Source organism: Acidimicrobiales bacterium (genome assembly GCA_041394265.1).
In the GTDB taxonomy this organism is placed as follows: Bacteria; Actinomycetota; Acidimicrobiia; order Acidimicrobiales; family SZUA-35; genus JBBQUN01.
The window spans coordinates 1,146,703-1,376,178 of record JAWKIO010000005.1 but is presented as its reverse complement, the minus strand read 5'-3'; the positions used below and the strand labels follow the sequence as shown (position 1 = coordinate 1,376,178).

The 229,476-nt window shown below is 66.8% G+C and carries 223 protein-coding genes (2 of these 223 cut by a window edge); 114 read left to right on the top strand and 109 right to left on the bottom strand.

Features of this window, described 5'->3' with window-relative positions:
- The 6 genes from R2733_06620 to R2733_06595 all read left to right on the top strand — a co-directional run.
- Positions 1-246 carry the 3' portion of a hypothetical protein gene (locus tag R2733_06620; GenBank protein MEZ5376174.1) on the top strand. Its footprint begins 18 nt before the window's first position, so the window shows 246 of its 264 coding nt (coding positions 19-264); its start codon lies off the left edge, out of view; it ends in the stop codon at positions 244-246.
- A gap of 48 nt (positions 247-294) precedes the next feature.
- Complete coding sequence (locus R2733_06615; GenBank protein MEZ5376173.1) at positions 295-1,614, top strand: amidase; 1,320 nt, start codon at positions 295-297, stop codon at positions 1,612-1,614.
- A gap of 79 nt (positions 1,615-1,693) precedes the next feature.
- Positions 1,694-2,380: a hypothetical protein gene (locus tag R2733_06610; GenBank protein MEZ5376172.1), complete on the top strand. Its 687-nt coding sequence runs from the start codon at positions 1,694-1,696 to the stop codon at positions 2,378-2,380.
- Positions 2,381-2,441: 61 nt separating this feature from the next.
- A complete protein-coding gene (locus tag R2733_06605) occupies positions 2,442-3,182 on the top strand; it encodes an AraC family transcriptional regulator (GenBank protein MEZ5376171.1) in 741 nt (246 codons plus the stop codon).
- 81 nt (positions 3,183-3,263) lie between these two features.
- Positions 3,264-3,641, top strand: coding sequence for a VOC family protein (locus R2733_06600; GenBank protein MEZ5376170.1), 378 nt, complete (start codon positions 3,264-3,266; stop codon positions 3,639-3,641).
- Positions 3,642-3,677: 36 nt separating this feature from the next.
- Positions 3,678-4,271 (top strand): methyltransferase domain-containing protein, encoded by a 594-nt coding sequence (locus R2733_06595; GenBank protein ID MEZ5376169.1) that lies wholly within the window; start codon positions 3,678-3,680, stop codon positions 4,269-4,271.
- A gap of 65 nt (positions 4,272-4,336) precedes the next feature.
- Here R2733_06595 and R2733_06590 read toward each other — a convergent pair whose 3' ends face one another.
- Positions 4,337-4,798: a GNAT family N-acetyltransferase gene (locus R2733_06590; GenBank protein ID MEZ5376168.1), complete on the bottom strand. Its 462-nt coding sequence runs from the start codon at positions 4,796-4,798 to the stop codon at positions 4,337-4,339.
- On the bottom strand, positions 4,795-5,466 hold the full coding sequence (locus R2733_06585; protein MEZ5376167.1) for a phosphoribosylanthranilate isomerase: 672 nt from the start codon (positions 5,464-5,466) through the stop codon (positions 4,795-4,797). Before R2733_06585 ends, R2733_06590 begins: the two co-directional genes overlap by 4 nt.
- Positions 5,467-5,649: 183 nt before the next feature.
- Between R2733_06585 and R2733_06580 the strand changes: the two genes are divergently transcribed.
- Positions 5,650-6,567: a DUF6544 family protein gene (locus tag R2733_06580; protein MEZ5376166.1), complete on the top strand. Its 918-nt coding sequence runs from the start codon at positions 5,650-5,652 to the stop codon at positions 6,565-6,567.
- A gap of 97 nt (positions 6,568-6,664) precedes the next feature.
- On the opposite strand, the gene R2733_06575 is transcribed toward R2733_06580, so the two are convergent.
- Positions 6,665-7,759, bottom strand: coding sequence for a hypothetical protein (locus tag R2733_06575; GenBank protein ID MEZ5376165.1), 1,095 nt, complete (start codon positions 7,757-7,759; stop codon positions 6,665-6,667).
- Positions 7,760-7,814: 55 nt separating this feature from the next.
- On the opposite strand from R2733_06575, the gene R2733_06570 reads away from it, so the two are divergent.
- Positions 7,815-8,558 carry a DinB family protein gene (locus R2733_06570; GenBank protein ID MEZ5376164.1) on the top strand — a complete coding sequence of 248 codons (744 nt, stop codon included), beginning with the start codon at positions 7,815-7,817 and terminating at the stop codon, positions 8,556-8,558.
- Positions 8,559-8,563: 5 nt separating this feature from the next.
- On the opposite strand, the gene R2733_06565 is transcribed toward R2733_06570, so the two are convergent.
- The gene (locus tag R2733_06565) at positions 8,564-9,418 is read right to left on the bottom strand and encodes an alpha/beta fold hydrolase (GenBank protein ID MEZ5376163.1); all 855 of its coding nucleotides are present in this window, start codon (positions 9,416-9,418) and stop codon (positions 8,564-8,566) included.
- Between the two features lie 271 nt (positions 9,419-9,689).
- Here R2733_06565 and R2733_06560 point away from each other — a divergent pair, with 271 nt between their 5' ends.
- Both R2733_06560 and R2733_06555 read left to right on the top strand, forming a co-directional pair.
- Positions 9,690-10,385: an alpha/beta fold hydrolase gene (locus R2733_06560; protein MEZ5376162.1), complete on the top strand. Its 696-nt coding sequence runs from the start codon at positions 9,690-9,692 to the stop codon at positions 10,383-10,385.
- A 271-nt stretch (positions 10,386-10,656) separates the two neighbouring features.
- Entirely contained in the window at positions 10,657-11,982 is a 1,326-nt protein-coding gene (locus tag R2733_06555; GenBank protein ID MEZ5376161.1) for an acyl-CoA dehydrogenase, read from the top strand.
- A gap of 30 nt (positions 11,983-12,012) precedes the next feature.
- Here R2733_06555 and R2733_06550 read toward each other — a convergent pair whose 3' ends face one another.
- Genes R2733_06550 through mftD form a run of 3 tightly spaced genes read right to left on the bottom strand, consistent with a single transcriptional unit; the run spans position 12,013 to position 14,654 of the window.
- The gene (locus R2733_06550) at positions 12,013-13,077 is read right to left on the bottom strand and encodes an FAD-dependent oxidoreductase (protein MEZ5376160.1); all 1,065 of its coding nucleotides are present in this window, start codon (positions 13,075-13,077) and stop codon (positions 12,013-12,015) included.
- A 25-nt stretch (positions 13,078-13,102) separates the two neighbouring features.
- Positions 13,103-13,444 (bottom strand): metallopeptidase family protein, encoded by a 342-nt coding sequence (locus tag R2733_06545; GenBank protein ID MEZ5376159.1) that lies wholly within the window; start codon positions 13,442-13,444, stop codon positions 13,103-13,105.
- A 37-nt stretch (positions 13,445-13,481) separates the two neighbouring features.
- Complete coding sequence (mftD, locus tag R2733_06540) at positions 13,482-14,654, bottom strand: pre-mycofactocin synthase MftD (GenBank protein ID MEZ5376158.1); 1,173 nt, start codon at positions 14,652-14,654, stop codon at positions 13,482-13,484.
- Between the two features lie 174 nt (positions 14,655-14,828).
- On the opposite strand from mftD, the gene R2733_06535 reads away from it, so the two are divergent.
- The 3 genes from R2733_06535 to R2733_06525 all read left to right on the top strand — a co-directional run bounded on the left by R2733_06535 (position 14,829) and on the right by R2733_06525 (position 18,092).
- Positions 14,829-15,902 (top strand): zinc-binding dehydrogenase, encoded by a 1,074-nt coding sequence (locus R2733_06535; GenBank protein ID MEZ5376157.1) that lies wholly within the window; start codon positions 14,829-14,831, stop codon positions 15,900-15,902.
- A gap of 114 nt (positions 15,903-16,016) precedes the next feature.
- Positions 16,017-17,039: a zinc-binding dehydrogenase gene (locus R2733_06530; protein MEZ5376156.1), complete on the top strand. Its 1,023-nt coding sequence runs from the start codon at positions 16,017-16,019 to the stop codon at positions 17,037-17,039.
- 36 nt (positions 17,040-17,075) lie between these two features.
- Complete coding sequence (locus tag R2733_06525; protein MEZ5376155.1) at positions 17,076-18,092, top strand: LLM class flavin-dependent oxidoreductase; 1,017 nt, start codon at positions 17,076-17,078, stop codon at positions 18,090-18,092.
- A gap of 4 nt (positions 18,093-18,096) precedes the next feature.
- Here R2733_06525 and R2733_06520 read toward each other — a convergent pair whose 3' ends face one another.
- From R2733_06520 to R2733_06475, 10 genes are all read right to left on the bottom strand, one after another.
- Positions 18,097-18,930, bottom strand: a complete 834-nt coding sequence (locus R2733_06520; protein ID MEZ5376154.1) for an LLM class F420-dependent oxidoreductase — start codon at positions 18,928-18,930, stop codon at positions 18,097-18,099.
- A gap of 49 nt (positions 18,931-18,979) precedes the next feature.
- On the bottom strand, positions 18,980-19,846 hold the full coding sequence (locus R2733_06515) for a dienelactone hydrolase family protein (GenBank protein MEZ5376153.1): 867 nt from the start codon (positions 19,844-19,846) through the stop codon (positions 18,980-18,982).
- A complete protein-coding gene (locus R2733_06510) occupies positions 19,843-20,757 on the bottom strand; it encodes an LLM class flavin-dependent oxidoreductase (GenBank protein ID MEZ5376152.1) in 915 nt (304 codons plus the stop codon). The genes R2733_06515 and R2733_06510 overlap by 4 nt, the downstream gene beginning before the upstream one ends.
- A gap of 45 nt (positions 20,758-20,802) precedes the next feature.
- A complete protein-coding gene (locus tag R2733_06505; protein ID MEZ5376151.1) occupies positions 20,803-21,240 on the bottom strand; it encodes an ester cyclase in 438 nt (145 codons plus the stop codon).
- 82 nt (positions 21,241-21,322) lie between these two features.
- Entirely contained in the window at positions 21,323-22,006 is a 684-nt protein-coding gene (locus R2733_06500; GenBank protein MEZ5376150.1) for an ABC transporter ATP-binding protein, read from the bottom strand.
- On the bottom strand, positions 22,003-22,887 hold the full coding sequence (locus R2733_06495) for an ABC transporter ATP-binding protein (protein MEZ5376149.1): 885 nt from the start codon (positions 22,885-22,887) through the stop codon (positions 22,003-22,005). The genes R2733_06500 and R2733_06495 overlap by 4 nt, the downstream gene beginning before the upstream one ends.
- On the bottom strand, positions 22,884-25,529 hold the full coding sequence (locus R2733_06490) for an ABC transporter permease (protein MEZ5376148.1): 2,646 nt from the start codon (positions 25,527-25,529) through the stop codon (positions 22,884-22,886). The genes R2733_06495 and R2733_06490 overlap by 4 nt, the downstream gene beginning before the upstream one ends.
- Positions 25,526-28,714, bottom strand: a complete 3,189-nt coding sequence (locus R2733_06485; protein MEZ5376147.1) for an FtsX-like permease family protein — start codon at positions 28,712-28,714, stop codon at positions 25,526-25,528. The genes R2733_06490 and R2733_06485 overlap by 4 nt, the downstream gene beginning before the upstream one ends.
- Before the next feature lie 90 nt (positions 28,715-28,804).
- Positions 28,805-29,632: an endo alpha-1,4 polygalactosaminidase gene (locus R2733_06480; protein ID MEZ5376146.1), complete on the bottom strand. Its 828-nt coding sequence runs from the start codon at positions 29,630-29,632 to the stop codon at positions 28,805-28,807.
- Entirely contained in the window at positions 29,632-30,024 is a 393-nt protein-coding gene (locus R2733_06475) for a hypothetical protein (protein MEZ5376145.1), read from the bottom strand. Before R2733_06475 ends, R2733_06480 begins: the two co-directional genes overlap by 1 nt.
- A gap of 190 nt (positions 30,025-30,214) precedes the next feature.
- Here R2733_06475 and R2733_06470 point away from each other — a divergent pair, with 190 nt between their 5' ends.
- Together R2733_06470 and R2733_06465 are read left to right on the top strand one after the other, a co-directional pair.
- Positions 30,215-30,772 (top strand): TetR/AcrR family transcriptional regulator, encoded by a 558-nt coding sequence (locus R2733_06470; GenBank protein MEZ5376144.1) that lies wholly within the window; start codon positions 30,215-30,217, stop codon positions 30,770-30,772.
- 130 nt (positions 30,773-30,902) lie between these two features.
- Positions 30,903-31,274 carry a PspC domain-containing protein gene (locus R2733_06465; GenBank protein MEZ5376143.1) on the top strand — a complete coding sequence of 124 codons (372 nt, stop codon included), beginning with the start codon at positions 30,903-30,905 and terminating at the stop codon, positions 31,272-31,274.
- Positions 31,275-31,360: 86 nt separating this feature from the next.
- Here R2733_06465 and R2733_06460 read toward each other — a convergent pair whose 3' ends face one another.
- Positions 31,361-32,449 carry a LuxR C-terminal-related transcriptional regulator gene (locus tag R2733_06460; protein MEZ5376142.1) on the bottom strand — a complete coding sequence of 363 codons (1,089 nt, stop codon included), beginning with the start codon at positions 32,447-32,449 and terminating at the stop codon, positions 31,361-31,363.
- Positions 32,365-33,525 carry a hypothetical protein gene (locus R2733_06455; protein ID MEZ5376141.1) on the bottom strand — a complete coding sequence of 387 codons (1,161 nt, stop codon included), beginning with the start codon at positions 33,523-33,525 and terminating at the stop codon, positions 32,365-32,367. Before R2733_06455 ends, R2733_06460 begins: the two co-directional genes overlap by 85 nt.
- Before the next feature lie 139 nt (positions 33,526-33,664).
- Here R2733_06455 and R2733_06450 point away from each other — a divergent pair, with 139 nt between their 5' ends.
- Positions 33,665-34,147, top strand: a complete 483-nt coding sequence (locus R2733_06450) for a hypothetical protein (protein ID MEZ5376140.1) — start codon at positions 33,665-33,667, stop codon at positions 34,145-34,147.
- A 417-nt stretch (positions 34,148-34,564) separates the two neighbouring features.
- Here R2733_06450 and R2733_06445 read toward each other — a convergent pair whose 3' ends face one another.
- Positions 34,565-37,201 (bottom strand): hypothetical protein, encoded by a 2,637-nt coding sequence (locus tag R2733_06445; GenBank protein ID MEZ5376139.1) that lies wholly within the window; start codon positions 37,199-37,201, stop codon positions 34,565-34,567.
- A gap of 113 nt (positions 37,202-37,314) precedes the next feature.
- Between R2733_06445 and R2733_06440 the strand changes: the two genes are divergently transcribed.
- The 3 genes from R2733_06440 (at position 37,315) to R2733_06430 (ending at position 40,887) form a co-directional block, all read left to right on the top strand.
- Complete coding sequence (locus R2733_06440) at positions 37,315-37,995, top strand: hypothetical protein (GenBank protein ID MEZ5376138.1); 681 nt, start codon at positions 37,315-37,317, stop codon at positions 37,993-37,995.
- Positions 37,996-38,076: 81 nt separating this feature from the next.
- A complete protein-coding gene (locus R2733_06435; protein ID MEZ5376137.1) occupies positions 38,077-39,387 on the top strand; it encodes a serine hydrolase domain-containing protein in 1,311 nt (436 codons plus the stop codon).
- A 48-nt stretch (positions 39,388-39,435) separates the two neighbouring features.
- Positions 39,436-40,887 (top strand): amidase, encoded by a 1,452-nt coding sequence (locus tag R2733_06430; protein ID MEZ5376136.1) that lies wholly within the window; start codon positions 39,436-39,438, stop codon positions 40,885-40,887.
- On the opposite strand, the gene R2733_06425 is transcribed toward R2733_06430, so the two are convergent.
- Together R2733_06425 and R2733_06420 are read right to left on the bottom strand one after the other, a co-directional pair.
- A complete protein-coding gene (locus tag R2733_06425; GenBank protein MEZ5376135.1) occupies positions 40,878-41,438 on the bottom strand; it encodes a hypothetical protein in 561 nt (186 codons plus the stop codon). The genes R2733_06430 and R2733_06425 overlap by 10 nt on opposite strands.
- Before the next feature lie 90 nt (positions 41,439-41,528).
- A complete protein-coding gene (locus R2733_06420; protein ID MEZ5376134.1) occupies positions 41,529-42,323 on the bottom strand; it encodes an enoyl-CoA hydratase in 795 nt (264 codons plus the stop codon).
- Between the two features lie 89 nt (positions 42,324-42,412).
- Between R2733_06420 and R2733_06415 the strand changes: the two genes are divergently transcribed.
- Positions 42,413-43,912: an alpha/beta fold hydrolase gene (locus R2733_06415; protein MEZ5376133.1), complete on the top strand. Its 1,500-nt coding sequence runs from the start codon at positions 42,413-42,415 to the stop codon at positions 43,910-43,912.
- Between the two features lie 60 nt (positions 43,913-43,972).
- Here R2733_06415 and R2733_06410 read toward each other — a convergent pair whose 3' ends face one another.
- Complete coding sequence (locus R2733_06410) at positions 43,973-44,512, bottom strand: cupin domain-containing protein (protein MEZ5376132.1); 540 nt, start codon at positions 44,510-44,512, stop codon at positions 43,973-43,975.
- A gap of 59 nt (positions 44,513-44,571) precedes the next feature.
- Between R2733_06410 and R2733_06405 the strand changes: the two genes are divergently transcribed.
- Positions 44,572-45,744 carry a cytochrome P450 gene (locus R2733_06405; protein MEZ5376131.1) on the top strand — a complete coding sequence of 391 codons (1,173 nt, stop codon included), beginning with the start codon at positions 44,572-44,574 and terminating at the stop codon, positions 45,742-45,744.
- 30 nt (positions 45,745-45,774) lie between these two features.
- Here R2733_06405 and R2733_06400 read toward each other — a convergent pair whose 3' ends face one another.
- Both R2733_06400 and R2733_06395 read right to left on the bottom strand, forming a co-directional pair.
- Positions 45,775-47,622 (bottom strand): ABC transporter ATP-binding protein, encoded by a 1,848-nt coding sequence (locus R2733_06400; GenBank protein MEZ5376130.1) that lies wholly within the window; start codon positions 47,620-47,622, stop codon positions 45,775-45,777.
- Positions 47,619-49,463 (bottom strand): ABC transporter ATP-binding protein, encoded by a 1,845-nt coding sequence (locus R2733_06395; GenBank protein ID MEZ5376129.1) that lies wholly within the window; start codon positions 49,461-49,463, stop codon positions 47,619-47,621. The genes R2733_06400 and R2733_06395 overlap by 4 nt, the downstream gene beginning before the upstream one ends.
- A gap of 114 nt (positions 49,464-49,577) precedes the next feature.
- Here R2733_06395 and R2733_06390 point away from each other — a divergent pair, with 114 nt between their 5' ends.
- The 11 genes from R2733_06390 (at position 49,578) to R2733_06340 (ending at position 60,699) form a co-directional block, all read left to right on the top strand.
- On the top strand, positions 49,578-51,203 hold the full coding sequence (locus R2733_06390; GenBank protein ID MEZ5376128.1) for an AMP-binding protein: 1,626 nt from the start codon (positions 49,578-49,580) through the stop codon (positions 51,201-51,203).
- A gap of 32 nt (positions 51,204-51,235) precedes the next feature.
- Positions 51,236-51,907, top strand: coding sequence for a helix-turn-helix domain-containing protein (locus tag R2733_06385; protein MEZ5376127.1), 672 nt, complete (start codon positions 51,236-51,238; stop codon positions 51,905-51,907).
- A gap of 31 nt (positions 51,908-51,938) precedes the next feature.
- The gene (locus tag R2733_06380) at positions 51,939-52,403 is read left to right on the top strand and encodes a DUF3291 domain-containing protein (GenBank protein ID MEZ5376126.1); all 465 of its coding nucleotides are present in this window, start codon (positions 51,939-51,941) and stop codon (positions 52,401-52,403) included.
- Between the two features lie 110 nt (positions 52,404-52,513).
- Positions 52,514-53,434 carry a VOC family protein gene (locus tag R2733_06375; GenBank protein MEZ5376125.1) on the top strand — a complete coding sequence of 307 codons (921 nt, stop codon included), beginning with the start codon at positions 52,514-52,516 and terminating at the stop codon, positions 53,432-53,434.
- Positions 53,435-53,558: 124 nt separating this feature from the next.
- Complete coding sequence (locus R2733_06370) at positions 53,559-53,990, top strand: heme-binding protein (protein MEZ5376124.1); 432 nt, start codon at positions 53,559-53,561, stop codon at positions 53,988-53,990.
- A 100-nt stretch (positions 53,991-54,090) separates the two neighbouring features.
- The gene (locus R2733_06365) at positions 54,091-55,290 is read left to right on the top strand and encodes a sensor histidine kinase (protein ID MEZ5376123.1); all 1,200 of its coding nucleotides are present in this window, start codon (positions 54,091-54,093) and stop codon (positions 55,288-55,290) included.
- Complete coding sequence (locus R2733_06360; GenBank protein ID MEZ5376122.1) at positions 55,287-55,955, top strand: response regulator transcription factor; 669 nt, start codon at positions 55,287-55,289, stop codon at positions 55,953-55,955. Before R2733_06365 ends, R2733_06360 begins: the two co-directional genes overlap by 4 nt.
- Before the next feature lie 169 nt (positions 55,956-56,124).
- Complete coding sequence (locus R2733_06355) at positions 56,125-56,889, top strand: ABC transporter ATP-binding protein (GenBank protein ID MEZ5376121.1); 765 nt, start codon at positions 56,125-56,127, stop codon at positions 56,887-56,889.
- A gap of 5 nt (positions 56,890-56,894) precedes the next feature.
- Complete coding sequence (locus R2733_06350) at positions 56,895-59,291, top strand: ABC transporter permease (protein MEZ5376120.1); 2,397 nt, start codon at positions 56,895-56,897, stop codon at positions 59,289-59,291.
- A 35-nt stretch (positions 59,292-59,326) separates the two neighbouring features.
- Entirely contained in the window at positions 59,327-59,869 is a 543-nt protein-coding gene (locus tag R2733_06345; GenBank protein ID MEZ5376119.1) for an anthrone oxygenase family protein, read from the top strand.
- Between the two features lie 80 nt (positions 59,870-59,949).
- On the top strand, positions 59,950-60,699 hold the full coding sequence (locus R2733_06340) for an EthD domain-containing protein (GenBank protein ID MEZ5376118.1): 750 nt from the start codon (positions 59,950-59,952) through the stop codon (positions 60,697-60,699).
- Positions 60,700-60,703: 4 nt separating this feature from the next.
- Here R2733_06340 and R2733_06335 read toward each other — a convergent pair whose 3' ends face one another.
- Both R2733_06335 and R2733_06330 read right to left on the bottom strand, forming a co-directional pair.
- A complete protein-coding gene (locus tag R2733_06335) occupies positions 60,704-61,330 on the bottom strand; it encodes a dihydrofolate reductase family protein (protein MEZ5376117.1) in 627 nt (208 codons plus the stop codon).
- Between the two features lie 9 nt (positions 61,331-61,339).
- Positions 61,340-61,915: a helix-turn-helix domain-containing protein gene (locus R2733_06330; protein ID MEZ5376116.1), complete on the bottom strand. Its 576-nt coding sequence runs from the start codon at positions 61,913-61,915 to the stop codon at positions 61,340-61,342.
- 55 nt (positions 61,916-61,970) lie between these two features.
- Between R2733_06330 and R2733_06325 the strand changes: the two genes are divergently transcribed.
- Positions 61,971-63,197: a cytochrome P450 gene (locus R2733_06325; protein MEZ5376115.1), complete on the top strand. Its 1,227-nt coding sequence runs from the start codon at positions 61,971-61,973 to the stop codon at positions 63,195-63,197.
- Positions 63,198-63,222: 25 nt separating this feature from the next.
- Here R2733_06325 and R2733_06320 read toward each other — a convergent pair whose 3' ends face one another.
- From R2733_06320 to R2733_06310, 3 genes are read right to left on the bottom strand one after another with little or no spacing between them, the layout of a single operon-like run.
- Positions 63,223-63,888 (bottom strand): DUF6226 family protein, encoded by a 666-nt coding sequence (locus R2733_06320; GenBank protein ID MEZ5376114.1) that lies wholly within the window; start codon positions 63,886-63,888, stop codon positions 63,223-63,225.
- 52 nt (positions 63,889-63,940) lie between these two features.
- A complete protein-coding gene (locus R2733_06315) occupies positions 63,941-65,500 on the bottom strand; it encodes a DUF389 domain-containing protein (protein MEZ5376113.1) in 1,560 nt (519 codons plus the stop codon).
- A 51-nt stretch (positions 65,501-65,551) separates the two neighbouring features.
- Positions 65,552-66,022: a GNAT family N-acetyltransferase gene (locus R2733_06310; protein MEZ5376112.1), complete on the bottom strand. Its 471-nt coding sequence runs from the start codon at positions 66,020-66,022 to the stop codon at positions 65,552-65,554.
- Positions 66,023-66,127: 105 nt separating this feature from the next.
- On the opposite strand from R2733_06310, the gene R2733_06305 reads away from it, so the two are divergent.
- A complete protein-coding gene (locus tag R2733_06305; protein MEZ5376111.1) occupies positions 66,128-67,066 on the top strand; it encodes an NUDIX domain-containing protein in 939 nt (312 codons plus the stop codon).
- A 99-nt stretch (positions 67,067-67,165) separates the two neighbouring features.
- Entirely contained in the window at positions 67,166-68,950 is a 1,785-nt protein-coding gene (locus R2733_06300) for a choice-of-anchor Q domain-containing protein (protein ID MEZ5376110.1), read from the top strand.
- Between the two features lie 61 nt (positions 68,951-69,011).
- On the opposite strand, the gene R2733_06295 is transcribed toward R2733_06300, so the two are convergent.
- Positions 69,012-69,698 carry a class I SAM-dependent methyltransferase gene (locus R2733_06295; protein MEZ5376109.1) on the bottom strand — a complete coding sequence of 229 codons (687 nt, stop codon included), beginning with the start codon at positions 69,696-69,698 and terminating at the stop codon, positions 69,012-69,014.
- A gap of 359 nt (positions 69,699-70,057) precedes the next feature.
- On the opposite strand from R2733_06295, the gene R2733_06290 reads away from it, so the two are divergent.
- From R2733_06290 to R2733_06280, 3 genes are all read left to right on the top strand, one after another.
- A complete protein-coding gene (locus R2733_06290; protein ID MEZ5376108.1) occupies positions 70,058-70,726 on the top strand; it encodes an rRNA adenine N(6)-methyltransferase family protein in 669 nt (222 codons plus the stop codon).
- A gap of 142 nt (positions 70,727-70,868) precedes the next feature.
- Positions 70,869-71,087, top strand: a complete 219-nt coding sequence (locus R2733_06285; GenBank protein ID MEZ5376107.1) for a CopG family transcriptional regulator — start codon at positions 70,869-70,871, stop codon at positions 71,085-71,087.
- On the top strand, positions 71,080-71,427 hold the full coding sequence (locus R2733_06280) for a type II toxin-antitoxin system VapC family toxin (protein MEZ5376106.1): 348 nt from the start codon (positions 71,080-71,082) through the stop codon (positions 71,425-71,427). Before R2733_06285 ends, R2733_06280 begins: the two co-directional genes overlap by 8 nt.
- A gap of 154 nt (positions 71,428-71,581) precedes the next feature.
- Here R2733_06280 and R2733_06275 read toward each other — a convergent pair whose 3' ends face one another.
- A complete protein-coding gene (locus R2733_06275; GenBank protein ID MEZ5376105.1) occupies positions 71,582-73,894 on the bottom strand; it encodes a DUF4214 domain-containing protein in 2,313 nt (770 codons plus the stop codon).
- A gap of 462 nt (positions 73,895-74,356) precedes the next feature.
- On the opposite strand from R2733_06275, the gene R2733_06270 reads away from it, so the two are divergent.
- Entirely contained in the window at positions 74,357-74,560 is a 204-nt protein-coding gene (locus R2733_06270) for a hypothetical protein (protein ID MEZ5376104.1), read from the top strand.
- A gap of 549 nt (positions 74,561-75,109) precedes the next feature.
- Here the strand turns inward: R2733_06270 and R2733_06265 are convergent.
- Positions 75,110-76,429, bottom strand: coding sequence for an adenylate/guanylate cyclase domain-containing protein (locus R2733_06265; protein MEZ5376103.1), 1,320 nt, complete (start codon positions 76,427-76,429; stop codon positions 75,110-75,112).
- A 223-nt stretch (positions 76,430-76,652) separates the two neighbouring features.
- Here R2733_06265 and R2733_06260 point away from each other — a divergent pair, with 223 nt between their 5' ends.
- From R2733_06260 to R2733_06240, 5 genes are all read left to right on the top strand, one after another.
- Entirely contained in the window at positions 76,653-79,010 is a 2,358-nt protein-coding gene (locus tag R2733_06260) for an excinuclease ABC subunit UvrA (protein ID MEZ5376102.1), read from the top strand.
- A 66-nt stretch (positions 79,011-79,076) separates the two neighbouring features.
- A complete protein-coding gene (locus tag R2733_06255; protein ID MEZ5376101.1) occupies positions 79,077-79,469 on the top strand; it encodes an MmcQ/YjbR family DNA-binding protein in 393 nt (130 codons plus the stop codon).
- An 11-nt stretch (positions 79,470-79,480) separates the two neighbouring features.
- Positions 79,481-80,353, top strand: coding sequence for an LLM class F420-dependent oxidoreductase (locus R2733_06250; protein ID MEZ5376100.1), 873 nt, complete (start codon positions 79,481-79,483; stop codon positions 80,351-80,353).
- 23 nt (positions 80,354-80,376) lie between these two features.
- The gene (locus R2733_06245) at positions 80,377-80,583 is read left to right on the top strand and encodes a hypothetical protein (GenBank protein ID MEZ5376099.1); all 207 of its coding nucleotides are present in this window, start codon (positions 80,377-80,379) and stop codon (positions 80,581-80,583) included.
- A gap of 89 nt (positions 80,584-80,672) precedes the next feature.
- Positions 80,673-81,590, top strand: a complete 918-nt coding sequence (locus R2733_06240; protein ID MEZ5376098.1) for an aminoglycoside phosphotransferase family protein — start codon at positions 80,673-80,675, stop codon at positions 81,588-81,590.
- 1 nt (position 81,591) lies between these two features.
- Here the strand turns inward: R2733_06240 and R2733_06235 are convergent, their stop codons facing one another.
- Positions 81,592-82,662 (bottom strand): NAD(P)-dependent alcohol dehydrogenase, encoded by a 1,071-nt coding sequence (locus R2733_06235; GenBank protein ID MEZ5376097.1) that lies wholly within the window; start codon positions 82,660-82,662, stop codon positions 81,592-81,594.
- A gap of 101 nt (positions 82,663-82,763) precedes the next feature.
- The gene (locus R2733_06230) at positions 82,764-83,549 is read right to left on the bottom strand and encodes a DUF4386 domain-containing protein (GenBank protein MEZ5376096.1); all 786 of its coding nucleotides are present in this window, start codon (positions 83,547-83,549) and stop codon (positions 82,764-82,766) included.
- 125 nt (positions 83,550-83,674) lie between these two features.
- Between R2733_06230 and R2733_06225 the strand changes: the two genes are divergently transcribed.
- A complete protein-coding gene (locus R2733_06225; GenBank protein ID MEZ5376095.1) occupies positions 83,675-84,691 on the top strand; it encodes an AraC family transcriptional regulator in 1,017 nt (338 codons plus the stop codon).
- Here the strand turns inward: R2733_06225 and R2733_06220 are convergent.
- Positions 84,673-85,539 carry a helix-turn-helix transcriptional regulator gene (locus R2733_06220; GenBank protein MEZ5376094.1) on the bottom strand — a complete coding sequence of 289 codons (867 nt, stop codon included), beginning with the start codon at positions 85,537-85,539 and terminating at the stop codon, positions 84,673-84,675. The genes R2733_06225 and R2733_06220 overlap by 19 nt on opposite strands.
- 73 nt (positions 85,540-85,612) lie before the next feature.
- On the opposite strand from R2733_06220, the gene R2733_06215 reads away from it, so the two are divergent.
- Positions 85,613-86,263 carry a TIGR03086 family metal-binding protein gene (locus tag R2733_06215; protein ID MEZ5376093.1) on the top strand — a complete coding sequence of 217 codons (651 nt, stop codon included), beginning with the start codon at positions 85,613-85,615 and terminating at the stop codon, positions 86,261-86,263.
- A 15-nt stretch (positions 86,264-86,278) separates the two neighbouring features.
- Here the strand turns inward: R2733_06215 and R2733_06210 are convergent, their stop codons facing one another.
- Both R2733_06210 and R2733_06205 read right to left on the bottom strand, forming a co-directional pair.
- Positions 86,279-87,280 (bottom strand): DUF4214 domain-containing protein, encoded by a 1,002-nt coding sequence (locus R2733_06210; protein ID MEZ5376092.1) that lies wholly within the window; start codon positions 87,278-87,280, stop codon positions 86,279-86,281.
- Position 87,281: 1 nt separating this feature from the next.
- Positions 87,282-87,899 carry a helix-turn-helix domain-containing protein gene (locus tag R2733_06205; protein MEZ5376091.1) on the bottom strand — a complete coding sequence of 206 codons (618 nt, stop codon included), beginning with the start codon at positions 87,897-87,899 and terminating at the stop codon, positions 87,282-87,284.
- A gap of 84 nt (positions 87,900-87,983) precedes the next feature.
- On the opposite strand from R2733_06205, the gene R2733_06200 reads away from it, so the two are divergent.
- Genes R2733_06200 through R2733_06180 form a run of 5 tightly spaced genes read left to right on the top strand, consistent with a single transcriptional unit; the run spans position 87,984 to position 92,565 of the window.
- Positions 87,984-88,181 (top strand): hypothetical protein, encoded by a 198-nt coding sequence (locus tag R2733_06200; protein MEZ5376090.1) that lies wholly within the window; start codon positions 87,984-87,986, stop codon positions 88,179-88,181.
- Positions 88,178-88,441 (top strand): hypothetical protein, encoded by a 264-nt coding sequence (locus R2733_06195; protein MEZ5376089.1) that lies wholly within the window; start codon positions 88,178-88,180, stop codon positions 88,439-88,441. Before R2733_06200 ends, R2733_06195 begins: the two co-directional genes overlap by 4 nt.
- On the top strand, positions 88,419-90,113 hold the full coding sequence (locus R2733_06190) for an amidohydrolase family protein (protein MEZ5376088.1): 1,695 nt from the start codon (positions 88,419-88,421) through the stop codon (positions 90,111-90,113). The genes R2733_06195 and R2733_06190 overlap by 23 nt, the downstream gene beginning before the upstream one ends.
- Complete coding sequence (locus R2733_06185) at positions 90,110-91,099, top strand: alpha/beta hydrolase (protein MEZ5376087.1); 990 nt, start codon at positions 90,110-90,112, stop codon at positions 91,097-91,099. Before R2733_06190 ends, R2733_06185 begins: the two co-directional genes overlap by 4 nt.
- On the top strand, positions 91,096-92,565 hold the full coding sequence (locus R2733_06180; GenBank protein ID MEZ5376086.1) for an FAD-dependent oxidoreductase: 1,470 nt from the start codon (positions 91,096-91,098) through the stop codon (positions 92,563-92,565). Before R2733_06185 ends, R2733_06180 begins: the two co-directional genes overlap by 4 nt.
- A gap of 18 nt (positions 92,566-92,583) precedes the next feature.
- Here R2733_06180 and R2733_06175 read toward each other — a convergent pair whose 3' ends face one another.
- A complete protein-coding gene (locus R2733_06175) occupies positions 92,584-93,000 on the bottom strand; it encodes a nitroreductase family deazaflavin-dependent oxidoreductase (protein MEZ5376085.1) in 417 nt (138 codons plus the stop codon).
- Positions 93,001-93,017: 17 nt separating this feature from the next.
- Positions 93,018-93,407 carry a VOC family protein gene (locus R2733_06170; protein ID MEZ5376084.1) on the bottom strand — a complete coding sequence of 130 codons (390 nt, stop codon included), beginning with the start codon at positions 93,405-93,407 and terminating at the stop codon, positions 93,018-93,020.
- Between the two features lie 51 nt (positions 93,408-93,458).
- Between R2733_06170 and R2733_06165 the strand changes: the two genes are divergently transcribed.
- The gene (locus tag R2733_06165) at positions 93,459-94,748 is read left to right on the top strand and encodes an alkyl sulfatase dimerization domain-containing protein (protein ID MEZ5376083.1); all 1,290 of its coding nucleotides are present in this window, start codon (positions 93,459-93,461) and stop codon (positions 94,746-94,748) included.
- 18 nt (positions 94,749-94,766) lie between these two features.
- On the opposite strand, the gene R2733_06160 is transcribed toward R2733_06165, so the two are convergent.
- The 3 genes from R2733_06160 to R2733_06150 form a co-directional block, all read right to left on the bottom strand.
- Positions 94,767-95,405 carry a TetR/AcrR family transcriptional regulator gene (locus tag R2733_06160; protein ID MEZ5376082.1) on the bottom strand — a complete coding sequence of 213 codons (639 nt, stop codon included), beginning with the start codon at positions 95,403-95,405 and terminating at the stop codon, positions 94,767-94,769.
- A complete protein-coding gene (locus tag R2733_06155; protein MEZ5376081.1) occupies positions 95,402-96,601 on the bottom strand; it encodes an MFS transporter in 1,200 nt (399 codons plus the stop codon). The genes R2733_06160 and R2733_06155 overlap by 4 nt, the downstream gene beginning before the upstream one ends.
- A 65-nt stretch (positions 96,602-96,666) precedes the next feature.
- On the bottom strand, positions 96,667-97,659 hold the full coding sequence (locus tag R2733_06150) for a fatty acid desaturase (GenBank protein MEZ5376080.1): 993 nt from the start codon (positions 97,657-97,659) through the stop codon (positions 96,667-96,669).
- A 137-nt stretch (positions 97,660-97,796) separates the two neighbouring features.
- Here R2733_06150 and R2733_06145 point away from each other — a divergent pair, with 137 nt between their 5' ends.
- The 5 genes from R2733_06145 (at position 97,797) to R2733_06125 (ending at position 101,089) form a co-directional block, all read left to right on the top strand.
- Positions 97,797-98,246, top strand: a complete 450-nt coding sequence (locus tag R2733_06145) for a hypothetical protein (protein ID MEZ5376079.1) — start codon at positions 97,797-97,799, stop codon at positions 98,244-98,246.
- A 70-nt stretch (positions 98,247-98,316) separates the two neighbouring features.
- The gene (locus R2733_06140) at positions 98,317-99,183 is read left to right on the top strand and encodes a ParA family protein (protein MEZ5376078.1); all 867 of its coding nucleotides are present in this window, start codon (positions 98,317-98,319) and stop codon (positions 99,181-99,183) included.
- A 63-nt stretch (positions 99,184-99,246) separates the two neighbouring features.
- Entirely contained in the window at positions 99,247-100,041 is a 795-nt protein-coding gene (gene modA / locus R2733_06135) for a molybdate ABC transporter substrate-binding protein (protein ID MEZ5376077.1), read from the top strand.
- Positions 100,042-100,061: 20 nt separating this feature from the next.
- Positions 100,062-100,619 (top strand): DinB family protein, encoded by a 558-nt coding sequence (locus tag R2733_06130; GenBank protein ID MEZ5376076.1) that lies wholly within the window; start codon positions 100,062-100,064, stop codon positions 100,617-100,619.
- A 68-nt stretch (positions 100,620-100,687) separates the two neighbouring features.
- Complete coding sequence (locus R2733_06125) at positions 100,688-101,089, top strand: GFA family protein (protein ID MEZ5376075.1); 402 nt, start codon at positions 100,688-100,690, stop codon at positions 101,087-101,089.
- A gap of 1 nt (position 101,090) precedes the next feature.
- On the opposite strand, the gene R2733_06120 is transcribed toward R2733_06125, so the two are convergent.
- The 6 genes from R2733_06120 to R2733_06095 form a co-directional block, all read right to left on the bottom strand.
- Positions 101,091-101,981 carry a DMT family transporter gene (locus R2733_06120; GenBank protein MEZ5376074.1) on the bottom strand — a complete coding sequence of 297 codons (891 nt, stop codon included), beginning with the start codon at positions 101,979-101,981 and terminating at the stop codon, positions 101,091-101,093.
- A gap of 1 nt (position 101,982) precedes the next feature.
- Positions 101,983-102,540, bottom strand: a complete 558-nt coding sequence (locus R2733_06115) for an XRE family transcriptional regulator (protein MEZ5376073.1) — start codon at positions 102,538-102,540, stop codon at positions 101,983-101,985.
- Between the two features lie 46 nt (positions 102,541-102,586).
- Positions 102,587-103,471 carry an amino acid ABC transporter permease gene (locus tag R2733_06110; protein ID MEZ5376072.1) on the bottom strand — a complete coding sequence of 295 codons (885 nt, stop codon included), beginning with the start codon at positions 103,469-103,471 and terminating at the stop codon, positions 102,587-102,589.
- Positions 103,472-103,485: 14 nt separating this feature from the next.
- Positions 103,486-104,139 (bottom strand): amino acid ABC transporter permease, encoded by a 654-nt coding sequence (locus R2733_06105; protein MEZ5376071.1) that lies wholly within the window; start codon positions 104,137-104,139, stop codon positions 103,486-103,488.
- Positions 104,140-104,166: 27 nt separating this feature from the next.
- Positions 104,167-105,021, bottom strand: coding sequence for a glutamate ABC transporter substrate-binding protein (locus R2733_06100; GenBank protein ID MEZ5376070.1), 855 nt, complete (start codon positions 105,019-105,021; stop codon positions 104,167-104,169).
- Positions 105,022-105,108: 87 nt separating this feature from the next.
- Positions 105,109-105,864 (bottom strand): amino acid ABC transporter ATP-binding protein, encoded by a 756-nt coding sequence (locus R2733_06095; protein ID MEZ5376069.1) that lies wholly within the window; start codon positions 105,862-105,864, stop codon positions 105,109-105,111.
- 357 nt (positions 105,865-106,221) lie between these two features.
- Between R2733_06095 and R2733_06090 the strand changes: the two genes are divergently transcribed.
- The 3 genes from R2733_06090 to R2733_06080 are packed head-to-tail and all read left to right on the top strand — an operon-like array spanning position 106,222 to position 109,012.
- On the top strand, positions 106,222-107,445 hold the full coding sequence (locus R2733_06090; GenBank protein MEZ5376068.1) for an acetyl-CoA C-acetyltransferase: 1,224 nt from the start codon (positions 106,222-106,224) through the stop codon (positions 107,443-107,445).
- A gap of 34 nt (positions 107,446-107,479) precedes the next feature.
- Positions 107,480-108,547 carry a DMT family transporter gene (locus R2733_06085; GenBank protein ID MEZ5376067.1) on the top strand — a complete coding sequence of 356 codons (1,068 nt, stop codon included), beginning with the start codon at positions 107,480-107,482 and terminating at the stop codon, positions 108,545-108,547.
- Between the two features lie 45 nt (positions 108,548-108,592).
- Complete coding sequence (locus R2733_06080) at positions 108,593-109,012, top strand: PaaI family thioesterase (protein MEZ5376066.1); 420 nt, start codon at positions 108,593-108,595, stop codon at positions 109,010-109,012.
- 19 nt (positions 109,013-109,031) lie between these two features.
- On the opposite strand, the gene R2733_06075 is transcribed toward R2733_06080, so the two are convergent.
- From R2733_06075 to R2733_06025, 11 genes are read right to left on the bottom strand one after another with little or no spacing between them, the layout of a single operon-like run.
- On the bottom strand, positions 109,032-109,829 hold the full coding sequence (locus R2733_06075) for an SDR family NAD(P)-dependent oxidoreductase (protein ID MEZ5376065.1): 798 nt from the start codon (positions 109,827-109,829) through the stop codon (positions 109,032-109,034).
- 54 nt (positions 109,830-109,883) lie between these two features.
- Positions 109,884-110,264 carry a nuclear transport factor 2 family protein gene (locus R2733_06070; protein ID MEZ5376064.1) on the bottom strand — a complete coding sequence of 127 codons (381 nt, stop codon included), beginning with the start codon at positions 110,262-110,264 and terminating at the stop codon, positions 109,884-109,886.
- A gap of 9 nt (positions 110,265-110,273) precedes the next feature.
- Positions 110,274-111,155, bottom strand: coding sequence for an LLM class F420-dependent oxidoreductase (locus tag R2733_06065; GenBank protein MEZ5376063.1), 882 nt, complete (start codon positions 111,153-111,155; stop codon positions 110,274-110,276).
- Between the two features lie 60 nt (positions 111,156-111,215).
- Positions 111,216-111,761 carry a hypothetical protein gene (locus R2733_06060; GenBank protein ID MEZ5376062.1) on the bottom strand — a complete coding sequence of 182 codons (546 nt, stop codon included), beginning with the start codon at positions 111,759-111,761 and terminating at the stop codon, positions 111,216-111,218.
- Entirely contained in the window at positions 111,758-113,056 is a 1,299-nt protein-coding gene (locus R2733_06055; protein ID MEZ5376061.1) for a DUF58 domain-containing protein, read from the bottom strand. The genes R2733_06060 and R2733_06055 overlap by 4 nt, the downstream gene beginning before the upstream one ends.
- A complete protein-coding gene (locus R2733_06050) occupies positions 113,053-114,051 on the bottom strand; it encodes a MoxR family ATPase (protein MEZ5376060.1) in 999 nt (332 codons plus the stop codon). Before R2733_06050 ends, R2733_06055 begins: the two co-directional genes overlap by 4 nt.
- Before the next feature lie 35 nt (positions 114,052-114,086).
- A complete protein-coding gene (locus tag R2733_06045; GenBank protein MEZ5376059.1) occupies positions 114,087-114,596 on the bottom strand; it encodes a hypothetical protein in 510 nt (169 codons plus the stop codon).
- A 5-nt stretch (positions 114,597-114,601) separates the two neighbouring features.
- Positions 114,602-115,324, bottom strand: a complete 723-nt coding sequence (locus R2733_06040) for a DUF4129 domain-containing protein (protein ID MEZ5376058.1) — start codon at positions 115,322-115,324, stop codon at positions 114,602-114,604.
- 46 nt (positions 115,325-115,370) lie between these two features.
- The gene (locus R2733_06035) at positions 115,371-116,972 is read right to left on the bottom strand and encodes an NAD(P)/FAD-dependent oxidoreductase (GenBank protein ID MEZ5376057.1); all 1,602 of its coding nucleotides are present in this window, start codon (positions 116,970-116,972) and stop codon (positions 115,371-115,373) included.
- 50 nt (positions 116,973-117,022) lie between these two features.
- Positions 117,023-118,648 carry a PEP-utilizing enzyme gene (locus R2733_06030; protein ID MEZ5376056.1) on the bottom strand — a complete coding sequence of 542 codons (1,626 nt, stop codon included), beginning with the start codon at positions 118,646-118,648 and terminating at the stop codon, positions 117,023-117,025.
- Positions 118,645-119,598 carry a methyltransferase gene (locus R2733_06025; GenBank protein MEZ5376055.1) on the bottom strand — a complete coding sequence of 318 codons (954 nt, stop codon included), beginning with the start codon at positions 119,596-119,598 and terminating at the stop codon, positions 118,645-118,647. The genes R2733_06030 and R2733_06025 overlap by 4 nt, the downstream gene beginning before the upstream one ends.
- Between R2733_06025 and R2733_06020 the strand changes: the two genes are divergently transcribed.
- Together R2733_06020 and R2733_06015 are read left to right on the top strand one after the other, a co-directional pair.
- A complete protein-coding gene (locus R2733_06020; GenBank protein ID MEZ5376054.1) occupies positions 119,597-122,611 on the top strand; it encodes an AAA family ATPase in 3,015 nt (1,004 codons plus the stop codon). The two genes, R2733_06025 and R2733_06020, sit on opposite strands and share 2 nt — an antisense overlap.
- Before the next feature lie 80 nt (positions 122,612-122,691).
- A complete protein-coding gene (locus R2733_06015; protein MEZ5376053.1) occupies positions 122,692-124,077 on the top strand; it encodes a serine protease in 1,386 nt (461 codons plus the stop codon).
- 56 nt (positions 124,078-124,133) lie between these two features.
- Here the strand turns inward: R2733_06015 and R2733_06010 are convergent, their stop codons facing one another.
- Positions 124,134-124,862 (bottom strand): SGNH/GDSL hydrolase family protein, encoded by a 729-nt coding sequence (locus R2733_06010; GenBank protein MEZ5376052.1) that lies wholly within the window; start codon positions 124,860-124,862, stop codon positions 124,134-124,136.
- 172 nt (positions 124,863-125,034) lie between these two features.
- Here R2733_06010 and xylA point away from each other — a divergent pair, with 172 nt between their 5' ends.
- Together xylA and R2733_06000 are read left to right on the top strand one after the other, a co-directional pair.
- A complete protein-coding gene (gene xylA / locus R2733_06005) occupies positions 125,035-126,378 on the top strand; it encodes a xylose isomerase (protein MEZ5376051.1) in 1,344 nt (447 codons plus the stop codon).
- Positions 126,379-126,488: 110 nt separating this feature from the next.
- Complete coding sequence (locus tag R2733_06000) at positions 126,489-127,121, top strand: peroxiredoxin (GenBank protein ID MEZ5376050.1); 633 nt, start codon at positions 126,489-126,491, stop codon at positions 127,119-127,121.
- A gap of 2 nt (positions 127,122-127,123) precedes the next feature.
- Here R2733_06000 and R2733_05995 read toward each other — a convergent pair whose 3' ends face one another.
- Positions 127,124-127,801 carry a SagB/ThcOx family dehydrogenase gene (locus R2733_05995; GenBank protein ID MEZ5376049.1) on the bottom strand — a complete coding sequence of 226 codons (678 nt, stop codon included), beginning with the start codon at positions 127,799-127,801 and terminating at the stop codon, positions 127,124-127,126.
- A 16-nt stretch (positions 127,802-127,817) separates the two neighbouring features.
- Positions 127,818-128,459 (bottom strand): hypothetical protein, encoded by a 642-nt coding sequence (locus tag R2733_05990; GenBank protein ID MEZ5376048.1) that lies wholly within the window; start codon positions 128,457-128,459, stop codon positions 127,818-127,820.
- Positions 128,460-128,555: 96 nt separating this feature from the next.
- Between R2733_05990 and R2733_05985 the strand changes: the two genes are divergently transcribed.
- The 3 genes from R2733_05985 to R2733_05975 all read left to right on the top strand — a co-directional run bounded on the left by R2733_05985 (position 128,556) and on the right by R2733_05975 (position 131,923).
- Positions 128,556-129,323, top strand: coding sequence for a maleylpyruvate isomerase family mycothiol-dependent enzyme (locus R2733_05985; protein ID MEZ5376047.1), 768 nt, complete (start codon positions 128,556-128,558; stop codon positions 129,321-129,323).
- Between the two features lie 61 nt (positions 129,324-129,384).
- Positions 129,385-130,641 (top strand): LLM class flavin-dependent oxidoreductase, encoded by a 1,257-nt coding sequence (locus R2733_05980; GenBank protein ID MEZ5376046.1) that lies wholly within the window; start codon positions 129,385-129,387, stop codon positions 130,639-130,641.
- 28 nt (positions 130,642-130,669) lie between these two features.
- Positions 130,670-131,923, top strand: coding sequence for an acyl-CoA dehydrogenase family protein (locus R2733_05975; GenBank protein ID MEZ5376045.1), 1,254 nt, complete (start codon positions 130,670-130,672; stop codon positions 131,921-131,923).
- Between the two features lie 19 nt (positions 131,924-131,942).
- On the opposite strand, the gene R2733_05970 is transcribed toward R2733_05975, so the two are convergent.
- Entirely contained in the window at positions 131,943-133,271 is a 1,329-nt protein-coding gene (locus R2733_05970) for an APC family permease (protein ID MEZ5376044.1), read from the bottom strand.
- A gap of 127 nt (positions 133,272-133,398) precedes the next feature.
- On the opposite strand from R2733_05970, the gene R2733_05965 reads away from it, so the two are divergent.
- Positions 133,399-135,015: an NAD(P)/FAD-dependent oxidoreductase gene (locus R2733_05965; protein MEZ5376043.1), complete on the top strand. Its 1,617-nt coding sequence runs from the start codon at positions 133,399-133,401 to the stop codon at positions 135,013-135,015.
- 76 nt (positions 135,016-135,091) lie between these two features.
- On the opposite strand, the gene katG is transcribed toward R2733_05965, so the two are convergent.
- The 3 genes from katG to R2733_05950 form a co-directional block, all read right to left on the bottom strand.
- Entirely contained in the window at positions 135,092-137,296 is a 2,205-nt protein-coding gene (katG, locus tag R2733_05960; GenBank protein MEZ5376042.1) for a catalase/peroxidase HPI, read from the bottom strand.
- A 78-nt stretch (positions 137,297-137,374) separates the two neighbouring features.
- Entirely contained in the window at positions 137,375-137,794 is a 420-nt protein-coding gene (locus R2733_05955; GenBank protein ID MEZ5376041.1) for a Fur family transcriptional regulator, read from the bottom strand.
- A 127-nt stretch (positions 137,795-137,921) separates the two neighbouring features.
- Positions 137,922-138,731 carry an exodeoxyribonuclease III gene (locus tag R2733_05950; GenBank protein ID MEZ5376040.1) on the bottom strand — a complete coding sequence of 270 codons (810 nt, stop codon included), beginning with the start codon at positions 138,729-138,731 and terminating at the stop codon, positions 137,922-137,924.
- A 39-nt stretch (positions 138,732-138,770) separates the two neighbouring features.
- Between R2733_05950 and R2733_05945 the strand changes: the two genes are divergently transcribed.
- On the top strand, positions 138,771-139,493 hold the full coding sequence (locus R2733_05945) for a pirin family protein (protein ID MEZ5376039.1): 723 nt from the start codon (positions 138,771-138,773) through the stop codon (positions 139,491-139,493).
- Positions 139,494-139,529: 36 nt separating this feature from the next.
- Here R2733_05945 and R2733_05940 read toward each other — a convergent pair whose 3' ends face one another.
- Positions 139,530-139,988 (bottom strand): SRPBCC family protein, encoded by a 459-nt coding sequence (locus R2733_05940; protein ID MEZ5376038.1) that lies wholly within the window; start codon positions 139,986-139,988, stop codon positions 139,530-139,532.
- Between the two features lie 86 nt (positions 139,989-140,074).
- On the opposite strand from R2733_05940, the gene R2733_05935 reads away from it, so the two are divergent.
- From R2733_05935 to R2733_05900, 8 genes are all read left to right on the top strand, one after another.
- The gene (locus tag R2733_05935) at positions 140,075-140,926 is read left to right on the top strand and encodes a ribonuclease Z (GenBank protein ID MEZ5376037.1); all 852 of its coding nucleotides are present in this window, start codon (positions 140,075-140,077) and stop codon (positions 140,924-140,926) included.
- A gap of 22 nt (positions 140,927-140,948) precedes the next feature.
- Positions 140,949-141,416, top strand: coding sequence for an SRPBCC family protein (locus tag R2733_05930; GenBank protein MEZ5376036.1), 468 nt, complete (start codon positions 140,949-140,951; stop codon positions 141,414-141,416).
- Positions 141,413-144,010 carry a sulfatase-like hydrolase/transferase gene (locus R2733_05925; GenBank protein MEZ5376035.1) on the top strand — a complete coding sequence of 866 codons (2,598 nt, stop codon included), beginning with the start codon at positions 141,413-141,415 and terminating at the stop codon, positions 144,008-144,010. Before R2733_05930 ends, R2733_05925 begins: the two co-directional genes overlap by 4 nt.
- A complete protein-coding gene (locus R2733_05920) occupies positions 144,007-144,513 on the top strand; it encodes a glycine/sarcosine/betaine reductase selenoprotein B family protein (protein MEZ5376034.1) in 507 nt (168 codons plus the stop codon). Before R2733_05925 ends, R2733_05920 begins: the two co-directional genes overlap by 4 nt.
- An 18-nt stretch (positions 144,514-144,531) precedes the next feature.
- A complete protein-coding gene (locus R2733_05915; protein ID MEZ5376033.1) occupies positions 144,532-144,894 on the top strand; it encodes a hypothetical protein in 363 nt (120 codons plus the stop codon).
- A gap of 153 nt (positions 144,895-145,047) precedes the next feature.
- Positions 145,048-145,695 carry a TetR/AcrR family transcriptional regulator gene (locus tag R2733_05910; GenBank protein ID MEZ5376032.1) on the top strand — a complete coding sequence of 216 codons (648 nt, stop codon included), beginning with the start codon at positions 145,048-145,050 and terminating at the stop codon, positions 145,693-145,695.
- Positions 145,696-145,724: 29 nt separating this feature from the next.
- Positions 145,725-147,428 carry an amidohydrolase family protein gene (locus R2733_05905; GenBank protein MEZ5376031.1) on the top strand — a complete coding sequence of 568 codons (1,704 nt, stop codon included), beginning with the start codon at positions 145,725-145,727 and terminating at the stop codon, positions 147,426-147,428.
- Positions 147,429-147,431: 3 nt separating this feature from the next.
- Positions 147,432-148,628 carry an MFS transporter gene (locus R2733_05900; GenBank protein ID MEZ5376030.1) on the top strand — a complete coding sequence of 399 codons (1,197 nt, stop codon included), beginning with the start codon at positions 147,432-147,434 and terminating at the stop codon, positions 148,626-148,628.
- Here the strand turns inward: R2733_05900 and R2733_05895 are convergent, their stop codons facing one another.
- From R2733_05895 to R2733_05885, 3 genes are read right to left on the bottom strand one after another with little or no spacing between them, the layout of a single operon-like run.
- Positions 148,629-149,099, bottom strand: coding sequence for a VOC family protein (locus tag R2733_05895; GenBank protein ID MEZ5376029.1), 471 nt, complete (start codon positions 149,097-149,099; stop codon positions 148,629-148,631).
- A 42-nt stretch (positions 149,100-149,141) separates the two neighbouring features.
- On the bottom strand, positions 149,142-149,915 hold the full coding sequence (locus R2733_05890) for an SDR family oxidoreductase (GenBank protein MEZ5376028.1): 774 nt from the start codon (positions 149,913-149,915) through the stop codon (positions 149,142-149,144).
- Positions 149,912-151,489, bottom strand: coding sequence for a fatty acyl-CoA synthetase (locus R2733_05885; GenBank protein ID MEZ5376027.1), 1,578 nt, complete (start codon positions 151,487-151,489; stop codon positions 149,912-149,914). Before R2733_05885 ends, R2733_05890 begins: the two co-directional genes overlap by 4 nt.
- Before the next feature lie 110 nt (positions 151,490-151,599).
- Here R2733_05885 and R2733_05880 point away from each other — a divergent pair, with 110 nt between their 5' ends.
- On the top strand, positions 151,600-152,229 hold the full coding sequence (locus R2733_05880) for a TetR family transcriptional regulator (GenBank protein ID MEZ5376026.1): 630 nt from the start codon (positions 151,600-151,602) through the stop codon (positions 152,227-152,229).
- Positions 152,230-152,253: 24 nt separating this feature from the next.
- On the top strand, positions 152,254-153,162 hold the full coding sequence (locus tag R2733_05875; GenBank protein MEZ5376025.1) for a TauD/TfdA family dioxygenase: 909 nt from the start codon (positions 152,254-152,256) through the stop codon (positions 153,160-153,162).
- A 122-nt stretch (positions 153,163-153,284) separates the two neighbouring features.
- On the opposite strand, the gene R2733_05870 is transcribed toward R2733_05875, so the two are convergent.
- Positions 153,285-154,055, bottom strand: coding sequence for an MBL fold metallo-hydrolase (locus R2733_05870; protein ID MEZ5376024.1), 771 nt, complete (start codon positions 154,053-154,055; stop codon positions 153,285-153,287).
- A 94-nt stretch (positions 154,056-154,149) separates the two neighbouring features.
- Here R2733_05870 and R2733_05865 point away from each other — a divergent pair, with 94 nt between their 5' ends.
- Positions 154,150-155,184 (top strand): alpha/beta hydrolase fold domain-containing protein, encoded by a 1,035-nt coding sequence (locus R2733_05865; protein ID MEZ5376023.1) that lies wholly within the window; start codon positions 154,150-154,152, stop codon positions 155,182-155,184.
- Positions 155,185-155,317: 133 nt separating this feature from the next.
- Positions 155,318-155,680 (top strand): hypothetical protein, encoded by a 363-nt coding sequence (locus R2733_05860; GenBank protein ID MEZ5376022.1) that lies wholly within the window; start codon positions 155,318-155,320, stop codon positions 155,678-155,680.
- Here the strand turns inward: R2733_05860 and R2733_05855 are convergent.
- Entirely contained in the window at positions 155,664-157,202 is a 1,539-nt protein-coding gene (locus R2733_05855; protein ID MEZ5376021.1) for a site-specific DNA-methyltransferase, read from the bottom strand. The genes R2733_05860 and R2733_05855 overlap by 17 nt on opposite strands.
- Before the next feature lie 74 nt (positions 157,203-157,276).
- Here R2733_05855 and R2733_05850 point away from each other — a divergent pair, with 74 nt between their 5' ends.
- Both R2733_05850 and R2733_05845 read left to right on the top strand, forming a co-directional pair.
- Complete coding sequence (locus R2733_05850) at positions 157,277-158,392, top strand: DUF1214 domain-containing protein (protein ID MEZ5376020.1); 1,116 nt, start codon at positions 157,277-157,279, stop codon at positions 158,390-158,392.
- Positions 158,389-159,543: a sulfotransferase gene (locus R2733_05845; GenBank protein MEZ5376019.1), complete on the top strand. Its 1,155-nt coding sequence runs from the start codon at positions 158,389-158,391 to the stop codon at positions 159,541-159,543. The genes R2733_05850 and R2733_05845 overlap by 4 nt, the downstream gene beginning before the upstream one ends.
- Positions 159,544-159,547: 4 nt before the next feature.
- Here the strand turns inward: R2733_05845 and R2733_05840 are convergent, their stop codons facing one another.
- Entirely contained in the window at positions 159,548-160,228 is a 681-nt protein-coding gene (locus tag R2733_05840; GenBank protein MEZ5376018.1) for an FCD domain-containing protein, read from the bottom strand.
- 113 nt (positions 160,229-160,341) lie between these two features.
- Here R2733_05840 and R2733_05835 point away from each other — a divergent pair, with 113 nt between their 5' ends.
- Together R2733_05835 and R2733_05830 are read left to right on the top strand one after the other, a co-directional pair.
- Positions 160,342-161,238 carry a VOC family protein gene (locus tag R2733_05835; GenBank protein MEZ5376017.1) on the top strand — a complete coding sequence of 299 codons (897 nt, stop codon included), beginning with the start codon at positions 160,342-160,344 and terminating at the stop codon, positions 161,236-161,238.
- 13 nt (positions 161,239-161,251) lie between these two features.
- Positions 161,252-162,100: a fumarylacetoacetate hydrolase family protein gene (locus tag R2733_05830; GenBank protein MEZ5376016.1), complete on the top strand. Its 849-nt coding sequence runs from the start codon at positions 161,252-161,254 to the stop codon at positions 162,098-162,100.
- 16 nt (positions 162,101-162,116) lie between these two features.
- Here R2733_05830 and R2733_05825 read toward each other — a convergent pair whose 3' ends face one another.
- Positions 162,117-163,232: a zinc-binding dehydrogenase gene (locus tag R2733_05825; protein ID MEZ5376015.1), complete on the bottom strand. Its 1,116-nt coding sequence runs from the start codon at positions 163,230-163,232 to the stop codon at positions 162,117-162,119.
- Positions 163,233-163,378: 146 nt separating this feature from the next.
- Here R2733_05825 and R2733_05820 point away from each other — a divergent pair, with 146 nt between their 5' ends.
- Positions 163,379-164,608 (top strand): FAD-dependent oxidoreductase, encoded by a 1,230-nt coding sequence (locus tag R2733_05820; GenBank protein MEZ5376014.1) that lies wholly within the window; start codon positions 163,379-163,381, stop codon positions 164,606-164,608.
- Here R2733_05820 and treY read toward each other — a convergent pair.
- From treY to glgX, 3 genes are read right to left on the bottom strand one after another with little or no spacing between them, the layout of a single operon-like run.
- A complete protein-coding gene (gene treY, locus R2733_05815) occupies positions 164,551-166,956 on the bottom strand; it encodes a malto-oligosyltrehalose synthase (GenBank protein ID MEZ5376013.1) in 2,406 nt (801 codons plus the stop codon). The two genes, R2733_05820 and treY, sit on opposite strands and share 58 nt — an antisense overlap.
- Entirely contained in the window at positions 166,953-168,779 is a 1,827-nt protein-coding gene (gene treZ / locus R2733_05810; GenBank protein ID MEZ5376012.1) for a malto-oligosyltrehalose trehalohydrolase, read from the bottom strand. The genes treY and treZ overlap by 4 nt, the downstream gene beginning before the upstream one ends.
- Positions 168,776-171,073, bottom strand: coding sequence for a glycogen debranching protein GlgX (gene glgX, locus R2733_05805; protein ID MEZ5376011.1), 2,298 nt, complete (start codon positions 171,071-171,073; stop codon positions 168,776-168,778). The genes treZ and glgX overlap by 4 nt, the downstream gene beginning before the upstream one ends.
- A gap of 230 nt (positions 171,074-171,303) precedes the next feature.
- Between glgX and R2733_05800 the strand changes: the two genes are divergently transcribed.
- Together R2733_05800 and R2733_05795 are read left to right on the top strand one after the other, a co-directional pair.
- Entirely contained in the window at positions 171,304-171,681 is a 378-nt protein-coding gene (locus R2733_05800; protein ID MEZ5376010.1) for a hypothetical protein, read from the top strand.
- Entirely contained in the window at positions 171,678-172,769 is a 1,092-nt protein-coding gene (locus tag R2733_05795; protein ID MEZ5376009.1) for an alpha/beta fold hydrolase, read from the top strand. Before R2733_05800 ends, R2733_05795 begins: the two co-directional genes overlap by 4 nt.
- 9 nt (positions 172,770-172,778) lie before the next feature.
- Here the strand turns inward: R2733_05795 and R2733_05790 are convergent, their stop codons facing one another.
- Both R2733_05790 and R2733_05785 read right to left on the bottom strand, forming a co-directional pair.
- On the bottom strand, positions 172,779-174,794 hold the full coding sequence (locus tag R2733_05790) for a protoglobin domain-containing protein (protein ID MEZ5376008.1): 2,016 nt from the start codon (positions 174,792-174,794) through the stop codon (positions 172,779-172,781).
- Between the two features lie 89 nt (positions 174,795-174,883).
- A complete protein-coding gene (locus tag R2733_05785; GenBank protein ID MEZ5376007.1) occupies positions 174,884-175,135 on the bottom strand; it encodes a hypothetical protein in 252 nt (83 codons plus the stop codon).
- A 144-nt stretch (positions 175,136-175,279) separates the two neighbouring features.
- Here R2733_05785 and R2733_05780 point away from each other — a divergent pair, with 144 nt between their 5' ends.
- The 4 genes from R2733_05780 to R2733_05765 are packed head-to-tail and all read left to right on the top strand — an operon-like array spanning position 175,280 to position 178,792.
- The gene (locus tag R2733_05780; protein MEZ5376006.1) at positions 175,280-176,059 is read left to right on the top strand and encodes an enoyl-CoA hydratase/isomerase family protein; all 780 of its coding nucleotides are present in this window, start codon (positions 175,280-175,282) and stop codon (positions 176,057-176,059) included.
- A 1-nt stretch (position 176,060) separates the two neighbouring features.
- Positions 176,061-176,414, top strand: coding sequence for a hypothetical protein (locus R2733_05775; protein ID MEZ5376005.1), 354 nt, complete (start codon positions 176,061-176,063; stop codon positions 176,412-176,414).
- Between the two features lie 3 nt (positions 176,415-176,417).
- Entirely contained in the window at positions 176,418-177,584 is a 1,167-nt protein-coding gene (locus R2733_05770) for an acyl-CoA dehydrogenase family protein (GenBank protein ID MEZ5376004.1), read from the top strand.
- Positions 177,581-178,792 (top strand): CoA transferase, encoded by a 1,212-nt coding sequence (locus R2733_05765; GenBank protein MEZ5376003.1) that lies wholly within the window; start codon positions 177,581-177,583, stop codon positions 178,790-178,792. The genes R2733_05770 and R2733_05765 overlap by 4 nt, the downstream gene beginning before the upstream one ends.
- A 22-nt stretch (positions 178,793-178,814) precedes the next feature.
- Here R2733_05765 and R2733_05760 read toward each other — a convergent pair whose 3' ends face one another.
- Together R2733_05760 and R2733_05755 are read right to left on the bottom strand one after the other, a co-directional pair.
- Complete coding sequence (locus tag R2733_05760) at positions 178,815-179,087, bottom strand: hypothetical protein (GenBank protein ID MEZ5376002.1); 273 nt, start codon at positions 179,085-179,087, stop codon at positions 178,815-178,817.
- 68 nt (positions 179,088-179,155) lie between these two features.
- Positions 179,156-179,641: a helix-turn-helix domain-containing protein gene (locus R2733_05755; protein MEZ5376001.1), complete on the bottom strand. Its 486-nt coding sequence runs from the start codon at positions 179,639-179,641 to the stop codon at positions 179,156-179,158.
- 152 nt (positions 179,642-179,793) lie between these two features.
- Here R2733_05755 and efeU point away from each other — a divergent pair, with 152 nt between their 5' ends.
- From efeU to efeB, 3 genes are read left to right on the top strand one after another with little or no spacing between them, the layout of a single operon-like run.
- Positions 179,794-180,639 carry an iron uptake transporter permease EfeU gene (efeU, locus tag R2733_05750; protein ID MEZ5376000.1) on the top strand — a complete coding sequence of 282 codons (846 nt, stop codon included), beginning with the start codon at positions 179,794-179,796 and terminating at the stop codon, positions 180,637-180,639.
- A 12-nt stretch (positions 180,640-180,651) separates the two neighbouring features.
- Complete coding sequence (gene efeO / locus R2733_05745) at positions 180,652-181,800, top strand: iron uptake system protein EfeO (GenBank protein ID MEZ5375999.1); 1,149 nt, start codon at positions 180,652-180,654, stop codon at positions 181,798-181,800.
- Positions 181,797-183,047: an iron uptake transporter deferrochelatase/peroxidase subunit gene (gene efeB, locus R2733_05740; GenBank protein ID MEZ5375998.1), complete on the top strand. Its 1,251-nt coding sequence runs from the start codon at positions 181,797-181,799 to the stop codon at positions 183,045-183,047. The genes efeO and efeB overlap by 4 nt, the downstream gene beginning before the upstream one ends.
- Here the strand turns inward: efeB and R2733_05735 are convergent.
- The 5 genes from R2733_05735 to R2733_05715 all read right to left on the bottom strand — a co-directional run bounded on the left by R2733_05735 (position 183,026) and on the right by R2733_05715 (position 187,363).
- Positions 183,026-183,826, bottom strand: a complete 801-nt coding sequence (locus tag R2733_05735; protein MEZ5375997.1) for an FAD:protein FMN transferase — start codon at positions 183,824-183,826, stop codon at positions 183,026-183,028. The two genes, efeB and R2733_05735, sit on opposite strands and share 22 nt — an antisense overlap.
- Before the next feature lie 30 nt (positions 183,827-183,856).
- On the bottom strand, positions 183,857-184,612 hold the full coding sequence (locus tag R2733_05730; GenBank protein MEZ5375996.1) for an FMN-binding protein: 756 nt from the start codon (positions 184,610-184,612) through the stop codon (positions 183,857-183,859).
- A 104-nt stretch (positions 184,613-184,716) separates the two neighbouring features.
- Positions 184,717-185,256 (bottom strand): ferric reductase-like transmembrane domain-containing protein, encoded by a 540-nt coding sequence (locus R2733_05725; GenBank protein MEZ5375995.1) that lies wholly within the window; start codon positions 185,254-185,256, stop codon positions 184,717-184,719.
- The gene (locus R2733_05720) at positions 185,253-186,674 is read right to left on the bottom strand and encodes an ATP-binding protein (GenBank protein MEZ5375994.1); all 1,422 of its coding nucleotides are present in this window, start codon (positions 186,672-186,674) and stop codon (positions 185,253-185,255) included. Before R2733_05720 ends, R2733_05725 begins: the two co-directional genes overlap by 4 nt.
- On the bottom strand, positions 186,671-187,363 hold the full coding sequence (locus R2733_05715) for a response regulator transcription factor (GenBank protein MEZ5375993.1): 693 nt from the start codon (positions 187,361-187,363) through the stop codon (positions 186,671-186,673). The genes R2733_05720 and R2733_05715 overlap by 4 nt, the downstream gene beginning before the upstream one ends.
- A gap of 228 nt (positions 187,364-187,591) precedes the next feature.
- Here R2733_05715 and R2733_05710 point away from each other — a divergent pair, with 228 nt between their 5' ends.
- The 3 genes from R2733_05710 (at position 187,592) to R2733_05700 (ending at position 192,147) form a co-directional block, all read left to right on the top strand.
- Positions 187,592-189,460, top strand: a complete 1,869-nt coding sequence (locus R2733_05710) for a potassium transporter Kup (GenBank protein MEZ5375992.1) — start codon at positions 187,592-187,594, stop codon at positions 189,458-189,460.
- 132 nt (positions 189,461-189,592) lie between these two features.
- Positions 189,593-190,798 carry a hypothetical protein gene (locus R2733_05705; protein MEZ5375991.1) on the top strand — a complete coding sequence of 402 codons (1,206 nt, stop codon included), beginning with the start codon at positions 189,593-189,595 and terminating at the stop codon, positions 190,796-190,798.
- A gap of 101 nt (positions 190,799-190,899) precedes the next feature.
- On the top strand, positions 190,900-192,147 hold the full coding sequence (locus tag R2733_05700; GenBank protein ID MEZ5375990.1) for a Zn-dependent hydrolase: 1,248 nt from the start codon (positions 190,900-190,902) through the stop codon (positions 192,145-192,147).
- Positions 192,148-192,168: 21 nt separating this feature from the next.
- Here R2733_05700 and R2733_05695 read toward each other — a convergent pair whose 3' ends face one another.
- Positions 192,169-193,218 (bottom strand): hypothetical protein, encoded by a 1,050-nt coding sequence (locus tag R2733_05695; protein ID MEZ5375989.1) that lies wholly within the window; start codon positions 193,216-193,218, stop codon positions 192,169-192,171.
- Complete coding sequence (locus tag R2733_05690) at positions 193,208-193,657, bottom strand: sigma factor-like helix-turn-helix DNA-binding protein (GenBank protein ID MEZ5375988.1); 450 nt, start codon at positions 193,655-193,657, stop codon at positions 193,208-193,210. Before R2733_05690 ends, R2733_05695 begins: the two co-directional genes overlap by 11 nt.
- A 112-nt stretch (positions 193,658-193,769) precedes the next feature.
- Here R2733_05690 and R2733_05685 point away from each other — a divergent pair, with 112 nt between their 5' ends.
- Together R2733_05685 and R2733_05680 are read left to right on the top strand one after the other, a co-directional pair.
- Complete coding sequence (locus R2733_05685) at positions 193,770-194,711, top strand: NAD-dependent epimerase/dehydratase family protein (GenBank protein ID MEZ5375987.1); 942 nt, start codon at positions 193,770-193,772, stop codon at positions 194,709-194,711.
- Between the two features lie 81 nt (positions 194,712-194,792).
- On the top strand, positions 194,793-195,284 hold the full coding sequence (locus R2733_05680; protein ID MEZ5375986.1) for a VOC family protein: 492 nt from the start codon (positions 194,793-194,795) through the stop codon (positions 195,282-195,284).
- On the opposite strand, the gene R2733_05675 is transcribed toward R2733_05680, so the two are convergent.
- Both R2733_05675 and R2733_05670 read right to left on the bottom strand, forming a co-directional pair.
- Positions 195,268-195,930, bottom strand: a complete 663-nt coding sequence (locus R2733_05675) for a transglutaminase family protein (GenBank protein ID MEZ5375985.1) — start codon at positions 195,928-195,930, stop codon at positions 195,268-195,270. The genes R2733_05680 and R2733_05675 overlap by 17 nt on opposite strands.
- A 68-nt stretch (positions 195,931-195,998) precedes the next feature.
- The gene (locus tag R2733_05670) at positions 195,999-197,018 is read right to left on the bottom strand and encodes a methyltransferase domain-containing protein (protein ID MEZ5375984.1); all 1,020 of its coding nucleotides are present in this window, start codon (positions 197,016-197,018) and stop codon (positions 195,999-196,001) included.
- A gap of 114 nt (positions 197,019-197,132) precedes the next feature.
- Here R2733_05670 and R2733_05665 point away from each other — a divergent pair, with 114 nt between their 5' ends.
- Together R2733_05665 and R2733_05660 are read left to right on the top strand one after the other, a co-directional pair.
- Positions 197,133-197,609, top strand: a complete 477-nt coding sequence (locus R2733_05665) for a peroxiredoxin (GenBank protein MEZ5375983.1) — start codon at positions 197,133-197,135, stop codon at positions 197,607-197,609.
- Positions 197,610-197,678: 69 nt separating this feature from the next.
- Complete coding sequence (locus R2733_05660) at positions 197,679-198,824, top strand: acyl-CoA dehydrogenase family protein (protein ID MEZ5375982.1); 1,146 nt, start codon at positions 197,679-197,681, stop codon at positions 198,822-198,824.
- A gap of 42 nt (positions 198,825-198,866) precedes the next feature.
- Here R2733_05660 and R2733_05655 read toward each other — a convergent pair whose 3' ends face one another.
- The 7 genes from R2733_05655 to R2733_05625 all read right to left on the bottom strand — a co-directional run bounded on the left by R2733_05655 (position 198,867) and on the right by R2733_05625 (position 205,725).
- Complete coding sequence (locus tag R2733_05655; protein ID MEZ5375981.1) at positions 198,867-199,412, bottom strand: dihydrofolate reductase family protein; 546 nt, start codon at positions 199,410-199,412, stop codon at positions 198,867-198,869.
- Positions 199,413-199,457: 45 nt separating this feature from the next.
- Positions 199,458-200,336, bottom strand: a complete 879-nt coding sequence (locus tag R2733_05650; protein ID MEZ5375980.1) for a DUF1206 domain-containing protein — start codon at positions 200,334-200,336, stop codon at positions 199,458-199,460.
- 64 nt (positions 200,337-200,400) lie between these two features.
- Positions 200,401-202,059 (bottom strand): alkaline phosphatase D family protein, encoded by a 1,659-nt coding sequence (locus R2733_05645; GenBank protein MEZ5375979.1) that lies wholly within the window; start codon positions 202,057-202,059, stop codon positions 200,401-200,403.
- Between the two features lie 83 nt (positions 202,060-202,142).
- Positions 202,143-203,210 (bottom strand): DUF2817 domain-containing protein, encoded by a 1,068-nt coding sequence (locus tag R2733_05640; protein MEZ5375978.1) that lies wholly within the window; start codon positions 203,208-203,210, stop codon positions 202,143-202,145.
- 7 nt (positions 203,211-203,217) lie between these two features.
- Positions 203,218-203,664: a hypothetical protein gene (locus R2733_05635; GenBank protein MEZ5375977.1), complete on the bottom strand. Its 447-nt coding sequence runs from the start codon at positions 203,662-203,664 to the stop codon at positions 203,218-203,220.
- A 25-nt stretch (positions 203,665-203,689) separates the two neighbouring features.
- Positions 203,690-204,490 carry an enoyl-CoA hydratase gene (locus R2733_05630; protein MEZ5375976.1) on the bottom strand — a complete coding sequence of 267 codons (801 nt, stop codon included), beginning with the start codon at positions 204,488-204,490 and terminating at the stop codon, positions 203,690-203,692.
- Positions 204,487-205,725, bottom strand: a complete 1,239-nt coding sequence (locus tag R2733_05625) for a CoA transferase (GenBank protein ID MEZ5375975.1) — start codon at positions 205,723-205,725, stop codon at positions 204,487-204,489. Before R2733_05625 ends, R2733_05630 begins: the two co-directional genes overlap by 4 nt.
- A gap of 113 nt (positions 205,726-205,838) precedes the next feature.
- On the opposite strand from R2733_05625, the gene R2733_05620 reads away from it, so the two are divergent.
- The 5 genes from R2733_05620 to R2733_05600 all read left to right on the top strand — a co-directional run bounded on the left by R2733_05620 (position 205,839) and on the right by R2733_05600 (position 211,965).
- A complete protein-coding gene (locus tag R2733_05620; protein ID MEZ5375974.1) occupies positions 205,839-206,639 on the top strand; it encodes an enoyl-CoA hydratase-related protein in 801 nt (266 codons plus the stop codon).
- Entirely contained in the window at positions 206,636-207,418 is a 783-nt protein-coding gene (locus R2733_05615; GenBank protein MEZ5375973.1) for an enoyl-CoA hydratase-related protein, read from the top strand. The genes R2733_05620 and R2733_05615 overlap by 4 nt, the downstream gene beginning before the upstream one ends.
- Positions 207,419-207,421: 3 nt before the next feature.
- The gene (locus R2733_05610) at positions 207,422-208,189 is read left to right on the top strand and encodes a VOC family protein (GenBank protein ID MEZ5375972.1); all 768 of its coding nucleotides are present in this window, start codon (positions 207,422-207,424) and stop codon (positions 208,187-208,189) included.
- Positions 208,190-208,325: 136 nt separating this feature from the next.
- Positions 208,326-210,590: a glycoside hydrolase family 92 protein gene (locus R2733_05605; protein MEZ5375971.1), complete on the top strand. Its 2,265-nt coding sequence runs from the start codon at positions 208,326-208,328 to the stop codon at positions 210,588-210,590.
- A gap of 40 nt (positions 210,591-210,630) precedes the next feature.
- Positions 210,631-211,965: a glycosyltransferase gene (locus R2733_05600; protein ID MEZ5375970.1), complete on the top strand. Its 1,335-nt coding sequence runs from the start codon at positions 210,631-210,633 to the stop codon at positions 211,963-211,965.
- A gap of 8 nt (positions 211,966-211,973) precedes the next feature.
- Here the strand turns inward: R2733_05600 and R2733_05595 are convergent, their stop codons facing one another.
- From R2733_05595 to R2733_05580, 4 genes are all read right to left on the bottom strand, one after another.
- The gene (locus R2733_05595) at positions 211,974-212,195 is read right to left on the bottom strand and encodes a hypothetical protein (GenBank protein ID MEZ5375969.1); all 222 of its coding nucleotides are present in this window, start codon (positions 212,193-212,195) and stop codon (positions 211,974-211,976) included.
- 6 nt (positions 212,196-212,201) lie between these two features.
- Positions 212,202-212,666 (bottom strand): organomercurial lyase, encoded by a 465-nt coding sequence (gene merB / locus R2733_05590; protein MEZ5375968.1) that lies wholly within the window; start codon positions 212,664-212,666, stop codon positions 212,202-212,204.
- A gap of 62 nt (positions 212,667-212,728) precedes the next feature.
- Positions 212,729-213,661 (bottom strand): aldo/keto reductase, encoded by a 933-nt coding sequence (locus R2733_05585; protein MEZ5375967.1) that lies wholly within the window; start codon positions 213,659-213,661, stop codon positions 212,729-212,731.
- Positions 213,662-213,670: 9 nt separating this feature from the next.
- Complete coding sequence (locus R2733_05580) at positions 213,671-214,741, bottom strand: DUF3626 domain-containing protein (protein MEZ5375966.1); 1,071 nt, start codon at positions 214,739-214,741, stop codon at positions 213,671-213,673.
- A gap of 125 nt (positions 214,742-214,866) precedes the next feature.
- Between R2733_05580 and R2733_05575 the strand changes: the two genes are divergently transcribed.
- Both R2733_05575 and R2733_05570 read left to right on the top strand, forming a co-directional pair.
- Positions 214,867-216,648 (top strand): hypothetical protein, encoded by a 1,782-nt coding sequence (locus R2733_05575; protein ID MEZ5375965.1) that lies wholly within the window; start codon positions 214,867-214,869, stop codon positions 216,646-216,648.
- A 215-nt stretch (positions 216,649-216,863) separates the two neighbouring features.
- Positions 216,864-217,217, top strand: a complete 354-nt coding sequence (locus R2733_05570) for a VOC family protein (GenBank protein ID MEZ5375964.1) — start codon at positions 216,864-216,866, stop codon at positions 217,215-217,217.
- A 21-nt stretch (positions 217,218-217,238) separates the two neighbouring features.
- Here R2733_05570 and R2733_05565 read toward each other — a convergent pair whose 3' ends face one another.
- On the bottom strand, positions 217,239-217,637 hold the full coding sequence (locus tag R2733_05565; protein MEZ5375963.1) for a hypothetical protein: 399 nt from the start codon (positions 217,635-217,637) through the stop codon (positions 217,239-217,241).
- 65 nt (positions 217,638-217,702) lie between these two features.
- Here R2733_05565 and R2733_05560 point away from each other — a divergent pair, with 65 nt between their 5' ends.
- Both R2733_05560 and R2733_05555 read left to right on the top strand, forming a co-directional pair.
- Positions 217,703-218,170: a GNAT family N-acetyltransferase gene (locus R2733_05560; GenBank protein MEZ5375962.1), complete on the top strand. Its 468-nt coding sequence runs from the start codon at positions 217,703-217,705 to the stop codon at positions 218,168-218,170.
- Positions 218,171-218,212: 42 nt separating this feature from the next.
- Positions 218,213-218,839 (top strand): hypothetical protein, encoded by a 627-nt coding sequence (locus R2733_05555; GenBank protein ID MEZ5375961.1) that lies wholly within the window; start codon positions 218,213-218,215, stop codon positions 218,837-218,839.
- Positions 218,840-218,872: 33 nt separating this feature from the next.
- On the opposite strand, the gene R2733_05550 is transcribed toward R2733_05555, so the two are convergent.
- A complete protein-coding gene (locus R2733_05550) occupies positions 218,873-219,964 on the bottom strand; it encodes an LLM class flavin-dependent oxidoreductase (protein ID MEZ5375960.1) in 1,092 nt (363 codons plus the stop codon).
- Between the two features lie 37 nt (positions 219,965-220,001).
- On the opposite strand from R2733_05550, the gene R2733_05545 reads away from it, so the two are divergent.
- Positions 220,002-220,685 (top strand): hypothetical protein, encoded by a 684-nt coding sequence (locus R2733_05545; protein ID MEZ5375959.1) that lies wholly within the window; start codon positions 220,002-220,004, stop codon positions 220,683-220,685.
- Here the strand turns inward: R2733_05545 and R2733_05540 are convergent, their stop codons facing one another.
- The 3 genes from R2733_05540 to R2733_05530 all read right to left on the bottom strand — a co-directional run bounded on the left by R2733_05540 (position 220,686) and on the right by R2733_05530 (position 224,689).
- On the bottom strand, positions 220,686-222,104 hold the full coding sequence (locus R2733_05540; GenBank protein ID MEZ5375958.1) for a serine hydrolase: 1,419 nt from the start codon (positions 222,102-222,104) through the stop codon (positions 220,686-220,688).
- A 26-nt stretch (positions 222,105-222,130) separates the two neighbouring features.
- Entirely contained in the window at positions 222,131-222,901 is a 771-nt protein-coding gene (locus R2733_05535; protein MEZ5375957.1) for a hypothetical protein, read from the bottom strand.
- A 156-nt stretch (positions 222,902-223,057) separates the two neighbouring features.
- Positions 223,058-224,689: a long-chain fatty acid--CoA ligase gene (locus R2733_05530; GenBank protein MEZ5375956.1), complete on the bottom strand. Its 1,632-nt coding sequence runs from the start codon at positions 224,687-224,689 to the stop codon at positions 223,058-223,060.
- Between the two features lie 65 nt (positions 224,690-224,754).
- Here R2733_05530 and R2733_05525 point away from each other — a divergent pair, with 65 nt between their 5' ends.
- Positions 224,755-225,651 (top strand): metallophosphoesterase, encoded by an 897-nt coding sequence (locus tag R2733_05525; protein MEZ5375955.1) that lies wholly within the window; start codon positions 224,755-224,757, stop codon positions 225,649-225,651.
- Between the two features lie 27 nt (positions 225,652-225,678).
- Here R2733_05525 and R2733_05520 read toward each other — a convergent pair whose 3' ends face one another.
- Both R2733_05520 and R2733_05515 read right to left on the bottom strand, forming a co-directional pair.
- Positions 225,679-226,758, bottom strand: a complete 1,080-nt coding sequence (locus R2733_05520) for a glycosyl hydrolase (protein MEZ5375954.1) — start codon at positions 226,756-226,758, stop codon at positions 225,679-225,681.
- Between the two features lie 79 nt (positions 226,759-226,837).
- Complete coding sequence (locus tag R2733_05515) at positions 226,838-227,698, bottom strand: SDR family oxidoreductase (GenBank protein ID MEZ5375953.1); 861 nt, start codon at positions 227,696-227,698, stop codon at positions 226,838-226,840.
- Between the two features lie 93 nt (positions 227,699-227,791).
- Between R2733_05515 and R2733_05510 the strand changes: the two genes are divergently transcribed.
- Positions 227,792-229,476, top strand: partial view of a cellulose synthase catalytic subunit gene (locus tag R2733_05510; protein MEZ5375952.1) — the 5' portion only. 346 nt of this gene lie beyond the right edge of the window; only the first 1,685 of its 2,031 coding nucleotides appear in the window; it begins with the start codon at positions 227,792-227,794; its stop codon lies beyond the right edge, outside the window.

Sequence of the window (229,476 nt, the reverse complement as noted above, 5' to 3'; positions counted from 1 at the left end):
GTCGACGAAGGCAATCAGTTCCAGATCGAGGACATCCTGGTGAACGGTCCGCCGTGGAACACTCGCATCGCCGTCCGGGCCCACGACTACCTCCCTGATGCGGACGGCGGTGGCGACCGCTACAACAACTGCGTCGTGATGTTCCTCGAAGTGCGGTGGGGCCGCCTGTTGCGCTGGGAGGACTACGAAGACACCGAACGCGTTGCCGCATGGGACGCAGCGAAGGCCAGCGCGGCGAACTCGTAGACCCTCTTGCGTCAGCGAGCGGCGCTGGCGCTGACGCATACTCGACACGTGACGTGGGCGAGTGCGGTATCCCAGCTTGCAGCGATCGAGGCAGGTGACGTCTCACCGTCCGAGCTTCGCGACCAGGGCATCGAGCGATGCGAGCGACTGGACCCGCAGCTCGGGTTCCTGGCCACCGACCTCTTCGACCGAGCGCCATCCGGTATACCGATGTTGTTGAAAGACGCCGGGCAGGAGATCGCCGGCACGCCTCATTGGGTGGGGGTGGCGGCACTTCGGGATGCCGGGTGCCGATCGATGTCCACGACGCCGTTGCCCGAACGCTTCGAGCACGCCGGGTTCTCGATCATCGGCAAGTCGGCGTGTCCGCCGCTGTCGAACGGTGTCACCACCGAACCGCCCGGATTCGCACCGACTCGGAACCCGTGGGACGTCGGAATGTCGGTCGGAGGATCGAGCGGGGGAGCGGCGGCCGCCGTCGCCTGCGGTGCGGTCCCCATCGCACACGGCTCGGATGCCACGGGATCGCTTCGGTTCCCGGCTGCGCTGTGTGGCGTTGCCACCCTCGTGCCGACGGCGGGAACGATCGAGTCGGTCGCTCCCGCCGGGCAGCCCCCGAGTCCGTGGTGGCGAGACTTCGTGCTCGCTCGGGACGCTCGAGACCTGGAACTGATGCTGGGACTCCTCGCTCCGGAATCGTCGCCCGCCCCGGTCGTTGCCCGCCAGCGTCGCGCTAGCGTGCTCGATCACGATCCTGAGCTCGGCATGGTCGTAGAGCCCGAGTGTCGGCAGGCGGTCCGAACGGTGGCCGCACTGCTCGAGGATCTGGGCTGGGTGGTCGATGAGCGCTGGCCACCAGCACTCGATTCGTTGTGGCAACGAGTGGGCGCGGCACTGGGAGTGGTGAGCGACGCGACTCGGCCGCCGGTCTTCGAATGGGTTGCGGGTCGCCTCGGTCGTCGCCTGACCGAGGATGAACTTCCCGCCGAGGTCTTCGCTGCTGCGGCACGAGACGCAGGTCGGTCAACAGAGGATCGGTCGAAAGCCGGCGCAACGATCGAGGCGGTTGTCGCCCCGATCGCCGATTGGTTTCGCGAGGTCGATGTCCTGATCACGCCGGCCACGTTTCAGGCCGGCTGGCCGCTGGGAATCGAGCCCGGTGTCACGCAATGCGGCACGCTCGCGGCACCGTTCAGCCTGAGCGGGCATCCGAGCGTGGTGGTTCCCGTGCCATTGACACCTGGACGTGCGCCGGTCGGCGTGCAGATCGTCGGACGCCATGGTTCCGACGGCGCACTCCTCCGCCTGCTGATCGAGCTCCAAGACTGTTTCGACTGGTTGGCCCATCGGCCCGACATTTTCGCCTGACGACGTTTGGCTCGGACATGTCGTTCCATCACGAACGCACAGTCGTGACACTTTGCTCGACCTTCAGCTCCCACACGCGATGCTCGACCGCATCGCGTCCCTCACCCCATACGCTCCGATCCGCACCGTCGTGAACACCCACGCCAACGGCGACCACTGCTACGGCAACCAGTTGTTGGCGGGGCCGGGCGTCGAGTTCGTCACTTCCGATGCGACCAGCCACGAAATCGGCGAAGTGCCGGCTGCGAGCCTCAACGGTCTGGTCAATGGGACCACCGGACTCGTCGGCGAGTTCCTCCGCGCCGCCTTCGGATCGTTCGACTTCTCGGGCATCGACGTCCCGCCGGTGACCACCACGTTCACTGGTCGCACGAACGTGACCGTCGGTGGTCGAACGGTCGAGCTGATCGGCAACTGGATCGCCGCCTGCGACCTCAATGCCGAGCTGGAGCCAGCGGTGATCGTTCCCGGACACGGCCCCCTCACCGACACCGCCGGCGCCAACGAAGTGGGCGAATACCTCCGGCTCGTTCGCGACGGCGTGACCGCACGCCACGCCGCCGGACTGGATCCTCGAGCGGCCTCGCTCGACCTCGACACCGAGATCAACGGCACTCGCTTCTGGAACTGGTCTGACCGCGAGCGGCTCGTCGCCACCGTGCACACCATGTGGAAGGAGCTCGAACCGGGCTACTCGCCGCCCGACGTCATGTCGGTGTTCCAGATGATGGCGGCCGACTGGAAGCAGGCCCAATCGCCGTCGTGAGCCGGCACCGGGAGCGGCATCGATCGTCGAGCAGCGGCGGCGGACGCCTACGCTCGTCGTCATGTACGACCCGGTGAAAGACGGTGTGGCCAAGTCTGTCGACTCGGTTGTCTACCGCGAGGCGGCGCCGCCGGCGGCGCTTGCCGACCTCGTGCACTGCTTCTGGGAGTTGCGCACCGAGCGAGAGCTGGCGGAGGACTTCACGCTCCACGCCATGCCCGACGCCTGCGTCAACCTGTTGTTCGACCAGGTCGACCCCCGGATCGCCGGGGTGACCCAGCTCTACACCACCCCCACCACCCTCCCGCTGGGCCGGTCGTTCCACTACGCCGGCATCCAGTTCTTCCCCGGCGTCTGGCGCGGCGACCCTGAAGCGACCGTCGACCACTACGTCGGTGAACCGTATGGCGGCGACCTGGCGTTGGTCTCGGTGGGGACAGCGGCTGCCGAGCTCGAGTTCGACTCGAAGACGACGCTGTTCGCCGACTTCGTCGGGTCGCTCGTCGCCGACGGCTTGGTTGCCTCGAACCCGGTGACCGCGGCCATCCTCACTCGGCTGGACGAGATCACGAGCGTGGCGGACATGGCGGCGGTTGCCGCCCTCTCGCCCCGCCAGCTCCAACGGACACTGAAGGCAACCACCGGCTTTGCGCCGCACGACCTGCTGAAGGTGTTGCGGATCCAACAGTCGTTCCGTCGCGACTACCTCCTGCTCTTCACCGACCAGTCGCACTTCACCCACTCGTTCCGACATGTCACCGGGTACACGCCGGGCCGGTTCTCGAAGACCTTCGATGTCTGAGATCTACAATCCTTCACCCGCCGCATGCGCTTGAGTTGTCCGAGAAGGCACACCGCCTTCACCAACGAAGGGACAACACCCATGCGAAAGATCGGCTGGTTCGACATCTACGTCGACGACATGGAACGGGCTCAGAAGTTCTACGAGACCGTGCTCGACACGACCCTGACGACCATGAACGACCCGAACGACTCCACCGCCCGGATGCGGGCGTTCGGCGACGACTTCATCTCCCACGGCGCAGGCGGCGCGCTGGTCAAGCTGGCGTACGCACAACCTGGCCCCGGAGGCTCGATGGTCTACTTTGCGTGCGACGACTGTGCAGTCGAAGAAGCCCGAGTCGCTGCGGCCGGCGGTTCGGTCGTGCGCCCGAAGTTCGCGATCGGGGATCACGGATTCGTGTCGATCGTCGCCGACACCGAGGGCAACCTGGTCGGGCTCCATTCCGTGGCGGCGTGAGCCGGGCAACGCCGACCTCGTGCGCCAGGGTCGGGTGTGTGGAACGCTGGTCGTCGTGGCCGCACTCGATCATGTCGTGATCCACGTCGACGATTGGGAGTCGACGATACGGTTCTACACCGGGTTGCTGGGCGTCGACACGATGCCGAGCCCGGAGGCGTGTACCGGCGGGAGGATCTCGATCTGCTCGAACTCGAGGCGAACTCGGCCGACCACGTCTTCAGCTCGCTCGCTCCGCACTACGTTCGCGACCTCGACCGGCTGATCGCACAGATAGCCGGGGCAATGCGGCCTGGAGGATCGCTGGTGTTCTCCGTCGAACACCCGATCTACAGCGCCCCGACCAACCAGTCGTTCGTGACGACTGACGGCGGCGATCGCGTCTGGCCGCTCGACAACTATCTCGTCGAGGGGGAGCGGACACGAACATGGTTCGTCGACGGCGTCATCAAACAGCACCGGACGATCGCCACGTATGTGAACACCCTTGTTGCCGTCGGGCTCACCGTCGAGCAGCTCGTCGAATGGGGACCAACTGCTGCGGCGATCGAAGCTCGTCCCGAGCTCGCCGAGGACCTGGATCGACCATGGTTCTTGCTGCTGCGGGCCGACAAACCGGGCGAAGGGTGACCGGCCGTAGGCGTGCTTGCAGCTCTGATCCCTGATCTTGTCCTACCAGGTCGAGCTCCACACCGTCAGGGTTCCCCGGTCGTCCTCGATGTTGCCTGAGTGGAGCAGACCGATGCGGCGATCGACCGGTCGTTCGTCGACCGGATCGTTGCATAGACGGCGTAGCCAGCCCGCCATGCAGTGGCGAGCGCAGCGGAAGCGGCCTCGGTGGCATAGCCGTGGTTCCAGTGGTCGGAATACACCACGTAGCCGAGCTCCAGACGCCCCGCTCGATCGCCGGCGAAGAAGCCGCAGAATCCGATGATGGGCGTCGTCGCTACGAGTTCCACTGCCCACATGCTGAAGCCGAGATGCGGCTCGTCCTCGATTCGCCGTTCCACCCAGCGCTCACTGTCTTCACGGCTCGAGTGGCCCCACGACACGTCAGCCACGGTCGGCGGATGGCTGTTCACGGCGAAGACGGTGTCGACATCGACTCGGCGGACCGGTCGCATCGCCAGTCGTTCTGTTCTGATCGGGTACGTCATGCCGATGGACCCTCGGATGAGCGCCGTTTCCCGGTGCGCTCGTTTTCTCTAGAGTTGCTCGCGTCGCTACCAGCGTCCCGTGCTGCGGTGATGAATCGGGCGACGACGTCGTGATCCTTCTCGCCCGGCGAGACTTCGACACCGGTGGCGACGTCGACGCCCCAGGGACGGACCAGGCGAATGGCGTCGGCGACGTTCTCCGGTCGTAGCCCGCCGGCCAAGAGGATCCGGTGGTCGGAGGTGAGCGCGCCGACCTTGGTCCAGTCGAAGCTGGTCCCACTGCCAGGGTCGGGGCCATCGAGCATGATGATGTCTGCCGCGTTGACTGCGAAGTCGAGTGAGCCGAGCCGCCGGGCATCGAGCGCCAGGATCGTCCGAGGGACCGCAGCGGCGACGGCGGCGACCTGCTCGGGTGTGGCGTCGTGGAGTTGGGCGGCGTCGAGGCCGTGACGCTCGACCGATTCGATGATCTCGGCGGTGGAGTGCCTCCGGTAGACCCCCACGGTCTGTACATGGTCGGGCGTCGCCTCGATGATCGCACGAGCCGTGTCGTGGTCGATGCGGCGGGAGGACGCAGGGACGAAGTTGAGGCCGATGGCGTCGGCGCCAACGCGTGCCGCGGCAACAGCGTCGGCGGGACGAGTGATGCCGCAGATCTTCACGAACACCCGGTCGACCGTACATGGCAGGGTCCTTTGCGGTCGCTTGATTACGACCCGGAGCGCCAAGACGTTGCGACCATCGGACGACGTCGAAGCGACGTTCGGCTGACGACCGCCGACATCGTCATCCCGCAAAGTGATCTCCACGAGCCGGACCGCACGGACCGGCAACGAACAGGAGAGACCGAGATGACCACGACCCTCAGCCGCCCCACCGCAACCGGGATCGATCCCACGAAGGCCGGTTCGGCGGCGAAGAAGAAGCGCAGCGCGCTGGCTCGGTCCGGTATGGCCCTCGCCGCTGTTGTTGCGACACTCGGCGGCGTGGTGGCCTACTCGTATGCCTCCACCATGGCCGACATTGCAGCCCACGAGGACCGAGTTGTCGCCGTCGCCGAGTCGGCGGGTCCCGTGGTCTACGACACCGGAGCAGAGGTGCCCGAGCCGGTGGCTCGATGGATCGAGGCGACCTTCGATGATCCGAGCGCGATCGAGCCGATGACGGTGAGCTTCGGGTTCGAGGGCGATTTCCGTCGTCCGCTCACCGAAGGCTTCAACTCCGTGAGCGGGTCGCAGATCGTTGCCGCCAACGAGCCGGCCCTGGTCTTCTCGGCGACGACCACGATGGTCCCCGGGCTCTTCGCCGTCGCCTACGACGCCTACGTCGAGGGAGAGATGGAGATGAAGGCCAAGATCGAATCGACGATCACCGTGGTCAACGAACGTGAAACGCCGGAGCTGAATCGCACGTCGCTCCAGCGCTGGTTGCTGATGTCGCCGCTCTACCCGACGTCGCTGCTTCCGGGCGGCCAGGTCACCTGGGAGGCCGTCGACGACGACCATGCCCGGGCCACCATCGCCGCCCATGGCGAAGAGGCCTCGTTGTTGTTCACCTTCGGGGCTGATGGGCGCATCACCTCGGTCGATGCCGAGACCGACGGCGACCTGACGACCTCGTACCACGGGTCTGGCGAGCACTTCGGCGTCAGTGACTACCGGTCGATCGACGGCGTGCAGATCCCCCATACGTTCCAGGTGGCTCGGGCAGCCGGAGGCATCACCTATCCCTTCCTCGAGGCCTCGCTCACCGACTATCAGCTCGACTGAACCGAACGCAGTTCACCTACACGCTGGACGGGGTCTCACTTCGGTGAGGCCCCGTCTGTCGCTACCCCTCGTTGCTGATCTCGCCGCCGAGACTGGCTCAGACCACGACGTCGAACGATGCTTCGGCGAGGACGTGTCCGGCGATCTGCAGTTCGACTCGGTGGGTGCCGGCTCGGTAGGTCCGAGTGCTGGCCTGTTGGATGAGGCGGCGCTTGGTGAGGCGGCGCTCTGCGTTGGGATCGAGATCGATCGTGCTCCACTTGAACACCTTCGCCGAGGTTGCACCTGATGCCGTCACGTGGTGCACCACGAAGTCGACGACGAGTCGCTGAGCCACCTCGCTGGTCGAGCGGATCGTGGCAGAAAGGTTGATGTGTTCCCCCATCCCGACGCTCGCCGGTGCGACGTCGAAGTGCTCGACCACTACCTGAGGGTCGGTGTCGAAACCCAAAAGGGCAAGTGCACCCGGGACACCCTGCTTCACGAGCGTCCGAAGGGCGTGAGCGACCATCCGCCGATCGGTCTGCGGCTCAGTGACCCACGTGGACAGCGTGTCGATGACGAGTTCCGGATGTGCCTTGGCGACGTCGTTCAAATGGTTCGCCACCGAGCGGCGGACCGTCTCGGACGGATCGTGGCGGAGGCGGTCGAGAAGCGCGAGCCCGGGGCCCGGGTCGTCGAGCAGTTGTTGCACGCTTGCGCCCCATGGAAGCCGTGGTCGGGTTCCCTCCGACGGCAGTCGTCGCACTCGGTCGTCGTCGTGCTCGGTGAAGGTGAGCAGCTGTGCGTAGGTCGCGTCGAAGTGGTCCCTCAGGAAGGGTCGAACGGCGAACTCGCAACTCATCCGCTTCGTGACGTGCTCCATCGCAGCGAGCGCGTCGACCGGACACGACAACCCGAAGAGCTCGATGACGGCCGCCAGTGGCCACGCCGCCCATCCCTCGACGGCGGGCTCGCAACGAGCGACCTCGACCACCGCCGACAGGGACGCGGCGGCATCTCGCTCGCCGAGCGACCGCCACAACTCGCGAGCGATCGCCTCGATGCGTGCCTTCAGCTCCAGGCTCTCGAGTTGCGGTGTCGTCCGGTCACGGAACCCGTCGGCGTCGAAGTGTGGGTCGACCGCTGCGAAGCGCTGTGCCAGATCGTCGACGACCGTTGCGTCGACCGAGTCCTTCAGTGCAGCGGGCATCGGCGCGACGGTAGCGGAGCAGGCCAGCCTCCGGTCGACAGTGCAGAATGCCGGGATGACGAACAACACCGCAGGCACCGACTTCGAGGGTGCAACGTTGGACAGGGTCAGCTTCAAGGGCGCCACCTTTCGCTCGTGTGATGTGAGCGGGGTGACGATGCGAAGTGTCGATGTGAGCGGTCTCGACATCGACAGTCATGACTTGATGTTCGGCACGCTCATCGTGAACGGCGTCGACGTGGTCCCGCTGGTCGAGGCCGAGCTCAACCGGCAGTTCCCCGGCCGCGAGCTCCAGAAGTCGCAGACCCCCGAGGGACTGCGGGACGGCTGGGTTGCGGTGCAGGCGGCGTGGGACGTGACGGTGGCAAGCAGGCCTGCCGAACTCATCGATGCTCAGGTCGACGACGAGTGGTCGCTGGCGCAGACCCTGCGCCATCTGGTGCTGGCAACCGACGCCTGGCTCCGTGGCGGGGTCTTGGCGATCGAGCAGCCCTTCCACGAGATCGGTCAGATCTTCAGCGGCGCTGCGGAGATGGGCTTCGACGTGTCGATCTTCCGGACGGACGTGCCCACGTTCGCCGAGATCCTCGCCGTGCGGGCGGAACGTCAGCAGATGGTCACCGACTTCCTCGCTGACGTCACACCGGAGCTCCTTGCCGAGGAGCGAGCCAACCCGTGGGGTGGCGACGACTGGCGGCCCACCGTCGGCGACTGCCTCCGGGTGATCCTCGAAGAGGAGTGGGCGCACCTTCGCTACATCCGACGAGACCTCGCCGTGCTGGCAACGGTCTCCGACTGACTTGTTCAATCCCGGCGAGATTCCCCGACCGAACGGACCGCAGCCACCAGTCGGTCGGTCGCCTCGAGTGCGGGAAAGTGGCCGACGTCGTCCAGATGCTCCACCCGAGCGGCTGGCAATGCCTCCTGCCAGATCTTCAGGATGTCGGCTCGGAAGGCGATGTCCATCATGCCCCACAACAGGACGGTCTCGATCCCGCGGAGGTTCGCTCGTCGATCCCACAGTGACGCCAGCCAGTCGGACGAGCCGATGATCTCGCGAGGGAAGACCCACATGCCACGTCGCTCGTTCGGGCGGGTGTGGACGCCGGTGAACTCTGCAGCGATCGTGGCACTCCATGGTGTCCGCGTGCCCCAAGCTCGTTTCGGGACCTGCGCAGCGAAGAAGTTGAACCGGGTGGTGAGGGCTCGTCCGATGGGGCCACCCATGAACCAGCTGAAGCCTCGGTAGTACGCCGACCGCCGGACCGACCACAACCAGGTGTTCGTGATGACGAGCCCGGTCACCCGTTCGGGATGGTCGAGCACCCACGACAGCCCGATCGGGCCTCCCCAGTCACCGACCACCATCGTGACGTCGCGGAGATCGAGCGCGTCCAGTAGCGCAGCAAGGTTGTCGGCGTGGTGCGCCGGCAGGTAGTCCCAGTCGGTCGGCTTGTCCGAGTGTCCGAAGCCGAGATGGTCGACAGCGATGCAGCGATGCGACGATGACAGCTCGGCGATCGCCGGGACGAACTCGGCGGAGCTGGAGGGGTTGCCGTGGACGAAGACCACTGGGGAACCGGTGCCGATGTCGAGGTAGTGCATCTGCCCGGCGGGCAGATCGAACGTCTTGTGTTTGCGGGCGGGCTGCTCGGACATGAGGACTCCGTGGTGTCGCGTCGGATCTGATGTGTACCCGACGAGCGAGGTCCCCGCAGATGGACATGGACATGCAAAGCGTGAGCGTCTGATCACAGCGGCCCCAGGCCGAGAAGGGCGACTAGTGTCGACGGCAACGGGTCCGCGTCCGACAGTTCACTCGTTCCGTCGAGGCACAGTCCTGCACAGAGGGGGAACAGGTATGGACGAAGCGGTTGAGACTCCAGAGGGTTCGATTTCCTACAGTGTGAGGGGCTCAGGTGAGCCGATCGTGCTGCTGCCGGGGTTCCAGAGCAGCTCGGTCGCCTGGATCATGTACGGCTACCCCGAGGAGCTTGGGTCGTATCGGTTGATCATGATCGACCCGCTCGGGCACGGGAAGACTGAGATGAGCCACAACCCATCGGACTACATGATCGAGAAGGTGGTTCGCCACGTGACTGCGGTACTCGATGCCGAGGGCATCGACCGTGCTCCGCTGGTCGGCTTCTCTCGCGGCGGCATGATCGCGGCCCACATGGTCGACCTCGCTCCGGAGCGGCTTTCTGGCGCCATCATTGGGGCAGCTCCCTTGGGCAGGGCCCGTGACGACATCGCATCGCTCGACGATGGGTTGGAGTCGCTCCTGGCGGGCGACTGGGCTGGCTATTGGGACACGTACCCGGTGCCGCTCCCTGCCGAGCTGATGCGTCGGTTCGAGGAGGTGAACGACCCGAAGGCCAACGGAGCGGCGCTACAGGCGCTCGGCCGATGGCCCGACGAGAATCCAAGTGAGGGACTCGGGGCATCGGACGTGCCGCGCCTCGTCTACTTCGGCTCAGGCGAGGTGTTCGCCGACTCCCTCAGAAGTGAACTGGTCGACAAAGGTGTCGCCTTCGTGGAGCGAGATTGGGCGGGACACGCAGAAACCATGAGTGACGCCACGGGCGTGTCGGCCATCATCGCAGCGTTCGTCGCAACCCTGTAGGTGATCATCCGCCGGCGAACTGTCCCGTTTCGAGCCCAACCCTACGAACTGTCCGCACTGGAGCTCAGAATCGGGCTTCAGTGTGGACAGTTCGCACGAATGGGCTTCAGGCTCGACAGTTGGCATGGCAGATGCGCCACCGGCGGGTGGCGACTGGCTGCACGTCGAGATCTTCTCGATCGACGACGCCACGACTGGCGTCTGGCTCTCTAGCGACTGGAACTGATTGGCGGAATCGGTACGGACGATGCGAGCGATCTAGGGTCCGCTCGTGGACTTCGACATACCTGCTGACATCCAAGACCTCCTCGACCGACTCGATCAGTTCATCGAGGACGAGATCAAGCCGCTCGAGCGAGAGAACGACAACATTCGCTTCTTCGACCATCGTCGAGAAGACAGCCGCACCGACTGGGATCGCGACGGGTGGCCCAACGAGGAGTGGGAACAGCTCCTGCGCGAGATGCGGCGTCGAGCCGACGCCGCCGGGTTCCTTCGCTATCACCTTCCCGAACGCTTCGGCGGACAAGACGGCTCGAACCTGGGCATGGCGATCATCCGGGAACACCTGGCGACCAAGGGTCTCGGACTGCACAACGATCTGCAGAACGAGTCGTCGGTCGTCGGCAACTTCCCGACGGTGCTGATGATGGAGAAGTACGGATCGGAAGCGCAGCAGGAGTACTGGATCCCCAAGATGCTGGCCGGCGAGGCACGGATTGGCTTCGGCCTGACCGAGCCGATGGCTGGCACCGACGCCACGCGGATGCAGACCACGGCGTACCGAGACGGCGACGAATGGGTGATCAACGGTGCGAAGCGGTGGAACACCGGTATGCACGCCGCCACCCACGACTACGTGTTCGCCCGCACCTCCGGCGAGCCCGGCGAGGCCAACGGCATCTCGAACTTCATCGTCCCGACCGACACCCCGGGCTTCAAGGTCGAGTTCATGTGGTGGACCTACAACATGCCGACGGACCACGCCGAGGTCACACTGACCGATGTCCGGGTCAAGGACGCCGACCTGCTCGGCCCCGAGGGATTGGGTTTGGCGACCGCCCAGCTCTTCGTGCACGAGAACCGCATCCGCCAGGCAGCATCGTCGCTGGGTGCGGCGCAGTACTGCATCAACGAGGCCGTCAAGTACGCCCGGGAGCGGCAGATCCACAACCGCCCGCTGTCAGCCAATCAGGCGATCCAGTGGCCCCTGATCGAGCTGCACACCGAGGCGGCGATGCTGCGCGAGCTGATCCGCAAGACGGCGTGGCAGCTCGACCAGATCGACGACGCCACCGAGATCAGCGACAAGGTGGCCATGTGCAACTATCGGGCCAACCGTCTCGTCGGTGAGGCCGCCGACCGCGCGATCCAGGTGCACGGCGGCATCGGCTACAGCCGCCACATGCCGTTCGAGCACATCTTCCGCCACCATCGCCGCTACCGGATCACCGAAGGGAGCGAGGAGATGCAGATGCGTCGGGTCGGTCAGTACCTGTTCGGCTACGGCGGGGACAACAAGATGTTCGAGACGCCGTCGTTCGGGTCCCGTTTCAACAGCGTGCAGCGGGGCGGCCCGGCAAGCTGGCTCGACTGACCCACGATGCCTTGATCGTCGTGGCCGGGGTCAGGCCCAGCGAGCGGCAGCCTGCTCGCCGGATCTGATCGCGGCGTCGATCCCCGGTCCGTGGAACGCTGCGCCGGCGAGCGCGATGTGCGACGCCGACAGCGTTTCCTCGAGTGCCGCCACGTCGGAGCGGAACGTCTCGTTGAACACCGGGAGGGCGTCGGCCCAGCGAGTGATCCACGTTCGTCGCGGTGCGTCGGTGATCCCGAGCAACCGGCTGAGCGCGGCCTCGCCGCGCGCTTGCCAGCCGGCGTCGTCGAGCCCGCCGAGGTCGTCGGGGTCCGGTCGGAAGAAGACTCGGATGGCGGCGCTGGTGTCGGGAGCTCGGCCGGCGAACTTGGCACTGGTGAACGCGCACGCCCGCATGCCGTGTTCTTGGAGACCCTCGGCCACCACGATCCCGGTGCCGTCGAGCGGATGGGGCACCGATCCGCGGTCGTAGCCGAGCTCGACGGTGACGCTGCTCAGCATCGGGGCGGCGGCAAGCGGATGGCTCGAGTCGCCGAGGACGGGGTGCAGGAGTCGCCCGGCGGCCGCCGAGGTGGTGGCGACGATGGCGGCGTCGGCGTCGACGCCACCATCGCCCACGCGGAGGCGGACGCCATCGGCGGATGCGTCGACGCCGTCGACCGTCGTGTCGAGATGGATCGTGGCGTTGTCACCGACGCGGTGACCCAGGGCATCGATCAGACTGCCCATGCCATCGCGGAAGGTTCGGATGCCCTTGCCCAGATCGCCCGCCGGCACCTGGAAGCCGAGGAACCGGGCCGCCTCGCCGGGCGCCAATGCCTGGAGCGAGCCGTCGTAGCCGTAGGACGTGACCTGGGACTGCTCGATGAGCTCATCGGCCATGCCGACGGCATCGGCGAGTGCGGGCACGGCGGCACTGCGGGCCACGAACCCCTCGGCTCCCCGCTCGATGACGAAGCCGTCGGTGCGATCGGTCCAGATCTGTCCACCGAGCCGATCCGACGCCTCGAAGACCGTCACCTGATGCCGCTCGGCCAACCTCAGGGCAGCCGTCAAACCCGACAAGCCGCCGCCGATGATTGCGATGTGCGCCATGCGCCGACTCTATCGGTGGGCTGCGTCAGGCCCAGCCGAGTTCGTCGAGCCGATCGTCGTCGATGCCCAGGTGGTGGGCCAGTTCGTGAACCACGGTGACTCGAACCTCGTGGCGCAGCTCGTCGAGGTCGGCGCACATGTCGCACAACGCGAGCCGGTACAGGGTGACGGTGTCGGGCAGTTCCATGAAGCCGTAGTCGTCGCGCTCGGTCCGGGGAACACCCCGATACAGGCCCAGCAGGTCCTCCGGATGCTCGTCGTCGATCAGGATGGCGACGTTGTCGAGCAGATCGAGCACCTCGTCGGGGAGCCCGTCGATGGCGTCGACCACGAGGGCCTCGAAGCTCGATTCGGGGATCGGCTGCATCGCGGTGGTCGCCGTGTCGGTGGTACCGGACGCCCGATCAGGCGCCGAGCGTACGGGTGAAGTCGTCGGGGATGACGAGGTCGTCGCGGCTCAGCTCACTCACGCTCGACTTGCACAGGGCAAGGAGTGTCGAATCGATCCCGCTTCGCATGATGTCGAGGACGTTCTCGACACCGGCCTGGCCGTTGGCGGCGAGGCCCCATAGGTAGGCGCGACCGATCATCACGGCCCGAGCGCCGAGCGCCAACGCCTTGACCACGTCGCTCCCGCGGCGGATGCCGCTGTCGAACACGACCTCGATGTCGTCGCCGACTGCGTCGACGATGGACGGCAGCATTCGGATGGCTCCGGGGGTGCCGTCGAGATTGTTGCCGCCGTGGGTCGACACCGAGATGGCGGCGACACCGGCGTCGGCGGCCGACCGGGCGTCGTCAACTCGGGTGATGCCCTTCAGCATCAGCGGCCCGCCCCACTCCTTCACGATCCAGGCGACGTCGTCCCACGTGGGCGGAGGTGTGCCCATCCACTCGCCATACGCCGCGAAGAAACCGGGCGTCGCTTGACCGGGCAGGGTCATGTTGGGCACGGTCAGGTCCGGCAGCTCGCGCCGACGCGCCCACTCGAGCAGCCACTGCGGCCGGATCACCGTCTCGGGTCCGAACTTGATGGCGGTCTTCAGGTCGATGTGTTCGGGAATGGCCGGGCTGCCCCAATCGCGATGATGGGAGAACGACCAGTCGAGGGTGAGGATCAGGCCGACGGCGCCAGCGTTGCGGGCCCGATCGAGCCGAACAGCGATGTCGTCACGCGACCCGCACCAGTAGACCTGGAAGAACAACTGCGGGTTGGCCTCGATGACCTCCTCGATCGGCTTGGACGCGAACGAGCTCAGTCCCATCGCCGTGCCCCGAGCCGCGGCGGCCCGAGCGACGGCGACCTCGCCGTCGGGGTGGACCGCCTGCACGCCGGTGGGGGAGATGATCACGGGCATCGAGATCGGTTGCCCCATGATGATGGTGGCAAGGTCGCGGGTGGGCGAGTTGCCGGCCACGTGCGGGGCGAAGCCGAGCTCGGCGAAGGCGTCGACGTTGTCGGACACCGTGATGCCACGTTCGGATCCGGCAAGGAGGGCGCTGTACACCGAACGGGGGAGGCGGCGCTTGGCGCGACGTTGGGCTTCGGCGACGGTCTCGAACCAGGGGTTGCTCATGATGCTTTCGGTGGGGAGGGGGAATTCGCGGAGGTCGGGTCGAGCAGGTCAGCCCAGCTCGTTGGCTATCAGTAGACACCAGACAGCTGGTGGATCGAAACTCGGCCCGGCCGAGGCGGGCTTTTCCTCGCAGCCCAGGCGTGCTGCTCACACGGTCCGGTACCGTCCCCGATCGTGAAGACCTTGATGAGCTCGGCAATCGACCAGATCGCGATCGAAGACCTCGAGCCGCGTCCGATGGGAGCTCGAGACGTTCGGGTGCGTCTGGAGGCGAGCGGACTGTGCCACACCGACGCCTCGGTCTTGTCGGGCGATATCCCCGGTGAGCGTCCGATCGTGCTGGGGCACGAGGGTGTTGGTGTCGTGGAAGCGGTCGGGTCGGCGACCACACGGTTGTCGGTCGGCCAACGGGTCATCCTGTCGGCCATACCGTCCTGCGGCACCTGCTTCTACTGCTCGAGGGCGCAGCCCTACCTGTGTGAACGGTCGAGGGCGACCCGCAAACCGTCCTTCGTTGCCGCCGATGGCACGGCCGTGCACGGTGTCTCCGGTCTCGGGACCTTTGCCGAGACGATGGTCGTCGACGAGGCAGCCGCCGTCGCCGTCGACACCGACCTTCCCGCCGACCAGCTGTCGGTGGTGGGCTGTGCCGTACTGACCGGCACGGGCGCCGCCCTGAACACTGCCGATCTGCAACCTGGCCAGACGGTCGCCGTCATTGGCGCCGGAGGCATCGGACTGGCGGCGATCCAAGGGGCACGGATCCGCAACGCCGGCGCGATCGTCGCCATCGATCCCTCCGAGGCAGCACGTGCCGCAGCGTTGACTGTCGGCGCGACGCATGTCTTCGAGTCGGGCGCCGCTGCTGCCGACACGATCGGCGCACTGACCGCCGGACGCGGCGTCGACACCGCATTCGACTGCGTCGGTCGACCGACGACGCTCGAGGCGGCATGGCCGCTGGTCCGCAAGGGCGGCGACCTGGTCGTGATCGGGGTCCCCGTTGCCGGTGACCACAACCCGATCCCGATGGTCGAGCTGGTGCGCAACGCAAAGCGGATCGTCGGGGTGATGTACGGCTCGTCATCGATGCATCGCGACATCCCGCTGTTCGTCCGTCTCGCCGAAACCGGACAGCTCGACCTCGGCGCCCTGATCGGCGATCACGTCGACATCGAGGGCATGCACGGTGTGCTCTGCGGTGGCCATCACGGCGCCGGTCGCACCGTCATCGACTGGCCGAGCTGAACCCGTAGCGGTCGTGTCGTCAGCTGGTGGCCTGGCGTCGGTGGTGAAAGACTCGGCGGTCGACGGGGATCGATCGGCGTGGCGCGAGGCTGGGCCGGGACTGAAGGAGACGACATGCAACAGGCCCAGATCAGCGACGGCAAGCTCACCATCGCCACCGACGCCGAGGTGCCGACACCCGGCCCCGATCACGCTCGGGTTCGCATCACCTCCGCCGGCGTGTGCCACTCCGACCTGCATCTGGCCCGGGGCGAGTGGGCCGGTGTCGTCGTACCCGTCTGTGGGCACGAGGCCATCGGCATCGTCGAGGAACTCGGACCGGGCGCCGAGCGATTCACATCGGTGGGGGAGCGAGTCATTCTCGGCCTCGGCGGCACGGGCGGCGGCTACTGGTGTGGCGCCTGTATCCATTGCCTCGGTGGCGAACCCCGGCTCTGCACGCAGGCCAAGGGCATCATGGGGACGTTCGCCGAGCAGTTCTGCGTCTATGCGAAGTCGTTGGTGGCGCTGCCCGACTCGGTCGGTGATCACGAAGCAGCGCTCGCCTGCGGCGGGCTCACCGCCTACGGCGCGATCAAGAAGCTGTTCAAGCACCAGATCAACCCAGGTTCGACCGTCGCCATCATCGGTGCCGCCGGCGGCCTCGGGCACTACGCCGTGCAGTTGGCCAAGAATTTCGGCTACGAGGTGATCGGCGTCGATCTCGGCGAGGAGCGTCTGGCGTTCGCCAAGGAGATGGGCGCCGACCGGGTGATGGCGCCCGAAGAGGCGGCCGGTGTCGCAGCTGAGGGCGGTGTCGACGCCGTGCTGATCTTCGCCGCGGTGAAGTCAGGCTTCGATCTCGGCATCACCATGTTGCGTCGTGGCGGGTTGTTCGTCGGCGTCGGGATCCCGCCGACCGATCAGGGCAACATCGAGATCTCGCCCTGGGACTTCTTCCGCAAGGGCATCACGATGATCTACTCGGTCGTCGGCAATGTGCAGGACATGCGCGAGCTGGTCGACTTGGCAGCGGCCGGCAAGGTGAAGAGCCATGTCGGGCGTACCGCGCCACTGAGCGAGCTGCCGACCGTGTTCGACGAGCTGGCGGCAGGCGCCTACGTGGGGCGGGCGGTCATCACCGATCTCGCCAACTAAGCCCTTCGCGTCCGGGCATTGCCAGGGGAGAACGACATGACCAACACCGACCGTCCGATGTCGTTGTCACTGCATCTTCGCGTCGACGGACCGATCGCCGACGCCGTCGCCTTGGCCCGGCGAGCCGAAGAGGCCGGCGCCGACGGGCTGTCGGTCATCGAAGGGGTGCGCGATCCGTTCGTGCCGCTCGCAGCCATGGCGGCGGCAACCACGACGCTCCGCCTCGGGACGTATGTCGCCAACGCTGCGGCTCGCACTCCCCAGGCGACGGCGACCGTGGCGTTGAACCTTGCCGATCTGTCGGACGGCCGTTTCACACTCGGGATCGGCGTCGGGAATCGGCATCTCAACGAGTGGTTGTTCGGCCTCGACACCCGTCGACCCATGGCCACCATGCGGGACTACCTGACGATCCTCGGAGCCTTCCTCCGGGGTATCGTCCCCGACGGTGAGCAGATCGGCGGGCATCACCACCACATGCAACGTCGCTACCTCCCGCGCGATCCGCAGCGAGTCCCCGTCGTGATGGCGGCGGCCGGGCCGCGCATGATCGAACTGGCGGGAGCCATGACCGATGGGGTCGGCGTGGGGGTGCTCGTGTCGCCCGAGCATCTGGCCAACGAGATCCGACCTCGGGCCGAGCGCGCCGCGAAGGCGGCCGGCCACGACCCGGGCAGCTTGCGCTTTCCGATGGCGGCGATGGTGTGCATCGACCGCGACGAGTCCGCCGCTCGATTGGCGGCGCGTCGAGCCATCGCCGGGCTCTTCCACCCGGTTCCCCACCCGTACTACGACTTCCTCCTCCGGGCCCAGGGCTACGCCGACGTGGCCGACGCCTGCGACGAGTACGCGCCGCAGAAACGTTGGAACGAAGCGCTGGCCGCCATCGGCGACGATCTGCTCGATCGGCTCACGATCACCGGCACACCCGAGCAGTGCGCCGAGCGGCTGCGGGCCTACGAAGGCGTGGCCGACGAGGTGCTCTGTCTGAACGCAGTGAACCCGTCCGCCTGGGATCTGGTACTCGAGACCATCGCGCTGGTCCGCCGCTGAGTGGTCAGATCCCGGCGACCGCCTCGGCAACGGCCTCGAGGTCGGCGGGCGTGTGCGGTGGCGGGAGGTAGACGATCGCAAGGTCGAGCCCGGCGTCGGCGAAGGCCGCAGCCTGGGCGGCGAGCGCCTCCGGTTTCGAGCGGTCGAGGAAGAGGTGCGCCGAGGTCATGATCTCGGCGGGGTCACGGTCGAAGGAGGCACAGTGATCGGCGAGCACACCCTTGAGTCGGACGTACTCCTCGACCGGGCCGCCGACGAAGTTCCAGTGCTGGGCGATCCGAGCGGTCGTTCGCAGCGTGCGCTTCTCACCGCTGCCGCCGATGCAGATCGGCGGGTGCGGGGTCTGTACCGCCTTCGGTTCGCAGTAGGCGCCGTCGAGTGTGTAATACGTGCCGTCGTAGGCGGAGCGTTCCTGTGTGAGCAGCGAGACGATCACGTCGCAGGCCTCGTCGAAGCGGTCCATCCGATCCTTGATCGAGAGCAGGTCGATGCCGTAGGCGTTGGCCTCATCGGTGTTCCATCCGGCGCCGAGCCCGAGTTCGAGTCGGCCGTGCGAGATCTGATCCAGCGTGGCAGCCATGTTGGCCAGGACGGCAGGATGTCGGTAGGGCACGCCGGTGACGAGCACGCCGACTCGGAGGCGGGTGGTCGCCTGTGCCAGTGCCGTGAGGGTGAGCCATCCCTCGAGGCACGGGCCGCTGCGGTCGGCGAAGATCGGCTCGAAGTGGTCGAAGGTCCAGCCGGACTCGAACAACTCGATCTCGTCGGCTGCCTTCCACACGGCCAGCATGTCGTCGAAGGTCGTGGACTGGGGCGAAGTCTTGAAGGCGAAGCGCATGGCCGCAGTCTTTCACGACTCCGGCCATGCGTCGGTATGGCTCGGTCGGTCAGGTGCGAGCCGCGAGGTCGTCGAGCCAGCCGAGGAAGAGGTCGGTCCAGGCGTCGGACGGTAGGCCTTGACGCACCATCCCGAATCCGTGGCCTCCCCGGCGGAAGGCATGCAGTTCCGACGGTCGATCGGCGGCGGTCCAGTCGGCGTGGAGACCCTCGACGATCCGGACCAGCGGGTCGTCCTGTGCGACGGCAGTGAACAGTGGAGGTGCATCGCCGGGTACCGTCGCGCCCTGGGTCTCGCCGCCGTAGATCGGAGCGATGAAGGCGACCTGATCAGCTCGGGGATCGAGGGCGATGTCGACGATCATGAAGGCACCGGCGGAGAAGCCGATCATGCCGAGGGCTTCGGGGCGAAGGCCGAACCGACCGGCCTCGGAACGGACGATTTCGATCGCCCGCCGTCCGTCGTCGGCCGCCGCGGCACGTGCGATCCGGTAGGAGTCCGTTGTGATCAGATCGCCGATGGCGGTGGGCTTGCCGGCGTGCGGGATCGGTTCCTCGAACAGCCGCCCGGCCGCGGCTTGTCTGGCGGCGAATGCGTCCGGGTCGGCGGGCGAGGCCTGCAGCCGGTATTTGAGGACGAACGCCGTGTACCCGAGGGCAGTCAGCCAGTCGGCGACATCGACCCCTTCGTGGCCCCAGGCGTTAATCGTCCAGCCGCCGCCGGGCACCACGATGATGCCGACACCATTGCCTGCACCCTCCGTCGGCTCGAACACCGTGAGGGTGGGATCGGAGATGTTGCGCCAGAAGAAGGTGCCAGCGGCGACGCCTTCGGTGACGTCGTAGGTCGACTCGGGAGGAACGTCGGCAATCGTCGTCGGCGGTCCGTCGGGCCAGAGGCGGATCGTGTCACTCATGGGTTGGTTCCTCGCTTGTCGCTCAGGGACTCGTCGGTCGCGTCGGCTGATTGTTCCACGGAACGCACGCGCTCGGCCGCCTCGGCGAGGGCCGCAATGGCGTCGAGGTCCATCGGATCGTGCAGGGCGACGAGGACCCGTTCGACGCCAACGGCCGCCAGCGCGTGGAGTTGGTCGGCCACCTCGTCGGGCGTGCCGACCAACGCTCGGTCGAGAATCGGTTCGAGGTCCTCGGCTCCACCCCGGTCGGCCCGGACGGCGGCGAGGACGCGATCCACCCCGTTCGCCGTCGGGGCGAGGAAGCCGTCGATCTCGAGCGAGCGGGCGACCACCCGAGCGGGCGACTCTCGCTCGATGATCTCATCGAAAAGGGCACGACGGCGTGCGTACTCGGCGGGCGTGCAGAACGAGGTCTCCCACACCTGAGCGACGCGGGCGGCCAGCATCATCGCCCGCTCGCCGGTGGCAGCAAGCGTGATGGGGATCGCCACGTCGCTGGCTTGCCAGGTCGCCGACATGACCTCGATGGCGGCGGCGAGATCGGCGCAGCGCTCGTCGTAGGCGGGATACCGGACGCCGTGGGGCTCCCACCACGGTCGAGCAAACGCTGTTGCGGCACCGACACCGGTACGGAGCTCGATCCGCCCCGGGGCGAGCGCCGCCAGGGTGGCGAGCTGGCGGCTGAGGAGCAGCGAACTGCGGTAGTCCGGCAGGACGTTGGCGATGACGGGGCCGAGCCGAATCCGCTCGGTCGATCGTGCGAGCGCGGCGAGGACCGTCGAGCAATCGAGGTTGAGCGGATGGGGTGACTCGCCATAGGCGAAGCCATCGAGTCCGAGTGCGGCGGCGTGTTGGCAGGCAGCTTCGATCTGCGGGTAGTCCGCTCCCCACACTTCCAGCCCCACGTCCATGCTCGCCGATGTTAAGCCGCCAGCCGCTGCCGAGCCGACGACCGATCAGGGCCGTTCGGACCCCGGGCTCAGCGCTTGGTCACCGAGGACCCCGAGTTGGCGGAGCCCGGCGCTGGTGTCGACCACTTCCCAGATCTCGGCGATCTTGCCATCGGCGACACGAATGAACAACGCCTGATCGACCTCGATCTGATTGCCGGTTGGCTCGACGCCCAGGAAGTTGCCGGTGTGCACGCCGCTGACTCGTAGCCTGGCCGCGGCCTCGACGTCGGAACCAACGACGGCCATCACGGCGTGTGACAACCGATCGAGTCCTCGATGTGCGGCCTGCCAGGCCTCGATCTGACCGGCAATGCCGTGCACCGTGGCATCACCGGGTGTGTGGGTGACCACGTCAGCAGAGAAGAGATGCTCGAACGCATCGAAGTCGGCAGCATCGCCGGCCGCCACGTACGCCTCGATCAGCGTCTCGGCTGTGTTCATCAGGTCTTCCCCTCGCCGGCGTCCCGCTGGTGGCGTATGCCCTCGTTCCGACCCTAGTGCGGCGGTTGGTGGCCGGCAGCGGTCATCCCGCCGCCGGTTCGAGCACGCCGTCGCGGAGCACGAGGTGTCGCGCTCCAGTGCCGGCTGAAGCGGGATCGTGGGTGGCGATCAACATGGCCAGCCCGTGCTCGTGTGCGAGCTGGTCGAGCAGGCGCATGATCTGACGGCCCGTCGTTGTGTCGAGCTGGCCGGTGGGCTCGTCGGCAATCAGCAGACGGGGTTGGGCAACCAGTGCTCTGGCGATCGCCACCCGCTGCTGCTCCCCACCAGAGAGTTCACCAGGGCGATGACGCGCTCGCTTCTCCAACCCGACCGAACGCAGCATCGCTGCGACACGCTCGGCCCGCTCGTCGGCAGATGTGCCGAGCAGCCGAAGCGGAACTTCGACGTTCTCGGCAGCGCTCAGCACCGGGAGCAGTCCGAAGGCCTGGAAGACGAAGGAGAGCGACGTTCGACGGAGTTCGGCGCGCTCGCTCTCGTTGGCCTGCATGATGTCGGTGCCGCACACCGTCAGCTCACCGGTGTCGGCTCGGTCGATGCCGCCCAGGACGTTGAGCAGCGTCGTCTTGCCCGATCCCGACCGTCCGCTGAGCACCACGGTCTCGGCGGCATCGATCGTGATGTCGGCGCCGCGCAACACCGCCAGCTCGCCGGCGCCTGTCACGTATGAGCGGACGAGGCCGATCCCCTCCACGAGTCGGGTCATGGCTCGTCCCTCTCGATGGTGATGCACTCGTCGCTCGGCTGGACGCGCACGAGCCGTCCGAGCCCGGCTTGTTCGAGATCGCGCTCCGGTAGCTGGAGGCGCCCGGCCCGGTCGACCACGATGCGCTCGTCTTCGAACGTTCGTGTCCATTCGTTCACCCGCCGCTCGCTCGACACACGTCCGTCGCGGATGGTGATCGACCGATTCCCAGCGCGTGCAACCGTCTCGTCGTGGGTGACGATCACCGTGGTGACACCCAACTCGCGGCACGAGGTTCGCAGTACCTCGACGACATCGGCCGCCGTCTCGAGGTCCAACTCGCCGGTGGGTTCGTCGGCGAGAAGCAGGCGTGGACGGTTGGCCAGGGCGACGGCGACTGCGACCCGCTGTTGTTCACCTCCGGAAAGCTGGTCCGGTCGATGGTCGCTCCGGTGCTCGATGCCGACCAGCGTCATCACCTCGGCGACTCGTTGGTCCCGCTCCGATCGGCCGGCGCCGGCAACGGTGAGCGGAAGCATCACATTGTCGCGAGCCGAGAGATAGGGCAGCAGGTTCCTCGCGGTCTGCTGCCACACGAACCCGACGACTCGGCGGCGGTAGTCGAGGCGATCGGACTCGGACATGGCCAGGAGGTCGTGACCGTCGACCGTGACGCGACCAGCGGTCGGACGGTCGAGACCGGCGAGGATGTTGAGGAGCGTGCTCTTGCCGGAGCCTGATGCGCCGACGATCGACACCATCTCGCCTGCGTCGATTCGAAGGTCGAGGCCCTGCAGCGCAACCACTTCCGTTTCGCTGCTCGAGTAGAGACGTACGAGTCCTTCGCACTCGACCGTCGCTCCCGATGCCACGCCAAGGTCGTCGTGGTGGCTGATCCTCATGTGACCTCCAAGCGGAGTGTGCGGCTGGTCCGGTTCGGGACGATTCGTCGGATGGTGAATGCCACGGCACCACCGAGCGCCAACAGGGCAACGGCAGCGGCGACAGCGGAGGGGGTCGGCGACAGCCGACCACCCGCGACCTCGTCGGGAACGATGGCGGGACCGATGAGTCGTAGGACAACGCCGCTCGTGGCGAGTCCGACTGCGACGGCGGCAACGAGGCTGACGAGCAGTTCGGCGAACACCGTCCGGTCGATGGTACGCCGGTCAGCCCCGAGCGCTGCGAGGAGCGCTGACTGGCGTCGCCGCGCGTGAACGACGAGGAGTGCAGTGAAGCCGACACCGGCCACGGTGATGGCGGAGGCCGCCGTCATCACGAGTTGCACGCCGCCGACAAGGCTTCGTCGCAATGCATCGTTGGTGAGGACCGACTCGATCGCCGAGCGTTCGGTCACGCTGGCGATCCCGCCGACCGCGGCAAGGTCGGTGACATCGACGGTGGCGGGCAAGGACACCGCCTCGACTCGAAGCGGTCGTCCCAGTGCAGACTCGACCAGCGAACGGTCGGCAACCACCATGGGCCGGTCCGCCTGTCGGGCATGGTGGTAGCCGACGACGACCATGGACAAATCGTCGAGCGTCGCCACACCCCGTAGCATCGCACCGGCCGGGATCGGTCCTGTTCCGATCCCCTCCGGAGGGACCAGCACCGGTATGCGGCCGGCATCGTCGAGCGAGCCAAGCGCCTGGTCGCCGAACGGCTTCGCCGGATCGGTCTCGCTGAGGACCGCCGCCGCATCGAGGTCGACCGAGAGCACCGTTGTGAGGAGTGGATCTGCACCGTCCACCGAAAGAGGGCCGGAGAGCTGCGCCTCACCGGCAACGATGGCGGCACCGGTGAGGGCGCGCACCGAGTCGAGATCGATCTCACCTCCGGGAAGGGCGGCGGCCCGGACCGGAGCGACCGCAACGGCCCACGATCGATCGACGAGGACCGATCTGTCGGCTGCGAGCAGCGCAGACGAGAGCGCGAGTGCCGCGATGCCCACCACCGTGACATCGGCAAGCAGTGGAGCCGCACTGCCGCCCGAGGCCAGTTGACGCACCGCGAGATCGGTCGAGAGCGAACGTCCGCGTCGTCGTCGCGCCACGAAGATGACCGACCGGCGGGCCACGATTCCTCCGGTCAGCACAAGCGCCGAGAGGGCGATAGTGGCGACGCGGATGGATGTCTCCGTGCGTTCGCCGGCGCGCACGATGACGATGATCGAGGCGACCGCCACCACAGACACGACGATGTCGACACCTCGCTGGATCGCACCGCCATCCACCGTTTCACGTCGCAGCTCCGGTCCGAGCGGACGCGAGGTGACAGTTCGCACGACCATGCCGACGAGCGACCCGACACCGACGCCGGCAAGGAGAGGCCAGACGATCGTCGACCGCGTGAAGGTCGCTGCGCCGCCGACGACGACGACGGCAACCACCACACCGAGCGCCGCAGCAACGACCGAGGCGGCGATGCCAGCGGCCGTTGCTCCCGCCGTCAGGCGGCGTCTCGATGCGCCGCGGGCTCGCCACACTGCCAGTGCGGCGCGCTGGTCGTCGACGGCATGCGTGATCAGGCGAACGACGGCAACGACGGCGAGCACGGCAAGAAGGGCGCGGGTGGCCGAGACCGTTCGATTCGCCTGCCCTCGGCTACGGGCAACGTCGTCAAGCAGCGCCGCAAGACGGCTCGACCCCGACGGCGTGCCGATGGGAGGAGTCGCCGGCGTGGCGCTCGCCATACGAGCGAGTTCCAGGGACCATTCGTCGGCGCCGGACACGGTCGGCGCCGGCGCATCCATCGAACGCAGCTGGCGCAGCGTCCCGTTGCCGCCGACTGGGCGAAGCGACGGGGTGAGGAAGAAGTCATCGAGGGCGACGGCGGCAGCGGCGTCGACCTCGAAGCCGTCGTTCGTGTCGCGCTGTCGCGCTTCGTGGAGGCTGTCGTCACCGAACCAGATCGGGTCCTCGGGAGGCGACAGCTCGACCAGCGCAGCGACACGGACCTTCGTGGCGAGCACCGACCCTTGATAGGCACGCGCCACCGGATCATCTGGGTCCGTCGTCAGTTCGAGTACGTCGCCCAGGTCGACCCGCATGAGGTGAGCCGTGGCCTCGGTCACGGCGATGTCGACGATCTCAGCCGACGAGTCACTCGGAGCTACTGCATCGGCCACTCGGATCGTTCGAGCGACCTGGTCGAAGCCATCGACCACCCGAAGGGTGAGCCGGAGCCGGAAGGGCAGCGGCTCACCATTGCGCTGGCGCGCGACGAAGCGCGGGAGGTCGAGCCACGACGAGGTGACCGTCGGGTGCTGGAACATCGACGGAACGTCGAACGGGGGAGCAGCGGCGTCGGGAGCGAACGGGGCCTCGATCGACCGCTTCGACAGGTCGACGATCGTGGTCACCTCGAGATGGGTCTCGGCGATCGGGGCAGCGTCGAGCCGGTCCTCGATGACCGACATCGCTCCTTCGGCCAGTCGCAGCGGAACCGCAGAGAGTACCGCGACACTGATGAGCGTCAACAGCCACGCCGCCACTGCGGGCGCACCCGGCCGGCCGAAGCGGACACCGCCGATCCAACCGGTCATCGACGCCCCTCACCAGTACGCAGCAGGGCCGAAAGGTCGGTCCGACGCAACGACCGGAACACCAACGTCGGCGCAGCCACTGCCGCAATCCCCGTCACGGCCACCAGGATCGCAAGTTGATCCATGGGGATCACGAGCGTGGGAGCGGGGATTGCGACAGACCCTTCGACGTTCACGGTGAGCGAAGGGAGCAGCATCCACCCGAGAAGGACCGCGATGGCGAGACCGAGGGCGACCGCGACACCCAGAACGACGACGGCCTCCATCACGACCATGGTGCGGAGCATTCGTTGCGTCGTGCCCAGCGCTCGGAGGACGGCAGTGTCGGTGAGCCGGCGTCGCCGGTCGCTGACCGCGTTGGCGACCAGGCCGATCCCCGCAGCGACGATCGAAGCCACCAGGGCAATCGCCAGTGAAACGATGATGCCGACCTGGCCGGGGTCGCGTCGGAGTTCCTCGGCCCGCTGCCACCTGCTGATGGCGTCGGGGCTGTTGAGCCGGCCAGACTCCAGTTGATCGACAAGGGTGTCTGCGTTGTCAGCTCGGCTGGCGAGCAGAAGGTGCGTCGGCAGCAGTGCCGCCTCCCCGGTGTCGAAGGCCAGCGAGGTCGCCGACCCGAGATCGGCCATCGCCGCAAGCGACGCTTGGGGACGGAGCGGAATAGCCTCGGTCGCCGACATGACGACGGCCGGGAGGTGCGTCGATCCCACCAGCACGTCGACACGGTCGCCGACCGCCAGGCCCGATTGGTCGAGCAGTTCGGTGGTGACGACGATCGGGAGCGGCGGCACGCGATCTTCCGCGTGGAGCGGCAACGACAATCTCGTTCGTGCGCCCTGGCCTCGCGACAGCCCGGCCGCGATGACGAATCGTGCACCATTCGGGATGTCGTCGCTCTCGACCGTTGGACCCTCGACGAACTGGCGACGTGCGAACACGAAGTCGCCTCCGGCGAACTCGACGGCGAGCGGGTCGCCATCGAGCGACCAATCGGTCATCTCGACCGAGACCAGCGAGGAGATGTCATCGTCACGCGGATCGGGTGTGGCGAATCCCGCAGGGACGTCAACGGTCACGCCGAGCAGCCGGAGCGGCCCGCTGTAGGGGACCTTCTCCTGAGATCCGTCGAACGACTCGTGGAGGGGAAGGTCGACCTGACCGTGAAAGTTGCTCGGCACTGGGATATCAGGAAGCGCGTAGACCAAGCCGTCGACGTCGGCCACGGTGACACCGATCTCGATCGGGGAGTCATCGACCGCTGCGAGCGTTTCGGATGCGAGATGCACACCCAGCGTCTCGCCTTCGAGAAGCAGCCCTCGGGGAACGCCAGATGTCAATCCGCCGAGTGCACCTCCATCGCCGCTGCGCAGAAGATCGGGCAGGGAGGCCATGTCGGTCAGCAGCAGGTCGGCGTCGATCCCGCCCAGGCGGGCCGTGGCGAGGACGGCGGGCCGTACCGCCTCGACGTCTGCGACCTGTTCCACCAAGGGGACGAGCAATCGATCCGGCACGCGACCGCTTCGTTGGTCGATCTCGGCGAGCACATCGACACCGACCTCGGCGTTGGCCTGATCGACCTGCGATGTCACCCAGGTGGAGCGATAGACCAGGGCGAAGGCTCCGATGGCCACGGCGAGCACGATCAGCAGCGTCGATCGTGCGACGTAGGTCGGTTGCCGAGCGATGCTTCGTGCGACCATGACGGCCGGAAGCTGCGAGGTCCTCCTCGTGACGGCGAGTGCAGCGATGCTGACGAGTCGGACGACCCGCTGGGCCAGGAGTGCCCCGCCGCTCAGTGCCAAGGCCGGGGCGAGGACGATGGACGGATCGATCGAGGACGTTGCACGCGCCTCGGACGCGTGACGAAGTCTCCAGAGGCCGAGGACGGCCAGGACGATCAGGGGGAGATCCAGTCTCGTCCGGCGGAGGAACGGCATGGCGTTGTCTCGGCTGATGGCTGCCCGAGCGCTGGTGTAGTCGGTGCGACCGAAGAGTGGCCTGACGATGATCAGCGCGCTTGCGATGGTCCCGATGGCGAGAGCCAGCACGGCCCACGCGTCGATCGACGGCCGCAGATCCAGATCGGAGGAGATCCCCGAACAATCCAACACCTGCAGGGTTGCGATGCCGAGCGGCATGGCCAGCGAAGCCACCAGGAGGAGAGCAAGCGCGGCTTCCGCCAGCGCCGTCCCAATCACCTGGCGGCCCGACGCCCCCCGGCTGGTGACCAGTGCCGTCTCCACTCGGCGGGCATCGACCAGCAAGCCGCCGGCAATCGTGAGCGCCGGGATCGAGAGGGCCGTCGACATGGCCAACAACGCCAGGATCACCACGCTCGCTGCGGACAAGGACCGATCGATGCCATCCAGCAGTCCGACGAGGTCGCTCGTCACGCGCCGGTTCGTGACCGAGTCATGGGTCGCGATCGACGCCTCGATGACACCGGGCAGCTGGCGCAAACGGCCGAGGTCCGCCCGCCCGATCGACTCCGCCACGGGCAAGACTCGCCAGCTGACGGCGAGATCACGCTGGTCGGAGAACGCTGCCAAGGTCGCCGAGTCGACCACGACCGGACCGACGGTGGTGAATGACTCGCCGTCGACAACGCCATCGCGCACCTGCGGTGAGTCCCACCAATGGACGTCGCTGCGATCCGCTGCCACGAAGACGCCCGCGAGTCGAAGGCCATCCGGTGTGAGCGAGGTCACGACGAGGTCACCGACTCGCAACCCCAGTTCTGCGGCCGCATCCTGATGCAATGCCGCTTCGCCGGCGCCGGGAGGGCGTCCTTCGACGAACTCGAGGAGGTCGAGCGGTTCGGCCATCGAGACCAGCGAGGTGACCACGCCGGTCTCGTCGGCCGTTGTGAGATGGTTGGGGTAGGTCGCCGCTCCTGAGCGGGCGAGCCAGGTGACATCGAGAGCGATGGTGGTGGCGGCATGGATCTGCTCGACGACCTGTCCGATGCCGCCGGCGCTGGTTTGGCCCGTGATTTCGACGCCACCCTGAGACGGCGGCGCGTCGACGAGTCGCCGTTGCACGGCGGCGTCGGTGATCGCCGACGATGCCATCGGCCCGAGCGTGAGGAGCGTCGTTGCGACCAGGCTCAGTGCCCCGACGATGCTCAGGAGCGCCCGATCGGCTCGCATCCGAGCAAGGGCGATGCGGATCGCAGGGGTGGGCACCGAGCCAAACTACGCGTCAGAAGCTGCTCGGTCACCCCGCACCTCTCGTACCCGATCGACGGCAGAGGAGGACGGGTGGAGGGGGAACGGTCAGTCGTCGCAACTGATCCGAAACGAGTTGTCCAGATCGAGTGGCAAGATCAGCGTGCGGAGCCCGAGTTCCAGCGACCGCTCGCAGATCTCGTCGGGGTGCTCGGTGTACTGCTGGTCGTACTCTGCGTTGAACACCGGCTTGCCCTGGACGGTGAACGGCTCATAGACCTCGCACTCGTCGAACTCGTGGCACTGCTCGTTCACGGCGAAGTCGTACTCGGATGCGAGCTCGGGGATCTGGTCGAGATCGTTCTTGAGGCCAACGAGGAGTCCACGATCATGCGCGGCGACGGCGACGAAGCGGTTGAAGTCGAGCTGGTCGTCGCCGGAGAGGTCGAATCCGGTCGAGTTCGTGTAGCCGTCCATGTTGTCGGGCTCGACCCCATCGCATCCGATCTCGACGGCGACATCCAACCGGCGCTCGACCATGGTGCGGACCGTCGAATGGCGGACATCCAGCCAGCGTTCGTCGGGGAATCCATCGAGTGGGTGCCCCATCGCATCCGAGGCCACGTCGGTGGCATCCTGGCGCCAGTCCTCGAAGGAGCCGGCGGAGAAGTAGCAGATGACGATGCGGTCATCGGCGTGGAGGGCTTCGATCGTCGACTGTCCCGAATCGAAGAGGTCGATGTCGTAGACGTCGACCTCGTACGAGCGATCGAGTGCTCCCTGCAGCTGCCACTGCCACGTGCTCGACACGCTCAGCGGGGTCTGTCGGTCGGCGACCGGTGCGCTGCCTTGGGGATCGTCGACGGTCGTGTCCTCGGACGTCGAGCACGCGCCGAGAAAGGCCAGGGAGATGGCTGCCGTCAACAGTTTCCGCATCACAGGAGTCTGTAGCCGCGCCGTCGCAAATGGAAGAAGTAGACGGCGAAGAGGGCAACGAAGACGGCATCGCCGACGATGACGACCAGGGCGAAGTCCGACGTCCATCCCTTGGCGTACATGTAGAGGAGGTGGAGAGCGAAGAACAGTTTGCCGAGCCCGCCCATGAGCACGATGCCGGCGTGACGTGTGGGATGGCGGGCGACCAGCAGGAAGCCGACGCCATAGAGCAAGGCGGTACCCCACGCCCCTCGGTAGACGATCACCATCACCGGGTCGATGAGTTCTCGCCCGAACTCACGGCTGAACATTCCGGCGCTGTCGATGAAGCCGGGAAGGGCACCGGCGAAGTTCCACACCGCAGCGACCACGAACAGCACGGCATATCGCACGTGTTCATGAGCGCTGAGTCCGTCGGTGTCTAGCGTGGCCCTCGATATCATCTGCATTGTTAAGTTATAACGCGTTCTAAACAATAAAGGCAAGAGGTTCGACTGAATGCAACCCGACAACGTGGTGCCAACAGGCGGAGAGCGGCCCAGCCGCGGCCGGCCCCCGCGCACGCCCGAGCAAATTGCCGACATGCGAGCCCATATTGCCGGCTGCGCCCTCGAGCTCTTTCGCTCCGATGGGTACGCCGGTGTCTCGATGCGGCGACTTGCCGGCTCTGCCGGCTGTACCCCGATGACGCTCTACAAGTATTTCGAGAACAAGTTCGAGATCCTGCAGCTGATCTGGGCCGACGTGTTCGTCGAGCTCTTCGATGCGCTCGACGCCGTCGTGGCCGTCGAGACCGATCCGGTCGCGAGACTCGACGCACTCGCTGAGGGGTACGTCGATTTCTGGCTCGAGCATCGTGATCACTACTTCCTGGTCTTCATGTCCAGCGGCATCACGCAGGATGACGTCAGCCTCTTCATGGGCGACGCCTCCGTGATCAGCCGCTTCGACCTCTTCGCCCGCGCCGTCGCCGAGGTGCTGGGTGTCGACGCCGATCCGGACCTGCTCCGCGTGCGATCCGAAGTGTTGATCTGCGGACTCAACGGCGTGGCCCAGGCGCTGGTCACGATGAGCGGCTACCCCTGGGCCGACACGAGCTCGCTCGTTCGCGGCGTGACGGCAGGCGCCACGGCGCCCTGACAGCTCGCCGATCACCGTCGCCCCGGACGATCGTTGGAGGCGGACCCTGAGCCCCACTCAGGGTCGGGTCAGGGTGTGATCCGGGACTCGCCCGATATCGCCGCCCGGCAACTGGCTTCACGATGGAGGCATGGAAACAACAAAGACCTCCGCCAACGACACCACCACCTCGACCTCCGCCGCACCAGCACCCGTTCGCCGTCTCGAGCGCACCGAGGGCAAGTTCGGTGGCGTGGCCGCCGGCCTCGGCGAGCACTTCGATCTCGACCCGACCATGATTCGCCTCGGACTCGTCGCCGTCACACTTCTCGGCGGCTTCCCCGTGGTTCCCGTCGCCTACCTGGCGGCGTGGGCCATCATCCCGAAGCAGCCGTCAGTGGCCCCGCCGCCCCCGAGGTATGCCGATCTCGTCACGATCGACGACAGCGTCGGTGCTCCTTTCGGCGAAGAGCCCACCAGCTCGGGTGGCTCGACCGACGCCTCCGACACGACGGCTCCCTGACTCTGGGTTCGGTGCCGTTGCCCACTCGGCCTCCGCCGGGTGTGCAGCGGCCTCGATCTCACCCGGGTGAGGAGCCGTCGGCCGGTTCAGAGCAGACGGTGATCGCGTGCGGCTTGGACTGCCGAGGTGCGGCCGGCGACACCGAGCTTGCGGTAGATCGCCTTGCAGTGTGTCTTCACCGTGTTGAGCGATACGTACAGTTCGCTGGCGATCTCGCGCTGGGACAGGCGCGAGGGAAGGTAGCGAAGCACGGCGAGCTCGCGCTCGGTCAGGTCCTCGACGAGTGCATCGACCATCGGTCGCTCGGCCTTGCCGTATCGGGCCTCCACACGGCGCAAGTACCGGCCGGCGATGCCCGGATCGACACACCGATCGGCAATCGTTCGGGCCTCGAGGAGGAGTTCCTCGGCCTCGCTTCTCCTTTCAGCGAAGGCAGCGTCCGCTGCTGCGGCGAGCACGTAGACGAGCATCACGTGTTCGGGCGACCGGCGAGCGAGCTGCACACTTCGATGCGCAGCGAGCCATGCCGCGTGCGGATCGTCGGCGCAGCGGGCGATCACACTGTGCGCCAGAGCGAGTTGGGCCGCGCCTTGGAGTCGGTGCGCACTTGCGTAGTCGAGCGACGAGCGAGCCAGGCGCTCGGCGAGCTGTCCTCGTCCGCTCTCGATCTCGGCCACTGCTTCGTAGGCGGGGGCGACGGCGGCGACGAAGTGGTCGGGATGTCGAGCCGCCAGCTCACGTGCTCGGGTCAGGAACGGCCGTGCTTCGTCGAACTGGCCACCCATCACCCGCACGGCGCCGAGCACCATGGGGTAGGCGGGTTCGGTCGTCGACACATCGACCTCGGCGATCGCCAGGCCCGACGCGACGTCGCCCCTGGCGAGGTGGATCATGGCCGACAGCGAAACGAGCAATCCGGCGTCGTCGCCTGCATCGAGCCGTTGCAGGATGTCGAGCGACCGCTCGGCCTCGGCAAAGCGCCCGGTGACGACAGACAACCATCCGTTCACGGCAGTCAGACCCCGGTGCTCGTCGACGAGGTCGCCGAGTCGATCGAGGTAGCGGCGCACCGTGAACACCCGCCCGACGTTCAGCAGCTCGGTGGCGTTCTCGGCCACGATGTCGGCGGCCTCGATCTGGCAGCCGGCCGCGAGGAGATGGTCGACCGCAGCCACCAGGTCACCCGCTGCGGCGTACCACCGTCGGCGTTGGCATGGAGTACTGCCGCCCGCTTGGGTGACGTGCGTTCGAGCTCGATCCTGAGCAGGTCGCGCGGCAAGTGATGGAAGCGGAACCAGGTCCCGGAGCGGTCGAGCGAGATCACCAGCTGATTGCCGGCAGCGAGCGAGGTGAGCCATGCCGCGCCGTCCGAGGTGCCACACACGTCGTCGATCAGGCTGCCGCTCAGCTGGTCGAGGACTGCGACCTCCAGCAGACGCTGTCGTTCGTTCGGCTCGATCGCATCGAGAAACTCGTCGCTCAGGTAGTCGGCAACCAGATGATCGTCACCACGGAACGAGTCGACGAATTCGGCGACGTCGGCGACCCGATGGAGTGACAGCGCCGCCAATACCAGGCCGGCCGCCCACCCCTCGGTGCGAGTCGTCAGCTGCTCAACGGCATCGCGGTCGAGCCCGAGGGTCTCGGCATCGAGGAGCCACGCAGATTCGTCACGCTCGAACCGCAGATCGGCCGCCCGGATCTCACTGAGTTCGCCGCGCACCCGCAGACGTCCGAGTCGAAAGGGAGGATCGACTCGCGTCGACACCACGACGATCAGGTTGGCCGGCCGCCGGGTGATGAGCTGCTCGACACCGCGATGGACCTCGGGGTTCGACACGAGGTGGTAGTCGTCGAGGACGAGCGCGATCTCGGCGCCGCTCTCGGCGATCGCGTTGACCATGGCCGCGACCACGGCATCGGTGCCGTCACTGATCGTGGTGGTGATCACCTCGGCGACGGCAGGCACGCCGCCGTGTACCGCTGCAGCCAGCCCGACCCAGAACCGAGATGGATCGTCGTCCCCCTCGTCGATCTGGAGCCATCCGACCTTCACCGACCGGCGGTCGAGCCAGGTGTTGACGAGGGTCGATTTGCCAGAGCCGGCCGGTGCACTGGCCAGAACGACGGTGCCGCCGGCGTTCACGGACTCCTCGAGTCGCTCGATCAGCCGAGTGCGGTGTAGGTGGCGGCTCGGTGGTCGTGGGGGCGCGATCTTGGTGGCGGTGACGGCCGTGTTCGAACCCTCCATCGAACCAGGGTAGGACTCCCGCAACCCAGTGGCCAGGCGGGGCGCAGCCACTCACCCGGGTGAGATCGATCGGGGAGCGACGCTGCCCCACCCGGATCGGCGGGAACCTTTGAGCAGCCATCACGAAAGGTTCGACCGTATGACCGCTCGAGAGATCACACACCCCATGTCCACCGGCGAAGGCAGCCGTTCCCGAGGCCGTTTCCGCATCTCCGATGATTCGGTGACGCGGGCCGCCGCCGGTGCGGCCGGGATCTTCGTTGCCTTCGCCGGTGTGCAGGGTGCACTTGCCGCTGGTGCCCCACTTGGTGCGCACGTCTGGGGTGGGACGCAGGACCGGGTCCTTCCGCCAGAGATGCGCATTGCGGCCGCCGGAGCGGCCGTCACGTTGATGGCGATGGCCGGCGTGGTCGTGCGCCGCGCCGGCATCGTCGGTCGACCTGCCCGATGGCTCGGGCCGGCCACCTGGGGAATCGCTGGCTACCTCGCCCTCAACACGCTCGGCAATTTCGCGTCAGCCAGTGCGGTCGAGCGGATTGCATTCACGCCGCTGACCGCTGTCGCCTCAGCATTGACCGGGTTCGTTGCCTACCGCACTGGCCGGTCATCGAAGACTCGGTGACCAGCCGGTGCCGTGGTGAGGTAGGGCGTCGCCGCCGCACCACTCGAGTCTGACGGCGGACGTCGACAACGGGCGATGCGGCGGCGGCTCGGCCTCGAGCTGCCCACCGCGGAGGGAAGCGGCGTGGCAGTCGAGGACGCGAACTGGTGCTCGATCAGATGTAGAACACGCCGTTGGCCAGTTCCGCCCCGCCGGCGACGATGAAGCTGACGACGGCGGCGCCGATCGAGATGGCGGAAGAAGCCGCCGCGAACTTGAACCTGGACATCGGTGTTCTCCTGAGAGGGGGTGAGCCCGGTCAGGGGAACATGGCCGGGTACCCAGCCGGTACCCGACAGATGAGGTGCCCCGGAGAACGACGAAAATCGGGGTGTGGCGCTGGTCAGGCCCCGGTCCCGTCGGCGCCTTGGAACTCGGTCAGCGAGTGGCGGGGTCCTCGGCGTGCACCCGTCGGCGGGTGTCGGCAAGCCACGGAGCCTGCGCGGCCGGCGCGTCGCTGAGGAGATCCAGGAGCCTCACCGCATCGAGATGCAGCTGCCGGCGCCGTTGATTGATCCGGTCGTTGTAGATGTCGTCGGGGAGCAAGTGCCCGTCGTAGGAGTCGAGCGCCGTGACAGCGGACCGCCGAGCAGCCTCGGCGTCGTTGCGCTGCCGGGCAACCGAATCGTTGCTGGCGCGTGTGAACTCGGCGATGTCGGTGGTGATGTTGCTGGCGAGCGCCAAGGTGTCTGGCCGACGAATGAGGGCGTCGTTGCCCAGGTGGTGGCGGGTCTTCGCAACGAGATTCTTGAGACGGCGCAGGCCGAGCTTGATGTCGGCGTCGGGCCACAGGCTGTCGCACACCGCGTCGATGGTCATTTGCCCGTCGTGCACGGCAAGCAATTTGACGAGCTCAGGAACCTGACCAGTTGGAAGATCGAGTTCACCCTCGGTCGTGGTGATGGCGAACCGCCCGAGCAGGTGGATGTGCATCGCTGCATCGTGGTCGAACAGGGCGGGTGCGAGCCGAGAGGGCAGGTCGGCGAGGCCCAGCCGTGCCGCTTCGGCCTCGATGTCGGCCACGGTGGGTGTGCCCGATCCAGCCCATCCCGCAGCGATCAATTCGAGCTGGGCCCGCCAGCGTCGGTCGACCGGAACGATGCCACTGCGATCGAGGTCGTGCCACAGCAGCACAGCCTGGTCGAGACCTCCGGCGCGAGCAGTGACGATGAGTTCGGCCAGCCGGTATTCCATACGGTTCTGATCGGCTCGGTCGGCGATCGCAGCGAGGCAGCGCCGTGCGCGATCGTGCTGACCGAGGGCGGCAAAGATGGTGGCGACCTCGGCCGCGAGGACGACGCCGGTGTCGGTGTCGTAGAGACCACCGAGCATGTGTTGAGCGTTGCGGAACGCCCGGTCGACGCCGGCGGCGTCGTGACGCCAGCCTGCAGCATGAGCAGCGGCCCATTGGAGGCTTCCCTCGAGCCAGCCGATCCCCGACTCGGTGATGACCGGCTGGGCAAGAGCGACGGAGTGCTCGTAGGCATCGAGATCGCCGCACAGGGCGTCGAAACGAGCCTTGAGCCCGACCGTGATGCCGTAGTCGAACGATTGGGTGACCGCGAGCTGGCTGGCGTGGGCCAGGCGCTCCTGGCCGTGTCGGTAGCGGCCGAGGTGGTAGAGCGGGCCCGACGCCAATCCCCGGAGGGTCTTGGCCGCCCGAAGGCGCTCCTGCTGCACCTCCCACTCGGCCGCGACTTCGGTGAACCGGTCGGCGGCGACCGACACGGTGGCGTTGTCGCTGGCCTGGCCCAGGATCTGGGCCTCGATTTCGCGCAGTCGGGTCGGCAGCGGTCCGCCGAGATGGTCGACCTGGCCGTGCAGGTCGGCGATTCGCTGTGCTGCTTCGGGCTGGCTGATGGTGCGGTGTCGGTACATCAACAGCTCGATGGTGGCTTCGAGCCGGATCGGATCGGGCACGGTGACCTGGGCGACCACCTGTTCACATGATGCGACCGACGCGGCGATCTCGGCCAGGTTGCCGTGGGCTCGAGCCAGTTTGAGCGAGAGGCCGGGATGGTCGTTGAACTGCGGCTGGAGGACTCGGAGAATGGCGATGAGTTCGCGTTGGTTGGAGTGGTCGAGGATCCGGCCGGGGAGCGACTCGAGGAATCGAGCGGCACTGGTGTCGAGACCGGCCCGAATCAGGATCTGGGTGGCAGGAAGGACCTGGCCATCGGCGGCGAGGACGGGGGCGAGCGCCTCGGCGATGGCGGGATCGAGCCCGAACTCGCTCGTGAGCTCGATGTCGACAGGAGTGACGAAGCGGTAGCGGCCGGCAGGATCTCGATAGAGGCCGGGGGCGTGGGGGAGCACGGTTTCGGTGAACCCGAACCCGCCGATCGCTGTCGCAGCGTTGTCGGTGAAGGCAGCGAAGTGAGCGAGTTGCGCGAGGTGGAATCGTTGGGTGTCGGTGAAGCCGTGCAGGTAACTCCGAACGAGGCGGCGCCGGAATGGGGCGGAGGTGATGGTGTCGATGGCGAGATCGACCCGATCGCCGCCGGCCGCGCCGAGGCAGGCCCGAACCCACGCCGGCCAACCATCGCCGAGGCTGGCGATCAGGTCGGCGACCCCGTCGCTGACGCCGATGTCGGCGGCGGCAGCAGCGGCAACGACATCACCGCCGGACATGCGGAGCTGATAGGCATCGACCAACACCGTGGGTACGGGCTCCTCGGCCAGCACATCACCACTGATACCGGCGGGGAGCGCAACGACGGTGGCCCGACCGTCCCGGTGTCGCGCGATGACGGTGTCGCGCCAGCCCCGCAGGCCCTTGGCCAATGGCGCGTCGATCACGGCGAGTCCTGGCGCTCGGTTGGCATCGATGTCGTCGGGGTCGTCGAGATGGATGACGTCGACACCGTTGGCTCGGGCCAGCGCGTACAGGTCGTCTCGGAACAGGTCGGCGTCGAAACCCGGCGGCGACTCCACCACGATCAGCCCGCGATGGTGCCACGCCTGCTCGAGCCGACGTCGTCTGATTGCGGTGTCGATGTTCGTTCCTGGTTTCACTCGACCTCTGGCACGTACCCGCCGGGTACCAGGCCATCGCAGGATGGCAGCTGACGTCCCGACCCGAAAGCTCCCCCATGTCTACTGTAAACGCTGCCGTTCGCCTGAGAGCAATGATCCTCGGGATCCGGCCCAGCCTTGCGCACGGATTGGGCGTGATGCCGACAGCTGCGGCCGACAACCTGACCGAGTCGGGTGTGGCGTGTTGGCAGGCCGGTGTGGACCTGCTGGCCGCCGATCTCAACCGGGTGGAGACGCTGGGTCCACGAGAGCGATGGCTGCGGAAGTGGTTGGGAGTCGAACTCGAACGCGATCTGCTCCGGTGGTCCGACGCTTCATCGATGCTGCGACTCTTGGTTTCCGCGCTCGGCCCCGAGGCCACGGACCGGGCCGGCCGTGGCTTTTGGCGACAGTGGCAGCGGAACCTGACGTCCCTCGACGAGGGCATCAGGTTCGGTTCGGTCACCCCGGCCTCGACCGAGCTTGCCGCTCACTGCCTGGATTCGTCAGAACACGGCGGCGCACCGGCGTCGGTGCTCGCCGTGCTGATGTCGATCAGCGACATGTCGCAGGCAAGCTGCAGTCGGTCGGAGGTGTTCGGCGCCCTGGCGAGCGAGGTCGAGCGGATCTATCTGGCCGACATCATCGCGGTGTCGTTGGCGGCGGCGAACGGGTGCACCGCCGTCGAGGAACGGTTCTACGACCCCGACCCGGGGCATCGACGACCATGTACCGCCGTCCCCGGCCTGCGCACCGGTCGAATTGCCGCTCCCCGGCCCCGCTTGGCGGGCTGACGCGCCACACGACACCCGGTCGGTGACGCCGGTCGACCTCGCCTGGTCGTGCTCGAAGTGAGTTGCTACCTTCGGCACCCCGTGTCCAGACCTCGAACCATACGACTCGTTGCCCTGGTAGCGGCACTTCTCACCGCCGCCGGCTGTGGCGGGAGCTCGACCGCCTCGTTGGAACCTGCGACCACCAGCACCGCCAATCCGGCCGCCACCACCGTGCCACCGTCGTCGACCACCTCTTCGACGACCGCACCAGCCGGGCCGGATTCGACCGTCGCCGAGAGTGTCGACCTGGCGGCCGTCGCCGGGATCCAGCGGCCGATCAGCGGATCAGCCGTCGACCACGGCTGGGACTCCGTCGTTGCATCGTTCGACCAGTACGTCATCGATCGCGACATCGGTGCTGCGGTCCTGGCAGTCGCCGTCGACGGCGCCCCCGTGCTCGAGGTGGCGCTCGGCTGGGCCGACCTGGATCGAACCGAGCCGCTCACGCCCGAACACCGCTTCCGCCTCGCCAGCGTCACCAAGCCCTACACTCGTGCCCTCGCCTTCGAGTTGCAGCGCCAAGGGCGGATCGACCTCGAGCGTCGGGCCTTCTGTACCCCCGAACAACCCAGTGACTGCGTCATCGATTTGGTCGATGAGGCGGCAGCGGTCGGTCGACCGGTCCGGGAGGAGATGGCCGCCATCACGATTCGTCAGCTTCTCGATCACACGGCCGGCTTCGACAGCAACGTTTCGATCGATCCGATGTTCGCGCCCCTCCTCGTGCGGGCTGATCTCGGACTCGATCGACTGCCGCTCGAGCGTGACGTGGCAACGTGGATCCTTGGTGAACCGCTCGTGCATCAACCCGGCGAGGTCTACGCCTACTCGAATGTCGGCTACCTCTCGGCCGGTCTGGCGATCGAGGAGACCACCGGGTCCGCCTACCTCGACCTCCTGCATTCCGAGCTGGGCGTGTCGGATCGGCTCATCCTCGGATCGTCGTTGCCCTCGGACCGAGCCGACGACGAGGTCGAGTACGCATGCGACGAGGGAACGACCATCAACCTCTTCGACCCCACGGGGCCACCGACCTGCTGGGCCGACGGAGGGTTCTACCTCGAGGCCATGACCGCTCACGGTCGTCTGGTGGCGCCGGCCTCGGAGGTGCTGTCGTTCCTCGCTGGTCGGTGCATCGACGGCTTCGAGAACATGCGGACCTGCGACACCTGGCACGACGGCTCGCTGTCGGGCACCTACACCGTGGCCCGGAATGTCGGCCGGGTCGACTATGTGGTGCTGTTCAACCAGCGGAGCGACCCCGGCCATGACGGCTTCGGCTACACCGACGTCGTCGATCTGCTCGACGACGAGATCCAAGCGGTGGTCGGCGATCTGTTCGCGAACTGAGACGAGGTCGAGCTTTCGCCGACGCCAGATCGCCGCAAGAATCGGCGGATGGATCTGACATTGCGAAGCGCCGGTGACCAGGCCGCGGCGGTGGCGGCGGGGGAGATCTCGGCATCGGAGCTGCTGGCCGCAACGCTCGACCGATACGAGCGGCACAACCCGGCCATCAACGCCGTGGTGTTCACGCAGATCGAGGTCGCCAAGCAGCGGGCGATCGACGCTGACGCCGCAACCGCCCGCGGCGAGTCGTGGGGGCCGCTCCACGGCGTCCCCATGACCATCAAGGAGGCGTGGGATTGGGTCGGTTCCCCGTCGACCTCGGGTCATCCCGAACTCGTCGACTGGCGTCCGAGCGCAAACGCCGAGCCGGTCCAGCGACTTCTCGATGCCGGAGCGATCATCTACGGCAAGACCAACCTGCCCGTGTCGATGGCCGACTGGCAGACCTTCAACCCTGTGTACGGAACCACCTCCAATCCGTGGAACCACGAGCTCATCCCGGGCGGCTCGTCGGGCGGTGCCGCTGCGGGCCTCGCCGCCGGCCTCACGGCCTTGGAGCTCGGGAGCGACATCGGCGCCTCGATCCGCAACCCCGCCCACTACTGCGGCGTGTTCGGTCACAAGCCGACCTATGGCTTGGTGCCGATCGCCGGGCACGGCAGCCCGGGGAACCCGGCCGAGATCGACATCGGCGTCGGCGGCCCGATGGCTCGCTACGCGTCCGACCTGACGCTCGGTCTCGACATCGTTGCCGGTGCCGACCGGCTCGACTCGAGGGCGTGGAAGCTCGACCTTCCCGCCTCGCGCCGTGAGCGTCCCGACCAGTGGCGTGTGGCTGTCATGCTCGAGAGCCCGTGCGTCGTTCAGGACACCGAGCTGACCGAGCAGCTTGCAGCCACGGTCGAGGCGTTGGCCGCACTCGGCGTGCAGGTCGACGCCGACGCTCGCCCCGATCTCGACATCGTGCGCAGTCACGAGGTCTATCTGATGCTGCTGCGTGCCGCGACCGGAACCGAGTTTCCGGCCGACGCGTACGAGGCGCAGCGTCCGCATGCCGACCGCTACGACGCAGGCGACCGGGACTATCGCGCAGTGGCCGGCAAAGCGGTGACGCTCAGCCATTGGGAGTGGAGCGCCTATCACCGTGAGCGCGAAGCCGAACGATTGGTGTGGGACGCGTTCTTCGACGAGTACGACCTGTTGCTCTGTCCGACAGCGGCGTCGGCTGCCTACCCACACGACCAGGCGGGCGAGCGGGCCGACCGCACCATCCCGGTGAACGGTGGTCAGGAATCGACGATCGACCAGCTGTTCTGGGCCGGCTGGTCATGCGGTGTCTATCTGCCCGGCACCGTTGCGCCGGCCGGGCTCACCGCCTCGGGTCTGCCGTGCGGGCTGCAGATCGTTGCCGGTCATCTCCGCGATCGGGAGTCGATCGCGTTCGCCGCGATGATGGAGCGAGAGCTCGGCGGCTACCAGATTCCGCCCGGCTACGCCTGAGGTCGACCTCGGCTTGGCTGACGGGTCGGACCGAGATGTCGCAGGCGAATGCCTGCCAGGCCGGTCAAGCACGCCAGCGCGATCGATGGAAGATGGATCAGCTCGTTCGCTCCGGGGCTGGGTGAGCTGTCGATGATCCCGGCTGCGGTCTGGGCGATGAGCGCCGCGGATGCAATGAGGAAGCTCGGCAGTGCCCAGCGTGGACGCCACGCCGTCAGGAGTGCGGCGACGGCAACCGCGAGGCCGAGTGCACCGTCGCGGGTGAGGTGGCCGTCACTCGAGTCACCGAGGAGCCCGAACGGGTCAGCGTCGACGAGCCAGGGAAGCACGACGACGAGCTGAGCGGTCGCAAGGACGGCAATGCCGATTCGGAGGGCGAGCGGCGGGTTCGGGAGCGCGTTGGTGAGGCTCGCGAGGAGATCATCGGCGTCGGCACCCTCGATGCGGTGCCGGCCGGCGAGCGCTTCGAGCAGCTCGTCGGTTGGGTCGTCGTGCACCCGGCGGAGCTCCACGATGGGAGCGAGTTCGTCGTCGTCGCCAGGAAGGGTCATGCGCTCAGCCACCATCGAGGGTTCCGCACCTCCGAAAGTCAACCGGCTGGCGCATCGGCGTGCAACGTGCTGTGCAGTGGTCAGGAATCCTCAGCGACCGTGGAACTCGGGGTCGCGTCGTTCGATGAACGCGCTCACCGCCTCCTTGGTGTCGGCGGTCGTGAAGTTGACGGTCTGCGCCGTGCCTTCACGGTCGAGGGCCTGCGCCAACGTGGACTCGAACGACTCGTGCAACAGCCGTTTGGTCTGGGCGAGCGCAATCGGCGGCCCGGCAGCCAGGCGTCCCGCCCACTGAGCCACGAACTCGTCGAGTTGGTCGTTGTCGACGATGCGGTTGACCAGGCCGATGCGATCGGCCTCGTCGGCGTCGATCAGGTCGGCGAAGAACGCCAACTCCTTCGCACGATGAAGGCCGATGCGACGGGGAAGGAACCAGGAGCCGCCGAAGTCGACACTGAGGCCGCGCTTGGCGAAGATCTCGGCGAACCGGGCAGTGCGATCGGCGACGACGAGGTCACAGGCCAGCGCCATGTTCAACCCGGCACCAACGGCAACCCCAGAGACCTTGGCGATCGTGGGCTTCGGACACTCGGCGATCGCAATGCACGCGGCAGTCACACGGCGCATATCCGCCAGGGTGTGCGCATCGTGGTCGGGTGGCGGCGCTTCGCCGTCGCCGGCAAGGTCGGCGCCCGAACAGAAGTCGCCACCGGCGCCGGTCAGGATCACCACCCGGTCGGTTCGTCGATCGGCGATGTCTCGGAACGCAGCAGTGATGTCGTCCCACATGGCGCCGGGAACAGCGTTCTTGCGGTGCGGGCGGTTGAGGGTGACGGTGACGACGCCGTCGTTGCGTTCGATGAGCAGTCGTTCGGTGGAGGCCATCGGCGCACCGTAGTGAACGACCGCTGGTGGAGCGAGTTGGCAGCCACGAGGCGGCCAGGCCCAAGCCAGGTTGCTACCCTCGCCCGCCTATGGCGAGTGTTCCGGAGATCCGCTTCGCTCCGGCGCGGCGCGGCCGGATCGCCTACCAGTGCTTCGGCGAAGGCGACGCAACGATCGTCGCCATTCCTCCATCGGCGCAGAACATCGAGGTGGCGTGGGAGGACGAACGCATCGCCGCCATGCTTCGACGCTTCGCGGGGTTCAGTCGATACCTCCACTTCGACAAGCTGGGGACTGGTTCCTCCGATCGGTCGGTACCGGTCGCCGGCCTCGATGAGCGGGTGGATGACCTGCGCGACGTGATGGACCATGCCGGCATCGATCGAGCCCACCTGTTCGGTCAGAGCGAAGGTGGGCCCATGACGCTCCTCTTCGCTGCGAGCTACCCCGACCGCGTCGCATCGGTGACCCTGGTCGGCTCCTATGCGCGACTGGCTCCCGATCCGCTCTCGGACGAGCTTCGAGCGCAGATCACCGAACGGCAACGCGAGTTCAGTCAGCGCTGGGGCACCCCCGAGTCCGACATGGTCGACGTCTTCGTGCCGTCGCTGGCTGCCGATGAGGAGTTCCGGCGCTGGCATCAGCGCTACGAGCGGTTGTCGGCCACCAGCGATTCGCTGTTCAACCTGTTGCAGCTCAGTGTTGACGTCGACGTTCGAGAGGTGCTGCCCCTGATCGATGTGCCGGTGCTGGTGATGCATCGGCGCGATGACCGAGTGATCCCGCTCGAGATCGGACGAGCGATCGCCGACGGCGTCCCCGGTGCGCAGTTCATCGCCCTCGATGGTGACGACCACTTCTCCTATGCCGGCGACGTCGAGGCATGGATGTCCGAACTGGAGCGGTTCGTCACCGGCACCGTGACCACGACGCCGGACCGCCGACTCGATACGCCACCGCAGATCACGGTTCGAACACTTGGGCGCTTCGCCGTGGTCGTCGACGGCGAGGAGGTGCCCACCAACGCCTGGGGATCCCGTCAGGCCCGGCGATTGTTGAAGCGGTTGGTCGTTGCCGACGGCTGGCCGGTCACCCGAGACGAGCTCTGCGACCTGTTGTGGCCGGGCGAGGACGATGCGGCCAAGCTCAGCTCACGGTTGTCGGTCCAGCTCTCCGCCGTGCGGCGGGTGCTCAACGGTGGTGTCATCGCCGACCGGCAGACGGTGGCGCTCGATCGTTCGGCGATTCGCTCCGACATCGCCTCGCTGCTCGCCCTCGGCGACGACGCCGAAATGGTCGATGCGTATCTCGGTGAGTTCCTTCCCGGGGATCGCGGCGAGCCGTGGGCCGACGTGACCCGGGAGCAGATCCGCCGCCGTGTCATCGACGCCGGCCATCGCCTCCTTCGCCGCGCCGAAGGGCCCGACGCCGAGGCGCTCGTGCGACGGCTGCTCGAGATCGATCCGTACGACGCTGCGAGTCATCAGGCCCTCATCGCGATCCTTGGAGATGAGGGTGATCAGGCCGGTGCCGCCAGAGCCGAGGCCGCGTATCGGGCGGCAATGGCCGAACTCGGCATCGAAGTTTGAGAGCGCTCGGCCGGGCCGCCGGTGGTGTTCCCTCCGCATCACCGACGGCCGGCCGGAGTATCAATCCAGCGGTGCCGGCGGGGGACCGAGCACCTCGATCCCGTGACGGGCGCAGGAAGCGGCGACGGCGCCGGGATCGATCTCGACGGGGACCGGTTGCACGGGTCCTGGTGCCGGGGCGCCCAAGTCGGCCACCATCTGATCGAACACGGCGCTGCGTGGCGAGGATGACGACGACGAAATCGTCACGAAGCGTGCCTCGTCGCTGATCACCTGGAAGGTGTGGGGAACGCCGTGAGGCAGGAAAACGGTGGCGCCGGCGGTGGCGACACCGGAGATGGCACCGCTCTCGCAACGGATCTCGCCATCGAGCACGATCATGATCTCGTCCTCGTCGTCGTGGACGTGCAGCGGTGGGCCGAAGCTCTTCGGCGCCACGAACTCGGTCACCGACATCGAGCTGCCATAGTCGGCGGACACCTTGCGAGTGGCGAGATGGTTCAGGAAGTGGCGGTGATCGCCCTCGTCTCGGTCGAGGATGTACGGGGTGGAGGCGACGGCCCCCGGGATGGGGGCGGTGGTGGTTGCTGTGTTGGTCATGTCGGCACTGTCCGTCAGAGGTCTTTCGAAATCCTTTCGATTTCGATCAGACTGGCGCGATGTCCGACGCTCCGACCGTGCACATCGATCCGCCAGCCTTCTGGGACGACCCGTACCCGACCTTGGCCCGGATGCGGGCGGAGACCCCGATCTGTTTCGTGCCAGAACTCGGCGCCACGCTGCTCACCCGTCGTGACCACATCCACACGTGCGAGAAGAACGTGGCGGTCTTCTCCTCGGATCAGCCGGGCGGGCTGATGAACGTGCTCATGGGCAAGAACATGATGCGCAGCGACGGAGAGGAGCACCGTCAGGAGCGCTTCGTCTACTACCCGGCCGTCTCGCCCAGAACCGTGCGAGCCACGTGGAGTCACGTATTCGGCGAGCTCACCGATGCGGTGCTCGACACGCTGGTGCTCGCCGGAACGGCTGATCTGGTCCGGGAGTACGCCACGGTCGTGAGCGGCGATGCCCTGCGCGAGTTGACCGGACTGACCAACGTGAGCGCCACCGATCTCGACGCCTGGAGTCAGGCGATGATCGACGGGGTGTCCAACTACGGCGGCGACCCCGATGTCGAGGCACGCTGCCACTGGGCCACGGGTGCGATCGACGCTGCCATCGACGAACTCCTGCCGGTGTTGCTCGCCGAGCCGGATTCGAGCCTGCTGTCGGTGATGACGGCTGCGGACATGCCCACTGATCGGGTGGCCGCCAACATCCGGCTGACCATTTCGGGTGGGCAGAACGAACCGCGTGACGCCATCGCCGGCGCCGTCTGGGCATTGCTCACCCATCCGGAGCAGCTCGCCGCCGTCCAGTCGGGTGAGGTCACCTGGCTCCAGGCCTTCGAGGAGTACTGCCGCTGGATCGCGCCGATCGGGATGTCGCCACGGCGGATCGCCACCGAATACACCTTCGATGGCGTCACGTTCGAGCCCGAGGAGCGGGTCTTCCTGATGTTCGGTTCGGCCAATCGCGACGAGGAGCATTTCGATCAGCCCGACCTCTTCGACATCACCCGCGACCTCTCAGCCAACCTGACCTTCGGCGCGGGGCCGCACATCTGCGCCGGCGCCGCTGCCTCGCGCTCGCTGATCGGCGAGGCGGCACTGCCCCGGCTGTTCGAACGCCTCGGACCGAGGCTCCGCCTCGACGACGATGGCGATCCGATCCGGTTCGGCGGTTGGGCGTTCCGCGGTCCGTTGAACCTCCCGGTCCGCTGGGACTGACCGCCGATGGTCGGCGGGCGAAGCTCGGCGTCAGCGGTAGGCGGATGCCTGGATGGTGAACAGCTCGGCGTAGGTGCCGCCGCGCGCCATCAACTCGTCGTGGGTTCCGGACTCCTCGATGCTCGAACCCGACACGACGACGATTCGATCGGCCATGCGGACGGTCGAGAACCGGTGCGACACGAGGAGGGTGACCCGGCCGTCCTCCTTGGCGAGCCTGGCCTGCTCGGCGAAACGTTCGAACAGCGCATGCTCGGTCTCGGCGTCGAGCGCTGACGTGGGTTCGTCGAGCATGACCAACAGCGGCCGATCTCGCAGGAGCCCGCGAGCGAGGGCCAGCTTCTGCCACTGGCCGCCGGACAGGTCGACGCCTTCGGGCCAGGTCGGCCCGAGCTGGGTGTCGAGGCCGGCGTCGAGCCGTTCGAGGACGTCGGTGGCGCCGGCACGGGCTGCGGCTCCGGTGGCGGCCGGCTGGTCGTCGAGCAGCGGCAGATCGCCAACACCGATCGTGCGTTGTGCCACGAACTCGAACCGGACGAAGTCCTGGAAGGCCCCGGCGATGCGCTGTCGCCAGCGGTCGGGGTCGATCGTGGCCAGGTCGACTCCATCGACCGTGATCCGACCGCTGGTCGGTTGGTACAGCCCGGCGAGGAGCTTCACCATCGTCGACTTGCCGGCTCCGTTTTCGCCAACGATGGCCACGACCGAGCCAGCTGGCAGGTCGACGTCGGCGTCGAGGAGGACTGCCCGATCACTTCCCGGATAGGTGAAGGAGACGTGCTCGAGCCGGATGCCGCGCTCGAGCCGATCCGGAGGTGGGGCATCGGCATCCTGGCGGCGGGCCTCGACGAAGCGTTCGAGCCAGAGCAGCCGCTGGGCGCCCTGGATGAAGAAGCCCCACGTGTCGATCTGGGTGGCTGCCGCGGCGATGTAGGCCGTCAGCCTCGAGCCGGCGGCGACCACGATCAGGGTGTCGGCGGCCCGACTGGTGCCGGTCGAGTCGGTGACGGCTCGGATGGACAGGACGAAGGCAGCGGCGAAGACACCCCAAGCCGCGGTCTGGAGCAGCGCCGATCGGATGCGCACCCGCTCGATGGGAGTGACGAACTCGTCCCACGCCACGGCTCGGGCGTCGGCCACCGACCGGCGGGCGTTGGCGACTCGGAGTTCCTTGGCTGACGCTGCCTCGGTGCCGAGCACGAAGAGGTGCCGGGCGAGGCGTCGACGACTCGCCATCGACTCCCACACGGTCGACTCCATCCGACCACGGCGTGCCGACACGACCACCGGGGGGATGGCGGCAACACCGAGCAGGAGGAGGACCGGGCCGACGGTGGCGAGCACCGCCATCACGATCAGCAGTCGCAGCAGCACACCGAGCCCGCCGAAGATCGACAGGAAGATGTGGTCGAGAGTGAACACCTGCTCACGCAACATCGCAAGGCGGTCGAGGGCTTCGGGCCGCTCATGTTGTTCGACGCCGGCGGCCGTCGCCTGGAGGCGAGCCACGTGGGTTTCGAGCGATACGGCCAGCCGCTGGCGGAATCGGAGGTTGAGCCGTTCACCGCCCGCCCGGAGCACCCAACCACCGACCGCAGAGAACGCCAATCCGCTTCCGGCGATGATGAGGAGGGTCTGGTCAGGCTGGTTCGGGTCGCTGAGTGCGTGCGCGAGGAGCCCGAGCCACAGCGCGAACAGTGCATCGGGCAGTGCGCCCAGCACCGTGATGCCGAGGCTGATCCACAGCAGGGTGGGCTGGTAGCGGAACGCAAGGCGGAGCATGTAGACGATCGCAGGAAGGCCGCCGGGGAGTTCGGTGAGTGCCGCCTGGTCCGTTGCCGCCTCCGGGGTCGAGCCCGGATGGTCGACGGTCGTCACTGGGTCATCCCCTCGTTGTCGGGCCGCTCGTCGTCGGGGTCGGCGGGAAGTCCTTCGGCGAATCGAGCGGCCTGGAGGTCGAACATCGTCCGGTAGCGGCCACCGAGCGTCATGAGTTCGTCATGGGTACCCGACTCGACCACCACGCCATCGTCGATCACCGCGATCCGGTCGGCGTGGCGAACGGTCGAGAACCGATGGGAGATGAGGACGGTGGTACAGCCACGGGTGGCATCGATCAGCCGCTCGAAGATCTCGGCCTCGCCTCGCACGTCGAGCTGGGCGGTCGGTTCGTCGAGCACCACCACGCCGGCACCGAGGCGGACACCGGCGAGCGCGCGTGCCAGCGCCACGCGCTGCCACTGGCCACCGGACAAGTCGGTGCCACCGGCGTAGGCCTTCGAGAGCGGTTGATCGAGCCCAGCGAGATGCTCGGCACCGGCGGTGGCGAGCGCACCGACGAGGAGTTCATCAGCGTACTCTGCGGCTCCGATCCGGGAGGGGACGAGGTTGTCGCGCAGGGGGAGCTCGAAGCGGACGAAGTCTTGGAACACCACCGCCAGTCGGCGGCGCCATTCGTCGACGTCGACATTGCGAAGGTCGATGCCGTCGACCTCGACCGCGCCAGAGGTCGGGTCGTAGAGGCGACAGAGCAGCTTGACCAAGGTGGTCTTGCCGACGCCGTTTCGTCCGACGATGGCGAGGGATTGGCCTGCTGGGATGACGAGGTCGAGGTGCTCGTAGACCGGCGCTCCACCGGAGGGATAGCGGAAGCCCACATCGCGGAAGCGGATCTCGGCAGCTGGACGATCGCTGACGTCGACGTTGCCCGGCGGTTGGATCGGCCCATCGAGTGCGCCCTCGGGCGCCATACGGTCGGCCAGTCCCTCGACCGCTCTGACCGGAGCGGCCGCACTGTCGAGGGCCCAGCTGAAGCCGCCGACGCCGAGGGCGCTGACGCCGATGAGTGCTTGTGCCGCAACGACGAGTTGGCTCAGCCCGACCGAGCCATCGATGGCGCGGCGGATCAAGACCACGAGGACCATGCCGTGCGCCACGGCCAGGACGGCGAAGACGGTGGACAGCGAACGCTGGCGAAGGCGCATGGCGTCCCACTGCAGATCGAGCAGCCGGGAACGGTGGCCTGCGAACCGGTCGACGACCCAGTCGCCGAGTCCGAAGACCCGGATCTCCTTTGCCGGGGATGCCTCGACGGCCAGCCGGTAGGAGTAGTCGGCGTGACGCTGCTGTGCCTGCACGTCCGGATCGCCGCGGCGAGCGAAGAACGAACTCTCCCGAAGCAGCCAGTGGCTGCTCAGCCAGGCGGCAGCCACCACGATCGCTCCCCACCAGGTGACGGTGGCGAGCGCCACCGCTTGCGCCGCTCCGCTGAGCATCTCGACGAGTCCGGCACCGACGAACCCGAGCGACACCGACAGCGGAGGACCGATCTGTCCGAGGTCGAAGTCGCGTGCCGCCACGAGTTCATCGGCGAGTCCCGGCCGCTCGAGGTGGGCGATGCCTGCGGGATCGGATACGGCGTGGGTTAGCTGCCCCTGGAGGTGGCCCGAGGTCCGCTCGCCGAGCACGGCGCCGAGCTGGGTGTGGAGCGGGGTGGCGATGCTGATGAGCGCGAAGCTGCCGGCGACGACGGCCAGCGGTGCGGTGACCGAGGTGCCGTCCTGCACGGCGGCGATCAGCGCTCCCATTCCGAGTGTCAGGGCGGCCGGAAGGACGGCTCGCAGGGCGACGAGCCCCCACCACGCAGCGGCCAACCCTCGGTGGGTGCGCCAGGTGGCCCGGGCCAGGGCCATTGCCGACCGATCACGCAGTGTTGACATGGGCGGAGGCTAGTCCACGCCCTGTGACACGCCCCCTGAGATTGATCTGCTGGCCGAGCCGTCGCTTGGCCTCTAGGTTCTCCGGCGAAGCGCCCGACACCAGGAGGTTCCACGATGACAACGAGCCCGGACGCACACTTTGCCGCCATCTGGGAGGCCGTCGCCGACGCCGTGCCCGACCAGGCCGCCGTCGTCCAAGGCGAACGAACGGTCAAGTGGGGTGACTACGAGCGGCGGGCCGCTCGGCTGGCGCAGTCGTTCCTCGACGCCGGGTTGGGTGCGAACTCGAAGGTCGGGATGTACCTGTACAACTCGCCCGAGTACTGCGAGACGAACTTCGCCGCCATGAAGATCGGGGGCGTCCCGATCAACGTCAACTATCGCTACCTCGATGACGAACTCGCCTACCTGCTCGACAACGCCGATGTCGAGGCACTGGTCTACCACCGCTCGCTCGGCGACCGGGTCGAGCGGCTCATGGGCCGACTCGACAAGGTGAAGCTGCTGGTCGAGGTCGACGACGAAGCCGCTGGGTCGCTGGCTGTCGAGGGTGCACGCGGCTATGACGACGTGCAGGGCTCGACCGAGCCGGCAGCGAGACGGTCGCCGACACCCGACGATCTCTACATGCTCTACACCGGCGGGACTACCGGCATGCCCAAAGGCGTCATGTACGGGCTCGGGGACTTCACGTCGTTCTTCCTGCAGTCGTATCCGCCGATGATCGGTCAGCCGGCCATCGAGCGGGTCGAGCAGGTCGTCGACGCAGCACGTGCCGCTTACGACTCCGGACGGCCGCTGGTCGCCATGTCGGGCCCACCGTTGATGCACGGCACCGGCTGCTGGCTCGGGATGATGACCCCGCACATGTTCGGCGGCACCGCCGTCCTGCTCGAGAGCCGCAGCCTCGATCCGGCGGAGGTGTGGACCACCGTGGAGCGAAATGGTGTGCAGCATCTGATCATCGTCGGCGACGCCTTCGCCAAGCCGCTGCTGCGGGCCCTCGACGACGCACCCGGTCGGTGGGACCTGTCGTCCCTCCAGCTCCTCATCTCGTCGGGCGCGATGTTCTCGACCCCGGTCAAGCAGGGCTTGATCGGCCACATCCCGCAGGTCGCCATTGCCGACGTCCTCGGCTCGACCGAGGGCGGGATGGGGACCTCGATCACCACGAAGGACACACCGGCCGGTGAAACGGCACAGTTCGCCTTGAGCCCGACGTCGAAGGTCTTCCTCGAGGACGGCTCCGAGGTGGTACCCGGCTCAGGACAGGTGGGGATGGTCGCCAACGGTGGGCTTGTGCCATTGGGCTACTACAAGGACCCGGAGAAGTCGGCCCGCACGTTCCGCGAAGTCAACGGGCAGCGCTACTCGTTCCCCGGCGACATGGCAACGATCGCCGAGGACGGCACCCTCGTCCTCTTCGGTCGCGGATCGAACTGCATCAACACCGGAGGCGAGAAGGTCTACCCCGAAGAGGTCGAGGAGGCGATCAAGGTCCACGATGCCGTCGAGGACGCCCTGGTCTTCGGCGTGCCCGACGACCGCTTCGGCGAGCGTGTGGTCGGCGTCATGTCGATCGCGCCGGGAGCGACCGTGACCCCGGAAGAAGTCATCGAGGCAACCAAGAGTCGGCTGTCGAGCTACAAGGTGCCGAGGCAGCTCAGCATCGTGGAGCGCGTGCCCCGCGCCCCGAACGGCAAGGCCGACTACCCGGGCGCTAAGAAGCTCTTCGCCTGAGCCCGTCGAGTCGCCGGCGGTACCCTGGCCCGGTGGACGACGTCGAGGTCATCGGGCTGCTGAGCGACCCGTTGCGCAGAAGGCTGTACGACTTCGTCGTCGGGCAACACCGCGAGGTGTCGCGCAGCGAAGCGGCGGACGCGACCGGTGCGAAGCGGAGTCTCGTTGCCTTCCATCTCGACAAGCTCGTCGACGCCGGTCTCCTCGTCGCGACCGAGCGAAGGGTCAACGGGCGCTCGGGACCGGGCGCCGGCCGCCCGGCGAAGCTCTACCGACGTTCCGACGCCGAGCATCGTGTCTCGCTGCCGGCCCGTGACCACGGAACGCTCGCCGAACTCCTGGCCGATGCGGCCGAGATGGCACGGCTCGACGAGGCGCTGTACGAGGCAGCTCGTCGTCACGGCGAAGCCGTGGCCGGCTCGGCGTCGACCGACGCGACCACGAGCGACGCAACCACGACCGACGAGGCGCTGACCTTGTTGGAGGCCCGAGGCTACGAGCCCTACCTCGATGGCGAGGTGATCCGGATGCGGAACTGCCCATTCCACCCGCTGGCCGAACGCCATCCCGGAATGATCTGCGGGATGAACCTGGCGTTGCTCGAGGGCCTGTTCGGTGCGACGCCGACGTGGCACGCACGGCTCGATCCGCTGCCCGACGGTGGGTGCTGCGTCACCTTGGAATCTAAAAACAATCAAGATTGACATAGAAGCGGGCTCGTGTTTCACTCCCAGGGTGAACGGACACCAGCTCGCTCAGATGAACATCGCGATCGCCCGGTACCCGACCGACGATGAGCGGATGTCGGGGTTCATGGACGCGCTCAACGAGATCAACGCCCTCGCCGAGCGTTCACCCGGCTTCGTCTGGCGCCTCGTGGGTGAAGGGTCCAATGACGCCACCTCGTTGCGGGCGGCGTTCGGCGGCGCAGAACAGATGGTGAACATGTCGGTCTGGGACTCGGGGGACGCACTCTGGGACTACGTGTACCGGACCGGTCATCTCGATTTCCTCCGTCGGCGTGGTGACTGGTTCGAACGGCCGTCCGGACCGATCCTCGTGCTGTGGTGGGTGCCGGATGGCCATGTGCCGACGGTCGAGGAGGGGCTGGAGCGTCTCCACCGGCTGCGCAGTGATGGACCGACCGCCGAGGCCTTCACGTTTCGGGAACGGTTCGATCCGCCCGACGCCGGTACCTGAGGCGGTCCGACCGGTCTCCTTGACACGACGGGCGTCGCACCCCACGATGCTGCCAGTGGCAGGGTCGAGCGCGATCGGCGCGTGGCGATCCTTGGACTCGGGAGATCAAGATGTCACTCCACGGACTCGAATCGGTGACCATTGGCGTTCCGAACGTCGATCAGGTGGGCGCTTTCTACACACAGTTCGGCCTGTCCGATCAGGGTGGTGGCAGCTTCGCCACGACCGATGGCGGCAACCAGCTGCAACTCGTCGACCAGCCCTACCGCCGTCTCGTGAACGCAGTGATCCGAGCCGAGGACACCGATGACATCGCCCGGATCCGAGCCGCGGCCGAGAAGGTGGGGCTCGAGACGAGCGGAACTGACGAGCAGATTGCCGTCGTCGATCCGATCGCCGGTGCGCGCTTCGAGGTCAAGATCCTGCCCCGGTTGATCGAGACCGAGCGGGCGCCGCTCGAGTTCAACTCGCCGGGTCACACGCCGCGCCCCGGCGATCGCTCGCCGGCCATCTTCGAGACTGGGCCGACCGCGCCTCGTCGCCTGGGACACGTGCTGATGGGCACCACCGACCTCGACGCCAGCATCCGCTTCTACACCGAGGTGCTCGGCTTCAAGTTGAGCGACGCCGTCCCCGGCATGATCGCGTTCCTGCGCTGCTCGTCGGACCACCACAACATCGGTCTGTCGCAGGCGCCGGTGTCGTTCCTGCACCACACGAGCTGGCAGGTCGACGACGTCGACGCGATCGGCGTCGGCGCCCAGAACTTGTTGGCGTACGACGCCGAGAGCAGCGTGTGGGGGCTCGGCCGTCACTTCCTTGGCTCGAACCTGTTCTGGTACTTCCGAGACCCCGCCGGCAACTTTGCCGAGTACTACGCCGACCTCGATCAGATCATCGACGACGACGCTTGGGTCGCGCAGAACTGGGACCCCGCCAAGTCGCTCTACGCCTGGGGGCCCACAGTGCCGGCTGCCTTTCTCGCACCGCCCGACCTGGCCGACATCGCGGCCGGCGCTGCCGCCGCCTGAACACCAGCAACTTTGGAGAGTTGACACCTCTGAGCGGCATGAAGTCCCCAAAGTTGCGGGGTTTGCGGTGGTCGAGATGGGGGAGGTGCTCGCTCGCCGCTTGTTCGCGTGGCAACGTTGGGGGATGGACAGCCCGATCAGTGTTGATGTGCCCCGCCTCACCCTCGCCGGTGCCCAGCAGTTGGTGGCTGCCGCGCTCGATGAAGCCCAGACCATCGGCGTACGAGTCGTGATCCATGTGTGTGATCCGGCTGGTGATCCGTTGGCGCTCGCTCGGATGGACGGCAGTCCGAAGTTCTCGATCACGATTGCCGCCAAGAAGGCATGGTCGGCGGCGGCAGCCGGTGCTCCCACCGCTGCGCTGGCGGCGGCGTTCGCCGACAACCCCACGCTGCTTCACGGCGTCGCCGGAAAGGTCGACGACCTGATCGCCGTCGGTGGTGGCGTCCCCGTCCTCATCGACGGGTCGGTGGCCGGTGCGATCGGTGTCTCGGGCGCTACCGAGGAGCAGGACCACCAGATCGCAGCAACGGCGGCAGCAGCCGTCGCCCGCTGACCGGCAGCTGCCGTCCGCTGACGGGTCATCCGAAAGGATGACCCACTCGCCCCGTATGGATGATCTCGACCGCCGGACGGGGACCTTACGATAACCACTCATGGTTGGCGCAGTCCCGGTGCACCCTGCACGCTCTCGACACTCGATCGTTCCCGGACCGCTCGACCTCCTGATCGCCGCCTGCTTGGTGGCCATCTCGGTGGTGGTTGCGGTGCAAGCCGCCGATCAGGCGGTCGCCGGCTCCGAAGCACCCGATCGTTGGTGGGAATGGCTGATCATCGTGCTGCCGTCGATCGCGGTTGCGTTTCGACGATCGGCACCCCTCGTTGCTGCGCCGATTGCCGTGATCGGTCAGATGGTGACGTGGGGACTCGACCTCGCCGAGGTCTTCGTGGCGCCGCTGGTGATCATCTACTCGGTTGCCGCTGTCGGCGGAATTGCCGGCCGCCGTATGGCGCTGGCATCCTCGGTCGCGTTGACGGGAATGACGGCGCTCGGGGTGGCGATTGCTCCCGACGTCGGCTTCGAGCTGCTCGTCCTCACCGGCCTGTCGTCGACTGCGGCCCTGCTGTTGGGGACGAACGCGGCGAATCAGCAGGCAGCTTCGGCCCGCCTTGCCGCTGACCTTGCGGTCGAGCGCTGGGAACACGAGGCCGCACAGGAGCGCGCCGTCGTTCGCGAACGTGAGCGCATCGCCCACGAACTGCACGATCTGGTTGGCCATTCGCTGTCGGTCATCGCCGTGCGGGCCGAGGCGGCCCAGCGAGTGGGCGCGACGCGACCCGAGGTGCTCGTCGACGCCGTGGGTGCGATCGGCGCAACCGCTCGTACGTCGCTGGCCGAGGTGCGGCGCATCCTGCACGCCGGACTTGGTGATGCCGATGCCGACTTGAGGCCGGGACCCTCACTGGTCGATGTACCAGGACTGGTCAACGACGTCAGCGGACTCGGCTACGAGGTCGCGCTGGCGATCCACGGCCCGGTCGACCCGGCCGACGTCGATGCTGCCACGGGTGCCGGAACCTACCGGATCGTCCAGGAGGCGTTGACCAACGTCGTCAAACACGCCGGTCCCGGCGCAACGGTGCGGGTGGACGTTGCGCTCGAGGCCGACGCCGTGCGGATCGAGGTGCAAGACGACGGTCGTGGACCAACGCCCGGCGATGAAGCGCCAACGGGCCTCGGCCTGACGGGGATGGCCGAGCGAGCACGATTCCTGGGAGGGACGCTCGAAGCCGGTGCGGCCCCCGGCGGTGGCTTCCGAGTCCGGGCCGACATTCCTCGAGGAGACACATCATGATTCGCGTGGCAGTGGTCGACGATTCGGAGATGATCCGGACCGGCTTCGGCCTGATCATCGACAACGAAGACGACATGACGGTGGTCGGCCAGGCGGCCACGGGCGTCGAGGCGATCGAGGTCTGTCGAACCCGTCGGGTCGATGTCGTCCTGATGGACATCCGGATGCCCGACATGGACGGTCTGACGGCGACCGAGCAGGTGCTGGCCCTGCCCGACCCTCCATCGGTCCTCGTGCTGACCACGTTCGGTCTCGATGACTACGTGACTCAGGCGATCAGTGTCGGTGCCGCTGGGTTCTTGCTCAAGGACGCCTCCGCCGATGCGCTGGTCGATGCTGTTCGGGCTGTTGCCCAAGGTGACAGCGTGCTGTCGCCTGCCATCACGCGTCTGGTGATGGAGCAGGCTCGCAGCGCCGGTGGCGGTGCGAGCCAGAACCCCGTGCCCGGCCTGGACGAACTGACCGACCGGGAGCGTGACGTGCTCGAGCAACTGGCCTGTGGCCGTTCGAACGCCGAGATCGCGGCGGCGCTCTTCCTGAGCGAGGCGACGGTCAAGACCCACGTGGGGCGCGTGCTGACCAAGCTCGGCGTGCGCGACCGAGTCCAGGCCGTCATCTTGGCCTTCCGTGCCGGGATCGCCGATCCGAACGATCTCACCGACTGACGGCCCAGCTCCGCTCTGACGCACCGATGCCGACAGGGCGGCGTCGCTGACGCCACCTTCGGATGACCGGATCGGCACCTTTGGTCGATTCGGCGGGTGGGCCTCGTTTCTTACGGTCTCCATAGGCCCGGATCGCAGCAGGCGATCCGCCGGACGCAAGGAGCTGACCGTGACCACGAATCTCATCGATCCCCCAGCGGCACCCACCTCGCCGTTGGCGGCAACCGCCCGAGCTGTCTCCAAGATCTACGGATCAGGCGACCTTGCCGTCACCGCGCTCGATTCGGTCGACCTCGAACTGCACCGGGGAGCGCTGACCGCCATCATGGGTCCTTCGGGCTCCGGCAAGTCCACGCTGATGCACATCATGGCCGGCCTCGATCGCGCCACCACCGGATCGGTCTGCATCGGTGCGACCGATCTGAGCGACCTTGGGGAACGTCAGCTCACCGAGCTGCGGCGCGACCGGATCGGCTTCGTCTTCCAGGCGTTCAACCTCATCCCGATGCTGACGGTCGAGGAGAACGTGGTGCTGCCGCTGACGCTCGCCCGACGCCGGTCGGACGGTGAGTGGATCGACAGCGTGATCGACTCCGTTGGCCTGACGAATCGGCGGCACCACCGGCCGTCTGAGCTGTCGGGTGGGCAGCGACAGCGAGTGGCTGTCGCCCGAGCACTTGCGGGACGGCCCGACATCGTCTTCGCCGACGAGCCGACCGGTGCCCTCGATCGACGTGCGGCGAGCGACGTGCTCGGGCTGCTGCGCCGAGCCGCTCGTGAGGACTCCCAGACGATCGCCATGGTCACGCACGACCCTGTCGCCGCGTCCTACGCCGAGCGGGTCGTGTTCCTGGCCGACGGACAGCTTCGTGACGAACTGCACCAGCCGACGGTGGATTCGGTGCTCGATGCCATGCGGCGGCTGGAGGCCTGATCGCCATGTTGACGCTCGTCATGCGGTCACTGCGGACCCACCGCTCCCGCCTCACCTTCACGATCGCTGCGGTCACCGCAGCAGTGAGTCTCGTGACGGCGAGCTTCGTGCTCGCCGACTCGCTCCGTTCGGTGTTCGGCGATGTCGCGGACGGAATCTACCGCGGGGTCGACGCCGAGATCCGCGCCGGCGAAGGCACGTTCGACACGATGGCCACCGGCATTCGGTTCGACGCCTCGGACATCGAGGCCCTCGCCTCGATCGACGGCGTCACCTCGGTGACGCCGGTACTCGGCGGCGAGAACGTGCTCTTTGCCCTCGACAAGAGCGGCAATGTCGTACGACAGGCCGGACCTCCGACGCTGTCGTTCTCGACCTTTGGCGATGGTGCAGCCTCGCCGTTCTCGATTGTCGCCGGCCGTGCGCCGTCGTCCGGTGAGGTGATGCTCGATACCGCCCAAGCTCGGGCCCTCGGCGTCGACGTGGGCGATGCCCTGACGGTCACCGGCTCGTTGGGCACCGAGGTCTTCACGCTGTCGGGCACCGTGGTGTTTGGAGTGGAGGAGTCTGGTGTGTCGCCCTACTTCCTCCTGTTCGACCTGCCCACCATGCAGCGGCTGCTCGAGTCGCCCGGCCAGATCGACAGCGCCTCGATCGTCTTGGGCGAGGGCGTGTCGTTCGACGACGTCCTGCCCTCGATCGAGGCGTCGCTGCCTCCAGGGATGGTGGTCGCCGATCACCGTGCGCTCGTCGCCGAACAGAATGACGAGTTCGGCGCAGTGATCGACCTGATCGGCAACGCGCTGCTGGGTTTCGCGATCGTCACGCTGTTCGTCTCGACCTTCGTCATCGCCAACACCTTCGCCGTGCTCGTCGGTCAGCAGCGTCAACAGATGGGCCTGCTCCGAGCGATCGGTGCCCGTGAAGGTCAGGCCACTGCCGTCGTTGTTGCCGAGGCCGGCGTCGTTGGCGGAATCGCTTCGGTGCTTGGCTTGCTCGGAGGTGTGGCCGTTGCCGAGGGCATCAAGGCCCTCGTCGAATCGGTGACGACCGGGGGGTTCCCCGAGGGGCCGACCCTGATCCTGCCGCGGACGATTGGCATTGCGGTCGCCGTCGGTGTCGGTGTGACGACGCTGTCGGCCTTCCTTCCTGCCCGCCGGGCCGGCAAGGTGTCGCCGCTCGCTGCCATGCAGGCCGACGCTGGCGACGGTCTCGATCGCAGGCCGCACGGGCGAGTCGCACCGCTGCTGCATCGTGTGCTGGCCGCCACCATTGGAAGGGTCGGCCCGGCAGGCCAGATCGCAGCGACCGGTATCGCCCGCAACCCGCGCCGGGTGGTCACGACCTCGATGTCGATGGTCGTCGGCCTTGCCATCATCGCTGCGATGGCGGTACTCGGAGCGTCCTACCGGACGACCCTCGAGGCGGCGACCAACAGCGGCCTGGACGCCGACCTGATCATCACCGGCGAGGACGGTGTTGTCGTGCCGTATGCATCCGTCACCGAGCTCGGTTCGCTTCCCGAGATCGCTGCCGCTGCCGGCTACGGCGTCACCGAGGTGCTCCTCGGCGGCGAAGTAACGCGAATCGCTGGTCACCAGTCGTCGTCCGCCGACGGTGTGGTGGTCCTCGAGGCCACGACGGGGAGGATCGGTGAGCTCGGACCCGGCGAGGCCTTCGTGACGACCGACTTCGCCGCCGAGCACGGCCTGACGGTCGGCGAGATGACCGTTGTGGAGTTCAGCGATGGTCACCGCGCCGACCTGGACATCCGGGCCGTCGTCGAGCCCTCATCCGTACTCGATGCGCCGATCATCGTCGACGCCGCGCTGGTGTCGGCTCACGCCCGCAACATCGACGCCGACTTCGCCGTGGTCCGGCTCGCTGATGGCATCGAACTCGACGACGGAATGCGCTCGGTGGCGGACAGACTTGCGAGTCCCCAACTCGATGTCACCGGCATCGATGACTACGTCGCCAGCCGCCAGGCCCGGGCCGACCAGATCATGATGCTCGCCAACGGCCTGCTCGGACTCACCGTCGTCGTCGCTCTTGTGGGCATCGCCAACACGGTGGCGCTCAGCCTGATCGAGCGTCGGGCCGAACTCGGCTTGTTGCGAGCGGTCGGCATGTCGCAACGCCAGGTGCGCCGCATGGTCCGCTACGAAGCTCTGGTGCTGTCGAGCCTCGGAGCGCTGACCGGTGTGGCGATCGGGATCGCAGCGGCGGCGGCGATTGCGCCCTTCCTCCCGGCGTCGTTCATCGCCTCGGTGGAGGTCCCCGTCGCCTCGCTCGCAATCTCGGCCGTGATCTGCATCTTCTTCGGTGTTGCCGCTGCTGCCCTTCCGGCCCGGCGAGCGGCCCGAGTCGACGTGCTCGACGCCATCAACACGGTCTCGTGACCTCACCATCCCACGCAAGCACAAAGGAATCCCCCATGCTCGATCACGACCACACCACCAGCACGATCGCGACCACGGCGACCGAGTCAGCTGGCAGCGCCGCCCGCCTTGCCCTGCTGGGTGCGATCACGCTCGTCGGCCTCTCCGCCGGGTTCTTCGTGGCCTACCTCTCCTCGGTCACCCGCGGACTGGCCGAGGTCGGCGACACCGCCTATGTCGAGACCTTCCAAGCGATCAACGCCTCGGTTCGCAACCCGCTGTTCGGGCTCGTGTTCTTCGGCCCCGTGCCCGCCTTGGTCCTGGCGATCGCCACCAACTGGGCGGCCGCCTCCACCCCACGTCGTGTGTTGATGGCAGCTGCGCTGCCGTTGTATCTGGCGACGATCGCCATCACGGGCACCGGCAACGTGCCGCTGAACAACGACCTGGCCGAGGTGGTCGTGTCGAGCCCCGAGGTCGCTGCGGCGGCTCGGGCTGCCTTCGAGGACGACTGGAACCGGTTCAACCTCATGCGGACGGTCGCCGTGGTTGCCAGCTTCGTGAGCCTCGGCGCCGCAGCCACACTCGTCGACGACTGATGCTTCGCCCGGCAAGTGGACGGGGCATCGTCGCTCGACTCAGACTGGCGACGATCCGATCAGACGACGAGGAGCCCATCATGACCACTCCGACCTCGGCGAGGCAGACCACACCCGGCGCCAAGATGCTCTACCTCATCAAGGGGCGTCCAACGACCTCTCGTGAGGAGCTCGTCGCCCACTGGTTTGCGAACCACATGCCGGGCGTGATCGCCCGAGAGGCGAGCAGGCGTGATGCCGGCAAGCCGCACGCCTGGCGCTACATCGCCACCCTGTTCGACCCCGATGCCGCCGGACATCGGGTGTGGGACGGGGTGGCGCAACTGTGGTGGGACCAGGCCTTGCCACAACCGGCCGAAGCGCACGGCACCACGCCGACCGACTCGTTCCAGGAACGGGCCGAACCCTACGTCCCGTGGGCGACCACCGAACACGTGCTCCTGCCGGGTCCCGACGACAAGCTCCCGGTCACTCCGCTGACGCTGAACGATCCGTTTCCGACGACCCGCTCCGGCTTCTGCAAGATCACCATTCTCGTGGCCGCCAAGCCCGACGCGGAACTTGCCGCCTTCCACGCCCACTGGCTCGACGTCCACGGTCCGAATGTGGTCGAGGTGATGCAGCGGTGTGGCGGGTGGCGCTACGTCCTGTCGCTGAGCAGCGACGCTGAAGCGGCGCCCTACGCCGGGGCGGCCGAGCTGTACTTCGACGAGCCGGCAGGATGGACCCAGTTCATCTCCGAGCTCCAACCCGACGGCTTCGAGGAGTGGATGGATCGCGACGGCACCGTGATCCTGCCGGCGAGCACCGAGATGGTCGGCATTCCCTGAGCGATTACATGTTGCCGTGGACCACGGGACCATCGGGTTCGTAGGTGCCGATGACGGTTCCCAGGTCGGTGGCTGTCACCTCGACGGGGCGCATGGTCAGCGGCAGGAGGCCGCCGTTGAACAGCTTGCGACCCGATCCGAGGATGACAGGAAAGGTGATCAGGCGATAGCGATCGACAACATCGTGTCGCATGAGCGTCTGAAGTAGCTGTCCGCTACCCCAGACCTGCAGCTCGTCGCCCGGCAGCTCCTTCAACGCTCGGACGGCGCCGACCAAGTCGCCGTCGAGGAGGCTCGACGTGTCGGGGTGCTCGCCCCGCCAGCCTGCCGCCTCGGGGCTGAGCGTGCTCGATGCCACGTGCTTTGGCAGCGAGTTGATGGTGGCGGCGATCGGGTTGCCAGGATCGGTCTGGTCGGGCCAGTAGGCACGGAAGATGTCGAAGGTCCGACGACCGAACAGGTACGCGCTGGCGTGGCTGTTGAGTTCGAGGACGAACTCACCGACCGCCGGGTCGAGGAACGGTGCCTGCCACCCGCCGTGAGCGAAGCCGTCGCTCGGGTCCTCGTCGGTCCGGCCGGGTCCCTGCATCACGCCGTCGAGGGTCAGAAACGTCTGCACGGTGAGTTTCATCTCGCCAACCTACGTCGACTTGCGGCCTCCATGAAGTGGAAAGGCGCCGGCGAGCAGCTGACGGGTGAGCTGCTCGATGTGGCGGTTGCCGTCTGGGTCGGGCGGCTCACCGGTGGCCCTCTCGAAGTACTCGTGGAACAGGATCCAGCCGAGCAGCGTCGACGCTGCCGTGCTGACTCGCAGGGCACGAGACGGGAGGTGGTCGCCGTCAGCGGCCATCGAGGTCATGGCCTCGACGATCGGGTGTTCGGTGACGAGTTGTTCGGACTCGTCGAGGATGAGGCGAGCGAGAACGGTGCACACGTTGGCGTAGCGGCCGAGTAGGAGCTCGATGGGTGCCTCGCCGGACGCCAGAGCGGTGGCGAGCGATCTGGTCACGTCGGTGGCCGCAGCCTCGATGAGCTGTTCCTTCGAGCCGAAGTGGCGGTAGATCAAGCCTTGGTTCACACCGGCGCGGTCGGCGACCTCTCGGACGGAGAATCCGACGCCTTTCTCACCGACCAGATCCAGCGCTGCGGCCTTGAGCGCATCGATCACCTCGGCGCGACCGGTCGGGCGAGGTGGATCGGGTGGTGTGGGGGCCATTGCTCCGACTGTAGACGATCGTCTACAGTTTGGTTCCGATCCAGGGGGACCCACGATGACCGACACGACCGACCGCAGCGACACGATCGACCTCACCGACTCGAGCGATGGCTTCGATCTCTTCGACGCTGCCTACGTTCGGGATCCGGCGCCGCAGTGGCAACAGTTCCGAGAGACGTGTCCCGTCGCTCGGTCGGAGCGCTACGGGGGTTCGTGGATGCCAGTTCGCTACGACGACATCGTGGCCGTCGCTCGCGATCACGAGCGCTTCAGCTCCGCCCAAGGTGTCAGCGTGATCGAGGTTCCCGACCGGAAGGCGGCGCTCGCCGACGGCAATCCGCCGATCGACGCCGATCCGCCGCTTCATGGCTGGACTCGTCGGCTCCTCCTCGGCCCGATGTCGCCCAAGGCGGTCGAGAGCTACGAGGCCGGCACGCGTGCGCTGTGTCGCCGCCTGATCGCCGGATTCGCCGTCACGGGTCGGGCTGATGCCGCAGCCGACTACGCCCAGCAGCTTCCGGTGCGGGTGATCGGCGCGCTGCTGGGGGTGCCCGAAGATCGAAGCGATCAGTTCGTTGGCTGGGTGCGGAGCATTCTCGAGTTCGCTCACGACGGCGAGCGTCGTCAGCGAGCGATGTTCGAGCTGCGCGACTTCCTCGTCGAACAACTGGCCGAGCGAAGGGCGCACCCTGGTGACGACATGATCAGCGCGCTGCTCGCCGCCGAGGTCGATGGCGAGCCGGTCGCGGACTCGCTCATCATCGGGGAAGCGGCGCTGCTGATGGTGGCAGGGGTCGACACGACATGGAGCGCCATCGGCTCGGCGCTGTTCCACCTCGCATCGCATCCCGAAGATCGCCACCGCTTGACAACCGATCCCGACGTGTGGCCATTGGCGATCGAGGAGTTCCTCCGGTTCTACTCGCCGGTGACCATGGCCCGCATCGCAACGCAAGACGCCGAGATCGCCGGTTGCCCGGTGCATACGGGTGACCGCGTCCTGTTGAACTTCCCGGCCGCGAATCGTGATGACTCGGTCTTCGACGACGCCGACACGTTCGTCATCGACCGTGACCGCAACCGACACCTGGCCTTCGGGGTCGGCATCCACCGCTGCGCCGGCTCGAACCTGGCGCGAATGGAGCTGCGAGTGGCGCTCGAGGAGTGGATGGCTGCCATCCCCGAGTTCGAGCTCGAAGACCCCGGGGTCGTCACCTGGGCCGGTGGCCAAGTCCGCGGACCTCGGTCGGTGCCGGTCAGGTTCGCGCCGATCAAGGCCTGAATCGCCACCGCACCAGCAGGCCTGATCAGAAGGGGGAGTTGGCGTCGCGCTCTGACGTCTCGAGCCAGCTCGGACCATCGAGCTCCTCCCATCCGGTGGGGTCGGCCAGCACGGTGGTGGGGTCGGTGAGTCCAGAGAGCCCGGCGGACTGGCAGATCTGACCGGAAACGACGGTGATCGTCCGATCCTCTCGCCGCAGCCGGCGGAATCGACCGGTCACGACGGCGAGCACCTGCTCGTCCAACTCGTCGAGCGCGTCCTGTGATCCGCTGTCACAGGCATCGCACCCGCAGTCGGGAATCCATCGGTGAACGACGGCGGGGGAACCGACACCGATGGTCACGCCGGCATCGTCCACGGACTCGATCCGGCTGCGGGCCAGCACCAGCGGAAGACCGCCCGCAACGACTGGCAGTGCACAGTCGGCCCGGGTCACCACGGTCGAGGGTGGCTCCGACCAGTCGATCGACGCATTGCGTTCGATTGTGGCCAGCCCCAGCGTGCTGAGCGCCTCGAGCCAGGCGTCGGCCCGAGCGCCGAGGATCCGCCACTTTGCCGGGTCGGTGACCCGTGAATACGCATCGTCGGAGGGTGTCCGCTCTGGGTTCGGGTCATCCCACCCGGGAGTGGCGGCACCGAGACGCTCGAACGCAGCGTCGACGTGTCGAAGGAGCTCGGATGGACTGATCACCGCCTGATCCTGCCAGGCAGCGCCACCGGCCACGGCGGGCTTTTGGTCCGATCTACTCGTCGAACTCCAACAGCCATTGGGACTCCAAGGTGAAGCGCACATCGATCGAGTCAACCTCGACGACCCCTTCGAGCTGGGCGACGAGATCCTCCAGCTGCCCCACGTCGGGTTCGGTGGGCCCCGTGAGAGCGAGCATCAACGAGTCATTGGCGATTTCGAGTTGGTCGAGTTCGAAATCGTCGGACCACCGTTCGACGGTTTCGCGGGCGATGGCTGTCTGCGCTCCCTGTGTGTTCTGGCTTGCCGTGGACTCGACCAAGCCCCACAACACCAACAACCCGGTGGCGGCGAATCCGGCCACCCAGTGACCGACGGCGCTGTCGCCATCGCCACCCGGTGATGCCACCCCGGTCACCACGAAGGTGACGGCACCCATCGCGACAATGGCCAGCCCGTTGGTGACGAAGAGCAGCAGGGCGCCGAGCGCGTCATCCCAGGCCGCAAGTTGCAGGGTGATCCCGACGACGGCGAGCGGGGGAACCAGGGCGATGGCGACGGCGGCGCCGGGCAGCGAGTCGGCAACGTCTCGGCGCGAGATGGCATAGGCGCCGGCGGCGCCTGCTGCGAGGGCGACGGCGAGGTCGAGCAACGTCGGATCGACTCGCGACGTGATCTGGCTGTTGATGACGGGATCGACTCCCCGTCCGACCACCGCCGCAGCGATCATGCCGCTGGCGATCGGTACCGCGATGCCGGCAGCGACGAGAGCAGCTGATGACAAGAGGCGTCCGGGCCATCGTGCGACCAGTGCGAGCGACAAGGCCATGAGCGGTGTCATGAGCGGAGCCACCAACATGGCGCCGATCACCGTGGCCGTCGAATCGGTGAGGATGCCGAACGAGGCGATAGCGGACGCGAAACACATCAGGGCGAAGAAGCGACCAACTGCTCCGGCTTGCTCGCTCAGATACAGCCTCGACTCGACCTCATCTGCCGTGGAGGGCCGATCGAGTCGGGCAAGCACCTCATCGATCGTCCGGTGGACGGCCCCGGCGACACCCACTCGATCGGGTCGCGGTGTCGAGCCGCCTGCCAGCGTCACCCCTGCCCCGACGCCTGCCGAGGCGCCGAGCCCGGTGAGCCCGAGACCCAACGCCAAGAGTTCACGCTCGTAGTAGATGAACAGCGCGCCTGCGCCGACAATTGTCAGCGCCGTGGTGAGTGCAATGCCCAGGGAGAACCCCCGGCGACGGAGTCCCCGGGCGCTTCGCACGCCGAGGACCAGCGCGACGACGGCAATGCCACGGCTCACCGTCTGCACATGACGAAACTGTTGATCTTGGAGGAACGCGCCAGCGACCACGGACGAGACGCCCAGCAGTGTTCCGAGGACGTGTCGCTCCAGGAGCGACGCAAGCCCGAGGACCGCGCCGCCGATCATCAGACCCACCCCGACACGAACGGGCGGGTTGGCACTGCCAGGAGCCGTCAGCGTGAGCATGGACGCCACGCCGAAGATCGCCGTGGCCCATGCCGCCGGCTGGCGCAACAGCCATCTGGAAATGGCTTGTGTCGAGCCAGCTTTGGAGGTCGGGTGGCGATTCGTCGGCACGGCGGCAGATGGTAGATCGCTCAACGATCAGCGAGGGAGTGCCAGACGGCCTCACAGCTCCCGGAAGTAGTAGAAGGCCCGCTCGCCGGTGTCGGGCTCGGCCGACGAGTACCCGTGGCGCTCGTAGAAGCGTTGTGCGTCGACGTCCCCCTCGTCGACGTTGATCTCGATGGCGTCGATCCCGTGGGCATCGGCGTGGTCGTCGAGGTAGCCGAGGATGGTCGACCCGATGCCTTGGTTGCGCACGGCGGGCTTGACGTACAGCTCGTCGAGGATCGCAACGCTGCGTTCGTACCAGACGTTCGGACGGACGGTGACCAATCCGATCCCGACCGCCGGCTCACCGGCGAGGATCGCAAACGTCGAGCTGGCCGAGAGCAGCCGACGCAGGCGTTCGGCGAGAACAGCAACGCCGGGCGTCGGCGTGTCGAACTCGGTGTTGAAGTCGTGGAGCAACCGGGCCGCCACCTCGGCGTCGTCGACGGTGGCGAGACGAGGTCCATTGTTGGAGTCGAAGCGCATGAACGTCCCTTCCGAGGTGATGCAAGTGTGGTTTCGCGGGCGCCGGTTCGATGCAGGACCAGGAACTGCGGAACCCACTGTGCCACGGCGGTCTACGGTCGTGGGATGTTGCCGGGCGAAGTGGTGATCGTGTCGGGCCCACCGGGTTCGGGGAAGTCGACGATCGCTGGCCGTCTGGCGACATCGACCGAGCGCGGTGTCCACCTCGAGTCCGACTGGTTCTTCCGCTGGATCCGAGCGGGCTTCGTTCCGCCCCACCTGCCCCCGTCACACGTGCAGAACACCGTCGTCACCGATGTCGTCACGGACGCTGCCGCCGGATACGCGGCAGCTGGCTACTCGGTGGTGTGGGACGGCGTCGTCGGTCCGTGGTGGCTCAATCGGATCGCACGGCGATTGGCGGCGCGGCGGATCCCCCTGCGCTACCTCGTTCTGCGCTGCAACAAGGAAGTGGCTCTGGCCAGGGTGACGGCGCGGGACGGCTCGACCGAGGAGTCGGGAGCGGAGGTGATGTGGGATCAGTTCGCCGATCTCGATGAGTTCGAGAGCCACGTCGTCGGAAGCGATGGACCCATCGACGGCGTCGAGGCCCGATGCCGAGCCGCCATGGTCGGACAGCGCTTGCTCATCGACGCCGATGCCTGGGTCGATGATCGCTGGCCGGTGTCGGTGAAGGGTGTGGTCGGGTGGGACGGTCGGGTGGTTGTGCTGCGCAATCGCCGAGGCGAGTGGGAGCTGCCCGGTGGTCGACTCGATGCCGGCGACGCATCGCCAACAGCGGCTTTGCGGCGGGAGATGCTCGAGGAGCTCGGGCTCGAGGTAGAGGTTGGCGATCTCGTCGACTCGTGGATCTACGAGGTCGAGGGCAAGCGCATCCTGATCCTCACGTTCGCATGTACGGCAGATCGACCGGCGCAGCTCTCGCACAGCCACGAGCATGTCGAGGTCGCAGCGTTCGATCCGGTCGAGCTCCGGTCGCACCCGATCCCCGAGGGCTACCTGCGCTCGATCGACCGCAGCCGAGGAGCGGCGGGCAGCGACTGAGCATCCCGGAGGTTGATCCCCGTCTCGGCAGGGGGACTTCCCCCTCCACGTCGACCGCAGCCTGGACGACGCTGGGCCAGGAGATCAGGAGGGATCATCATGTTTCGAATTGCACGCCCAGCAGCAGCTGCGGTTGCGCTCATCACCAGTGTCGGCGTCACCGGCGTCGCTCCGGCCGGCGCAGCGCCCGGCTCACTCGGCTCGTCGACCCCACAGATCACGGCGCTGTGGCTCGCCGATGCCGAGACCGACACGCTGATCGCAAAGATCGAGGACGGCTCGAACTTTGACACCGACTCGTTGCCTGATGCATTGACCGTCGTCGCCGAAGCAAACGGGGCGACCGGCAGTGTTCGCTTCGGCAACGCCACCATCATCTCGACCCACATCGAGAACCTTGCGCCCTACGCGCTCAACGGTGACAACGCCGGCGACCTGGCTGCTGCCGATCTGGCGATCGGCTTCAACGTCGTGCGTGCGATGCCTTTCGGGGGTGACGGCGCCACCGGTACCGCAGGCAAGGAGTGGCTCGTGTCCTTCTCGCTTCGCCCCTCGACCTACGTGGTCGACACCACGGCCGACGGACACGACGCAGCACCCGGCGACGGCGTGTGCACAACGAAGTCCGGACCGACCGACTTCGCGTCCCGGTCGGCATCGAGCGATGGCATCGATTCGCCCCGGACCGCCTCCGTGCAATCGCCGAAGGTGGCGGTCGGTCGCGGCTGCACGCTGCGGGCGGCACTCGAGGAGACCAACGCCCAGCCCGGGCATCAACGGGTGAAGGTGCCGAATGGGACCGACGCCTACCAGGTCGACCTCGGTGTGCTCGAGATCACCGACACCGTGCGGGTGGAGGGCGTCCACATGGGCGGTGGCGCCACCTGGCCTGCGCCGGTCGTCGACGCCGGAGGGCAATCAGGTGTCTTCTCGATCGTCGATGCCGGGGCGGTGACGTTGTCGTGGCTTCGCATCACCGGCGGCGCCGACGATGGTTCGGGTTGGCGAGGCGGGGGCGTCTTCATGTCAGGCTCCAGTCTCGAGCTGCACGACCTCGAAGTCGTCGGCAACCAGGCCAACATCGGCGGCGGGATCTACGCCCAGCTCGGCCTCGTCGCCCTGGAGGGCACGGTGGTCGCCAACAACGCGGCCGGGCACCCCGACAACCCGTCCGGTGGGGGACTCACCCAGCGAGGTGGCGGGATAGCGCTCATCGAGGCCGGTGCCGTGATCCAACGATCGACCATCGAGGACAACGCCGCCGTTCGTGGCGGCGGGCTCTACCTGTCGAAGTCGTCGATGTTGATGCGGAACACCGGGGTCGTCAACAACGCCGCCAACACCAAGGGCGGCGGCATGGAGATGGTGGCCGACTCGTCGGCGCTGGTGGCGTTCACGACGATCGCCGGCAACCAGTCGGGTCTGTCGGGTCTCGACGGCGACGCACAACGCGTCGGCGGCGGGGTCGCAATCGACGGTTCACGTCTTGATCTGGCCAACTCGATTCTTGCCGGCAACCTTGGTCACTTCAGCCCCGGCGATCTCTACCACTCGCCGGACTGCTACACGTCGGGTGGTGGGGAGATCATCTCGTATCGAGGCAACGTGATCGGAGCACTCACCCCGAACTGCGAGGTGAGCGATCACGAGCTCGACTTCGTCCTCAGCGACGCCATCGGCTTCGCCGACAGCCCGCTCGATCCCGGCTTCCTCCCCGGTAGCTACCTGCTGTCAGCGTCCAGCCCGGCCGTGGACAATGCCAACGACATCGTCACTGCGAATCCGGCGATGAGCTGTCAGTCGACCGACCGCAGCGGCGTGGTGACCCGACCGCAAGGACCGGCTTGCGACTCCGGCGCCCGTGAGCGACCCGTCGGGTCGTGAGCGCGCTGCGATTGCTGCTCCCTGGGTTCCTTCCCAGCGGGCACGCTCTGAGAGGCAGTCGCTACGGAAGTCGAGTGGCGAAGACGTATTTGCGACTGTCGGAACTGAGAGCCGAGCCGTTGAAGTCGCCGTAGAGCGCATCGAGCTGCAGACCTGCGACCTCGATCAGGCCGAGCCACTCGTTCTTCGTCGCCCACCAGAGCGATGTCGATGCACCGTTGTCGAGGACCATGTCGATGCGGTTCTCGGCGATGTCGTAGTGGTTGACGTGAGGCGTCGGGCGGGTCTGGTGACGACCGTCGAGTTGAGCGGCCAACTGGTGATCAAAGGCATACGCATTCCAGGCGAACACGCCGCCTGGCTGGAGCGACGCTGCGACGTGCTCGAAGACGCGTCGTCGTTCTGTCCACGTCGGAATATGCAGGAGGGACCGCCCTGGGCAGTAGATCAGGGAACACGGGACTTCCACGTTGAAATCCCGCATGTCGCCGAGTCGAAGGTCGAGGTCGACGTCCGCAGCGGCCGCTCGTGCTCGCGCCTGCTCAAGCATGCCAGGCGAGGAGTCGATTCCCGTGACCTGTTGGCTCGTGGCTTGCGCAACGGGTACGGCAACCCGGCCGTCGCCGACGGCCAGTTCGAGCAGTCGCCCTTCGGCATTGCGCGCAAGGGATACGTAGAAGTCGATGTCATTGGTGACGTGAGAAGACCAGGCGTCGTACTCGTGTGCGATCCGCTCGTAGAAGCCCATTTCGTCAACAGTACGGGTGGTGCGGTGGCGGCCAGATCCCAGTCGATGAAGATCCATCCGGACGGACCCGCGACCAGGTTCCACGGAGCGAAGTCGTTGTGCGCGAGAACTTCATTCGATCCCGTTGGATTGCGGGTCTCGTCACGCCAGACGGCGTCCTTCCCGGGAACGAAGCCGTGCTGTGCCCGGTGGTGCTCGGCAATCAGCCGACCGGCACGCCGCCACCCTCGTGGCTGATGATCAGAAAGGGAGCGGCAGGGTGAACGTTCTTCGACGTAGTCGGTGGCACCCGAATACTCGATTGATGGCCACGATGGCGCTGCGTAGCCTGGGCCGCATGATGATGACGGTGTTGGTACGTGTCCGGGCGCGAGCGGCGGAGCGACCGAGATCAGCGACGCCGGTCGCTCGGCCAGAACTTCCTTGTTGACCAATCCCTCATCTCGAAACTGATCTGTGACCTGCAGATCGTCGAGGACGAGCTCGTCGTCGATCTCGGGGCAGGGTCAGGGGCTCTGACGGTCCCACTCGCCCAGGCCGGCGCTCGAGTGTGGGCGGTCGAACGCGACCCGGCCTGGGCCGACCGGCTTGCATCCGACGCTCTGGCTGCGAGGCTGGATGACCGGATCCGTGTGATCCGGTCCGACCTTCGGCGTCTTCGGTTTCCGCGAGAGCCGTTCCGGGTTGTCGCCAACCCGCCGTTCAACCTGACCACTGATGTGTTGAAGCTGCTCCTCGACGATCCGTCCTCGAGGTCGGCGACCCGGGTGGATCTCGTGCTCCAGCGTGAGGTCGTGATGAAGCACGCTTCGCAGCCTCCGAAGGCGCTCACAACGGCGTGCTGGTCGCCGTGGTGGGAGTTCTCGGCTGGTCGCAGGATCCCGGCGGCAGCGTTCCGGCCCCGACCGTCGATCGACGCCGCCGTCCTCACCATCCGACGCCGCGACCCGCCAGTGCTGCCGATCTGGCTCGCGCCGAGGTTCGAGGATCTTCTCCGCTCCTCATGGCAGCCACCTCACCCTCAGTGATCGGGAGGCGGTCCGACGTCGAGGTCATCGAGATTCGGAGGCCAACCCGTCGCAGGCACACCCGCTGGCGTTGGCCGCAAGGGCCTTGGTCCCCGGTGCAGCGGAGCCTTGCATCTCAGGAGACGCTGTATAGCCTTGATGTATGTCGTCGGCGCGGACCCAGATCTACCTGACCGATGAACAGCGGCAACGAATTGACCGTGTAGCGGCGGCCAGCGGGGTCACGATGGCGCAGCTGATCCGCGACGCCGTCGACGAGTATCTCGACGACGTACCAGACCCCGAGACGGCGCTCTCCTCGACGTTCGGCGCCGATCCCACAGCCGCCGCCCCGTCTCGTGACGGCTGGCAACGTGGCTGACCTCCTGATCGACACCGACATCTTCATCGACCACCTCCGCGGTGCCCATGAGCTGAGGGCGAGGCGCCACCGCCTGCACTACTCGGTCGTGACCAGAGCCGAACTCTTCGCCGGCAACACCGCCACGGACCTGACCATCCAACTCCTGGCCCCGTTTCGTGAACTCGGAGTCGACCGAGCCATTGCGGAACGAGCCGGTCGGATCGTTCGGGAATCTGGTGCTCGCCTTCCCGACGCGTTGATCGCTGCCACTGCGCTCGAACACAGCCTCAGTGTCGTCACCCGCAAGCGCAAGCACTTCGAACCCATCCGCGGCCTCCGGCTCCGAACCCTTGGCTGATCGCCACGACCGCATCAGCGTGGTCGGTGCCCGAGTCACTGCGACTCATCAACGAGACGTACAGCGCGTTCGTGCGAAGACGTACTCGCAACTGTCGGACCTGAGCTAGTCACCGCAGCGGATCAACAGATCCACTCGACATGGCGCCCACGATCTACGGCCAATAAGGGAAGCGCGTCTGGAACTCGTGGCCGACCGCAATCCATCGTACGACGAGGTGCCGGTCGAGCCCGTTGTTCAGTTGCGCAAGCCAGTAGTCGAACCCGTCGGCGTCGGGGGTTCTGCCCAGGACGTTGGTATAGACGACGTCGAGAAACTGGTAGTTGGTGATCCCGTCGCCGTAGGTCTGTCGGAACTCCGTGGAGTTGGCGAAGCCCCAAGCGACCTCGTCGTAGTCGATGCCGTTTTGCGATTGAGCGAGCCAGTACTTGGCGCCGACGACGTCGGGGTCGCGGTCAAAAAATGCACGGTAGAGGCGCATGGTGTCGCCGTCGCGCCCGACGTCGTAGTCCCGGGAGGCCAGCACCTCGTCGAGAGAAGCGGCCTGGTCCAGCGGCAGGTTTCGACGCACCGTTGTGGCCGATGTCGTCGTGGGAGCGGTCGTTGGGGTCGTGGTCGTTGTGGTCGTGGTCGGCGGCGACGCGGTGGTGGCAATAGGAGCGGGGCAAGCAATGTCGAGGGTGACGTCTGCGTACTCGTAGTAGAAGTTGTTGTCGGCTGCGGTGTAGCGGAACGGGACGGGTCCGCAGGTTTCACCGTCGGGCGTATAGGTGAAACCTCCGTCGGCGTTGACCGTGACCGATCCGGCCGTGGGGTACCGGTCCAGGGAAGCCCGTAGATTCGTGCCTGAATCGTTGGTCAACAGCCCGGGCGCTGGCACGACGTATGGAGCTTGGTGAGATGGCACTGCGTAGTGGTCGTCCGCCGGCTGCGGGTTGTCGTAGCCGATGACGGTGATCCACACGGTGGCTTCGTCGCAGGCGCCAGCCGACGTGCAGACTCGGTAGCCGAACGAGTCGGTTCCGTCCCAGTTGCGCGTCGGCGTGTACTGGATCGAGTTCGAGGCGTTCACCGTTGCGGTGCCGTTGGCTGGACCACTGATCAACGTGACGGCGGGATCGACAACGTCGTAGTCGTTGGCGAGGACGCTGATGACGATGGCCCAGTTTTCGTTGATGGCTCGAATGTCGTCGATGGCGTCGACGGCGGACCCTGGGGGCGGGGTGGCGATCATCGCGATCTGGTGGTCGAGGTGCTGTCCGGGAGCAATCGTGAACCAGGTCGCGTCGGCTTCGTTCGAGACGCTGCCAGACCAGGTGGGAATCATCGCTGAGCTCGGTGGATCGACTCGAAGCGTGTACGTACCTGGTTGGAGGTGGAGTGTGAACGTTCCGTCACTCGAGGTCTCGATCGGAGACGGCACGTCGTGCTGATCGATAGAGACCGCAGTGACGGTGGCGGACGCGAGCGGCGTGTCGTCGGGCGATACGACGTAGCCCGTGAGTGTTCCTGCTTCAGGTAGGGAGACGTCGATTCCTTGGGTCTCGTGCAGCCAGGCAACGGTGATCGGCGTGTCGTAGGTGATGTTGAGGTGGTGGTTGGTCGGGTCGGTGAAATCGATGGTCCACTCGCCTGAGGCGAGACCACCGAATTGGTAGCGTCCAGCAGCATCAGTGACCGTGGTGGCTGTGATCTGTCCTGGCTGGGAGGCTCGGACGGCGACGCCGGACAGTGGTTCGCCATTCGAGCCGGTGACGCTGCCACTGATCGAGGGCGGGAGACCGATGTCGCGGTCGAGGTTGAAGTGCCAGGTGCCGTCGACGCAGTACACCCCCGTGGTGTCGTAGAAGACGTCATCGGACCTCAGGCTGGCGAAATCACTACGGAAGTGCTGTTCTGGCCACCCGTAATTGATCCCCGGCGTGCCTCGGAATTGCGCTGCTGCCAGGACGACCTGTAGTCCCGCCGGGTAGGTGGTGGTGGACGTGGTCATGCCAGTGGCCGGTACGCCACACAGGAGTGAGACCTCAACTGAGGTGACCGAGGTGGAGTACATGTTGGCGTTGTGTCCCGGGCTGTCGTGCCAGCTTGATGCTGGATCGACGATCTGAAAGAGACTCAAGGTCAGGTGAGCGTTCTCGGCGTTGCCATCAGGGATGCAAGAGGAGAAGTGCTGAAACGTCGCCGAGTGGAACATGGTGGAGAGGGAGCACTCGGTGTGCGAATTCGTCACGGCCGGGGAGACAGGCGGCAGTCCTGCGCGCTCACGGTGAAGATTGATCTGGTGGAGCACAACTGCTTCAGCCTCGGCCTGAGTGATGACTTGCCCGCTCTGGTAGCCCCACGGGTTGTACCGGTCGAAGGTGCTCTGGTCGAACCCCGCTTCGGCGGATGCAGGAACTGCGAGCAACGAAGCGACGAGCGCAGCAGCGATCAGCGAAGCGAGAAGACGCAGGTATGTCGTCATCGTGGGCGGATCTCCCTGGGTGGCGAAGGACTCCACGTTCGTCGGCGCGTTGCACGCAAAACCTGAGCGTGGCGGCTGGCTGCTCGCTCTTTGTCGTCGCGGCTTGCGTCATCGTTCCGGCCCCGCTGACTTCGGGGTCGAGATGACCCGTTCAGCCTGCGCCAGAATCGGTCGCCGGGGCATGCAGCGGGATGTCGCGTGCAGCAGCGGAAAACGACAGGCATGGCTGGCAGGCAATGCCAGTGGCGGTTGCCAGCTGAGCGACGGCGTGAACGTCCGTGCGCACAACGAATCGAGTGGGTACGGGTGCGCCAACGCTGCTGAATAGTGTGCGGTCGTTCAAGAAGGGGCGAGTCGTGGCGATACCTCGTGTGAGGATCGTCAAGATCCTGCACATCCGCGCGACCCACCGCGCCGGCGGCGACACGTTGCAGGTCACTCAGGAATGCGGAGCGCAAGAACATGTCGAGACCGAAAGCGAAGTACGAGATCATCGACGACAAGGGCTTCGTGTTGTCCGCTCATCGCACTCGGCAGGCTGCGGTCGACACCTGGCGAACCGATCACATCGGTATGCCGGTGACGATCTGGCGGCGCACCAACAACGCCACGGTCAAGATCGTCGAAGGAACCTGGCACGAGGCGCAACGGCCGTACAACAAGTAGCGGAACGAACACCGGTTGCACGTGAGGCCTGCCCGCGGAACTCCCTCGAGAATCGGAGCTGTACCGAGCGGTGCCTCGCTCGATGACATGGCGTGGGGGTTCGCTTCACCGGCCGAACTCGGCGGCTCGGCAATGTCGAACTCGGAGTTCGTCATGACCCTGTATCACAATATGCCCGACCGCGATCCAGACCTGGTCGGGTTCGCTTACTGGCTCAACCAGCTCGATGGGGGAGTGCCGGCGCTCGGGTGTCGTGCTGTCGATCACTTGACGAGTGTGATGGTGAGTGTGGCTTTGATCACAGTGTCGGCGCAGAGGAGGGTCGAGTAGGCGTATCGCTGATCAGCGGGCGCAGCGTTGAGAGTGTCAAACGTCTGGCCATTCAGGAGATAGATCACTTCGGTTCCGGTGCCACCGCTATCGGGGAGCTCGTACCATGCGGGAAGCGAGCCCAATGGGCTGCAGGTGCTGTCGTTGCTCAAGCTGGTGCAGGGGCCCCAGTTGACTGGCTGGCAGTCGAGGCATGGGGCCTGCTGTTCCGCAGCCCAGTCAGGGCGCTTCCGCCTGTCGGGCTGCTCTGAACAGTTCCCACTGGCCTTCGATGCCCTTGAGGGTGTGGAATCCGCGTGTCTCAAACACGTGCCCGGAGCCGATGGCCAGACCGGGCACGGTGGAGGAGACCCAGAGTTCGCCGCCGCTCGCCGCGCTCATCACTCGTGCGGTGAGGTGGACGCCGAGTCCACCGATGTCATCGCCTCGCAGCTCGATCTCGCCGAAGTGGACACCGGAGCGCAGCGTCAGCGAAAGGCTTTGTGCGAGGTCGGCGATCTCGAGGCCTGCGTCGATGGCCACCCCTGGGCCGTCGAGTGTCGCAAGCAACCCGTCGCCTGTTGACTTGATCCAGTCGCCACGATGGCGCTGGATGATGAGCTGCGCTTCCTGCTCCAGGAGGTTCAACCGTTCGGTCCATCGCTGGTCTCCGAGGCGTTGCGCTGTCCGGGTCGAGTCGACGATGTCGTTCATCAGCACGGCCGCTAACCGCCGAGTCAACGCCGGCTGCGCAGCTTGGCGACCGGCCAGGAAGTCGACGGCAGGCCCAAAGACGAGGTCCATTTCGTCGAGGTTGGAAGAACCGTGAAAGTCGCCCTCCACTCGGACAAGCGTTGCGTTCGGAATGTTCTCGGCGAGCCACACGCCCTTCTCGAAAGGCACGACCGGATCGCCGACGGCATGGACCACGCACGTTGGCGCCTGGACAGTGGACGCCAGCGAACTGACGTCGAGAGTGCTGTTGTGACGCAGGATTTCGGTGATGGCACGGGGGGAAGCCATGGCCCGCTCGAAGCGACCGAGCAGTGGAAGCGATGAGTCTGGAGCCCCCTGGTACCAGAGCTGCTGCATCAGGAGTCCGCTGCCCCAGTTGTTCTCCAGGTAGTCGAAATCGGCGGGTTCGGGACTCCTGTCGACGTCTGCGAACGTTGCGATGAGGACGAGGCGGTCCACGCGCTCGGGGTTCGTGGCAGCGAACATCATGGCAAGGGCTCCGCCCTCGGAGATGGCGAGTAGTGACGTGCGTTTCACGCCGGCCGCATCCAATACGACGCGGATGTCGTCGGCTCTCGCCTCGAGTGATCCGGTCCCCATCTGCCGGTCTGATAGCCCGGTGCCGCGTTTGTCGAAGGTGATCACCTTGAAGTGGGAGCCGAGGCGGTTGAAGATCGCCGCGTCGGCGGGGATCTCCCAGGCAATTTCGAGATGCGACGCCAAGCCGGGCACCAGCATGAGGCACGGGCCGTCCGTTCCCCAGATCTGGTAGGCGATCGAGAGTCCGTCGGCCGATGTTGCGTAGTGAACGCTCGGGATTTGCACAGACGCCCCCTTCGCTTGCCGGTTTCCAACCTTAGCTCTCGGCCTGACGATGGATCGGCCCTTCCCGACTCGCTCATGGCTGCCATAGCGCTCGAACACAGCCTCAGCGTCGTCACCCGCAACCGTAAGCACTTCGAACCCATCCGCGGCCTCCGGCTCCGAACCATCGGCTGATCGCGCCGGTGCTTCGGTTGGGTGTGGATCGGTCGACTACAACAGGGCGATGACGATGGATCATCCGGCCGATCGCCACCACCGCATCAGCGTGGTCGGGGCGCGAGTCAACAACTTGCAGGACGTCTCGGTCGACCTTCCCAAGCGGCGGCTCACCGTGTTCGCCGGCGTGTCGGGCTCCGGGAAGAGCTCGCTCGTGTTCGGCACGGTCGCCGCCGAGTCACAGCGCCTCATCAACGAGACCTACAGCGCCTTCGTGCAGGGGTTCATGCCGAGCCTGGCCCGTCCCGATGTCGACGTTCTCGAAGGGCTGACGACGGCGATCATCGTCGATCAGGAGCGGATGGGGGCCAACGCTCGCTCCACCGTGGGAACGGCAACCGACGTCAACGCCATGCTGCGCATCTTGTTCAGCCGGCTCGGCCAACCACAGATCGGCCCGGCGGCCGCATTCTCCTTCAACGTTCCGTCGGTCACTGCCAAGGGCACGATGGAGATCGACAAAGGCGACAAGAAGATCGACGTCGAGTTCAGTCGAGCCGGTGGCATGTGCCCGACCTGCGAGGGGATGGGCTCGGTCCCCGAGCTCGACCTGACGGCGATCTACGACGCCTCGAAGTCCCTCAACGAGGGGGCGATCACCGTCCCGGGGTACACCGCCGATGGTTGGATGGTGAAGGCGTTCTCCGAGTCGGGATTCTTCGACCCTGACAAACCCATCGCCGACTTCACCGACACCGAGCTCGAGGACTTCCTCTACCGCGAACCCGTCAAGGTCAAGGTGAACGGGATCAACGTCACCTACGAGGGGCTGATCAACAAGCTGCAGAAGTCGGTGTTCAGCAAGGACCGAGATGCGCTGCAACCGCATGTCCGGGCATTCGTCGATCGTGCCGCCACCTTCGGGACCTGTGCGTCTTGCGACGGGACCCGCCTGAACGAGCACGCTCGTTCGTCTCGTATCCAGGGCATCAACATCGCTGACGCTTGCTCGATGCAGATCACCGATCTGGCCGACTGGGTCCGAGGTTTGGAGAACGGCGATGCCGTCGGTCCGCTGCTGGCATCGCTGACCGGGGCGCTCGACTCCTTCGTCGACATCGGGCTCGGCTATCTCTCGCTCGATCGCCCCTCGGGCACGCTGTCGGGTGGTGAGGCGCAGCGCACCAAGATGATCCGACACCTCGGCTCCTCGCTCACCGACGTGACCTACGTGTTCGACGAACCGACGATCGGCCTCCACCCGCACGACATCGACCGGATGAATCGGCTCCTGCTCCAACTCCGCGACAAGGGCAACACGGTGCTCGTGGTGGAGCACAAGCCGGAGACGATCGTCGTCGCCGACCACATCGTCGAGCTCGGCCCGGGCGCAGGGTCGGGTGGAGGACACGTGGTGTTCGAGGGATCGGTCGACGAGCTCCGGAAGGCCGACACGCTCACCGGGCGCCATCTCGACGATCGCGCTCAGCTCAAATCCAGCGTGCGCGAAGCCGAGGCGGTGCTCGAGGTGCGAGGAGCGGACGCCAACAACCTCCAGAACGTGGATGTCGACATCCCGCTCGGGGTGCTCGTGGTCGTCACCGGCGTTGCCGGCTCGGGCAAGAGCTCGCTCATCCACGGATCCGTCTCGACCCGCTCCGACGTGGTCGCCATCGACCAGAACCCGATTCGTGGTTCCCGCCGGAGCAGCCCTGCCACCTACAGCGGCTTGCTCGATCCCATTCGCAAGGCATTCGCCAAGGCGAACGGAGTCAAACCGGCGTTGTTCAGTGCGAACTCCGAAGGTGCCTGCCCAACCTGCAACGGGAACGGGGTCATCTACACCGATCTGGCGATGATGGCCGGTGTCGCCACCACGTGCGAGGACTGCGGTGGCAAGCGCTTCCAGGCGGCAGTCCTCGACTACCGGCTCGGTGGGCTCGACATTGCCCAGGTGCTCGACCTACCGGTCGACGACGCACTGTCCTTCTTCTCCGAGGGTGACGCAAGGACGCCGGCGGCGGCGAAGATCCTGGGACGACTGGCCGATGTCGGGCTGGGCTACCTCCGGCTCGGACAACCGCTCACCACGTTGTCGGGTGGGGAACGCCAGCGGCTCAAGCTCGCCATCCAGATGGGCGACAGCGGCGACATCTACGTGCTCGACGAGCCGACCACCGGGTTGCATCTGGCCGACGTCGACCAACTCCTCGGGTTGCTCGACCGACTTGTCGACTCGGGGAAGTCGGTCATCGTGATCGAACATCATCAGGCGGTCATGGCGCACGCCGACTGGATCATCGACCTCGGGCCCGGGGCCGGGCACGACGGCGGCCTGATCGTGTTCGAGGGGCCGCCATCTGACCTCATTGCTTCGGGCTCCACGCTCACTGGCACACACCTGGCCGACTACGTCGTCGCCTGACACTGCCGGCGTCGGCCCCTGACGCGGGCGCTTCCCTCTCGAGGTGCGGTCACCTACCGTGGCCAGATGGCCGAACCCCATGACCTGGTCGAGGACCTGGAGTCGTTCGCGCTCACCTTTCCCGAGGCCTGGCCCGACACACCGTGGGACGACCGCGTGGTCAAGGTTCGCAAGAAGATCTTCCTCTTCGTGTCCCGACCCGACAGTGAGCATGCGGTGGCGACGTTCAAGTTGCCCGATTCCCGGGAGCACGCCCTGTCGTATCCCGATGCGTTTCCAACCCGCTACGGGCTGGGCAAGCACGGTTGGTGCACGGTGCTGTTGGGACGCGTCCCGGTCGAGGAACACGAGGTGCTGTTCGATTTCGTCGTGGAGTCGTACCGGGCGGTCGCTCCCAAGACGTTGGCGAAACAACTCGACGAGCAACTGAGCGCCGAGTCGGGCGACGACAACGGCTAGGTTCGGCGGTCATGAAGATCGGCGCAGTCCTCCCGCACAACGAAATCGGTACCGACCCCGGCGCCATCCGCGCCTACCTGCAGGGAGTGGAGGAGCTGGGCATGACCCACCTGCTCATCTACGACCACGTGATGGGTGTCGACCCGGATCGGCCGGGCGGGTTCGCGGGTCCCTACGACCACAACGTTGCGTTCCACGAGCCGTTCACCTTCTTCGCCTATGCCGCCGCGGTGACCACCTCCATCGAGTTGGTGACCACCGTGTTGATCCTGCCGCAGCGTCAGGCGGTGCTCGTCGCCAAGCAAGCGGCCGAGGTGGCGCTGCTGTCGGGCGATCGGCTTCGGCTGGGCGTTGGTGTGGGGTGGAACACCGTCGAGTACGACGGACTGAACGAGGACTTCCACACCCGGGGCCGCCGTCAGGCCGAGCAGGTCGAACTGATGCGACGATTGTGGACCGAGCACAGCTTCACCTACGAAGGCGAGTTCCACCGGTTCGAAGGCGCCAGCATCCTGCCCCGGCCGAGCAAGCCCGTCCCGATCTGGTTCGGCGGATCGGCGCCGGCGATGATCGACCGGTGCGCCCGCCTCGGTGATGGCTGGATGCCCCTGGGCGGGGCCAACGACAAGTCGAAAGCAATCCTCGACGAGATCCGGGCCAAGCGTGAGGCGGCCGGGGGCACGATGGACGGCTTCGGGGTCCAGGCCCAAGCCCAGTGGGGTGGCGGCACACCAGAGCGCTGGCGCAGCCATGCCGAGAAGTGGCGCGACATCGGTGCGACCCATCTGGCGATCGCCACGCACAACGCCGGTGACACCGATGTCGATGGCCACCTCGGTCGCATCGCCGAGTACCGAGACTCGGTCGCCGACCTCTTCGACTGATCACCAACGAGCTCGACGTCGTGGTGCCAGCGGCCAGTTCCGACCCACCAAAGCTTCGGCATGACGCGGCGCTCCACGGCGTCGATCTGCTCGATCCCGACGCCGTGGTCGCCCTGCTTGGGGAGGCAGGTGCGGCTGACGACGTCGAGGGTGTCCGCTTGCGCTACCTCGAACACGACCCGGGTCGATCCCTGTCGACCTGGTACGAGGTGGCGTTCGCCATGACCTAGCGCTCGCCGTCGGCTCGATCACCGAGATCCCGAGTGGGGTAGCGGAAGGTGACCGACCGACCGCCGAGTCGTCGCTGCTTCCCGCACGCGTGGACCAGGGCGTCGAGACGATCGACGGTGTCGTGCTGTCGTGGTACCCGTTCGACGCAGGGCTCCCGATGGCTGCCGAACTCGTTGCCGGTGGCGGCGCAACGTCTCTGGCGGGCCGTTCCACCGGAACGGTGGTCGAGCGTTTGGCCTGGGTGCCGAGACGGCGGCTCGTGCTTGGCGTCGGCGACCGGGTCGTCAAGCTCGACGCCGACCCTGAACGGGTCGCTTTGGGTGTCGACACCCTGCGTCGGTTGCGGTCCGTCCCCGGCATCGTCGTTCCCGAGGTCATCGACCACGACGCTGCCGACGGCGTGTTCGTCCAGCAGCGTCTTCCCGGCCGAGGCGCAGAGCGAACCGATGCGATGGCCTTGGTGGACGACGCAGCACAGATCGTTCGGGCATTGCAGGGCGTCGATCCCGCTGGGCTCCCGACGCTCGACTCGGCGTCGCTGGTCGAGGCCTGCGAGCCGGTCATGGCCCTGGTGGCGTTCGCCCGACCGGACCTGGCCGACCGCATCGAGGCGATTCGAACCAAGCTCGGCTCGACGATGCCGATCGCGGGACCACTCCTGCCGGCGCATGGCGACTTCAACGTGAGCCAACTGCTGATCGGGCCGGACGGCACGATCGGGCTGGTCGACACCGACACGCTCGCCCTGGCGCCGGTGGGTTTCGATCTCGCGTCCTATGCCGCGAATCTCGTGGCTGGGCGCAAGGGCGATCTCGACGACGCCGACGGTGTGCTCGAAGCGCTCCGGTCCGCCGCCGGCGAACCGATGCCGGATCTCGACTGGCTCTACGCCGTGTGCCTCCTACGCCGCCTCGACCGCCCCATTCGGCGGTACAAACGCCGATGGAGCAGCCGAATCGATCGGCTGCTCCACGACGTCGAGGTCGTCATCGCTCGACTGGCATAGATCAGCGGCCGGGGACGATCTCCAACACGGCCTTGCCCCGGACTTCGCCGTTCGCCAGACGGCGGAAAGCCTCCGGCGCATCTTCGAGTGCGTACCGCCGATCGATGATCGGTCGCACGGCGCCCGACTCGACGAGCCCTGCGAGCCGTTCGAGGTGGACGAAGTGCTCCGATGCCACGAAGGTGGTCAGCGTTTGCCTGGAGATGGTCGACCAGGCCACGGCTCGGAGCTGGCGATCGAGCCCGCCGAGCAGGCGTCCGCCGTTCTCACCGCCGACGATCACGAGGGTTCCCGTTGGCTCGAGGGCACGCCGAAGATCTCGCAACCGACGATTGCCCCCGGTGTCGATGATGAGGTCGTACCGATGGACGCCGGCCAACGGGTCATCGACCCGATAGTCGATCACGCTCGTGGCGCCGAGCGAACGCACCAGGTCGAGCTTGGCCGATCCGGCGACCCCCGTCACCTCCCCACCGAGGGCCGCCGCGATCTGCACGGCGTAGGTGCCGACACCGCCCGAGGCGCCGAGGACCAGCACGCGATCGCCGGGACGCACCCGACCATGCAGCTCGACGGCCTGCAGAGCGGTGGAACCTGTTGCGGCGAGTGCGCCGGCGTCGACGATGTCGAGACCGTGGGGTGCGACGGCCAGGTGATCTTCGGGGGCGGCGGCGTACTCGGCGTAGGTACCGACGCCGGTGCCGAAGACCCGGTCGCCCTCGACGAACCGGGTCACCCCTGATCCGACGGCCTCGACGACACCGGCGACGTCGAGACCGGGCACCGGTTGGCGGGGCCGGCGTAGTCCGAAGGCGAGGCGGGTCGGGTAGGGGAGCCCGGTCATCAGGTGCCACACCCCTCGGTCGACGCCGGCGGCGTGGACTCGGATCAGGACCTCCCGCTCGCCGATGTTCGGGCGAGTAACCTGGCGCATCTCGAGTCGTTCGGGACCGCCATAGCGGTCGAGCACGACGGCACGCATGGTGGGAGCGGTGGCGGGTGTTGTCGAGGAAGCGGTAGGCGAACGGCGAGCGTCGGTCGGAGTGGTCGTGGTGCGAAGGTCGGTGGTCATGGATAGTCCTTTGATCGATGGTGCGGTGGTCGGTTGGTGCGGTGGTCGGATGGTGTGGTGGTCGAATGGTGTGGGTGCAGATGGGGCCGAAGGCGTCGTCGTCAGACGGTGATCGGCTGGGGGACGGGTAGGCCTCGATCGGCGGCGGGGGTGCGGAGCCCACGTGTGATCAGTCGGATGGCGAACGCAGGCTCGACGATCATGGCGATCAGGTAGAGCGGGTCGATCGCCGTGTTGAGGCTCGGCGCTCCGAGCGCTGCGAAGGAGCCGATGAGGTAGACCACGCCGGTCGCTCCCATCCCGATGCCCAGCGGTCGTGACACGAGGTTCGAGCCAACGAGCATGCGAGACAGCACCAGACAGCTGAGACCGAACGCGATCAGCCCGACGTCGTAGCCGAGCGCATGGCGTTCGACCGCGTCGAGTACCTGCTGTGCGGCAGTTGGATTGCCGGTCGTTCCCGGATCACGAGCCAGGTTGAGCGCACGGTCGAGATGGAGCATGTTGACCGCAAGGAGCGCCCCCTGGATCAGTCGGAGGACCGCGGCAGCGATGGCCAGGCGGGCATCGACTCGTCGCAGCAGGCGATAGAGCCCGAACGCCACCGTGGCGTCGAGAAGGATCATCACGACGTCGGCGCCGATGCCGATCCCGAACAGCCCGGGCGACTCGGCGATGTTGGTGGCGGTGGCAACGGCGTCGTCGTTGTCGATGAGCGAGCCTCGTACGGCGAACTCGGCGAAGATGCCGGTGGCGACGATGCCCAGGTAGGCAGCGCCGGTCAGGCGGGACAGCGGCGTCGGTCCGCTTTCGGTCGCCGGCGAGGCGACCGGCGGTACTGCCAGCGACGGCTGGAGATCGGTGTCGAGGTGGTGGGTGGTGGTCATGGCGAATCCTCCTGTGGTGGTGTGATGACGAAGGTAGAAATCGCGACCGGTTCGGGTCTTGACCGTCGATGCCGAGGTGTTGACCCAAACGGCCATCGCCGGTGCTGACGTGGTACAACTCAGCGATGGGCTCGGTGGGAGCACCGGTCATTCGCCGGATCGTCGAGGTCTCGGGTACGGACTGCCCGGCGGAACTCCTGGCCGAGCTGGGGTTGTCGGCGAGCAACGATCCGCTCGACGCAGGCACGCCCGCGATCGACGCCAACGCCTACTACGACCTTCTCGAACGCGTCACCCGGTCCGATGATCATGGGTTGCCGTTTCGGTACGCCGACGCCCTCCAAGCCGAGGATCTCGGTGTGCTCGGGCTGGCGATGAAGACTGCACCCACCGTCAACGACGCCCTCCGGCGGCTGATCCGCTACGTGCTGGTACTCAGCGACACGCTCGAATACGAGCTCGTTCCGCAGGCGTGGGGCATGGAATTCGCCTTGCTGGGGCGACCGTCGCACCGCCGGGGAGCCGCACTGGCGAACGAGTGTGCGCTTGCAGCGGTGGTGTCGTTGTTGCGGCGCGCCGTCGGTGGGGCGCTGCAGTTGCGTGCGGTCTGGTTCCGCCACCCGGCGCCCGCCGATGTCGACCCGCACCGCTCCTTCTTCGGAACCGAGGTGCACTTCTCGGCCCCCGGCGACGCCTTGCACTTCGACACGTTGAGCCTCGGCCGGCCTGCCGTGCTCGCCGACGAAGGCTTGTCGAACTACCTGCTCGCTCGGCTCGATGATCTGAGGTCGAGCATCGACGGTCGCTCCCTGCTCGACTCGGTGCGGGGTGTCGTCGCCGACTCGCTGGCCGACGGCCAGCCGAGCAAGTCACAGGTGGCCCGGCAACTGGGAATGAGCGAGCGCACGCTGCACCGGCGACTTGCCGACGACGGTGCGTCCTTCCAGGCGCTCGTCACCGAGGTGCGGAGGGAGGCGGCCGAGTCGCTGCTCCGGTCGGGCTCACACAGCCTCGCCGACGTTGCCTTCCTCACCGGGTTCTCGGAGCAGAGCGCCTTCACCCGAGCGTTCAAGCGGTGGACCGGTCAGACGCCTGCGTCGTTTCGAGCTGAAGGAGGCCCCACTCAGCCAGCAGACGCCTGAGTGAGATAGGCCGAGGGCGACAGGCCGAGGTGGCGGCGGAAGTCGCGAGTCAGGTGGGCCTGGTCGGCGTAGCCCAGCTCAGCGGCGATCGATGCCCACCCCGGCCATTCGCCGTCGCCGTCGATGGCGAGGCGAGCCGACTCGGCCGCCTCGATGATCCGCCACCGACGGATCACGAACGATGGCGACGCTCCGACGTGTTGGTCGAACAGGCGCTGGAGCGTTCGCACGCTGACCCCGGCGACACCGGCAAGGTCGTCGACCCGACGTACCGACCGATCGGTTTCGGCGATCGCCGCCACGTTCGCCACCTCCCGGCCTTCGGCCACGAGCCTGGAATCGCGACGCTCGACCATGGCGTCCAGCGCCGAGCGAAGGCAGCCGATCCGTTCGTCGTTGGTGGTGGCCTGCCGAACGTCGTCGAGCACTCGACGCGCATCGAGGCCGGGGAGGGCGTCGAGGCGCAGCTCGGCGTCGGTCGCCGTGACCGCCGGTGCGTCGAGGAGTACACCGAGTCCGCCAACGGCGCTGCGGGCCGCCACAGTCCAACCGTCGAGAGCGAGGCGGCGAACACTGCGGCGCGTCATGACCCCGTAGACCCGGCCATCTGCGGGATCGAGACGGCGACCGGCGTCGTCGAGCGTGCCGATGCTGATGTTGCCGGCTGGGTGGTTGAGCACCTCCTGCTCGTGGACCATTCCCACCGGGAGCTCCCAGGCCACCGACCAGAACCAGGCGACGACGCCGTCGAGATGGGGCCCCGGATCCGAACGGGCGAAGTCCACGTGCCGCATCATGGCGACGGGGTCGACGATGCCACGGGTGTCGTCGGGGAGCGGCCGGACCATCGCCCGACGCTACCCGCCGAAGCTGGCGTGAATGTTCAAGCCCTTCGCCCACCTGCAGGCATACGTTCGAACCATGACTGATGACACGAACGAGCCGCCGATCTTCCCGACCAACGCACCCGAGGTCTTCTGCGACTCCGATGCGACCCCCACGTTGTTCGACGAGGTTCTGAGCCGACTCGCTGACGTCGTCGATGTCGACGACACCCAGCTCGGTCTGCCCACCCCGTGTGCCGGCTTCGATGTGGCGGCGCTGCGCACCCACGTCTTGGGGTGGCTGCAATTCTTCGCCGCTGCATTGTCGGACCCGACCGGTGACGCCGATCGGCCCGACCCCGAGGCATTCGCACTCCCGCCCGGCACGACCGGATCCGACATCGTCGGCAAGGCCCTCGCCGACATCAAGGCAGCGATTGCCGCCGACGTCGCCGGTCGGCTGGTCACGATGTCGTCGTCTCGCATGGCGGGCGACGGGGTGTTGGGTATGGCGCTCGGCGAATACATCGTGCATGCCTGGGATCTCGCGCGTGCCACCGGCGCCCCGTACGCAGCGCCCGATTCGGCAGTTCTCCCGGCACACGAGTTCCTCCAGGGGATGGTCGCGCCGGAGTACCGAGGCCCGGACTCGGGCTTCTTCGATGATGAGGTCGAGGTTGCCGCCGATGCGTCGCCACTCGATCGCCTGCTCGGCTTCGCCGGCCGCGACCCGCACTGGCAGCCGTGACGAGCCCTGCGACGCTCAGCGCTCGAAGTGCTGCCAGTCGACCAAGGTCGTGAAGTCGCCACCCCATCGCCAGCCAGCAGCGGCGAAGGCCTCGACGACGATGTCGCCCCGGCGGATCATCGCCGGGTGGTGAACATTCCGGACGACGAAGTCCGCGCCATCAGGGGGCAGGACCACCTCGCCGCGAACGTAGGGATTCTGCCGAGGGTTCACGTCGATCGCTCGACCGTACGCATGGCGGGACCAACTTGCGCCGCTCGTGACCGCTCGGCAGTTGAAGGCGGAGGTGTTGTTGGCCGCCATCGAGGCGTTGTCATCGCCGTCGAACCTCGACACCGGCACCATCTGCTCGATCGGGTAGCGCTGGTCGTAGAGCTGGCTGAACACCGTAACGACGGCTTCGGCGACCGATCGGTGCACGATGAGCGTGCCGGTCGATGCTTTGCCATCGAAGCCGACGGTCGACATCTCGATCTGCACGAGATCGGCCGGGCCGACCGGACAACCCGCCCGCCAGCTGGCGCCGAGTTCGAAGGCGTCGACCGGCTCGATCGATGCCCGAAACGGCGGGAGCGGTTCGAGCACAGTGTCGGTGCTCGCCACGAATTCGGCCGACTCGGAGAACAGCACGAGGAGCCCGACACGGGTCAGGCCGGCCGCCATCGTCTGCCGCCAGTACTCGAGGCCGTCGGCATCGGGTTCGCGGTCGAGCACGTTGCGGTAGAGCCGCACGACGAACTCGTCGTCGCTCGGCGCCCCGGCCACCGCAGCGAACTCGGGGCTGGTGATGAACTCGGCGGCAATCGTCTCGAGGGACGTGGTCGTGCTCCGCAGCCGGAACCAGTAGGCGAAGCCCTCGGGGTCGGGCGAGCGGTCGAACACCGCTCGATACAACCGCTCGATCTGCCCCTCCTCCGGACGAAGCGGTTGGGCGGTGTCGGTTGCCGATGCTCGAACGGTCGGGGCAAGAGTGGCGAGCGTGATGGCCAGCACCGCCACGAGCCGGGGGAGGCGCACGTCAGGACTCGTCGAGGAGCGGCAGGATCTGCTCGACCAGCAGCGGCAGGGTGGCAAGCAACGTGGTTCGCACCCGTTCGCGGTCGATCCGGTCCCGACCGATCCACTCCACGGTGAGCTCCTGGGCGAAGCCACCCCAGGCCCGGATGAACGCTCGGACCATTGGTTCGTCGGATCGGTGGGCCAAGCCCACGGCACTGAGCGTCTGGTCGGCGAGAATCTCACGGGTTTCGTCGATGATGGCGGCCACCTCGTCGTCTCGCTCGGCGCCTCCGGCGTTGACCGCATTCAGCCAACGGACCGGGTTCTGTTCGATGGCGGTGAGGAAGCTGTCGACCGCCGTCGCCCACGGGCTCTTCGTCCTCGTCTCCGCCGAGGCTTCGACCTCGAACGGTGCCCGGGCTGCCACCCTGACCACCTCGAGATAGAGCTCGCGTTTCGACCCGAAATAGTGATGGAGAAGTCCACGGGCGATGCCGGCCTCGTTCGCGATGTCGGTGATCGACACTTCGCTGTACGGTCGCCGACCGAACAACCGGATTGCAACGCGCAGGATCTGATCGCGTCGTTCGTCGGGGGTCATACGGACCCGTCGGTGGACCTGGCTACTCGAACTCACGGCAACATCCTCGGTGTTCTGCCCGGAGGAGACAACTTCGACAACTATTGGACGGCGTTCAACAGCAGGCGCTACGTTGCGCGCATGGTCTACCGACAGTTCGTCTCGCCCCAACCGGGAGAGGATCTCGCCGCCATTGCGAGACGCGTGCTGCCGGGCGTGCCCGACGGGCTGGAGCAGCTGCAGTCGTGGAACCTCCACCTCGCTGCTCGAGCCGGCGCCAATCGTTCGATCGGTTTGCTGCCCAGCGACATCGTGTTCGTCGAACCGCCGCCGCCATGACCCCGATCATCACACGGGCGTCCATCGCCGGCGGTCACGACGGCAGAGCCGAGGTCGAGGTCGAGATCACCTACGCCAACGGCGGAACGACGACCATCGCACTCGACGAAGAGGCCTGCCTCGCCTCGCTCGATCAGGCCGGTGTCTCCTCGGTCGAAGAACTCGTCGGACAGCCGTGGAGCGTGGTGCTCCCCGGGCTCGAACGGCAACCGCAACATCTGAACAAGGGAACTGTCAATGCTCGATCTCATCATCCGTAACGGGCGGATCGTCGACGGCTCGGGACTTCCGGCCCGCAGTGGCGACATCGCAATCCACGACGGTCGCATCGTGAGTGTCGGCGGCAGGAGCAGCGATGCTCGTCAAGTGATCGACGCCGGCGGCAAGGTCGTGGCGCCGGGCTTCATCGATCCTCATACTCACTACGACGCGCAACTGTGCTTCGACCCCTATGCCTTCCCTGCGATCGAGCACGGCATCACCACCGTCGTTCCTGGCAACTGTTCGCTCTCGCTCGCTCCGCTCAAGGCGGATCACCGTGATGCCTTCAGCCGGATGTTCCGCTTGATCGAGGAGATGCCCGAGCCGGCCTTCGACGCCGGCGTCGACTGGCGTTGGGGCGAGGGTTTCGGCGAGTGGCTCGATGCACTCACGGGGCAGATCGCCCTCAACGTCGCACCCCTTGTCGGGCATTCCGTGATTCGGATGTTCGTCATGGGCGACGACGCTCAGCAGCGGGCGGCGAACGACGCCGAGATCCAAGCGATGGCGGAACTGCTCGGCGCTTGCCTCGACGCCGGCGCCATTGGTCTGTCGACCAGCTTCGTCGACATCGACGAGACCTACCGTCCCGTGCCGAGTCGATGGGCGGCCCCGGACGAGCTCGATGCGCTCGCTGCGGTCCTCGGTGAGCGAGGCAAGGTCCTCCAGATCGTGCACGAGTTCTTCGACGCCGATCTGACCGTCGCTCGGATCGAGCAACTGGCTGAGCTGTCGGTTCGGCATGGACTCACCACGACCCTGTCGCCGCTCTTCCACTCCGACGCCAATGCTCGTGGGGTCACCAAGGTGATGGAGGCGATCGCCGACGTACGCGCCCGCGGTGCCGCCGTCTGGCCCCAGGTCCAGACCCGGCCGATCGACATCAGTTTCACGCTCGATCAGCGCAGTCTGATGCTCCTCACCCTGCCGTCCTGGTGGAAGGTCGCGTCGATCCGCGATCACGACGAGAAGTTGGCGGCGGTCGCCGAGCAGCGCCAGGCCTTGGTCGACGAGATGAACTCCTTGGCCCGGCGCCCCAATGGCGGTCTCGGTGCCGGCGGTTTCGTCGTGCGGAGCGTGGCCAACGAACGCAACAACGATCTGGTCGGCCGCACGATCGACGACATCGCTGCCGAACGCGGTTGCAGCCATGGTGATGCCCTGCTCGACCTCGCCCTCGACGAGGAACTCGCCACCTGGTTCATCCGGGCGTCCGTCGGACACAACAACTCACCCGTCGTCGGTGAACTCCTGGCCGACCCGCTCGTCCACGTCGGAGCGTCCGACGGCGGCGCCCACGTCGGGTCGTTCTCGACCTTCGGCGACACCGGCTACCTGATCTCCGAGTTCGTGCGGGGCACCGGATCGCTCAGCCTCGAAGCCGCCGTCAAGAAGATCACGCTCGACCCCGCCACGATCTGGGGGATCGAAGGACGAGGCCTCCTCGCACCGGGGTACGCCGCCGACATCGTGATCTTCGATGCCGATCACATCGGACGCGGCCCAGAAATCGCCTCCGACGACTTCCCCGGTGGCGGTATTCGCTGGATCCGGCGCCAAGAGGGCGTCGACACCGTCATCGTGAACGGCGAGGTGACCTGGAGCGCCGAGAACGGCTACGTCGAAGAGGCCCGAGCCGGGCAGATCGCCACGCGGACGGTCACACGATGAGCTCCGGAGCGCTTCCCGCCGGTTGCCAGTCACGCGTCGTCGACGTGAACGGCACCCGCATCCACTGTGTCGAAGCAGGCGAGGGTCCGCTCGTCCTGCTGGTGCACGGCTTCCCCGAATCGTGGTACTCGTGGCGCCATCAGCTTCCGGCCTTGGCCGAGGCGGGCTACCACGTCGTTGCGATCGACGTGCGTGGGTACGGCCGGTCGTCCAAGCCGCTCGAGATCGAGCAGTACCGCATGGTGCGACTCGTCGCCGACAATGTCGGCCTCGTCGCCGCTCTCGGCGAGCAGACCGCCGTCATCGTCGGCCACGACTGGGGTGCGCCGATCGCGTGGACGTCGGCGCTGCTACGGCCCGATGTCTTCACCGCCGTTGCCGGGCTGTCGGTTCCGTTCTCGCCTCCGTCACCCCACCGTCCGCTCGAGGTGATGCGGGCCATGGCCGGCGACGAAGAGTTCTACGTCGAGTACTTCCAGGAGCCCGGCCGGGCCGAGCGAGAGATCGAAGCCGACGTCCGCGGCTGGTTGCTCGGCTTCATGTTCACCGCCTCCGGCGACGCGCCCGCTCCCGACCCCGCAGCGGGCAGCATCGCCACTATCCCGCACGGCGCGGCGATGAAGGATCGATTCCATCGCCCCGACCCCTTGCCGTCATGGCTGACCGAGGACGACCTCGACGTCTACGCCGAGGAGTTCGAGCATTCGGGATTCCGCGGACCGCTGAATCGCTATCGCAACGTCGACCGCGATTGGGAGGATCTCGCAGCGTTCCGGGGCGCCTCGATCCAGGTGCCGGCCTTGTTCGTCGGCGGCGATCGAGACGGACCGACGATCTGGGGCGCGCCGGCCATCGAGGCCTTCCCACAGACCCTGCCGCACCTGCATCGCTCGATCATCCTCGATGGTTGCGGCCACTGGACGCAGCAAGAGCGGCCGGCCGAGGTGAATGCGGCACTGCTCGATTTCCTGGGGAGCGTGTCGTGACTCCTCGAGAGGCACTTGCCGATCCGCTCGACATCGCCATCGTCGGTGGGGGAATGGCAGGGATGCTGTCGGCACTCGTGCTCGCTCGAGACGGCCACACGATCACGGTCTACGAGCGCGACGACACCGATCTCCCGGCGACCGCCGACGAAGCGTTCGATCACTGGGATCGGCGTGGGGCTGCCCACGCCCGCCAATCCCACGCCCTCCTTGCCCGGCTGCGACGATTCCTGAACGAGCGGGCGCCCGACGTTCTCGAAGCCCTCACCGCCGAAGGGGCCACCGAACTCACCCTCGAACGGATCCTTCCGCCCGACATCGTCGACCGCACGCCGCGCCCCGGCGACGACGAGCTGGTGATCCTGTGCTGCCGACGGCTCACGATCGAGTGGGTGCTCCGCCGAGCCGTGAGCCAGGAGCCCAACGTGACCTGGCGCGGCGGGGTGTCGGTCGCCGGTCTGCTGGCCGACGGCAACGACGTTTGGGGTCTCCGATTCGACGGCGACACCACCGTCGATGCCGACCTCGTGGTCGTGGCCGGGGGCCGCAATTCCCCGGTGCTGGACTGGATCGCCGCGCTCGACGTCGAGCTGGCACCGTTCGAGGAGCACTCCGATGCCGGCATCATCTACCTCTCGCGCTTCTATCGACTGCGTGAGGGCCGGGAGCTCCCGGTACTCACCAAGACCGGTGCCGGTGGCGACCTCGGCTATCTCGGCTTCGCCGGCTTCTATGGCGACAACCGCACGTTCTCGATCACCCTCGGTGTCCCGACCGGCGATCGGGAGTTGCTTGCCCTCCGCAACGAGGCTTCTTGGGAGGCAGCCATCCGCACGCTCACGCCGCTGGCGCAGTGGACCGAAGACGGCCTGGCCGATCCGATCTCGGGGGTCGAATCGATGGCGCGTCTCGAGAACCGCATCCGCCGGTTCGTGGTCGACGGCGAGCCGGTCGTCACCGGGCTCGTGGTCATCGGTGACGCCGCCACTGCCACGAACCCGTGGTACGGCAAGGGTTGCTCGTTGGCCGGGATTGCCGCCGAAGCCCTGTCGTCGGCGCTCGCCGCCCACGGCACCGATCGGGTTGGCCTGGCGCTGGCCATGGACGCCGCCATCACCAACGAGATCGCACCCCACTACGACGTGTCGTGTCGGCAGGACGCCGATCGCATCAAGCTCCACTCGGCGCTGCTCGAGGGCACCGAGCCCGATCCGATGGCCGCCGCCACTCGGGACTTCATCCTCAATGGGCTCATCCCGGCCACGAGGAGCGACCCCGAGGTCTATCGGGCGTTCTTCCGGTCGTTCAACATGCTCGACGACCCCACGGCGCTGCTCACCAACGCCGAGGTGATGGCCGCGGCGGGCGCCGCGCATGCCGCCAAGGACCAACGTCCCCCCGAGCCCGATCTCGGCCCGCCACGCGACGAACTCCTCGCCGTGATGGCGTCAGCTTCCGGGGCCTGATCACAGTCGACCGTCGGTCTAGGCCCTTCTGTCCGGGGATGGAGGTTGCTCGAAGGTGATCCGCACCATCGGCGCCTCGGCGACGAGCTGTTCGATCGGTGCCTGACCTCGGTACCACTCCGCCGCCATCGACGCGATCACCATGCGACGCTCGGCGGGGTCGTCGACCTCGGTCGCAATCGCCGGGAGGTCGGCCTCGGCCGATTCCTTGAGGTGGAACGTGAACCGAGGGTTGGCTCGCAGGTTGGCCAGCCAGTGACGAGGGCCCGGCGTGCCGGTGATGTACACCTGACCATCGACGGCGAGGAACCAGATCTCGATCCGACGGGGCTCGCCCGACTGGCGGCCGGTCGTGGTGATGTCGATCGTCAGGTCGTGCTGGAGCGCCTCTTGGATCGGGGCGGGAAGATGAGCGAAAGGTGATGGGCGATCCATGGCGACAGCCTGCCCCATCAACCGCCGGCGCGCTCGGCATCGCTGCGAACGATGCAGAAGGTGTTGCCGGCGGGATCGGCCAGCACCATCCATCCGGTGCCGTCGTCGTAGCGTCGATCGGAGACCGGAGTGGCACCCATGGCAAGTGCCCGCTCGACCTCCTCGTCGCGCCGCCGATCGTTCGGCGCCAGGTCGAGGTGGACTCGTCCCTCGGCGGGTTGGAGCTCGTCGACTTCGATGAACAGCAGCCGGTGGCCGGTGCGAGGGTCGACGATCATGCACTCCTCGTGTCCGGGCAGGTTCGGGTCACCGGGCAGGTCCTCGTACTCGAGGAACGCCTTCCACCACTCCGAGAGCGCGAACGCGTCGATGCAGTTGAACGTCGTGTGCGAGACTCGCAAGGTCATGCGGCGAGCGTAACTGCGACCGCCGAACACAGCCGCTCGGGAGGTCAACGAATGTCAGAGAAGAAGCGCGAATCGATCCTCAACTCGGCGTTCGAACCGACAACGGTGACCACCGGTGTGCACCTCGTCGCCACCCAGGGCAACGGGGTCGTGATCGAACAGGCCGACGGACTGGTGATCGTCGATGCCGGTCCCGGTGGCGGGCCCACCGACCAGATGATCACCGATGTGCGGTCGATCAGCGACCGGCGAGTGAAGGCGATCGTGTACTCGCACGGGCATGTGGGCTACAACGCCGGCGTCGCTCAATGGCGGGCCCACGCCGCCGAGCGGGGTGAGGCCGAACCGGAGCGGATCGGTCACGCCAATGTCGTCCCTCGCCTCATGCGCTACACCGCGATGTTCGACAACCAGGTCATGCTGAACCAGTGGCAGTTCCCCCGAGCGAGGAGGGCGTCGCTCGAGCGCGGCTTGGCGATCGAGCATCCGTCGGTCACGTTCGACGATCGGCTCGTGCTCGACGATGCCGACTGTCCCATCGAGATCTTCTGGGCACCATCGGAAACCGATGACTGTGTGGCCTTGTGGTTGCCGAAGCAGCAACTGCTCTACACCGGCCCGTCGGTCATTCCCGGCTTCCCCAACATCGGCACCCCACTACGGATCCAGCGCCTGACGCAACGTTGGATCGACACCCTGGAGGCAATGCGCGAGCTCGGTGCCGAGACGATGATCCCCGAGTTCGGCGACGTGGTCGTCGGCGTCGATGCCGTTGCCGAGCGACTGTCCCGCAACATCGATGCGCTTCGCTGGCTGCTCGATGAGACACTCGCCCGGCTGAACCGGGGGATGACCGATGTCGAGATCCTCCACGACCTCGAGTACCCGTCCGACCTGTTCGACGCCCCGTATCTCGTGCCGAGCTACGGCTCGCCCGACTACGTCGTCCGAGACATCGTGCGTGAGAACTCGGGCTGGTGGTCCCGGGACAATCCGACCGACCTCCACCCGGCACACCCCGACGACGCTGCGGCCGCCGTGCTCGCCGCCGTCGATCCGGCGACGGTGATCGCCGCGGCTCGAACCCACCAGGCGAACGGTGACCTCCAGCTGGCCATGCACGTCATCGATCTGGTTGCCCTCGCCCCCTCCGGCGAGCCCTCGGTGATCGAGGCACGCGAATTGAAGGCCGAACTGTGCGCAGAACTGGCCCGCCAGACCGAGCCATTCGTCTCGAGGAGCCTGTACTTCGGCTTCGCCCGGCTCTATCGAGCCGGCAAGGTGCGATGGTCCCAGGCCCCCGATGGATTGGACGCTCTCGAAGCGGCGTCGGGGGTCTGACCCCGGCCGCCGGCGACCTCAGCCGTCGCCCGGGCGTCGCCGACAGCGGGCGAGGATGTCGTTACGGAGCGCATCGACGATGGCGGCATCGAGTCGCCGGTACTTCATGAGTCGCTGGAAGACCAGGTAGCCCAAGATCAGGTCGGTTTCTCGTTCCGGGTCGAGGTCGTGTCGGAGCGTTCCGTTGGCGATTCCGGCCCGGAAGATGCTGACCCCTCGCTCGTTGCGGGTCACCGAGTAGTCGAGGTGGGCGGCGCGGTACTGGGGGTCTCGGCGGGCCTTGTCGACCTGGGCCGCCAGCGCGGCCGCAAACCGGTCGTCGTTGAGCCGCTCGCACACGTGGGCGAGGTAGTGGTCGAGGTCGACTTCGAACTCGCCCGTCAGCGGCGGTGGCTCCTGCTCGGCCGTCGGCGTGAAGGCGTCGAGGAGCAGCACGGACGGATCGGGCCAATGTCGGTAGATGGTCGTGCGCGACACGCCGCTCCGCTCGGCGATCAGCTCGATGGTGGTGCCCTCGAACCCCACTTCGGCGATGAGATCGAGGGTCGCGTCCTTCACCAGGCGCTGGGTCTGCGCGATGCGGGGATCGGTACGGCGGGCCGGTTTGGGTGATGCAGGCGATGTGGGCTTCGCTGCCGATCCGTCGCGTGCCGTCATGATCGCCGAGGGTAGCCACCCAACACGCGCCGGTTGGCTTCGGTGGCGAAGGCGAGTGCGGCCATGGCCGGGAGGGTGGCGATGGCGATGGCGTCGCCGACACCCAGACGGCTCGTGCCTGCGAGCCACCCCACGGCGACGGGCGCGGCAAGGTAGGCGAGTCGCATGCCGGCGGTCATGGCACCGAGCCCGGCTCCCCGCCGACCGGGGAGGCGAGCGGCGTCGTCGTAGAGCTTGGGCATGAAGGTCGCCACCCCGACCCCGACCAGCACGAAACCGATGATCGAAATGGCGCGCTGGGGGATGAGCGCCGCCACGATGAACCCGGCGGTGGCGAGGGTGAGGCTCAGCCGGTGCAGGCCTTCCCGGCCGAGTCGGAGCTGAAGCCAGTCGCCGACGAACCGCATGAGCGTCATGCCGACGGTGTAGGCCACGAAAGCGAAGCTGCCAACCGCGGCCGCCGCCCCGAAGTCGTCGGTCATCCGGAACGTTGCCCAGTCGCCGCCGGTGACCTCGGCCACGACCGCAAACATGCCGGCCACCACCAGCAGCACGACGGGAGCGCGCCGCGGTGTGGTCGACGGTGTCGCCGGTGCCGGTTCGGCGTCGGCGTGGCCTTCCTCGTCGGTGGGCAACAGGTTCTGTGTGACGACGCTCAGCACACCGGCCATGACCACGGCAACGATGAGGAGGTGGGCGAAGGGGTCGAGGCCGGCGGCGTTCGCAGCGACGGCACCGAGTCCGCCGGCGAACATGCCGAGACTCCACAGGCCATGGAGCCGGTTCATCACGGGCGTGTGGCGGCGGGCGCTGATCCACGAACCCTGGAGGTTCATCGAGATGTCGACCATCACGTCGATGAAGGCATAGGCGAACATGCCGGCCAGGAACACTGCCGGGTGCCGCGCTGCGCCGATCACCGGGAGGCTGAGCACCATGACGACAGCCCCGACCTGGAGCACACGCCGGGTCGAGGCTCGGTCGATGACCCGGCCGGCGACGAGACTACCGACGAGCCCCAGGACACCGACGGTCGTCAGCAGCAGTCCGAAGCCGGCGACGGTGACGTCGATCCGATCGCGGATCTGCGGCGCTCGCGCCAAGAATGACGCCGTCATGGCCCCGTTCACGAAGAACTGGCCTGCCGTCGCGAGCAGTGCCCGCTGGTCGCGTGGCTCCAGCGAGCGCTGATTCATTGGCCCTCCGGGGGTGACGTCGCCGATCGTGGCGATGCTTCGGCAAGGGCGTCACCCTAACGTGCTCAACCTGCCGCTTGAGCCTTCCAGAGTGCTCGGTAGGTCGGCCAGGTGAGGTCGGACGTGATGTAGCCGTCCTCTTCGAGGATCCGCTGGAACCGGGGCAGGTTCCGGAACGGGATGCCGGAATCGACGTGATGGGCGAGGTGGTAGCCCACCCCGATCGGCACGAACATGAAGCGGGCGATCAGGCTCTGGCGGACATGGTGAGTGGTGAGTCGCCGGTCGGCCGAACGGGTCAGTCCGCCGTGCTCGGCGACCGACCGCAACCGGTTGAGGACCTGCACCACGAACACGTAGGGCACCAGCCACAACCAGACCCACAGCCAGGGGACGCCCGCAAGGGCGAAGGCGGCGAAGATGACGGCGACGCCGGCGAGGAAACGAGCGGACTTGACCCGACGGCCCGGCTTGAAGATGCCGGTGATGTCGCCCCGGTGGCGACGGTAGGCCGACACACCGGTCGCGTCCCGCCGCAGCTTCCGCAGCATCGACTCCCGGCTGATCGGGTAGAAGGCGTAGAGCACCAGGTCGGGTTCCTTCGGGCCGAACTCGTCTCGGTGGTGGTTGCCGTGGCCTCGACGATAGGAATGCGTCCCGTTGCCGAACACGGCCCACCCGCAGAGGTTGACCCCGATCAGGTCGTTGATGCGGCGGTTCGAGAACAGGAGGCGGTGTGCCCCTTCGTGGTGGAGGATGGCGATCCGGTTCTGCAGCGACGCCATGACCACGATGGCCGGCACGACCGCCCACCACGAACCGATGGCGGCGACCAGCGCCACCAACGCCACCGGTGCGCCGAAGGCGCCGATGATGCTGACTGCGTTGCGAAGATCGGCGATCTGGCGGAGCTCGGAGCGCAGCTCGGGTTTGGGGCGCCCGTCGGGACGGAGCCGCTCGCTGCCGGTGAAGGGCTCGACGGGGGGCACCATGCCGCCGGTGATCTTGGCGACGATCTCGTCGTGAGAGGGCGTTGGCGCAGACTGCAGGTCGGTCACGTCCCGCATTGTTACATCTACGATGTCAGCTGTGCAAGACATGGGATGAGAGGGGACTCGATAGGAGGAAGGGTGAGCAGCGCTTCTGGTCACGCTCCGATCCGTCACCGTCTCGCGACCTCGGCAAGGCTCAGTGCATGGTTTCCTTGGCATCGTTTCCCTTCACCCAGTCCGGTCCGGCCCGCACGCTCGGCCGGCTCGGACTCGGCGGGGCACTGGCCATGGCCGGTCTCAGTCACCTCACGTTCGCCCGCGACGAGTTCCAGGCCCAGGTTCCGTCCTGGTTCCCGGTCGATGAGGACCTGGTGGTCGTCGCCTCGGGTGTGCTCGAGATCGCCCTCGGGTCGGCCTTGGTTGCAGCCCCTCGCCGGTATCGGCCGGTGGTCGGTGCCGCCGCTGCCGCCTTCTTCATCGGGATCTTCCCCGGCAACATTGCACAATGGCGCGAAGGCGTCGACGCGTTCGGGCTGGATACCGATACAAAGCGGTTCCTGCGGCTGTTCTTTCAACCCGTACTGGTCGCCCTTGCCCTGTGGTCGACCAACGCCGTCCCGTGGCTCCGGAAGGTCGTGTCCCCTTCGACGTGAGGCAACGATTGAGTGAACTGTCCCATCTACTTCATTGAAGGGAGTTCGGGCCGATAGACAAGGGTTGCTGATGTCATTCGCCCACCCTGCTGATGAGTTCGACGCTCAATCTGACGCCCCCGTGATCCGCCCGATCACGGTTGCTGTCGCGAACGCGAAGGGTGGTGTCGGCAAGACCAGCATCGTGGCCAACGTCTGCGGTCGACTCGCAGTGGAGGGACTCCGCGTCCTGGCGATCGACCTCGATCCTCAAGGCAACCTGGCCCACGATCTCGGCTATCTCGACCGCACCGATCGTGGCCGTCACCTCCTCGGTGTGCTGCACGGCACCTCGGACCCGATGACCCTGACCGACGTTCGCCCTGGCCTCGACGTGTGGTGTGGCGGACCACGGCTGGCCCAATCCGTCGGCGCCCTGATCCCGCAGACGGCCAATCCGCTCGAGGCAGCGCTCGGTCGGGTTGCCGATCGGTACGACGTGGTGCTGCTCGATTGCCCGCCGTCGCTCGGCCCGCTGATCGACGCAGCGTTGCTCACCGCCGATGAGCTCATCGTTCCCATTCGGGCTGACCACGCCTCCCTGCACGGCCTGGAGATGATCGGCGACAAGTTCCGCGAGGTCCGTCAGGCCAATCCCGGACTCGAGCTCCTCGGGGTCACCATCTTCGATGTTTCTCGTGGCGCCACAGCACTCGCCGCCGAGGTCGCACAGGCCATCCGTCACGGCTTTGGCGGTGAGAACCTGCGGATCCTTCCCGCGATCCGGCGCTCCGAGCGCGCTGCGTTCGAGATGCGGGCCACCGGTCGCCTTGCCCATGAGTACGCCGCCGATCACGCCAGCTCGGTACCTGCCGGCAATCTGGCCGATGACTACGAAGCCTTGACCCACCAAGTCATCGGCGTGCTGCAGGCGAAGGGGCGTTTGAGCAGCCGCTGATTGCGGCACCGCGATGCGTAGGCTCGGCCGTCCAGGTCGAGTGGCGTGCGAAAGGGGTCGAGCATGTGGAAGCGGGCGGTCGTCGTCGTGATCGCCCTGGCCGCAGCATCGGGAATGGCAGCGTGCAGCGGGAGCCCGTCCTCGACGGGATCGTCCGGATCGAAGCCAGATGGCACCGATGCCGGTGGCACCGTGCTCGTCTTCGCTGCTGCATCCTTGACCGACGCCTTCGCCGAGATCGAGACGACCTTCGAGTCGGCGCATCCGGGAGTTGACGTGCGGCTCAGTATTGCCGGTAGCTCTGCACTGCGGGAGCAGATCCTCGGTGGCGCTCCCGCCGACGTCTTTGCGTCGGCCAACGAGTCCACGATGCAGGCCGTGGTCGACGCGGGCGAGGTCGATGGACGACCGGAGGTCTTCGCCCACAACGAGTTGCAGATCGCGGTGCCGGAGGGGAACCCGGCCGGTGTGCGCTCCCTGGACGACTTCGCCCGCCCCGAGCTCCTGCTCGGCCTGTGTGCCGAGGGCGTGCCTTGCGGTGACTTCGCCCTCGAGGCGTTGGCGTCCGCCGGCTTCGAACCGTCGGTCGACACCTATGAACCCGATGTGCGGGCCCTGCTCGCCAAGATCGAGGCCGGTGAGCTCGATGCCGGTGTGGTGTATCGAACCGATGTGATTGCCTCGGCTGGTGCGGTCGAGGGCGTCGACATTCCGGCGGAGCACAATGTCATCGCCGGCTATCCGATCGCGCCGCTGGTCGGCGCACCGAATCCTGAAGGCGCCGCTGCCTTCATTGCCTTCGTGCTCTCCCCGGAGGGGCAGTCGCTGCTGGCGTCCTACGGCTTCACGACCGCATAGCGTCGAAGTAGCCTGGAGCGGTGCTGTTGCAGCGAGAATTCGCCGAGCTGTCCGACGAAGCGTGGCGGCGCCTGCGGGCTCGGCTCGTAGGATTGACCGACCCGGAGTATTTCTGGGAGCCGGTTGTCGGCTGTCTGAGTGTTCGTCAGCACGACGACGGCAGCTGGCACGCCGACGAGACCGAGGGCGGTCTCGAACCGGCGCCATTCACGACGATGGCCTGGCGCCTCTGGCACCTGATCGACCTCTACGGCGAAGACCGAGCGCCGCAATGGCTCGGGGTCCCGCCGCAGGGAGATCCCATCGGGCTCGATGACCCGAACGGAGCGCCACCGGCGTCGGCTGATGAGGCCCTGGCCCTGCTCGATCGGGCGCACGATCGCTGGGACGCACATCTTCGGTTGGCCACCGACGAGGTCCTCGACCAGCGGGTCGGCGAGGTCGGCGGGCGATTCGTCGAGCACACCCGAGCGGCGTACGTGCTCCACATGCTCGATGAGTTCATCCATCACGGTGCCGAGGTGGCGCTGCTGCGTGATCTCTGGCGCGCACAAACGCGGACGCCGCCCGCCGGCTGACCGACTGGCTTCACACACCAGGCCGCGGTGAGATCGAACCCACATCGCATGCCTGCTAGCTTCGCCGCATGACATTCACCGGTCGATGCCTTTGTGGTCAGCTTTCCTACGAGGTCCAGGGCGACGTGATGGCCACCGTCGTGTGCCACTGCGATCACTGCCAGCGCCAGAGTGGCGGCGCCTTCTCGGTCAACCTGGTGATCACGGAAGACCAGATCGACGTCACCGGCGAACTGGCGACCTTCGAGGATCGAGGTGAAAGCGGCGATGCCGTCTACGTGCATCGTCGGTTCTGTGGATCGTGCGGATCACCCATCTACTCGGCCCTTGTCGAACCCGCCGGCATCATCGCGCTGAAGGCCGGCACACTCGACGACCGCTCGACCGTGGCACCGAGCGCTCAGGTGTGGACCGACCACAAGCAGGCGTGGGTCGATCTCGCCGAGCTCCCCGCCAAAGCTCGTCAGTAGGTCAGCTCAGCAAGGCGGCCGTCACGACCGCCAAACCGAGGCCGGTGGCCTGGGATCGGGTGAGTCGCTCATGGAGGATCCCCATCGCCAGCAGGATCGTGGTGACCGGGAACAGGCTCACCAACGCCCCGACGACCGCCAGGTCGCCCAGCCGCGTCGACCACAGGAACAACCCGTTGGCACTCATGTCGAGCGTCCCTGCGGCGATGGCCAGCAGCGCGCCGCGTCGTTCCGGCCGTGCCGGTCGCCTCTGCGTGGCTGCGACCACCAGCAGCACCGTCGAGGTCACCCGCGCCGCCAGCAGCGGAATGGCCCCCGCATCGTCGGGGGTCTGGGCCAGGCAGGTGAAGAACAAGCCGAAGCCAACTCCGGCACCCGCTGCGAGCAACAACGGCGAGCGGCCGGGGATGGGTGCTCGCTCGCCTCCGGCACTGGGTTGTAGGTCGCCTCCGGCGCTGGGTAACAAGTCGCCTCCGGCACTGGGTAACAAGTCGCCTCCGGCGACGAGCCAAATCGCAGGGGCGGCGAGCACGAGGCCCATCATACCCAGCGCATCAGGGCGGTCGCCCGTGCCGATGCCAACCGCCACGGGTATGACGGCCGCCAGGACCGCGCTCACCGGGCTCACCAGACGATTCGGTCCGCTGGCCAGGCCCAGGTAGAGCAGCGACAGGCCGACGAGGCCGCAGGTTCCACCCAATGCACCCCATCCGACGGCGCTGGCACTCCACTCGCCACCGAGCGCCGCCACCAGCACGCCGGCCAGGACAACGCCGACCGAACTGGTGAGCAACGTCACGGTGAGGATGGGAATCCGGCGGGTCGCGCTGCCACCGGTGAAGTCGGCGGCGCCAAAGACGGCGGCGGCGGCAAGAGCAAGGATTGCTGCCACGTCAGACCACCGGATCGTTCACGGTCAGCAGAAAGCGGGCGACCCGCTTCCGGTCATTGCGATACGCGTGCGGCAGGCTCGCCTCGAAGATGGCCGAGCTGCCCGCCCCGAGCGAAACCGTTTCGGTGCCGACCTCGAGCGTGACCGTCCCGTTGATCACATGCACTGCCTCCATGCTCCCGGCACGATGGGCGTCCGAGGTCCGTTCGTCGCCGGGCTGGAGCGACCAGGTCCACAGCTCGAGCGGGCCGCGACCGGCCAACAGGCGCGCTTCGCTGCCGGTCGGCGTCGACCACTGGACGGGAGCGTCAGCTGGCAGGTGCCCCAGCGTCACCGGCGACGTGGACGGCTCAGGCGCGAGCAGTTCGCTCAGATGGAGGTCGAAGCCATCGGCGATGGCGAGGAGTGTCGACAGCGACGGGTTTGCCTCACCTGCTTCGATCTGAGCGAGCAGTCGCCGACTGATGCCAAGGCGAGCGGCCGCATGATCAAGTGTCCACTGTCGTTCGGACCGCAGTCTTCGGACGGATTCCGCCAGCTCGATATTGGATGCATTCACAAGTGCAGGATAGTGCACTCATCGTTCGACTCCGACCGTCGGGGACTCAGATGGGCACGGCGGTCGAGTCGCCGACGCCCGCCAACTCGACCGCGAGCTCTTCGTCTTCATCGAGAGTCGCCAGCTTCGGGCTCGACTCGGTCCGTCGCTCGAGGAGTTCGGCCAGTTTCGCCATGGCCCAGATCACGCAGAAGTAGACGACACCGACGAACACGTAGGCCTGGAAATTGCCGACCCGACTGCCGGGAATGTTGGACAGGCCCGCTCCACGGCGAACGAACTCGGGGTAGCTGACCACGTAGCCGAGCGAGACGTCCTTGGTGAGCGTGGCCATCTGGGCGACGATCGCCGGAATCATGCGCCGTACCGCCTGGGGGAGCACGACGAGGAACATGGTCTGCCAGTAGGTCATGCCGACGGCCTGTGCCGCTTCGGTCTGGCCACGGTCGAGCGAGCGCACGCCGCTGCGGAAGATCTCCGACAGCACCGCCGAGTTGTAGAGCATCAACCCGACCACGACGGACCAGAAGACGCCGAGTTTGTCGTCGGATCCGGCGACGGCGAAAACGCCGAGGATCGTGAGAAGCAGCGGAATGCCGCGGAACAGCTCGACCCAGGTCACGGAGATCGTGCTCGCAACGACCGACTTGGAGAGCCGCATCAGGGCCAGGCCAAACCCCAGCGCGGTCGCCAGGATGCCGGCGACCACTGCGGCTTTCAGGCTGGCCCACAACCCGTTGGCGAGGAACTCGATGGTCCCGCCTTCGAACAGGTCGGTCCACTTTCCCGCTTCGAGCTGGCCGCGATCATTGAGCCGCATCAGGACGACCGCTGCCAGCAGTGCGAGCACCACGAGGCTGATCGCTGTTCCGATACGAACCTTGCGCCGACCCTTCGGTCCGAGTTCCTCGATCAGGTGATTCTTTGCCACGGCCCCTCCTCGTCCTATCGCTTGATGGCGTATCGGGCTTCGAGCCGGCGGAAGAGCCAACCGAAGGGCAGCAGGAAGATCAGGTAAATGGCCGTCACCACGAACAGGACCGTCCACGTGCCGATCGAGGCGTTGAGCATCCGGCTGGTGACGGCCGTGAGCTCGACGGTCGAGATCGTGAGGGCGATCGAGGTGTTCTTGAAGTTGGCGACGAACAGGTTGCCGATCGGAGCAATGACCGTGCGGAGCGCCTGTGGCACGACGATCAGCGTGAGCAGCGGGATGAAGCTCAGCCCGATGGCGCGGCCGGCCTCGATCTGGCCAGCACTCACCGCGTTGATGCCCGATCGCAGCACCTCCGCCATGTAGGCGCCGGTGTAGAGGCCGAGAGCGGCGACCGAGGTCGGGAAGGCGTCGAACACCAGACCGATCTCGCCGAGCGCAAAGTACGCCAGGAAGAAGATGACGATGAGTGGCTCGTTGCGAAAGAACGAGACGTACCACGACGCAAAGCGCGCCAGCGGTGGGATGGGGCTGACCCGGAGGGAGACGATGACGATCCCGACGACCAGGGCGAGGGCGAAGCTGAGCAGAGCCAGCGACACCGTGGTCCAGGTCGCGCTCGCGATCTGGTCGCCGTATTCGTCGAAGACGCGATCGAAGTTCATCGTGTCCCTCCGGGGCGGCTCATGAGGTCAGCAACCCTCGTTGTCGACCGCCGGCGGCTCCGGCGTGGTGGAGACGACCGTCCCGATGGTGTCCTGGTAGGCCTGGGCCCAACGACCGTCCTCATAGATGGTGGTGAGGATCGTGTTGATCTCGCAGCGCAGTGGCGAGTCCTTGGCCACACCGATGCCATACGGCTCCTCGGTGAAGGGGTTCTCGACCAGCACGTAGGCGCCGTCGGACTCCGAGGCGAGGCCGAGGAGGATCACGTTGTCGGTGCTGACGGCGTCGGCTCGACCCTGACCCATGGCGTCGGCGCACTTCGAATAGGTGTCGAAGGTGACGATGTCGGCGTCGGGTGCCATGGACTGGAGGTTCTCGAGTGACGTGGATCCCTCTGCCGTGCAGACGGTGACGTCGGCGCTGTTCAGATCATCGATGCCGGCGATGCCGAGTGGGTTGTCGGCGGGAACCATGATGTCTTGTCCGGCGACGTAGTACGGGCCGGCGAAGCTGATCTTCTCCTTGCGGGCGTCGTTGATGGTGTAGGTGGCGACCACGACCTCGACGGTGCCCTGCTCGAGGAAGGTCTCACGGTTGGCGGAGACCGCCTCCTGGAACTCCACGGGTCGACCGAGCTCTTCGCCGATGATCTTGGCGATCTCGGCATCGAAGCCGACCACACCGTCCGGGGTGTTCACCCCGAACAACGGCTGGTCGTACTTGACACCGACCTTCAGGGTCTCGCCGCTCGCTTCGCCTCCACCGCTGTCGCCGGCCGAGGCATCGCCGCCTGAGCCGGCGCTGTCGGAGCTGCAGGCCGCTGCGAACATCGCCGCTCCCGCAACCACGGCGCCGAGTCTCACTGCATAGCTTGTCTTCATTGGGTTTTCTCTCTCCCTTTGTCGTTGACCGGCGACCGAGACGGTCGTCGGGTTCTCAGCGGTCGGCGCAGGACGGCCGCCGACCGGTCAGTGCTGGATGATCTTCGAGAGGAAGCTCCTCGCTCGCTCGGACTTCGGATTCTGGTAGAACGCCTCGGGCTCGTTCTCTTCGACGATGGCGCCCGACTCCATGAAGATGATGCGGTCGCCAGCCGAGCGGGCGAACCCCATCTCGTGGGTCACGACCACCATGGTGGTTCCCTGCTCGGCGAGATCGAGCATGACCTGCAGCACCTCGTTGATCATCTCGGGGTCGAGCGCCGACGTCGGCTCGTCGAACAGCATCACCTTGGGCTTCATCGCGAGCGCACGAGCGATCGCCACTCGCTGTTGCTGTCCGCCGGAGAGCTCGGCCGGATACTTGGCGGCCTGGTGGCCGACACCGACGCGATCGAGCAGGATGCGGGCCTCGGCCTCGGCATCGGGCTTCTTCATCTTCAGGACCTTGATCGGTCCGAGGGTCACGTTCTCGAGGATGGTCTTGTGGGCGAAGAGGTTGAACGACTGGAAGACCATGCCGACCTCGGCTCGAAGCTTGGCCAGCCCCTTTCCCTCCTCGGGCAGCAACTCGCCGTCGATCCGGATCTCACCTTCCTGGATCGGCTCGAGACGGTTGATCGTTCGGATGAGTGTGGACTTGCCCGAACCTGACGGGCCGATGACGACCACGACCTCGCCCTCGTGGACCGTGAGATCGATGTCCTTGAGGGCGTGCATGTCGCCGTACCACTTGTTGATGCCGGACATCACGACCAGCGGATCACCCTTGGTCATCGCTGCCATCTCCCAATTCGGACCATGGTCGAACTTACACCGGGTGCACGGCCGGTCGCTCAGCCGGGCCGATTCCTGTGTGTGAACTCGGGGTTACGCGCCAGTGACCCCTCCCGCTGACCTAGCAGTCCGGGTCCCCAGCGCCGGTCCCCTTGAACTGTCCGCACGGGAGCCCATCTCGTTGAACTGTCCACACTGGAGCCCGATTCTGAGCTTCAGTGCGGACAGTTCGCCGGTTTGGGCTTCAGCGCGGACGGTTGGTGCGCAAGAACATCATCACCGGGCGGCGAATTGCCTTGACCGCTCCCGTGATCGAAGCTGTGGCAGCTCGACCACCGGGTTCGACCACACCTCAGGAGGCTCACCATGGGTGAAGCATTGATCATCGACGCTTGTCGCACGCCCCGCGGAATCGGCAAGCAAGGCAAGGGTGCGCTTGCGCATCTCCACCCACAGCACCTCGGCTCGACCGTGCTGCGAGCACTCGCCGAACGCACCGGCATCGACACCGGCGACGTCGACGACGTCGTGTGGGGAACCAGCGCCCAGGTGTGCGAGCAGGGCGGCGACCTCGGCCGCATGTCGGCACTCGATGCCGGCTACGACGTACGAGCCTCTGGCATGACCCTCGACCGCTTCTGTGGCTCGGGCATCACGAGCGCCAACATCGCAGCCGCCGCCGTCATGGCCGGCATGGAAGACCTCGTCGTCTCCGGTGGGACCGAGATGATGTCGCTGCCCAAGAAGGGTGTCCTCCCGATGGGCGCCAACAACCCGCATCTTCAGGAACTGCACCCTCAGTCGCACCAGGGCGTGTGCGCCGACGCCATCGCCACCATCGAGGGCATTTCGCGTGAGACGCTCGACGAGCTCGCCGCGCTCTCGCAGGCTCGTGCCCATCGAGCGATCACCGAGGGCCGCTTCGACAAGAGCCTCGTGCCGGTCTACAACCTCGACGGCACCATCGCCCTCGATCGTGAACAGTTCCCCCGCCCCGGCACCACCGCCGAGTCGCTGGCCTCCCTACCGCCGAGCTTCCCGGCCGTCGCCGACTATCGCCACTCCGAGGACTCCAAGACCTTCCGTGAGCTGATCAACCAGAAGTACCCCGACGTCGACATCCAGCATGTCCATCACGCCGGCAACTCCTCGGGTGTCGTCGACGGTTCGGCGGCGATCCTGTGGGCCAGCCCCGACTACGCCAAGGCTCATGGTCTCAAGGCTCGGGCCCGTGTCGTGGCCACCGCCAACATGGGCGACTGCCCCACCCTCATGCTGAACGCGCCGGTGCCGGCCGCTCGCAAGGTCCTCGCCAAGGCCGGACTCACGATCGACGACATCGACATCTGGGAGATCAACGAGGCCTTCGCGGTGGTATCGGAGAAGTTCCAGCGTGACCTCGACCTCGACCGCGAGAAGGTCAACGTGAACGGCGCCGCCATGGCGCTCGGCCATCCGATTGGCGCCACCGGGGCCATGCTCATCGGTACCGCGCTCGATGAGCTCGAGCGCTCCGATGGTCAGTTCGCGCTGATCACCATGTGCGCCGGCGGTGGCATGGCGCCGGCCATGATCATCGAGCGGATCTGACGATCGGCCGTTCGCTCCAGGCGCCCCCGATGAGGTGAACCGCACCGGGGTCATTCGCTGCCTGGTCGCCGCTGCGCTGTTCGGCGCGTCGGCGCCGGCAGCGTCGGCGCTTGCCGGTGAGGTTTCTTCGTTGGTGCTGGCGGGCTTGTTGTATCTCGGCGCCGGGCTCGCCGTTGCTCCCCAGGTGGTGCAATCACCACCGAGTCGAGCGGCCCTCCGACGAGAGTGGCGGCCGGCAGCCGTTGCCGTCGTGGCCGGTGGAGCGGTCGGTCCGGCGCTGCTCGTCTCCGGGCTGGCCCGGACCTCCGCCGCCACGGCATCCATCCTCCTCAACCTCGAACTCGCCGCCACGGTGGCGCTCGCAGCGACCATCTTTCGCGAGCACCTGGGCTGGCGTGTCGTGACTGGCGCCGGCCTGGTCACCGCGGCCGGAGTGCTGTTGGTGGCCGAGCCGGGCGCCGGCATCAGCCTGGGTGCTGCCCTCGTCGCCGCCGCGTGCGTCGCCTGGGGGATCGACAACGGCGTCACCGCAACGATCGACCAGTTGCGTCCCGAGCACATCGTCCTCCTCAAGGGTCTCGTCGCCGGAGGAGCCAACGTGGCGCTCGGACTCTCCCTCGGCGGCCGATCCGGAATCGACGCTGCGACCGTCGCCGCAGCGTTGCTCGTCGGTGCCGTCGGGTATGGCGTGTCGATCGTGCTGTGGGTGAAAGGGGCCCGGGACTTGGGAGCGGCCCGTGGCCAGATCATCTTCGCCACTGCGCCGTTCATCGGGGCGTCGATCGCGTGGACGGTCCTCGACGAGACCGTCACCGCCGTCCAGCTCGTCGCCGTGGTCCTGGCCGCCGCCGGCGTGGCGTTGTCGATCGAGTCGGCGCACGGCCATGCCCATCGACACGAGCCGATCGAGCACGACCACGAGCACACCCACGACGATGGCCACCATGAGCATCACGACGGCCATCCCGTCGCTCGACGGCACGCTCACCCGCACCGACACGAACCACGCGTCCATGTGCATCCGCACGTGCCCGATCTCCACCACCGCCATCTCCACGATGCGATGCCCGAGGACTGGTTTGACGTCTCGGATCCGAACTGATCGAGTGGTGCGCCGATCGATGCAGCGCACAGCGGGGACCCCAGTATGAACACGACGAACGACCAGGAGCCGGCCGAGGGCGAGAGCGAGGTGCTCGAGACGCTCGGCGGCGGCCGCAAGCTGGTGGCCGATGGCGAGGCCGGTCGTGCCGTGCTCGAGTTCACCTGCGCGCCCGAGATGTGTCATTCCGGCGGTGTGGCTCAGGGTGGTTTCGTCACCGGTTGGATCGACTCCGCCATGGCCAGTGCCTGCATCGCCCGCTACACCACCGACTACTGGATCGCCACGCTCGAAGTGAAGGTGAGCTTCTTCCGCCCGGCCACGCCGGGCGTCGTCATCGCCGAGGGCTGGATCGAACGTGCCGGCAAGCAAACGGTGTTCACCGAAGGTCGCCTGCTCGACACCGAAGGCAACGTGCTGGCCAAGGCCAGCTCGACGGTCCGCCTGGTGCCGAACCGGGTCTGACCGCCGTCGGCTTGGCTCCTCAGCCGGTGAACATGCCGCCGGCGGGGAACAACACCTGCCCGGTGATGTACGACGATTCGTCGCTCGACAAGAAGACGGCGGTCGAGGCGATCTCGCTCGGGTCACCGAAGCGGCCCATGGGTGTCATGTCGAGCATCCACTGCCGGGCGTCGTCGTTGCCTCGCATGCGGGCGGTCATCGGCGTCTCGATGTAGCCGGGGCCGATGGCGTTGATCCGAATGCCGAGTGGCGCCATCTCGAGTGCGAACGCCTTGGTCAGCATGGTGACACCGGCCTTCGACACGCAGTAGTCGACCGCACCCCGCAGCGGAACCTTGGCCGCTGCCGATGCGATGTTCACGATCGTGCCCCCGTTGCCGGCATTGAGCATCGCTCGTGCTGCCAGCTGGTTGATCATCATGACCCCGGTCAGGTTCACATCGATGACCCGTTGCCAGGCCGCGACCGGTTGGTCGAGCAGGCCGCTGCCGTCGCGCTCTATCCCGGCGCCGCTTTCGTAGCCGGCGTGCGACACGCCGGCCGCCGCGACCACGGCGTCGAGGCGACCGTGACGATCCAAGGCCTCGGCGATCAGGGACTCGTTGCTCGGGGCATCGGTGACGTCGATCTCGACCGCATGTGCGGTGCCCCCGTTCGATTCGATCGAGGCGACGACCTCTCCCGCAACGTCGAGGTGCAGGTCGCCGATGACGACCGATGCGCCTTCGTTCGCCATCGCCACGGCGCAGGCGCGGCCGATGCCGCTCGCACCGCCGGTGATCACTGCGACTCGTCCGTCCATCCGTCTCTGCGTCATGGCGGCGAGTTTGTCACGTCGGTGCGTCACGCACGAACGGATGAGCTGACGGTGTCAGCGCTCCCAGAGCACCTGCGACTGGGCGGTGTCGACATACTCCTCGATCCGGGTGATGAGGCCGTCGTCGTCGACGAAGGCGAATAGGCAGGCCGGCATCTCGACCGGCGTGCCGAGCGCGTTTGCACCCCGGAGGACATGCTGCTGCACGACGCCACCTTCGATCGAGCGCCGAACCACGTCCTCGTAGCGTCGTTCGGGCATCGACGTGATGAGCCAGGACAGTGTGCGCAGGTTCTCGTCGACGCTCTGGTCGATCTGGTCGTAGTTGTGCCAGATCGTGGCGTCGGGGTGATAGGCGGCTCGGGCCGCATCGGGGTCTCCGGCACCGATCGCTTGGATCAGTCGGTCAAGGGCAGCCTCGGCGTGGTCAGTCATGGCCGCAAACTAACCCAGACCTGCCGGTTCGATGGCAGCGATGCGGTCGGCGATCGGCCCGAGCACCGACTCGAGGTGACCTGCCGGGTCCGGTCCGGTGGCGCCGGTGATGAGGGTCGAGACGCCGATGGCGGCGAACTCCTCGGCCAGGCCGATCATGGCGTCCGGATCGGTGGTCGGTGGCCGGAACATGACCGTCACCTCGATGTCGTTGGGGTTGCGATCGAGCCGAGCACAGTGATCTCGAAGCACGTCGAGCTTGTGCTTCACCTCGGCGGGCGTCCCCATGAGATTGCAGGCGTCGGCGTACTGGGCGACCATGCGCAGCGTCTTTCGCTCACCGCCGCCGCCGATCATGATCCGGGGCCGAGGTGAACTCACGGGTGCCGGCACGCACAGGGTTTCGGCCAATTGATAGTGACGACCTTCGTAGGGCTCGGCCCCCGGGGCCCACATGGCGTTGACGATCTGCAGCGTCTCCTCGAGTCGTTCGAACCGCTCGGCCATCGGCGGAAACGGGACACCGAGCCCGAGGTGTTCGCGGTCGTACCAGGCGGCACCGATCCCGAATTCGGCCCGCCCACCGGACAGGACGTCGAGCGTGGTCACCGTCTTCGCCAGCACGCCGGGATGGCGGTACGTCACGCCGCCGACGAGCAGCCGGAACCGGAGGGTCGTTGTCTGGCCGGCGAGGAATGCCAGCGTGGTGTAGCCCTCGAGCATGGGCTGCTCGGCGGGGGCGACGGCCTCCATCTGGAAGAAGTGATCCATGCATGACAACGTGCGGACCCCCATTGCCTCGGCCCGCTTGGCCAGATCGGCGATGTCGGGTCCGATCGTTGCAGGGCCCTCAGACCAGTCGAAGCGCCACAGGTGGTAGTCGAGATGCATGGCCGTTGGTCTAGCCGATCGTCGACCTCGGCGACAGGCACAGCAGCCCGACGGCACCGATCACCGTGACTCGTCGATGCTCCCGTCCCTGACGAGCAACGCCACGCCGGCTGCGACCGCCAGGGCGACTGCCGTCAGTAGCGCGCTACCAGGAAGATCCCGACGGTCGAGCACGACGACGGCAAGCCACAGCGCCAAGGTGCATGCGGCGACGACGGCGGTCTGACGGACCCAGCGACCCAGGGTCGACACGGGAAGCTCGCCGCCGATGGGGATCGAGGCCGCCAAGGCGGTGACGGTGTGATGGATCGTCAGGCAGAGCGCAGCAACGGGGAGCCACGGCGTTGCCGGGTCGTCGATCGCCGCGTGCAGGGAGGCGATGATGATGATGTCCACGACGACGACGGCGTGCGAATCCGGCCGGAGCGACGACAGCGCAGCGAGCAAGGCAACGATGACGAAGCCGAGCGCCGACCAAATCCCGGCTGCGCCTGCGGCTCCCATCGCTGCCATCGCGGCGCATGTGGCGGTGATCCTGAGCAACCACTGCTGCGGGCTGGCGTCGACCACTCGGTCGACCGCGTACTGAAGGGATCCGGCGTTCATCGGTGGGCCAGTCGAGGGGCCGACGAGCGGCGGGCGATCTCACGCAGGACCGGATCCAGGCTGCCGGGCCCGGCCCATGTCACGACCGGTACGCCGACCCGCTGGATCGAGCGGACCTCACGGTGGCGTTCGAGCAGACGGATGCGCCACGCCAACGCCGTGGCGGCGTCGTCATCGAGATGGACGTCTGGAGGCAGCGTGTCGATCACCGCGACACTCAGACCGTGGCTGGCAATGGTGTTGGCCCGCTGCAGCACCGAGGGCGACACCAAGGGTGACAACACGATCGCCAGGGCGTCACCGGGAAGCACCGAGCGGTCGGTCGCGATCGAGACGAAACGGTTCTCGCCCGGCTCGATCGCGGCAAGGACGTCGAGGATGCGCCGGAGCTGTCGAGCCCCGCCCGCAGGATTGACGTGTGCGCTGAAGCGGGAATCCCACACCCGCAGCGAGACTCGATCGCCCCGGGTCAGGAAGTGTTCGGCGATCGCGCCGGCAGCTCGGACGGTGGTGTCGAGACTCGAGGCCTGCCCATCGATGCCTCCGGACTCACCGAAGTCGGTGTGGGCGTCGACGAGCAGGATGAGATGGGTGTCCTGATCGGCGTAGGTGGCTGTCACGTGGAGCTCGCTGCTCCGAAGCGATCGGCGCCAGTTGATCCGCCGCAGGCGATCGCCGGTCTGGAAGGGCCGAATGCCGGCGAACTCGTTGCCGTCTCCCGGGTGGGTCGAGCGGTGCAGGCCGACCAGCCCGTTTGCCCGCAAACCCGAGTGTGCGGCGTCGAAGGCATCGGGGAGGGGCAGCGCCGTCAGCCGCTTGCCGGCATCGAGCCCCCTGGATCGAAAGGCGCCCCAGGGGCTCGAGGACACGACGTTGATCGGGCCGACGACGTGGTGACCCCAGCGGACCGCTCGCATGGGGAGGGACAGCTCGACGTCGGTACACCTATCGGTGTCGACGCTCACGACACCCGACGACGGCTGCGTCTCGACCCATGCTCGCGACTGGGCGAAGAGCACGACGTGGTCGACCCCATCGATGTGGTCGAGTCGACCCGTCCATGCTGCGGCCTCGCCCTCGCGAACCGAGGTGGGGTACAGCGATCCGGCCAACGAGGGGTTGCGGTTCGGGCGGGTGACCGTGCCCCACGCTGCGATATAGGCGAACGGAGCCGCGAGAACGAGCAGCGCAGGGGAGCGGAAGACCAGTGCGGCGATCACGCCGAGCACACCGATGACCACCGCCCGGAAGTGGGCGGGGCTCGCTCGCCATGCGCCGACGGCGGCAGAACTCACCGGTGGTCGATCGGGGTCGCGTCGGCACGGGCCGGTTCGAGCACGGACGGGGTCGGTACCGATCCGAGCACGTCGGCCACGATCGACGCTCCGCTCGCATTGCTCATCCAGAGCTCCGGTTTGACCGCGACGCGATGCGCCAGCACCGGAATCGCCACCGCCTTGACGTCTTCGGGCGTCACGAAATCGCGGCCGTCGATCACCGCATGGGCTCGGGCCATCAGCATGAGCGAGAGCGAACCTCGGGGCGACGAGCCCATCAGCGCATGCGAATGCGTGCGGGTCGCGGTGGCGAGCGCCACGCAGTACCGGCCGACGCTCTCGTCGACCTCCACGTGTTCGATCGCCGCCTGCATGGTGGCCAGCGTGTCGGCATCGACGATGCGACGCAGCGTCTGCTCCTCGCGCTGCCGATCGAGTCGTCGGTGCAGCACCTCCCATTCCTCTTCGGGACTCGGGTACCCGAAGCTGACCTGGATCATGAAGCGATCGAGCTGGGCCTCGGGCAGGGGATAGGTGCCCTCGTACTCGACAGGGTTCGCCGTGGCGAGTACGTGGAATGGCACAGCGAGATGGAAGGTCTCCCCCTCGACGGTGATCTGCCGTTCCTGCATGGCTTCGAGGAGTGCGGCCTGCGTCTTGGGAGGTGTGCGATTGATCTCGTCGGCCAGCAGCAGCCCGGTGAAGAGCGGGCCCTTCCGGAACGAGAACTCGTTCACCCGTTGGTCGAAGATGAACGAGCCGGTCAGGTCGGCAGGCAGCAGGTCGGGCGTGAACTGGGCCCGGGCAAAGTCGAGCCCGAGCGTCTGTGCAAATGACCGTGCGGCCAGCGTCTTGCCCAGCCCGGGAAAGTCCTCGAGCAGGATGTGGCCGCCGGCAAGCAGACCGGCGAGCACCATCGTCAACGCATCACGCTTGCCGATCACGGCCGTCTCGATTTCATCGAGGATCGCGGCAGAGAGTTCGGAGACCTTGGACAGTTCAAGAGGTGGCATGTGGTGATGTTCCGGATGGAGAGTCGATGGGTGGGTCAGAGCGCTTCGATCAGTGTCAAGGTCGCAGCCAGCGAACGACGGCGGACCATCGAACGGCGGACGAGAGGGTCATCGACGAACCGAGCCAGCTCGGGTCCGAGGATGCGCCCCGCAGCTTGTGGGTCGCCCGCTCGGTCGACGCCGTGCTGGTCCAGCAGCAGGTCGTCGATCACGTGCACGAGCGCGTCGCCCAGTTCGTCGTCGTCGGTGTCGTCACTGCCTGCGGCGACCGACGATGCTCGAAAGGTGCGGCCAAGGCGTGCCTTGAGCACCTGGACGCGACGATCCGACGCCTGGCGCTCGGAGCTCGAGCGTCGAAAGTCATTCCAGACGATGGCTCGCGATGACGGGGCGAGCTCGACGGCCAACACGACGCCAACGATGGCGGCCGCTCCGACGAGCATGATGAGCAGCAGCCGAGGGGCAGCGACGAGCAGACCGATGGCGCCTGCCACCGTTGCGAGCACGGCGACGGGGTGCACTGCTCGGTCGGCGATGCGGATCATCCCGCTCACCGTGCAGCGGCCATGTCGTCCACCGACGGCTCGGATGACGCCACGATCAACGACTGGTGCAGCCTGTCCAGCGCGTCGAGCGCGTCGCTGCGGGCCGTCTCACCGAGTTCGTGGCGCGAAAATCGGGCCTCCCGGTAGAGGCGGGCCAGCGTGCGGATCGCTTCACCGTCGACGCTGTAGCCGGCGAGCACGCTCTCGGTGAATTCGGCCGAGGTCTGGGCACGGTGGCGGACGAGGCCCACCGATGCGACGTCGTGCTCGAGGCGGAGCCAGCATCGCACGATGGCGTTACGCGGTTCTCCGGCGAGGAGCTCGGCTCGTTGTGCGTCGGCCTCGTCGACGACCGCAGCCGCAACATCGGGGAGCACGTCGAAGGCGGTGTCCTGGCCGAAGCGGCGGCTCCAACGCAGCCCCGGGATGTTCGCGAAGAGGTCGCGGAGGAGATACAGCACGTAGAGCACCACGAGCGCAGCGCCAGTGGCGCCAAGCCACAGCAGGATCGTGGCGGGGATGCGCCCGCTGGTGTTGCGCCGCTCGACGGGGACCAGCTGCGGCGGTTCGCCCGCAGGTGACGTCGTGTCGTCGATGACGACTCCCGGAGCGTCGGGAGATGTCGGCGCTCGCTCGGCGAACTCCACCTTTCCGCTCGTCGTCACTGTGGCGAAGAGCAGGCTGATCAGCGCGCCGACGACGATGAACAGCGCGGCCCGACGACTCATGGCGCGACCATACCCTCAGACCCGCGAACCGAAGAACTGCGATGAGTCACGAGGCGAACACGAACCCTTCGTACCCGTTGGCCTGACGACGGGCGAGGTGTCGAAGGTAGGAGTCGGTCGCCGGGAAGTTCAGCAGCTGTCGCGGCTTGCCGGGGATGTTGGCGCTCATGTACCACGAGTCGGCCTTCGACAACAGGCTCGACGCAGCGACCGAGGCCACGTGATCGGTCCACTGTTGCTCGGCTTCGGGAGTCGACTCGATCCGGGTGAGGTGCTCGTCTCGCATGTGCTCGAAGAGATCGACGATCCACTCACCATGGACTTCGGCGCAGGTGGGCCCGTTGCAGAACGCCGTCGGGCTCTGCGGGCCATACATGATGATCATGTTGGGGAACTTGGACACCGACAGGCCGAGGTTGGAGGACACGCCACCCGCCCAACGATCCGAGAGCGACACGCCGTCGGTGTCGCGCAGGTCGATCTGCGTGAGACCGCCGGTATTGGCATCGAACCCCGTGGCGAACACGACCAGGTCGAGATCGAACGACGCTGCGGAGGTCTCGATGCCAGCGTTGGTGAATCGTTCGATCGGGGTGGACCGCAGGTCGACCAGATGCACGTTGTCCTGATTGAACGCCTCGTAGTAGTCCTGCTCGAGCGACGGTCGCTTGGTGCCGAAGGGGTACGGCGGCGACATCGGAGCCAGGAAGTCGGCAACCGCCGGATCGTCGATGCGTGGCCGGACCTTATCCCGCCAGAACTCATACGCAGTGAGGTTGGCCGCTTCATCGGCGAGGATGTCGTTGAAGGTCCCGACCCAGAAGTGGAAGCCACCCTTGTCCCACGCCGCCTGATAGATGCGCTCGCGCTCCTCGGGCGTGACGTCGAACGCACCGATGTCGAGCCGGAGGACATCGGTCATGCTGCCCGGCGGCGTGTTCCGGTGAGCGAACACCTCTCGGTACGTCTTCTTCGCTTCGGCCTGCTCCTCGACGCTCAGCTGGCGTTGCTGCATGGCGATGGCGGTCACCGGAGAGCGCTGGAACACGACCAGCTCGCGTGCCACCTTGCTCGCTTCCTGCACCACCTGTACGCCGCTGGCACCGGTGCCGATCACGCCGATGCGTCGCCCGGCGAGCGGCACCTCGTCTTCAGGCCAGCGGGCCGTGTGATACCACTCGCCCCCGAACTCGGCGAGGCCCGGGAAGTCGGGCACGTAGGGCTTGGACGCGAACCCGGTGCAGAGCACGAAGAAGCGCGTGTCGATCTGGCGGCCGGTATCGGTCGAGATGTGCCAGCGGCGCTGGGACTCGTCGAACGTGGCCGCCTCGACCCGGGTGTCGAGCGAGATGTCGGCACTCAGCCCGAGGACCTCGTCGACGTGGCGGAAGTAGCGGCGCAGGTCGACACCGCTCGGGAACCGTTCGGGCCAGTTCCAGTCGCGCCACACCTCTTCGATCGAGTACTCGTAGTTCGGCACGTGCGAGTCGACGCGGGCGCCCGGATAGCGATTGGCGTTCCATACGCCACCGAGGCCCGAGCCGGCCTCGACGAGATGGACGTCGAAGCCTTCCTGACGGAGGCGGTACAGCAGGTAGAGCCCGCTGAACCCGGCGCCCACGATGACGACGTCTCGTTGCTCGGTCATGGCGCCCAACCCTAAGAAGGAGGCACGCGGGGGCGCAAGAGAACTCGGCGTCAGGCGGTCGCCTTCGCTTCGACCACCGTCACGGTGGCTCGCTGCGGGTCGAGCCGGATGGTGGCGTGGTCGGGAAGTCGGTCGATTGCATCACCGAGTCCGATGATCGCACTCAGCTGGAGTTCTCGGGCGACGACGGCCGCGTGGCAGGCCGGCCCGCCATCGGTGGTGATGAGCCCGCCGAGCATCGGCATGATGGCGTTGAACGCCGGATTGGTGGCGCGGGTCACGAGGATGTCGCCGGGCTCGATGCGCTCGAACGCTTCGTGCGCCGATTCGACCACGACAGCACGCCCGGTGACGGGTGCGGTTCCGACGCCTGTCGCTCGAGTGGCGTGCATCTTTGCCTCGATGAACGTTCCCATCGCATCGGTCCAGTACGCGACCGGTTCGGGGAAGACCGAGGAATCAGGCGGCGAACCAGGCTCACCGTTGAGGTGGCGGGGCGGGTCGATGTCGACGAGTGCTGCTCGCTCGCCAACCCTGGCCTCGATCGACGAGCGGTCGAGCGAGGTCGACCCGTCGAGCAAGCCGGCGACCTCCGGCGACGTCAAGGCCCACACCGAGTCCTCGTCGGGGAGTCGTCCGCTCGCTGCAAGCCGACGAGCCGCTTCGCGCATCGCTCGACCGAGAAGACCGAGCGGCCAGCTTCCCAGCAGGGCGCTGTTGTCCTCCATCGCCGCGTGGGCCTGTTGGGCCTCGTCGCTCAACCGGTCGAACTCGGCCTGATCAGCAGTGGGAACCTCGCTTCGCACGGAGCGTCGCGCGTCGGCATCGACGGCAGGTGGCGGTCGGTGGTTGGCGATGGCTCGAAGCAGCACCGAGGGCTGTTCGGCGAGCGTCGGTGCGTTGGCGTCGTCGGTCGTCGCCCACGAGCCGTGGAATCGGAGGTATTCGTCGAGCGCACGGGCGGCAACAGTGCTGTGACTGCGCACCGCATCGAGACTCGGCACCGAGGTGCCCTCCATCGAGTCAACGATTGCCATCATCCGTTCGTGTGCCTCGGCATGAACCGGGACCCCGTGCATGACCGCCGCCATGGCGACGTTCGGGTCGAGCCCCCACTCGCGCACTCGCACGAGGTAGCGACCGAACGCACCCGCGATGTTGATCAACTCGAAGTGGAGGCGGAGGCCCTCACGAGCAAGTGTGAAGACACCACCGAGGTGCGCAGCGAGTGCTGGGTCATCGAGCGCTGCCAGATCGACGTCCTGGAAGCCAAGCACGCGTTCGATCCAGCCCGACCGCATCCCCTTCCATCGAGCGACCGACAGCATTGGTTGGTTCTCGCTTCGTGCCTGGGCGGCGATACGCGTTCGCCTCCTCGACGATGGCAGCAACCGGGTGAGCACCTTGAGGACGAGATCGGGCGGCGGATTGCCGGGCCTTCGTGGAGCGCCGTGGACAAACATGCTGAAATACGCCCGCCCGTTGATGTACGCGATCTCCGAGTGGGAAAGCGGAAGCCCGAGTTCGCCGAACGCTCGCCGAAAGCCCTGTTCGTAGGGACGTGGCATGAGCTCGGCCATCACGGCGGTGGCGACGCCCGTTTGGTGTGAGTTGTCGTACTCCCAGACACCGCCATCGGGCGGCTCCCAGGTGAGTTCTGGAACGCTGACGGTCATGATGGTTGTCCCTCCTGGTTGACGAGTCTTGCCGAGATGATCGAGGTCTCGACGAGTTCGCAGGCGATGAGTTCGAGATGGGCGAAGCCCGCCCGCTCCAACCAGCGAGCGAAGCTGGCGAACGAGTGGATGCCGCCACCTCTGGTACGTGTGGCGAGGTTGAGTGCATAGATTCCGATGCCCCGTTGCCGGGCTTCGAAGCTGTCGACGGCATCGACGATGACCAGCCGGCCTTCGGGGGTGAGCCAGCCAGCTGCTCGTTGGAGTAACCGTTCAACCCTGCCGGCGTCGAAGAGCCGACAGAAGCCACCGATCACCACCACGTCGAACGAGGAAGCCAGCCGAGGGTCGAGCGAGGTGTCGAACACATCGCCGGCGATGGTCGACACCGCAAGGCCCAGGTCGCGGGCCCGTGTCGCACCCACGTCGACAACCTCGGGCAGGTCGAGCAAGGTGACGACACCGCCGGCTCCTGCGGCGGCAATCCCAAATGGCGCAGCACCAGAGCCGACATCGAGCACCCGAGCATTGGACTCCACCAGCGTGGACACTCGCTCTGCTGCCGGCTCGGCATGCCGAGCGATCGCAGTGACGACGGGCGGGTAGAGCCGTCCGGCCACGTCCGGTTCATCGACGCTGATTGGTGCACTCCCCGTCGAGAGCAGATGGGTCATACCGAGCCATAGCTGCTCGAGATCATCGGCCGCTGACGACGGATGCCACCGATAGCCCTGGCCGCTGGAGTCGACGATTCCGGCAGCGACGAGTCCGTCCATCACGAGTCGCACGCCTCGTGGATGTGACTCGGTTCGGCCTGCGAGGGCATCGATGCCGATCGGACCGTCATCCAAGAGCCGAACGAGTCCCGCTTCCCGTGCTGCGCCGAGCGCAGCGGCGACGGTGAGCGCATGACTCGTAGCGGTCGATGGTCTGAGCGGAGAGGCCGTCATGTCCCATACTCAACGTCGCCGAGCGCGTGCTGGGCATCGGTATCGCCACGGTTACGCATCCGGGACCGACTACGTAGCGAGACCGGAACCGTTGCCGGAAGCGGGTCGAAGTGGTAGCCAGTGGAAGGTGGAACAGTCGCTTCCCGCTCGTGGACGGGAGCTCGGTCTGATTGAGGACGCCCTATCGAGTCTGTCGAGTGGGGCAGGGCGGGTCGTGCTCGTCAGCGGTTCGGCGGGAGCGGGCAAGACCACCCTCCTCCGAGCGGCCCTCGGCGATCCGGTGGGGGTGCGAGTGCTGTCGGGGCGGGCCTATCGATTCCAGATCCCTGTGGCCTTCGGACCGATCGTCGAAGCGCTGGGGCCATCGATGCGGGCCGATGCCGATGTCGAGCGCTTGACGGCGAACCTGCATTCGCTCGCTTCGCTGTTCGATGGTCTGCCGCTGGTGCCGCCGGAACATGGCGACGCTTCGCTCCAGCGGCCCCGTTTGCTCCACGCACTCCATACGCTCATCCATCGAATGGCGACCCATGGACCGGTGGCGGTCGCGATCGATGACGCGCAATGGGCCGACAATGCGACGGTCGAATTCCTGTCGCTCCTGGCGGAATCGGTGCACGACGTTCCTGTCGCCGTACTCCTCGGGGTCCGTCACGACGATCACGATGCCAACGAACAGGCGACACGGTTCTTTACTCGCGTGCGTCGCGATGGTGCCGCCCAGGTCACGCTCGAACCTCTCGACGCTGCTGGGGTATCCGATGTCGTAGCGTCGGTCCTCGGGGAGGGACGAGTGCCGCCGGAGTTGATCCGGCTACTCCTCGAGCGAACCGGCGGGACGCCGCTCTACCTCGTCGAAGCCCTCAGCCAGATGCAGCAACAAGGCGATGTCACGAGGGTCGGCGCCGCCTGGCAGTTCAACGGGACCCGCATCCCACCTTCGACCTTCGGGCCCGACCTGATGGCGGGCCGACTCGCCGGAAGCACCGAGGACGAGCAAGAAATCCTGCAGATGCTCGCTCTGCACGGAGAGCCGATCGCCGAGACGGAACTCGTCGCACTCGGTGTCGACACCAGCAGACTCGGGCCTCTGGCTCGTCGTCGACTCGTCGTCGAGTCCGTCATCGAAGGCGTGCCACGATGGTCGCTCGAGCATCCGGTCCTGGCCGATGTGATCGTCGAACAGCTGACCACCACGGATCGCCAGGCCCGACACGAACGTCTGGCACGTCTGTTCGTCACCAACGATCCAGATCGATTCGCCCATCACCTGCTCGGTGCCGGTGAGCGCGCCGTGCGAGTTGTCGGGTCGGAGGTTGCCGTCGCTCGAGCTCTGCGATCTGCAGGTGAGCTCGCATTGCGTCGCGGTGAGCTGATCGAGGCGACCGATCTCTTGACGGCGACGCTCGGATGGGTCCGGGAGCCGAGACCTGATCCTCTTGCCGCCGCCATCACCTCGGAGCTCGCGATCGCCTGGCACGACCGTGGGCACCATGGCATCGCCCGCCAGCTCGCACGAGAGGCGATGGACGAGTGCCTCTCGATCGGCGACGTCGACGGCGCGCTCGGTGCCGCCGAGGTTCTCGCCAACGCTCTGTTCCTTGCGAACATCCACGACCAGACCTGGATCGAAGAACTGGCGCAGCGAGTCGCCGAGGAGGGAACTGACCTGCAGCGCCTGGGAATCCGGTTCCGCCAGTTCGCGATCGCGTCGCGCAGCGGTGCGCAGGTCCCTGTCGACGACGAACCGATGCGGTCGTTTCGGGAACTGGCGTCCTCCGATGACGAGTCGGTGGCACGCCACGCCGAGATGCTCCTCGAGCTGGATGAACGGCTCCGCTCCGCGACGCTGCAGCAGCTGGCAGAGCTCTACGGGCGGTTCGCCAACGAGCCGACGACGATCGACAGCTTCCGCGCCGTCGGGTGGAACGGCCTGATCGAGACCACCATGGCCCAAGGCCGCTGGGATGAGAGTGAGCAGCTCGAGCGAGACTACCTCGAATGGGTCGACTCGACCAGGGTGCCGCGTACGTGGCGGCTGGCCGTTCTGCGATGGAACCGACTGCTTGCCCGCGCCGACGTCGGTGCCGCGCTACAGACGGAGTTCGAGTTCGGCTACGCCGCTGCTCGCAATCCACGGGTGACTGCGCTCCACGCGTATCAGCTGGTTGCCACCCACGACGCGGCCGGCGACCTCGCCGCGCTGGAAGACCCGGATCTGATCGCCACCATCGAGTCATGCCTGGCGAGCGGCGAGCGGGGCACAAGGCGCTACATCGAGTGCGCGCACCTGATGCGAGTGGCATTGGTCGGCGACCTCGACGCCGTCGCTGCTGCTCCGAGACCAGCGCTGGGGTTGCACGATGGCCTGCCGCTGGCCTCCTACCTGGCCAACGCCGTCGCCGATGTTGCGCGTCGAGACCTGGAAGCAGTGCGGCAGTCGACCGACGCGCTTCGAGCCGTCGATCCCGACGGTGTCGATCTTCCGCATGCGTTGGCCAACCGCCTTGACGGCGAGGTGGCGCTACGCGTTGGTGACGCCGAGCTCGGTGCTCGACTCCTGCGTCGGGCACATTCGTGGTTCATCGAGCGAGGTCTCCCGATCGAAGCGGCGAGGAGCGCCGTCCTGCTCGAGCCATTCGACCCCGTCGATGACGCCGCGGTGGTGGACCTCGAGCAGCGTCTCCGCGAGCTCGACGTCTCGCGACGAGCCGACCAGTTGGCGCTGCTCCTTCGTCAGCGGGGCCTGTTCGATGGACAATCTGGCGACGATTCGTCGACGCCGGCGGAGCGACTGTCCAAACGTGAACGTCAGGTGGCGGAACTGGTGATGGCGGGGATGACGAACCGCGAGGTCGCCGATCAACTCTTCATCTCCGTCCGGACCGTGACCAGCCACCTCGATCACATCTATACGAAGCTCGGTGTCTCCTCGCGACAGGATCTGGCACCCATCCTGCGTAGCGACGCGATCGATCTGCGTTCGGAGCAAGGGCACCGCAGCATTCGCTGATTGGGATACGCACGGTCGCGACCCGCGATACGCACCCACTACCGATGCGATCGGTGTGGCCTGCGTGGTCGAGTCGCAGCATGTTCGAATCACTTACTCAACACCACGTCCTCCCGAAGCATCAGTCCGACAGCTGCCGACCACCGTCCGTCAAGCGGCGAGGTCGAATGGTGGCCGTTGCCGCTGCGGCGCTCGCGGCCTCGGCGTGCGGAGGTGGTGGAGATGTCGTCGGTAGCGCAGCCGTGTCGACGACGGTCTCGACGGCGACGACGTCCACCACGGCCGAGCAGGCACCGATCTCGGTCGCCGCAGCCGAGCAAACCCGCGCCACGGATTGTCCCGACCTGGGTGACTCCATCGCCAATGTCAATGCTGCCACCTATGCGGTCTACGGCGAGGCCATCGTGAACGGCGACACCGGTCCTGAGTTGGTGCACTTCCAGATCGGGACGGCCTGGGCTGTCGATCGACGCCTACTCGTCACCAACGCGCACGTGACGCAAGCGTTCGTCGAGTTCGCCGAGCAGGGTGCCCAGCTGGAGCGGGCGTTGGCGATCCAAGCCGGAACCGGAACGGTGGTCGAGTTGCTCCAAGAGGTCACGCACCCGGACTACAGCGGCGATCCGCTCACCTCGCCCGACATCGGACTCTTCAGCACTCGGGACGAACTCCCGGTCCGGCTCGAACTCGCCGATGACGACGTCAAGCTGGAGCTTGGGGAAGAAGTGCAGATCGTCGGCTTCCCGGGCGACGTCACCGACTTCATCGAGATCGTGCCGGGCGAGACGGTGCCGCAGGCAACCTCGCTCAACGGTCAGATCACGGCGTTGCGGAGTCACGATGACACCGCAACGGTGGACAACGAGAACGTCGATGTGATCCAGCACCAAGCACCGACCACGCCGGGGACGTCGGGATCATCGATCGTCGCCTGCGGCAAGGTGATCGGCATCAACAACGCAGGCACGGTGAACCTGATCGCAACGCCGTCCGCCGATGGGTCGCTCACCATCGATCGCCAAGCCGCAGCTGCGAACAATTTCGGGGTTCACGTGCATCACATCCGAGAGATGCTCGAACTGTTCGACGACGGTGCGCTGGTGGGTGAGGCGCTGCCGATCGAGGCGGTGCGGGTCGATGTCCCCAGCGAAGCGGCAGCGGAGCGGCTGCTACTCCAAGGGGAGGTCGGCGACCCGTATGCGCACACGTTCGTGATCGAGGTGCTGGACGACGGGTCGTTGGTCGGGACGTCGGACTGGGAAGGCAACGCGTTCCAGCTCCAGGGCACCATCTTCGAAGACGGCTCGATCCTGTTGGTCGACGACGCCTACGAGGCATCGGACGGCCAGTTGCTACGCGGTATCTACGAGGCGGTCATCACCGGTGACGACACCATCGAGGGCATCTACTACGAGGAAGGCGCCGAGGACGCCCAGGCCCCGTTCGTCGCCCAGGTCCTGGGCTGATCGTCGACGCCTGCCGGGTGCCGCCTGATCGCCGCCGGCCTGCCCGAACCGTCGGCTCAGCGACCGATCAGGTCGGGCGCCCGGGATCGCAGGGCGGCGAGGATTGCCACGGCCAGCGCGTGCTGTCCTTCGTCGGTCGGATGGAGGCCGTCGCTGCGAATCCACTCGGGGTGGTCGGCGAGCGGGTGCCCGACGTCGACGTAGACGCCATCCACCGACGACACCTCGTCACGGATGATGCTGCGCAGCGCCACCAGTGACTCGGGATACTCGGTCGCCTTGCCGAAGGGGCTGAACCCGACGATCGTCGCCTCGGGGAACAAGCGACGAGCCTCGCTGTAGGTGGCGTGAACGGCGTCGATGACGATCGTGCCGGTTGGATCGTTGACACCGCCGGTGATGACGATCACATCGGCATCGGGGACGAGCTCGGCGGCGGTGATCAAGCGATCGTGGTAGTTGGGGCAGACGTCGAGGCCGCAGGCGCTGCGGCCCGCCGTCGACACGTACCCCGTGCCTGACAGGGCGAGGTTCTCGTGATCCCAGTTCGCTGCGTCGGCGACCTCGGACGCCCACTGATCGAGCTGGGTGTAGGAGTCGCCGAGGATGACGACCCGCAGCGGAGCCGCTGGTGTGGTGGTCACGACGGTCTCGATCGTGGTGTCCGTCGACGGCGACGGCGATGCTTCGGCGGCACTGCGGCGATCTCGCTGCCAGGCGAGTCCGCCGATCACGGCACCCACGAGCACCAGGGCGGCGATAGCCCCAATCAGTCGGCGATGCATCGCCTGAGCCTACGCCGCTGTGACCTGCCACTTTGGGTCGGGCCGGTAGGCCGGTGGTCCGTTGTGAGAACCCACCGGGAGGTATTGAATGAGGGCGCTGTCGAATGACGGCGGTGGCAGTGCGCCCACGCCCGGCGCAATCCCGAGCTGCCCGAGCTACGAGAGGCTGATCATGAGCGAACCGTTCTTTCCCGGTGTCGATGCCATTGTCTACCAGGGGCCCGACGGTGACGATCCGCTGGCGTTCCGCTGGTACGACGCCGACCGGGTGGTGTTGGGCAAGACGATGGCCGAGCATCTTCGGTTCGGCGTCTGCTACTGGCACTCGTTCGCCTGGGACGGCTCCGACATCTTTGGCGCCGGCACGCTCGATCGTCCCTGGAACCCGGCAACGACCAGCGGCGCTGCTGCAGCGATGGAACCCATGGCCGCGGCGAAGATGAAGATGTCAGCCGCCTTCGAGTTCGTCGAGAAGCTCGGTGCCCCCTTCTTCTCGTTCCATGACGCCGACATCGCCCCGGCCGGAGCGACGTTCGCCGAGTCGGCCCGCAGCCTCGACGAAATGGTCGAAGAGGCAGCGGGTCACATGGAGCGCACCGGGGTGCAACTCCTTTGGGGAACCACCAACGCGTTCTCCCACCCACGGTTCATGTCCGGCGCAGCCACCAACCCGGATCCAGCCCTCTTCCAGTACGCCGCGGCTCAGGTCGCGCACTGCCTCACCGCCACCAAGAAGCTCGGCGGTGCGAACTACGTGCTCTGGGGTGGTCGAGAGGGATACGAGACCCTGCTCAACACCGACATGAAGCGAGAGCTCGACCAGCTCGGCCGGTTCCTCAACATGGTCGTGGAACACAAGCACGCCATCGGCTTCGAGGGCACCCTGCTCATCGAGCCGAAGCCGATGGAGCCGACCAAGCACCAGTACGACTACGACGTGGCCACGGTCTACGGCTTTTTGCAGAAGTACGGTCTCGAGAATGAGCTGAAGGTCAACATCGAGGTGAACCACGCCACGCTGGCCGGCCATGACTTCCACCACGAGGTCGCGACCGCCGTGAACAACGGCATCTTCGGTTCGATCGACGCCAATGCCGGCGATGATCGCCTCGGGTGGGATCTCGACCTGTTCCCGAGGTCGGTGGAACAGATGACGCTGGGCATGCTCGAGATCCTCCGCGGCGGTGGGTTCACCACCGGCGGCCTGATGTTCGACACGAAGATGCGGCGCCAGTCGATCGAGCGTGACGACCTCTTCCACGGGCACATCGGCGGGATGGACACCATGGCCCGTTCGCTGCTGGCGGCCGCCTCGATCATCGAGGAGGGCGAGATCGATCGTCGTCGGAATGAGCGCTACGCCGGATGGGACGACCGCCACGACATCCTCGACGGCGCGGTCACGCTCCAGCAGCTGCACGACGCGCAGATGACCGGCAGCGAGCCCACGCCGCGCAGTGGTCGTCAGGAGGCGCTCGAGAACCTCGTGGCCCGCCACATCGAACGCGCTCGCTGAGCCGTCGGTGCGAGCTCGTCTGGAATACGAACGCTCAACGGTAGGTTCTCCAAAATGTCCGTACATTTGCCGGAGCGTTGTCTGCCGGCATCGACACAAGGAGTGACCCGATGAGTTTGCACCTGGGCGACACCGCCCCCGACTTCACCGCCGAGACCACCGACGGCGAGCTCTCCTTCCACGATTGGAAGAAGGGTTCGTGGGCGGTGTTCTTCAGCCATCCGGCCGACTACACCCCGGTCTGCACCACCGAACTCGGCCGCACCGCGGCCCTCGAGAGCGAGTTCGCCAAGCGGAACACCAAGGCGATGGCGCTGTCGATCGATCCGATCGAGGACCATCGTGGTTGGGCCCCCGACATCGGCGAGGTGACCGGCACAGCGCTCAACTTCCCGATCGTGGCCGATCCCGATCGCAAGGTCGCCGAGCTCTACGACATGATCCATCCGGGTGCCGGTGACACCTCGACCGTCCGGTCGGTCTTCATCATCGATCCGGACAACAAGCTGCGGCTGATGCTCACCTACCCCAAGTCGGTGGGTCGCAATTTCGACGAGATCGTCCGTGTCTTGGACGCACTCCAGGCGACCGACCGGGATCCGATCGCCACGCCGGCTGACTGGCGTCCGGGCGACCGAGTGATTGTCGGCCTCGGAGTCTCGACCGACGAGGCGAAGGAACGCTTCAGCAACGTCGAGGAACTCAAGCCCTACCTACGCTTCGCCGACGCCCCGACGTCCTGAGCTCAGCCCTGCGGTCGGCCGACCGGAATGAGGTAGAGCGGCTCCTCGCCAGCGCTCAAGACGAGCAAGTCCGCAACCCCGTCGGCGTCGAAACCGCCGACGGGGACGGCCGACAGCCCCGTTGCCGTCGCCTGGAGGAGGACGTTCTGGGCAGCGTGCCCCGCCTCGCGGTTGACAAAGTCGCGAGCAGCGTCGCCGTACTTCTCCTCGGTACGGGCAGCCACACCGGTGATCACCACGACCGCTGGAGCTTCGCTGACGAACGTCTGGTCGAACGCAAGACCGGCGAGCGCCCCAAGTGTTTGGTCATCCGACCGGTGCTCGATCGTATGGGTGTCGGGCAGGCAGTGCGCCACTGCGTCGGCAGTGATGACGTAGAGCTCCAGCGGGTACGTCGCTCCAGCGGAGGGCGCCGTCCGATGGCCGTTGGTATCTGTCACTCCCTGCCCCGCCCAAAGGAGCTGACCCAGCGTGGCCAGTGAGAGTTCATCAACAGTGAACTCGCGGCCTGATCGTCGGTTGGCCAGGGCCTGTTCGAGCGGGATCGCGCCCACGACATCGACCGCTGGCAGCTGCAGGGTCTCGTCGAACCGGGTCGCTCGGTCGAGAACGGGTGGCGGCGCAGATGAAGCGCAACCGGTGGCAATGATCGATCCCGCCACGACCAGGTTCGAAACCATGGAGACGAGCCAACTCCTAGCCATGCTCGCCCCGTTCGCCGTCGTCGAGGTGGTCACTCAGGAGGATGATCGAGCGCCCGATCGCAACCAGAGCTGTTACCGGCGTCAGCGCGATCGCACCGATGGCGACAACGGACAACCGGTCGACGTATCGGAACATCGGCGCGTCGGCGTCGGCGAGCAGTTGCAGGAGGGCAGCGGACCCAAGTGCGCACAGCAGGACGCCGGCGGATCCTGTCGCTCGTCCGAGTCGCCGGAGCCGCACGTTCGCCGATGTTGTCGACCGCTTGCGCGGCGGTCGGTGTCGGCGATCGACCAACAACGAGGCGGCCCCAACTCCAGCGAGTACGCCAGCCCAGGCCGTGCGCCGGTTGATCGCGTGGGGGCAGCGCAGCGTTCGTGTCAGAGGTGCATCAATCGAGTCGGTCGGGGTGTCGAGATCGGCGGCCCACCAGTGTTCCCATCCCGAACGGTCAACGATCACGTCCAGCGCGGATCCGCAGGCCAGCGGTAGAGCATCGCGACCATCCGACACCTGTGTTTGTAGCGTGAGAAGGACCAACGCCGCGACCAGGGTCGAAACGGTGATTGCCGTCACCGCCAGCCGGCGCACCGTGGTGGTTCGGTCAGACCCGTCGACGCCGTGGCGCGATCCCATGACTCGAGCATCTGCTCCGGGGAGCGGAGCGCCAAGAGGCGTTCGGCTCTCGCCGAGCCGGTCGCACCCGACGCGTCACTCGGCTTGAATGTGCGCATGACCGCACCCACGCTGACCGAGCTCGTCGACGCCATCGAAGAAGTACTGACCCAGACCCTGGTACTGGCCCGGCGCCTCGATGCTGACGCCGGCCGCCTGCCGACGGACTGCCCGGGCTGGTCGGTGCAGGACAACGTGGCGCACATGGTCGGGCTCGAGCAGGTCCTGGGTGGCGCTGCCGAGCCCGAGATCGAGCTGCCCGAACTCGACCATGTGCTCAATGACTTTGCGAAGTACATGGAGACGCACGTGCAGATCCGCCGTGCTCTGCCGTTCGTGTCGGTGGTCGACGAGCTCGACGGCATGTTGCCCCGGCGAGTCGCCCAACTCCGAGCCCAGGCCGCCGAGGGCGATATCGAGGTACCCGGCCCGTTCGGACTGCGACCGCTGTCGAAGTCGCTGCCGGTCCGCGTCTTCGACCTGTGGGCACATGAGCAGGACATTCGTCGTGCCGTCGGCGAACCGCCCCGGGTCGACGGCATTTCGTCGGCGGTCGCGCTTCGTCAGAGCCTCGTCGGTTGGACCCAGGGCCTCCCTCGGGCCGAGCTCGGTATCGATGGCGAGCTCATCATCGACGTGACCGGACCGGAGGCATCGACCACCACCATCACCTTGGGTGAGGGTGGACCGAGCGCCACCCTGCGAGGCGACCTCGGTCAGATCACTCGTGCCTTCTGCGGCCGGGGCGAGCTCGACGCCGACATGCTCACTGGCGATGCCGACGTGGTCTCGGCCCTTGCCGGTCAACTGGCTCGAACGCCCTGACAGCAGCCACGCCCTGCGACCAACCTGACGGGCTCGATCCGGCCTACTAGGTTCCGCTGGCATGCGATTCGGGATCTTCTACGAACACCAGCTGCCGAAGCCATGGGCCGACGGCGACGAGGAACAGCTTCTGCTCGATGCCATCGATCAGGTCGTCCTGGCCGACCAGTTGGGCATCGACCATGTGTGGGCGGTCGAGCACCACTTCCTCGAGGAGTACTCGCACTGTTCCGCACCCGAAGTCTTCCTTGCCGCCTGTGCTGCTCGCACCGAACGCATCCGAATCGGGCACGGCATCAAGCACACCCCGGCCAACTACAACCATCCCGCCCGCGTCGCCGAAGAGATCGCCACGCTCGACCTGATCTCCCGGGGCCGGGTCGAATTCGGCATCGGTGAGGGCGCCACCCGCATGGAACTCGGCGGCTTTGGCATCCCGGCCAAGCAGAAGCGAGCGATGAGCATCGAGGCCGGTGAGCAGATCGCCAACATGATGGCGCTCACTCCCTACCCCGGCTACGAGGGCGAGTCGTTCTCCTTCCCCTGTCGCAACGTGGTGCCCAAGCCCAGCCAGAAGCCGCACCCGCCGATGTGGATCGCCTGCACCAACCGGGCCACGATCGAGCTGGCGGCCGAGTTGGGCATCGGGGCGCTGGCGTTCTCGTTCGTCGACCCCGACGAGGCCGCCCACTGGGTGCAGACCTACTACGACACGATCAAGAGCGACCGGTGTGTACCGATCGGCCACACCGTCAACGCCAACATCGCGCTGGTCACCGGCTTCTCGCTGCACGAGGACCGAGACGAAGCGATTCGGCGAGGTCGGGAAGGCTTCGAGTTCTTCAGCTACGCCATCGCCGCGATGGTGACCCAGGACAGCGTGCCCGGCCGCACCAGCCTGTGGACCGACTTCCAGGAATTGCGCGGCCCCGGTGCCACCGAGGCCTACATCGAGAAGGCCAACGGCTACGGCGACCGCTACTCCTCTGCTATCGGCAATCCGGCCGACGCCGCTCGCCACATCCGCGAGCTCGAAGCGATCGGGGTCGACCAGCTGATCTTCATCCAGCAAGCGGGGCACAATCGACACGAGGACATCTGCGCCTCGCTCGAGCTGTTCGCCCGGGAGGTCATGCCCGAGTTCCACGCAAAGGAAGCAGAGCGGCTGGCGAAGAAGGAAGCTGAGCTGGCGCCATACATCGAGGCGGCACTCGCACGTAAGCAGTGGATGCAGCCGATCGCCGACGCCGACATCCCGGTCATCCCGGCGGCCGTCTCCAAGCCGCAGGTCCCCAACGCCGAATCTCAGTCCGTCTGAGACCATCGATCCGAGCCACAGGAGCGCGATGAACCTCGATCCCTCACCCCGAACCCTCGAACTGGCGGAACGCCTCGAGGCGTTCATGGACGAACACATCTATCCCAACGAGGCTCGCTACTTCGCCGAGTCCATGGAGCTCGGACCGTGGGCGGTGTGGCCGGTCATCGAGGAACTCAAGCTGCTCGCCCGTGAGGCCGGGCTCTGGAACCTGTTCTTGCCCGAGAGCGACGACGGTGCCGGCCTCACCAACCTCGAGTATGCGCCGCTGTGTGAGATCATGGGCCGCTCACATCTCGCACCTGAGGTGTTCAACTGCTCGGCGCCCGACACCGGCAACATGGAAGTGCTGGCCCGCTACGGCACGCCCGAGCAGCGGGAGCGTTGGCTCACGCCGTTGCTCGCCGGCGAGATCCGGTCGTCGTTCGCCATGACCGAGCCCGACGTCGCATCGAGCGACGCCACCAACATCGAGAGCTCCATCGTCCGCGACGGCGACGAGTACGTGATCAACGGGCGCAAGTGGTACACCACCAACGCCACCGATCCCCGCTGCCAGATCATGATCTTCATGGGGAAGTCCGATCCGGACAACCCCGACCGGCACCGCCAACAGTCGATGATCCTCGTGCCCAAGGACACGCCCGGGGTAAAGGTGGTCCGGCCACTTCCGGTCTTCAACTTCTACGGGATGCCCGACCGGGCGTCCGAAGTGCACTTCACCGATGTCCGGGTGCCGGCGACCAACATGTTGCTGGGCGAGGGCCGTGGCTTCGAAATCGCACAGGGCCGGCTGGGTCCTGGTCGTATCCATCACTGCATGCGCCTGATCGGGCTGGCCGAACGCACGCTCGAACTGATGTGCCGCCGCACCCAACATCGCGTGACGTTCGGTCGGGCGGTGTCGGAGCAGACGGTCACGATGGAGCGCATCGCCGAGTCGCGCATCGCGATCGAACAAACCCGCCTGCTCACGCTGAGGACGGCGTACTTGATGGACACCGTCGGCAACAAGGAGGCGCGCAGCGAGATCGCAATGATCAAGATCGCGGCGCCGAACATGGCCTGCCAGATCGTCGACTGGGCCATCCAGGCGTTCGGCGGCGCCGGGACCAACAACGACTTCGGATTGGCCGCCGCGTACTCGACCGCTCGCCTCCTCCGTCTCGCCGACGGTCCCGACGAAGTGCACCGCAACCAGCTCGCCCGGCAGGAACTGAAGAAGCACGCCCACAAGCCGCCGCTCGAGCCGCACAACATCTACGCCCCCGAGTGGGGATGAGGCGGCGGGAGCCGGGCGCTCAGTCCTGACTCGACGGGCCGGCGGTCGCGAGCGGACGGCGCGAGCGACGGGCTTGGTAGGTCGCCTCGCCCAACACGGTCAACGCGACGATCCCGGCGAGGAGGTAGAGCACCCCTGGCTGGTCGCGACCGGTGTGTACGAGCAGCGCAATCAGGGCGCCGATGCACGCCGCCGCAGCGACGAGCGAGATGGCGGCGTGGCTCTTCGTGCGCTCGGCCAGACGGACATTGGCAACGTTCACCGCTGCGAAGACGATCAGGAAGCCGGCTGACGCCACCGACGAGATGGCATCGAGCGGCACCAGGTTGGCGATCGCCAATGCTGCGCCGGAGGTCACGAACAGCCCAACGAGTGGCTTGCCGGCGATCTTGGTCTCGAGCGCCGTCGGGAGTTCACCATCGAGCGCGATCTCGACACTGAGACGAGCCGTTCCATAGAGCGTGGCGTTGATGGCCGATGCGGTCGACAGCAACGCGGCGACGACGATCAGGTCGAAGCCGATGGTGCCCCATACCTGCTTGGCTGCTTCGGCCAGAGCGAAGTCGGCCGCCTGCTGGATCTTGCTCAGTGAGAGCAGGCCGACGGTCACGATGCCGACGAGCATGTAGAGGGCGATCGTGAAGACGACCGAGGTGTAGAGGGCTCGTGGCACCGCTCGTTCGGCGTTGCGGACGTCGTCAGCCGAGTTGGCGATCAGCTCGAAACCTTCGTAGGCGACGAAGATGAGCATGCCACCAGCAATCAGGGAGCCGGGGCTGGCCCACTGTGACGGGGCCGACGCACCGAGATCGGTCCTGGTGAGGGCGTAGCCAACGAAGCCGACCAGGATGGCGATCTTGGCTGCGACGATGTAGTCCTCGGCTGCGGCGATGAGCGTGGCACTGAGAACATTGAGCGCGGTGATGACCACGATCGAACCGCTGATGAGGAGGTGCAGAACGAAGGGATTCGACGAGCTCGACACGAGCGTCGTGCCGTAGGACCCGAAGGCGTAGGCGTACAACGACGTCGTGACCACATAGGAGAGCCACAACAAAACGTTGAGCGAACCGGCGATGCGGCCGGTGCCGAAGGCCTCGTCGAGGTAGGTGACGGTGCCGCCGTCGGAGGGTAGGGCGACCGCGAGGTGTGCATAGGAGTACGTGGTCAACAGCGCGACGAGACCGGCGAGCAGGAAGGCGAGGAAGGTCCCTCCGCCACCCACGCCGACGGCCAAGCCGAGGACGGCGAAGATGCCGCCGCCGACCATACCGCCCACACCGATCGACACGGCTTCCCAGTAGCCGATGGTGTCGCCGTCACTCGACGGCTGGTCGCCCTCGTTCACCTGCCCACGGTAGACCCGTCGGCGAAATTGCCTGGAACCGGACTCGGCGTGCAGGCTGAGGGGAGGGGACCGGATGCGGTGCGATCGTCGATCGATTGCCGTTTCCGCCGAACGAAGGAAGTGCTGCATGAGTACCGAGACTCGAACCCATGACGTGGTGGTGATCGGCGCCGGCGTGTCGGGGCTGTACCAGATCAAGAAGCTCACCGACCTCGGCATGGACGCCGTCGCGCTCGAGGGCGACGACGACCTCGGCGGCACGTGGTATCGAAACCGCTACCCGGGTGCCCGGTTCGATTCCGAGAGCTACACCTACGGCTACTCGTTCTCGAAGGAGCTCCTCGACGAGTGGCACTGGAAGGAACGGTTCTCCGGCCAGCCCGAGAATCTGCGCTACCTCAACTACGTCGCCGACAAGTTCGACCTGCGCCGCCACATCCGCTTCGACTGTCGGGTCGAGCGCATGACGTGGAACGAGGACGACCGCCGTTGGCGCCTCGACCTGCAGAACGGCGAGACCTATCTGGCCCGGTTCGTCGTGACCAGCCTCGGCCCGCTCTCGATGCCGACGCTGCCGAAGTACGAGGGCATGGATTTGTTCGAGGGTGAGTCGTTCCACACGTACTGGTGGCCGAAGGAACCGGTGCCGCTGGAAGGACGCCGGGTCGGTGTGATCGGCACGGGGGCCACCGGCATCCAGGTCATCAGCGCGATCGCCGATCAGGTCGGTGAGCTCACCGTGTTCCAGCGCCGCCCCAACTGGAGTACGCCGCTCAACAACGGGCCGATCTCCGACGAGGAGATGGACGCAATCCGAGCCCGGTACGACGAGATCTTCGCCAACTGTGCCAAATCTCCCGGCGGGTTCGAGCACGTGCCGCGCCGCGGCTTCTGGGACCACACCGCCGAGGAGCGGCGAGCGATCTGGGATGAGCTCTACCAGGAGCCCGGCTTCGCCTTTTTGGCGGCCAACTTCGCCGAGATCTTCTACGACGAGGCTGCCAACGACGAGATCTCCGACTACGTGGCCGATCGCATCCGTGCCCGGGTCGACGATCCGGCGACGGCCGAGAAGCTGATCCCGAGGGATCACGGGTTCGGGCTCCAGCGCCTCCCGCTCGAGACCCGCTACTTCGAGGCCTACAACCGCGACAACGTGCGGCTGGTCGACGTCACCGCCACCCCGATCCAACGCATCACGCCCACGGGTATCGAAACGGTCGATGCGAGCTACGACCTCGACGTCATCGTGTACGCCACGGGTTTCGATGCGATCACCGGCGGCTACGACCACATCGACATCACCGGTGTCGACGGGCAGACCTTGGCCGATCGCTGGCGAGACAGCCCGAGCACCTACCTCGGTGTCCTGAGCCATGGCTTCCCGAACATGTTCATGGTGGCCGGACCGCAGAGCGTGTCGGGTTCCACGAACTTCCCGCGGGCGATCGAGAAGGGTGTCGACTGGATCACCGACCTGATGTGCCACGCCATCGATCAGGGAGCCACCCGAGTAGAGGCCGATGCCGACGCCGAAGCGGCGTGGGTCGAAGAGGTCAAGCGGTCCTACGAACGATTGCTGATGAAGACCAGCAAGGGCTGGTTCACCGGGTACAACTCGAACGTCGAGGGGCACCGCGAGGGTCACGTTCGGTACCAGGCCTACTTCGGTGGGGCCCCGCAGTACACGACCAAGGCGGCCGAGGTGGCGGCCGACGGGTACGCCGGCGTACAACTCACCTGACCTGCCGACGCGCCGAGGGGATGCTCGTATCGAGCATCCCCCCAGTCGGCTGTCAGATGAACGGTGTCAGCTGCGATCAGTCGAGATCGAAACGGTCGTTCTCCATGACTTTGACCCACCCACGGATGAAGGCGTCGAGCATGAGGTCGTCGCCGCCGGCGGCCGCATACTCCTCGGCAATTGCCCGGAGCTGGCTGTTGGCGCCGAAGACCAGGTCGACACGAGTCGCCTTCCACTTCGGTGATCCGGAAGCACGGTCACGGCCCTCGAACACGTCTTCTTGCTCGCCGACCGACGACCACATGGTGTTCATGTCGAGCAGGTTCACGAAGAAGTCGTTGGTGAGCTGGCCGGGACGATCGGTGAACTCGCCGTAGCCCTCGTCGCCGACGTTGTTACCGAGCACCCGCAGGCCACCGACCAACGCCGTCATCTCGGGAGCGGTGAGATTCAGCATGAACGCCTTGTCGATGAGGAGGTGCTCGGTCGGGACCGATCCCTGCTTCTTGACGTAGTTGCGGAACCCGTCAGCCGTTGGCTCGAGCCAGGCGAACGACTCGACGTCGGTCTCCTCCTGTGAGGCGTCGGTGCGTCCCGGCGTGAAGGGAACGGTCACGTCGTGACCCGCAGCCTTGGCCGCTGCTTCGACCGCCGCCGTACCGCCGAGCACGATGAGGTCGGCCAGCGACACCTGAGCGCCGCCCTTGGCGTTGAAGTCCGCCTGGACCTTGGCCAGTTCACTGATCGTGCCGCTCACACCAGAGGCGACGTTGACATCCCATTCCGACATCGGCGACAGGCGGATGCGGGCGCCATTGGCCCCGCCTCGGAAGTCGGTGGAACGGTAGGTCGACGCGGAGGCCCAGGCCGCCCGAATGAGTTGAGCGGGCGAGAGGCCGGACCCGAGGATCGTCGACTTGAGCTCGGCGATCTCGGCGTCTCCGATCAGGGCTCCGTCGTGGGCGGGGACGTTGTCCTGCCACAGGAACTCCTCGGTCGGAACCTGCGGGCCCCGGTAGCGAATGGCTGGACCCATGTCTCGATGGAGCAGCTTGAACCAGGCCTTGGCGAAGGCGTCGGCCAGCTGGTCGGGGTTCTCGTGGAAGCGCTTGGAGATCTCGAGGTAGGCGGGATCGGTGATCATCGCCATGTCGGCAGTCGACATCGTCGGCTTGGTCTCGGGGGCACCCGGCTGCACCGGCGGCACCATGAAGCCTTCCTTGACTTCCTTGGGCTGCCACTGGTTGGCACCCGCCGGTGACTTGACCAGTTCCCACTCGTGCCCGAAGAGGGTCTCGAGGTAGGAGTTGTCCCACTTGGTCGGGGTGGGGGTCCACGCTCCTTCGAGGCCGGAGGTGACGGTGTATTCACCGAGCCCGGTCTCGTTCGAGTTCGCCCAGCCAAACCCTTGCGCTGCGAGTCCGGCGCCCTCGGGTTCGGCGCCGACGGCCTCGGCCGGACCGTTGCCGTGCATCTTGCCGAAGGTGTGCCCGCCGACGGTGAGGGCGACGGTTTCCTCGTCGTTCATCGCCATCCGGCCAAACGTTTCACGAATGTCCTGGGCGGACTTGAGCGCGTCGGGGATGCCGTTGGGGCCTTCGGGGTTGACGTAGATCAGGCCCATCTGCACCGCGGCGAGCGGGTTGTCGAGGAGGCGGTTGCCGTCCTCGAACGATCCGGTGTAGCGCTCGTCGTTGGTGGCCAGCCACTCGTTCTCGGGGCCCCAGTAGATGTCGTCTTCCGGTGCCCAGATGTCGCTGCGGCCGAAGGCGAAGCCGGCGGTCGTGAAGCCCATCGTCTCGAGGGCACGGTTGCCGGCGAACACGAACAGGTCGGCCCACGAGATGGCCTTGCCGTACTTCTGCTTGATCGGCAGGAGGAGCCGGCGAGCCTTGTCGAGGTTGCCGTTGTCAGGCCAGGAGTTGAGGGGCGCATAGCGCTGTGCGCCGGTGCCGCCGCCACCGCGGCCGTCGTTGACCCGGTAGGTGCCGGCCGCGTGCCAGCTCATGCGGATGAAGAAGCCGCCGTAGTGACCCCAGTCGGCCGGCCACCACTCCTTGGAGTCGGTCATGAGCGCATCGACGTCTCGGGTCAGTTCGTCGATGTCGACGTTGGCGAGGTTGGCTCGGTAGTCGAAGTCGGCACCGAACGGATTCGAGTCGGGATGGTGCTGATGCAGGATTCGCAGGTTGAGCGAATTCGGCCACCACTTCTCGTTCGATTGGAACTCGCTGGAGGTGAGGGAGCCCCACTCGGGTTGGTTGTGAGCGTCGTCGGTCATCGTGATTCCTTTGCTGGTGAGGTGAAGGCGGGTGGGATGGCGGTGGCGAACGACTCGGCCGCTCGTGCGACGGAGTCGTCAGCCCTTGGATTGACAGCGGGGGCAGAGTCCCCAATACACGACCTCTGCCTCGTCGACGACGAAGTCGCCATCGTCGACGGGAACGAGACAGGGCGCTTCGCCGACGGCGCAGTCAACGTCGACCACCAGGGCACATGAACGGCAGATCAGGTGGTGGTGGTTGTCGCCTGCTCGATCCTCGTAAAGCGCCGACGAACCGGCTGGCTCGATGCGGCGGACGAGACCCTTATCGACGAGTGCGCTGAGTGCGTCGTAGACGGTTTGGCGTGAAATGGCGCCGATGTGGGCGCGAGCCGACGCTGCGATCGCATCGACGGTGCTGTGGGGCTCCTGCGCAACGGCGTTGAGTACGGCGATGCGCTGGGCGGTGACCTGGAGGCCTCGTTCTCGTAGTCGTTCGGCGGGGGTCGTGGTCACGTGTTTCACCATGACACCAATCCTGGACTCAGTCAAGAGTTAGCCTCGATCAAGATTCGCGATCGGGCGCGCTGGGACGATGTCATCGAGTGATGGGGTGGGTGGCTGACGTCGCCGGTGGATGATCTCAGTTCGTCAAGTCGAGGACGAGGGGTGCGTGATCGGACGGTCGCTCGCCTCCGCGCTCCTCGGCGTCGATCCACACCGAGTGCACCCGGTGGGCCACTCGGGGCGAGGCGAGTGCGAGGTCGATCCGCAATCCCCGGTTCGCCTCGAACTGGCCGGGCCGATAGCTCCACCACGTGTAGACCCCGGGCCCGGGAAGGTGTTGCCGAGTCACATCCACCAAGTCGGCATCGAGAAGTGCCTCGATCGCCGCACGCTCGGGCGGCGACGCGTGGGTCTTGCGCCGCCAGCGGGAGGGGTCGTAGATGTCGATGTCGGCCGGCGCCACGTTGAAGTCGCCGAGCAGGAGGGTGTCGCCCCGTTGCCCCAGTTCGCTGCGGAGTCGCTCGAGCCACACCAGCTTGTAGAGGTAGTGCGGGTCATCGAGCTCGCGACCGTTCGGCACGTAGAGGGAGCTGATGCGAACCTGGCGCTCACCCGTGCCGCAGGTCGCCGTGAGCAGGCGGGCCTGGTCGTAGGGCGAACGGTTGTGGCCGCGAAAGCCGCGCTGTTCGTCCTCGAGGCCGACCCGGCTCAGGATCGCCACACCATTCCAGTGGTCGTGTCCCCAGTGCGCCCACTCGTAGCCCTGTTCGAGGTAGTCGCCGGCGAGAGCCTCGAAGACGTCGTCGGTGCACTTGGTTTCCTGGAGGGCGACCACGTCGGGCTGGTGTCGCTCGATCCATGCGAGTACTCGATCGTGGCGGGTGCGAATCGAGTTGATGTTCCAGCTGGCGATCCGCACCTTGGACTGCTCCCGCAGGTAGTTCAAATCGGAAATAAATGTGATGGGCGTCGAGTTGGAACGAGTATGACCGACACCGCGATCGACATCCGACGCTCCGGCGACCGATTCCACACCCGTACCGGCTGGCTCGACTCGAAGCACTCCTTCAGCTTCAGTCGGCACTACTCGCCCGAGAACACCCACCACGGCCAACTGCTCGTGCTGAACGACGATCGAGTCGCCGGTGGTACGGGATTCGAGACCCATCCTCACCGTGACATGGAGATCGTGACCTGGGTGCTCGACGGGGAACTCGAACACAAGGACTCCGAGGGCAACCGGGGCCTCATCTACCCGGGCCTGGCGCAACGAATGACAGCGGGGCGAGGCATCTGGCACTCGGAGAAGAACTGGAGCCCGTCTGACGAGGTGCACTTCATCCAAATGTGGGTGGTGCCCGACACCGAAGCCGTCGACCCTGGCTACCAGCAACTCGACATCAACGATGCGCTTGCTGCCGGCGGTCTCGTTCCGATCGCTTCGGGTCAGGGCCACGATGCGGCCATCACGATCCAACAGCGAGATGCGGTGCTGTGGGGAGCCCGCCTCGATCCTGGCCAACGAGTGACCGTGCCCGAGGCCGCGTTCGGGCATGTCTTCGTGGCGCGAGGTGAAGTGGAGATGGAAGTAGCCGGGCCGCTGACGACCGGCGACGCCGTCCGACTCACCCGGTCGGGCGGGATGGACCTCGTCGCCGGTTCGGACGGTGCCGAACTCTTGATCTGGACCACCGGAGCAATGCGCTGACGACTCGGTCCCCCGGCGACGTGGTCAGGAGGAGGGTCAGGAACCCTTGGCCTCGATGTTCTTGGCCAACCGCTTCATGCCCATGGCGAAGCCGAGTGCGCTGAGCTTGTTGACCACCGGGGCGGCAAGCGACGGGACGTAGGGCACCGTGACGTCCTCGAACCAGTCGACTCGGGAGCCCCCGCTGGTCGGTGACACCGTGAAGCCCGCTCGTCCCCGCAGCACCGGGCCGAGTTTGGCGACCTCGCAACGACCAGTCGACGTCGCTTCCTCCCACTCGATCTCGGTGAGGCGCATGTGGTCGACGAGCGTGAGCGGTCCGTAGCCGGTGTAGCCGGTAAAGGTGCCGCCGACGCTCCGGGGGTCGCCGTCGTCGATCTCGACTCGGGTCGCCGGAATCCACTCGCCGTGGGCGGTCCAATCGGTCATCTCGTCCCAGACGACGTCGGACGGTGCGTCGAAGTCGTGGGACACGGTGAAGGCGATGGCAGCCATCACGTGAGCGTGACACATCGTCGACGCAAGTGACGACCCGCGTGCTTCGACTCGCATGCGATCGGTTGCCGCCCTAGGTTGCGGCCATGTCGCTCACCGTCACCCTGCTCGGCACCGGCAGTCCCATGCCCAGCCCCGATCGGGCGGGTCCGGCCACGCTCGTCTCGGCGGGGGAGGGGGCCGATGCCGAGCACTATCTCGTCGATGCCGGTCGCGGTGTCCTGATGCGGTTGGCTGCGCTCGGTCTGGGTGCGCCGAACCTCGCCGCCGTGCTGATCACCCACCTGCACAGCGATCACATCACCGATCTCAACGACGTCATCACCACGCGTTGGGTCATGACGTTCAGCGAGACCCCGCTCACCATCGTCGGCCCCGTGGGAACGCAGCGAGTCGTCGACCATCTGCTTGCCTCGCTCGAGCCCGACATCGCCTATCGGCTCGCCCATCACGACGACCTCGACCATCGCCCGCCAGTCTCGGTGATCGAGGTCGTCGAGGGTGAGGTGGCGCTGCCCGGCAACGTCGCCATCTCGTGCGGCCAGACCGACCACAAGCCGGTCGAGCCGAGCGTCGGGTACCGCTTCGAGTTCGGCGGCGCCTCGGTGGTGGCCGCCGGCGACACGGTGCCGTGCGCCGGGCTCGACGCCCTCACCGAAGGCGCCGATGCGCTCGTCCACACCGTGATTCGCAAGGACCTCATCGCCAACGTGCCGGTCCAGCGGATGAAGGACACACTCGACTACCACTCCTCGCCTGAGGAAGCGGGGCGCACGGCGCAAGCGGCCGGTGTCGGCACGCTCATACTCACGCACTACGTGCCCCCGCTCCCGTTGAGCGGCACCGAAGACGACTGGCGGGCCCTTGCCGCGTCGACGTTCGATGGTCGGGTGGAGATGGGCGACGACCTCCACCGAGTCGAGATCCAACCCCGCTGACGGCTCCGATCCGAGGAGGTCCATGTCCACCACCATCGAACGACGTTCCATCATCCCGGCACCGGTCGAAGCGGTCTGGTCGACCTTGGGCGAGTTCGGGGCGATCAGCGCGTGGGCGCCGAACGTCGACCACTCGTGCCTGTTGTCGTCGCAGACGGAGGGGCCGGGGACGGTGCGCCGCATCCAGGCGAGCCGCGCCACGATCGTCGAGACGGTCGAGGTCTGGGCGCCCGGCGAGACGCTCTCGTACCGGATCACCGGACTGCCGTCGGTGATCCGCCGGCTGACCAACACCTGGCGCCTCGAGCCGGAGGGAGACGCCACGTCGGTCGTCCTGACGACGTCGATCGACACCGGTCCCCGCCCTCCACAGCGGCTGATTGCCCGGGCTGCGGGCCGCCGCATGGCGAGCGCGTCCGAGCAGATGCTGAGCGGACTCGCCGACCACCTCGCGACCACGAATCGACCACCAACGGAAGGCCCCCGATGACCGACATCTCTTTGCCGCGGCCTGACGTGATCCTGATCATGACCGACGAGGAGCGGGCGGCGCCTCCCTACGAATCGGACGACGTGGCGGCCTGGCGGCGACAGACGTTGCCCGGCGCCCAATGGTTCGAAGAACACGCCGTCAATTTCCGCCGCCACTACACCGGGTCGCTCGCCTGCGTGCCGAGTCGGCCGACGCTTTTTACCGGTCAGTACCCCGGCGTGCACGGTGTCACCCAGACCGACGGACTGGGCAAGATGGCCAACGACTCGCGCATGCGTTGGCTGCGAGCCGGCGAGGTACCCACGCTAGGGCACTGGTTCCGATGGGCCGGCTACGACACGCACTACGACGGCAAGTGGCACCTCTCCCATGCCGATCTCCACGACGACCACGGCGTACGCGTCGACTCGAACGACGACGACGGGAACGTGCTCGTCGCTGGGGTCGACCAGTACCGGACCGCCAATCGGCTCGATCCCTTCGGGTTCGACGGCTGGATCGGGCCAGAACCTCACGGCGGCAAATTGCGCGACGCCGGGGTGCGCCGCGATCCGCTGATCGCCGACCGCGTCGTCGCCTGGCTCACGGACCGCTATGAGCGTCGTGCGGCGGGCGAAACCGGCGCGCTCCGGCCGTTCCTGCTCGTTGCGAGCTTCGTCAATCCCCACGACATCGTGCTGTTCCCGGTGTGGTCACGGCGCGGCAGTCCACTCGAACCGTCGCCGCTCGATCCTCCGCCGGTTCACGAAGCACCGACCGCCAACGAGGATCTGCGGCTGAAGCCCGCCGCCCAGATCGCCTATCGTGATGCGTATCCCTCGGCATATGGACCGGTGCGAGCGGTCGCCGGTGCGTATCGCAAGAACGCTCAGGCTTACCGCGACCTCTATCACCGTCTCCACGCGGAGGTCGACGAGCCGCTCGATCGGGTGCGCCGGGCGGTCACTGACCACGGGTCCGACGCGATCATCTTGAAGACCTCCGACCATGGTGACCTGCTCGGAGCGCACGGTGGCCTGCATCAAAAGTGGTTCAACCTCTACGACGAGGCGACCAGGGTGCCGTTCTCTATTGCGCGAGTGGGGAGCGAGGCGACGACCGGAACGGTCGTGGACGGCGCGCCCACCTCGCATGTCGACATCGTGCCCACGCTGCTGGCCGCCGCCGGCATCGACGAGTCGTCGGCAGCGGTCGAGCTGCGCCGTGAGTTCAGCGAGGTCCATCCATTGCCAGGGCGCAATCTGATGCCCGTCGTCGACCATCCATCCTCGGCCGATTCCGACCGGGCGGTCTACCTGATGACGAGCGACAACATGCTCGAGGGGGACAGCGGGGCATCGGGTCTGGCGCGGCGCCTCGGGCGCACGACGAACCCGCCGGTCCCGCTGCGGATCAACACGCCGGCACATGTTGCTGTCAACTTCGAGGGGCTCGTCCTTCGCCTCGATGGCACCCTCTGGAAACTCGTTCGTGTGTTCGACGACCCCGGCACCTGGACCGAACCCGGCGTTCGTCACCTCGCCGCCAGCGGTGGCCCCGGGCCCGATCAGTACCGCACGGCGCCGCTGCCCGACCAGTGGGAGTTGTACGACCTCGACCACGATCCGATCGAGGAGCACAACCGATGGCACGACGTGGGTCGAGATCGAGCGATCGCCGAGGTCTTCGGTCGGATGTGCGAGGCCCTGAAGTCCGAGCGGGCACGCGCCATCCCCGAGCGCAATCAACCTTGGCCCTACGCTCGGCGTCGACCGATCGCTGCTCCCGCCGCCAAGCGGCCGCCGGCACCGGCACGGGGATTCCGCAGGCTAGCGCAGAAGCTCGGCATGCACCCCGCCGATGCTGAACGCTCCGACTTCGACCTCTCCGGGCGGCGAGCGCTCATCGTTGCCACCAACGTGGCGTGGCTCGACGTCGCCCGCCCGACCGGCGTGTTCGCGAGCGAGATGACCGTGCCGTACTACGCCTTTGCCGACGCCGGCATGATCGTTGATGTCGCCAGTCCGAGTGGTGGCATGGTGGCCGTCGATCCGATGTCGTTGCGGCCGGTGATCCGGACCGCCGAGGACGATCGTTTCCTCGCCGACGACGACTTCCGCAACAAGGTCCGCGAGTCACTCGCGATCGGCGATCTCGACATGGCCGGCTACGACATCGTGTTCCTCGCCGGCGGCTGGGGGGCGGCCTTCGATTTCGGGTACTCGGCGGACCTCGCGTCGAAGATGTCCGAAGCGAATGCCGCGGGCTTGGTCATCGGTGGCGTGTGTCACGGGCCCCTCGGGCTTCTCAACGCCACGGCGGTCGATGGCTCACCGCTCGTGGCCGGCCGCAGGATCACGGCCGTGACCGACAAGCAGGTGAGCGAGCTCGGGATCGAGGCGACGCCTCACCACCCCGAGCGAGAACTGCGGGCGGCAGGTGCGCAGTTCGAGAGCGAGCACCGCTTCCGGGATCCGCTCGCGAACCACTGGGTGGTCGACGGGAACCTCGTGACCGGACAGAATCAGAACGCCGGGCCGATGGTGGCTCGCGAGATGATGCAGATCGTGGTCGACCAGCTCGGCCGGACCAGTGAGCGAGGAACCCCGTGACCGAACGTCGACGCACCCACCGATCACACCTGAGCTACATCGACAAGTCTCGGGAGTACTACGCCGCCCACGGGTATGAGAAGGCCTACGAGTGGGCGACCAACGACGACGCCCCGTTCACGCCGCTCTCGAAGCCGCTCTCGGAGTGCAAGGTCGGAGCCATCACCACCTCGTACTTCCTGCCGGAGGACTTCGTCTATCGCATTCCTTCCGACCTTCCTCGCAAGCCCCACGTGGCCGCACGGTCCGAGGTCGAGCGGTTGAACAACCAGCACCTGTCGTGGGCGAAGGACGAAACCCACACCGAGGATCCCGAGAGTTTCCTGCCGTTGGCCCGACTCGACGAGGCGGCAGCGGCCGGGCGGATCGGTTCGGTGTCCGACCGGTTCTACTGTCTGCCCACCCAGTTCAGCCATCGTCAGACGCAGCGCCGCGACACGCCGCAGCTGATCGAATGGCTGCAGGAAGACGAGGTCGACGTCGTCCTGATGATCCCCCTCTGACCGGTCTGTCACCAGTCCGTGAGCCTGGGAGCACGTCAGATCGAAGTAGCCGGCATCCCCACCGTGGTGATCGGGTCGGCGCGAGACATCGTCGAAGAGTGCGGCGTTCCCCGCTTCCTCTTCGTCGACTTCCCCCTCGGCAATCCCTGTGGGAAGCCTTACGACGCCGAGATGCAGCGTTCCATCGTCGGCCTCGGCCTCGACCTACTCGAGCGAGCGTTCGTGCCCCGCACCACGGTGCAGGCGCCGGTCGTGTGGGACGCCGACGACGGTTGGCGTGAGCGGTTCATGCACGTCGGCGACGACAACCGCGCCGAGCTGGCGGCCGCCGGTGAGGCAAGGCGCAATCTCCAAGACGAATCCCGTACCGACGGCGCCTGATCCGAACGGAGGGGTGGTCGGCTTCGGCGCGCACACCCGCCTGCTTCGCCGATCTCGGGTGGGGAAGAGCCGTTCGCCGGACTGGGCCCTTGGAATTGACAGGCCGCGGCGTTCGTCTGGACATAGTGGCTAACGACTCTTAGTCTGCCGGGCATGCCCTCATCGGCCGCCTCGCCGTCAACCGCATCCTCCCCATCTACGGGAGCAACGTCGATCGCGACGGCGCAGACTCGTCGCGAGCAGATCCTCGACGCGGCCTTGGAGATCTTCGTCGAGCGGGGGTTCCTCGGGGCGACGATGGACGACATCGGTGAAGCTGTCGGGATGCGGGCGCCCAGCCTCTACAAACATGTCCGCAACAAGCAGGAACTACTCGCTGCGCTGATGAGTCGGTCGATCAACGACGTGCATCGAGCCCTCGAGGCCGCCGTCGAGTCGACCGATGATCCGGTGCTTCGCCTGCGTCGGGCGTTCGAAGCGCACGTCCGCTATCACGCAGTGCACCGGCTCGATGCCCTGCTCGGAGCGAACGAGTTGGCCAACCTCGAGCCCGGCCCCCTGCGCGAGCGGATTCTCGGTGAACGCGACCGCTACGAAGCAACGTTCGCCGATGTCGTACGGTCCGGCATCGAGGCCGGGCGGTTCGATGTCGCCCAACCGAAGGTGACCGCCCTCGCACTTCTCGATCTGGGGTCGGGCGTGGCCGTGTGGTTCCGCAACGATGGCGAGCTCGGCGTCGACCAGCTCGTCTACCACTACAGCGATCTTGCCGTCCGGCTGGTCGGGGCCTCCACACCCTGAGCCCGCAGCACTTCGAGGAAAGGAAAGCAATGACCGACCATCAGTACGACCTCGTCATCAAGAACGGACTCGTCTTCGACGGCACCGGAGCGCCAAGGGTCCGAGCCGACATCGCTGTCCGAAACGGCACGATCGCCGTGATCGGCCGGGTCGACGAGAACGACGGTGCCGAGGTGATCGACGCCGCCGGCATGCACGTGGCGCCGGGCTTCGTCGACCTCCACACCCACTACGACGCCCAGATCTTCTGGGATCCCTATTGCACGCTGTCTGGCTGGCACGGGGTCACCTCGGTGGCCATCGGCAACTGCGGATTCGGGTTCGCCCCGGTGGCACCCGAGATGCGTGAATACGCGATGAAGTCGATGACCCGCGTCGAGGCCATCCCCTACGAGTCGATGCGACAGGGGCTCCCCTGGGATTGGCAGACCTTCCCTGAATACCTCGACAGCCTCGATCGCACGCCCAAGGCGCTGAACGTGTTGCCCTATGTACCCGTGGGGCCGCTGCTGCTGGAGGTGCTCGGGGTCGAGGATGCGAAGGCCGGCCGGATGCCGACCGACGAGGAGCACGCTCGCCTGGCCGCAATGCTGCACGAGGCGATGGACGCCGGCGGTTGCGGATGGTCGGCCCAGCGGCTCCCGCCGACCGGACCCGCCGCAGTGCAGCGAGATTGGGACGGCACGCCGATGCCGACCGACATGATGAACGACGAGACGTGCCGAGTGTTCGCTCGGGTGCTCGCCGAGCGCAACCAGGGCGTGCAACAGCTCACGCTCACCACCGACGACGTTCGCCACGACATGGCTCACCTCGAGGAGATCGCCGAGATCTCCGGCCGGCCGGTGTTGCACAACGTCGTGCAAGCTTTCGAGAGCCGGCCTCACGTCCACCGGCAGGCGATCAAATGGCTGGAGCGCTGTCGTGAACGGGGCATTCCCGTGTACGGCCAAGGACTCACGACCGATGCCGGGTTCACGTTCACCTTCGAGGACTGGAACCTCTACGACGACTCCGACACCTGGATGGAGGCGACCACGGGCACGGTCGCCGAGCGGCTGGCGAAGCTGGCCGACCCGGCCCGCCGCCAGGGCCTCAAGGATCAGATGCCGAATGTGGCGACCGCACCGCTCGAGTCGGTCACCGTGCTGTCGCCGCGGACCGAGGGAACCGAGCAGTTCCGAGAGATGTCGGTGGCACAGGTCGCCGAGCTGACCGGCAAGCACCCGGTCGACGCGATGCTCGACATCGCCGTCGCCGACGAGCTGAAGACGCTCTTCTTCGTCGCCCCACCACAGGGCGCCTCCGACCTCCTGCGCGAGATCGTGCAATACCCGCACATGCTGTTCGGTGTGTCCGATGGCGGCGCGCACACCAAGTTCCTCACCGCCGGCCGGTATCCGACCGAGACCCTGGCCGAGCAGGTCCGCGACAACGGGTGGCTCACCTACGAAGAAGCGCACCGCAGGCTCTCGGCCCTCCCTGCCCAGTTGGCGGGCTTCCGCGACCGCGGGGTTCTCCGCGTCGACGGTCCGGCCGACATCGTGGTGTACGACCCCGAGCGTCTGGCGGTCGGGCCGAGCGAAGTGGTCGAAGACTTGCCCGGTGGCGAATGGCGGCGGATCCAGAAGGCGAGCGGCTACCGTGCCGTCGTGGTCAACGGTGTCGTCACGGTGGAAGATGATCGCCAGACTGAGCGCTACCCCGGACGCCTCCTCCGCCACGGCCGCTGAGCCGTGGCCGATCGGTCACTGGGTGGCGAATTCGCCGCACTGCTGACCGCAACGTTCATCACCAACATCGGTGACGGGCTGCGGCTCTCGGCGTTGCCCCTGTTGGCGACGACGCTGACGTCGTCGCCGTTGCTGATCGGTGGGCTGACGGCGGCACAGTTCCTGCCCTGGACGACCTTCGCTCCGATCGGTGGTGTCATCGTCGATCGTTCGGATCGTCGGCGCCTGATCATGGTCACCCAGGCATGGCGGTCGGTCGTGATGGCCGCCCTGGCCGTGGCGATCGTCATGGACGCCGTGGCGATGTGGCAACTGTTCGTCGTGGCCTTCGTGATCACCTCGGGGGAGATCCTTGTCGACCCCTCGGTGGTCGCCACGGTGCCGACCATCGTTGCCGAGCGCGATCTCGATCGGGCGAACGGGCGCATCACCACCGTCGAGACGGTCACGAACGAATTCGCCGGTGGACCTGTAGGGGCCGCGAGCTTCGCCCTCGCGCCCTGGCTGCCGTTCCTGCTCGACGCGTGTAGCTATCTCGGATCGATCGCCCCGTTCAGCCGCCTACCGGCGACTCCGTCCCGTCGGCAGCGTGCACCGGCGCGTTCACTCACAACCGAGATGGGCGACGGGCTGCGTTGGATCGGTTCGCACCCGTTCCTGCGGCCGCTCACCATTGCCATGGCGGTGTTCCATCTCGGCACGGCCGGAGCCTTCGGTCTGCTCGTCCTGCTCGTGACTGACGTCCTCGCACGGCCGGGCATCGTGTACGGCGCTGCCCTCGCAGCGGCCGCAGTGGGAGCGACGCTGGCGAGTCTGATCGCCGCACGGCTTGCGGCAAACCTTGGTCGCCGGACGCTGATGAGCGTCGCTGCGCTGTTGGCAGCGCTCAGCGTGCTGGCGGCCGGATCGTCGAGGTCGGACTGGCAACTGGTCGCGGCCTGGACGTGCAATGGCGCAGCGGCCGGAACCATGCTGGCGATCGGTCGCGGCTTCGTCCAGCGTCACACGCCGCACGATCGGCTCGGTCGTGCGGCGATCGCCTCCCGATCGATCACTCGAACGGCGTTCGTCGTTGGCGCATTGCTGGCAGGTGCCATCGCCAACGCCACGTCGATTCGGTGGGCGTTCGCCGTGTCGGCGTCGTTCCATCTCCTCGGCGCCGCGCTCCTCACCCGAGCCTTCCGCTACGAGCCGACGTGATCACTCCTCGGCATCGACCGTGAACGATTCGACGAGTTCGAGGAAGGTGCCGTCCGGATCCCGGAAGCAGAAGAAGCGAGTCCCCGAGGTTTCGTTCATCATCACCGTGGCGGGCGGACCGACGATCTCGACCCCTTCGGCCTCGAGCGCTGCGTAGTCGGCGGCCAGGTCGGTGGTCCGTAGGGCGAGGCGGGCCAGCCCCGGTCGGTAGAGATGGGGATACGGGTCGGACTCGTCACGGGGCGACACCCACTCCAGCAGGTCGATCACGACCGGTGGGCTCGAACCCGGAATCGTCAGGATCGCGCCACGCACCTGATACGGCGGCATGCCGACGGCAGCGGCAACCTCGGGCGTGTTGGTCTCCGGTACGACCCAGAACTCCCGGAACCCCAGCATCTCGTAGAACCGAAGTGACCGTTCGTAGTCACGGCAGTTGATGTTCACATGGACCATGCCCGAGATGTGCACGAGGTCTCCCTTCGTTCGAAAGTTGCCGGCCTGACGCGACGGTCAGGAGACCACCGTGTCGCCGTTGTCAATGACGAGTTCGGCGCCGTTGATGTGTTTCGACTCGTCGCTCACCAGGAAGACGACGAGGTGGGCCACGTCACTCGGTTCGCCGACACCGAGTCGCTGCCGGAGCGCCTCCGGATCGTCGGCGCCCGGCAGGTCGATCCCCATGAGGGAGTCGAGTGCCTGGTGGACCATTGGGGTGTTGATGCTGCCCGGATGGACCGAGTTGCATCGGATGCCGAGCTTGTTCTGCCGGCAGTACGCCGCAACGGCCTTGGACAGCGAGCGGATGCCACCCTTGGCCGCCGAGTAGGCGGCGTACGGGGCGATGCCGGTGAGCGCCGCGGTCGACGACATGTTGACGATCGATCCGCCTCCACTCGAACGCAGGAGTGGGATGGCGGAACGGCATCCGAAGAAGGTGCCGTCGAGATGGATGGCCAGCGTCCGGCGCCAGATCTCGGTCGAGGTGTGCTCGATGTCGGCGATCGGCGCAATGCCTGCGTTGTTGACCAGTGCATCGAGCTGCCCGTAGCGCTGTTCGACCTCGGTCATCACCTCGGCCCAGGCGGCCTCGTCGCTCACGTCGTGTGGGAGGAACACGGCACCGAGTTCGTCGGCGAGCGACGACCCGGCGTCGGTGTCGATGTCGGTCATCACCACGTGGGCGCCTTCGGCCACCAGGGCGCGACTGTCGGCCGCCCCGAGTCCAGAGGCAGCACCGGTCACCACGACGACCCTGCCGGCAACGCGCCCGTCGCCCGTGCTCACGGAGCGAAGGCGACTCGAAGGTCGCGCTTGAGGATCTTGCCGCTCGGGTTCTTCGGGAGCTGCTCGACGATGTTGACGTGCTTCGGCGTCTTGTAGCCGGCGAGGCGTTCCCGCGTGAAGGCGATCAGCTCGTCGGGGGTGGCCGATGCGCCGGCTCGCAGCACCACACACGCCGCCACGGCCTCGATCCACTTGGGGTCGGGGACACCGAAGACGGCGACCTCGGCGACGGACGGATGTTGGAAGAGGCAGTCCTCGACTTCCTTGCTCGCCACGTTCTCGCCGCCGGACTTGATCATGTCCTTCTTTCGGTCGACGACAGTGAGATACCCCTCGTCGTCCATGATCCCGAGGTCGCCCGAGTGGAACCAGCCGTTCTTGAACGTGGCGGCGGTCTTCTCCGGATCGTTCCAGTAGCCGATCATGGCCTGCGGGCTCCGATGCACGATCTCGCCGATCGTGCCCGCCGGTACCGGCTGATCGTCGTCGTCGACGATCCGGGTCTCGACGTTCAGTGTCGCCAAGCCGGCCGATCCGGCCTTTCGCACCTGATCGCTGGGTTGGAGGATCGTGGCGACCGGTGCCATCTCGGTCTGGCCGTAGAAGTTCCACAGGTCGACGTTCGGGAGGCGTTCGCCGATTTCGCGCAGCACCTCGAGCGGCATGATCGACGCTCCGTAGTACCCCTTGCGCAACGACGACAGGTCGTACTTCTCGAAGGCTTCCGAGCGCATGATCGAGATCCACACCGTCGGTGGACAGAACAACTTGGTCGCCTTCTCCCGCTCGATCGCCGCACAGATCAGCTCGGGGTCGGGGCTGGGCAACACGATGCTGGTCGCCCCGACGTACACGTCGGGTGTGAGGAAGCAGTGGAGCTGGGCGCAGTGGTAGAAGGGCAGCGAGTGGATCTCGATGTCGTCGCTCGTCATGCCGCCGTCGACGAGACAGCTCACATACTGGGCGATGAGGGCCCGACTGGTGAGCGTGGCGCCCTTGGGTCGGGACTCGGTGCCGCTCGTGTACATGATCTGGATCGGATCGTCGTCGTCGATGTCGACGTCGATCGAGTCGTCTCGGCCTGCGGCGTCAAGCGTGGCCACGTCCTCGTGACCGTCGGGGCGGGGGAGTGCCGCCGCGCTGGCGATCCAGCAGCGAACCGAAGGCGCACGGTCGCCGAGCGCGCTTGCCCACGCCGTCGCCATGGTGTCGGCCAGCTGGTCCTCGACGATGTAGCCGACGGGTTGGGAGTGGTCGACGATGTAGCCGAGCTCGTCGGCGTTGAGCATGAAATTGGCCGGGACCGAGATGGCACCGAGTCGGGCCAGAGCGAAGTAGTAGACGAGGTAGTCCCGCGAGTTGTGGGCGAACATCACGATCCGGTCGCCCTTGCCGACGCCTCGATCGGCGAACGAGTTCGCCACCCGTGTGACCAGCCGATCGAGCTCGGCGAACGTGTCGACGTCACCGTCCCACACCAGCGCCCGATGGTCGGGCCGACGGCAGGCCGTGCGGTGGAGCAGGTCGGCGATGCCGTGGCGTCGCGCAGCAGTGATCTCTGGAGTGCTCGTCATGGCCCCACTCTGCCACAGCAACTTTGGCGAGTTGGCACCTCTGAGCGGCATCAACTCGCCAGAGTTGCTGTGTCCTTGACAGCGAGGTGGCTGGCCTCTCAGATGGCTCGGTGCCAAGCGACGCCGAAGAACGCATGATCGAAGCGGCCGAGCGCATCGCCGCCGAGGAAGGTCTCGGAGCGATGTCGCTCCGGGCGGTCCAGGCCGCTGCCGGCCAGCGCAACAAGTCGGCGGCCCAGTACCACTTCGGTTCGCGCGAAGGATTGATCGAACGCATCGTCGTGCACCGCATGGGCCCTATCAACGAGCGTCGGGTAGAGATGCTCGGCACCCTGCCGGACGAGGCGACGCTCGCCGACCTGGTAGAGGTGTTCGTCCGGCCGACCGCCGAGGCGGTCCTGTCCGGACGTCCGAGCTACTGGGCCCGGTTCGTCATCGCCGGCACCGCCGACCCGACCGTGGCCGACGTGGTGCGAGTCCACCTCCAGGGCGAAGGATTCCGGGTGATCGCCCGGCGTCTGTTGGCTGCGCTCGACCATCTACCCGAGGCGACTCGTGCTCGCCGTCTGGAACAGGTGTTCAGCCTGGTCTTCGCCAGCTTGGCCCGGGCGGAACGCGAGCCCATGGTCGACGACGTCGATGCGCTCATCACCGACCTGGTCGTCGTCTGTGTCGCCATCCTCGCCGTCGGTACCTCCCCGTCAACGGCCGGAATTGAGGCGCGCGCCTTGACAGATTGAGGCGCGTGCCTCAAGGGGGAAACGATGCTCGATCAAGCCATCACCGGACCGGCCAACGGATTTCTCGGCGGGCCGCGTGTCGGCGACGTCCCGGTGCCGCCGACCCACGGTCGGTTTACGATCACGCCGCTGTCGCCGACCATCGGCGGTGTCGTCGAAGGGATCTCGCTGGCCGATGACGTCGATGCCGAGCTGTTCGAATTGCTGAACGCTGCGCTGCTGGACTGGAAGGTCCTCTTCTTCCGTCACCAAGACATCACCAATGAGCAACATTTGCGATTCGCTGCGAACTGGGGTGATGTCGAGAGCCACCCGTTCTTCAGCGTGCTGCATCCCGACGAACACCGGCCCGAGGTGGTGCGTTTCGAGAAGGGCGAGAACGTCTCGGGCTACGAGAACATGTGGCACAGCGATGTCTCGTGGCGAGCGGAGCCCTCGCTCGGCTCGGTGCTACGGGCCGTCGAGGTGCCGGCCGCCGGCGGCGACACGCTGTGGGCCGACATGGGGCTGGCCTACGACCATCTCACGCCGGCCATGAAGGAGCGGCTCCAGGGAATGACCGCCATCCACGACTGGATCAAGTCCTTCGGCGCCGTGATGGCGCCCGAGATGCGAGACACCTTGCGCCCCGACTTCCCACCGTCGGAGCACCCGGTGGTGCGCACCCATCCCGAGACCGGGCGCAAGCTCCTCTACGTCAACCGGATCTTCACCGACCATCTGGTCGGTCTCGAGCCGGACGAGAGCGCCGAGCTCCTCGACTTCCTCTGCCTCCAGGCCAACTTCCCGGAGTATCAGTGCCGCTGGCACTGGGAGGCCGGCGACGTTGCCCTCTGGGACAACCGCTCGACCCAGCACTACGCGGTGTCGGACTACGCCCCGCAGCGACGAGTGATGGAGCGGATCACCATCATCGGCGACAAGCCCTACTGACGACCGCCCACCTCCCGTCCAACCCGCTCCACCACCTGCCAACCCCGCTCCACCGCCGGCAACTTTGGCGAGTTGACACCTCTGAGCGGCATCAACTCTCCAAAGTTGCGGGGGTTTCTTGGTCAGGCGCGGTGGTCGAGGTAGGCGCGGGCGATGGCTCGGAGGCGGTCGCGGCCGAAGCTCGGATCGTGTCCTCCATGGACGACGGTGACCGGCAGCTCGAGGAGTCGACGCATGGTCGAGCAGTAGGCGTCGATGTCGGAGTCTTCCAGTTCGTCCAGCAGCGGACCGTCGTAGACGGCGTCGCCGGAGAAGAGCGTGCCCGTGGCCGACTCCCACAAGCCGATCGATCCGGGGGAGTGTCCGGGAAGGTGGAGCACTTCGAAGCGGCGATCACCGAGATCGACCGTGTCGCCCTCGTCGACCAGGCGAGTGACACGGGCCGGTTGCTGGGCGAACGCGTCGAGGCGGTAGCCGGCAGGCAGGGCGCTCACGAAGAGCGGATCGGTCATCGCATAGCCGGCCCGTTCGAGCCCGGCGACCGCCTCGGGACCCCAGGCCACCAACGGGTCCAGGGACGTCATCGTCGGTTGTTCGAGACGGTGCGATTCCGCTGGGTGGACGAGCACGTCGGCGAACTCGTGATGTGAGCCGATGTGGTCGTCGTGTCCATGCGTGGCAACGGCGCTCACCGGCTTGTCGAGGACCTCGCCCATCGCCTCGACGAGGCTGAGGACGCCCATCCCGGTGTCGATGACCAGGTCACGGTCGCGTCCTCGCACGTGCCAGATGTTGCATCGCATGAGGGGCACGACGTGCGGCTCCCACCACAACGTGATGCCGTCGTCGACGGCTCGGTTCTCGAACCAGCGGTCGGCGATCGGCATGATCATGGACGGTCACGTTACCCCTGCGGCCCGGGCGCGTCGTCGAGATCGAGGGCTGGGCGACTGGTCACGGTCGGATCGGCGGCGTAGGTTGCGGGCCATGAGCAAGATCGTCTCCGACCCACGTATCGACCCCCGGATCAAGGCAACGATGGGGGCGATGCCCGAGTCGTCGCCCAGCGACGTCGCCGACCGCGACACTCTTCTCGCACAGAACAACACGCCCGAGGCCAAAGCGATGCAGGCGATGATGGTGGCCGGGCTGGACATGCTCGACCGGGAAGACATTGCGCCCTCCGACGGGCTCGACATCCACGAGTTCGAGTTCACCTCGCAGCCCGATGGCAACACGGTGAAGGTGAACTTCATGCGGCCGAAGGCGGCGACCGGCCCCGTGCCGTGCGTGTACTACATCCATGGCGGTGGCATGCAGTCGCTGTCTGCCTTCGACGGCATGTATCGCTCGTGGGGTCGCATCATCGCCAATCAGGGTGTCGCCGTCGCCATGGTCGATTTCCGCAACTGTCTCATCGCCTCCAGCGCCCCCGAGGTCGAGCCGTTCCCCGCCGGCCTGAACGACTGTGTCGCCGGACTCAAGCACGTCATCGAGCACGCCGAGTCGCTCGGCATCGACCCGGCCCATGTCATCGTCGCCGGTGAGTCCGGTGGCGGGAACCTCTCGATCGCCACCACGATGAAGCTGAGCCGAGACGGCGATCTCGGTCTGATCCGAGGGCTCTATGCCCTGTGCCCCTACATCGCCGGTGAGTGGCCGCAAGACCGGTTCCCGTCGTCGACCGAGAACGAGGGCATCCTGCTCAGCCTCCACAACAACAACGGGCGCATTGCGTACGGGATCGAAGAGTTCGAGGCGAAGAATCCGTTGGCCTGGCCGTCGTTCGCGACCGAGGACGACGTGAAGGACTTCCCTCCCACCATGATCAGCGTCAACGAGTGCGATCCGCTGCGCGACGAGGGCATCGAGTTCTACCGCCTGCTCGTGCGGGCAGGCGTCAGTGCGCAATGCCGCCAGGTCATGGGCACGATCCACGGCACCGAGATCTTCTCGGCTGCGTGCCCCGACATCAGCTACGAGACGGCCCGCAGCATGGCGCATTTCTGCGCCACGATCTGAGTCGCCGTCCCACCGACTGAGCCCACCGTTTCGGGCGCCGTAGCTCGATCCTCGAGCGACGATGTAACTCTTCGATTCGCGTGGCGTCGTCTCGGCCAGCGCGTCATGATGTCGCGAAACGGAGGGAACCAACATGAACAAGTGCCGCAGTGGCCTGGCGTCGCTGTTGGCGGTGAGCGCGCTCACCGCCTGCGGTGGCGGTAGCGACGAAGCGAGCGTGGCCGTGCCCGAGGGCGCAACGCTTTGCAGCGTCTACACCGACAGCTATGAGCCGATCCTGAGTGCGCCCACGGCCTTCGGCGAGGACGGCTGGGAGGACGAGGCCAAGCAGTTGGTCGATCTGGCGAAGCAGCTCGAGCAGCTGGCCCCCGCCGAACAAGCCGACAACGCAACGGCGAACGTGGGCTACTTCCAGGCCCTGGCCGACGTGAAGTCGGCGAGCGAGTTCGTGCCGGGGAGCAACGACTTCAACAGTTACCTCAGGAGTTCCTGCTGAGGTCCTCCTCCGACCAGAAGCCAACGAGCGGTACCGGGTCGGGATCGGTCGCGTAGCGGCGCAGTCGTTCGAGCCCGGCGGGGTCATAGATCTCGATGAGGTCGAAGATCACCTCCGGGCCGACGGCGCGCAGCGCCTTGTGCGCTGGCGACCCAACACGGGGAAGGCTGGAGGTCAACACGATCGCCCGCTCGGTCGACGCACCGGACATGGCCTGCAGCACGTTGAGGCGCCCGAGCAGCTTCCAGACGGCATCGATGCGCTGGAGCCCGGGCCGGCTCGAGGTGAAGGCGCCGGAGGCGTCGACCCACCAGCGGGTGCCGCTCGCCGGGCTGACGATCTGGAAGTCGAACTCGAGGATGCCCGGTGAGTGCTTCGCCTTCGCTCGGATGTCGCCGAAGCCGGCTTCGTGCAGTCGCCGCTCGGCGAGATCTTGGACCTTCTTCCCTTCGCTCACGGCGAGCGCTTGGAAGAACTCTTGGCGGTCATCGATCGACAGGCTGCCAACGATCTCTCGCTGCTGCTCGATCGGGCGCTGATCGAGCGACCCGACCGCGGCGTCGAGCCGGTCGATCCGCTCCAGCTCGGCGTCGAGCCGCTGCTCGGCCAAGGAAGCGAAGGCGGGATCGGTGTCGTAGCCGACCCCGATGCGGCCGGCACGGGCGGCAGCGACCAGGGTGGTGCCGGACCCGAGGAACGGGTCGAGCACGATGTCGCCGGTGTAGCTGTAGAGGTCGATCAGCCGTCGCGGCAGCTCGATCGGGAACGGCGCCGGGTGACCGATGCGGGTGGCCGACTCGGCGTCGATCCGCCAGACGTCGCGGGTGACGTCGAGGAACTCGTCGTTGGTGATCGTCGATTCGTAGGGGAGGCCCTGGCGCTCGCGCTGTTTGGTCGTGAGTGCTCGGGAGAACCGGCCCTTCGAGGCGATGATGACCCGTTCGGTCATGTCGCGCAGGACCGGGTTCGATGCCTTGGCGAACGAACCCCAGGCGCACGATCCCGACGATGTCGACGCCTTCTCCCAGATGACCTCTCCTCGCAGGAGCAGCCCCAGGTCGTCCTGGAGGATCGAGATCACGTCGGCGCTCAGGCTGCGGTAGGGCTTGCGGCCGAGGTTGGCCACGTTGACGGCGATGCGCCCGCCCGGCTCGAGGACACGTCGGCATTCGGCGAAGACGTCGCGCAGCATGTCGAGGAACTCGAGGTAGCTCCCGGGGATCTGGCTGACCCCGTCGGCATCGCCCGTCACGGCGAGCTCGTACTCCTTGCCGACGAAGTAGGGAGGTGACGTGATCACGAGCGCGACGGAGTTGTCGGGAAGTTCGCTCATGTCGGCCGACGAGCCGACGAGGGCAGCGCCCGAGCCGAGCTTGTCGATCAGGGCGTCGGGACGGTTGACCGTCTCGTCGTCGGAGAGTTCCGGCGGGGCGAACCGGGCATAGAACGTCGACGCGTCGTGACCCTCGCGGCGGCCAACGCCGAAAGAGGAGGTCTGCGTCCGATCGCTCCGCTCGTTCATGGCCAAGAGCCTACGCGCGCCGTTCGGGTTCGCTGGCGTACCTACCTGTCGAGGCGGTGTGTCAGACTCCGACGATGGAGACAGTCGACGAGAACGACGGGGCGTCCGGTGTCGCAGATGACGTGCAGGGTGCCGCCGCATGGCAGGCGATGGTCGACGGCCTGGCAGCTGCCGGGCGTGCCATGGCGGATCACGTCGCCGATCTGTCGCCGGCAGAACAGGCCGACGGGTTCCGGGCGTTGCTGCGTTCGCTCAACAACCAGCTCGGGCGGTTCGAGGTCGATCGGGCCGACCCCGAGCTCGTGCCGTTCAACGGGTGGCGCGAGAAGTTCTTCATGGACAATCCGGACTTTCACTACTGGGTGGCCGACATCGACGATGGCCGTCGCTACCGATTGACCGGTCGCATCGGGGATGCGTCCTACACCTCGATCACCGCATACGCCGCGGGTGGCATCATCGATGCCTCGGCGGCGTCCCGCCTCGACCAGGACTCCCTCGAGCTCGAGGCCGACGGAAGCTTCGAGGTCATGGTGTCTCGCGAGCAGCCGCCGGCGGGCAACTGGCTGCCATTGCCACAGGGGGCGAACTCGATCTGGGTTCGCAGCTTCTACGACGATGTGCATCGCGACGCGCACGGCGAGGTGCACATCGAAGCGCTCGATTCGGCTTCCGTGCCGCCGTTGATCGACACCGACCGTTTCGTCCACCGTCTGCAACGCCTCGGGAAGGGTGCCCGCTCGACCGTACGCGGTATCTCGACGTCGGTCGCCGAGGACCTCGCCCGTCCGAACGAGGTGCGAGTGTGGGAGGAGATGCAGGGCGGTGCGGCCTTCACCGAGCCCGGCATCCACTACCAGCGGGGTGCGTGGCAGCTCGGTGAGCGCCAGGCGCTCGAGATCCGCCTGACACCGGTGGAGTGCCGCTACTGGAACCTGATGCTCTACAGCCGGTTCCTCAACTCCCTCGACCACCGACATCGGCCGGTGTCGCTGACCGGCGCTCGCGCGATCGCCGAAGATGACAGCTCGGTGCGGGTGCTGCTCTCGGCCACCGACCCCGGCGAGGGCAACTGGCTCGATACCGAAGGCCGGCCGTTCGGGATCTTCGTGGTGCGGTGGCTCCATGCCGAGACGGCCCCGCAGCTGCCCGAGCTCCGAGTGGTCGACCTCCCAGGAGCGTCGCGATGAGCGAGCGACTCGATGTCGACGAGTTGGCTGGCCGGGCGCTCGGCGAAGCGCCGGTTGCGTCCCTCGGCCCCGACGACTGGCAGGAGGCGCTCGAGGTGTTCGTGCGCTCGGTCAACGATGACGCCCGGCTGCACCGGCGGGGCATGGCCATGGCCGGGGCGACGGCGGTCGGTCGGCTCCGTGCCCGCATGGCCATCGACCGCTGGTACGAGCACCACCCCGCCCGCGTCGGCGCCCGCCCCGAGGCACCGATCTTCATCATCGGCGGATGGCGGACCGGCACCACGTTCCTCCAGCGGTTGCTCGCTGCGTCACCGACCCTGCGTGCTCTGCACCCGTGGGAGCTGGGCGCGCCATGGAAGGCCGCCGGTGCCGACGAGCAAACGAGGGCGCAGCTCATCGCGGCGGCGCAGGTTGGCCACGATCGGCTGCACGAGCTGAGCCCCCAACTCCAGGTGGTCCACGACTCCGGTGCCGATCTGCCCGAGGAGTGTGTCCTGGCGCTCGGCACCACCATGCGGAACTGGGGGTTCTTGTCGACGATGCGGCTCACCGGCTACGCCGATTGGCTGACTGGGCAGGACTTCGGCCCGGAGTACGAGGCCTACGCCCGAGTGCTCGCGATGCTCGACGACCGCGATGGGCGCCGCTTCGTGCTCAAGGCCCCGGCCCACACCGCCGAGCTGATGTCGCTGATCGAGGCGTTCCCCGATGCGACCGTCGTCCATCTGCATCGCGATGTCGTCGAGACGGTTGCGTCGGGATCGAGCCTCTTTGCCGTGTTCCGCTCGATCTACTCCGACGAGGTCGACCCGATCGATGTCGGTGACTTCCAGGCCCGCACGACCCTGCTCTGGTTCGAGCGGGCGATGGCCGCCCGTGACGAGTGCGAGCGCCGCGGTGTCGGGCGGTTCGTCGACGTCGCCTACACCGACTTCGTTGCCGATCCGCTGGCGACGGCCCGTGCCGTCCACGAGGCGGCGGATCTCGGATGGAACACCACCATCGAGCAGGCACTGCGCGAGCGGCTCGACGAGCGGGCGACAAAGCCGCACGGAAGGCACGAGTACACGCCCGAACAGTTCGGCCTCGACGCTGATGAGATCCGGCGCCGGTTCTCGTCGTACACCCAGCGCTTCGGTGTGAACTGACCCGTCAGCCGTCGGCGTCGTTCGCTACGGGCGAGGAGAACTCGATCCGCTGAGCGGTCGATTCGAGATGGGCCTGGATCAGGTCGGCGGCCCGTTCAGCGTCATGCTCGAGCGCAGCATCGAGGAGATCTCGGTGTTCGACGGCGACGGTCGGCAGTTCGATGCCGCGTCGGCCCGAGAGATGCCGATAGAGCTCGGCCTCGTCGAACAGCTGCTGGCGGACGACCTGCATCGTGGCGTTCGGGCACGCCGAGGCCAACACGGTGTGAAAGCGGCGGTGGGCGTCCATCCAATCGGGGTTGGCCGAGCCGTCGGGTCCCAACATGTCGGTGACTGCGAGCACGTGATGGGCGGCGACGAGTTCGCCCTCCCAACCCGTGTCGCCGTGTTCGACCGATGACGACACCGTGACCCGCTCGACGTGGCAGCGGGCCCAGGTCAGGTCGGCGAGATGCTCGGGTGACGCGAGGCGAACCCGGAACCCGGCCTGGGGTACGGCGTCGACCAATCGCTCCGACGCCAGGCGGGTCACCGCCTCTCGCACCACCCCGAGGCTGACGCCGTAGTCGCGGGCAAGCACATCGAGCAGGAGTCGCTCGCCGGCGCCGAGCTTGCCGTGGAGAACGTCGGCCCGTAGCTGCTCGTAGACGTCTTCGGTGAGGGAACGGCCCTTGCGCTTGCGCATTCGGAAACCCTAGCAAACGTCGATCATCGATGAGTGCTTGACAAATCGATTTCGATGCAACATGGTTCTGAGCGTTCCCGCCACCTACGCCGCCGTCCAATGAAAGCTGATCGATGAGCGCCTTCGAGTTCGCCTACATCAACGTCGAGGTCGCCGATCCCGCGGCCTTCGGCACCGTTCTGGCCGAGGTCGTCGGGCTGCAACCGGGAGCAAGCAGCGGCTCCACCCAGAGCTGGCGCAACGATGGTGCCATCCATCGAGTGCTCGTCGACGAGGGGCCGGGCAACGACGCGGTGGCGGTCGGCTATGCCTACCCCACCACCGACGATCTCGACGCCGCCGTCGCTCGCCTCACCGAGCTGGGCTACGACGTGCAGGAGGGATCCGACGCCGAGCGGTCGGCCCGTGCTGTCGAACGCTTGCAGTGGTGCACCGCTCCGTGGGGCACCAGGGTCGAGCTCGTGACCGGGCTCGCCGATGCTGCCGACCCCTTCGCCTCGCCGTTGATGCCGGGCGGATTCCTCACCGAGGGTGTCGGGTTCGGCCATTGCGTCTTCATGGTCCCCGACCACGACGCCTCGCACCGATTCGTCGTCGACGGGCTCGGGTTCGCACAGACCGATTGGATCGAGGTCGAGTTCGCTCCCGGCGTCGGCATCGAAGGTCGCTTCTATCACTCGAATCCGCGGCATCACACCCTCGCACTCATCGCCGCACCGGCGCCCCCGCCCGGCGTGCCGACCACCTCGCTGCATCACATCATGTTCGAGGCGAATCAGATCGACGACGTCGGTGCCGCCTTCGACCGTGCCTACGCCGCAGGCTTGCCGATCCCGAACGGGATCGGCAAGCACGACAACGACCGCATGACCAGCTTCTACCTCCAGACCCCCGCCGGCTTCCAGATCGAGGTCGGCACCGGCGCCCGCACCGTGGGTGAGGATTGGTCGGAGAATCGCCGCTACGAATCGATCAGCGCCTGGGGCCACCAGCCGGTGGTCCGAGGCTGAGGAGACCCATCACATGAGCTTTCGACTGGCAACCATCGACGGACGAGCCGCACTCGTGGCCGGCGACCACTATCACGATCTCGAATCGGTGAGCGGCGGTGCGCTCGGCCCCGATCCCATGGCTGCACTCGCCCGACCCGATCTGCTGTCATCGTTGACCGCCGGCCTCGATCCGTCGTCGGCCACCGGCGCACTTGCCGACGCCGTGCTCGGCCCGCCGGTGCCCCGGCCGCAGAAGGTGTTCGGCATCGGGCTGAACTATCACTCGCACGCCGCCGAGTCGAACATGGAAGTGCCGGAGCAGCCACTGGTGTTCACCAAGTTCCCCTCGTGCCTGGTCGGGCCGACCGCCGACGTCGAGCTTCGCAGCAACGGCGTCGACTACGAGGGCGAGCTCGTGGTGGTCATCGGAGAGGGAGGGCGTGACATCCCGGTCGAGCGGGCCTGGCAGCACGTCGTCGGTGTGATGGTCGGCCAAGACGTGTCCGACCGTCCGCAGCAGTTCGCCGCCAAACCACCGCACTTCGATCTGGGCAAGTCGTTCGACACCTTCGGCCCCACCGGTCCGGTCGTCGTGTCGCTCGACCAGCTCGACGACCCCGACAACCTCACCATCACCACCTGGATCAACGGCGACCAGCGCCAGCACGACACCACGGCGAGTCTCATCTTCGACGTGCCGGCCCTCATCGCCTATCTGTCGAGGATCACCACGCTCGTCACTGGCGACCTCATCTTCACGGGCACGCCCGAAGGCGTCGGCGCCGCCAGCCGTCGGTTCCTCGTCGACGGCGACATCATCACCACCACCATCGACGGTGTCGGCACGATGACCAACCGCTGCGTGCGCATCGGCGACTGATCGTCTCGAACGAAGATCAAGCGTTGGGGCGGATGAGGACCTTCTCGCCGGTGGCCTGCTTGGCGTAGGCCGACACTCGATCGGGATCGAGCGTCTCGCCTAGCGTCAGTTCGTCGGTGTAGTGACTGGCGAACGTCGTGTGCATCTCGTCGACCACTCGCTGTCGCAGTCGATTCGCGACCTCGGGTCCGACCTCGTTCATGAAGTTCGTCAGCAGGTAGCCACCAACGCTCCACGACATGCCGAAGGTGCGGGTCAGCAGGGTGGGGCCGCGGTCGAGTCCGCCGTAGATGTAGACCTGCTTGTGGGTGGTCGACCCGTAGCGGCTGTAGCCCTCGGCGTTGGCCACGGCGGCGGCCTCCATGGCGGCGAGGATCTGCCCGGCGAGCGGGCCGCCGCCGATGGCATCGAAGGCGATGGTGGCGTTGGTCTCGGTCAGCGCCGCAACGAGGTCGTCGGTGAAGGAGTCGGCGCTCGAGTCGACGACGTAGGCGGCGCCGATCGAGCGCAGGAGGTCGACCTGACACGGCCGTCGCACGATGTTGACGAGCGATATCCCGTCGGCGATGCAGATCTTGTTGAGCATCTGACCGAGGTTGGATGCCGCCGCCGTGTGCACGAGCGCCGTGTGACCCTCGCGCTGCATGGTCTCGGTCATCGCCAATGCCGTGAGGGGGTTCACGAACATCGAGGCGCCGTCGCGGGGGTCGGTGTCATCGGGGAGTCGCAGTGCGCTCGCCACGGGGACACATCGATACTCGGCGTACATGGCGCCACCCAACACGGCCACGGTGGCGCCGAGCAGTGCTTGCGCCTCGTCGGAGTCGCCGGCCTCGACGACGACACCGGCGCTTTCGTTGCCCACCGGCATCGATTGCCCGACCCGCCCGGCCAGGGTCGCGAAGACCGCCGGGGGAATCTGCGCCGTCAGCTTTGGGTGGGTGTCGGTGCCGGACGCCTCGACGGTGGAGAGGTCGGCACCGGCGAGCAACAGCCCGAGGTCGGAAGGGTTGATCGGTGTGGCATCGACCCGAACGAGGACTTCATGTGGACGCGGGGTCGGCCGCTCGACGTCCACGATGGCCACCTCGAGCATCGAGTCGGGGGTGACGAGGGATTGCAACTGGCGCATCGTGGGCATCTTGGTCTCGCATCTCGTTGTCGGTGTCGACGAGTTCTTAGCACCGATCGAGCAATCGGCCCTCGGCGGGCCGGTCAAAGGTTTGACCCTGGCTCGGGTGGGGTAGCGGCCAGCTCCGTCATCGGAGGTATCAGCGCATGGACTTGCACAGTGGAACGCCGTTCTGGCCTCGTCGGGATGGCATCCTCGCCACACACCCGCCGTTGGATCGCGACATCTCGTGTGACGTGGCGGTCGTCGGCGGTGGCATCACCGGAAGCCTTGTCGCACTCGAGCTCGCCCGGCGAGGCCTGGAGGTCGTCGTGGTGGAGCGCCGCGACACCGGTGGCGGGAGCACGTCGGCCAGCACGTCGATGCTCCAGTACGAGATCGACGAGTTGCTGGTCGACCTGATCGACGTGATGGGGCGAGAGGATGCCGAGCTGGCCTACCAGGAGTGTGGCCGTGGCATCGACCTCGTGGAAGCGGCGACGCAGCGGGTCGGGCACAACTGCGGATTCCGGCGGTCGCCGAGTGTCTTCATGGCACCCAGGCCGTCAGACGTCGACACCCTCCGACGTGAGTTCGAGGCGAGGCAACAGGCCGGCTTCGAGGTGAGGTGGCACGACCGGGACTCACTCGCCGAGCGCTGGGGCCTGGTCGGTGACGCTGCGATCGAATCCGCGGCTGGTGCCTCGGTGGACCCCTACCAGCTCGGCGCGTTCGCCCTCGCTCGAGTGCTTGCGCTCGGCGGGCGTGTCTTCGATCGAACCGAGGTCGTTGCCTACGAGCATCGTCCGCGCCGATCCGTTCTGACGACGAATCGAGACGCCACGATCACCTGCAAGCACACGGTGATCGCCACCGGCTACGAGGTGGCGACCCTTCTGCCGGAGCTCCCATTGGCGATCCACTCGTCCTTCGCGCTGGTGAGCGAGCCGATCCTCGACCTCGATGCCCGGTACCCCGATGGGCTGCTGTTCTGGGATCACGACGATCCCTACCTCTACGGTCGGACCACCGACGACCTCCGGTTGCTGATCGGCGGGCGGGACGAGACGTACCGCGACCCCAAGCGGCGGGAACGGGCGATGCCGTCGAAGACCCGAGCGCTCGCCCGCTCCGTGCCGAAGCGCTTTCCCGCCATCGGTGAGATCGAGGTGGCGTTCGATTGGGCCGGCACCTTCGCCGAAACTCCCGACGGTCTCGCCTACATCGGCGGCCACTCCCAGCACCCTCGGACGCACTTCGCCCTCGGCTTCGGAGGCAACGGGATCACGTACAGTGCGCTCGCCGCCGACTACATCTCCCACGCCGTCGAACACGGCGACTACCCCGACGCCGCCCGACTGTTCGCGCTCGAACGCCCAGTCGTGCGACCGAGCTGACCGGCATGCGTCAGTAGGGCGAGCGGTAGACGTGGGTCGGCGAGTTGGCGGAGACCGACTCGGCCACTCACCATTGGTCGACCGTCACGGAGTGCGTCGTGCCACTCGCCGTCGGGAAGGAGGATCGAGGCCTCCTCGGTCGGCCAGGTGCCGGGCACGGTGACAACCACCATGTTGCCTCGGCGGTAGGCCAGGATCCGCCCGTTCCCGGTCGCCAGTGGCTCGTAGTCCAGAGGTGAGCCTTGGGCCTGACGAGAGGCCAGCGTTCGGCGGATCAGCGTCATCTTGGCGAGGTCGAACGATACCTCCCACGCCGATGGCACATCGTGCTCGGTGCTGTCTGCGCTCACGGCAGCGAGCCGGGACCAGTCGAGTGGTCGCCGGTTGTCCGGGTCGACGAGCGAGAGGTCACGGACCTCGTCGCCGCGGTAGAGGTCACCGACGCCCGGCGCCGTCAATCGAAGGAGGGCATGGATCAGCGAGCCGGCCTGTGCACGCTCCTCGATGGTCTCGAGCAGCGCTTCGATGGCCGCGCGGAACGCCGCGTTGTCGAGACACGATGCTGCGGTGGCAGCGAGGGTCGCTTCGTAGTCGGTGTCCGGTTCGATCCACGACGACCGCTCCGCCCCTTCTCTCACCGCTTTGATGAGGTAGTCGGTGAGCCGTTCCCGGTCGATCGGCCAGGCCCCGATCGCCGACTGCAGCAGCAGGAGCCCGTCGGCAGGATGCAGGTCGAGCTTCGGCAACCACGTGCCGACGAACGACGCCCAGATATCTGGCTTGTGTGACAGCGCCAGGAGCCGAGCGCGCACATCACCGCTGCGCTTGGTGTCGTGGGTCGAGGTGGTGAGCAGGGTGCGCGGGTGGCGATCCTGCGTCTCGATGGCCCAGCGGTGGAAGTCGGCCGTCGATGCGGGTCGACCGCCCGGGTCGCCGCCCACCTCGTTCATGGCCGCCAGTGGCAGGTAGCGGTACAGCGCTCGGTCCTCGCCACCCTTGGCCAGCGCCGGCCCGGTCAACTGTTGGAAGAGGGTCTGCGCCTGGCGATCGTCGTCATCCGTCGGCGTCGTCAGGATCGAGACAAGGGCGGCGATCGGAGTCGCCAGCGCCGGTGCGTCGGCAATCGCTCGGTCGGCAGCGGCGCGGATCACGGCGACATCGTCGTCACCACCCGAAGGGAGGTACGTGCGGTAGCGGCCGAGGGCAGCGGTCAGCGCAACGGTCGCCTCGGCGCCTTGCTCGCCGGACAGGGTCAGCGAAGGGTCGTGCTGAACACATCGTTGGATGCGCTCGACCTCCGGGCGCAACCGGTCGCGCAACACCTCATCGATCGCTTCGTGCTCGATCACCTCGTAGCGACGCTCATCACCGGTCGCTCTCGCCCAGAGGGCCCGCATCCGATCCCAGCCGTCGCCGTCCACCAGCAGTCGGTCGACGAGCCGGGCGAACTCATAGCCGGTCGTCCCGTCGATCGGCCAGCGGTCGGGCAGGGTCTCGTCGCCGACGAGGATCTTCTCGACCAAGAGAAGGCGACCGTCGCCGATGAAGTGGCGGAGCCAGGTCAGGTAGTCGTCGGGATCGGCGAGGCCGTCGACGTGATCGACCCGCACGCCGTCGATGACATGAGGCCAGCGCTCGAGGAGTTCGGCAAGGAGAGCGTGTCGGGCGAGCCGCACCCTCTCGGACTCGACGGCGACGCCGGCGAGCGAGTCGATCTCGAAGAAGCGACGCTGATTGCGTTCGGTCGATTGCCACGGCACCAGCCGGTACGGCTGAGCCTCGAGCACCTCGCCGATGGCAGGGGGCTGCATCCCGTCGATCGCCACCGACACCGGCAGCCTCAGTCCCGTGCTGAGCTCGATGACCGGGCCGTCGTCGGCGTCGCTGGGCGTGAGACATCGAAGCTCGTCGTTGAGCTGTTGCGTCAGCACCGGCAAGACGACCTTGCCGTCAGCCCCGTCCCAATCGATGTCGAACGCATCGGCGTGCTCGCTCGCCCTGCCGTGCCGAAGGACATCCCAGAACCACGGGTTCCGTTCGGGGGTGGCGATCGACAGGTGGTTGGGGACGATGTCGATGATGAGGCCGAGGCCGTGACGTTCGAGTTCGATGCACAACTGGTCGAGTGCCTCGGCCCCGCCGAGTTCGTCGCGCACCCGGGTCGGGTCGGTGATGTCGTAGCCGTGTCGGCTCCCGAGCTCGGCTTCGGCGATCGGCGACAGGTACAGATGGCTGATACCGATCGTCCGAAGGTAGGGCACGAGGCGGGAGGCAACACCGAAGTCGTCTTCCGGCGTGAGCTGGAACCGGTAGGCGGCGACAAAGGTGCGACCGCTGGGCGGGTTCACGGCCGGCTCCGGTGGGCGAACTGCGCCGACCACGGTGCAAGCAGGCCCTCGCCACCGGACCCGGGGCCGCCGTAGCGGGCGTCGGATGTGTCCAGCACCACAGTCCAGTTGTTCGCCGCCCACTCGGATGGCGTGTCGCCGAAGTGCAGCGCGAGCATCGTCTCGTTGTCGTCGAAGTGGCGACGCACGAAGATTGTGGACCCCTCAGATGTGACCGTGGTCGTCGCCGTCGGAGCAGCGACAGCCCGGTTCGCCCGCCGGTGGAGGAGCAGATCCCGATACAGCTCGAGGACTTCGCGGTGGGGCGAGTCGGCCATGACCGTGTGGTCGAGCACCGCCGACTCGAACGTGGCCGGATCTGCTGGGTCGGGGATCGACTCGGGCTCGAACTCGGGGAACTCGGCCCGTCGGCCGGTGCGAGTGGCCTCGACGATCGCCGGGTCTTGGTGATCGATGAAGAACGGGAACGGCGCCCGCTCGCCGTACTCCTCGCCCATGAACAGCATCGGAGTGAACGGGCTCAGCACAACGGCGGCGGCGGCGAGTCGGCGACGCTCGGGATCGACCAGCACGTCGAGCCGCTCGCCGGCCGCCCGATTGCCGATCTGGTCGTGGTTCTGGTCGCACACGACCAGCTGATGGAACGGGACGCCATTGGGGCCCGTCGTGGTCAGCGCCCGACCGTGCCGTCGACCCCGAGCCAGCGAGTGGCGACCTTCGAACGTCCAACCCGCCTCCAGGCAACGCTGCACATCGCCCACTCCGTCGTAGTCGGCGTAGTACGACGGTCGCTCACCAGTCAGCGCGACACGGAGCGCGTGGTGGTAGTCGTCGTTCCAGACCCCGTCGCAGCCCTGGCCACCCGCTGACGTCGGACGAATGAGTGCCGGGTCGTTGGCCGACGACTCGGCAATGAGGATCGCATCGCGGCCTTGGGTAGCCGCGGCTCCATGCACGGCGTCGCACAGCTCGGAGATGAAGGTCGACGCCGTCGGGTCGACGATGGCGTGCACGGCGTCGAGCCGGAACCCGTCGATGCCGACGTCGGCGATCCACTCGACCGCCGAGTCGATGAAGAACCGTCGAACGTGATCGCTCCCCGGTCCGGCCACGTTGATCGCCGGCCCCCACGGTGTTCGATGATCGTCGGTGAAGTACGGTCCGAACCGGCCGAACTGATTGCCCTCAGGCCCGACGTGATTGTGGACGACGTCGAGTACGACGGCGATCCCGGCATGGTGGGCGGCGTCGACCAGTTCGATCAGTTCGGCCCGACCGCCGTAGGTGCTCTGCGCCGCGAACGGGTAGACGCCGTCGTAGCCCCAGTTGCGAGCACCCGGGAACTGGGCGATCGGCATGAGTTCGATCGCATTGATGCCGAGCGATGCCAGGTGATCGAGGTGATCGATGACCGACGCGAACGTGCCGCCCGAGGTGTAGGTGCCGACGTGGAGCTCGTAGAACACGAGTTCGTCGAGCCGGAGTGCCGGCCACGGTGGGTTGCCATCACGATCGTGCCATCGCGTCCCGGCGCCGGGCTCCCGCCCGAGGGGGACCACCTCGGAACGACCGAAGAGACCATCGGGCTGACTGCGGGTCGCCGGATCTGGGAGCACATCGCCCCCGTCGAGGCGATACCCGTAGCGCTGTCCGACCGCGACACCGTCGACGGTGGCGTGGTGGTACCCGTCGTCGCCCGCCACCATCGGCACCCGTTCCCCATCGAGGTCGACCTCCACCTGCTCGGCACGCGGCGCCCAGACGGTGAAGGTGGTGGAGCGATCGCCGGGGATCGCCCCGAGGCGCTCGTCGACCGCGGTCATGGCGCCACCCCTTCGGCCGAGCTATCGGCCGGTGGCACCGCCTGGAGGACCACCACCGATCGCGGTGCCAGGGTCAGCGCCGCTCCGCCGTCGATCACCGAACCATCGCCCCCGAGCGCGTCAACATCATCGGTCGCCTCCGCCACCGCGGCGCTCGTGGCGCTCACCCCCGCCATCGCTGCGCTCTTGGCGCTCACCCCCGCCATCGCTGCGCTCTTGGCGCTCACCCCCGCCACCGCTGCGCTCTTGGCGCTCACCCCCGCCACCGCTGCGCTCTTGGCGGTGTCGATCACCCGGATCCACGAGGCCCCGAACGGCTCCGACGGCAGTGTCCACTCGACCGCTTCGTGATGGGCGTTCACGAGCAGCAGATACGACTCGTCGGTGATGCGCTCGCCGAACCGGTCCATGGTCGAGATGGCCGACCCGTTGATGAACATCCCGAGCCGCGCCGCCGAATCGGCTTCCCAATCGCCGTTCCCCATCTCCTCGCCATCCGGCCGGAACCAGGCGATGTCATCGACGTGCCCGTGGATCGCCACGCCCTGGAAGAAGCGCCGCCGCCGAAAGACCGGGTGATCCGCACGGAACGCAATGAGGGCGGTGGTGAACGTCTGCAGATCCTCGTCGACGGACTCCCAGTCGAACCACGAGACCTCATTGTCCTGGCAGTACCCATTGTTGTTACCACCCTGGGTCCGACCCAGTTCGTCGCCGCCGAGCAGCATCGGGATGCCCTGCGACAGCAACAGCGTCGTCAGGATGTTGCGTTGCTGGCGACGCCGCACCTCGAGGATCTCGGGATCATCCGTCGGTCCCTCGACCCCGACGTTCCACGATCGATTGTCGTCGCTGCCGTCGCGACCGTCCTCGCCATTCGCCTCGTTGTGCTTGTCGTTGTAGGCCACCAGGTCGGCCAACGTGAAGCCGTCGTGGGCGGTGACGAAGTTGACGCTCGCCGTCGGCCGGCGCGCGTCGCCTTCGTAGAGATCCGAGCTCCCCGTGAGGCGGTCGCCAAGCTCGCCGACCGTGCCCGGCGATCCGCGCCAGACATCACGCACGTTGTCGCGATAGCGGCCGTTCCACTCGGACCACAGCGGCGGGAACTTGCCGACCTGGTAGCCGCCTTCGCCAATGTCCCACGGCTCGGCGATCAGCTTCACCTGCGAGATGATCGGGTCCTGCTGGATGATGTCGAAGAACGCAGAGAGCCGGTCGACCTCATGGAGTTCACGGGCCAACGTGGCCGCAAGGTCGAAGCGGAACCCGTCGACGTGCATCTCGGTGATCCAGTAACGGAGGCTGTCCATGATCAGCTGCAGCACGTGCGGGTGCCGCATGTTCATGGAGTTCCCGGTGCCGGTGTAGTCCATGTAGTGACGGCGGTCGTCGTCCATCAGGCGGTAGTAGGCCGGATTGTCGATTCCCTTCAGCGACAGGATCGGCCCCATGTGATTGCCTTCAGCGGTGTGGTTGTACACCACATCGAGGATCACCTCGATCCCTGCATCGTGCAGCGAGCGAACCATCTGCTTGAACTCCTGCACTGCGCCGCCGGGAGCCGATGTCGCCGCATACTCGTTGTGCGGAGCGAGAAAGCCGATCGTGTTGTAGCCCCAGTAGTTCCGCAGGCCTTGCTCGCGCAGGTGGTTGTCGTGGACGAACTGATGGACCGGCAGGAGCTCGACCGCGGTGACCCCGAGTTTGGCGAGGTGATCGATGGCCACAGGATGCGACAGCCCGGCGTAGGTGCCACGGAGGTCCTCGGGGATCCCGGGGTGCAGCTTGGTGAACCCCTTCACGTGGACCTCGTAGATGACGCTGTCACTCAGCGGGATGGCCGGTGGACGATCGTGTCCCCAGTCGAAGTAGGGGTTGATGACGACACCCTTGGAAACGTGGCTCGCCGAGTCGAGATCGTTGCGTTGCGTCGGGTCGCCAAAATCGTAGGGGAAGCACGCTTGGTCCCAGTCGATGAGGCCATCGATGGCCTTTGCGTACGGGTCGAGGAGCAGCTTGTTCTCGTTGCACCACAGGCCGTTGGCGGGGTCCCACGGCCCTTTGATGCGCCAGCCGTATCGCTGGCCGGGGCCGACATCGGTGAGCGAGGTGTGCCACACATGGCCGTCGACCTCTTCGAGTTCGACCCGCTGTTCACTCATCGCGCCCCCTGCGTCGACGTCGAACAGGCACAATTGGACCGACTCGGCCACCGAGGAGAACAGCGAGAAGTTCACCCCGGCGCCGTCGTAGGTGGCGCCGAGCGGATAGGGCTGACCGGGCGTGAGATGCACAGGTGCCTCCTGAGACCAATGCTGCGAACAAGGGGGAGCGTACGGCGTGGAGGCGACCGCCCCCGGGTTGGCAGGCGTCGTTTCGATGTCGACGATCTGGCGCTGATCTGTCGCAAGGCGGCGCTTCACAAACGTGGAGATGGTCACATCGCGGCCGCCTACCCCTCGAACTGTGACCTTTGTCATTCAACCGCTGGATCGGTCGGACGCCGAGGCGTAGGGTCGATGGCATGTCTCAGCCTCTGTGGAAGCGGGTGTTCGACGCCGTCGAACGGGAATCGGGGCCGGCGCTCACCAAGACCCTGGCGAATCCCGACGTGATCGAGTTGATCACGATCGCCGCCGCGGTCCGCAAACGAGCGCAGTCCGATCTCGCCGAGGTCGCCCGCCGTGGGCTTCACGTGTTCAACCTCCCGGCCGGCACCGACATCTCCAAGGTGTCGCAGCAGGTCGCCGGGCTCGAGCGTGAGATTCGCCAGCTCAACCGTCGGATCGAGGAGCTTCAGGGTGGCTCCGGCAGCAACCGGTCGAACGGCGCGGCCAACGGCTCGTCGAAGGCATCGACCAACGGGTCGAGCCCCACCAGGGCACACGAGGAGGCATCATGACCGCAACCGAACAGGCGCAGGCCGACATCGGCCAGATCGACAAGTTCGTCGACTTCCTCCGAACCCAGTCCGAGCGGAACGTCAAGAGCATCAAGAATGGCCTGCGCCACTACGCCCGCCTCGACCTCCCCCCGATCTCCAGCACGCCGAAGGACACGGTGTGGCAGCGCGACAAGGTGCGGTTGTGGCGGTATCGCAGCGATCGTCGATCAGGCGGACCACCGCTGTTGCTCGTGCACTCGCTGGTGAATCGGAGCTACATCTTCGACCTCGTGCCGGGAAACTCGATGGTCGAGGTCCTGCTCGATCGCGGACAAGACGTTTACCTCGTGGAGTGGGGCGTGCCCGACGCCGCCGATGCCGAGAACTCCTTCGAGACCTACTGCGACGACTACCTGCCGGAGATCGTGAACTTCGTGGTCGCCAACAGCTCGGCCGACGACCTCAACATGCTCGGCTACTGCTTCGGTGGCGTGCTCACCTTGCTGTACGCCGCCGGCCACGTCGATGCGCCGTTGCGGAGCCTCACCACGTTGGCCACACCCACCGACATGACCCAGATGCCGGCGCAGCTGAGGGGCGGCAAAGACTCCTCGTTCGACCCGGCATTGGTCATCGACGAGTCCGGCAACGTTCCCGGAACGGTGATCGGGAACGCCATTCGTTCACTCGATCCAACGGCTGAGTTCGCGGCACGCGCCAACCTGTTGGCGAACCTGTGGAACGACGACTACGTCGCCGCCCACAACGCCATCACGCAGTGGGGCAACGACCAGATTCCCTTTGCCGGTGCCACGTTCAAGCAGATGGCCCAGATGTTCTCTCGCGACAACGGGTTCATGACCGATCAGCTCGTGCTGGGCGGGCGGCGGATTTCGCTGTCCGACATCACGGTGCCGTTCCTCAACGTCTTCGGGTCGAAGGATCACATCGTCCCGGCAGCGGCCACGAGACCACTGAGCACACTCGTCGGTTCCGACGAGGTGACTGATCTCGAACTCCCCGCCGGACACGTCGGCCTGTTCATCGGGCGTCGAGCGCACCAGGTCGGCGTTCCGGCGATGCTCGACTGGATCGACGCCCAGTAGCGGTCAACCTCAGTCGTCGGCCACCAGGATCGACACACCACTGATCGTCGGGTTGCCGAAGCGGTCGTTGCTTGCGGCGAGCGTGGTTCGAGCTCGTCGAGTCGGCCCATGCACCGGCCGGAGTCCGTGATCGAGTTGCGAGGCCCCGCCGTCACCGAGCTTGAGACATGTCTCCTCGAAGGCGCGGCGATCGGGGCCATCGATCAGATCGGTGAACACGAGCCGGCCCAGGAGCTCCTCCTCGGTGCCGCCCAGCAGCGGCGCCGAGCCGGCCGACACGGCGACCACGAGCAGCGTGTCTCGGTCGATCTCCCATGCCACGGCCCCGACGGCGGACAGCACCTCGAGGAACCGCTGCTGTTCGCGGGCTCGCTCCTCGCCGAGACGGACGATGGCGGCGATGTCGTCGACCACCATCCCGACCCGTCCGGTGGCGGAAAGCTCGAGGCCGACCATCGTGAGGCGAAGCGTGGTGTCACGGAAGGCGACCACGATCGAACGACGCTGGCCGCCCGACTGGCGGACGGCGTCGACCAACTCGTCGATACCGGCGAACGGAAGCGCATCGGCGACCGGCATGCGGTGGGCGATCGCAGCAGGGATGCCGACGAGGTCGAGCAGCTGCTGGTTCACGACTTCGATCCGGTTGCGGACGTCCACGATCGCCATGCCGGTCGACAAGCCGGCAATGAGCTGGCTTGCGAACCGATCGGTCTGGGTGAGCGCGTTCGCGCGGGCCTCGACGTAGGCATCGATCACGAAGGTCAGGTCGAAGAACACCGCCCGGAGCAGCGCATCGACGGCATCGACCGGCGAGGGATCGCGTTCGAGCGCATGGAGGATCCCGCCCAACTGCCGCCCGAGTCCCGCCACGTAGAACTGGGGTGCCAGGCCGATCCGCTCGTGCACCATGCCCACCCGCATGCGCGACGCGGCATGGCCCCGGTCGAACCGACTGTGCAGGAGGTCTCGCCAGTAGATGTCGACCTGGTTGATCAGCCGGTCGATGCTGCTATCGTCGACCAGTTCGGCCGTCGACGGGGTCTCGGCGACGAGTGAGTAGAAATCGTCGAGCATGGCCGGGATCGCCTGCTCGATCTCGGGGGCGATGCGACGCAGGATCGATAGCCGGTCGGCATCGAGGCCGATGAAGTCGCGTCGAACGCCGACCTGGGTCAGGTCGGCGGCCAGGCGCGACATCGAGGCGGCAACCACCGGCGTTCCGATGTGCTCGGCATCGATCCCCTCGTCGGTCTCGTACGAGTCGGACGCGGTCGGTCGGTTTGCCTCGTCGTCGAGGATCTCCTGCACGAGGTGCATCTCGTAGGCGTCGAGCATGAGGCTCGTGTCGAACAGCACTGAGCGCACGAGGACGTCGACGGTCTCGAGGAAGCCGTGCACGCTGCCCGCACGGTCGAAGAGAAGGCCGAGGTGCTCGCCGATGAGATGCGCGTACGAAGCCAGATGCCACTGGGGTGGGAGTTTGAGGCGGTGGTGTGTCGCACCAATGCGGAGCACCATCTCGACGTGCTCGCCTCCGAGGTCGCTGCCGAACAGTGATTCGAGATAGCGGGCCTGGTGCTCGGCAAGCCGCTTGGCCACCGCATCTTGTTCGAGATAGGGCGCCGTCGTCGGTGCCGTCAGCCAGCGAGCGATCAGCCGGTCGGCGTACGCGGCGCTGCCGGCGGCGACGTCGTCGGCGCGATCGGTGAGTGAGGCCCGACTCGTCGACGACAAGCCCATCAGGTGACGCCGTTCCGCCAGCACCGCATCGCTGAGTCCGAGCTGCGGAGCGATGGGCTCGGGCGTCATCGCCCTGCCGACCCGGGGCGCGAACCTTCCCGCCTCACGATGGTGGTGCACATAGGTGGCCACCTCTGCCCGGTTCCGCAAGCCCAGACGCCCGTAGGCCCGCTTGAGGTGGCTCTTGACCGTCTCGATGTTGACGAACAGTGCGTCGGCAATCTCCTGATTGCTCAGACCGTCGGCACACATGGCAATGACCTGCGACTCGCGTGCGGTCAAGCCGTCGCTTCGTCCTAGCCAATCGCTGCGATCTGACACGGACCTGAGGCTACGTTTCCCGGGGCTTCAGTCTCGGTGAACAGGAGAAATCACTCGATCAGGTGATGCCTTCGACCCACCACTCGGCTGCGCCGCTGTGCATCGATCTTCCGCGCCTGCTCGACCAACTCGTCGTCGATGCGGACGTCGTGACCGTCGTTCTGATTGTCACCCGAGGGCAGTCGGTGGGCCAGCACTTCGAGCATCGCTGTCACCGAAACACCATGGCTCGCTGCCGCGTCGTGCCATTGATCGTGCGCGCCGTCACTCACGATGGCGTGCAGTGCTTTGCGTCGACTCATCTGATCTTCCTGCCCTCGGGTTGGTGTTGCCGCCCAGATCCTCTCGGGGCTCTGACTGAAGCAAGAGTCGTGAAGGGTGTCGATCCCCCGATCGGGTGAAACGAGTTCGGGACGTCGCCGGGGAAGCCGACTAGCTTCGCGGTGATGGGGAATGGGGACGGGCTGGTTCGCCAGCGCAACGAGCAGGGTGGAGCCGTCCGCGTGGTCACGCTCGCCCGGCCGGAGCGTCGCAACGCGCTGAACGCCGAGATGCTCGAACAGCTCCGTCTCGCGTTCGACGCCGAACCGCCGGCCGAAGAACGAGTCGTGGTCCTTCGCGCCGAGGGCACGGTCTTCTGCTCCGGTGTCGACCTGAAGGAACGTGAGCACAACGGGATGGCCGAGAGTGCCTCGCCGATCGAGGCACTGCTGGCGACTGTCGAGCGCTACCCCCTACCGGTGGTCGCTGCGGTACAGGGCGATGCAATCGCCGGCGGCAACGAACTGGCGCTGCACTGCGACTTCGTCGTTGCGTCGTCAACGGCCCGGTTCGGCATGTCGTTGGCGCAGATCGGCCTTGCACCCACGTGGTTCCTGGCGAAGCGCTTGGTCGAAGTCGGGGGCCCGGTCTTCGCTCGGCGGATGCTCCTGCTCGGCGACCCACTACCCGCCGCCGAGCTTGCCGACCTCGGACTGATCCACGCCGCAGTCGATCCTGCCGGCCTCGACGACGCAGTCGCTGGTGTTGTCGACCGACTGGCCGCCAATGCTCCGCTGAGCCTGCGAGCGATGAAGTCCGTGCTCCTCCGCCAGATGACCTTCCGTGACGCCATCGAACACGCCGATGTCGACGCACTGGTCGAGCGGGCACGACAGAGCGCCGACGCCAAGGAAGGCATCGCCGCTCGGTTGGCGAAGCGATCGCCGACGTTCCGAGGCGAATGACATGCGTGGCCTGTGGCTCGACCGACCATGGCGTCCACTCGATCCGGTGACGATCGAGTCGCTGCCGGCGCAGCTCGGCGTCTACGAGATCGGCGACGAGACGGGCGCGGTGGTCAAGATCGGCTACGCCGGCGGACGATCGACATTCGGCATGCGGTCGGCGCTGCACGACGAACTCGCCGCCGGCACCGGAACACAGTTCCGCCACGAGTTCACCCACGGCTACCTCACTCGTTTCGAGGAGTTGCTCATGGTGCACGTCGCCGAGCACGGCGACCTTCCTTCGGCGAATGACCAGCGACACGACGTCGGGCGATTGCACCTCGATCCGACCCGGGCCCACGGAGGTGCCTGAACGATGGACTACCGACCATCGGACGAACAGCAGATGATCGTCGACACGGTGCGGCGCTTCGTCGCCGACGAGATCGTGCCGCTCGAGGCCGATCTCGATCCCGATGCCGGCGCGCTCGAACCCGAGGATGCCGATCGGCTGGTCGCAAAGACCAAAGCCATGGGGTTCTATGGACTCGACATCCCCGCAGAGTTCGGGGGGCCGGGGCTCGATGTCACCACTCGTGCGCTGATGGCCATCGAGATGAGTCAGCATCGAGCCGGCCTGTACAACCCGTGCTACGGCACGTTCGGCGGTGCCGGCCTGGCTCAGCTCTACGAGGCGACCGACGAGCAGAAGGAGCGCTATCTCTACCCGGCGTTGCGAGGGGAGAAGAAGGGCTGCTTCGCGCTGACCGAGCCATCCGGCGGCAGTGATCCTGCCCGGGCCATCCACACGCGGGCAACGCCCGACGGCGACCAGTGGATCATCAACGGATCCAAGCTCTACATCTCCGGAGCCGACAGGGCCGACTTCGCGCTGGTCTTCGCCCGGACATCAGACGATCCTGGCCGCAACGGTGTCACGGCGTTCATCGTCGATACCGACACGCCGGGTTTCAACGTCGTGCGCGTGGTCCACACGCTGCGCTCGACGCACTACGCCACCGAGATCTCGTTCGACGAGCTGCGGGTGTCGGCCGATCAGGTGCTGGGTGAGGTCAACCGCGGGTTCGCCATCGCCAACGACCGTCTCAGCCGACAACGCATCCCGTACGCGGCGGGCTGTATCGGTGTGGCAGTGAAGGCCCAGGCGATGACCATCGAGTGGGCTCGTCACCGCGAGAGCTTCGGCGGGCCGTTGGCCGAGAAGCAGGCCGTCCAGTGGATGATCGTCGACAATGAGATCGACATCCGGCACGCCCGCTACTGCGTGCTCGAAGCGGCCCAGCGTGCCGACCGGGGCGAGCGATTTCGCACCGAGGCGGCGATGGCCAAGCTGGTCGCCACCGAGGCGTCGGGCCGTGTCATCGATCGGGCCATGCAGATCCACGGCGGCCTCGGTATGACGAAGGATCTGCCGCTCGAACGCTGGTATCGCGAGCTGCGGATCCGGAGGGTGGGGGAGGGGCCGAGCGAGGTCCAGCGCCTGATCATGGCTCGGGAGCTGATCGGCGGCAGCTTCAAGTGAGCCGACCGCTCCCGCTCGAGGGCATCACCGTGCTCGACCTCGGCCAGATCTATCAGGGCCCCTACGCCGGGTTCCTGCTGGCGATGGCGGGGGCTCGCGTGATCAAGGTGGAGCCTCCGGTGGGTGAGGCCTTGCGCGGTCGCGGACCATCGCTTCCGCTCGCGATGCTCAACTCCTGCAAGGAGTCGGTAGTCATCGACCTCAAGCTCGACGACGGGCTGGCGCTCTTCCACCGCCTGGCGAGGGCCGCCGACGTCGTCCTCGTCAACTACGCACCCGGGGTGCCGGAGCGGTTGGGGATCGGCTTCGAACAGCTCTCGGTCGACCACCCTGGATTGATCTACGCCCACGGCTCGGGATTCGGCGTTCGCGATCTCGACGGCGCCGTGACCGACGATGCGGCGCCGGCCATGGACATCACCGTCCAGGCTCACACCGGCGCCATGAGCGTCACCGGCAACGAGGGTGAGCCGCCGCTGAAGTCCGGCGCCGCCTACATCGACTTCCTCGGCGGTGCCCACCTGTACGGGGCCATCACCACCGCCCTCTTCGAGCGGGAGCGAACCGGGTTGGGCCGTTCGGTGGAGACGTCGATGGCCGATGCCGCCTACTTCACGTTGGCTACCGCGCTCAGCCAATGGGCCCAGACGGGCACGACGATGCGAACCGGCAATCGCCACGCCGGTCTCGGACTGTCGCCCTACAACGTGTATCGCTGTGCCGACGGTCATGTTGCGCTGATCGCGGTGACCGACCGGCACTGGCGATCGGTGCTCGACGTGATCGAGCGGTCCGATCTTCGTAGCGACGAGCGCCTTCGGCGACATGCGGGTCGAGCGCAGTCGATGGACGAGGTCGACGACCTGGTGGAGTCGTGGACCTCACAGCGGCGGCGGGCTGATGTGGTGGCCTCCCTCCAGGCCGCCCACGTGCCGGCCGCCGCCGTGCGAATCATCGATGAGGTGGTGAACGACGAGGCCCAGCACCGCCGGCGGGCATTGCAGTGGCTCGATCACCCGGGGATGGGGACGATCCCGCTCCCGCACAGCCCGATCCGGTGGCACGGCAGCGACCTGGTCGAACTCGAGGCCTTCCCCGAGCTCGGTGCCGACAATCGGGCCGTCTTCGGCGAACTCTGCGGACTCGACGATACGGCCATCGCTGCGCTCGACCAGCAGCTGGTCATTCGGCCGAGGCCGCCGTGGTAGGGCCGTATCCAGCGCGACTCGATCAGGTGTTCTCCATGGTGATGGTGAGGTAGGAGTCGGCCTCGGGCTTCCAGGCCTTGGGAAGGAGGCCGACCACGTCACGGCGGAAGTAGGTCCACTCGACCTCGGTGTAGTTCGAGCTGGTGCCGCCAATCTTCTGGGTTTGGATTCCGAACCCGGAAACCTCGGCGTCCTCGGTCAGCAGCACGGTGAGGAGGGCGCCCTCTTCGTCGGACAGGTCCAGTGCGGAGAGCTTTGCGCCGAGCGCCTGTGCGGTTTCCGAGCTGATCTTCATGGCGGTCTCCTTGGTGAGGTGGTGTACCGCTCCTGACGATCCGATCGTCGCCCGGTTACACGAGCTGGTCAGTCGCTCGTTGCCGGCGCCGGACCCTGGGAAGGGTCGAAGCCCGGCCCGTGCGAGGCGGTGACGGCACGAACGTCGATCGGCTCGTCGCACTGATCGCACACGACGACGGCCTGCATGTCGTGATCGCACGAAGTGTGGTGCAGGATCAGCGGCGTGCCCTCGGGCCCGACCAGCCAGCGATCGCCCCACGCGGCCATGGCTGCGAGAATCGGGAAGACATCTCGGCCCTTGTCGGTGAGTCGATATTCCGAACGAGGCGGGTGCTCGGAGTACTCCACTCGTGTCATCAGTCCTTCGTCGACGAGCAGCGTGAGGCGCCGGGTGAGGATGTTGCGGCCGATGCCCAGTTCCTGCTGGAAGTCGTCGAACCGACGGGTACCGAGGCACGCCTGCCGGATCAGCAGCAGATTCCAATGGTCGCCGAGCAGCGCTGCGCTCCTGGCGATGGTGCACGGCCAGTCGGAGGTGTCGGTGCGTTTCACCCCCGCCACTGTAGTCGCCGGGTTGCATCATGGAATCGGGTTGACGTGTCGACGTGGCACCCCTTCCTCCCCTGCTGAAGGTTGTGAAGTCTGAATGACCATGATTAAGGTCTCTTAACATCTATTGTTCAGTCTGATCGAGATGAGAACTCATGCTCGCCAACTTCCTCATCGGCCTTCGCGAGGGTCTCGAAGCTGCCCTCGTCGTCGGCATGCTCGTGGCCTACCTCGTCCGCACCGACCGGCGGTCGGAGCTTGCCCAGGTGTGGCTCGGCGTGGCGCTGGCTGTCGTGGTTGCCCTTGCCGCCGGGGCGGCCTTGACGTTCGGACCCCGCGGGCTCACCTTCGAAGCACAGGAGGCGATCGGCGGCACCCTGTCGATCGTCGCCGTCGGTTTCGTCACGTGGATGATCTTCTGGATGGCAAGGTCGTCCCGCCACTTGCGAGGTGAGCTCGAAGGCCGAATCGACGACGCCGTGGCGGTCGGTGGCCACCAGCTGGCGTTGGTCGCCCTGTTGGCCGTCGGGCGTGAGGGGCTCGAGACGGCGCTCTTCCTCTGGGCCGCTGCGAAGGCAACGGGCTCGTCGACCCAACCGCTCACGGGTGCGGCGCTCGGGCTGGGTGTCGCCATCGCGCTGGGCCTGCTTCTCTACCGGGGTTCCCTGCAGCTCGATCTGGCGAAGTTCTTCCGCTGGACGGGCGGATTCCTGATCCTCATCGCCGCCGGTGTGTTGTCCTACGGCATCCACGACCTCCAGGAGGCCGGCATCCTCCCCGGTCTCGATGCCGTCGCGTTCGACGTGTCCGGCGTGGTTCCGCCGGGTTCGTGGTACGGCACGCTCCTCAAGGGCACGGTGAACTTCTCGCCCCGCACCACCTGGCTCGAGGCCATTGCCTGGATCGCCTACGTGATCCCGGTCTTCGTCGCCTTCGTCATCGCCGTCCGGCCCACGCCGAGACCGGCGACCTCACCGGTCTCCGTCACCCACTCGAATTGATCAGGAGCATCCATGTCCCCATCCCGCACCATCATCGGCGTCGTCGCACTCGCTGCGGTCACCGGTTGTGCATCGAATGACACCACGAGCGCTTCGGGCACGGTGTCGGTTCGTAGTACCGCCGATGCCTGCGAGGTCTCTGCCACGGAGGCACCGAGCGGCAACGTCGTGTTCGAGGTCGAGAACGGCGGGTCCGACGTGACCGAGTTCTACCTCCTCGCCGACGACGGTCTTCGGATCATCGGCGAGGTCGAGAACATCGGTCCCGGCATCACCCGCAACCTCGTGGTCCGGGTCGCTCCGGGCAGCTACGTCACGGCCTGCAAGCCGAACATGACGGGCGACGGCATCCGTGGCGGGTTCACGGTGACCGATTCGGGAGCCGACGGCGTGGCCGACGCGGGCGAGACCGAGGAGTTGATCGCAACGGCCACCGAGCAGTATCGGCTGTACGTGCGGGACCAGGTGTCGCAGCTGGTCGACAAGACCGAGCAATTCGCCGATCTGTATGCCGCCGGAGCCGACGACGAGGCTCGTGCTCTGTATGCCGACGCCCGAACGCACTGGGAGCGGATCGAACCGGTGGCCGAATCGTTCGGGGATCTCGACCCGAAGCTCGACCTGCGCGAGGCCGACCTCGAGCCCGGGCAGGAGTGGACCGGCTGGCACACGATCGAGAAGGACTTGTGGCCGCCCGATGCCGGCTACACGCCACTGAGCGACGACGAACGGAGCGTGCTGTCGGCGCAACTGGTTGCCGACACCGCCGACCTGGCCTCCCGAGTCGAGGAGCTCACCTTCGACGCCACCCAGCTGGGGAATGGGGCGAAGGAACTGCTGGACGAGGTGGCGACCGGCAAGGTGACCGGCGAAGAGGAGATCTGGTCGCACACCGATCTGTGGGACTTCCAGGCGAACGTCGACGGTGCCCGGATTGCGTTCGAGGCGCTCGAGCCGGCGCTGCGAACCAAGGATGATGAACTGGCTGACACACTGGCGACCCGATTCGAGTCGCTGCAGGCGCTGCTCGATCAGCACCGGTCTGGTGGCGGCTTCGTCCTCTACACCGAGTTGTCCGACGCCGAGGTGCGAGACCTGGCGGCGGCGGTACAGGCGCTCGGCGAGCCGCTGGCCGAGCTGACGGCTGCGGTCGTGCTGTGAGTCTGACCCGACGTCGCTTCATCGCCGCCGCCGGCGGCACGGGGGCCGCGGTCGCCCTGGGGGTCGGCGGTTGCAGTCGAGGTGACGCCGCCGCATCGGCGGCAGGTTCGGTCATCGAGTTCCACGGCCGCCACCAGGCGGGCATCGTCACTCCGGCCCAGGACCGCCTTCACTTCGCCGCCTTCGACATCACGACCGACGACCGCAGCGAGCTGATCGCCCTCCTCCAGGACTGGACGAGCGCCGCCGTCGCCATGACGAAAGGGCTCGACGTCGGGGAGTTCGGCGCCATGGACGGTCCCTACCTCGCACCGCCCGAGGACACCGGCGAAGCCTTCGGGTTGGCGGCGGCGAACCTCACGATCACGTTCGGCTTCGGTCCGGGGCTGTTCGCCGACGACGAGCGCGGCGACCGCTTCGGCCTGGCCGACCGCCGCCCCGACGCGCTCCGCTCGCTGCCGCACTTCCCCGGCGACGACCTCGACCCGCAACGAAGCGGTGGTGACCTCTGTGTCCAGGCGTGCGCCGACGACCCGCAGGTGGCCTTCCACGCCGTGCGCAATCTTGCCCGCCTCGGGTTCGGTCGGGTGGCGATGCGCTGGTCACAGCTGGGGTTCGGGCGCACCGCCTCCACATCGAGCGCCCAGGAGACGCCTCGAAACCTGTTCGGCTTCAAGGACGGCACGAACAACGTGAAGGCCGAGGACGACGAACTCCTCGAGCAGTTCGTGTGGGTACAGGCCGATGATTCGGCAGGAGACTGGCTCGCCGATGGCTCGTTCCTGGTGGCTCGCCGTATCAACATGCACATCGAGACCTGGGACCGCACGTCGCTGCAGGAGCAGGAGGCGGTGACCGGTCGCGACAAGAAGGTCGGTGCGCCGCTCTCGGGCGGCGACGAGTTCACCACCCCCGACTTCGAGCGAGCGGGCGCCGACGGTTCACCGTTGATCGGCACCGCCTCGCACGTCCGTCTCGCCCATCCCGACCAGAACGGCGGCAGCCACCTGTTGCGACGCGGCTACAACTTCACCGACGGCTCCACCGCGCTCGGCACGCTCGACGCCGGCCTGTTCTTCCTCGCCTACACCCGAGATCCTGATCGGCACTTCATTCCGATCCAGACCAACCTGGCTCGAAGCGATGCGCTCAACGAGTACCTGGAGCCCACCGGTTCCGCGATCTTCGTGATCCCGCCGGGCATCGGCGAAGGCGAGTACGTTGGTCAGCTACTTTTCGAGCGGTAGCGATTGAACCCCTCGGTCCAGTGGGTCGTGTCCTGGTGGGTGATCAGGAAGAGGTCGTAGTCCGGGTGGTCAGTCGCCCAGTCGAGGGCATCGAGGCCCATCACGAAGATGGCGGTTGCGTACGCATCGGCCATGGTGAGGTCGGGTCCAACAACTGTCGCACTGGCAAGCCCGGTCGTCGGCTGTCCGAGTCGGGGGTCGTAGATGTGTGCTCCCCGCTCGTAGGTGGCAGAGGTGGCGACACCGAGGCGTCCGGCCGCATGGATCACCAGCGCCAGTTCCTGGTCGAGCACCGGATGGCGGATACCGACCTGCCACTCTGCATCTCCACCCTCTGCGCCCGGCGTCGGCCGACCTCGCAGGGCCACGTCGCCACCGGCGTTGACACAGAAGTTGGCCGCCCCGTGTGATTCGAGGATGGCCGCGGCTCGCTCGATCGCCCAACCCTTCACCAGGCCGGACGTCTCGAGCATCGTGCCATTCGGCGCGGGAATGCCGAACGCATCGAAGCAGCCGTTGGTCTCCTCGCTCACCATTTCACAGAGCCGGAGCACCTCCCGGATCTCGTCGCCGGCATCGGCCAACGACAGCTCGCCCCGTCCCATCGCGCTGATGGGCGTGTCGGGGTCGTGCGTGCTGAACACGCCATTCACGTGGTGCAGCCACGCGACGACATCGTCGATCGCCTCGCCGCTGATCTCGTCGCGAACGTCGATGCTGACGGCCATGCCCATGACGATTTCGACATGGTGGCGGCCACCGCGAGCCGAGGTCGGCACGGGCTTCATGGTCGTGAGGAGGTCATGGCGTCAGGCGGTGAGCATTCCGCTGGCCTGGACGGCGTCGATGGCGGACTGCAGGGATCGACGGTAGTCATTCGAGGTGTACGTCGCACCGGACACGGTGTCGACATTGGCGCTCTGGACGCTGAGTGCCTCGGAGTTGAGCTTCGGAACGGCTCGGTTGTTGATGGAGACACTCTTGCGGTCACCATCGGGGGTCTGCAGCGTGGTGACTGAGGTCAGGGTGCCATCGGGATCGAACGTGGCCTGCACCTGCACGATGCCCCAGCGGTTCGAGTAGGCGGCGCCGTTGACCACGATCGGTGTGGTGGCCGGCGGGGTCGAGGTCGTCGGTGTTTGGGTGGTGGAGGGTGCGGCGGGAACAGCAGCCTCAGCTGTTCCCGCCGCTGCGGCGTCGGCAGATGTGGAGGGGGCTGCCGTCACCGGAGAAGGAGTTGCGCTGACCACGCCCGCCGCACCGGCGGCAACGGAGGCGTCAGCAGCAGGGGACATCGACATCGCGTAGGTGAGCCCACCGGTGGTGACCAGGCTCAGCGCCAATGCCGCCTGGCGGGCGCCGGCGGCGGCGTGGCGACGCTTGCGCTTCGGCGGCGGCCCGGCCTGCGAGGTCGACGGGGCCGCCGCCGAAGGCGGACGAGTCGGCTGCCGGGCAGCCGAGCGAGGATCGGAGGTGGCCCGCCGAGCGTTCAGTCGCTCGAGGCGGGCAGCAACAGCGGCGTCGAGGTCGGCGGCGTTGCGGTTGGTGTCGTGCGACTCGGACATGCAGTCAAGTCAAAAGGCCGGACCTCAAGGTGGCGTGAGGACGACCTGAGTGTCAGCTGAGAGTTTCACTCGACGCCATTGGGAGGGACCGAACGGATGCTCTCTCAGCTGCTCAGCTGGCGCTTCTCGGCGAGGAGCGCCACGCGCACCCCGAGGCCGTACACGGCGATGCCGGCCAGAATGGCGACGCCGATCCGGAAGGGAAACCGGCTGCTGTCGCTGCCGGTCTGATAGGCGTGCAACAGGGCGAGGCCGGTGGCGGCGACCGAGGTGAGGTGGAGCCAGCGCCAAAGCTTGCGATTCGCCAGCCTCTTGGGCCAGGTCGTGAACACGGTCAGCGCCATCAAGTACGTGGCGACGACACCCCAGGCGATCGGCCAGGTCTGGCTGGCCTTGCCGGGAACGAAGATGTCGATCAGGGCGATGCCTGAGTCGGACTGGAGGTAGGTGGTGGCGATGTGCAGCGCGGTGAACACCAGCGAGGCCCCTCCCAACCAGTTGTGGAGGTCGAGCCACCACGCCGGCCGCAACCGTCTGCCGGTCGTGCGAGACGAGAACAGGAAACCCCAGAGCAGCGCCAGCACCATCAGCACGGCGGCGACGATCCCGGTCGAGCGGGTCAGGTACCACATGAGTTGGTTCATTCGGTGTCCCCTTCGGTGTGGGTGAGCGAGGCGGCATTGGGCAGCCGAACGCTGATCGTCAATCCCGTCGGCTGATGGTGCGATGCGCTGATCGACCCGCCGTGGGCGGCAACGATGGAGTCGACGATCGAGAGCCCGAGTCCGCTGCCACCGGTCGTTCGGGTGCGGGCATGGTCGACTCGGTAGAAGCGATCGGTCAGCTTGGTGAGCTGCTCGTCGCTCACACCTGGGCCGACGTCGCTGACGCTCAGCAGTGCATCGCTCCCATCGAGCGTGAGCGAGACCGTGCAAGGTGTGCCTGGTGGGGTGTGTGAGCGGACGTTGGCCAGGAGATTGTCGATGACCTGTCGGAGTCGGGTTGCGTCACCGTTCACCGTGATCACGCCGTCGACCGACGGTCGAACGGGGCGGCTGGGGTCGATCGTGCGTGCGGTGTCGACGGCCTGGAAGACCAGCTCGGTGAGGTCGACCGTTGCATGACCCAGCGGCTGGTGCTCGTCGAGGCGGGCCAGGAGCAGGAGGTCTCCCACGAGCGCCGACATTCGATCGGTCTCGCTCCGGATGCCCGCCATCGCTCGCTCGAGATCGGCCGGTCGATCCCGGGCGCCCTGCTCGAACAGCTCGGCGTAGGCGGCCGTGGCGGCGATCGGCGTCCGCAGCTCGTGCGAGGCATCGGCGACGAACTGGCGCATCCTGGCCTCGGAGGCCGTCAGGTCGGCGACGGTCTGCTCCCGCTCGCTGCGAGCGACGTCGAGACGATCGAGCATGGCGTTGAGCGCGGCGGCGAGGCTGCCGACTTCGGTCGAGGCGTCGGCGCCCGGGACCCGGACATCGGCCAGGTCGCTGTCGGTGATGGCGGCAGCCCGCAGCTCGACGGCTCGGAGTGGGCGCAGACCGACGCGCACGAGGATCCAGCTGAGGGCGGCGACGAGCGCGATCGCCACGGCACTCGCAATCAGGAGGACCCCGAGCAGGCGACCTGCCGTCTCGTGTACTTGATGGAGTGACTCGCCGACCACCAGCGTCGTGCCCGTGCTGAGCGGATCGACTCGAACCCGAACGCTGTTGTCGTGACCTTGCGAGATGGTCTGGAACTGGGAGGTGATGTCAACCTGCGTGAGGTCGACGTTGACATCGTCGTCGCCGGCTCGTCGGCCCGCCGAGATGAACAAGGGGGAGTTGTTCTCGTCGAGGATTGCAACGTAGTGGCCCGGCGCGATTTGGGGAATGGCCGACCACGACGCTTCGGTGTTGCTCTCGGCGAGGAGTTCGATCGGTGGATGGGCGCGATCGAGCGAATCGTCGACCTGGCGGAGCTGCGAGCGATTGAACACCAGATAGGTGGTGGCATCGACGATGGCCAGGCCGACCAGGACGGCGATCGTCGTGGCGATGAGGAGCCGTAGCCGCAGGGTCACGGGTGCTCGCGCAGGACGTAGCCGACGAGTCGAACGGTGTGGATCAGCGGTGGTCCGTACTCGTTGAGCTTCTTGCGCAGGTAGCTGACGTAGGTCTCGCAGATGTTGGAGTCACCGTCGAAGTCGTAGTGCCACACGTGATCGAGGATCTGTGCCTTCGACAACACTCGGCCGGGGTTCGTCATGAAGTATTCGAGCACGCTGAACTCGGTGGCGGTCAGGTCGATGACGTTCCCTCCTCGCCGGAGTAGGTGGCCGTCGACGTCGAGCTCGAGATCGGCGAATCGGAGGACGTTCTGCTCGGCTTCCGGGGTGGCACCGGATCGCCGCAGGATGGCCTTCACCCGCATGATCAGCTCGGCGAGCGAGAACGGCTTCGTGAGGTAGTCGTCGGCGCCGGCATCGAATCCGGCGGCCTTGTCCTCGAGCGAGTCCTTCGCCGTCAGGAACAGGATCGGTGTGGTCACACCGCCGGAGCGAAGGCGTCGAGCGATCTCGAAGCCGTCGAGATCGGGAAGCATCACATCGAGCACGATCAGTGCGAAGTCACCTTCGAGGGAGGCGGTCAGTCCTGCCCGGCCGGTACGGGCCTCGGTGACGTCGAACCCCTCGTAGGAGAGCGCCATCGAGACGGCGTCGACCAGCGAGGGTTCGTCATCGACGACGAGGATGCGCGTTGCGGTGGCCATGATTTGATTGTGACAGGCCGTGTGTTCGCTGCGGGTGTTTCGGGTGCTGTTCTACGTATGTCCTCAGCCGGCACTCAGCGGGGGCACAGATTTGGGCCTGGTTCCATCTCGAGTGGAGGACAAGTTGTGGTCCTGGTTGATCATTCGGCCGAGTCACGGCCATATCGTGCGGTTCGAGGCCTTCCTGCCGGCTGACCCAGATCGAGCACAGGGCGGGAAGCAGCAAGCATGAGTAGTGCAAGTCCGTCGGTCTCCCAACGAGCACTCACGCTCGGAGCACTCGGCGTGGTCTTCGGCGACATCGGGACGAGTCCCCTCTACGCCCTGCGTGAATCGTTGGCGGGCGACGTCGACCTGGCAATCGACGATGCAAACGTCCTCGGGGTCCTGTCCCTCATGCTCTGGTCCCTCCTGATCGTGGTGACCCTGAAGTACCTCGTGATCGTGCTGCGGGCCGACAACCACGGCGAAGGCGGCATTCTCGCGCTCGCCACGCTCGTGGTGGGGGAGCGCTCCAGCAAGTCCGCCCTGCTGCTGCTCGGTCTCGTCGGCACCGCCCTGCTGTACGGCGACGGCATGATCACGCCGGCCATCTCGGTGCTCTCGGCGGTCGAAGGTGTCCAAGTTGTTGCCCCGTCGGTCGATCACTGGATCGTCCCCATCGTGGCGGTGATCCTGATCGGCCTGTTCTCGATCCAGCGACGGGGCACCGCGACGATCGGCCGACTGTTCGGCCCCATCATGGTCGTATGGTTCGGCGTCCTTGCCCTGCTCGGCGTCGCCGAGATCCTGCGCTCGCCGTCGGTGCTGCGAGCCGTGAGCCCCACCTATGCCCTCGGGTTCTTCGCCCACAACGGACTGCGTGGGTACCTCGTGCTCGGCGCCGTCTTCCTCGTGGTCACGGGTGGTGAGGCGCTGTACGCCGACATGGGGCACTTCGGCCGTGAACCGATCCGCACCGCCTGGTTCTGGATCGTGATGCCGGCGCTGGTGCTCAACTACTTCGGGCAGGGCGCTCGACTGCTCAAGAACCCGGCGGCGATCGAAAGCCCGTTTTTCCTGCTCGCACCGGACTGGGCGCACTGGCCGCTCACTGTGCTTGCGACCGTGGCCACCGTGATTGCCTCGCAGGCGCTGATCTCGGGTGCGTTCTCGTTGACCGCGCAGGCGATCAACCTGGAATACCTGCCGCGTATGCGAGTCGTCCAGACCTCGGCCGAGCACCGTGGGCAGGTGTATGTGCCGGCCATTAACTGGTTCCTCCTGTTCGCCTGCCTGGGTCTGGTCTTCTCGTTCCAGTCGTCGGCCCGCCTGGCGGCGGCCTATGGCGTTGCGGTCACGCTGACCATGGTGATCACCACCATCCTCGTCGGCGTCTATGCCAAACAATCGTGGGGTTGGAGCACGGCCAAGGTGCTCGCCGTCCTGCTCCCACTCGGAATCATCGACCTGGCCTTCACCGGTGCCAATATCTTCAAGATTCCGGCTGGAGGTTGGTTCCCGCTGCTCATCGGAACGGCCGGATTCATCAGCTTCACCACCTGGCGTACCGGACGGCGGCTGGTGGGAGAACAACTGTTCACGTCGGCCAAGACCACCGCGGGACTTCTTGCCGGTTTCGCCAATGACGAGCCGGCCCGTCATCCCGGCACCGGTGTCTACCTGCACCGCACAGCGGGGCGGGTCCCTCCGGTGCTCCTCACCAACCTTCGCTACAACGATTCGCTGCACGAGCGAGTGGTCTTCGTATCGATTGCCATCGACGACCGCCCCGAGGTCCCCGAAACCGACCGTTTCTCGGTGATCACCCATCCGTTCGGGGTCTACGAGGTGCAGCTCCGCTACGGGTTCGTGGAGCAACCGCAGGTCGATCGTGACCTGGTCGCCGGCTTGCGTCTCGACGGTGCCAAGCTCGACCCGGAGACCACGATCTACTTCCTGGGTCGCGAGCGAATCGAATACGCCGACCGGCCGGGCATGGCCAGCTGGCGGGACCGTCTCTTCGCCATCATGAGCCGCAATGCCAGCGACCCGTCGGCCTATTTCGGTCTCCCGCACGATCGATCGATCGACATCGGCACCCACGTCGCCATTTGAGGCCATCCCCCATCGATGGGGGGAGGCTCGGGGGACATCCCCGATTCCTGTTTACGGGGCCGTTTCTAAGGTGTTGTTCACTAGCAAGAGCGAACAGCACCCAGCAACGCACACCCCGGAGGGAAACCGAAAATGTCAGAGATCAACGATGTCCTCGAGTCCATCATGCACAAGGTCCTCGGCAACGAGACCGAAGCGATCATGTACTCGGAGGACCCGCACGCCTACCTCGTCGACCACGGCGTCAACGACTACGACCTCTCGTCGGTCGACCTGGGCGACACCGTCGCCGGTGTCGCCAACGAGCTGAACTTCAGCCCGCAGGTCACCCAGACGCTGGTCGAGATGCCGGCCCCGGCCCCGATGGCCGTGCCGGCCGGGGCCTCGGCCCCCGGCGGCGCCTCCGCTGCTCCGACCTCGCACCACGCGGCACCTGCGCCGACGATGGAGACGATCGAGCACACGCTCAACACCTATGTTGCACAGGTCTACGAGACCAACGAGTACATCTCGCAGAACCTCGCCGAGGTCGACAACGCCCGCCACTTCGACCTCGACGTCGAGGGTGAGGTACACGGCGACCTCGAACTCACCGACGAGTCGGTCAACGTGAGCGCTCTCGGGGACCACTCGGCTGCCGCAGGCGGCGACCAGACCGGCGTGGCCACCGGCGACGCCGCCGTTGCCGCCGGTGACGACATCAAGAACTCGAACATTGCCACCGGCGAGGATTCCGTGGCGTTCGACGGAGCGAACAACGGCGTGGTCAACACCGGCATGAACTCGGGCATCCTGGCCGACGGCGATGCCAACGGCGCCGTGGTCGGCGACCACAACACCGTGAACAACGTCCATGGCTACGGCAACACGATCGGCGACGGCAACGTCGACTCCGACATCGACGTCTGGGGCGACGCCGTGATCGGCGACGGGAACCAGACCATCCAGAACTCGGACGATGTCAACGCCGCCTTCGGGTCAGGCGACGTGGTCGACCTCGAGCACGCCGACATCGGGGGCCACGGCGACACCCAGTTGGCCTTCGGCGGTGGCAGCAACGCCAACATGGACAACGACACCTACATCGACAACTCGGTCAACGAATCGTTCAACGATCAGAGCGCCGAAGCGACCTTCGTCCAGGACAACTCGGTCAACGATTCCTACAACGAAGAACTCGATGTCGATGTCGAGGTCGACACCACCATCGAGGACTCGTTCCAGCAGGACAACTCGATCGAGGACAGCTACGACGTCGAGGACTCCTACAACGAGGACTTCGAACAGGACATCGACGCCGATCACTCCGATCTCGACCACATCGAGATCGAGGACTGACCCTCGGTCTGTCGGCACCCATCCATCGATGCGACACCCCCGGGCCATCCCGGGGGTGTCGCGCGTCGGCATGCCCGATCGGATCGTGCGAAGCTTCGGTCATGGACACCCCGGTGCAACGAGTCGACGCCGATCGGCTCTGGTCTCGGTTGATGGCGATGGCCGAGATCGGCGCGACGCCGGCCGGTGGCTCGAACCGGCAGGCGTTGTCCGACGACGATGCAGCCGGCCGTGAGCTCTTCGTCGGTTGGGCCCGGGAAGCCGGGTGCACGGTGGCCATGGACCGAATCGGGAACCTGTTCGTCCGTCGGCCCGGTCGTGATCCCGAACTCCCCCCGGTGATGACAGGCAGCCATCTCGACACCCAGCCGACCGGCGGCCGATTCGACGGTGTCTATGGCGTCCTCGGCGGTTTGGAGGTGATCGAGCGTCTCAACGATCTCGGTATCGTCACCCGCCATCCGATCGAGGTCGTCGTGTGGACCAACGAGGAGGGATCCCGCTTCCCCCGGTCGATGATGGGTTCCGGCGTGTGGGCCGGCCAGGCCAATCTCGAAGCGACCTACGCGCTCTGCGATCTCGACGGCATCTCGGTCGGCGACGAACTCGAGCGCCTCGGCTGGGTGGGTGAGCTCCCGGCCGCCCCTCGGCCGCTCGCTGCCTACCTCGAACTGCACATCGAGCAGGGTCCGATTCTCGAAACCGAAGGTGTCGAGATCGGTGTCGTGACCGGTGTGCAGGGGCTGCGGTGGTACAACGTCACGATCCACGGGTTCCCGTCACACGCCGGTCCGACCCCGATGCAGGTCCGGCGTGACCCGGCGAAGGCGATCGCCCGCCTCGTCGCCGACGTCTACGCCGCCGTCGACGATGCCGGTCCTGCGGCCCGGGCCACGTTCGCCATGTTCCGGTCGGAGCCGTCGTCGCCGAACACCGTGCCCGAACGGTTGCAGTGCACCCTCGACCTTCGCCACCCCGACCGGGCGGTGCTCGACGAGCTCGAATCGAGGATGCGCACCATCGCTCGGCGAGTAGCCGATGAGTGCGGTGTCACCGTCGACATCGACCTCGGCAACGATTCGCCGCCGGTGGTTTTCGATGCCGACTGCGTCACTGCGGTCGACACCGCTGCCGAAGCGCTGGCATTGAGCCGTCGCTCGATGGTGAGCGGCGCCGGCCACGACGCCTGTTACGTCGCGGGTGTCGCTCCCACGGCGATGATCTTCGTTCCCTGCGAAGGTGGCCTGTCGCACAACGAAGCCGAGGCGATCACGCAGGAACAAGCCGAGCACGGGGCGTCAGTACTCCTCGGTGCCATCTGCGCCATCGCCGAGGTGGTCGAGCCCTAGGTTTCGGCACCCGCAGACGGCTCATTCGTCGGCATCGACCGCTGCAGCCCACGTCGCTTCGTCGACGACCTGAAGGCCCTCGGCGATGGCCTCGACGTCGTACGCAGCAGGGGCAGAGATCCAGATCGTCTGGCCGGGCGACTCGGTCCACGCCAGCGTGGTGCCGGTGAGTCCCGCTGGCGAGGAGTGGCGGCCGAGGACGCCGCGATGGCCGCGAACCTCGACGGTTTCGTAGCTGGCGTTCGTGCCGCCGAGACCGAACACGAAGCCGTCGGCCTGCGTTGGGTGCGAGAGCACGGCGACCGAAACCAGATTCTGGGACAGCGGTCGGAGCTGGTTCAGTGTGGAGCGGACCTTCGTGGCGTCGAGACGATCGACCCTGGCCAGGACCTCGAAGCCCTCGTCCGGGGCGAAGGACAGCTGTCCATCGACGACGCCGATGTTCCGCGCCAGGAGCTCGCTGAGTTCGGGTCGCTCCGGGCGGATCCAGATCCAGCGACCGTCATCGGTTGGCCGGGCGAAGTCCGTGCGTTGGTTCTCTGGAACCTCGGCCGGGAAGACCACGGCGACGCCGCCGATGGTTGTCTCTGTCGTCGCCGTGCCAAAGGGAGGAAGGTCGACGAGCCGGACGCTCGAGACGTCTTGGAAGCCGGTCGACGTGGCCGTGCCCACCATGACGAGCGACCCGGCCTGCCCACCGGGCCAGTCCCAGGCATCGCTCGCATCGGTCACCACGGGCTGATCGCCCTCGAGCGCTGACGGCACGACGAAGAGCGGCTCATCAGCGGTTGGCAGTTCCTCGGCCGTCGGTTCGGTGGTGGTGGCGTCGATCGCGCCCGGGTCGGTGACGATGGTCGATTGCCCATCGCTCGCCAACCAGGCGAGCCCGATCACGGCGGCACCAATGCTGGCGGCAACCAGCAGCCGTGAGGCCCATCGGCTCGACGATGGCGCAGTCTTGAAAAGGGGCGGCTCGGCTGGCCGCTGGCAGTTGAGCTCGGTCCCGAGCTCGCCTTCGAGCCATGCGCCGTAGCGCTCGAGCTGTTGGATGACGTCGAGTTCAGTTGACATCGTCGATCACTTCCAGGGAGGTCTGCAGGTGGGACAGCGCTCGTTGCAGGTGCGTTCGTACGGTCTGCGGTGTGATCTCGAGGAGCTCGGCGACCTCGACCTGGGGCCATCCGTAGGCATGGACCAGCACCACACAGATCCGCTGGTGCTCGGTCAGTTCGTTGAGCGCAGGAACGAGGCGGGGCTCGACGTCGGGGAGCCGATCGGCAGGAGGCGCCGGTAGGAGGCCCTGCGGACGGCGCAGCTTGGCCGCGGCGGTCTGGCCCACTCGGTACATGTAGCCGGCGGGGTTTCCCATCGCTTCGAGACGATCCCAGTTCTCCCAGCCATAGGCCATTGCCTCGGCCGCCGCATCCATCCCGACCTCGGGGCCGTAGGCGGCAACCAAGGCAGCGCGCACTCGTCGCGCCGACGTTGCCGCAAACTCCTCGAAGGTCATGCCCAATGAGAGTCTGCGACCGACCGAAACAGCGACATGTTTCGAAGAAAAGTTGGTTCGGGACCGGGTCAGTGTCGACCCACCGTGCACTCGTGAGCGCTACCTTGCGCCGATGACCGAAGCACGCCTGCAGGTCGTCCTCGTCGGTGGGACCGGTTTCCTCGGCCGAGGGCTGCGGGAGCGGCTGACGGGTGCTGGGCACGCGGTGACCGTCATCGGCCGTGGGCTGACTCATGATCATGACCGGTGGACCCACGTGCAATGGGACGCCGCAAACCTCGGTGACTGGGTGCGGGCCTTGGATGGCGCCGATGCCGTGGTCCACCTGGTCGGCAAGCGTGTCGATTGTCGTCCGACCCGGTCCAACATCGATGAGCTGATCGCTTCGCGGGTCGACTCGGTCCACCTCGTTGGCGAGGCCATCGCCGGGCTCGATCGTCCGCCGACAACGTGGGTGCAACTGTCGTCGTTGGCCATCTTCGGCGATGGCGGCGACGCCGTGATCGACGAGTCGACCGAGGTGCCGACCACTGGTCCGCGACAGCAGGTCGAGGTGTGTCGCCGCTGGGAAGCGGCGTTCGCCGAGGCGTCGGTCGGCGTCGAGCGCACCGTGCTCCTGCGCCCGGGGATCGCGATCGGCGGGGCCGACGACCCGGCGTCGCGGCAGCTCGCGCTCCTGGCCCGCTTCGGCCTGGGTGGGAAGGTCGGTAGCGGTGATCAGTGGGTGTCGTGGGTCGGGGCTGAGGATCTGTTCGATGTGCTGCTTCGCGCGGTCATCGACCCGACGATGCACGGCGTGTACCACGTCACCTCGCCGAACCCGGTCCGGAACCGGGAGCTGATGGCGGCGTATCGTCGTGCCGTCGGTCGTTCCTTCGGGCTGCCCAGTCCGTCCTTGGTCGCCACGATCGGCGCCTGGCTGCTCGGGTCCGACCCCGGTCTCGCCCTGACCGGTCGCCGTTGCGTCCCGACGCGTCTCCTGGCCGAGGGGCAGCAGTTCGCCGTGACCGATCTCGACGAAGCGGTGAGCCGTGCCGTTCGTGCCGCTCGGTGAGACCGAAACTGTATGCGGACTCCAGTAACTTGCTAGCGTGCGAGCACTGACCACCGTTCGCCGACCCGGAGACACCGTCCCATGTTCGACCTTCAGCAGATCTACCACAGCGGACTCCGGGTGGCCGACGTCGACCGGGCCATGGCCGAACTCGGCCCGGCACTGGGTGTGACGTGGGCTCGGGTGCAATACAGCGACAACCGGACTGTGTGGACGCCTGAGCGCGGTCTCGAACAGGTCGAGCTCACCTTTGTCTACTCCTGCGAAGGTCCGCAGCACGTCGAGCTGCTCCAGGGCGGCTCCGTGTGGGACGCCGGCGACGCACCTGGTCTCCACCACCTCGGTGTCTGGTCCGACGACGTGGGCGCCGACGTCGAGCGGTTCCTTGCTGCCGGGTGGACCGTGGCTGCAGCTGCGACCGCACCCGAGGACGGCTTCGGCAGCTTCGCCTACGTCGCCCCGCCGTCAGGACTGATCATCGAGCTGGTGGCGAGCGCAGCCAAGCCCCGGTTCGACACCTGGTTCGCCGGCGGCTCGCTTGGCAGCGACCGAGACGTCACGCCGACGGATTGAACACCTCGTCGGGCTCGGCGTCGTCGCCGACCATGCTCGGATAGAGCCGGCGGAAGTCGGCCAGGAGCTCGTCGAGCGGGAGGTCGTCGTAGGAGCCCCGCTGGGCGACGTACTCCATGTAGCGATTCCCGCTTCCGTCGTAGGGGTGCATCAGGGCGTCGTCGGTGCCGTCGAATTCGAGCACACCAACGCCGAGCCGCTCGCAAAGGCTGGCGTTGAACGCCGAGCTCACCTTGAACCAGCGATCGTCGAGCAGGAGCTCGCTGTAGCCGTGCCAATAGAAGATGTCGGTGCCCATGCGTGCGGTGAGCTTCTCGCTCGACAGATGGTTGCGAACGTCGGCGAAGCCGAGTCGGGCGGGTATGCCGACCTGGCGAGCTGCGGCGGTGAGCAACACCGACTTCGGTACGCACCAGCTCGACGATGCCTGAGCGATCGTGCTGGCCCGATAATCCTCGGGGTCGGTGACCATCGAATAGGGGTCGTACCGCAGCCGGTCACGAACGGCGTGGAAGAGTGCTGTTGCCAGCGCTCGTGGTGTCGCCGATCGATCGATGCCCTCGGCGGCGAGTGCCTCGTCGACGAAGGTCGTGACGGCCTCGCTGTCGTGGTCGAGGAACCAGGTGGATTCGATGAGTGCAGACACGGACGTTCCTTTCGACGACTCGACGCTACAACGCCCACCCCGACCCGCAGGAATCGTCGTGCGCTCGCTCAGAGTTCCTCGACGCTCCAGGTGGACGGCTCGACGAGTTGCCCGAGGTGCACGTGGAGTCGTAGGTGCTCACCAGCTCGGACCTCGCGATCGAGCCGATAGAGCCGATTGCCCCAGCTGGTGATCGGCTCGAGAGGGGAGGTCGACATGACGGTCTCGTCGTCGAACACCGCCTCGAACCAGACGCACGCACCATCGACGATCGCATCGGAGGGAGCGACACGGTCAACGACGTGATCGATGGGGATCGACGCCGCCGACTCGAGGGTGGCGAGGTCGAACTCGATGATCGGCTGACACGCCGCCAACGACGCGGCGACCGAGCCGGGGCGAGCCCACAGCTGATCAGTGCGGCCGGTGTCGAAGCGGGCCGCTGTGGGAGAAGACTCCATCGCCGAGAGGTCGATGCCATCCGGCAGCTCGATGTTCCAGAACCGCCGCACCCGCATCGATTCGTGCAGGAGGACCGGTTCGACGAAGAGGCGGAAGCGGCTGGGCAGCATGCGTCCCCCGGGGCGGAGCACCCGCCTGCGAAGGTCGAGCAAGTTCTCGAGCATGTTCTCGTTGAAGAGCTCGTCACCCATCTGCTCGTGGATCACGACGTCGATCGGCTCGGGCGGGGTGAACTCGCGGCTGTTGGCCTTCACGAATTCGATGTTGGTGAAGCCGTTGTGGCGGGCGATCTCGCGAGCGACGTCGATGAAGTCGGAGTGCTCGACGGCATACACCTTCTTTGCGCCGGCTCGGCTCGCCATGAACGACAACAAGCCGGTGCCGGCGCCGAGGTCGAGCACGACGTCGCCGGCATCGATGTTGCGATGCAGACCACGGTGATACGCATCGACCCGGATGCGGTCGCTCAACATCTCTTCGTGTTCGGAGAGCCCGGCGAAGTTCGTCTCGTTCACCAGGTCGTAGACGATGTTCATCATCCGGTCGTTCGACGCGATTCGGTTGGCGCCGAATCGCAACGCAGATCGCACCGCTCGTGTGGCTGCCTGCTGCGGTCGCGTGGTCATGGCCAGCAGGCTGTCGTCATGGTCAGCAGGCTAGGGCTTCCCGATCGGGACGTGGCCGCTCGCGCCGAGTACGGTGCGGGCGTTCACATCAACCCTTTCGAGGAGACACCTCTGATGACCATCCAGATCGGCGATTCCATTCCTTCGGCCACGCTCCACGAGGGCAACCCGGGCAACCAGGTCGACCCCGCCGAGATCCTCGGCAAGGGCAAGGTGCTGGTCTTCGCCGTTCCCGGCGCCTTCACCCCCGGCTGCTCCAACACCCACCTGCCGGGCTACGTCAACGACTTCGACGCCATCAAGGCCAAGGGTGTCGACACCATTGCCTGCATCTCGGTCAACGACGCCTTCGTGATGAACGCCTGGGGTGAGGCCCACGAGGCTGGCGGCAAGATCCGCATGCTCGCCGATCCCGGTGCCGAGTTCACCCAGGCTGTCGGCCTCGGTGTCGATGCCGCAGCGCTCGGCGGTGTCCGCTCCAAGCGTTACGCCATGGTGCTGGAAGACGGCAAGGTGACCCAGCTCGAGGTCGAGCCCGACGGTTTCGGGCTCACCTGCTCGCTGTCGGAGTCGATCATCGACAAGCTCTGATCGGTCGATTGGGCCCTCCCTCACCCCGGCGATAGGGTCGCCGCGAACCCGGGTGAGGGAGGAGTCCACATGATCTTGAACGACGACCATCAGGCATTTCGAGCCATGGTCCGCCAGTACGTTCAGAACGAGATCGATCCTCGCATCGACGAGTGGGAAGCGGCCGAGATGATGCCGCTCCACGACATCTTCGCCGACATGGCGAAGCTCGGAATGATCGGTCTCGAATACGACCCGGCCTTCGGCGGACAGGGTGCCGACCACGTGTTCACCATGATCCTCGCCGAGGAGTTCGGTCGGTGCGGCCACGGTGCGCTGCCGATGGCACTTGGCGTGCAGGTCGACATGGCGACGCCGTCGCTCGCCCGTTTCGGCACCGACGAGCTGAAGACGCAGTACCTCGCCCCGGCCATGCGTGGCGAGATGGTGGCGTCGATCGCCGTCAGCGAACCCGACCACGGGTCCGACGTCGCCGGGATCCGCACCCGTGCCGTGCGCGATGGCGACGAGTGGATCATCAACGGCTCGAAGATGTGGATCACCAACTCGGTGCAGGCCGACTGGTTGTGTGTCCTGGCCCGCACCTCCGACGACGGCGGCTATTCGGGAATGAGCCAGATCATCGTTCCCACCACGACCCCCGGATTCAGTGTGTCCAAGAAGCTCGACAAGCTCGGGATGCGTGCTTCCGACACGGCGTTGTTGAGCTTCGACGACTGCCGAGTACCGGTGGCGAACACGATCGGCGAGATCGGCAAGGGATTCCAGCAGCAGATGGCCCAGTTCGTGGTCGAACGCATGTGGGCCGCCTACTCGGTGGTGGGGGCCTGTGAGGCGGCCATCGAGCGCACCGTCGGCTACCTCCGCGAGCGTCACGTGTTCGGCGAGCCGCTCCTGGCCAAGCAGTACATCCAGTTCAAGCTGGCCGAGCTAAACGCCGAGATCGACCTGCTCCGCAGCTACAACCGCTCGATCGCCGAGGCCTATCAGGCCGGTGAGGACACGACCCGCCAGGCAACGATCGCCAAGCTGACCGCCGGTCGGCTCATCCGTCGAGTGGCGGATGAGTGCCTCCAGTTCCATGGCGGGATCGGGTACGTCGAGGAAACCTGGACCGCCCGCTTCTTCCGCGACAACCGGCTCACCAGCATCGGGGGCGGGGCCGACGAGGTCATGCTCCAAGTATTGGCGCGGATGGACGGCCTCACGGCCTGACGGCGACCGATGGGCAATCGGCCCGACCCGCTCGGCGGGCGGTCAGCGCAAGGTGTAGGTGAGAACGGCATTCCCGGCCGACGTCACCTGATGGTCGACGAGCGACAGGCGGGTCAGCGGAACGCTGTCGTCGAACAGTCGGCGGCCTTCATTCGTGACCGCCGGGTGGATCGTGAGCATGAGCCTGTCGACCACACCGCCGAGGAACAGACCTCGAACGGTCTCGATGCCGCCGCCGACCACGATGCCTCCTTCGTCGTCGGACTCCTTCAATGCTGCGACATAGGCGACGGGATCGCCGGTGACCAGCGTCGAGTTCCAACCCAGGTCACCCTCGAGCGTCGAGGAGACGACATGTTTGCGCAGCGGGTTGATGAAGTCGGCGAACGGGTCACCTTCGATCGACGGCCAGAACGCCGACCACTCCTGCCACAGTGTGCGGCCGAGGATCATGTCGGTCACGCCGGCGATGGCCCTGCCCATCATCTCGCCTTCCTCAGGACCGAACGCGTCGAACTGGAACAGGTTCGGACTCTCGTTGACGCCATTCAACGAGGAGAACAGGTGAGCGGTGACAGGACGGGACATGGGTGCTCTCGATCGGTGGGTGGTGGGTGAGTCGGTCCGTCGAAGCTAGACGGAGGTCAGACGTCGGCGCGGGGCACTGACGATGCAGAACACACCGTAGGCAATCAGGCCGAGCGCCACGACGGCGACGAGTGCCGTGCCGAGCGGGGAGCCGGCCACCCGACGCAGCGCACCGTCGAGCCCGACAGCATCGTCAGGGTCGAACTGCATCGCGGCCCGGGTGAGAAACGAGCCGATCAACGCGACCATCAGCCCCCGCCCGAGCCATCCGACTCGGCCCATGTTGACCAGGGCGTGGTGGCTCAACGGGCCGACACTCCCGGGAGCGAGATCGGACTCGAAGGTCGCGTTCCAGGCCTTGTAGAGGTAGTAGCCACCGAGGCCGACGACGCCGAGGCCGATGGCGAAGATCAGGAACCGTCCTCCGGTCGCGTCGAGTACGCGGCGGGTGTAGGTCTCCACGCGCGAGCCATTCGAGCCGTCGCTGGTCCCCGGCCGTAGCGCGATCGACAACGCCGTCCAACCGAGGGCGACGTAACTGACCGCTCCGAGCAAACTGCCGAGCCGGGACACCCAGGCGTGCGCGTCATTGTCGGCCGGCAGCACGAGAGAGACGAGCTTCCAGATGGCGTAGAGCGCCAGTCCGATGGCGATGGCGATCAGGAGCGCTGCGCCCGCCGGCTGTTCGGCGATGGTGGCGATCGCTCCCGACTTGCTGGCTTCCTCACCCTGACCGGTCGTGGTGCCGGCGGACTGCCCGGCGATGGTGAACGCCAACGCGCCCATGAGGGCGTACACGACACCGTTCGCCGCCCAGCCGACGCGGCCCAACTGGACCAAGCGGGGATGTTCACGGGCGAATTCCTGCGCCCGTTCGCTTCCGACATCATCGTTCGAGGCGGACTGATCGAAGAGGGTCGTCATGGCGGCGGGCTACCCCGTCGCTTGGTCGGACAAACGCGCTCGACCTCGACGGCGCTCGGTGAGCTCAGAGCGAGATGTCGTCGACCACCACGAGCGCTGGGCCGTCGTCCTCGTCGTCAGTGGACTGCTCGATGATGACCCCGACGTCGTCGCCCCGGTACCGCACGAGCACCATGTTGTTGGCGAAGTGGGGTCCAGCGATCATGTCGATCGGCACGGCGCTCGGCCGGCGCCGCGTGAGCCGCCGCAGGGCCGCACCGATGCGGGCGCCGGCGGTCGTCAGCGTGAAACGCATCACCCCCCGCTCCGGAGGGATCAGCGCGTTGCGGATGGGTGAGCTGACGACTTGGTACACCCGACTGGCCGATCCGCCGATCGCGACGCGCGCCACATAACTGAAGTGGATGTCTCCGGACGCGACGACCGTCGATGAGGGGGCGTCGCTGCCGCCGGTGATTCGTTCGATCAGCTGGGCGAATTCGGTGTAGGAGTCGCCGAAGGCCGACCAGTCCTCGAGGTCCAGTGACCGACGAATCTTCTCCCCCCAACCGATGGCGTAGCGAGACCAAGCACCTTCGCAGACTCGTTCGTTCCAGACCATGAGATCGTGGAGCCCTGGAGCAATGAAGACCGGCAGTGTGGTGGCGAGGACGACGTGACGGGTCGGTTCGAGCGCCTCGTCGCAAATCCACTGCCACTCACCCTCGTTCACCATCCGCCTCGTCGAGCCATCGAGCACTCGTGCATGGCGACCGTCGACGACGACGACCTTCACCTCGCCGATGTGGCGGCTGAAGCTGAACTGGTAGGTCGTCGGATCATCGTTGACCGATCGTGCCCACGACTCGAGGAGCTGTGACGCCTCGTTCGCCTCGACGAGTCGGTCGAGCAGGCCGTCGGCGCGGATCTGCTCGGGCGACTGGTTCCCCAGGTGTTGGTAGATCCAGTAGGACATGACCGAACCGACCGCGTGGGCCTCCCACCACGACTCGCCGGACATCTCCGTCACCCAGGACGCCGAGATGTTCCAGTCGTCGATCACGTCGTGATCGTCGAAGATCATGAGGGTCGGTACGACCGAGAAGAGCCAGCGCTCGAAGGTCGGCGACCAGGCTTCGTGGTACAGCCAGCAGTACTCGTCGAAGTCGGCGACCAGCGACGGTGGCAGCTCGTCCGCGTCGGGTCGCGTCGCCTCGATTCGCTCCTTGGTCGACGGAGAGGAGTCGTCGGCGTAGATCTGGTCGCCGACGAGCAGCATGGCGACCGGCCACTTCTCCGGCGGGTCGTAGACCATCCGCTTTGCGTGCGCCCGCATGGTGTCGATGCCGCGGCCACGATCGTCGAAGGCGAGTTCGAGCGTGTACGGCTTCTCGTGGGGTGCGGCGGCTCGGCACGATCCGATCAACAGGTCGACGTCCCCGTGACCGAGGGTGCGGATGACGCTCGGCGGAAGTTCGCTGTCGGGTTGCGGCCACACGAGGTCGTCGTCGAAGCGCACCTCGTAGGGAATGACCGATGCCGGCTCGAGGCCCTCGATGATGACCAGCGCGAAGTGTCGCCCACGCACGCTGAAGGTGGAGGCCCGATGGCCGAGCACCTCGACGGTCCCGGGTCGAGAGGTCTCGACCCACACGGTGGCGGAGGTGGTGCTGACGTAACGCAGCATCGGCCCCAACACCAGGGGAGCGGTCGTGAACCCGGCATCGCCTTCGACGGTCTCCATCGACGGCAACGTAGCCAGTCATCGCTCACCGGGCCACACCGGTCGGACTGGCCGAGGAGCTGACGTGGTCGCCTCGCGAGTACTCAGGTCAGACGTTCGACGGCAGTCGTGACGACCGGGAGGTAGCGCGCCCAGCACGCCTCGAGCCAGGCCGGGTCGTCGTCGATGAACGCCGCACGAACCTGATCCCGGATGGTCTTCGCCTCGGGAGCGGACGGCGCACCGCTGGCGTGGAGCACGGCGTCGGCCCGCAGACCCTGCAGCACGGTGATGGGGTCGACCGTGCCGTACTCGATGGCGACGCCAGTGACCTCGGTGTCGGGGCGGAGGTCGGTGACCGCACCGAGCCATTCGCCGGCGAGTTCGGCCGACACGCTGGTGCCATCGTGCAGTGAGGTGACGTCGTCCCACCACGCTCGCTGACGGTCGAGCGCCGGGTCGCCGGGCGCAGCGGAACTGATGAGCTCGCCATGGCCCCAGGGCCCGAGTCCGGAGTGCAGGTCGAGGATCGCCACTCGCCGCATGCCAGACAGGCGATGCCCGATGAACTCGCTCATCCATCGGTTCGACCAGGTGGGCCCGGTGCCGCCGTAGAAGACGCCCGTTGGATGGTCGTACTGGCCGCCCGAGATGATCTGCTGGAGACGCTCGAGTCCGAGGACTTCGAGCTGTCGCATCAACGTCTCGAACGACGTCGCCTGATCGGCTTCGCTCCACGAGGGCGGGACCAGCGCGGGGGCCAGGTCGTGATAGTCGTCGTTGGCCGGGGCCGGTCGTTCCCAGTCGATGAAGTTTCGGTTCAGGTCGACGTTGTCCTCGTTGACCCGGCGGACCCAGGAGAAGCCGTAGGGATTGAGCGCGTGGACGAAGACGAGCACCGGACCGCCCGTGCGGTCACGGTCGTAGGTCTCGAGATGGTGGCGCTGGAGCGCCGAGCCGAGGTAGCCCTCGACGCCGTGGGTCCCCGAGACCACCACGATGGCGTTGTCCGTCTCTTCCGGTCCCACCTCGGCCACGTCGATCGAGAGGGGTTCGCCCTCCAGTCCGACCAGCGGATGCGGAAACGTATCGATGCGGGCCCCAGCGGCCGCAGCAGCCTCGAGGAACGCTGCTCTGGCGTCGGCGTATGACGTGCTCAGTGGAGGGATCATCGCCTCGTCAGACGCCGAGCTTCGCGACCATGGCGTAGACCGTGAAGATCACGAGGGCGGTGTCGATCGCGGCCCCGATGGCGAATCGTTGGCGCACCTTGCCGATGGCGCTGGCGTCACCGTGCTCGTGGGCCGCGACGGCGGCTCGAGACGTCGGTGCGAAGAACGCGACCCCCATCACGCCACCGATGATCACGACCGCGAAGCCGATGGAAACGAACGCGTGAGAGAACTCATACGGTCCGTCGAGCACGAGGCCGACGCCGGTGAGGAAGACGACGGTCCCGGCGACCGAGTAGTAGATCTGCGCCATTCGGCCTGAAGCCTGGTGCCAGGCCACGGCCACCACCCCGCCGGCTCGATCGAGACCGGGCATCACCGCCATCTGCGTGAAGTTGCCGCCGAGCCAGGCAGCGACACCGATCAAATGGAGGACGAGCAGCAGGGTTCGCATCGCATCACCCTAGAACAACGGGGCGTCAGCGGTCGGCGAAGTTCGGTGTGCGTTTCTCGAGGAAGGCCGCTTGTCCCTCGCGATAGTCCTCGGACCGGAAGCAGGCCTCGGTCAGCTCGGCCACCCGTACGAGGTCGCGTCGGTCCGGATCCTTGCCCACTTCACCGATTGCCGCCTTGATGGCACGGATCGTCATGGGGGCGTTGCCGGCAATCACCGAGGCGAGGTCGACCACCGTCGTCTCGAGTTCTGCAGCCGGGACGGATCGGTTGATGAGCCCGATGCCAGCGGCTTCGCTGGCGGAGTAGCGACGGGCCGTGAAGAGCACCTCGGCGGCGACCGCCTTGCCGACCAGGTCAACGAGTGCCTCGACGCCGCCGTAGCCGTAGCCCAGACCGAGCTTGGCCGCCGGGACGGCGAACTGGGAGTTGTCGGACGCGATCCTGATATCGGCCTTCATCGCCGTGAGGACACCGCCGCCCATGCAATACCCCTCGATCATGGCGATGAGCGGCTTGTCGAGCTTGGTCAACGCCCGTTGCGCCTCGGCCGCGATCGCGTCGTATTCCTTGCGGGCGTCGACCGAGGTCCGCCGCTCGCCGAACTCGGAGATGTCGGCACCCGACACGAACGCCCGGCCACCGGCCCCTCGCATCACGACGACCCGTACCGACGGGTCGTCGGCGAAGGCCCCGATGATCGTGGGGATCGCCCGGTTCATCTCGGCCGACATGGCGTTGTGGCGGGCCGGATTGTTGAAGGTCATCCAGCCGATGCCATCGCGCACCTCGGCGAGCATCTTGTCGGTGTCGAGTTGGATCGTCATGGGGTTCCCTTGGTCGGCGTGTGCGTGTTGCCCTGTCGATTGGTGCGGTGCCGGTCGGCGATCACGCCCAGGGCCAGCAGTTCGTTGGTCTCGTCGTTGTCGAAGCCGAACTGGGCGAGGATCTCGGTGCTGTGTTCGCCGGCCAGCGGACTCGGTGTCCTGATGTCGTCGGCGACGCCAGCCAGTGTGGTGGCGTTGCGGATGATCTCGACGTCGCCGGACACCGGGTGATGGGTGGGTGTGGCTACACCGAGGTGTTGCACCTGTGGATCAGTGAAGGTCTGTTGGAGGTCGTTGACGGGCCCGGCCGGCACCCCGACCTCGTTCAGCAACTCGACCCATTCGGCGGTGGTGCGGGCCGCAAGTGCCGTGGCGATGATCTCGGTCAGCTCGTCATGGTGCTGTTTGCGCCCGGCGGGCGTGGCAAAGCGCTCGTCGTCGGGAAGGTCGGGTCGGCCGATGACCTGACAGAACGCTGACCACAGATGTCCCCAGGCGGCGGCGACGTTCAGGTGGCCGTCGGCGGTCGGGTAGAGGCCCATCGGGCGGAGTGTCGGGTGGTCGTTGCCCGCCTGCGGCGGGATCTCGTGGTCGACGGTCCAGCGGGCGGCCTGGAAGTCGAGCATGCCGATCATCGACTCGAGCAGTGACGTGTGCACCCAGCGGCCGACACCGGTGCGCTGCCGCTCGTGCACGGCGACCAGCACACCGATGGCCAACTGGAGACCAGCGGCGATGTCGGAGATCGCGGCCCCGGCCCGCACTGGTCCCTGGCCGGGAAGTCCGGTCACGCTCATCATCCCCGACATGCCCTGAGCGATCTGGTCGACCCCTCCTCGTTCGGCATACGGCCCCGTCTGGCCGAAGCCAGAGATCGATCCCATGATGAGACGAGGGTTGATCGCCGTGACAGTGTCCCAGTCGAAGCCCAGCTTGTACTTCACGGTGGGCCGCATGTTCTCCATCAGGATGTCGGCCCGCCCGACGAGCCGGTGGAGCACGGCACGACCCTCGGACGACTTCAGGTCGAGGGCGAGGCTTCGCTTGTTGCGATGGAGGTTGAGGTAGTCCGGGGTGGTCTGGTTGGCGACGCCGATGCCGGGCGATTCGATGCGGATGACATCGGCTCCCCAGTCGGCGAGTTGGCGGACGGCGGTGGGTCCGGCGCGCGCCACCGTCAAGTCCAGCACCACCAGATCGGCGAGCGGGAGCAGGTCGTCCGGTTGGTGTGGCATCTTGTCGGACCTCCCGTGGTTCGCACCATTGGCTAGCAGGATTGGCGCTCGGCCCGCCAGCTTTGGCGCGGATGGTTTTGACGCAGGTGGACGCGGTCCCGTTGACTGACCGGATGGCAGCAGACGTTTCGCTCGACGTGACCGGCTCGACGGCGGTACTCACCCTGCGACGACCGGACGCGCTGAACGCCTTCACCTACTCGATGCTCGGTGAGATGGAGACGGCGGTGCGCGACGCCATGGCGAACCGAGCCGTCACTGCGCTGATCATCACCGGCGAGGGCCGCGGCTTCTGCGCCGGACTCGACGCCACGGCGCTGTCGGGGGCAGCGTCGACCGGTTCGTCGGGCCGACCGGCGATCGGCGACGACGAATTGCATGGCCTGTTCAGCTATCTGATCCAACAGCCCAAGCCGGTGATCGCTGCCGTCAATGGCGTGGCCGCCGGCGGCGGGTTCGTGCTCGCCGCCAAGTGCGATCTGCGCTTCGCTTCTTCGGCAGCCAGCTTCACGACCGTCTTCTCCAAGCGGGGCCTCATCGCCGAGCATGGCATGACCTGGCTGATGCCCCGTCTCGTGGGCGTCGGTGATGCCCTCGACCTGCTGTGGTCCTCCCGTCGGATCGACGCCGACGAAGCCCACCGCATCGGCCTCGTGCAGCGGGTCATCCCCGCCGATCGCCTGCTCGACGAAGCCATCGCCTACGTCGAGGACCTGACCGCCAACGTGTCGCCGGCGTCGATGGCCGACACCAAACGGTTGGCCTACCGCCATCTCGGCATGGACCATCGTGCTGCATTCGAAGAGGCCGACATCGTGCAATGGCAGGCGATGGACCGCGCCGACGTGACCGAAGGTGTGGCATCGCTGATCGAACGTCGACCGCCGAAGTTCGACCGACTGGGGGACCAATGAGCTCGACCGACGACGCGACCGTTCAACTGAACGTGGACGGGGGAGTGGCGACCGTCGCCTTCAACCGTCCCGAGCATCTGAACGGGATCACCAACCGGATGGCACGCGAGCTCTACGAGACCCTGTCGGCCGTGGCCGCCGACTCGTCGGTCATGGCCCTCGTGCTGACCGGCAACGGCTCGGCGTTCTGTCCCGGGGCCGACCTGCGCCACTACTCCTCGGGCGCGAGCGACGAAACATTGCGCTCGGAGTACTTCCAGGTGCCGGTGCTGCTCCACGAGATGCCGCAGGTCACGATCGCAGCCATCAACGGCGCCTGCGCCGGAGCGGGGATGGGCTACGCCTTGGCGTGCGACTTCCGCTACGTGAGCCGGACCGCCAAGCTGAACACGGCGTTCCTCGACGTGGCCGTCGCCGGCGACATGGGGATCCCATGGATGCTGCCCCGCATCGTCGGCAACAGTGTCGCCCGGGAGCTGTCGTTCTTCCCCGGCAAGCTCACCGCCGACGAGGCGCTCGATCTCGGACTGGTGCACTCGGTGTTGGATCCCGACGAGTTGCTGCCGTTTGTTCTCGAACGAGCGCAGCGTCTCGCTGGCAGCGCACCGCTCGCGCTCCGAGCGATGAAGGCGCACTACGTCGCTGCCGAGTCGATGAGCTTCGCCGACTTCATTCGGCTCGAAACCGAGGACCACACCCGGATCACGCAGAGCCAGGACTGCAAGGAGGCGTTCGCTGCCTTCGTCGAGAAACGACCCGCCGAGTTCAAGGGGATCTGAGTCATGTCATTGCACCTTCGTCAGGTGGCGCTCGTCGCCCGAGACCTCGATCAGGTGGTCGATGACCTGTGTGCGGTCTTCGATCTCGCCGTCGGCTACAACGACCCGGCAATCGGTTCGCTCCAGCTGCACAACGCCGTCATCCCGGTGGGCGAGGAATTCCTCGAAGTCGTTGCGCCGCTGGTCGAGGGCATCACGGCCGATCGATTCCTCCATCGTCGCGGTGGAGACGGGGGCTACATGCTGATCTTCCAGACCGACGATCACCCCACCCGCCGCCAACGCGTCGACGCACTCGGTGTTCGCGTGGTGGCCCAGTTCAACGGCGATGGCTTCACCAATATGCAACTGCATCCCGCCGACACGGGCGGCACCTTCCTCGAGGTCGACCTCCAGGTCGGCGAACTCGAATGGCACCCGGCGGGGCCTGACTGGCGTACGTCCATCCGCACCGACGTCGCAACGGCGATCGTCGGCGCCACGGTGCAGTGCAGCGATCCCGCTGCGGTCAGCGCCCGATGGTCGGAGATTCTCGAGCTACCGGTCGTCGAGGGTGTCACACCAACCGGCGCCGAGGCCTTCGTCATCGAGGCCGATGGGTCGACCATCCGCTTCGCCCATCCGGTCGATGAGCGGGGCGATGGGCTGGCAGCGTGCGAGGTCGCAGTCCGACGTGTCGGCGACGTGATCGATCGGGCCAGGGAGCGCTCCCTCGAGTGCGGCGAGTCCTGGGTGATGATCGGTGGCGTCCGGTTCGATCTGATCAGCTGAACGTCTTTGTGAGCGTGGCGTAGCGCCCTCGGAGACCGTCGTCACACGCCGCTCATCGGCGGGAAACAGTCCGGGAACAAACGTCTCGTACGTTCGGACCCGTGACCCTTCTCGCACCACGTGATCCTCGCCGTCGATGATCGACTCGGTCGATCCCTTCATCGGCACGGGTGTCACCGACCTGCCGCCGCCGGAGGGGTTGGCCGCGACCTGGTGGTTCCCCAAACCGCAGGTCGGCAACACTCACCCCGGAGCGACCGCACCACTCGGCATGGTCTCGGCCTGCGCCTACTCCGGCGCCTACCCGACCGGGTACGGGCTCTATGACAAGAGCACTGAGGGCATCCCGCCCGAACTGCACCATCGACAGCTGGCGTCAGGATTCACCCACTTCCAGCAGTCGGGAACCGGCGCCATCCGCAAGTACTACAACTACTTCCGCGTCACGCCCATGCTCGAGCCGCTCGACATGCTGGGCGAGCAGTGGACGCTGAAAGAAGAGGCGGCCTCCCCCGGCTACTACGCCGCGACCCTCGGCAAGCGGATCCGCTGCGAGCTCACCGTCGGCCCGAAGAGCGCCATCCACCGCTACACGTTCCCGCAGGCGCCGGACGCCAGGGTCGTCATCGACTTCTCCAGCGGTGGACTCCAGATCGAACACGGCCAGACCGTCCCGATGCGAGCGAAGCTGCAGGCAGTGGGGGCCAACGCGCTTCGGGGCGAGGTGGTGGTCGAGGGGGTGCCGCTGGCGGTCTACATCGAATGTGATGCCCCGGGCTGGCGGCAGTCGCTGTGGTACGACCGACGCCTGATGTCGGGCGGGAGCCGGCTCGACTTCGACTCGATTCGACAGACGACGCTGCGGCCTTTCGGATCGATGTTCCGTGGTCGTGCTGCGCCGGGATCAACGGTCGAGCTCCGGATTGGGTTCTCGCTCCGCGGTGTCGAGCAGGCCGAGGCGAACCTGCGGGCCGACCTGGCCGCAGCGCGGGAGAGCACGGTGTGGACGGGTCACGCACCCGACGAAGTGACGCCGTTCGACGAGCGACAAGCCGCCACCCGTGCGCTGTGGAGCGACGTCCTCGACCGGATCCACGTCGACGGCGGCTTGTCCGAGCAGCGTTCGATCTTTGCGACCGCGCTCTATCACTCGTTCGTCAAACCGTGTTTCGCCGACGACGAGAGCCCCTTCTGGCCGGCCGACGGCCCGTTCGTCTTCGACATCTGCACGATGTGGGACATTTACAAGACCCAGTTGCCGCTGCTGCTCCTCATCGCTCCGGAGCGGGCGTCGACGCTGCTCCACGCTCTCCTGCAGGTCAGCAGCGAAGAGGGGAACCTGCCGATCGGCTATCGCATGGCGCGTGGCGCAGACCGATTCTTCCGGCAGGCCAGCGCGCTCGCCCACACGTTCTTCGCCGATGCGCTGGCCGCTGGGATCGACGACATCGACTGGGAATGGGCGCTCGTCCACCTCACCGCCGACTTACGGCGAGGGTATGGCGAGGAGTACCTCGACAAGGGCGTCGCTCATCCCATCAGCCACACGCTCGATCTGGCGTATGGCTACCACTGCACGGCCCGAGTCGCCCGAGCCCTCGATGATGCCGTCCTCGCCGAGCAACTCGACGGGCTCGCGACCCGATGGGTTCATGCGTTCGACCCGGACACCGGACTCCTCGTCGACTCGACCTACTACGAGGGCGGGCGGTGGAACTACTCGTTCCGTCTCCTGCACGACATGGCAGCCCGCATCGAGTTGGCCGGCGGCGAATCGGCGTTCGCCGACCTGCTCGACGCATTCTTCGGCTACGGGGCCCAACCCGTGAAGCAGCTCGGCCATCCGCCCTTCGCCGAGGCGCTCGAGGAAGGCTACGCGCTCGACCGGTTCGAGGGCCTGAACAACGAGCCCGATATCGAAGCCCCCTGGGCCTACCACTACGTTGGCCGGCCCGATCGCACCGCCGAGATCGTCCACTCGATCCTCCAGTTCCAGTTCGCCACCGGCCGCGGTGGGCTTCCGGGCAACGACGACTCGGGCGGGCTGAGTTCGTGGTACGTGATGGCGTCGCTCGGTCTGTTCCCCGTTGCCGGACAGAACCTGTTCCTGCTCAACGCACCGGCGTTCGAGCGGAGCCGGATCACGATTGGCGACCACCAGCTGGTCATCGCCACCGAGGGCTTCGAGCCTCGAACGGCCGGCTCGGCGCCGCTCTACGTCGTTGCCGCCTCGATGGACGGCGCCTACCTGCACCGCAGCTGGGTGACCGGCGACGAACTCCGTCGTGCGCGTCTGATCACCTTCGAGCTGGCCAACGAACCGGCCGCCTGGGGCGCAACGACCCGGCCGCCCTCGGTCTCGACCCCGGGGGCGAGAGCGCCGGCCCGCCGCTCGACCTGATGCCCCGACCACCCGCCGCCCGCCATCGCAAGGAGATTCCGTGACCGCACCCGCCGTGACTCGCCCGCCCGCAAGCGATACGCCATCGTCCGAACCGTCACAGCGTCTGGTCATCGTGGTGCGGGCCGACCCGGTGATCTGCGGTCACTCGGGTGAGGCCCGCAACCTGGCCGAAGCGGCACTCCTCCGCGGGTTCGACGATGTGCGTATCGTGACGTGGCCGCTCGAGGCGCTCACCGAGCTACCGCTCAAACCGCTCGACTCGGTCCTTCCCTACAGCCTGGGAATCACCGTCGAACGCCCGGCACCCGTCGGTGACTACAAGGTGCCCGACGGTCGCTTCGTCGCCGGGATCGTCGGCCGTCTCGTCGAGCTGTTCACCGACGGCGTGCCGACCGTCTGCCTCTCGCTCTACCTGACCCCGCACGCCAACGCCGTCATGGAGGCACTCGCCATCGCCCGGGTGATGGGTGGCCCGGTCGAGGTCGCGACCGTTGCCGAAGCCGTCGGCTCCGACATCACCAATGTCGTCCGCTCCTGCCTCGCAACGGGGAGCCTCGGCGCGGCGGCTGCCGTCTTCGCCACCTACCTCGCCCACGACCGCTGTGTAGCGGTGTCGGCCTACACCAAGGAGTTGATCGTCGAATCGGCGACGGAGGTCGACGCTGCGTTGGGTACCCGGTTCGCCGAGGCATGCCGGGCCCGCGTCGGCATCTCCTATCCGGCAGTCGACAGCGCTGCCTTCGTCGACCTCGACCCTGCGTCGGTTCGCCATGCGCTCGGAGCTCGGGGGCTCGAGCCGGGCTCGTACGCGCTGTTCCTGTCCAGGATCACTCCGGCCAAGGGCGTCGCCGATCTCATCGACGGCTTCGCCATGTCGCGTTCGCGGGAGCGGGTGACACTCGTGATCGCCGGCACGGGCGGCGCTCGCGCGGATGCGATGCGGCGGGCGGCTTCGTCGGGCGCGGGCGATCGGATCGTGTTCTTCGACGACGTTGACGACGACGAGAAGCGACTCCTGATGGCGGGCAGCGCTGCGTACGTCTTGCCGAGCAAGCCGATGCCCGAATTCGTGGAGACGTTCGGCATCGCGCTCGTCGAGAAGATGCTGGCCGGCGGGGGACCGGTGATCACGACCGCAACGGGTGGCATCCCCGAGGCGGTCGGCGGAACGGCAACCATCGTCGAACCCGGTTGTCCGGTCGACATCGCCCGTGCACTCGACGACGCGATCCTCGATACCGCAGGCACCGAGTTGACCCGGCGAGCCGACCGAGCGCGGGCCTACGCGCTGCAGTTCGATCGATTGGCCGTGTTCGATCGGCTCTTCGCCGGCATCGGGCCCCTCAGTCTCGAGCTCGAATCCGTGGCGTGATCTTTCGGTCAGCCCTCGCTTCGCTGCGGGAGGCTGGCCCGGAGGTTGGCGAACGCTACGACCCCGTCGTCGGAGCGTGTCCACGAGATGTAGTCGGCTCGGCCCCGCTCCCGGAAGATCGGGTTGGAGAAGATCGAAGCCCATTCGGTGACCGGCTTCAGGCTGGATGCCATCGCCTCGTCGAAGCCGACCCAGCGGCGAGCGTGCTCTTCCGACCGGAAGAGATTCATGTTCGCTCACCTGAACGGCCGACTGGCCGCATCACCTCCGACCTGTGACGCGGTGTAGCCGACGGCTTCTGGCGGGTCGACACTGACGACGTCTTCGTCGCACAGTTCGACCGAGATCGGGTCGCCGCAACACAAGCACGGAGCGTCGATGCGCACCGTGCTCCCCGGTACGAGCCAGCGAACGGCCATGGCCTCGAACCCGCATTGGGCGTACCACCGCTGGTCGCCGTCGATCGTGACCCGATACTGGGTGGGTTGCAGGTTGAAGGGCGGGAACGATGCCAGGTAGTCGGTGCCCGGGTGGGTCCAACCGGGCGTGACCGCCACCAGTTCGTGGATCAGTTGGCGGGCGTACTCGATCTCGATGTCGAGTTCCTTCGCCAGTTCGGTGAAGTGCGGCGCTTCGCCCGATGCCACGACGCGTCGCATGATGGCGGCGTAGCCACGGTCCATCAGTTCCAGCTCGGCCATGTGTTCGTCCTCTCGGGTGGGTCTCGGGCGTGTCGGTCTCAGGGCAGGTCGGGTTGTCGGTGTCAGGCAAGGATCGCGTCGATGGCGGCGTAGTCCTCGGCCGTCAGCGTCCAGTTGGCGGCACCGACATTCGCCCGGACCTGATCGGGTGAGGTCGCACCGGCGATGACGCTGGCAATCGTCGGGTTCGACACGAGCCACGAGAACGCGAGATCGAGGATCGTGTGCCCGTTCGACTCGGCGAAGTCGGTGAGGCGAGCGACCGTCGCCAGCTTGTCGTCGTCGATGAAGTTCGCCGATCGCTCACCCCAGCGGGCGAGCCTCGAGCCTTCGGGCAGCGGCTCGCCCTGGCGATACTTGCCGGTGAGCAGGCCCGACTCCAACGGGAAGAACGGGACGAACACGATGCCGTGCCGACGGCAGGCATCGAGCACACCGTCGGTCTCGGGGTCGCGTGTGAGCAGGCTGTAGTGATTCTGCACGCTCGGATACGGCGCGAGCCCGGTGGCACCGGCGGCGAAATAGACCTCGTCGAGCTGATCGGCGCTGAAGGCGGTGCAGCCGATCTCACGGATCTTGCCCTCGGCCTTGAGTTCGGCCAGCGCGCCGAGCGTCTCCTCGACCGGCGTGTTGGGGTCGGGGCGGTGCAGCTGGTAGTGGTCGACATAGTCGGTGCCGAGCCGGGTGAGGCTGGCCTCGAGCGAGCGACGAATCCGTTCGGGCGACGCATTGCGCTCGCCCTCGGGAAGGCCGTTGGTGTGACCCCACTTGGTGGCGATCAGCACCGAGTCTCTGCGACCGGCGAGCGCCCGCCCGAGGAACGTCTCCGACTCGCCGCCCCCATACGACTCCGCCGTGTCGAAGTAGTTGATCCCGGCATCGATCGCTGCGTCGACCACGGCACGAGTCCCATCGGCGTCGATGGCCATGCCGAAGTTGTTGCAGCCGAGTCCGACGACCGACACCTCGAGCGTTCCCAGTTGGCGCAGTTCCATGCCCGCACCCTAATCGCGCTGGTCGTCGCGGGCCGGTGGGCCTGGGATGGGTCGGCCGAACTTCAGGCAGCAATGCCAGAGCTTCTTGTACCGCTGTCTCGGCGACGCTTCGGGATCTCCTTCGATCGATGGGGCGGTGAAGGGCACGTTGGCGATGGCGGTCCCGATCGCCGCGGCATCGAGGAGTCCATCGGGACGAGCGGTCGCACGAGCGAGATCGAGCATGTCGCCTCCACGAAATTCGGGCGGGATCTGCTCGGGTCGTACCTCTGACCCCTCGTTCCAGCCGATGGCAAACCCGAATCGTTCCGAGGCCAGGGTGAGGTCCCGTTCCACGGCACTCCCGCGGAAGCTCGGGTCGAGCACGATCGCTTGCACATCGCGCTCGAAATCCACCGAGCCGTGGATCTGCGCCTCGATGTAGCTGTCGAGCTCGCGTGCCGACAGGCTGTCGCTGGATCTCTTGCCCAATGCAGTCAGCAGCCGGTCGACCGTGAGACCACGTCCGAAGCCGGTTCCCGTCGAACACCGGTCGAATGCGCCAGCAAGGATCGAGAGCGGCTCTCGCAGCGTGCCGATGTCCACTGGCTCGCTGTGGCTGTCGCCAACGCAGAACGTCGCTCGGGCGAGGCAGTGCGACTCGAGGACGACAAAGCTGGAGCCGAACCGTGGTGCTCCGCCGTAAGAGTCTCCGAACGGGTCGAGAGCCCCGTAGACAGGGCGACTGAGCGTGCCGTTGTCGTAGGCATCGTCGAAGAGCGCGGACTCCCAGCGAGTTCGATCCCCACCGGGAACGGCGAATCTCCCTCCGTTCGAGATGCCCGTTTCGAACTGCGAACGGTAGCGACCGTCGGAGAGGAGCCCCGCAGCGACCGTACGACCGAGCGAATCCCGTCGATCCGGGTGGAAGTTCAACGTGAGTCGGCTGTTGGCAAACAGGTGCTCGGTGGCGGCGACGATCGTCGCCTCGTCGATGTCAAACGCCGAGAGTCGGGCGAGGGCGTTCGCCTCGAGTCCGGCCGCTCGACGCCCCACGGCCGCAACGGCTGGATGCTGCTCCTCGACGCCGCCCCACTGCACGTGTCCATCCTCGCACGGCTTGTCGGCGCCGGATCATCATTGATGGAAGCGAACCAACGTGCGACTCGACGCTTCAACCCTGCGAACGGTCGAGGGCTGTCATACCCCATCGTCATACTGTTTTCATGGGTTTCGGGTCGGCGAAGGATGCGGGGAAGAGGGGGCGGATCACTGCTGATCCGTCGACGCCCTATGTCGCCCAGCTGGCCAATCAGCTCCTCACGTTCTCCTCCATGCACGATGTGGAGGATCTATCGGCCGATGAAATGGCCGACCTGTTGCTGGTAATGGCCAACGCCGCCGAGCACCTCGAGACCCAGACCGGCCAGTTGGCGCTCGCCGCGCATCGCCGTGGTGTGGGCCGCCATCTCGGTTCGAGGTCGACCGGGGCGTGGCTGGCGCATCGGGCGAAGGTCACCCCAGCGCACGCGCATCGCATGATCCGTCGTTCGGAAACTGAGGTCGCGTTCGCCCGCTTCTATCTGGCGCATGAGGACGGCAAGATCACCGGCTACCACCTCGACCATCTCGGGGAGTTGTGGCGCAACAACCCCAAGCTCGAAGATCTGCTGTATCGGGACGAGGAGATGCTGTGCGACGCCGCCTGCAGTCTGCCGCCGCAGAAGTTCGGTTTGGTATGCCAGAAATGGTTGTCGCTCGCCGACCCGGATGGGGCGTACGAGAAGTATTTGTTGAACCTGGAGCGCCGGTTCTATCAGTCGTCGAAAGACCTGGACGGCAACTTCCATCTCGCCGGACGGCTCGATCCGGTGAACGGTGAGATCTTCGATCAGCTGGTGTCGAAGCGGGCAGCGGAGTTCTTCGACGCCGATTGGGCGAAAGCGGTGGCGGAAGCGGCGCCGGGTGAGGTGATCACCAAGTCGATGCTGCGTCGGAGTGACCGGCAACGTCGCCTCGATGCGTTGGTGTCACTGGTGATCGACGGGTCATCGACGCCCGAGGGGGCGCAGCGTCCGGAGCCGTCGATCATTTTCGGTTTGGATGTGTTGAGTTTGTCGGAGTTCATCGCCCAGATGCTGCATGCCGACCTCGGTGACTGGGCACCCGACACCGGCACCAGCGATGGGGCCGCTGCAGCTTGGGGCGGCGCTGCCGCTGGCGAAGGCACCGCTGGATCCAACCACACCGCCGCCCAGGAAGACGCCCCCGTATCGGCGGCTGCTGGCGAGCCGGGCGGTGACACGGCCCCGACCGACGTCGTCACCCACAGCGGGGGCGCTGCGACATCGGCGTCTGACTGCGACGACTACGCCGCCACCGGGACCGACGGTGCCAGCACCGGCGACGGTGCCGCCACCGGGACCGACAGTGCCAGCGCCGACCGTGCCACCGGGTCCGACGCTGCCGGAAGCGACGCTGCCACCACCGCGCACGCCACCAACCCCACGGCCTCCACCAACACTGCGACTGGCACCACGTCCGGCGGGCTGCGGCTGCCGGATCCGCCGTACCCGGTTCCTTCCGGCCCGTCGACTGCGGCGGCGGTCGATCCGATGCGACGCTGTGAGACGTTGCGGGGCACACCGATCCCGTTCCGGATCATGCTCCAACACCTATTCGAAGCCCGCATCCGCCGGGTCGTGTACACCGCACCCAACGTGATCATCAACGCCGGTCAGTCCCGCCGCCTGTTCTCGGCCACCCAGAAGCAACTGATCAAGTTCCGTGACCGCTGCTGCACGTTCCCGGGCTGTCACCGCGACGCCATCTACTGCGAAGCCGACCACCTCCGAGCCTTCGTCGACGGCGGCCCCACCGACCTCACCAACGGCCAATGTCTGTGCCGCTACCACCACGACCTCAAGAGCCGCAACAAGTTCTACTGCGAACCCATGCCCGACGGGACGGTCGGGTTCTTCCTCCCCACCGGCATCAAACTCGAATAGCTCCCAGCGAGCAGCCAGAGCATCTCGTCAACCACACCACACCACACCCCACGCACCGACCCGAACCGACGTTCGAGGTCGGCACCGCCGCGCCCGAACCGACGACCGACCCCGCGTCGGGCCCGCAAAGGCCGGGCCCGCAAAGGCCGGGCCCCGCAAAGGCCGGGCCCGCAAAGGCCGGGCTGCAGGATGGGGCTGGGCCTACCATCCGGCGCATGAGTCTCGAATGGGAGCAAGTGATCGTCGACGCCGAAGATCCTGAGCGGCTAGGACGGTGGTGGACTGCGGCTCTCGGCTGGGTGGTCGTGAACGACGAGCCGGAGGAGTTCGAGATTCGGCCGACGCCGAACGGCCTCCCCGGGTTGCTGTTTGTTCGAGCGACCCAGACCAAAGCGAGCAAGAACCGCCTCCATCTCGACTTCCGGCCCGACGACCAAGCCGCCGAGGTGGCCCGGCTCCTCGAACTCGGAGCGTCACGGGTCGACATCGGTCAGGGCGACGCATCGTGGGTCGTGCTCACCGACCCCGAGGGCAACGAGTTCTGCGTGTTGAGCTCTCGCGTCAGCTGACTCCCTCGCCGAGACATCGGTCTATGGGAGCAGCGGCGGCTGTCCGACGATGGCGGTGACGCGCTTGGTCATGAGCTCGATCCGACGCAACATCTCGGGCTTCATGGCGGACATGTTGTCGGCGAGGAAGTCGCTTGACAGCACCCTGAGCTTCTCCACGACGTGCTCGGGCCCGAACTGCTCGCTGGTGAGATCGAGATCCTCGCCGTCGATCCGGTTCCAGTAGTGATGCTCGACTTGGTGTCCGTCGACGAGCACTCGGCCGAGCACCAGGTCGCCACCGAGATAGCGCCAGGCGACGAACGACGAGGGTTCGCACTGGCCCTTCGACGGGTTGCCCTCGTGCCAGCCCGCTTCCGCACAGGTATCAGCGGCCCAACTCGACCGGATGGCCGCAGTCACATCGGAACGTTCGCTCATCAGCAGGTGCCTCCAACATCGCCTGGGGCGAGGGTAGAGGTCGAAGGCGTGCGTAGGCTCGCGGCGTGACGCCGCGACGACTTGCGCTCGATGACGTCGACGGGTTCCGCTCGACGCTCGAACTCATCCGGCGGGAGTTCGCCTACATGGACGGCGTGATCGACCCGCCGTCGTCAATGCACCAGCTCACCGTCGACGACCTTGCGCATGGACCGGGGGAGGTGTGGGTGATCGGGTTGCCGTCCGTGGCCTGCGTCGTCATGACCCCCAAGCCCGAGGTGCTCTACGTCGGCAAGTTGGCCGTCGCCGCAAGCGAACGTGGCCATGGACTGGCACGTCGCCTGCTCGACCAGGCAGAAATCCGAGCCCGGGAGTTAGGGCTGGGATGGCTCGAGCTGCAGGTCAGGATCGAGCTGGACGCCAATCACCGGGCTTTTGCTGCACTGGGCTTCAGCGAAGCCGAACGTACGGCCCATCCTGGCTTCGACCGACCAACCTCGATCACGTTCCGGCGCCCGGTCGACCCCGCATAGAAGCAGCTGATCGCCCCGTGGGTGCCGGTGCTAGCGTGCCGCATGGCTCGCTTCTACGCCGCAACGATCTCCCCGACCAAACAGGAGCTGCTGGCCGAGTGGGCGCCGACCCAGCCGTGGGGACCGGCTTCCTCGGAACCCTTCGAGGTGATCGGGTCGTACCGATTCGACGATCCAGACGGTGAGGTGGGGATGGAGGTCCACCTGGCGAGAGCCGGCGACCCCCTCTTCCAGATGCCGTTGACCTACCGCCATGCGCCGCTCGAAGGCGGTGAGGGTGGCTTCATCACCGAGATGGCGCACTCCGATCTCGGGACTCGCTGGGTCTATGACGGACTGCGCGACCCGCAGCTGGTCATGATGTTGGCAGCCGTCACGATGACGGGTCAGGGTGAGGCGCTTGGCATGGCCATCTATGACGGCCGTTGGTTCGTTGCCCCGACCCACGTGCGCATCAGTGGCGGCGGCTGGTCCCAAGAGCGAGTGCCGGTCGACGGGTTCGAGCTCCAGCGTGACGACGCCGACGGTGCGGTGCTTCGCAACGATCGATTCGAGCTGGCGGTGTTCCGCCGACCGGTGGCGGGCTCGAAGCCGGCCATCGGACTCACGGCCACGTGGGAGGGTCAGACCGAACCGGTCGTCATCTCCGAGATTCGGGAGCTCCGGTAGCCAACCACGGGGAGCCGCCGCCCACGGCGGGCTTCAACGCAATGTCGGAAGCACTTCGTCGGTGAAGCGGGCTCGGGCGGCGTTCGCTTCGTCTCGGTCGCTGCCTGAACCAACTCCCATCACGAAGATCTTCTCGAGTCCGAGTTCGATCAGCCCGCCGAGGCGTTCGACGCAGAACCCGACGGGACCGGCGATGCCGAAACGGTCGACCACTTCGTCGGTCAGGAACTTCGACTGCGGCGAGCCGTAGGTGAAGTGGCTGCCCATGTCGTAGTGGGAGTGCACGGCCTCGAGGCTCTCTCGTTGAGCGTCGCTGACGGGTCCGTTGACCGAGCCGTGCATGACCGAGAACCGAGCGAAGGAGGCGACGATGCCCGAGATGTTCTCGCGGGCGATCGCAGCATCGGGGTGGGCGTAGACCGGGACGTACGCGCCGAATGCAAGGGTGGCTGGATCCCGACCGGCATCGCTCGCAGCTTGCCGGGCAACGTCGATGGCCCACGTGATGCGTTCGTGGTCGGCGCCGACGGCAAACGTGATGCGCTCGGCGTGGCGGGCCGCTGCGGCGATCACCTTTGGTCCTGACGCAGCCACGTCGACTGGGACCTTCACGGCGTCATCGCGGAGCCATCGCAGTCGGCTGGCGGTCGGGCCGCCGGCGAGTCGCAGTGTGTCGGCGGGTCGCACCTCGCCGGAATGGTCGAGCTCGATCTCGAACGGAACCTCGTCGCCACGCAGGTACCCCTGGAGCCGTGCGAGGTAGCGCTCGAAGGTCGGCACTGGTGCCGGCGCGAGTCCGAGATGGGCGAGTGCGGAGTCGCCACGTCCGATGCCCAACACCGCTCGGCCGTCGGACTCGGCCTGAACGGTGGCGATGGCCGTTGCCATGGCGGCCGGATGACGAGTGATGGGGTTGGTCACGGCCGTGGCGAGCCGGATGGTGGAGGTGTGGTGCGCAGCGAGGGCCAACTCGATGTAGGGGTCGCCTGCGAGGTTCTGGGAATCGACGAGGCCGATGCCGTCCCACCCTTCGTCTTCAGCCCGACGAGCCTGCTTCACCGCCGAGCGGGGCATACCGACCCCCGATGTCCAGAATTCGGTGCTGACCGCGTTCGATGGTGCCACGAGCGCGACACTACATCGAACGATTGGGGGCCCTGCCATGGTCGACGCACGCGCCGTGATGACCGCTCGAAACAACGCCGACTGGTATGCCACGTTGTTCGCAGCGCACGGTTGTCGATTCGATCGGTTCGATGACGCGTTCGTCGCCGTCGACCCGCCGCCGCCGTTCCACAGTTGGGTGACGATCACCGCACCCGAGCTCGGAGTCGAAACGCAACAGCGATTGGCCGAGATGGCGAAGCAGGTGGACTTCGTCGTGAAGGACTCGTTCTGCACGCTCGATCTCGACGAGCTTCGACTGCAGCCGTTCATCGAGGCGTCGTGGATCTACTGCGAAGCGCCCAGTGAGACCGACCTCGCGGCATGGCACCGCGTCCGAAGCGCCGCCGACCTCGAGGAATGGGAGGCGGCCTGGAGTGACGGCTCCATCTCGCCGGCCCGACAATTCCCGGATGCACTGCTCGGCCGGCCGGAGATCGCATGCTGGGGTCGGCGTCGCGACGGGGTCATCGACGGAGGCGCGATCGCGAATCGATCACTCGACTGCACGGGATTGTCGAACGTCTTCGGCGACGCCGCAGTGATGGCTGCTGCCCGTCTGTGTTGGGAGTTCGGCGACGGGCTGCCGGTCGTCGGCTACGAGTGGAGCGACGCGCTCGACGAGGCGACGGCTGCGGGGTTCGCTGCAGTCGGTGCGCTCAGGATCTGTGCTCGTCGCTGATCAGTCGGCGGGCATCTTGAAGTTGGCGAGCATCGACGGTGGTCCGGCGCCGAACAGCGGAAGTTGCCACCAATTCGCCGTGAAGGTGGCGGTGGCCGGGTCGAGTTCGATCTCGAGTCGGTGCGGCGTATCGAGGAAGACGGCATCGACGGCGAGCCGACCGTCGGCGACGGCCGCAGCACTGGCGGAGACGGCGCTGCCAGGGTCGCTTCGCCAGTCAGCCGTGAGCGGGAGCCGGAGGGTCGATTCGCGTTCACGAATGACCAGCTCCTGACCGTCGATCTCGATGCTGGTCACCGACCGGTGCGAATGCTCACCGACGACGCCAGGAGTGAACATGGTCGGAACGCCATCCAGCGCGGTCCTCTCGATCGGCTTCGCGTCGATTCGTTCCGCGACGGTGGGCAATCGGAGCCCGGCCAACCGGTCCAGCAGCGCATCGTCGGCGGCCGAGCCTTGAAGTGGTTCGCCGCCCATGGCCGGCAGAAGGTGCTCCCACATGGCGTCGAGGACGGCCTGCATGTCCTCGACACACGAGAACATGGCGATGACGGCGTCGTGCTCGGGCAGGATCACCATGTACTGGCCGAAGGCGCCGTCACCCCGATAGCCGTGGCGTGACATCCACACCTGCATGCCGTAGCCCTCCCGCCAGTCGACCCGCTCCTCGAGCGGGGTGTCGATGTGTCGGTGGGACGCCTCGGCCACCCAGTCGGCGCTGAGGAGCTGCTTGCCATCCCACACACCGTGGTCGAGATAGAGCTGACCGAGGCGGGCGACGGCGTCGAGGTTGGTGTGAACACCGGAGAAGCCCATGTCGAGACCGGGTGCAAACTGCGCCCAGCGCAAGCCGTGGACGCCGAGCGGTTCGAGCAACCGAGGGCGCAGGTAGTCGCTCACCCGTTCGCCGGCGAGTCGCTGCAGGATCATCGCCAGCGCGAGGACCGGCGGCTGGTTGTAGGCGAACAGGGTGCCGGGCTCGGCGTCGGGCGGGATGTGGAGGAAGGCACGGACCACGTTCGACCGGTCGGCGACGATGGCCTCGCCGAGGATCTCGCGGTCATGCCCCGACGACATGGAGGCGATGTGCCGGATCTTCATACGTCGGGTGGCATCGGGAGTGTCGTCGTCGAAGAGCTCAGGGAGATGGTCGCTGACGAGGTCGTCGAGTGACAGCAATCCGGCGTCCAGCTGCAGCCCGAGCGCCGTACCTGTGAACGTCTTGGAGAGGGAGTAGACGAGACGGAGGCGCTCGGGCGTGTGCGGCGCCCACGACCCTTCGGTGATGCGATGGCCGTGGCGCTGGATGATCAAGCCGTGCGGCTCGATCAGCTCATGACGCTCGACGGCGTCGAGGAAGGCGAGGATGCCGGTGGCGTCGACGCCCTGGGAACTCGGAGCGGTTCGGGGGAAGTCCATGCGCCATCATGGCGCAGACGCCCAGGTCAGCGCCCCTCGGTGATCTCGACGACGTTGAGGTTCTCGTCGAAGGTGACGTGGACGTGGTTGCCGTCGGCGTCGGTCATGTGGGCTTCGTAGGCGGCGCCGTCGGCGTCGGTCTCGACCCGGTCGATGGTGCCGCCGGGAACTGCAGCGAGCGCTGCGGCGCTGACCTGGTCGGCGAGATCACCGGTCAGGGCCTCTTCCGCCCCGTGACCGCCACGGTCACCATCGTGATCACCGCGGCCGCCATGGCCACCTCGACCGCCCGGTCCGCCCTCGGTGATCTCGACGACGTTGAGGTCTTCGTCGAAGGTGACGTGGACGGGGTTGCCGTCGGCGTCGGTCATGTGGGCTTCGTAGGCGGCGCCGCCGTCATCGGTCTCGACCCGGTCGATGGTGCCACCGGGGACCGCGGCGAGCGCTGCGGCGCTGACCTGGTCGGCGAGATCGCCGGTCAGGGCCTCCTCGGTGCTGACACGGTCGCCGTGATCGCCGCGGTCACCATGATCGTGGGTGGCGCTGTCGTCGGTGCTGTTGTCCTCGGTGCTGCTCTCCGTGGCCGTGCTGTCGCCGCTGGTGTCGTCGGCTTCGATGACGGTCGCATCGTTCTGGGCAGCGACGGTGCTCGACTGCAGCGTGGAGGTTTGAGAGGAGCCGGAGGAGACGTTCACCGCAGCACCGGCGATGCCGGCGGCGCCGATGAACGCGCCGGCGACGGCGGCGACGGTCATCGAGCGCTTGCGGAGATTCGACGGATCGTTGGGGGTTGCCATTGGGAGCGACCTTTCGAGTCAGGATGTTCGGGTCGTGGCGGTGGCGACATTGCCAGCGACCCGTGGGAGGGAATGACTCGATCTTCGGTGCCCAACATGAAAGAACGCTGAGAACCACCCTCGGATTCGCCTGGAACCGACGACGACGGTCGGTGATCAGGAGATCTTGGGGGCGTCGGTGTCGACGAACTGGTCCCGGAGGTCGCGCTTGAGCACCTTGCCGGTGGCGTTCCGGGGAAGGGCCTCGACGATGGCGATGTCGTTCGGCACCTTGAACTTCGCGAGGCGCGACACACAGTGCTCGACCACCGTGGCCCGATCGAGCGAGGCGCCGGGCTTCAGCGCGATGACGGCGAGACCGACCTCGCCCCAGCGCTCGTTGGGGACGCCGATGATGGCGGCCTCGGCCACCTCGGGAAGCTGGTACAGCACGTTCTCGACCTCGGCGGGATACACGTTCTCGCCACCTGAGATGTACATGTCCTTCCAGCGATCGACGATGAAGACGAAGCCTTCGTCGTCGATGCGGGCGGCGTCGCCGGTCTTCAACCACCGGCCCTCGAACGCGGCAGCGGTGGCCTCGGGCTTGTTCCAGTAGCCGGGCGTGATGTGTGGGCCGGCCACCCATAGCTCGCCGACCTCGTCGGGGCCACAGTCGGTGCCGTCCTCGTTGACCACACGATGCTCGGTGTGCAGCAGCGCCTTGCCGGTCGAGCCGAGCTTGCGGATGGCGTCGCCGGGATCGAGCGCGATGCAGCCCGGGCTGGTCTCGGTCATTCCGAAGCCTTGCATGAGCGCCACGCCTCGTTCGGTCCAGCGTTCGAGGATCGTGAGTGCGCATGGCGCCCCACCGACGCCGGCCACCCTGAGGCGGCTGAGGTCGGTGTCGTCGAAATCGGGGTGCTGCATCATGAACTGGTACGGCGCAGGCACGGCGAAGAAGTGGGTGATGCCCTGGTCCGGATCGCCGATCAGCCGCAGCGTTTCGCTGGGGTCGAACGCCTTCTGGATCACGACCGTGCCTCCGGCGTGGAGCACCGGGTTGCTGTAGCAGTTGAGCCCGCCGGTGTGGAAGAGCGGCAAGACGTTGAGGTGGACGGTGTCGATCCCGACGCCCACGGGCGTGCCCAGGTTGACGGCGTTCCAGAAGTTCATGCCGTGGGTGATCATGGCGCCCTTGGGCAGACCGGTCGTCCCGGAGGTGTACATGATCGTGATCACGTCGTCGTGGGTGAGATCGGCCCGCGGCGCCTTCTGCCCGTCGAACGGCGCCAGCGCCTGCTCGTAGTCGCTCGACTCCGTGCCACCGTCGATCGACAGCAGGTGCTCGATCGAACAGCGTCGCTGGAGTTCGCCGGCCGACTCGCCGAACTCGATGTCGTGGACGAGGAGCGCCGGAGCCGAGTCGTTGAGGATGTACTCGAGTTCGGGGACGGTGAGTCGCCAGTTGAGCAGGACACAGATCGAACCCGTGCGGGCGCAGGCGAACTGGATGTCGAAGTACTCGACCCCGTTGTGGGCGAGGACCGCCACCCGGTCCCCTCGTCCGATGCCGAGGGACAGCAAGTACGACGCCATGGCGTCGACTCGCCGGTCGAGGTCTGCGTAGGTGAAACTGCGATTGCTGCCGATGTCGCGGATCGCCTCGTTGTTCGGGCGCTGATCGGCGTGGTGAGCAATCCAGTCGTAGGCCCGGACCGACCCGTGCCCCACCGGTCGCGACGAGGTCATCGATGCGACCGCCGCCGGGTCGACGACGAAGGAATCGCTGGGTGATTGGCTGCTCATTTCGAGTGCTCCTGTCTGGTGGGCGCGGGTCGGTGTGGCCGCTGTTTGGTGTGGCAGAGTGTGGCATGCCTGAGGCGATTCGCATTGCGCAGCTGTCCGACACCCACTTTCTCGAGGACGGAGCCGAGCCCGAAGGTGGCCATGGCTATGACACCGCAGCGGCGTTCGATGCCGTGCTCGACCACCTCGGCGATCACGACCACCTCGATCTGGTCGTGGTCACCGGCGACGTCGCCGACCACGGCCGAGCCGAGCAGTACCGCAAGGCGGCCGCCGCCTTCTCCCGGTTCGACGTGCCGGTCAATGCCTGTCCCGGAAACCACGACTTCGACCTCGCGTTCGCCGCCGGGATCGGGCGGCCAGGAGTCAGCACGTCCCGGATGGTCGAGATCGAGAACTGGGCGTTCTTGTTCGTCGACTCGAGCGCCGGCGTGATGCAGCCCGATCCTCATGGCCGGCCCATCGACCCTCCCGGCGAGGATCGGCTGCACACCAACGGTGCCCTCGGTGCTCGGGAGGCGGCATGGGTCCGAGCGATGTGTGACGCGACGACGGCCGATCACGTCTTCATCTGGCTGCACCACCCACCCGATGCGCCGGTGCCGCTGTGCCACGACGCCGAGTACGCAAGCGAGTGGTATCGATTGCTGGGCGACCTACCGAACGTGCGCGGCCTGGGCGGGGGCCATACGCACATCCCGGCCGAGTACGAGCTGCTCGGTCGTCCGGTCTTCGTCGCCCCGTCGTTGAAGAACAACTTCTCGCTCGACGAGCGGACCTGGTTGCCGCCCGGCTACCGCACCTTCGATTTCGCAGCCGACGGAACGGTCACCAGCGAGCTCCACCTGGTCGACGACGAACGCTGGCCCCGCCGGCCCTTCGGACGTGCGCTCTACAGCCTGTTCATGGGCGAGCTCAGCTACGCCGAGTTGGCGGAGATCTCGGCCCGGCGCGGCATCTGATCGGTCAGGTCTCTCTCGTTGCGGGTGTCAGCGGGTGAACGCGGGTAGCTCGAGCCCGTCCAGGAACGCCGCGAGCGACGCCGGTGTCGAGTCGACACGCCAGTCGTCTTCCTTCACCACCTCGAACCAGATGAAACCGACCACATCGCGTCGCGACGCGACGGCGGAGAAGAACTCCGTGATCCACTCGGCCTTGAACCCGCCCTCGTCGGACGCCGCGGTTTCGGAGATGAAGATCGGCTTCGCCGTGAGCGTGCGGATCTCGTCGATGCTCGAGCCGAACACTTCGTCGAAGGTGCGGACGCTCGTCGGCGTCTCGCCGAAGTGCCCCCAGTAGCCCACCAGTCCGACGAGATCGACGTAGTCGTCGCCGGGGTAGACACCGGCCATCGGCCAGCTCTCGAACGGGTTGACGTTCGGGGCCCACACCCAGATGACGTTGTCGGCACCGGCCTGCTCGAATCGATCGTGGACGTACCGCCACACGGCGACGTACTCACCGGGCGAGTTGTCGTTGCGGGTCTCCGACCACGGGTACCAGTCGCCGTTCGCCTCGTGAGCGAAGCGGAGCAGCACGGGTTGGTCGGTCGCCGCCAGGCCGTTGGCCCATTCGTCGATGTAGTCGTCGAAATCGCCGTCGAGAATGTGTCGGAGTGAGTACTTGGGCTGCCGCCAGATGTCGGGCCGGTAGTCCCAGGGTTCCCAGGCGATGGCGGGGAGGGCGCCTCGCTCGGTGATGCGGCCGAGGAGGGTGGGGTCGAAGTGGTCGAGCTCCCAGCCGATCGAGATCTGCACCACATCGGGAACCTGATCGACGGTGGTCTCGAAGTCGTCGAGCTCGGCGTCGGAGCCATTGGTGGTCATGACCCCGAAGAAGTCGATGTCGCCGGTGGCGAGTCGTTCGATCACCGCATCGGTGGTGGAGGTGTCCCCATCGTCGAAGAGTGTGGCCTCGGCCTTCTCGGCCGGGGGCAGCATGACGGTGGGCACGACGACTCGGTTGGTCGTCTCGGGACGGCCGTACAGGAGCCACGCGCCCGCTGCGATCACGGGCAGGGTGAGCGCGACGACGGTGGCGCTGCGCAGACTCCCCTTGGTGATCGGCATGGTGGGCCCTCTCGCTACCGACGCCCCGGAGACTGTTCTATCGGCAGACTCGGGCGTGGTTTGAGCATGACGAGTCGAGTCAGCTCGGCCCGGTGGCGGGTCTGTCGTCGAACGACAGCGACGACGACAGTTCTCGGTACGACTCGACGTCGTCGCGGAGCTCGGCGATCTTGCGCTCGGCGATGGCGATCACATCGGCGCCGGCGATGAACCGACGAGGCGGCTTCGGCCCACGGGCGATCGAAAGGATCGCTCGGGCGAGCTTGTCCGGGTCGCCGGCTTGCTTGCCATCTTGGGCTTGCCACCAGGCCTTTTGCTCGGCGCTGCGTTCGGCGTAGTCGTCGATGGTGATCTCGGGCCAGATCAGGGACTCGGGGCTGGCGAGTCCGGTGCGGAACCATCCCGGGTTCACGATGGTGGTGTGGATGCCGAACGGCTCGACCTCTTGGCCCAACGCGCTCATCCATCCCTCGAGTCCCGCCTTCGACGCGGCGTAGACCGATGAGTAGGCGAACCCGATCAACCCGGCGCCCGACGAGATGGAGACGACGTGACCGGATCGCTGCCGTCGCATCACAGGGAGCGCCGCTCTGGTGACGTTCATCGGGCCGATCAGGTTCGCGGCCAGCTGCTGCTCGACTTGGGCCGGCGACATCTCCTCGAAGAACCCCTTGAAGGAGGCGCCGGCGTTGTTGACCAGCACGTCGATGCGTCCGAATCGGTCTATCGCTGCGTCGACGGCCGCGCCCGATTCGGCCACGTCGGTCACATCGAGCCGCGTGGTCAGGAGCCGCTCGTGAGCGCCCAGCTGTTCGGCGATGGCGTCGGGTCGACGCCCCGTGGCCACCACCGCATCGCCCGCCGAGAGTGCCGCCAAGGTGAGGGAAGCGCCCATGCCGCCGCCGGCTCCGGTGACCAGCCACACCTTCGAGTCGTTCACGTCGATCGTCCTCTCTCGAAACCGAGGTCAACGCTAGGCGGCGACCGGCCCCGCGAGGCTAATGAATTGGCTGTTCGTGCCGTTGATGAGGAGGTGAGCAGTTCCCTTCTGCTCAGGGTGCAACGACGGCTGCTCGCCTTCGCTGCGGTCCTTGGCACGATCGCATATCTGATCTGGCGTGTGACGACGCTCGACTTCGGCGCGCCACTGCAGGTGTTCTTCCTCACCCTCGAGTTCCATGCCGGTCTCGGATTCGCTCTGTTCGTGTTCTCGGTGTGGGACACCGACCACCTGGCCCCACCCGATCCTCGGGATGACACTCCTCACCGGGTCGCGGTGTGCATCGCAACGTACAACGAGGACGAGAACGTCCTGCTGCCGACGATCGCAGCCGCCGTTGCGCTCCAACCTGCGCACGAAACCTGGGTGCTCGATGACGGCGACCGCCCCTGGGTGGCGGCGATGGCGGAGCAGGTCGGTGCCCGCTACCTGACCCGGACCGATCGGTCCCACGCCAAGGCCGGCAACCTCAACAACGCGTTCGCCGTGATCAACGCCGACCTCTACGCCATCCTCGACGCCGATCACATTCCGACGACGAACTTCCTCCGCCACACCCTGGGCTATTTCGATGACCCCTCGGTGGCGCTGGTGCAGACGCCGCAGGACTTCTACAACACCGACTCGTTCGAGCACATCGGCGACTACAGCGAAGAGGCGCTCTTCTATCGGGTGATCCAGCCGGGCAAGAACCGCTGGGATGCGGCGTTCTGGTGTGGCACGTCGGCCATCGTTCGCGGCGATGCCATGCGTTCCATCGGTGGTGCGGCCACCGAATCGGTCACCGAGGATCTGCTCACCACGATCAAGCTCCATCGCCACGGCTGGCGCACGGTCTTCCACAACGAGGTGCTCGCCCGAGGTCTTGCCCCGGCGTCGTATCGGGAGTTCCTGGTGCAGCGGATGCGGTGGGCGACCGGTGCCATGCAAATCCTTCGGAGCAGGGAGAACCCGTGGCGAGGTCGAGGCCTGAAGCTGACCCAACGGTTGGCGTACACGGCGTCGCTCAGCGGCTGGTTCGAGGGCCTCCGCTCGATCGGCTATCTGCTGCTCGCGATCGCCGTCGTGTTGACCGGTGCCAGTCCGGTCGGTGTCGATGTCGTCACGTTCTTGCTCGCCAACCTCGGGTTGCTCGTCCTGTCGACGACCGCCCAGATCACCGCAGGCAACGGCCGCCACCGACCCCTGCCCGCGCTGTTGTTCGAGTTCCTGCGGCTGCCGATGAGCGTCCACGCCCTCCGTCAGCTCGTGCTCGGCAGTCACGCGTCGTTCCAGGTGACGCCGAAGGGCCGGGCGGGTGATGAGCGATCAACGCCACCGCTCCCGGGCCTTTTGGTCGGATTGGCCATGTTCGCCGGTGCGGCGCTCCTGGTCTATGCGATGAGCGCCACGGATCTGATCGCCGGACCGACGGGTCGGCACGTCGACGTCGCCGCTGCAGTGCTCGTTGCCCATCTGATCGTGATCTCGGTCGCGGCCCGGCGGATTCGCCGCGACAACTTCGGTGACGAGCGCCGTCGCGCCCGACGCTTCTCCCGCGAACTCCGCTTCCACGCTGGCGCAACGCAGGGCCTACTTCGCAATCCGTCGACGACCGGTGCCCACATCGCCGGCCGGGCGATGACGTCTCGGGAGACCCTGTCGGTGGCGACACGAGAGGGTCTGGTCAACGTCCGTTGCTGGATCACCCCGGACGGTTTCGGAGGATCGACGGTCGA

Coding starts and splice junctions, on each gene's coding strand:
- R2733_05940 (MEZ5376038.1), bottom strand. CDS start 139,988: ATGGCTGCCATCGCCTTCACCGTGTCCCACGACTTCGACGCACCGTCC.
- R2733_05730 (MEZ5375996.1), bottom strand. CDS start 184,612: ATGTCCGAGTCGCACGACACCAACCGCAACGCCGCCGACCTCGACGCC.
- R2733_05985 (MEZ5376047.1), top strand. CDS start 128,556: ATGACCGCACCCACGCTGACCGAGCTCGTCGACGCCATCGAAGAAGTA.
- R2733_05770 (MEZ5376004.1), top strand. CDS start 176,418: ATGGACTACCGACCATCGGACGAACAGCAGATGATCGTCGACACGGTG.
- R2733_05830 (MEZ5376016.1), top strand. CDS start 161,252: ATGAGCTTTCGACTGGCAACCATCGACGGACGAGCCGCACTCGTGGCC.
- R2733_05710 (MEZ5375992.1), top strand. CDS start 187,592: ATGAGTAGTGCAAGTCCGTCGGTCTCCCAACGAGCACTCACGCTCGGA.
- R2733_05650 (MEZ5375980.1), bottom strand. CDS start 200,336: ATGACGACCCTCTTCGATCAGTCCGCCTCGAACGATGATGTCGGAAGC.
- R2733_05565 (MEZ5375963.1), bottom strand. CDS start 217,637: ATGAGCGAACGTTCCGATGTGACTGCGGCCATCCGGTCGAGTTGGGCC.
- R2733_06260 (MEZ5376102.1), top strand. CDS start 76,653: ATGACGATGGATCATCCGGCCGATCGCCACCACCGCATCAGCGTGGTC.
- R2733_06010 (MEZ5376052.1), bottom strand. CDS start 124,862: ATGCATCGCCGACTGATTGGGGCTATCGCCGCCCTGGTGCTCGTGGGT.
- R2733_05885 (MEZ5376027.1), bottom strand. CDS start 151,489: ATGACGAGCACTCCAGAGATCACTGCTGCGCGACGCCACGGCATCGCC.
- R2733_06020 (MEZ5376054.1), top strand. CDS start 119,597: ATGTCCCATACTCAACGTCGCCGAGCGCGTGCTGGGCATCGGTATCGC.
- R2733_06570 (MEZ5376164.1), top strand. CDS start 7,815: ATGACGAACAACACCGCAGGCACCGACTTCGAGGGTGCAACGTTGGAC.
- R2733_05620 (MEZ5375974.1), top strand. CDS start 205,839: ATGGCAGCAGACGTTTCGCTCGACGTGACCGGCTCGACGGCGGTACTC.
- R2733_05680 (MEZ5375986.1), top strand. CDS start 194,793: ATGTTCGACCTTCAGCAGATCTACCACAGCGGACTCCGGGTGGCCGAC.
- R2733_06310 (MEZ5376112.1), bottom strand. CDS start 66,022: ATGCGCTTCGACTCCAACAATGGACCTCGTCTCGCCACCGTCGACGAC.
- R2733_06515 (MEZ5376153.1), bottom strand. CDS start 19,846: ATGAGTGACACGATCCGCCTCTGGCCCGACGGACCGCCGACGACGATT.
- R2733_06060 (MEZ5376062.1), bottom strand. CDS start 111,761: ATGAACGCCGGATCCCTTCAGTACGCGGTCGACCGAGTGGTCGACGCC.
- R2733_06235 (MEZ5376097.1), bottom strand. CDS start 82,662: ATGACCACCGACCTTCGCACCACGACCACTCCGACCGACGCTCGCCGT.
- R2733_06590 (MEZ5376168.1), bottom strand. CDS start 4,798: ATGACGTACCCGATCAGAACAGAACGACTGGCGATGCGACCGGTCCGC.
- R2733_06190 (MEZ5376088.1), top strand. CDS start 88,419: ATGCTCGATCTCATCATCCGTAACGGGCGGATCGTCGACGGCTCGGGA.
- R2733_06220 (MEZ5376094.1), bottom strand. CDS start 85,539: ATGGTCCGGCCGCTCCCCGACGACACCCGTGGCATCGTCGACCCCGTC.
- R2733_06040 (MEZ5376058.1), bottom strand. CDS start 115,324: ATGAGTCGTCGGGCCGCGCTGTTCATCGTCGTCGGCGCGCTGATCAGC.
- R2733_05605 (MEZ5375971.1), top strand. CDS start 208,326: ATGATCGACTCGGTCGATCCCTTCATCGGCACGGGTGTCACCGACCTG.
- R2733_05685 (MEZ5375987.1), top strand. CDS start 193,770: ATGACCGAAGCACGCCTGCAGGTCGTCCTCGTCGGTGGGACCGGTTTC.
- R2733_06170 (MEZ5376084.1), bottom strand. CDS start 93,407: ATGACCTTGCGAGTCTCGCACACGACGTTCAACTGCATCGACGCGTTC.
- efeO (MEZ5375999.1), top strand. CDS start 180,652: ATGTCCCCATCCCGCACCATCATCGGCGTCGTCGCACTCGCTGCGGTC.
- R2733_06035 (MEZ5376057.1), bottom strand. CDS start 116,972: ATGACCGAGCAACGAGACGTCGTCATCGTGGGCGCCGGGTTCAGCGGG.
- R2733_05655 (MEZ5375981.1), bottom strand. CDS start 199,412: ATGTCCCGTCCTGTCACCGCTCACCTGTTCTCCTCGTTGAATGGCGTC.
- R2733_05925 (MEZ5376035.1), top strand. CDS start 141,413: ATGACCGACATCTCTTTGCCGCGGCCTGACGTGATCCTGATCATGACC.
- R2733_06030 (MEZ5376056.1), bottom strand. CDS start 118,648: ATGACCGTCAGCGTTCCAGAACTCACCTGGGAGCCGCCCGATGGCGGT.
- R2733_06095 (MEZ5376069.1), bottom strand. CDS start 105,864: ATGGCAGCGATGACCAAGGGTGATCCGCTGGTCGTGATGTCCGGCATC.
- R2733_05595 (MEZ5375969.1), bottom strand. CDS start 212,195: ATGAATCTCTTCCGGTCGGAAGAGCACGCTCGCCGCTGGGTCGGCTTC.
- R2733_05660 (MEZ5375982.1), top strand. CDS start 197,679: ATGATCTTGAACGACGACCATCAGGCATTTCGAGCCATGGTCCGCCAG.
- R2733_06285 (MEZ5376107.1), top strand. CDS start 70,869: ATGTCGTCGGCGCGGACCCAGATCTACCTGACCGATGAACAGCGGCAA.
- R2733_05775 (MEZ5376005.1), top strand. CDS start 176,061: ATGCGTGGCCTGTGGCTCGACCGACCATGGCGTCCACTCGATCCGGTG.
- R2733_06050 (MEZ5376060.1), bottom strand. CDS start 114,051: ATGCCACCTCTTGAACTGTCCAAGGTCTCCGAACTCTCTGCCGCGATC.
- R2733_05995 (MEZ5376049.1), bottom strand. CDS start 127,801: ATGGTTTCGAACCTGGTCGTGGCGGGATCGATCATTGCCACCGGTTGC.
- R2733_05585 (MEZ5375967.1), bottom strand. CDS start 213,661: ATGGAACTGCGCCAACTGGGAACGCTCGAGGTGTCGGTCGTCGGACTC.
- R2733_06300 (MEZ5376110.1), top strand. CDS start 67,166: ATGTTTCGAATTGCACGCCCAGCAGCAGCTGCGGTTGCGCTCATCACC.
- R2733_06410 (MEZ5376132.1), bottom strand. CDS start 44,512: ATGACCAACACAGCAACCACCACCGCCCCCATCCCGGGGGCCGTCGCC.
- R2733_06350 (MEZ5376120.1), top strand. CDS start 56,895: ATGTTGACGCTCGTCATGCGGTCACTGCGGACCCACCGCTCCCGCCTC.
- R2733_06530 (MEZ5376156.1), top strand. CDS start 16,017: ATGCAACAGGCCCAGATCAGCGACGGCAAGCTCACCATCGCCACCGAC.
- R2733_06370 (MEZ5376124.1), top strand. CDS start 53,559: ATGGACAGCCCGATCAGTGTTGATGTGCCCCGCCTCACCCTCGCCGGT.
- R2733_06070 (MEZ5376064.1), bottom strand. CDS start 110,264: ATGACTGACCACGCCGAGGCTGCCCTTGACCGACTGATCCAAGCGATC.
- R2733_06420 (MEZ5376134.1), bottom strand. CDS start 42,323: ATGGCCTCCACCGAACGACTGCTCATCGAACGCAACGACGGCGTCGTC.
- R2733_06525 (MEZ5376155.1), top strand. CDS start 17,076: ATGACCAACACCGACCGTCCGATGTCGTTGTCACTGCATCTTCGCGTC.
- R2733_06230 (MEZ5376096.1), bottom strand. CDS start 83,549: ATGACCACCACCCACCACCTCGACACCGATCTCCAGCCGTCGCTGGCA.
- R2733_05935 (MEZ5376037.1), top strand. CDS start 140,075: ATGTCGCTCACCGTCACCCTGCTCGGCACCGGCAGTCCCATGCCCAGC.
- R2733_06065 (MEZ5376063.1), bottom strand. CDS start 111,155: ATGCATCTCGACTACCACCTGTGGCGCTTCGACTGGTCTGAGGGCCCT.
- R2733_06430 (MEZ5376136.1), top strand. CDS start 39,436: ATGGATCTGACATTGCGAAGCGCCGGTGACCAGGCCGCGGCGGTGGCG.
- treZ (MEZ5376012.1), bottom strand. CDS start 168,779: ATGACCGCGGTCGACGAGCGCCTCGGGGCGATCCCCGGCGATCGCTCC.
- R2733_06510 (MEZ5376152.1), bottom strand. CDS start 20,757: ATGGACGTGGGGCTGGAAGTGTGGGGAGCGGACTACCCGCAGATCGAA.
- R2733_05615 (MEZ5375973.1), top strand. CDS start 206,636: ATGAGCTCGACCGACGACGCGACCGTTCAACTGAACGTGGACGGGGGA.
- R2733_06520 (MEZ5376154.1), bottom strand. CDS start 18,930: ATGCGCTTCGCCTTCAAGACTTCGCCCCAGTCCACGACCTTCGACGAC.
- efeU (MEZ5376000.1), top strand. CDS start 179,794: ATGCTCGCCAACTTCCTCATCGGCCTTCGCGAGGGTCTCGAAGCTGCC.
- R2733_05635 (MEZ5375977.1), bottom strand. CDS start 203,664: ATGCGAACCCTGCTGCTCGTCCTCCATTTGATCGGTGTCGCTGCCTGG.
- R2733_06580 (MEZ5376166.1), top strand. CDS start 5,650: ATGACCACGACCCTCAGCCGCCCCACCGCAACCGGGATCGATCCCACG.
- R2733_05990 (MEZ5376048.1), bottom strand. CDS start 128,459: ATGGGATCGCGCCACGGCGTCGACGGGTCTGACCGAACCACCACGGTG.
- R2733_06145 (MEZ5376079.1), top strand. CDS start 97,797: ATGGTTTCCTTGGCATCGTTTCCCTTCACCCAGTCCGGTCCGGCCCGC.
- R2733_05795 (MEZ5376009.1), top strand. CDS start 171,678: ATGACCGCAACCGAACAGGCGCAGGCCGACATCGGCCAGATCGACAAG.
- R2733_06045 (MEZ5376059.1), bottom strand. CDS start 114,596: ATGATCCGCATCGCCGACCGAGCAGTGCACCCCGTCGCCGTGCTCGCA.
- R2733_06565 (MEZ5376163.1), bottom strand. CDS start 9,418: ATGTCCGAGCAGCCCGCCCGCAAACACAAGACGTTCGATCTGCCCGCC.
- R2733_05855 (MEZ5376021.1), bottom strand. CDS start 157,202: ATGAACGAGCGGAGCGATCGGACGCAGACCTCCTCTTTCGGCGTTGGC.
- R2733_06105 (MEZ5376071.1), bottom strand. CDS start 104,139: ATGAACTTCGATCGCGTCTTCGACGAATACGGCGACCAGATCGCGAGC.
- R2733_05870 (MEZ5376024.1), bottom strand. CDS start 154,055: ATGATCATGCCGATCGCCGACCGCTGGTTCGAGAACCGAGCCGTCGAC.
- R2733_05645 (MEZ5375979.1), bottom strand. CDS start 202,059: ATGGAGACCGTCGAAGGCGATGCCGGGTTCACGACCGCTCCCCTGGTG.
- R2733_05840 (MEZ5376018.1), bottom strand. CDS start 160,228: ATGCGCAAGCGCAAGGGCCGTTCCCTCACCGAAGACGTCTACGAGCAG.
- R2733_05610 (MEZ5375972.1), top strand. CDS start 207,422: ATGTCATTGCACCTTCGTCAGGTGGCGCTCGTCGCCCGAGACCTCGAT.
- R2733_05965 (MEZ5376043.1), top strand. CDS start 133,399: ATGAGTACCGAGACTCGAACCCATGACGTGGTGGTGATCGGCGCCGGC.
- R2733_06000 (MEZ5376050.1), top strand. CDS start 126,489: ATGAGTTTGCACCTGGGCGACACCGCCCCCGACTTCACCGCCGAGACC.
- R2733_06015 (MEZ5376053.1), top strand. CDS start 122,692: ATGTTCGAATCACTTACTCAACACCACGTCCTCCCGAAGCATCAGTCC.
- R2733_05715 (MEZ5375993.1), bottom strand. CDS start 187,363: ATGGCCACCGCAACGCGCATCCTCGTCGTCGATGACGAACCCTCGCTG.
- R2733_06575 (MEZ5376165.1), bottom strand. CDS start 7,759: ATGCCCGCTGCACTGAAGGACTCGGTCGACGCAACGGTCGTCGACGAT.
- R2733_05520 (MEZ5375954.1), bottom strand. CDS start 226,758: ATGCCGATCACCAAGGGGAGTCTGCGCAGCGCCACCGTCGTCGCGCTC.
- R2733_06360 (MEZ5376122.1), top strand. CDS start 55,287: ATGATTCGCGTGGCAGTGGTCGACGATTCGGAGATGATCCGGACCGGC.
- R2733_06140 (MEZ5376078.1), top strand. CDS start 98,317: ATGTCATTCGCCCACCCTGCTGATGAGTTCGACGCTCAATCTGACGCC.
- R2733_05785 (MEZ5376007.1), bottom strand. CDS start 175,135: ATGAGTCGACGCAAAGCACTGCACGCCATCGTGAGTGACGGCGCGCAC.
- R2733_05975 (MEZ5376045.1), top strand. CDS start 130,670: ATGAACCTCGATCCCTCACCCCGAACCCTCGAACTGGCGGAACGCCTC.
- R2733_05540 (MEZ5375958.1), bottom strand. CDS start 222,104: ATGGACTTCCCCCGAACCGCTCCGAGTTCCCAGGGCGTCGACGCCACC.
- R2733_06340 (MEZ5376118.1), top strand. CDS start 59,950: ATGACCACTCCGACCTCGGCGAGGCAGACCACACCCGGCGCCAAGATG.
- R2733_05820 (MEZ5376014.1), top strand. CDS start 163,379: ATGGACTTGCACAGTGGAACGCCGTTCTGGCCTCGTCGGGATGGCATC.
- R2733_05905 (MEZ5376031.1), top strand. CDS start 145,725: ATGACCGACCATCAGTACGACCTCGTCATCAAGAACGGACTCGTCTTC.
- R2733_06255 (MEZ5376101.1), top strand. CDS start 79,077: ATGGCCGAACCCCATGACCTGGTCGAGGACCTGGAGTCGTTCGCGCTC.
- R2733_06075 (MEZ5376065.1), bottom strand. CDS start 109,829: ATGACGCAGAGACGGATGGACGGACGAGTCGCAGTGATCACCGGCGGT.
- R2733_05705 (MEZ5375991.1), top strand. CDS start 189,593: ATGTCAGAGATCAACGATGTCCTCGAGTCCATCATGCACAAGGTCCTC.
- R2733_05875 (MEZ5376025.1), top strand. CDS start 152,254: ATGCTCGATCAAGCCATCACCGGACCGGCCAACGGATTTCTCGGCGGG.
- R2733_06610 (MEZ5376172.1), top strand. CDS start 1,694: ATGCTCGACCGCATCGCGTCCCTCACCCCATACGCTCCGATCCGCACC.
- R2733_05690 (MEZ5375988.1), bottom strand. CDS start 193,657: ATGACCTTCGAGGAGTTTGCGGCAACGTCGGCGCGACGAGTGCGCGCT.
- R2733_06405 (MEZ5376131.1), top strand. CDS start 44,572: ATGTCCGACGCTCCGACCGTGCACATCGATCCGCCAGCCTTCTGGGAC.
- R2733_05575 (MEZ5375965.1), top strand. CDS start 214,867: ATGGGTTTCGGGTCGGCGAAGGATGCGGGGAAGAGGGGGCGGATCACT.
- katG (MEZ5376042.1), bottom strand. CDS start 137,296: ATGACCGACGACGCTCACAACCAACCCGAGTGGGGCTCCCTCACCTCC.
- R2733_06195 (MEZ5376089.1), top strand. CDS start 88,178: ATGACCCCGATCATCACACGGGCGTCCATCGCCGGCGGTCACGACGGC.
- R2733_05630 (MEZ5375976.1), bottom strand. CDS start 204,490: ATGACGATCCAACTCGACACCGACAAGATGCTCGCCGAGGTGCGCGAT.
- R2733_06550 (MEZ5376160.1), bottom strand. CDS start 13,077: ATGGCGCACATCGCAATCATCGGCGGCGGCTTGTCGGGTTTGACGGCT.
- R2733_06345 (MEZ5376119.1), top strand. CDS start 59,327: ATGCTCGATCACGACCACACCACCAGCACGATCGCGACCACGGCGACC.
- R2733_05800 (MEZ5376010.1), top strand. CDS start 171,304: ATGTCTCAGCCTCTGTGGAAGCGGGTGTTCGACGCCGTCGAACGGGAA.
- R2733_06250 (MEZ5376100.1), top strand. CDS start 79,481: ATGAAGATCGGCGCAGTCCTCCCGCACAACGAAATCGGTACCGACCCC.
- R2733_06335 (MEZ5376117.1), bottom strand. CDS start 61,330: ATGAAACTCACCGTGCAGACGTTTCTGACCCTCGACGGCGTGATGCAG.
- modA (MEZ5376077.1), top strand. CDS start 99,247: ATGTGGAAGCGGGCGGTCGTCGTCGTGATCGCCCTGGCCGCAGCATCG.
- R2733_05980 (MEZ5376046.1), top strand. CDS start 129,385: ATGCGATTCGGGATCTTCTACGAACACCAGCTGCCGAAGCCATGGGCC.
- R2733_06605 (MEZ5376171.1), top strand. CDS start 2,442: ATGTACGACCCGGTGAAAGACGGTGTGGCCAAGTCTGTCGACTCGGTT.
- R2733_05665 (MEZ5375983.1), top strand. CDS start 197,133: ATGACCATCCAGATCGGCGATTCCATTCCTTCGGCCACGCTCCACGAG.
- R2733_06165 (MEZ5376083.1), top strand. CDS start 93,459: ATGTCAGAGAAGAAGCGCGAATCGATCCTCAACTCGGCGTTCGAACCG.
- R2733_06395 (MEZ5376129.1), bottom strand. CDS start 49,463: ATGTCAACACTGCGTGATCGGTCGGCAATGGCCCTGGCCCGGGCCACC.
- mftD (MEZ5376158.1), bottom strand. CDS start 14,654: ATGAGCAACCCCTGGTTCGAGACCGTCGCCGAAGCCCAACGTCGCGCC.
- R2733_05835 (MEZ5376017.1), top strand. CDS start 160,342: ATGAGCGCCTTCGAGTTCGCCTACATCAACGTCGAGGTCGCCGATCCC.
- R2733_06270 (MEZ5376104.1), top strand. CDS start 74,357: ATGTCGAGACCGAAAGCGAAGTACGAGATCATCGACGACAAGGGCTTC.
- R2733_06080 (MEZ5376066.1), top strand. CDS start 108,593: ATGAACACGACGAACGACCAGGAGCCGGCCGAGGGCGAGAGCGAGGTG.
- R2733_05535 (MEZ5375957.1), bottom strand. CDS start 222,901: ATGGCAACCCCCAACGATCCGTCGAATCTCCGCAAGCGCTCGATGACC.
- R2733_05545 (MEZ5375959.1), top strand. CDS start 220,002: ATGGTCGACGCACGCGCCGTGATGACCGCTCGAAACAACGCCGACTGG.
- R2733_06505 (MEZ5376151.1), bottom strand. CDS start 21,240: ATGAACACAGCCGAGACGCTGATCGAGGCGTACGTGGCGGCCGGCGAT.
- R2733_05825 (MEZ5376015.1), bottom strand. CDS start 163,232: ATGCGCCAGTTGCAATCCCTCGTCACCCCCGACTCGATGCTCGAGGTG.
- R2733_06125 (MEZ5376075.1), top strand. CDS start 100,688: ATGACATTCACCGGTCGATGCCTTTGTGGTCAGCTTTCCTACGAGGTC.
- xylA (MEZ5376051.1), top strand. CDS start 125,035: ATGAGCGAACCGTTCTTTCCCGGTGTCGATGCCATTGTCTACCAGGGG.
- R2733_06025 (MEZ5376055.1), bottom strand. CDS start 119,598: ATGACGGCCTCTCCGCTCAGACCATCGACCGCTACGAGTCATGCGCTC.
- R2733_06470 (MEZ5376144.1), top strand. CDS start 30,215: ATGCGAGCCCATATTGCCGGCTGCGCCCTCGAGCTCTTTCGCTCCGAT.
- R2733_05865 (MEZ5376023.1), top strand. CDS start 154,150: ATGAGCAAGATCGTCTCCGACCCACGTATCGACCCCCGGATCAAGGCA.
- R2733_05625 (MEZ5375975.1), bottom strand. CDS start 205,725: ATGCCACACCAACCGGACGACCTGCTCCCGCTCGCCGATCTGGTGGTG.
- merB (MEZ5375968.1), bottom strand. CDS start 212,666: ATGGCCGAGCTGGAACTGATGGACCGTGGCTACGCCGCCATCATGCGA.
- R2733_06500 (MEZ5376150.1), bottom strand. CDS start 22,006: ATGACCCGACTCGTGGAGGGGATCGGCCTCGTCCGCTCATACGTGACA.
- R2733_05760 (MEZ5376002.1), bottom strand. CDS start 179,087: ATGAAGATCAGCTCGGAAACCGCACAGGCGCTCGGCGCAAAGCTCTCC.
- R2733_06175 (MEZ5376085.1), bottom strand. CDS start 93,000: ATGGATCGCCCATCACCTTTCGCTCATCTTCCCGCCCCGATCCAAGAG.
- R2733_06480 (MEZ5376146.1), bottom strand. CDS start 29,632: ATGCGGAAACTGTTGACGGCAGCCATCTCCCTGGCCTTTCTCGGCGCG.
- R2733_06305 (MEZ5376111.1), top strand. CDS start 66,128: ATGTTGCCGGGCGAAGTGGTGATCGTGTCGGGCCCACCGGGTTCGGGG.
- R2733_06330 (MEZ5376116.1), bottom strand. CDS start 61,915: ATGGCCCCCACACCACCCGATCCACCTCGCCCGACCGGTCGCGCCGAG.
- R2733_05525 (MEZ5375955.1), top strand. CDS start 224,755: ATGCCTGAGGCGATTCGCATTGCGCAGCTGTCCGACACCCACTTTCTC.
- R2733_06425 (MEZ5376135.1), bottom strand. CDS start 41,438: ATGACCCTTCCTGGCGACGACGACGAACTCGCTCCCATCGTGGAGCTC.
- R2733_06495 (MEZ5376149.1), bottom strand. CDS start 22,887: ATGAGGATCAGCCACCACGACGACCTTGGCGTGGCATCGGGAGCGACG.
- R2733_05695 (MEZ5375989.1), bottom strand. CDS start 193,218: ATGTCAACTGAACTCGACGTCATCCAACAGCTCGAGCGCTACGGCGCA.
- R2733_06375 (MEZ5376125.1), top strand. CDS start 52,514: ATGTCACTCCACGGACTCGAATCGGTGACCATTGGCGTTCCGAACGTC.
- R2733_05555 (MEZ5375961.1), top strand. CDS start 218,213: ATGGCTCGCTTCTACGCCGCAACGATCTCCCCGACCAAACAGGAGCTG.
- R2733_06185 (MEZ5376087.1), top strand. CDS start 90,110: ATGAGCTCCGGAGCGCTTCCCGCCGGTTGCCAGTCACGCGTCGTCGAC.
- R2733_06490 (MEZ5376148.1), bottom strand. CDS start 25,529: ATGACCGGTTGGATCGGCGGTGTCCGCTTCGGCCGGCCGGGTGCGCCC.
- R2733_06600 (MEZ5376170.1), top strand. CDS start 3,264: ATGCGAAAGATCGGCTGGTTCGACATCTACGTCGACGACATGGAACGG.
- R2733_06545 (MEZ5376159.1), bottom strand. CDS start 13,444: ATGCAGCCGATCCCCGAATCGAGCTTCGAGGCCCTCGTGGTCGACGCC.
- R2733_05845 (MEZ5376019.1), top strand. CDS start 158,389: ATGAGCGAGCGACTCGATGTCGACGAGTTGGCTGGCCGGGCGCTCGGC.
- R2733_06390 (MEZ5376128.1), top strand. CDS start 49,578: ATGACAACGAGCCCGGACGCACACTTTGCCGCCATCTGGGAGGCCGTC.
- R2733_06160 (MEZ5376082.1), bottom strand. CDS start 95,405: ATGACGGCACGCGACGGATCGGCAGCGAAGCCCACATCGCCTGCATCA.
- R2733_05910 (MEZ5376032.1), top strand. CDS start 145,048: ATGCCCTCATCGGCCGCCTCGCCGTCAACCGCATCCTCCCCATCTACG.
- R2733_06465 (MEZ5376143.1), top strand. CDS start 30,903: ATGGAAACAACAAAGACCTCCGCCAACGACACCACCACCTCGACCTCC.
- R2733_05725 (MEZ5375995.1), bottom strand. CDS start 185,256: ATGAACCAACTCATGTGGTACCTGACCCGCTCGACCGGGATCGTCGCC.
- R2733_06225 (MEZ5376095.1), top strand. CDS start 83,675: ATGGGCTCGGTGGGAGCACCGGTCATTCGCCGGATCGTCGAGGTCTCG.
- R2733_06415 (MEZ5376133.1), top strand. CDS start 42,413: ATGGCGAGTGTTCCGGAGATCCGCTTCGCTCCGGCGCGGCGCGGCCGG.
- R2733_06365 (MEZ5376123.1), top strand. CDS start 54,091: ATGGTTGGCGCAGTCCCGGTGCACCCTGCACGCTCTCGACACTCGATC.
- R2733_06275 (MEZ5376105.1), bottom strand. CDS start 73,894: ATGACGACATACCTGCGTCTTCTCGCTTCGCTGATCGCTGCTGCGCTC.
- R2733_06215 (MEZ5376093.1), top strand. CDS start 85,613: ATGACTGATGACACGAACGAGCCGCCGATCTTCCCGACCAACGCACCC.
- R2733_06090 (MEZ5376068.1), top strand. CDS start 106,222: ATGGGTGAAGCATTGATCATCGACGCTTGTCGCACGCCCCGCGGAATC.
- R2733_05700 (MEZ5375990.1), top strand. CDS start 190,900: ATGGACACCCCGGTGCAACGAGTCGACGCCGATCGGCTCTGGTCTCGG.
- R2733_05860 (MEZ5376022.1), top strand. CDS start 155,318: ATGAACAAGTGCCGCAGTGGCCTGGCGTCGCTGTTGGCGGTGAGCGCG.
- R2733_06450 (MEZ5376140.1), top strand. CDS start 33,665: ATGACCGCTCGAGAGATCACACACCCCATGTCCACCGGCGAAGGCAGC.
- R2733_05570 (MEZ5375964.1), top strand. CDS start 216,864: ATGAGTCTCGAATGGGAGCAAGTGATCGTCGACGCCGAAGATCCTGAG.
- R2733_05640 (MEZ5375978.1), bottom strand. CDS start 203,210: ATGATCCCTCCACTGAGCACGTCATACGCCGACGCCAGAGCAGCGTTC.
- R2733_05945 (MEZ5376039.1), top strand. CDS start 138,771: ATGACCGACACCGCGATCGACATCCGACGCTCCGGCGACCGATTCCAC.
- R2733_06200 (MEZ5376090.1), top strand. CDS start 87,984: ATGGTCTACCGACAGTTCGTCTCGCCCCAACCGGGAGAGGATCTCGCC.
- R2733_06440 (MEZ5376138.1), top strand. CDS start 37,315: ATGATCCTCGGGATCCGGCCCAGCCTTGCGCACGGATTGGGCGTGATG.
- R2733_06155 (MEZ5376081.1), bottom strand. CDS start 96,601: ATGAATCAGCGCTCGCTGGAGCCACGCGACCAGCGGGCACTGCTCGCG.
- R2733_05780 (MEZ5376006.1), top strand. CDS start 175,280: ATGGGGAATGGGGACGGGCTGGTTCGCCAGCGCAACGAGCAGGGTGGA.
- R2733_06100 (MEZ5376070.1), bottom strand. CDS start 105,021: ATGAAGACAAGCTATGCAGTGAGACTCGGCGCCGTGGTTGCGGGAGCG.
- R2733_05670 (MEZ5375984.1), bottom strand. CDS start 197,018: ATGACCACGCGACCGCAGCAGGCAGCCACACGAGCGGTGCGATCTGCG.
- R2733_05930 (MEZ5376036.1), top strand. CDS start 140,949: ATGTCCACCACCATCGAACGACGTTCCATCATCCCGGCACCGGTCGAA.
- R2733_05530 (MEZ5375956.1), bottom strand. CDS start 224,689: ATGAGCAGCCAATCACCCAGCGATTCCTTCGTCGTCGACCCGGCGGCG.
- R2733_06295 (MEZ5376109.1), bottom strand. CDS start 69,698: ATGGGCTTCTACGAGCGGATCGCACACGAGTACGACGCCTGGTCTTCT.
- R2733_05850 (MEZ5376020.1), top strand. CDS start 157,277: ATGGAGACAGTCGACGAGAACGACGGGGCGTCCGGTGTCGCAGATGAC.
- R2733_06325 (MEZ5376115.1), top strand. CDS start 61,971: ATGACCGACACGACCGACCGCAGCGACACGATCGACCTCACCGACTCG.
- R2733_06455 (MEZ5376141.1), bottom strand. CDS start 33,525: ATGGAGGGTTCGAACACGGCCGTCACCGCCACCAAGATCGCGCCCCCA.